This window comes from Lachnobacterium bovis (genome assembly GCF_900111325.1).
GTDB classification, from domain to species: Bacteria; Bacillota; Clostridia; order Lachnospirales; family Lachnospiraceae; genus Roseburia; species Roseburia bovis_A.
Genome location: NZ_FOGW01000005.1, coordinates 1 through 230,686 on the forward strand (window position 1 = coordinate 1; position 230,686 = coordinate 230,686).

The window sequence follows — 230,686 nt, forward strand, 5'->3', positions numbered from 1 at the left end:
ACAGGATTTACCAGTAATGACTTGAGATACAAGTTTTAACTTTTCCTCTGGTGTCCAATATTTATTTTGACTTTTGTGCCTTAAGACAGTAGGTCCATTAGCATCCTCAATTCTTGTCCATCTTCTAATTTGGTGTTGAAATTCTTCTTTGGTGATACCATCGGGAATATCTGGCAGAATTCCTTTCCGATACATTTCCACACATTTTCTTTTGAATTCATAACTATAACGCATAAAAATAACCCTCCTTACTGAACTTTACATTGTCCAGTAAAGAGGGTACATATCATTGTTTTAACTAGTGAGTGGCTTTTTGTGTTATTTAAAAAATCTAAACACACCTGTAACTTTACCAAGAATAGAGCAAGATGGAACGATAATAGGATCCATTGAGCTATTTTCAGGTTGTAAGCGAATATGATCGTCTTCTTTGTAGAAAGTCTTAACTGTTGCTTCATCTTCGATTAAAGCTACAACAATTTCACCATTTGATGCAGTGTTAGCTGATTCAACAAGAATTAAATCATTGTTAAAAATACCAGCCTCAATCATGCTATCGCCTTGAATTCTCAACATAAATGAATCAGCTTTAGGCATATTACCTGCTGGAATTGGAAAATAACTTTCAATATTTTCAATAGCAGTAATTGGTTGACCTGCAGCTACCTTTCCTACAACAGGAACAGCTACAACTTCATTGCGCATTCCATTGAAATTTTCGTCTATAATTTCGATTGCTCTAGGTTTTGCAGGATCACGTTTAATATATCCATTACGTTCTAATGTCTCTAAATGAGCATGAACTGAAGATGTTGATCTAAGATTAACAGCTTCACAAATATTTCTAACTGTTGGGGGATATCCCTTTTTTGTAATTTCAGATTTAATATAATCTAATATCTGTTTTTGTCTGACGGAGATTTTTCCGTATGCCATATAATTGACCTCCATAATGTTTATGATGAGATTATAATAACACAATATTGAATAAAATGCAAACATATATTCAGAAATTCTGTTCAAATTAATTATTCGAAGGTGGTTATATTGCAAAAAGTTTAACTTTATTATATAATTTTAGATTGATGGGTAAAAAATATAGGAAAGAGAAAGTAATTATGTTTAAATTATTTTATGTTATTTTTATGAATTTATTTAGGGCGCCGTATATGATCCCTAAAATGAGATTTTGGGCAGACCATCCAGAAATTTATTCAGAAGAAAAAAGATATTCGTTAGTAAGACATGTTATCAGTTTGATGAATAAGACTGGAAATATACATACAATTTCTTATGGAAATAACAATTTACCAAAGAATTCGGGATATATAATGTATCCCAACCATCAAGGAAAATATGATGTATTAGGAATAATGAATACGCATTTAAGACCTTGTTCATTTGTTATGGATAAGAAAAAATCTTATACTATTTTGGTTAGAGAATTTGTTGATTTAGTTGATGGCAAAAGGCTAGAAATTAATAATCCAAGACAGGGAATGGGCATTATTTCGCAGGTGGCTGAGTCAGTTAAGCAAGGAAAAGCTGTTATTATTTTTCCAGAGGGTGGATATGAGAATAATAATAGGAATATTTTATCTGATTTTAAGCCAGGATCATTTAAAATTGCTTTAAAATCTAAAGTACCGATTGTTCCGGTGGCCTTAATTGATTCATATAAGGTGTTTAATGCTGTTAATTTTGGAAAAATAATGACATACGTACATTATTTAGAACCAATATATTATGAAGAATATAAAGGTATGAAGACTCGAGAAATAGCTTTAGAGGTTAGAAAACGTATAGAGCAAAAAATAAATGAGGAAAAGTTAAAGCTTGAAAGAGAAAAAAAGAAAAATAATTATTTGACTTTTAAAAGAACTTGAATTACAAGTATAAGTATGATAAAATATTTAAATGTTAAAAGCTGTGAATGTGCAAAGTAGTTTCAAATACGTGTAAAGAGAGAGGAAGTCATGGGCTGGAAGCTTCCTTACTTTAGGTTTGAAATCGAAATTTCACACAGGAGCTGCGTGGGTGAATTTTTTGTAGCTTGCGACGTTAATACACGTTAAGTATTATTGAGAGCTTATTTTATACGAAATTCGAATAGAATAAAGAATGACAATTTTATGTGTATAAAATAAGAATCAGGGTGGTATCGCGGATTATAGTTTCGTCCCTATTAAGTAAGGGATGAAGCTTTTTTTTTACTTAATTTAAAAATTTAACTTTTTAGATTAATAAAGAGTTGATTTAATAAATAATAAAAAGGAGACAACAATGAACGAAAAATTGCTAGAAATCAAAAATAATGCAATTCGCCAAATTAAAGAAGCATCAAACTTAAATGCATTAAATGATGTAAGAGTTGCTTTTTTAGGAAAAAAGGGTGAATTAACAGCAGTATTAAAGAGTATGAAAGAAGTTAAACCTGAAGATAGACCTAAGGTTGGTCAGATGGTTAATGAAGCTAGAAAACAAATAGAAAATATTTTAGAAGAAACAAAAATTAAATTAGAAAATGAAGCTTTAAATCATAAATTACAAGCTGAAGTAATTGATGTTACTTTACCGGCTAAAAAGAAAAAAACAGGACATTCACATCCTAATACATTGGTACAAAATGAAGTTGAACGTATTTTTACAGGTATGGGATATGAAGTGGTAGAAGGACCAGAAATCGAAGAAGATTATTACAACTTTGAAGCGTTAAATATTCCTGCTAATCATCCAGCAAAAGATGAGCAAGATACATTCTATATCAATGATAAAATCTTACTTAGAACACAGACATCTCCTGTTCAGGTTAGAGTTATGGAAAAACAAAAATTACCAATTAGAATGATTGCTCCAGGTAGAGTTTTTAGAGCAGATGAAGTTGATGCAACTCATTCACCATCATTCCACCAGATTGAAGGTATGGTAATTGATAAGAATGTAACTTTTTCAGATTTGAAGGGTACTCTAACTAAATTTGTTAGACAAATGTTTGGAAAAGATACAAAAGTTAAATTTAGACCTCATCATTTCCCATTTACAGAACCATCAGCAGAAATGGATATCAGCTGCTTTAAGTGTGGTGGAAAAGGCTGTCGTTTTTGTAAAGGAGAAGGATGGATTGAAATTTTAGGTTGTGGTATGGTACATCCAAAAGTTCTTAAAATGAGTGGAATCGATCCAAATGAATACCAAGGATTTGCGTTCGGAGTAGGATTAGAAAGAATAACTCTTCTTAAGTACGAAATTGATGATATGAGATTATTATATGAAAATGATGACAGATTTTTAAATCAGTTTTAAAGTATGGTATTTTTTGAATAAATATATAATTTTTTCATGAAGTACTACATAAATTCAAAAAAGATGGAGAGGATAATAGGATGAATACATCATTAAATTGGATAAAAGATTTAGTGCCAGATTTAGAGTGTACAGATCAAGAATATATGGATGCAATGACATTATCAGGTACTAAAGTAGAACAAGGCGTTAGATTAGATAAAGACCTTGAGAAAATTGTTATAGGTAAAGTAGAAAAAATTGAGCAACATCCAGACGCTGATAAATTAGTTATTTGTCAAGTTAATATTGGAGAAGAAGAATTAATTCAAATAGTAACAGGTGCTCCAAATGTTTTTGAAGGAGCTAAAGTTCCAGTTGTTTTAGATGGCGGTAGAGTTGCTGGAGGACATGATGGAAAGTTAGTCGATGGAGGAGTTAAAATAAAAAAAGGTAAGCTTAGAGGAGTAGAATCATTTGGAATGATGTGTTCAATTGACGAACTTGGTTCTACAACTGAAATGTTTCCTAATGCTGCTGAAAATGGTCTTTATATTCTCCCAGATGATGCACCAGTTGGTCAAAGTGCGATTGAATATTTAGGATTAGATGATTTAATCGTAGAGTATGAAGTGACATCAAATAGAGTAGACTGTTTCTCAGTTTTAGGTATTGCAAGAGAAGCAGCAGCAACATTTGACAAAAAATTTGTTCCACCAGTTATTACTGAAGTTGGAAATGATGAAGATGTAAATGATTATATCAAAGTTAAAGTTGAAAATAATGAATTATGTAAGAGATATGTTGCAAGAGTTGTAAAAAATGTAAAATTTGCTCCTTCTCCAGAATGGATGCAAAAAAGATTACGTGCACAAGGAATTAGACCTATTAATAACTTAGTTGATATTACAAATTATGTAATGGAAGAAATGGGACAGCCAATGCATGCTTATGATTTGTCAACTATAGCTGGTAGAGAAATTATTGTTGATACTGCTAAAAATGGTCAAGAATTTATTACATTAGATGGTCAGACAAGAGTACTTGATAGTAATACTTTAACAATTAATGATGCACAAAAACAAGTTGGTATCGCTGGTATCATGGGTGGAGAAAATTCTATGATTACAGAAAATGTAAAAGATGTTCTTTTTGAAGCAGCTTGTTTTGATGGTACTAATATTAGATTATCTAGCAAAAAATTAGGTATGAGAACTGATGCATCATCAAAATTCGAAAAAGGTTTGGATCCTAATTTGGCGTTAGATGCAATGAATAGAGCTTGCCAATTAATTGAAGAATTAGGAGTTGGTGAAGTTGTAGGTGGCGCAATTGATATTTATCCAGTTAAGAGAGAAGGAGTAAATATTCCTTTTGAGCCAGAAAAATATAATAAATTATTAGGAACAGATATTGATAAAGAGACTATGATTTCTTATTTAGAGAAAATCGATTTAGTATATAATAGTCAAACTAATGAAATTGAAGTTCCATCTTGGAGACAGGATTTATTATGTGATGCCGATATAGCAGAAGAAGTTGTACGTTTTTATGGATATGATAAGATTCCTACAACACTTCCAAATGGACAGTCAACTGTAGGTAAAATTTCATTCAAACACCACATTGAGAAGATTGTAAAGAGTACAGTAGAGCATTGTGGATTTTCACAGGCAATGACATATTCATTTGAAAGTCCAAAAGTATATGATAAATTACTTTTAGATGAAAATGATGAAGCTAGAAAAGCAATTAAAATTGCTAATCCATTAGGAGAAGATTATTCAATAATGAGAACTCTTTCAATGAATGGAATGATGACATCATTATCAACTAACTTTGGAAGAAGAAATAAGGATGTTAGGTTATATGAATTAGGTAATGTGTATTTACCAAAACAACTTCCAATTACAGAATTACCAGATGAGAAAATGAAACTCACTCTTGGTATGTATGGAGAAGGAGATTTCTTTGATATGAAAGGATTTGTTGAAGAAATTTTCGAAGCAGTTGGTATGAGAAAGAAAGTTGAGTATTCACCTGAATCTAACTTAAATTATCTTCACCCAGGAAGACAAGCTAATATCATTTATGATGGTAAAGTAATTGGTTATCTTGGTGAAGTTCATCCGGTAGTTGCAAGTAATTATGCAATTAAAGATAGAGTTTATGTTGCGGTTTTAGATATGGAATTAATTACTGCTAATGCTTCATTTGATTATAAATATAAGCAGATTGTTAATTTCCCTGCATCTACAAGAGATCTTTCAATGGTTGTTCCAAGAGAAATCTTAGTAGGAGATATTGAAAAGGTATTTGATCAAAGAGGAGGTCAATACTTAGAAAGTTATAAATTGTTTGATGTATATGAAGGTGAACAGATTAAAGAAGGCTTTAAGTCAGTTGCTTATTCATTAGTATTCAGAGGAAAAGAAAAGAATCTTGAGGAAAATGATATTGCTAAGGCTATGAAAAAGATTTTAAATGGTCTTGAAGACTTAGGAATTGAACTTAGAGCATAAATATGTATATAGAAAGATTTTAGAGGTTATAAAATGGATGTAAAAGATTTTTATTACGACCTTCCACAGGAGCTTATTGCTCAAGATCCGCTAGAAGATCGTTCAAGTTCTAGATTATTGTTATTAGATAAGGCTACAGGAGATATCAAACATAAACATTTTAGAGATATTAAACATTTTCTTAAGCCAGGAGATTGTTTGGTAATTAATAATACAAAGGTTATACCAGCTAGATTATATGGTGTGAAAGAGGATACACAGGCTAAAATTGAAATCCTTCTTTTAAAAAGAAAAGAAAATGATATCTGGGAAACATTAGTTAAACCTGGAAAAAAAGCAAAAGTTGGTACTAGAATTATTTTTGGAGAGGGTATATTAGTTGGTGAGGTTGTCGATATAATAGAAGAAGGTAATAGATTGATTAAATTCTATTATGAAGGTATATTCGAAGAAATTCTTGATCAATTAGGACAAATGCCACTTCCACCATATATTACACATCAGTTAGAAGATAAGAATAGATATCAAACAGTGTATGCAAAATATGATGGTTCAGCAGCAGCTCCTACAGCAGGTCTTCACTTTACACCTGAATTATTGCAACAGGTAAAAGATATGGGAGTTGAAATTGCTGAAGTAACATTGCATGTTGGTTTAGGTACATTTAGACCTGTAAAAGTTGAAAATGTATTAGATCACCATATGCATTCAGAGTTTTATATGGTTTCAAAAGAAGCTGCTGATAAAATTAATAAGGCAAAAGCAAATGGAAATAGAGTGATTGCAGTTGGTACAACAAGTACTAGAACTCTTGAATCTGCCTCAGATGAAAATGGCGTATTAAAAGAGACAAGTGGATGGACAGAAATCTTTATATATCCAGGATACAAATTTAAAGTCATTGACGCTTTAATTACAAATTTCCATTTACCAGAATCAACTCTTGTTATGCTTGTTTCAGCATTAGCTGGACGTGAACATGTACTTAGTGCATATGAAAAAGCTATAGAAGAGAGATATCGTTTCTTTAGTTTCGGAGATGCAATGTTTATTACAGATGATATTATTGGAGATGAAAAACAATAGTATTTAAAAATAATAAATTCACAAAAAACATTGTTGATAAAGTTGAATTGTTGTAATATTATATTATGTATAGAGGCTTTGTTTGAAATTAGACAGGGTAAGTAATACCAGCACTTATGTTAACATAAAGGAGAAGAAGATATGGAAGAGAAGCGTAAACATAAAAGGCTTGATTTAGATGTTTCGATTCAGTTAGAACGTTTAGATCAAGAGGGTATAACTACATTAAAATATGTTCATGTTAATGTAACTGATATTTCAAGAAGTGGGATAGGTTTTTCGGCTAATCAGAAGCTCGACGTTGGTACTTATTATGATACAAAAATTCAAATATGGACTCAAGAAGTTGTAGATGCAGTTATTGAAATCGTTCGTAGAGAAGATAATGAAGATGGTTCATATCATTATGGATGTGTTTTCATAGGAATGACGGATACAGATGCATTAAAGATTGATATTTATCAAATATTCAACGATATTTAATTAAAGATATGATTATATTTTAATAATTAAGATAGACAATGAGAGTGTGATTACGTAATCACGCTCTCTTGCTTTATAATTGTAAAAAAAACAGAATTTATGGAGAATTAGATATGAAAATGATGAATGAATACCGTGTAAAAAAATTGAATAGGAAATCACCAATTGTGGTAGAAGTCCCAGGCTCAAAAAGTATTACTAATAGAGCATTATTATTAGCTGCTATGACAAATACAACGTGTAGAGTTAATGGGATTTTATTTAGTGATGATTCTAGACATTTTTTAAAGGCTTTATGTGATTTAGGGTTCAATGTTTTGGTAGATGAAAAAAACAAAACAGTTTCCATAGAGGGAAAAGGAGGAATAATTCCAAAACAAAAAGCAACAATAGATGTTGGAAGTGCTGGAACAGCAGCCCGTTTTTTGACTGCTTTTTGTGCTTTGAATAAAGGTGAATTTATAATCAATTCTTCGGAACAAATGAAAAAAAGACCTATGAAGGAATTACTAATTTGCTTAGAAGAATTAGGTTCTAATATTGAATATTTAGGAGAAAAATATCATTTTCCAATAAAAATATGTAATAAACATATGCAAAATTTAAAAGATGAAATAACTGTAAATGTTAACAAAAGTAGCCAATTTTTAAGTGCGTTATTAATTTCATCAGTAATTTTAAAAAAAGATTTTAAAATAAAAATTGATGGGACACATGGAATGGCATATGTACGTATGACAATTGAGATGATGAAACAATTTGGAGTAGAAGTAAAACAACTTGAAGAAAGAGTATATGTGATAAAAGAAGATTCAGTATATAGTTGCTCGAGTTATCAAGTGGAACCAGATGTATCAGCAGCATGTTATTTTTATGCATTAGGAGCAATTTGTTCTATAAAAGTTAAAGTTAAAAATGTAAAAAAAGAATCTTTACAAGGCGATATCAAATTCCTTGAAGTATTAGAAGATATGGGATGTAATGTATTAGAAGACGAAAATGGGGAAATTATTATTATTTCGCCATTAGAAAATAGAGTTAACTTAAAAGGCGGTACTTGGGATTTATCATCTTTTTCAGATCAAGCTTTAACATTATCAGCCATAGCTGTGTATGCGGATTCAAATGTTTGCATAAAAAATATCGGACATATAAGATTCCAAGAATGTGATAGAGTTAATGCGATTATTTCAAATTTGGAAAAAGTAAATGTTAAAACCGAAATTATTAAAAAAGAAGACGATAATCTTGATTTGGTAATATATCCAGTAGATGATTTTGATAAGATGCTTGTAGAAAGAAAAAAAATAAATGTAATTGAAACATATGAGGATCATAGGGTTGCAATGGCGTTTTCATTACTAGGAATTAGAAATGCAAAAATAATTATAGAAAATCCATTATGTTGCCGTAAAACATTTGAAAATTATTTTGATGTTTTAGACGGATTATATTAAAAAATAGTTTATTAAAAGTAAAAAAGAATTAAAACTTGCAAAGAAAAAATAATTTGCAAGTTTTAATTCTTTTTGAAACCATGACAATATAAAACTATGATTTACTTAAAATGATAATTCACTTTAAGTTATGGCTCATTTAACGAGTGTTATTGTTTTCTTTGATATATAGTGTAATTTTTAGCCTTTAAAATGTTTTTTGATTTGTTTAAGGATGATTCATCATAAAATTCGATTCTTAAAACGCCTTCTTCGAATTCTCGATTATTTATAATTCCGATATTTTTAATGCTGATTTGATTTGTAGCTAAAATAGTGGCAATTGTAGCTATACTACCGGCTTCATCGATTAAATCAAGATATAACTCAAAAGTCATTTGTTGTAAATTTGAAACAGGAATTAGCATAGAGTCTCTGTATTCTTTACAATCTTCAAAAAAAGCATACAATTCTTTGGATTCAGGATTAGTAAGTAGCATTTCTTTTAGGGAAGAAAGTTTTTCTTGAAATTTACCAATTAAGTTTGTGATTTCTTCTGTATTTGACATACAAATGCTTTGCCACATAGCTGGAGAAGAGGCGGCGATTCTTGTCATATCTCTAAAACCTCCAGCAGCTATTGTTTTCATTATTTGTTCATTATTATCGATTTCCTCTATTAAAGCAACTAGAGAATAAGCTATCATATGAGGAAGATGACTTATTGCAGCAGTTGCATGATCATGAAATTTATAGTTTAAAATAAGCGGAATTGAACCTAATGAAGAGACAAACTTAGAAAAATCCTTTAAATTTTCTTCAGTTGTTTCATTAGTTGGGGTAATTATGTAATATGCGTTTTCTAAAAGGTAACGATTAGCATTTGCTAATCCAACTTTTTCGGATCCCGTCATCGGATGACCACCTATAAAATTTTTTTCTAAATTAAGAGTTGATACCATTTTGTGTATCTCATTTTTGGTGCTACCAACATCTGTTATTATACAAGAAGGTTTTATAATATCTTTTAATTTTTTTAAATATGCAATGTTGTATTTTACTGGTGCGCATAAAAATATAATATCGCAGTCGTTAAATGAGTTTAATGATAACAAAGTATCATTATTTATAAGATTTAGTTTATATGCGTCTATAATAGTCTGTTCGTGTTTTGCAGTTGCAATAATTACTGTTTCTGGTTTATCATATTTAATTTTTTTTGCAATCGAGGCACCAATTAATCCAAATCCGATAAAACCAATTTTATTTATTTTCATAAAGTCCTCCTAATATCGTCTAAGTTACTTTTAATTGTACTATATTTTTTGGGTTAGTCAAACACTTTATTGGTTTAAATTTTTAAATTATAAAAAGGTATATTTTTAAAATCTATACAAATTTTAAAAATTGAATATTGTATATGAAAATAATTAATATTAAAATAGTATAGTATAATTTAATTAAGGGCAATTAAATTGTATTGCTTATAGAAGCAGGAAAGGAAAGTATAAAAGCAGGAAAGGAAAGTAGAATGTTAAAAATTTTCAAAAAATTCACTAAAAAAGAAGTTCTATTTATTGTAATTGCATTAAGCTTTATTGTTTTACAAGTAGGACTAGATTTGAAATTACCAGATTATATGGCGGATATTACTAAGTTACTTGAAGAAAAAAGTGGCGGACATGTTAGTGATATAATGGAAAAAGGGCTATATATGTTATTGTGTGCCTTAGGAAGTATGTTAGCATCATGTTTTGTAGGATTTTTAGCAGCTCAAGTTGCAGCTGGCTTAGCAAAACGTTTGCGTTCTGAAGTATATGAAAAAACAATGACATTTACAATGGAGGAAATTAATGCATTTTCAACAGATTCATTAATTACACGTACAACTAATGATGTTACTCAAATTCAAACTTTAATTGCTATGGGATTACAGGTTGTTATAAAGGCACCTATATTAGCAACATGGGCAATAATTAAAATCTCTAATAAAAATTGGAGATGGTCGTTTGCAACAGGGGTAACAGTTTTTATCATGATGTTTTATTTAACAGTTATGATAGCATTAGTTTTGCCTAAATTTAGAAAATTACAAATCCTTACAGATAATTTAAATAAAGTTACGAGGGAAAATTTGTCAGGAATAAGAGTTGTAAGAGCGTATAACGCAGAAATGTATCAAGAAGATAAATTTGATATTGCTAATCAAAATGTAATGAAGACAAATTTATTTACCGGAAGAAGTATGGCTTCTGTTTTCCCAATGATGTCTTTACTTATTTCTTCTTTGCCATTAGCAATTTATTGGATAGGAATGTATTTAATTAAAGATGCTAAAGATATTGGAACTAAATTTCAGTTATTCTCAGATATGGTTGTATTTTCATCATATGCACTTCAAGTTATTATGGCATTTATGATGTTGATAGTTGTGTTTTTTATTTTTCCAAGAGCCAATATATCTGCAAATCGTATAAATGAAGTTTTAGAAACAAGTAGTAAGATTTTTGATGGACAAATTACTACAAATAATCAAGAGGAAAAAGGAACAATTGAATTTAAAAATGTTGGATTTATGTATCCTGATGCGAGTGATTACGCAATTGAAAATATTAGTTTTAAGGCTAAAAAAGGTGAAACAATTGCATTTATTGGTGCAACAGGAAGTGGTAAAAGTACATTGATAAATTTGATACCTAGATTTTTTGACGTTACATCAGGTGAAATTCTAATTGATGGTGAAAATATTAAAAAGTATTCAAAAGATGTTTTAAGAAAAAAAATAGGATATGTTCCACAAAAAGCTGTTCTTTTTAAAGGAAGTATTTTTTCTAATGTGATGTTTGGAGATAATATTGATAATCTTGCAGAAGGTGAAATTAAGCAACTAGCAAATGATGCACTTGAAATATCACAGGCAAAAGAATTTGTTGATAAAATGAAAAAAGGAATAGATTCATCAATTGCTCAAGGTGGAAATAATGTTTCAGGTGGACAAAAACAAAGAATTTCTATAGCAAGGGCAATTGCGAGAAAACCTGAAATATTATTGTTTGATGATTCTTTTTCTGCATTAGATTATAAAACAGATAAAATTTTGAGAAAACAATTAAAGGAGCAAAAATCATCTACAACATCTTTAATTGTTGCACAAAGAATAGGAACAATTAAGGATGCAGATAAAATTGTTGTTTTAGATGCAGGAAAAATGGTTGGCTATGGTACTCATAAGGAATTATTAAATAATTGTAAAGTATATTATGAAATTGCCATTTCTCAACTTTCAGAAGATGAAATAAAGAAAGATATGTAAGGGGTGAGAACATGGAAGAGTTTAATTTTGGAGATTCTATGAAAAAATTAATACGTTATTGTAGAAAATACTATTTTCCAATAGTTGTAGCATTTATGTTATCTATTTTTGGAACAACTTTCAATATTATTGGACCAGATAGATTAAAAGAGGTAACAAATAAAATTGCAGAAGGTATTGTAACTAATGCGATGGATGTTGATGGTATTTTGAAAATTGTTACAATTCTCACGATACTATATGTATTAGGCTTTCTTTTCAATACAAGTCAGGGAATCATAATGGCGACATGCACACAAAAGATTACCAACAAAATGAGAAAAGATATTTCTTATAAGATAAATAAAATACCATTAAAGTATTTTGATCAGACAACAGTCGGTGATACATTATCAAGAGTTACTAATGATGTTGATACAATTGGACAGTCATTAAATCAAAGTATAGGAACGTTGGTATCCGGAATTACGATGTTTTTTGGTAGTTTATTTATGATGACAAAGACAAATTGGATAATGACGTTATCAGGTGTAGTAGCAACTATAATTGGGTTTATTGTAATGATTTTAATCACCAAAAAATCACAAAAGTATTTCGGACAACAGCAAGAAGAACTAGGTCATTTGAATGGTTTAATAGAGGAAACATATACGGGACATAATGTTATAGTCGCTTATAACGATGCTCATAAAGAAATAACAAAATTTAATGAAATTAATGAAAATCTATATAGTTCAGCATGGAAAAGTCAATTTTTATCAGGATTAATGATGCCGTTAATGACGTTTATAGGTAATTTAGGATATGTTGCGGTATGTGTTACAGGTGCAATTTTGGTCGAAAAAGATATGACTGAAATTGGAACAATAGTAGCTTTTATGATGTATATTAGATTGTTTACACAGCCTTTAGCACAGATGGCACAAGCAATTACATCATTACAAGCAACTGCAGCTGCAAGTGGAAGAGTATTTAAATTTTTAAGAGAAGACGAATTAGAAGATGAAAGCCATAAAACAGACGTTGTTGAAGATGTCAAAGGACATATAGAATTTAATCACGTTTCTTTTGGATACACAGATGATAAAATCATAATAAATGATTTTAATTTAGAGGTAAAACCAGGTGAAAAGGTTGCTATCGTAGGTCCTACAGGCGCTGGAAAAAGTACATTAGTAAATTTATTAATGAGATTCTACGAGACAAATTCGGGAACGATAAAAATTGATGGAAAAAATATAAAAGATTTAAAACGAGAACAGGTTCATTCAATGTTTGGAATGGTTTTACAAGATACATGGTTATTTGAAGGAACTATTAAAGACAATATACGATACAATTTATCTCATGTAAGTGATGAACAAATAATTAAAGCTAGTAAAGCAGTAGGATTGGATAAATTTGTTAGAGCGTTACCTAATGCATATGACACAGTTTTAGATGATAAAACAACATTATCAGCTGGACAAAAACAGTTGATTACAATTGCAAGAGCATATGTGTTAAATGCTCCAATGCTTATTTTAGACGAAGCTACTAGCTCTGTTGATACAAGAACAGAACTTATTATCCAAAAAGCAATGGATAAATTAGCTGAGGGAAGGACATGTTTTGTAATTGCGCATAGATTGTCGACCATAAAAAATGCAAATACAATTTTAGTGTTAAAAAATGGTAGCATAATTGAACATGGTAATCACGAACAATTGCTTGAATTAGGCGGATTTTATGCCGATTTATATAATAGTCAGTTTGAAATAGTTTAAGAAACAATAATGTCGGTGTGATTGTTATTTATAGTTAGGAGGGGACAAACTTGATTAATTATATTACAATTGAGCGAGAATATGGTAGTGGTGCAACAGAAATAGGCAAACGTTTGATGGAAAAGACAGGCATAAGGTGTTATGGCGGTGAAATATTAGAGTTAGCAGCAAAAAGAATGAAAAAAACTGTTGAACAACTTTTAGTTCTCGAGGAAAAAAATCTTGATAGTGTAAATTATACTTTAAGTATGATAGATAGTGCTGTTAGTGGTAAAAATGAAGTGCCTGATCATATTAAGCTTCATACTATCGAAAATGATATTATTAGAGAATTAGCAGATGAAGGACCAGCTGTTTTTATTGGTCATTGTGCAGGGTATGCCTTAAAGGACAGAGATGATGTGTTGCAGGTTTATATACATGGTAGCAAATCATTTAATAAATTTAGAGCAATAGAAAAATATCATATTTCTTCTGTTGATGCTGATAAAATTATGAAAAAGATAGATAGACGTAGAGCTAATTTTTACAACACGACTACAGGAAAAAAAATAGACGATATAAATAACTATGGCTTGATTTTAAATAGTTCTATTATTGGAATTGAAAAATGTGTTGATATATTAGCAGATATAATAAAAATATAGTATTTGAGTAGGAAAGCACTTTATTCAATAAAGTGCTTTTTTGCAAAATTAATAGATAACATAAATATAGAATTTTTATCAAAGTGATAAAATCTTTGTTAAAGAGTATACATATTTTGTAAACATAACAGAAGAATAATGTGATATAATATTCGAGATTATTCAATATAATATTTGACTGGAGGAACAATCATGCTAAAAAAAGAAATGATTTTTTTAGACTTGGATTTAAAAAGTAAAGAAGATGTTATTCAATTTTTAGGGAATAAGCTATACGAAAATGGCTACATAAGCAAAGATTATATTAATTCCATGTTAAAAAGAGAACAGGAAATGTCTACATATTTGAAGAATGGAATTGCTATTCCACATGGAATTATAAGTGAATCTATCGAAGGAATTAAGAAAAATGGAATTTGTATAGCAATTTTGAAGGATGACATTGAATGGGATGTAGAAAATAAAGTTAAAATAGTGCTTGCAATTGCAGCAGACAGATTTACTCATATGGAAATATTAGCTAAAGTTGCAAAAATAGCATCTGACAATGACAAGATAAAAAAATTACTTGAAATGTCAGAAGAGGAAATATTTGCAAATTATAGTAATTAAAAAAGATCAAATAAGGATAGCTGGCGATAATCGCCATTGTCTAAATTAGTTGCAAAAATACCAACAAGGCGTATAGTATCCCCTTTCATGAACAATCCGGATTCACCAAGTAATTCCTTATTAACTAAATCAATGGCAGTAGAATAAATTACATTACTATCATTTGTAGAAATTAATAAAGATGTTTGAGTTGAATGAGTTTTAAAGTGGTTAGTTTTAAGGGTAATACCAATAGTACTAGCATAAGCATTATCTTTAATCATTCGTCTACTTATATTTTGTGATAAGTGTTGAATGATATTTTGAATATCTGAATCATAATTATCTATTGTGAGGTTCGATGGCATGGTACGCTCACTTGAATAACTTTTGGCTATCCTTTTAGAAGAGGAAACAGCAGATGTATTGATGCCATTTGAACTATAATAGATATAATTACCGTGTTTTTCACCCAAAATAGAACAAAGAACTTCTAAATCAGTATGGGCTGCATCTCCGATTGTTTTAATACCTAATGAAGTAAGCTTTAATGAAGTTGACTTACCACAGCCATGTAGTTCGTTTATTGGAAGTGGCCACATTTTTTGCGATATTTCTTCTTCGAATAAAGTATGTACACGGTTGGGTTTAGTGAAATCGGAAGCCATTTTCGCAAGTAGTTTGTTAGTAGAAATTCCAACATTTACGGTAAAACCAAGCTTAGAATAAATAGTATCTTTTATTTCGTGAGCTAAAGATAATGGATAAGTTAAGTTATCTTTAACCAAGTCTTTATACATATCATATAAATCCGTGAAATCACAATATGCTTCATCAATTGAAACTTGTTGAACATATGGTGTATAAGAACGAAGAATATCAATAAATAATTTTGAGTAATGTTTATATAATTCAAAATTCGTTGGAACAACTACAAGTGAAGGACATTTTTTAAGTGCATTAACAACAGATTCACCAGATTGAATACCATATTTCTTCGCAGGAATAGAACGTGCAGATATTATGCCATGGCGACTATTAATATCTCCACCAATTGCAGAAGGAATGGTTCTAAGATCTATTCTTTTCGGATTTTTATTAAGCAAATCAACTGCTGTCCATGACAAGAAAGCTGAATTTACATCTATATGAAAAATAAGAGGTGAATTTGCGTAATTTTTTCTCTGATACATAAAAAACCCTTCCTTCAACACAATACATTTGTTCTATTATATCTTAAAATAATAATTGATGCAACACAAAATTAAATATGATAAACTGTAGAAAGTGGCTAATTTTTTGAAACTCATATCCGATTCTAGAGTTAGGAATCTGTTTATGGGGTGTAAATTCGAAAGGAGACTAGTTTAAATGGCAAAAATTAATGGGAAAAAACAAAAAGTAGCTGTAATTACGGGTGCAAGCTCTGGAATAGGAAGAGAATTTGCATATGAATTTGCTAGAGAAGGATATCAATTAGTTTTAATCGCAAGAAGAATTGATCGTTTAGAAGAAATTAAAAAAAATGTAAAAACAAAAACGACAATAATTCAGGCTGATATTACTAAGCCAAGCGATATTTTAAATGTTTTAAATATAATAAAACCACTTGATATTTCTGTGTTTATTAATAATGCGGGGTTTGGACTTAGTGGAACATTTATAAGTAGCGATTTACAAAGAGAAGTTGAAATGATTGAGTTGAATGTAAAAGCTATGCATGTTTTTACAAAGGTAATAACAAGAAAAATGATAAAACAAAAACATGGTTATTTGTTAAATATAGCCTCTTCAGCGGGACTTTTTCCAGCAGGACCATATATGAGTACCTATTATGCAACAAAATCATACGTATCAAGCCTGACATTAGCAATTGCAGAAGAATTAAAACAAATGAAATCACCGATTTACATTGGTTGTTTGTGTCCAGGACCTGTTAATACAGAGTTTAATGATGTTGCAAAAGTTAGTTTCGCATTGAAAGGCATAAGTGCAAAATATTGTGTTAAATATACACTTAGACAAATGAGAAAGAAAAAGGTTTTGATAGTACCAACTGCTCAAATGAAGTTAGCAATTTTCTTCTCTAAATTTTTACCATTAGATATATTAATCAGATTGGTTAGTGGTCAACAGAAAAAGAAAATGGGCTGATAATTATGAATTTTATGATAATTAAAAATGGATTATATTAATGCATGAAAAGATGCGAAAACATGCTGAAAATGACAAAAAGTTAACACGTAAATGACCTAAAATCAGTATTGAAAAATCAGAGTATATCTTGTATAATAAAGACAGATTAAGGAACACCTGGGATGTACGATAATCTTGTATATTTAGAACCTACATTTACTTTAAAAGGGACACCTAAATCGCTTATTAGATGTCAAGCCTCCGATGAGACAGTGGAAGGCAGAAGATGAGTTGCGGTAACCCACCTAGCTTTCGCTAGGAGTCTAAATTGCAAGAACCGGCATTTTGGGTTCCTTTTTTATTTAATAAAAGTTCTGCAAAGTAATAAATTACGTCTAAATTATAATGAAATTAAAATAAAGTTTTTCCGATATAGAAGTTATGAAGTGTTAATGTGTTTTATAGATTTTTATAAAAAGTGAAGGATTATGGTGAATAATATGGACATCAATTCAAACAATAATTCCAACAATGAACTAATTCAAAAAAAAGAAAAAAGAGCACCGGGTGGCTTTTTTGTTTATAAAGCCAACGAAAAAGAAGAAATAGTATATGCCGATTATGGTGTGATTAATATTTTTGAATGTGATGATTTTGACGATTTTTTCGAGTTTACAAACGGAACATTTGAAGGTATGGTTCACCCAGATGATTATGCAGAGATGGAATATACCATATGGAATCAACTAAATGATAAAAAATTAGAATATGATTATGTAAAGTACAGAATTATTACAAAAAAAGGCAATATTAAGCAGATAGAAGATTTTGGACATTTAGTTAATATGGCAAATGGAGAGTCGTTTTTTTATGTATTAATAATTGAAAAACAAGATGTTATTCCTTCGTTAAATTTAGATAGAATGATTAAAAATGATGATCTGTATGTCAAGGAAGAATATGATATTTTAACAGGTCTGTTTAAGATGCATAAATTTTTTACATTAGTAGAGGATGAATCTCTTGATAAAGAAAAAGTTAATGCTGGAATGTTTGTTGTTTATTTTGATGTCGAAAGTTTTAAAAGTTATAATGAAAACTATGGATATGATAGAGGAGACGAGTTACTTTGCTTTGTTGCCAAAATCCTAGAAAATGAGTTCCCAGATGGTATAATATCGCGATTTTCAGATGATCATTTTGCGGTATGTTGTCAAAGTGATGAAATAGTTTCACAAATTGAAAGAATACACAGAAAAGTAGATGATTATAGTGAGGGTAGACCACTTGAGATTAAGGCGGGAATTTATCCAATATATGATGTTATAGAAAATGGTTCGATTGTTTGTGATCGAGCTAGAATAGCATGTAGTGAAATAAAAGGAAGATTTGATGAGTTTTATAATTACTACGATGAGGATTTAGGCTATCATGTCAAACAGCAGCAGTATATTATAGATAATTTTGATGAGGCATTGCAAAATGGCTCTATTAAAGTATATTATCAACCAATTGTTCGTGTGATGACGGGAAAGGTATGTGCTTTTGAAGCATTAGCACGTTGGCAAGATGATGAATATGGCATGATTTCCCCAGGTGTTTTTATTGAAGTTTTAGAAAAATTTCATTTGATTCATAAATTAGATTTATATATGATTAGAAAAGTTTGTCAGGACTATGATAGCAAAAAAAAATATAACAGATCATGTGTTCCCGTTTCTATCAATTTGTCTCGATTAGATTTTCAATTATGTCATATTTTTAAACTAATAGAAGAAATAAGAAATGAATACAATGTTCCAACTAAGATGATTGATATTGAAATTACAGAAAGCGCACTAAATAATGATTTGGATTATTTAAAACTTCAGATTATGAAATTCAAACAAGCGGGTTATAATGTATGGGTTGATGATTTTGGAAGTGGATACTCTGCACTTAATATTTTGACAAATTATGAGTTTGATGTTGCAAAATTAGATATGTCTTTTATTAAGCAATTTAATGACATCAAAATGAAAATAATGATTCAGTCTTTGATTTATGTTATTAAAGATATAGGAATACAATCTTTTGCAGAAGGCGTAGAAACGATAGAACAATATGAGTTTTTAAAGAGTATTGGATGTGAAAAAGTACAAGGCTTTTTCTTTGGTAAGCCATTGCCATTATTAGAAGTTTATCATTACATAGATGCTAATGGAATGCAGTTAGAAACTTTTAATGAATGTAGTTATCAAGACAAAATTGGTAGATTAAATATAAAAAATAATTTGAAAAACAAAGACAGTAAAAGTGATTTTCCATCAGCTATTATTGAAATTGAAGAAGATAGGGTGTCTTTTTTATTTGCATCGGATGCATTTAAACAAGAAATAGCAGAAGTAGGTTTTGAAAGCGTTGAAAATTTAGAAAAATTCTGTAATGAAAATAAACAGTTAGCAACAAATAAAATTAGTGAGTTAGTTCAAAATTCTATTTTAAGTGGAAAAGAAGAGAAGACAGATTGGATAATTCGAGGTAAATATTGTTATATATGGATTGATGTTATAGCTGTATATGGTAAGTGTTGTGCAGCTAAAACTATGATTTTAAACAGGCAAAAGTATATAGATGATTGCCTAAAGATTGAAGAAATGGATAGTTATTTAAGGGAATTATATACTATATACAATAGAGTAGATATGCTTGATATTGATGATAATCAAGTTGAAACTATATACACTAATAGTAAAGCAATAGCACCTATGATTGCAAAGAGAGAAGCAACAGGAATAATTGAATATGTTGCCGATAAGTACATTCATCCAGATGATAGAAAGAATTTTTGCAAATTGTATGATATTAGTACTATAGAACAAAGAATTTTCAATGAAGAAAATGATTTTCTATGGGGAGTATATAGAGTAAAAGTAAGCAATAAATATGTTTGGCAAATTTTTAATGTCATTTTTGTTAAAAGAGAAGAAAAGAGATTTATAATTTCTTGTATGCGTGATATGTATGACAGAGGTGAAAGTTTATTTGGTTTACAAGAGTTTAATATGTTATTTGAAAATTTCTCATTGCCATTTATTATTTTAAAAGTCGAAGTTGAAAAAAAAGAGAAAATAACGGATTTAGTTATTAAATATTCAAATGAGAAGTTCAAACAAAATGTAAAAGAGGATGCAGAAGAAAAATCATTAAAAGAACTTGATATGGAAATATATGAAGTTCTAAAAAATCATTGTTATAGGGCTGCATATTTAGATGAAGATATCCATGAAAAAGTATATTGTAAATCGTTAGATATATGGTTAGAAGTTGTAATAAACAAAATTGCAAGAGATGGATTTTGTGCTGTTGCTATGAAGGATATTACTGAAGAATATAAAAAATCCTATGAGACAGATGTTAAATTTAGTACAGATAATTTTATTATACGTTGTGCTAAAATTTTGCAGGGAACAACTAGTTTTAAATATAGAATAAATCATATTTTAAAAGAAATTGGCAATGCACTTAAGCCAACACGAGCTTATATAATAGAAATTTCTTATGAAGAAGTGTTTATTAATTTCGTATGGATAAAAGATGAACAATATAATGACGTAGAGGTTTATAATAATTTAAATTATGACATTATAAAACAGTGGCCAGAATATGCATATGAAAACGATAGAATAATGATTGATGTAGATAGAAGAATTAATACAGCTCAGTTAGGAGATATGTTTAGATTGATGCTACTTCGTCATGGAATACATAGAGTTATTATGGTACCACTTTATGATGATAACGGAGCAATAATTGGCTATTTAGGGGTAGAAAATTTTGAAAACAGTACAAAGTATGATATCAATAATTTATTAGATACTATATCTTATTTTATTTCAACTGAGATGAGAAAACACGAATTGATAAAGAATCTTGAATATTTAGGAAAAAACGATGTGATGACAGGCGTTAGAAATAGATATTCAATGGATCAAGAAATTGCAAGAGTTGAAAACAGAAGATGTGCTGTTGGCGTTATTTTCATAGACGTAAATGGAATGAAGAAAATAAACGACATGTTTGGACATGAAAAAGGAGATAAAGTAATAATTGACGTTGCTAGAGCTATAAGAAGTGTTTTCAATAAAAATAACATTTATAGAGCTGGAGGAGATGAGTTTGTAGTAATTCTTGAAGATATTTCAGAAAGTCTTTTTGAGGAAAAAGTAAATGATCTTAGAAAATTGGTTAGCTCAACTAAGAGATTTACTATATCATTTGGGTTTGCTTGGGATGATGGAAAGAAAGATTTTAAAAATGTCATGAGAATCGCAGATGCTTTCATGTACAAAAATAAAGCAGAATATTATAGAATTTTAACTGAAGATGAAAAAACAAAAAAAAAATAAAAAAACATAAAAAAAGGGGTTAAGTTTTTTGTAGAAGAAGTCGATAGAAGAATTTGTTATAAAAAATATGATTTTGAGGGAGGTCATATTTTGCAATATGGGAGAGCATAGTTTTTAATCTACGGGGTAAATACGGACAAGCTGAGAGCTGAGAAAGGATTGCATATGTTACAAAAATTGAAAATGGAAAAAGAAAGCTTAAAATTGACAACAAGACAGGACAAGATTTTAATTAAATTACTAAAGGAGTTTGATTCTACAATCAGAGTAATACCAGGATTACAAAAATCGCTTGATGAAAAAAAGGAACTAGAAGATTGTACTAAAGAAGATTTTTGTAACGGTTTGAATGGTATCAGAAATAGGCTAGAATTTTGCTACATTAATTACTTGTTAACAGAAGAAGATGTTGTGATTTTATCGATGGAATTTACAGATAGAGTCAGCATTTTTTATCAGGAATTTGGTTTGACATATAAAAATGAAGAATATGCCAATGTAGGTGTTTTTGCTATGGCATTGTATTTTGCTTTTATTAGAAGATATGATGCAGCAATGAAGACCACTAGAATTCTGATGAAAATGTCAGGTGCTGAGATGATTCAAAAGAAATCAAATGAGTTGTATTTTGAATTAGAACAGATTTTATTAGATGATATTGTTAAATGTAATGTTTATTCTAACAATGATTTATCATCAACGAATTTTGAAAACGTTAGAACTATATATTCATTTGTTGAAAATCAAGAAAATGAGAATTATAGAGGTTATTTAGAAAGATTGTATTCGACAGATGTATTTATGAATGATGTTGATGTTGCAATTGAAACTTTTATACATGATATTTTAGTATTTATTATTGCAGTAGGTGGAAAAAATGAACTGTATTTTACTGACAGTACAAAATATTCTCCAACAGATATATTAAAGAACAAAAATCGTTATTTAGTTAAAGTTGATATTAATGATAGAGAATGGACTTTTATAAATAATAAATAATTAACATACAAACGGTAAGAGCTAAAAGCCCTTGTTAGAGTCGTGTATCGTGTCTTAACATGTTGAGAAAGGTACATATCTAATGTAGGGCTTTTTATAATTAAATTGTAGTAAAGGGAATAATTATTATGAAATTTTGTTATACAAAAAATTATTGACAACACCACTTTATTGTGCTAAATTAATAAACAGAAAGTATTATTGTATACAATAATTCAATGATATACAAGTACAAAGCGAAACATAAATGGATAGAGTTATATATTTTAAGGAGTTATAAAATGAGAGACGTAATATTTAATAATAAGAACAATTTACTACAATTAGAAGAACATTTTTATCAATTGGTAGATGTTAAAGAACCAAATACATTTCATAATTTATTTCCGTATGATCAGATTCCTAAAATAGCATTTAATGATAGAATTGTTCCACATAATATGCCAGAGGAAATTTGGATTACTGACACAACATTTAGAGATGGTCAGCAGTCGAGAGCACCTTATACCCCAGAACAGATAGTTACAATTTATGATTATTTAAATAAGTTAGGTGGACCAAAAGGAAAAATTCGTCAGAGTGAGTTTTTCTTGTATAGCAAAAAAGATCAAGAAGCTGTATATAAGTGCTTAGAGAGAGGATATAAATTTCCTGAGGTTACATCATGGATTAGAGCTAATAAAAAGGATTTTCAATTGGTTAAAGATCTTGGATTAAGAGAAACTGGAATTTTAGTTAGTTGTTCGGATTATCATATTTTTTACAAAATGCATATGACAAGAAAAGAAGTTATGAACCTTTATTTAAGTGTTATTAGAGAATGCTTAGAAACGGGTGTAAGTCCAAGATGTCATTTAGAAGATATTACACGTTCAGATATTTATGGTTTTGTAATTCCATTTTGTGTTGAACTTATGAAATTAATGGACGAATATAAAATTCCGATTAAGATTAGGGCATGTGATACAATGGGATATGGAGTTAATTTTCCAGGTGCCGTTATTCCAAGAAGTGTTCCAGGTATAATTTATGGTTTGACTACACATGCTGGTGTTCCTTCTGAATTAATTGAATGGCATGGTCACAATGATTTCTACAAAGCAGTTAATAATTCTACAACTGCATGGTTATATGGTGCAAGTGGAGTAAATTGTTCATTATTTGGTATCGGTGAGAGAACAGGAAATACTCCCCTTGAAGCGATGGTGTTTGAATATGCACAGCTTAGAGGAACATTAGATGGAATGGATACAAGAGTTATAACTGAACTTTCAGAATACTTTGAAAAAGAGATTGGTTACAAACAACCAATTCAGACTCCATTTGTCGGTAAAAATTTTAACGTAACAAGAGCAGGAATTCATGCTGATGGATTACTTAAAAATGAGGAAATATATAATATTTTTGATACAAAAAAATTTTTAGATAGAGCGCCACTTGTTGCAATTTCAAATACATCAGGTTTGGCAGGAATTGCATATTGGATTAATAATTATTATAATCTTTCTGATGAAAGAAAGGTTGACAAAAATAGTGAGCTTGTTAAAATGATAAAGGCTTGGGTTGATTCGCAATATGCACAAGGTAGAGTTACAGCATTAACGGATAATGAAATTGTTGTGCAGATAACGGATTGTTGTAAAAAACTCAATGTTGTTTTATAAAAAAATAAGATGAGGTAAAGTATGACAAAAGATAATCATTCATTAAGTGCGAGAGTATTTCATAAGATACGTAAAGATATCCTTACTGGAAAATATGTAAGAAATGAAGAACTTAAAGAAAAAGCTATAGGTGACGAATTAGGAGTAAGTAGAACTCCAGTTAGAGAAGCTTTTCGTCAGTTAGAACTTGAGGGTCTTATTTCAATTGTTCCTAATAAAGGAGCATGCGTTATAGGTTTATCAGAAAAAGATGTACATGATATCTATGAAATTCGTTCTTTGTTAGAGGGGCTATGTGCAAAATGGGCAGCCAAAAATATTACAGACGAGCAGTTGCAAGAATTAGAAGAAAATGTATATTTAACAGAATTTTATGCTCGTAAGGCTAATCAAGAGCAGATGGTCGATTTAGATAATAAATTTCACGAGGTATTATATGATGCATCAGGCAGCAGTGAATTAAGAAGAGTATTAATTGAATATCACTTATATGTTCAAGAAGCTCGTTCTATTTCACTATCTAATCCAGAGCGTGTTCCAAAGTTTATGAATGAGCATAAGGCTATTGTTGAAGCATTAAAAGAACATGATAGCAGAAAAGCAGAAAAATTGGCTAAAGTTCATATGAAAAACACAATGTTAAACATGGATGAAATTGGATGGGGAAATTTGGTATAATATATGTAATATTGTATGAAAATGTCGCTAAGAGATGATTATTATTAGCATTATATTTAACAAAAAGGAGATAAAAGATGGATAAAATTAAAATGACTACTCCAATTGTGGAGATGGATGGAGATGAAATGACTAGAGTTCTTTGGACAATGATTAAAGATGAATTGATTCATCCTTTTGTTGATCTAAAGACAGATTATTATGACTTAGGTTTAGAAAATAGAAATACAACAGATGATCAAGTAACAGTTGATGCTGCTAATGCAACCAAAAAATATAAAGTTGCTGTCAAATGTGCTACAATTACTCCAAATGCTCAAAGAGTGGAAGAGTACAATCTAAAGAAAATGTGGAAGAGTCCAAATGGAACTATACGTGCAATGTTAGATGGAACAGTTTTTAGAGCGCCTATTGTTGTTAAGGGAATTGAACCAAATGTTAAATCATGGAAGAAGCCTATATCAATTGCTAGACATGCATATGGTGATGTATATAAGGCTACAGAAATGAAGGTAGATGGACCAGGAAAGGCTGAACTTGTTTTTACAGCAGAAGATGGAACAGTTAAAAGAGAATTAATTCACGAATTTAAAGGACAAGGTGTAATTCAAGGACAACATAATTGTATAGATTCAATAGAAAATTTTGCACGTAGTTGTTTTGAATTTGCATTAGATACAAAGCAAGATTTATGGTTTTCTACTAAAGATACAATTTCAAAGAAATATGATCATACGTTTAAGGATATTTTTGCAGATCTTTATGAAAAAGAATATAAAGAGAAATTTGAAAAAGCAAATATCACGTATTTTTATACTTTGATTGATGATGCAGTTGCTAGAGTAATGAAATCTGAAGGTGGATTTATTTGGGCATGTAAGAATTATGACGGAGATGTAATGAGTGATATGATATCATCAGCGTTTGGTTCACTTGCAATGATGACATCTGTGTTGGTTTCACCACATGGCTATTATGAGTATGAGGCTGCTCATGGAACAGTTCAAAGACATTATTATAGACATTTAGCAGGAGAAAAAACTTCAACTAATTCTATAGCAACAATTTTTGCATGGTCAGGTGCATTAAGAAAACGTGGAGAGTTAGATGGAAATAGTGAATTAGTTACATTTGCTGATGCATTAGAAAAAGCATGTGTTGATACAGTAGAAGATGGCAAAATGACTAAAGATTTAGCACTTATTACATCAATTGAAAATCCAGTTGTGTTGAATAGTGAGGAATTTATTAATGAAATTCGAACAAAATTAGAGCAGAATTTATAAAATGTTAAAATTTTCACACATTGACAGTTTGATAAAAAGAACGTATAATTATTTTAGAACCTAAAATAATAAAGAAGGATTTTCTTCTTATAAAAGGTAAGCGATAGGAGGAAAACAAAAGTGACTAAAGAGATTTCACAGGCGGTTATAAAAAGAATGCCAAGATATTATCGCTACTTAGGAGAATTACTTGATGATAATGTTGAACGTATTTCATCAAGGGATTTGAGCAAGCGCATGAATGTTACGGCGTCACAGATTCGTCAAGATTTAAATAACTTTGGTGGGTTTGGACAACAGGGATATGGCTATAATGTTAAGTTTTTATATGATGTTATAGGCAGAATATTAGGCTTAGATCAAACACACAATATAATTGTAGTTGGTGCTGGCAATCTTGGACAAGCATTAGCTAATTATGTTAAGTTTGAAAAGTTTGGTTTTGTAATTACAGCCTTATTTGATGTGGATCCAAATCTTATCGGAACTAAAGTTCGCGATATTCCGGTTTACGGATTAGATAAGTTAGACGAATATTGCAAAAATAATGAAATAGATATTGCAGCTTTAACATTACCTAAGAACAAAGCAGATGATGTAGCCCACCATTTAGTAGATTTAGGCATTGGTGCTATATGGAATTTTGCTCATGTGGATCTTGATTTAGAAGAAGATGATGTTATAGTTGAGAATGTTCATTTGTCAGATAGTTTAATGAGATTGTCATATAACATTATGCAGAAAAAGTTTAGCTAAGATTATTCATTATGTGTTCATTATTTATACCGATAAATATAAAGAAGTATGTTTTATATTTTTAAGTAGATGAGGGCACTGTATGAAAAATGAGGAAGAATTTAAAAAAGCATTACGTAATAAAGAAGTGCCACTTTTAGTCATTGACCAAAAGTGGCACAGACTTTTTGCAATCCATGGTAAAACCCAACAGATTGTGAATTTAGAAAATAATGTTAATGACTTACTTAAAAAACAGGCTAATTTAAAAAAAAATCATAAGAATCTTAAAAAAGTTAAAAATCAATTAATGAAAGACATAGTTGATAATATGGTTTCATCTATGAATGAGAATGATTATGACGTTAAAGATAAAATTTTAACAGATAATAAGCGTTTAATAGAAGAAATCAATGAAAAACTTGAAGAGTGTGAAGATCAACTTATTGAACTACCTAAAAAAATTTCAAGGGCAAATGAAGAACTTATGATATATAGTATGTCATATTGCTATGATAAAATGCATGTTAATTCAAGTGAAGCAGAAATGTTAGCAAATAAAATAAAAGAATTACGTGTCGAATTAAAAAAAAATATCATAAAAAAACAGAATAGAGATATTAATAATCGTGAAATTTATTCTTATATGCATGATATTTTAGGACACGATATAATAGATTTATTTGATTTACATGATGATTATGAAGAAACAAATGAGTCTAAATAGTAAATTTTTTTAAATTTAGTCTTTACAATTAAAAAAAATAAATTAAAATGTTATTAGTAGCGTTTTTTGCCACATAGAAGTTTTTTGGTTGTCTTTTTATAAATTTTAATGTAAGAGGTGACTTAGAAAATAGGGGAGACAGGTGTGTATTAATGAAATATATTGTTGATAGCGAAGAAATGAAAATGTATGACAAAAATACAACGAGTTTTTATAAAATGCCAGAAATTGTACTTGTGGAACAAGCAGCAGGTGCGATGTCTAATGAGGTTTCAAAATTATTAAATAAGGCAAGTTATAAAAAAGTCTTAGTGGTATGTGGAACAGGAAATAACGGTGCTGATGGAATTGCAGTTGCTCGATTGCTTAATGAAAAAGGATATGATGTTGATATTTGCATTGTGACAGACAAGGGGCTAGATAAGGCTTCAGAGTCATTTAGACAAGAATTAGATATATTTAAAGCCTATAGATATAAAATATATGATAAGGATATAATTAATAGTATCTTTGAAGAACATAAAAAATTGGGCATATGCAGATATGATGTTATTGTAGATGGAATTTTTGGTGTTGGATTATCAAGAGATATAGATGGAATTTATTATGACACTATAAATAAATTAAATCTATTAGACGCATTAAAAATTTCAATTGATATCCCATCTGGAGTATGTTCTTCTACAGGTAATATTTTTAATATAGCGTTTAGTGCAGAGTATACATTTACTTTTTCTTTTTTTAAACTAGGGCATTTTTTATGGCCGGGAGTAGATTTTTGCGGCCAGGTCAAGTGTGTTGACATAGGAATAACTCATAGAAGCTTTTTGGGTAAGCAACCTAAATTTAGAATGTTAGAAAAATCAGATTTGGTTAGTTTGCCAGAAAGAAAACGAAATACTAATAAATCAAGTTACGGTAAAGTTTTAATAATTGCCGGAACAAAGAATATGGCAGGTGCGGCTATTTTTTCTGCTCTTGCAGCATATAAAATGGGATGCGGACTTGTTAGAATTTTTACAAATGAAATTAACAGATTAATTATACAAAGTGTATTACCAGAAGCTGTGTTGGTAACCTATGATGATGAAACTGATATAAATGATACTTTAAAAGCAAATTTAGATTGGGCTGATTCTGTAGTTGTAGGACCAGGACTTGGAGTCGGAGAGACTTCGAAAGAAATTGTAAAATCAGTAATTAATAATACTTCTTGTCCAACTGTTTTTGATGCGGATGCAATTAATATAATTTCGTATAATGATGATTATAAAGATTTGATAAAAAAAGCTACAAAGGATCACAACAAGATTTTTATTTTTACACCTCATATGGGTGAGTTATCAAGATTAATAAAAGTTGATATAGCAAATATTAAGCAAAATATAATTAAGTTAACACAAAAAGTTGCCGATGATTACAAAGTGATTTGTGTATCAAAAGATGCGCATACTATAATTTGTGAATCTGAAAGAAATAATTTTCTTAATATTTCTGGTTGTGAGGGATTAGCGTCAGCAGGTAGTGGAGATGTGCTTACTGGGATAATAGCTAGTTTGCTCGGACAAAAGGTACAACCTAATTTTGCAACTGCTTTAGGAGTTTATCTACATGGTTTAGCAGGAGAATATGCGAGTAGGGATACTACAGCATCAGTAATGGCAAGAGACATTGCAGATGCACTAAAAATAATTTTTAAAGAAATCAGGTATTAAGAAATGAAGTTAAATAAGAGAGTTTATGCAACAATTGATTTAGATGCTGTTATAGCTAATTTAGAGTCTATGAAAAATAATCTAAAAGAAGGAACAAAGATTGTTGCAGTAGTTAAGACAGATGCTTATGGTCATGGCGCAAAAGAAATTGCAAAAACAGTAGAAGATATTCCATATATTTGGGGATTTGCAGTCGCAACGCTTGAAGAGGGAGAAATACTCAGAAGAAATGGAATAAAAAAACCAATTTTAATTTTAGGTGTAACTTTTCCAGAAGAATGCCAACAGATTATTGAAAGAGATATTAGACCTACAGTATGTAATTTTGAAATGGCAGAAAAAATTTCAAAAGAAGCACAAAAAATAGGAAAAATATGTAGAATTCATATAAAAATCGATTCTGGAATGGGTAGAATCGGATTTTTGGTAAATGAAGAAAATGCAGAGACAATTTGTCAGATTTCTAAGTTGCCAAATATCGAAATTGAAGGAATGTTCACTCATTTTGCTAGAGCTGATGAACTTTCAAAAGAACCAGCATATGATCAAATATCATTATTCAAAAAGATGGTTAAAATGGTTGAAGATAAAGGTGTAAGTATCAAATTAAAACATTGCTCTAATTCAGCAGGTATAGTTGAAATTCCAGAAGCAAATATGGATATGGTAAGAGCAGGAATTACATTATACGGTTTGTGGCCATCTGAAGATGTTAAAAAAGATATTATAGATTTAAAACCAGTAATGTCTTTACATAGTACAATTACTTTTATCAAAGAAGTTGAAAAAGGAACTGCAATTAGTTATGGTGGAACTTATGTTGCGGATTCTAAAAGAAGAATTGCTACAGTACCGGTTGGATATGGTGATGGATATTCTAGGGGCCTTTCAAATAAAGGATACGTACTTATTCATGGACAAAAAGCACCAATTTGTGGACGTGTGTGTATGGATCAAATGATGGTTGATGTTACAGATATAAAAGATGTTAAAGTATTTGATGATGTTACTCTTTTAGGAAAAGATGGTGAAGAAGAAATTACACTTGAACAATTAGGTGAAATTTCAGGTAGATTTAATTATGAATTTGCATGTCTGATTACAAGTAGAGTAGCAAGATATTATATAAAAGATGGTAAAGTTCTCTATACAAGAGACGCGTACAAAATTTCAATTGATTAATGTATCTGAAATTTTGAAAAGTGGTATATAACAAATAAAGAAAAGGTGGTATGTAGATGGATGATGGTGGGAGTCCCATTATTATTGTAATGGCTATTATAATGTCAATACTTGTATTGGTATTGCTGGTATTGCTTGTTTTTATGAAAGATGAGATTAATAAAAAATTTCAAAAATTGAAAGATAGTCATTTTTCATTAGATAACAAAGATGTTACCGAAAAAGAAATATTATCTATGGTTAATGAAGGTCATGAACAGGGCGTTTTACATGAACAAGAAGCAGAAATGATTAATAATATCTTAGAATTTGATGAGAAAGAAGCCAAGGATATCATGACGCATAGAACGAATATAATTGCGTTAGATGCAAATATGTCTTTTTGCGATGCTATTGATGTTATGGGACAAACTTCTAAATCAAGATTTCCCGTTTATGATAATGATATAGATAATATTATTGGTATTTTGCATATAAAAGATGCATTAGATTTTTGCCATAGGAATGAAGTGTTTAGAACTTCGCTTAAGGATATTCCTAATTTAATAAGTGATGTAAAATTTATTCCAGAGACAAGGAAAATTAATGTTCTTTTTAGAAAAATGCAATTAGAAAAAATACATATGGTAGTAGTGGTGGATGAATATGGTCAAACATCTGGTATAGTTGCAATGGAAGACATTTTAGAGGAAATTGTCGGAAACATTGAAGACGAGCATGATTTAGAAGAACATCACATTGAAAAAATATCTAAAGACTCTTATGTCATAGATGGAATGACTTCTATAGAAGAATTGAAGGAGATATTAGATATTCCATCTGACAGAATTGAGTTTGATACATTAAACGGAATGCTTGTATCACTGATTGATAAAGTACCTAATGATGGCGAAAATTTCACTGTTGATGCGTATGGATATAACTTCTGTGCAAATTTAATCGAGGATAAAACCATAAAAAAAGTAACAGTTACAAAAAAAAATAATGTTGCATAATTGTTTGTTGCAAGATATTCAAAATAATGATAGAATTACATATTAGAGACTGCCTAGCATATAATATGCTCAGACATCATAGTGATACTCTTAGGTATTAATTTTAGCTAGGAAAAAATAGGTAGAAAAGAGGAAATATAATGTCAGGACATTCTAAGTTTGCTAATATCAAACATAAAAAAGAAAAAAATGATGCTGCAAAAGGAAAAATTTTCACAATCATTGGTAGAGAAATTGCTGTTGCAGTTAAAGAGGGTGGTCCAGACCCAAATAATAACTATAAATTAGCTCAGATTATTTCAAAAGCTAAGGCTAATAATATGCCAAATGACACAATTGAAAGAGGTATTAAAAAGGCATCTGGTGATGCTAACTCTGCTAATTATGAGTATTGTACATATGAAGGATATGGTCCAAGCGGTACAGCTATTATCGTAAAATGTTTAACAGATAATAAGAATCGTACAGCTGCTGACGTTCGTAACGCATTCACAAAAGGTTCAGGAAGCGTAGGAACACAAGGATGTGTATCATACATGTTTGATGAAAAAGGTCAGATTTTAATCGATAAAGAAGAGTGCGATATGGCTGCAGATGATTTAATGATGGAAGCACTTGATGCAGGTGCAGAAGACTTTAACGAAGAAGATGACAGCTTTGAAATTACAACTTCACCAGAAGATTTTGATGCAGTTAACAATGCATTAAAAGAATTGGGAATTAAGATGGCTTCTGCTGAAGTTACTATGATTCCACAGACATATGTTACATTGACAGAAGAAGCTGATTTAAATAATATTCAAAGAATTTTTGATTTATTAGATGAGTCAGATGACGTACAAGAAGTATATCACAACTTTAGAGAAGAGTAATTACATTTTTTGTTAATTAACATCGTGTAGACTAACTCTAGGAATTTCAACGATTTTACTTGAAAAGGTATTGTTGAATTCCTAGAGTTTTTTTAATTAAAGGAGGTATAAATAATGGCTTGGTATGATGAAACTAATTTTTATCACATTTATCCACTTGGTTTATGCGGGGCACCAAAAGAGAATAAATATGATGGCATAGAGCATAATATAAGAAAGCTTGATCCATGGATAGATCATGTAAAAGATCTAGGATGTAATGGAATTTACATTGGACCGTTATTTGAATCGGTAGGACACGGATATGAGACCACAGATTATAAAAAACTAGATTCACGATTAGGAGATAATGATGATTTAAAGGCTTTTGTAAAGAAATGTCATGATAAGGATATTAAAGTTGTTTTTGATGGAGTATTTAATCATACAGGAAGAGATTTTTTCGCATTTAAAGATTTGAAAGCAAATAGAGAAAATTCAAGATATAAAGATTGGTATTGTAATGTTAATTTTTGGGGAAATAATGAATATAATGATGGATTCTCATACGATAATTGGGGTGGATACAACTTATTGGTAAAACTTAATCAATGGAATGGTGAGGTTAGAGATTATATTTGTGATGTAATTAGATTTTGGGTGAAAGAGTTTGATATTGATGGTATTAGATTAGACGCTGCAGATGTATTAGATTTTGAATTTATGAAGTGTTTAAGAAATTTAGCAAATGAAGTAAAAGAAGATTTTTGGCTAATGGGTGAAGTTATACATGGAGATTATACTAGATGGGTTAACAATGATACTCTACATGCTGTAACGAATTATGTAATGCATAAAGCATTATATTCAGGTCATAATGATCACAATTATTTTGAAATTGCGCATACACAAAAGCGTCTAAATGACATGGCACAGAATAATCCATTGAGACTAAGATTGTATAATTTCGTAGACAATCATGATGTTGAGAGAATATACAATAAATTAAATAATAAAGCCCATTTGATATTAGTACATATTTTATTATATACTTTGCCAGGTGTACCATCCATTTACTATGGCTCTGAATTTGCTATAGAAGGTAAAAAGGAGAGAGGTTCGGATGATAGTTTAAGACCTGCTCTTAATTTAGATGATTTTAAAGATTATATTAATACAAATGAATTGACTAAGAGTATTAAGAAGCTTGGAGAAGCTAGAAAACAGTCAAAAGCACTTAATTATGGCTTCTACAGAGAATTATTATTAACAAATAGACAGTATGCATATGCAAGAACTTTAAATGCAGATAGTCAGTATTATAATGGTGTTCCTGAAGATGAAAAAAAGTATGAAAATGCAATTGTAACACTCAATAATGATGATAATCCAGCAACTTTAAACGTTCCAGCGGATGGATTTGAAAAATACAAAGGAGTTTTATCTGGAAAAGAAATAGTTGCAAACAGCGGTAATTTGTGTATTAATTTAGAAGCTAATTCTGGAGATGTTTGGTTGCCAATAATATAAGTAAAAAAGAGGGTATTTTAACTTTATAGAATTAAATCTATAAGTTTTAATACCCTCAATTACTGTTTTTTTGTTTAAATTTTTTATTCTTACTTCTTTTAATTATAAATATTTGTTATAGAATTCTTCTTTGGTTAAAGGTTTTGAAAAAAGATATCCTTGAAAACACGTAACATAAATTTGCTTTAGATATTCTTTTATTTCATTAGTTTCAACACCTTCTATACATAAATCAATATTAAATTCCTGACATAATTTTGAAATAGAATTTACAATGATTTTATCAGGATTAGAATCGCATATGTTTTTGATAAAAGCTCGATCAATTTTCACTATATCTACATTTATATTTTTTAAAACGCTAAATGAAGAAAAACCTGTTCCAAAATCATCTAATGCAAAACGTATACCTTCATTTCGCAATGATTTAGTAAAATTATTAAGTAAATCTATGTCTAATAAACGACAACGTTCAGTAATTTCTAAACACAAATTCTTTTTAGGAAAATTGACTTGTGTAATTATTTTTTCAATAGTATTTATAAATTCTTTTTTCTCAAGTTGAGTATAGGAAAGGTTAATATTAACTTCTAAATTAGGATATTTTTCAAGTAAAGGCTTCATTTCTTTAAGCGCAGTATGTATAATCCAATCGCCCAACTGCGAAAATGAGGAATCCTTTTCAAGAATTGGAATAAAATAAATAGGTGGGACTAAACCATATTTATCATTTTTCCAACGTATCAAGGCTTCAACACCAACTAATTCTTCGGTTTTTGAGTCAACTATAGGTTGATAACAAAGAAAAAAACCTTCAAAATCTTTTACAATACTATCTCGAATGGTATTAAGCTGTTCTAGCCGTTCATTAAGATTACCATCTAAATCTTTTTCAAAAATCGCAAAATCACCTTGTTTTAGATTTATAGATTCATAATATGAGCTTTTCAAACAACTATAAATTGTATGTGCACCAACTGTTTTTGAACTAACATATAAACAGCTACCACCAATAAATAGTGAAAGCTTTAGATTGTCAACAGATAATCCAAGTCGAAGCTCTTCTTTCATTTTTTCGAATAAATCGTTCATATCTTGAATAGTATAATTTTTAGACAGAATAAGAAATTTAGTACCTTCCATTCTATAAATCTGATCTATGTTGTTAAAAGTATTTTCAAGATATTCTGAGAATACCTTCAATAGATGATTACCTACTTCATAGCCATATATATTGTTTAAATCAGAAAAATTACTAATACCAAATAAACTAACTGTAAAACCAAACATAGAAGAATTACTAAATTCTTCAAAATAACTATATATATTTTTTAAATTTGTTATTGCATCAATATTACTTTGATAGCCATGATTAGTTATTGTACCAGCAAAATATGTTGGAATACCATCATCATCGTCAAAAACTAGGCCTCTACAACTACATAGAACGTAGGATCCATCTCTAGCTTTAGCACGATATCGCATATTATGACTATTTGATGAACCGGAAAAAATAGCATCGATATCTTTTCGATATTGCTCTCGATCATCAGGATGAATGTGTTCTTCCCAAATAGCACCAGCATTGTACATGTACTCGTTTGGCAAATCAAAAAAATCAACTGCTTCTTTAGACCATCTCGAAAAATCATTTTTTATATTACAAAGATAGACATAGCTTCCTTCAGCAGTTATTGAAAAAACTTCAAATAACTTTGAAAGCATACTATCTTTTTTATATGTTGTAATTAATGAATCAGTATTTCGTTCTGAAATAAGTTTACTCATGTAAAGGGCTCCTCACACTACTTTTTTAAAAAAATTATCCAATTTCTAACTGTATCGGCAAAAAGAACTTGACAATTTAACCTACTTATTCCTATCATAGTTAGTGTGTGTGTTATAACACAAAGTTATAGAGAAAAAGGAGATATAAAAATGACTAGAATAGGTATTGTTGGATACGGAAATTTAGGCCGAGGTGTAGAAATTGCTACAAAGGCTGCAGATGATATGGAACTTGTAGCTGTTTTTACAAGAAGAGACCCTAAGACAGTTAGTATTATTTCAGAAAATGTACCAGTATTAAATGTTGATGAAGTAGAAGAGTGGAAAGATAAAATTGATGTGATGGTATTATGTGGTGGTAGTGCAACAGATTTACCAGTTCAAACTCCTAAATTTGCTCAAATGTTTAATGTTATTGATAGTTTTGATACTCACGCTAGAATACCAGAACATTTTGCTAATGTTGATAAGGCAGCAAAAGATAATAATAAAGTTGCTATTATTTCAGTGGGTTGGGATCCAGGAATGTTCTCATTAAATCGAGTTTATGCAAATGCAATTTTACCAAATGGTAAAGATTATACATTTTGGGGAAAAGGTGTAAGCCAAGGACACTCAGATGCAATTAGAAGAATTAAAGGTGTAAAAAACGCTAAACAGTACACAATCCCTGTTGAAGAAGCATTAGAAGCAGTTAGAAGTGGTGAAAATCCAGAACTTACAACTCGTCAAAAACATACAAGAGAGTGCTTTGTTGTATTAGAAGATGGAGCAGATGCATCATATGTAGAAAATGAAATTAAGACAATGCCAAATTACTTTGATGAGTATAATACTACAGTTCATTTCATTTCAGAAGAAGAATTATTAAAAAATCATAGCGGAATGGCTCACGGTGGTTTTGTTTTCCGTTCAGGTTCAACAGGCCTTAACAATGAAAATAAACACATCATTGAATATAGCTTAAAACTTGACTCAAATCCAGAATTTACTACAAGTGTATTAATTGCTTATGCAAGAGCTGCACATAGATTAGCAAATGAAGGTTCTTTCGGTTGTAAGACAGTATTAGACATAGCTCCATCATACTTATGCAATATGTCAGATGAAGAATTAAGAGCTCATTTATTGTAATAAGAAGGTGGATAAAGTGAAGAAAATACTTATTACTTTGAGTGTATCTATTGTTTGTTTAGCAGTAGCTTATGGAGCTTTTATTGGTGTAAAGAAATTTAATTCAAATGGAAAAACTGAAGTTAAAGTAGCTAGTGTTAAAAAAACAAAAAATGTAGCGGTAAATAAAAAAAATAAAGTCAAAAAAATAGAATATAAAGATACAAAGGCTACAAAAGATATAGTTAATCCTGAGATCATTAGTACTAATGGTATTGTTGTTGATATTGATAGCAAGACTATTATCGCAAGAAAAAATGATAAGCAGGTAATGTGTCCTGCATCTATGACTAAGATTTTAACAGTTTTAGTTGCCTGTGAAAAAGTAAAAAATCTTGATGATAAAATTACTATAACAAAGGATATGATTAATTATGTCTATGCACATGGCTGTAGTTCTGTGGGATTTGTTGAAGGTGAACAAATCACAGTAAAAGACGCACTTTATGGAACAATTTTACCATCAGGAGCAGATGCTGCATTAGCATTAGCAACTTACGTAGCAGGTTCACAGGATAAATTTGTAGTTTTGATGAATAAAAAATTAGATGAATTTGGTTTGTCAAAAACGGCACATTTTACAAATTGTATTGGATTGTATGATGATAATCATAAATGTAGCATGTATGATATGTCCATCATACTTAGTCATGCATTAGAAAATAAATTTTGTAAGAAAATTTTGTCGACTCATACATATACAACTTCAAAAACAGAGCAACATCCTGAAGGATGTACAGTATCAAATTGGTTTTTAAGAAGAATCGAAGATAAAAAAATGCCAGGTAAAGTTATGTGTGCTAAAACTGGTTTTGTAAATCAGTCAGGATCATGTGCAGCTAGTTATTTTGAAGATAAATCAAAAAAACATAAATATATTTGTGTGACTGCTGGTTCAAGTAGTTCTTGGAAATGTATTTATGATCAAGTAGAAATTTATAATGAGTTTGCCTCATAAACAATAGCATATAACTGTTAGTATACTTTATTGTTTATAGGTGAATTTATAAGAAATAGACACTAAGTTATTTTAACTAGTGTCTATTTTTTATATTTATTTCCACTTAAACCCCAAAAAATAAAATTATGCAATATTTATTAAAAATAATAAAAATAAGTGTTGACAAACTAAAGTTAATAAGGTAATATAAATATCAGTTAGGGAAGCCTAACCGAAAGGAGAGGTCATGAGTTCTGAAATTATTAAGATTTTAAATAGACAAGATTTGAAGAAGCTTGAGCTGCAAATTATAGTGCAATGTACTCCAGTGTTAATAAGATGTAAAACATCTAATATGTTAAGTGTAGACGAAAAATATGAGTATTCAGTAAAAAGAATATGCAAGAAAATGTTTTTAAAAACAGTTGAACTTGTGAGACTTAACGGTAAGATAATATTTTTTGTATATGATGCAGAAAAACTAGAAAGTTATGTATCTAAAAAAGAATGCAGATTTGTTTTACATAAATTAGGATATAAAATAGATGATTTAGAAAGCGATTTGTTAGAGTTTAGAAATAGATATAATTTATATTTAAATAGTAGAAAAAGCTTTCCGCATGAGATGGGAATATTCTTAGGATATCCTATTGAAGATGTTGTTGGATTTATAAAAAATGATGGTAGGAACTCATTAATAACAGGATATTGGAAAGTATATAAAGATGCTGATTCAAAAAAGAGGTTATTTGAACTTTTTGATAATGTTCAGTTAAAAATACTTAAACGATTTGCAAAAGGAGAAAACTTAATAGATATAGTAAACAATAATGCTTCAGCAATAGTAAGTATGACTGATACATGCGAAATATATGCTTAAAAATGTTCATAACCCAAAGGGATAAATAAAGGGTTACAAAATAAAAAATTACATTATTTAGGAGGAAAAAATGGATAAGGTAAAAGTAATTTACTGGTCACAGACAGGTAATACTGCAGCAATGGCTCAAGCTGTTGCAGAGGGAATAAAAAAAGAAGGAAAGGAAGCTGAAATATTAGATTGTAGCAGTGTATCTGTAGCTGATTTAAAAGAAGAAAAAGCTTTTGCTTTAGGTTGTCCTGCTATGGGCGCTGAAGAATTAGAAGAAGGTGAAATGGAGCCTTTAGTAGAAGAAATATGTGCAATTTGTGCATCTAAGACAATTGCCTTGTTTGGATCTTATGGATGGGGTGATGGTGAATGGATGAGAAATTGGGTTGATAGAATGAAAGAAGCCGGAGCAGTTGTTTTAAATGATGAAGGGGTCATTTGTCAAGAATATCCGGGTGACGAAGCTATTCTAAATTGTGAAAATTTAGGAAAGCAATTAGCAGCTGTATAATAATACAGTTTTTAAATACGATAGCAAGTTGAAGAACTCCCACTTCACTTGATATAAATTATGTAGACTCCGATAAAGATTCGCCATATCTTTTCTCTCGGAAAATTTGTTAAAAAACTTAGTGTAGATCAAAGAATAAAACGTTAAGAGAAATCTTGGCGTTTTTTCTTTTTTTTATAAAAAAGACATAAAAATATAATTTGACTTTTTTTTATACAGTTGTTAATATATAAAAGTATGTTGATATAATTATTTTAAATGCAACTATAGTATAATGGATAGAACGCGAGACTCCGACTCTCGAAATGTGGGTTCGATTCCCGCTAGTTGCATGCAAGGATAAATTAATAAGTAATGCTAGGAGGAAAATTATGCAGAATTTGCGTGATAAAATAAAGAAGTTTTTTTCACCAAAAGGTAAGAATGGTAGTTTTTTTAAGAGAAATTTCAGAATCATTGCAGCGTCTATTTTGTTAGTTGTTTTAGTTGCTGTTTTGGTATATTCTGTTGCAGTTGATAGTGGAAGGCTCAGAAAAATGGGCAAAATAGAAGCAGGAAAGGCTAATATTGAGAATTTTGAGTTTGATAAAGAATTTATTAAAGACAAGAAGTTAAACAAGAAAATAAAAAATTTAATGAATAAGTATTTCGAAGGATATGCAACAGCTGATATAGATGAAATGAAAGAAGTTGCAACACCTGTATCAGGAGATGAAGGTAATTACATTAAATTTATTACAAGTGATTATGAATCATTTGACAATATTAAAGTATATGTTAAAAATGGTTTAACAGAAGGTTCATATTTTGTATCTGTTTACTATGGTTTAAAATTTAAAAACGTAGATGCAACAGTGCCAGGATTAGAATTCTTTTATCTTGAGACAGATAATAAAGGCAAGTTATATATTAACAATTTATATAGTAGCTATAATTTCTCAAAAAATGAAAATGCTATGGATAAGACAATCTATGACTTGATTTCTAAATATGAGAAACAAGATGACGTAGCTGCGCTTAGAAAAGACACAGAAACAGCATATAATAAAGCATTAGCAAAAGATAAAGATCTTGCTATTGCTGTTACAAAAATCAAAGATAAGATTAAAGAGTGGTCTAAGAAAACAGAGGCTGCTGAAGAAAAAGCAGCAAAAGAAAGAGCTGAAAAAGAAAAGGCTAAGAAAGAAAAAGCAGCAAAGGAAAAGGCCGAAAAAGAAAAGGCTAAGAAGGAAAAAGCTGACAAAGAAAAAGATAAAAAGAAAACTGAAGAAAAAAAATCATCAGAGAAGAAGGATGATAAGTCTACAGAGAAAAAAACAGAAAATAAACAGTCAGATACTGTAAAAGTAAAAGGTACAGGTATTCTTGTAAGAGATAGAGCAGGTACTGAAGGTAGTCAGTTAGTTGGATCAGTTGATGCAGGTGAATATAAGAAGCTTGGTCAAGAGGGTGACTATATCTTGATTCAATTTACAGATGATAGAGGTGCTCATACAGGATACATTAACAAACAATTTGTTGAAAATTAATAGAAAAGAGCGGAGACTTTTTAGTCTCCGTTTTTCTAAATATAAAAAAAACATATTATTAAAATGAGGTAAGCATGTCAAACAATGTAGAAGGTGTACGTATTAATAAATATCTTAGCCAAGCAGGTGTCTGTTCAAGAAGAGCTGCAGATGAGCACATTGCAAATGGTGAAGTACTAATAGATGATGTTGTGGCAGAAAGTGGTATGAAAGTTATGCCAGGTCAAAAGGTTTATTTTAAAGGAAAATTAATTAATTCTGAAGACGAGTTTATTTTGATTGCTTTTAACAAACCTGTTGGAATAGTATGCACAGCAGAAAAAAGAGAAAAAGATAATATAATAGATTATATTAATTATCCTAAAAGAATTTTTCCAATAGGAAGATTAGATAAAAATTCTCAGGGTTTAATTTTACTTACAAATGACGGAGATATATTTAATAAAATTATACGTGGAAGTAATGAACATGAAAAAGAATATATTGTTAAAGTAAATAAACCTATTACCGATGAGTTTATAGAGCAAATGTCGAAAGGTGTTTATATTGAAGATTTAGATAAGACAACTAGACCTTGCAAAATAACAAAGGTTAATGATAGAAGTTTTAAAATAATTTTAACACAAGGTTTAAATAGACAAATTCGTAGAATGTGTAAAGTATTTGGTTATAGAGTTACATATTTAAAACGCGTTAGAATTATGAATATCCAGTTGAGAGATTTAAAAGTTGGTGAATACAGAAATGTAACATCATCAGAGTTAAAGCTTTTAAAATCAAAAATTTCAAAGTCAACTAATGGTCCACGTAGAGTTTAATAGTAATAAACAGTTATTTTTTGGTGGATTTTATAGATTTTGAGAATATATCAGATTATAGATGAATATTCAATATTTAAAATAGGTGTGTGATTATGGAAAAGAGAACAAGAATAGAAGAGTTAGTTGATAAATTAAATATGGCATCAGAAGCTTATTATTCTGGTGGAAATGAAATAATGTCTAACTATGAATGGGATAGCTTATTCGATGAATTAGTTATGCTAGAAAATGAAACTGGTATAGTTTTAGAAAATTCTCCAACACAAACAGTTGGTACAGATAAAGAAACTGGAAAAAAAGAGCAACACGAATACCAAGCCTTATCTTTAGCTAAGACAAAAAGTGTTGATGAACTAATTAAATGGGCAGAAAATAGAGATATATGGCTTTCATGGAAATTAGATGGATTGACTCTTGTTTTAACATATGATGATGGTAAATTAAGTAAAATTGTTACACGAGGAAATGGTACAATTGGTACAAATATTACTCATCTAAAATCAGTAATATCAGGATATCCTTTAAATATTGACTATAAAGGACATATGGTTGTTCGTGGTGAAGCAACAATTTCATATACTGATTTCAATAATATAAATGATATGATAGAAGATGATGATGAGAAATATGCCAATCCAAGAAATTTAGCATCAGGTTCTTTAAATTTGGATAATCCAGAAGAAGTGAAAAAAAGACATGTTGAGTTTAATGCTTTTACATTAGTTCATATTGATGATGCAATTAATTCATGGGGCGATAGAATGGAGTTCCTTGAAAAATTAGGATTTACTGTTGTAAAAAGGGAGCTATGTACAACATTAACGATAAGAGATGCTGTAAATAGATGGACAAACGATGTTGAAACAGGCAAAATGGACATACCTGTGGATGGGTTAGTAATTTGCTATGATGATGTAGAATATTCACAAACAGGTAGTGTGACAGGACATCATGCAACAAGGGCAGGTTTAGCTTTTAAATGGCAAGATGAATCCGTAAAAAGTAAATTGAAATACGTTGAATGGTCATGTGCAGTCTCAACTATTTCGCCAGTTGCAGTTTTTGAGCCAGTTCAAATTGAAGGAACAACTGTTTCGAGAGCTTCTTTGTGTAATTTGAGTGAAATTGAAAGATTAGATTTAAAAGAAGAGGCAGAAATTGAAGTAATAAAAGCTAATAAAATTATTCCAAAAGTTATTTCTTCACAAAATGGTATAGGTGATCTTAAAATTCCAGACGTTTGTCCGGTTTGTGGTGCTAAAACTAGCATTCATATTAGTAAAACAGGCACTAAAACACTTCATTGCGTAAATGAGGAATGTTCAGCTAAACATGTTAAACGTTTTGAAAGATTTGTAAGTAAAAATGGTATGGATATTGAAGGATTGTCAGTACAGACTATTTTAAGATTTATGAATGAGGGATTCATATCAGATTTTAAGGATATTTATGAATTAAACAAACATTATGATACAATAAAAAAGCTAGAAGGATTTGGTGAAAAATCATGCGAAAATCTTGATGCGGCAATAAAGAAAAGTATAATGGTTAAAGCGGTTAATTTTATTTATTCTTTATGTATACCAATGATAGGTCTAGATGCTGCAAAAAGAATTGTATCAAGTCTAGGGTTTGAAGAGTTTGTTAACCGTTTAGAACAATTTATTCCGTTTGTTGATATAGATGGAATTGGTGATGAAAAATCAAGTTCAATTATTAAATGGTATCAAGATGAAAAAAATCAAGAAGAATTTAAAGCTTTATTAAATATTATTTCTATTACAGAAGGAGATAAAGTTGTTCTAGAAGGTGGAAAATGCCAAGGAATTACTTTTGTTATAACAGGTGATGTTCATAGCTTTAAAAATAGATCAGAATTCAAAGCGTATGTTGAATCTGAGGGTGGAAAGGTTACAGGTTCAGTATCAAAGAAAACGAACTATCTTGTTAATAATGATATAGAATCTATGTCGGCAAAAAATAATAAAGCAAGAGAATTAAATATTCCTATTATTTCAGAGGATGAATTTATAGAAAGATTTGGAAAATAATAGGTGAAATGATATTATAATTTTAAATAAGTTTAAATGTTTATAAGAGAGAGAGGAATAGAAATGCCAATAAAGACACAGAATGATTTACCAGCAAAAAGTATTTTAGAGCGTGAGAATATTTTCGTAATAGATGAACATAGGGCGACGCATCAGGATATTCGTCCTATTACAATAGCAATCCTAAATTTAATGCCGTTAAAAGAAGATACAGAGTTACAGCTTCTTAGAATGTTATCAAATACTCCATTACAAGTTGATGTATCTTTCTTAAAATTAGAATCACATAAATCAACACATACATCACTTAGTCATTTAAATAAGTTTTATGAGTCATTTAGTGAAGTTAAAGATAAAAATTTTGATGGTTTGATTTTGACTGGTGCACCTATAGAGTTGATGGAATTCGAAAAAGTAGACTATTGGGAAGAATTATGCAAAATTATGGAATGGTCTAAAACACATGTCACATCGACACTACATGTTTGTTGGGGAGCACAGGCAGGATTATATTATCATTTTGGAATTAAGAAGCACGTTTTAGGTCAAAAATGTTTCGGAATTTTTAATCATAGAGTGAGAAAAAGAAAAATACCGCTAGTAAGAGGTTTTGATGACTATTTTATGGCACCACATTCAAGACATACTGTTGTTAGAAAAGAAGATATCGAAAACTGTGATGATTTAGTTATTTTAGCAGATTCTAAAGAGGCTGGTGTATTTTTAGTGATGAAAGAGGACGGAAGACAAATCTTTATGATGGGACATCCAGAATATGATAGATATACACTTGATAGAGAATATAAGAGAGATGTTTCTATGGGACTAGATATTGAGCCACCTTTGAATTACTATCCTAACGATGATCCAAATGAGAAACCAAAATTGTCATGGAGATCACACGCAAGTATTTTTTACGCTAATTGGTTAAATTATTACGTGTATCAACAGACTCCATATTCATGGAATAAGATAGCCGAGAAGTAGCAAAAAGACTAGATTCTTTAACTTTATTATGAAGTTATCAAAGGGATTTGAGACTGTAATTGACGAAGGTGGAGTATTCCTTTCGGGTGGTGAAATCATAGAAAGAGAAAACTATGATTCTTTGATATAACAGGATGGAGTATCTTACATATGGTTTTACTACAAGCATAGTGGATAGATTTTAGTAAATTTATATAAGAGAATAAAAAATTTTGTTTTCAAAATATATATTATTTGTTATAATGGTATATATAATTACTGAGGAGGCATAAAATGGCTGAAAACAGAAAAACATTTAAGATGAAAGAAAGTGAAGCTGGCGAAGTTAGAGTCGCTGATGAGGTGGTTGCAATTATCGCCGGACTTGCTACAACTGAAGTAGAAGGAGTAAGTTCTATGGCTGGCAATATCACAAATGAAATTGTTAGTAAATTAGGAATGAAGAATCTTTCTAAGGGAATTGTTGTGGAGGTTTTAGAAGAGGAAGTTAAAGTTGATGTTGCAATTAATATCGCTTATGGATATAGCATCCCAGAAGTATCTAAAAACGTTCAGGATAAAGTAAAGAGTGCTGTAGAAAATATGACAGGATTAACTGTTGCAGAAATTAATGTTAGAATTGCAAGCGTTGATATGTCTGAAAATAATTAGTACTTTTTAATCAGTCGAATTTATAGTATAATCAAGGATGTCATTAGACATCCTTATTTTTTGATTATATATAAGTAATAGATAATGGTATGTTTATTGTATATTTTAAGTACCAAGCAGAAAGGAACCCAAAAATGAAACGATCACAAATTAGAGAAAATATTTTTAAATTATTATTTCGTTTAGATTTCCATAATAGTGAGGATATGAAAGAACAATTAAATTTTTATTTAGACGACATTGGTTTAGTTCAAGATTATCCAGAAATTAAGGATGATATTTCTAAAATGACATTAGAAGAAAAAGAATTAGTTATTAATACTGTTAAGAATATTATAGATAACATTCCAGAAATTGATAACAAAATTAATGAGGTGTCAGATAATTGGAAAACATCAAGAATGACAAAAGTTGATTTGACTATTATTAGACTTGCAGTGTATGAAATCCAAATGGACGAGAATGTACCTGATAAAGTTGCAATTAATGAAGCAGTTGAATTGGCTAAAATGTATGGAACAGATAAATCAAAAGCATTCGTAAACGGTGTTTTGTCTAGATTCGTTGATTAATTATGAATAAAAATGTATATAAAGTTCAACAACTAAATAATTATATTGGAAATATGTTCGCACAAGATTTTATGTTAAAGAACATAAGCGTTGAGGGTGAAGTTTCAAATTGTAAATATCATAGTAGTGGACATATATACTTTAGCCTTAAAGATGAAAAATGTTTGATAAAATGCGTTATGTTTAAGAGTAAAAGAGCAGGCATAAATTTTACGATGAAAGACGGAGATTGCGTAGTTGTTACAGGGTCTGTAGAAGTCTTTGAACGTGATGGCATTTATCAAATGTATGCTAGAGAAATAGAGCATGGTGGTGAAGGAGATTTATTCTTAAAATTTAATGCTTTAAAAGAAGAACTTGAGGAAATGGGGATGTTTGCAACTGAATACAAACGCCCTATTCCAAAGTATATTAGGACTTTAGGTGTTGTTACAGCAAGCACTGGAGCTGCAATTAGAGATATTCAAAATATTGTTACAAGAAGAAATCCAAAGGTTAAAGTTATTTTATATCCAGCATTAGTTCAGGGAGAAGGAGCTAAAGAGAGCATTGTTAATGGAATAAATGCTTTAGAACAAATTGGTGTAGATGTGATAATTGTAGGCCGTGGTGGTGGTTCGTTAGAAGATTTATGGGCTTTTAATGAAAGAATTGTTGCTGAAGCGATTTTCAATTGCTCAATTCCAATTATATCGGCAGTTGGACATGAAACAGATTATACAATATCAGATTTCGTTTCTGATTTAAGAGCACCAACCCCTTCAGCGGCTGCAGAACTAGCGGTTTATAATTATTTAGATTTAATAAATGATTTAGAGAATTATAATGAAATTATAAATCAAAAGTTTAATTATAAAATAACTAACATGTTATATAGATTAAAAAATCTTGAAAATACTATTAAGCTAAAAAATCCAAATAGATTGTTAAGTGAAAGAAAAGCTAAAATAAATTCGTATTATACTGAATTGAAAAACTTAATGAATAATCATTTAGCTGTTTATAAATACAAATTGGAATTTTTAGCACAAAATATAGATTCTAAATCTCCGACAAAACGCTTGTCTGGTGGATATGCATTTGTTACTGATAAATATGGAAAAAATATAAATTCAGTTAATCAATTAGAAACTTCGCAAGAAGTTAATCTATTTTTAAAGGATGGAAGAGCAACTGCAAAAATCCTTGAAATTGAAAAAAACGGAGCAAACTATGGCGAAAAATAAAAAAGAAGTTAATGAAAATAACGAATCTAAATCTATAGAAGAAAGGTTCACTGAAATAGAAGATTTAATAAAAAAAATGGATTCTGAGGATGTCTCACTTGAAGAGTCCTTTGAATTATATAAAAAAGGTTTAGATGAGGTAAAAGAATCCTATAATATTTTGCAGTCAATGGAGGGTGAAATTCTTAAATTGACTGAAGATGGAGAATTAGAGGAATTATAATATGGATTTTAAGGGTGAAATCGCTGATAAAGCAGCAAAAATAACAAAAAAAATAGAATTATATCTTCCAAAAGAGGAAGGTTTTCAAAAAACTATTTTTTCGGCAATGAATTATAGTGTGATTGTCGGAGGAAAAAGAATTAGACCAATGCTGATGAAAGCGGTATATGATATGTTTGAAGGTACATCAGAGGCAATATACCCTTTTATGGCTGCAATTGAGTTTATACATACATATTCGTTGGTGCATGATGATTTGCCAGCAATGGATAATGATGAATATAGGAGAGGACAAAAAACTACTCATGCAAAGTTTGGAGAAGCTATGGGAGTTTTAGCTGGTGATGCGTTATTAAATTATGCATATGAAATTGCTTTGAAAGCTTTTGAAGTAGATTCATCTAATAAAGATGCAATTATAAAGGCTTTGAAAGTTTTAACTCAAAAATCTGGCGTGTATGGAATGGTCGGAGGTCAAGTTGTTGACGTTGAATCGGAAAAAACATCGAATAGCGTTATAACACGCGAAAAATTAGATTTTATATATAGATTAAAAACTGGTGCATTAATTGAAGCATCTATGATGATTGGTGCTATTTTGGCAAATGCATCTGATAAAGATGTTGATTATATCGAAAAGATAGCATCTAAGGTAGGTTTAGCTTTCCAAATTCAAGATGACATTTTAGACGTTGTTAGTACGTTTGAAGAACTTGGAAAACCTATTGGTAGTGATGAAAAAAACAATAAAGAAACATATGTAACTTTTGAAGGAATAGATAAGTCAAAGGAAGACGTACAGAGTATTACGAATGAAGCAATTGATTTATTACATTCTTTTAATAAAAATGATAAATTTTTAGAAGATCTTTTTGTATATTTAGTATACAGAAACAAATAAGACTATCGGAAAGGCTTTGGTATGGTTTTAGATAAGGTACAAAAGGTTAACGATATAAAAAATCTTAATACAGAAGAGTTAGAATTATTAAAGGCAGAAATTCGCAATTTTTTAATTGATTCTATTTCTGTGACAGGTGGACATTTAGCGTCAAATTTAGGTGTAGTTGAATTGACTATGGCATTACATCTATCGTTTGATTTACCAAAAGATAAAATAGTTTGGGATGTCGGACATCAGTCATATACTCATAAAATCTTAACAGGTAGAAGAGAAGGATTTACAAATCTTCGCCAATATGGTGGAATGAGTGGTTTCCCTAAAACAGATGAAAGTGACTGTGATGCATTTGATACAGGACATAGTTCAACATCTATTTCAGCTGGATTAGGATTAGCTACAGCAAGAGAATTAAAAGGTGAAGATAATTATGTAATATCGGTTATAGGTGATGGTGCTTTAACTGGTGGAATGGCATATGAAGCTCTTAATAATGCGTCAAGCCTTAATTCGAATTTTATTATTGTATTAAATGATAATAATATGTCTATATCGGAAAATGTAGGTGGAGTGAATAAATATTTAAACGGATTTAGAACAGCATCTGCATATATTGATTTTAAAGATGGTGTAATGAATTCACTTAATAAAATTCCAGTTTACGGAAAGAAAATGGTCGCAAAAATAAAACGTACCAAAAGCGGAATTAAGCAATTATTGATTCCTGGAATGTTTTTTGAAGAAATGGGAATTATGTATTTAGGTCCGGTTGATGGAAGTGATATTAACGCAATGTGTAAAATTTTTCAAGAAGCAAAAAGAGTTAATGGACCAGTTATAGTACATGTTATCACCAAAAAAGGAAAGGGATATCCCCCAGCTGAGAGACATCCTTCGAAGTTTCATGGAGCACCACCATTTGATATTGAAACAGGATTACCAATATCGAAGAAAACACATGCAAATTATACTGATGTTTTTTCTAAAACTATAAATAGGCTGGCAGAAGAAGACAAGAGTATTGTAGCCGTTACGGCAGCAATGGAAGATGGGACAGGGTTAAGCAGGTTCAAGAAGAATTATAGTAATAGATTTTTTGATGTGGGTATCGCTGAGGCTCATGCTGTTACATTTTCAGCAGGACTTGCTAAAAACGGTTTAAAGCCTGTTTTTGCAGTGTATTCGTCATTTTTACAAAGAGGATATGATCAGATAGTACATGATGTTTGTTTGCAGAATTTACCAGTTGTTTTTGCAATCGATAGAGCAGGACTAGTTGGAAGTGATGGTGAAACTCATCAGGGAATATTTGATATTTCTTTTCTTTCGTCAATACCTAATATGACAATAATTGCGCCAAAGAACAAATGGGAATTAGCAGAAATGATAAAATATGCGTTTGAGTATAATTCTCCAATAGCAATTAGATATCCAAGAGGATGTGCATATGAGGGCTTGAGTGAATATCGAGAAAAAATAAGAACTGCTCGAGCAGAGGTGATTTACAATGAATCACAAATTATTTTATTTGCGTTAGGTAGTATGGTTAAGACAGCAAAGGAAGTTCATGATAAACTTAAAGAACGTAATATTAATTCAACGTTAATAAATGCTAGATTTGCTAAGCCATTTGATGGTGATTTAATTAAATGTGCAGCTAAAAAGCATACTCTTTTAGTGACATTAGAAGAAAATGTTGCAAGTGGTGGTTTTGGAGAGCATGTTGCAAGTTTTGTTAAAGAAAATAACATTGATATTGAAGTGTTGAACATAGCTATTCCAGATATGTATGTAGAACATGGAAATGTTGAAGTTTTATATAAAAGCTTAAAAATTGATGCTGAATCAGTATTTAATTCTGTTTTAAAGAAATGGGAACATATGCAAGAATAAATAATAGCATATAAATGATATATTATATAATGTGTAAGAAATATATTATATATAAAAATATGTTATATATAAAAACATGTTATATATAAAAATATGCTATATATAAAAATATGTTATATATAAAAATATGTTATACAATACATAATATATAATACATAATATTTAGATTTAAGTGATTTAAATCTATACAAATATAAATTTATAGAATGAGAGATAATAAATGAAAGAAAGATTAGACGTTTTAGTTGTAAAAAATAATATTGCACCTTCTAGAGAAAAGGCAAAGACACTTATTATGGAAGGTAAAATTTTCGTAAATAATAATAGAGAGGATAAGCCAGGTAACACATTTCCAGAGGATGCTAAAATTGAGTTACATGGTCAGACTCTTAAATATGTTAGTCGTGGCGGTCTTAAATTAGAAAAAGCTATGGTAAAGTTTGGCATTGATTTGACTGATAAAGTTTGCATGGATATTGGAGCCTCAACTGGTGGATTTTCAGATTGTATGCTTCAAAATTCAGCAAAAAAAGTATATGCTGTTGATGTAGGATATGGTCAATTTGCATGGAAGTTGAGACAGGATGAAAGAGTTGTTTGCATGGAAAAAACTAATATTCGTTACGTTACACCAGAAGATATTGATGATAAACTTGATTTTGCGTCATGTGATGTGTCGTTTATTTCATTAACTAAGGTTTTAGTCCCTGTTAGAGAATTGTTGAATGAAAACGCTGAAATGGTATGTTTAATTAAGCCACAGTTTGAAGCAGGTAAAGAAAAAGTAGGTAAAAAAGGTGTTGTAAGAGATCCAAAGGTTCATGAAGAAGTAATTGAAAAAATTGTTGATTTTGCGCTAAAAAATGGATATTCTGTAAAAAATCTTGAATTTTCTCCAATAAAAGGACCAGAAGGAAATATAGAATATCTAGTTCATATACAAAAATCAGAAACAGCAACAAAGGAGGAGTCAGTTGACATACATGAGATTGTAAATCTGGCTCATGGTCAATTAGATAAATAAGTTATGAAAAATTTTGTATTGATTACAAATGAATTTAAAGATAATGATTTAGTATTGTCTAAAAAAATAATAGACTATATAAAAAAAAAGGGTGGAAAAGCAATTGGCTTAATTAGTGGAGTTGAAGCAAAAAATTCTAAGCAATTTAAAGTTGAAGATATACCAAATGATACAGATTGTATTTTGGTTTTAGGTGGAGATGGAACACTTATTAGGGCTGCGACTAAATTATCAAGTTTGGAAATACCTTTAATTGGAATCAATTTAGGTACTTTAGGGTACTTGTGCGAGTTAGAAGAAAGTACAGTATTTAGTGCAATAGATTTGTTATTTGAAGGTAATTACTATATTGAAGATCGTATGGCGTTAGTTTGTGATAATAAAAATGTTCCTAATAATTTGATTGCGTTAAATGATGTTGTAGTACATCAAATGGGAGGTTTATCAATACTATCATTTGAGGTGTATGTAAATGGTGAATTTTTAAGTACATATAATGCTGATGGTATAATAATTGCAACACCTACTGGTTCGACAGGGTATAGTATGTCGGCAGGAGGGCCAATTGTTGATCCAAAGGCTAATATGATAGTTTTAACACCTATAAACGCGCATAACTTGAATTCAAAAAGTATTGTCATTGGTGATGATTCAAAAGTAGAAATAAAATTGTGCAAGAGATGTGTTCAAAAAGATGATAGAGCACAAGTTAGTTTTGATGGAGATTTCGTGAAAGAATTACATTCAGGTGAATCTTTTACTGTCACAAAAGCAATGTCAAAAATTAAGATATGCAAATTGAATCGTAAAAGCTTTTTGGAAATTTTAAGAAAGAAGATGGCTACATTCAATTAACTCCAATAATAAAAATTCAGAGAGGAAATTAGCGTAAAGGCTAGTATATAATATGAAGACTAAGAGGCAAACAAAAATTCTTGAACTTATCAAAAAAAATGATATATGTACACAAGAAGAATTATCAGATTTTTTGATAAGAGAGGGTTATAAAGTAACACAAGCTACTGTTTCGAGAGATATTCGTGAATTGAAGCTTACAAAGATTCAAACTGCTTCGGGAAGACAAAAATATGTTGCATTTAGCGAAAAGAATGAAGGAATGCTAGAAAAATATCATAGAGTTTTTAGAGATGGTTTTATTTCTATGGACTTAGCGCAAAATATTTTAGTTATAAAAACTGTTTCAGGTATGGCAAATGCGGTTTGTGCTTCAATAGATGCAATGGATTTCAGTGAAATTGTTGGTTCAATCGCAGGTGATGATACAATTATGTGTGCTGTTAGAACAACAGAAGATGCTGAAGTGTTGATAAAAAAATTAAGAAAATTAGTAGATTAATGAGAAGAGTATTGGGAGAGTGAATGAAACAATATGTTACAGAATTTGCATGTAAAAAATCTTGCCTTAATTGATGAGGCGGATGTTGAATTTGGAGAGGGATTAAATATCCTATCGGGTGAGACTGGTGCAGGAAAATCTATTATAATAGGCTCGATAAATATTGCATTAGGGGAAAAGGCACCAAAGGATATTTTACGTAAAAATGCGGAATTTGCATTAATTGAACTTACATTTGAAATAAAAAACAAAGATACAATCAAACATTTAAAATCATTAGGTGTAGAGATAGGCGATGATAATCTTGTTGTTATAAGCAAGAAAATAAAGCTTAATAGAACGGTAAGTAGAATCAATGGAGAAACTGTTTCTGCTAGTAAAATTCAAGAAATATCGTCATTTCTTATAGATATTCATGGTCAACATGAACACCAATCACTTTTAAATAAAAAGAAACATCTTCAAATTTTAGATGAATTTGCCAAACGTAGAATTACTGGTATTAAGGAAGAATTATCGGAAGCATTTTTAAGTTATAGAAAACTTATTGTTGAGAGACAAAATGCTAATATGAACAGTGAAGAAAGAAATCGAGAATTATCTTTTTTAGAATTTGAAGTAAATGAAATAGAAGAAGCAAATTTGAAAGAAAATGAAGACGAAGAATTAGAAGAAAAATATCGTTTTTTCTCAAATGGAAAGAAAATAATAGAAAAATTAAATAGTGTAAGAGAAATAACCAATGGTGAAATTGATGGTGTTGCAGAGCTTTTAGATAAAGCAATGTATGATATTCAATTTGTTGTTAATTATGATGAAAAAATTCAAAATTTAACAAATGAATTATCAGAGATTGAAAGTTTAGTAAATGATTTTAATTATGAGTTATCTAATTATATCTCAGAGCTTGATTTCGATGAGCATGAATTCTATGAATTAGATTCTAGGTTGAATTTAATTAATACTTTAAAAGCTAAATATGGTCGTACAATTTCTGATATATTAGAGTCTTATGAAGAAAAAAAGAAGCGTATTCAGGTTTTACAAGAATATGATGAATACATAAATCAGCTTGAAAAAAATATAAATAAAGAAAAAGAAAAATTAGATAAATTATGTATGGAATTATCATCTATTCGAAAAGAAGCATCAGTTGAATTAGTTGATAAAATCAAAGCAGCATTATTAGATCTTAATTTCTTAGATGTTAAATTTGAAATGAATTTTGGTAGGACAAAAGATTATACAAGTGACGGTTTTGATGATGTAGAATTTTTGATTTCTACTAATCCAGGTGAGCCAGTTCGACCTCTACAAGATGTTGCTTCTGGTGGTGAATTATCGAGAATAATGCTTGCAATTAAAACTATAATGGCACAGGACGATGATATAGAAACTCTAATATTTGATGAAATTGATACGGGTATTAGTGGTAGAACTGCTCAAATGGTTTCCGAAAAAATGGATTTATTAAGTCAATTGCATCAAATTATTTGTATTACACATTTACCTCAGATAGCGGCAATGGCCAATCATCATTATTTGATTGAAAAATCAATTGAAACTGATTCAGAGAAAAATGAAATGACTGTTTCTAGAATTCATTCTTTAAATTACGACCAAAGTGTTAAGGAATTAGCTAGAATGATTGGTGGAGTGGAGATAACAGAAAAGGTTATTGAAAGTGCGCGTGAAATGAAAGGTTTAGCTAAAGATAAAAAAAAGAGTCGTTAAGTTGTTTAAATAAAAATATTTAGACAATATCGATAAAAACGTACAAAATTTTAAAAATTAAATTTAAAAATAATTATTGCTTGAAATAAAATGCTGATAATATTATAATTAGAATAGTTGTTTTTTGTGAAAAAAGATGGGTAAATTCACAAAAAGTGTAACTATTCTAATTTTTTTTTGAATTTAATTATATAGGAGTATAAGTAAGGAGTAGGAGTTATGGTTAATATTGTTTATGCAACATCAGAAGCTGTACCATTTATTAAAACAGGAGGTTTAGCAGATGTTGTAGGTTCGATGCCAAGGTACTTATCTAAAAAAAAGTACAAGGCATTTGTTTTTTTGCCAAAGTATCAATGCATGGATGAAAAATATAAAAAAAATTTAAAGTTTGTTTGTAGCTTTTATATGGATTTAGCATGGAGAAAACAGTATGTAGGTGTATTAGAGAGTACATATGAAGGTATAAAATATTATTTTATAGATAACGAGTATTATTTTTCGGGTGATAAACCATATAATATGATACATGAAGATGTAGAAAAGTTTTCTTTTTTTTCAAAAGCTATATTAGAAGCACTTTTTTATTTGAACTTAAAGCCAGATATAATTCATTGTAATGATTGGCAAACTGGTTTAATCCCTGTTTTTTTAAAGGAATTATATAAAGAAAATAAATTTTATCAAAATATAAAAACTATATTTACAATTCATAATTTAAATTTTCAGGGAAGATGGAATATTCAGGCAATACAGGACGCAACAGGCTTGCCAGAATATGTTTTTACAGACAAGGGTATAGAAGCATATGGCGAAGCTAATTATTTAAAGGGTGGCTTAGTATATTCTGATTATGTAACAACAGTTAGTCCATCATATGCAAGAGATATTTGTACGCCTGAGGGTGGAGTTGGTTTAGATGGAGTATTAAGAAGCAAAGGAAATCATGTATTAGGAATTATTAATGGAATTGATTATAAAATATACAATCCTGAACGTGATAAAAGAATAGCAGCTAATTTTGATAAGAAGGATTTAACCGGAAAGAAAAAAAATAAAAAAGAATTACAAAAAATGTTAAATCTTCCTGAAAAAAAGGAAACATTTGTTGTCGCCATGGTTTCTAGAATGACTGATCAAAAAGGTTTTGATTTAGTTAATTACGTTTTGGAATCACTTGTGAACGATTTGGACATTCAATTTGTTTTCTTAGGAACAGGAGAAAACTATTATGAAAATAGTTTAAAATATTTTCATAATAAGTATCCTAATAAAGTTAGTGCATATATTGGATACAACGAACAAATTGCACATAAGTTTTATTCTGGCGCAGATGCTTTTTTAATGCCATCGTTGTTTGAACCATGTGGATTAAGTCAGTTAATGGCAATGAGATACGGAACAGTTCCTATTGTGCGTGAAACTGGAGGCTTAATAGATACAGTTGAACCATATAATGAATACGAAAATACAGGAACAGGTTTTACATTTGCAAATTATAATGGAGAAGAACTTGCAGATGCAATACGCTATGCATATGATGTTTATAATAATCATAAAAAAATGTGGTCAAATATTGTAAAACGTGATATGGAATCTGATTTTTCGTGGAAGGCTTCTGCAAGAATGTACGAAAAATTATATGAGAGCTTAGTTTAAATTCTATACTATGGATAATATTATAAAAAGAACAATAGCCAATGATGGATATTTGTCCATAATTGGCTATTGATATTGGTAAAATTGTATTTATAATTATATATATTTATATTTTTATAGCTATAATAATTTTAAATATCCATACTTATAGGATATTTTTAATTACTTATTTAAAATAGATATTAAATAAATAATTTAGATAGATATGATTTTAGAAAGAATATATATTTTAAAGATTTTGAAAATAACTTTAATAAATAATTTTAGTAACTTATAATAGCTAAGAACTATAAGAAATATAAGTTACTACAGATAATCTAACATAGAATTTACATAAAGATTAGATTTGTAGAAAATATAATAAATGCTAGACAAAGCAAGATTTTATTTTTTTAGATTTTATTGTAAGATTTTTTTATAAGAATGTAATATATTCATTGCTGTATGAAACAGTTTAGAAGAGAATATATTTGAAAATTTCTACATGACATATGTAAATATAAGAAAAATATATATTCTAGATAGAATTTACTAGAAATGAAGAGTGATTTTTTTATAAAGATCGAAAAATTTATAAGACTAGGTGCATCTTAAATATTATGTCGAATGAAATATTAGTAAAAATCAAACATTATGTCGAATGAAATATTAGTAAAAATCAAACATTATGTCGAATGAAATATTAGTAAAAATCCAATATTATTCCGAATGAAATACTAATAAAAATTAAATTTTATTCAAAATATAGTAATCGTGAATACTCTCTGGAATAATAATACGCGTTATCAGATAGTACTTGTTCATCTTTTAAAACAGTTGAGTTTGCATCTAGAATCATTTTGTTGATTGTTTGTTTATCAAATGTTCCATCATCTGGTAAAATAATTAATAATGATAGGTAAGATCTGAATACATAAAAGAATAAATGTATTTTTATGTATTTTCCATCTTTTCCCCCATTCCACACCGAACGTGAGACTTTCACCTCATACGGCGTTCCATCAAATAATATTAAACTGTAATGATAAATAACAGTATAATTAATTTGACTTAGGGCTGTCCCTCAGCAAGGTATTATTGTTGCGTCATAGGTATATTGCCCTTACTCTCACTGATATAAACTATGTTGCCATAGACCGTTTCAACGAAAATGCACATTTCTACACGTTATCAGCTTTCCACGTTCCTATTTCTTTATCTGTACATATATCCTTAGATGCTCTCTTTAGACCTGTAAGATTGACTGTAAATAATACAATATTATTTATTTACAGTATGGAGTTTCTTAATGAAGATATTTACTAATCCACACTTACATGAAATAAATTCATTAATGCATTTCTACATTTGTATTTTTAGATCTTTTCATTCGAGAGTTCGTCAGTTAAAATAACATTCTCATCATAGATATTTTATAGACTTCCGGCCTATCATCCACTCGACTACCTCTAGTTCGCATTTCCTCACCTATATGTGTTAGGATGGCTCTCAGCCGCCTTTACCGAGCTTATAACATGTTGTTGTAGTGCATTTGGAACATGCTATTCGGAGTATTAAAGGAAGCACTTTATAATATTTAAAAAACATATAAAATATTACGCATTTTACTTCTCAAGAAATAAGTTATTGAAAAAATATAAAATTTTAACCCTCGTCTTTTGTGTATTTATTTGACGAAACGTGTCGCACCTTCATGAATACTAGATGGAATAATGATTAAATTTGATTGTTTTTCATTGGCATAATTTTTTAAAAGATTACGGTATAAAATGCATGATGCACCATTTATACTATATTTATTAGTTAAAACGCTAAAATCAGTGTTGAAGTTCTCTGGAAGTTTATTATTGCTATAATCAATATCATTTAGAGAAGTATTAGCAGATAGTGTTTTTATTGTATCTAATAAATTAGAAAATTTATGTGAAAATAGTTTAGGTGTATTAATAAGTGCTATTTTATATAAATCGTCTGTTGTAACTTCCCAATATCTTGTATGAGAATTATGAATTAGAATTGATGCAAATTCAGAACTATTTGTTTCTACAAAATAGCCGAATACAACAGCTAAATCAAGAAATTTCATATGAGGAATATCTTCTAATAATTCTTTATTTTTTTCATAATTAATTAGTTTAAAGAAGATATGATTTTTTGCATCATCAAAATCAAGAAATTGATTTGTATCAAAATCTTTGTAAGATGGATTATTATAATATATATTAGAAATTTCAGTTACAATTTGTTTTATAGGAAGTCCTTCGAGATATTTGTGATATAAAGGATTTAGATAGATAGTTGGACTTACATTTGTATCTTTTGAAGAAATAATGATACCGTCTAGTTTTTTACCGTTGTTTTTTGTAAATGTTTTAATTTCGACGGTCGCCGTGCTGTTAAAAACTTGCTTGAGTTCTAAAAGAACCCCATTTTTAAAATTATTATATGTCATTTTTTTCCTTTCTGAATTTAACTTTTAAAATTGTGTACTTTAAGTACAATTACTTAGAATCTAAAGTGTAATTACATCTAGTTAATAGAAATTCATGAATAACAGAACTGTCTTATAGATAGTAGCATATAAAATTTGATAAAGCAATAAGAAAATATATAATTTGATGATTTTGTAAAAAAATGACAAATTGTAATAATTGAAAACAAATATGAAATAGTAGAATTGTATCTATAGGAAAAGAAAAAAGCAATTATTTATTAAACATTTTATAAAAAACATCTAATAGAATAATTGCTTTTATATTAGAAACATAAAATTGTGTGAAATAAAATATTAATAAGCTTTAAGTTTCATCCATAAATCAGAATAATAATTTGTCGTTTTCTGATCTTGCATAGTAAAAATTTCACAGTTCTTTAATGTTTCTTTTGAAGGGAAGACGGCTTCATTATTCAAAACATCTTTTGGTTGTTTTTTTACTACTGGTAAAATAGGTGAAGCATAGTAAACATAATCAAAATTAGCAGTTGCAACATCTTCTCTACATATAAAATCTAAAAACATCATAGCGTTTTTTTCGTTTTTACATGATTTTGGTATAAACCATGAGTCAACCCATACATTAGAGCCTTCTTTTGGAATAGAGTATGCAAGAGATTCTTTCGAATCCATAGCAGTAGCAGCTTCTCCGGAATAGCACAAAGCTAATTTGGCGTTTCCTGCAATCATTTCATCTGCAGTTTCATCAACCATATAAGCATAAACATGTTTCTTTTGACGCTCCAAAATATATAAAGCTTTTTCTAAATGCTTTTTATTTGTATCATTAATAGAATAATTTAGTTTTTTTAATGCGGCAGCAAAAGTATCTCTGACGGAATTTTCCATAATTATTTCATTATTATATTTTTTGTTCCATAAGCAATCCCAAGATTGTACATCTTTTGAAGATACTTTAGTTTTGTCATATAATATACCTAATGTACCATAAAAATATGGTAGCGCATATTCGTTTTTCCTATCAAAGCTTCTATTTATTTCTAGTATTTTAGGGTCAATGTTATGATAGTTTTTTAGTGTTGTAAAGTCCGTTTTTTTGATCTCGTTTTCTGACATTAATTTTTGAATGATATATTCTGAAGTACAGATAATATCATAATTAATGGAGCCGGATTTGTATTTTGTATACATTTCTTCGGGACTTTCGTATTCTTCATATTTAACATGAATTCCTGTTTCTTTTTCAAATTTTTTTATCATGTTTTCATCTATATATTTACCGTAATTTAAAACAGTTATTGAATTTGAAAATGTAGTTTTTTTTGTTTTTGATTCACTTTTCTGATTACATGATGAAAGAGTTAATGACAAAAACATAGTTAAAATTAGACAAAAACATATTCTTTTTAATTTTTTGTTGCTTGATAATATTTTTTTCATCATCATTATCTCCTATGTTGTTTTTTATTATTTTTAATATTAATAATAAGTAACAAAATAAAAACAGTAAAGAATAATATTGTTGACAAAGCATATAGCTCAGGCTTGATTCCTTTACGTAATTCAGTATACAACATAGTTGAAAGAGTATTTATACCAGGCCCCTTTGTGAAGTATGTTATACTAAAATCATCTAAAGACATTGTTACAGCCATTAAAAAACCGCTAAATACACCTGAACGTATTTCTGGCCATGTTACTTTATAAAATGCGTATAAAGGCGATGCACCTAGATCTAAGGCAGCTTCATATGTATATTTATTTGCTTGCTGTATTTTAGGTAGAACATTTAAAATAACATATGGTATGTTAAAAGTTATATGAGCTATTAATACAGTAACAAAGCTTAAATTCGTAAATTTAACAAATAATAACATCATAGAGATACCAGTAACAATATCTGCGTTAAGTAGAGGTATGTTCGTTGCACCTAAGTAAATAGTTTTACTTCTTTTTTTCATGGAACTAATTCCAATAGCAGCAACAGTACCTAAAATTGTTGAAAATATAGCTGCTAGTAAAGTTACTTGTATTGTTGTCATGAAAGCATTCATAATAGTTTCGCTTTTGAAACATCTAGAATACCATTTTAATGTAAATCCACCCCAAAGTACTTTTGACTTTGAATTGTTAAAAGATAAAGTCATTAGGACAAAAAGAGGCAAATATAGAAATAAAAATATAATTACAAGATAAAGATTGGATAAAAGTTTTTTTATCATAATATTCCAGTACCTCCTTTTTCCTCTTCACCAAATTTAGAAGATAATATCATGCTGATAAAGACAAATACCATCAATACAAATGATAGTCCACTACCAATTCCCCAGCGCATTCCTTGCATGAAGTTGTGCTCAATTACATTACCTATAAGTAAAACTTTTCCACCACCGAGAAGCTCAGAAATGGCGAATGATGTAAGAGTAGGAACAAAAACCATGACAATACCACTGACAATACCAGACATTGTTAATGGAATAATTATTTGGAATAATATTCTTATCTTAGAAGCACCTAAATCTTGAGCAGCTTCGATGTAGTCTTTTTTTACATGAGCCATAGAATTATAAATTGGTAATAACATAAATGGCAAATAATCATAAACCATACCAAAAATAATAGCTCCAGATGTATTTAATATTTGTATTTTTGGTAAATTAATATTATATAAAAAAGTATTAAGAATTCCATTTTTAGATAATAGAATTTTCCAAGCAAGTATTCTTAGCATAAAGTTCATCCACATTGGTAACATAAATAAGAAAACAATAAAACTTTGATTCTTGAAATTTATGTTTTTTAAAATAAGTGCCAATGGATAGGAGAGTAGTAAGCAAATTAAAGTACTCAATATACCAACTTTTAGAGATAATAAAATAGCTTTAAAATTCACTTCTGACGTAATAGCCATAACGTTATCTAAAGTAAATTGGTGATTGCTAAAAAAAGCATAATATACAACTAATAACATTGGAAGAATTATAAAGCCTATCATCCATAAAAGATATGGGCCAGCTAAAAGCTGTTTTTTAAAGTTCTTCATTTATTTCCACCGCCTTTTCGTCTGAATATTCAGCTTTTTTCATGATTTGAATATCAAAAGGATCAATCGAAAGTCCAACGTAGTCACCAACAGTTGCAAATTTTGTTGTATGAACTAACCATTTATAATCATTTGCTAGAATTTCTATTTCGTAGTGAACACCTTTGAAAATTACTGAAGTTATTTTTCCAGTAATAAAGCCTTGTTCAGGCGATGTTATGATTAAATCTTCTGGTCTAATAACTACGTCAACAGGTGTATTGTTTCCAAATCCTTCATCGACACATGGAATCTGTTTGCCTAAAATTGACACAAGTCTGTCTTGTATCATTATTCCGTCGAGGATATTACTACTACCAATAAAATCTGCTACAAATGCATTCTCAGGTTCATTATAAATGTCTTCAGGAGATCCAATTTGCTGAATATATCCCTGATTCATAACAACGATTTGATCTGACATTGTTAGAGCTTCTTCTTGATCATGAGTAACGTAAACGAATGTAATTCCTAATTCATTTTTTAAACGAATTAATTCGTATTGCATACTTTGTCTTAGTTTTAAATCTAATGCTCCTAATGGTTCATCTAAAAGAAGTACTTTAGGTTCATTTACGATAGCTCTTGCGATAGCGATACGTTGTTGTTGTCCACCACTTAATGAATCTACGCTTCTGTTTTCATATCCATCTAGATTAACTAGCTTTAATGCGTATTTGATTTTGTCTTTTATATATTGGTCGCTTTTTTTGCTTATTTTAAGGCCAAAAGCAATATTTTCTGCAATTGTCATATGAGGAAAAAGCGAATATTTTTGAAAAACAGTGTTTAATTTTCGCTGATTAGCAGGTAAATTTGTAATGTCTTTTTCATCGAAAAGAATTTTACCTGTATCAGGTGTTTCAAAGCCGCCTAAAAGGCGAAGCGTAGTTGTTTTACCGCATCCAGAAGGACCAAGTAATGTTACAAATTCGTTTTCTTTAACTGAAAGATTAAATTCATCTAAAACAAGATGATCACCATATGATTTTGAAATATCTAAAAAATTGATTAATTCCTTTTTCATGATAATTATTTACCTCATAATAATATAGTAGTAGTGTTTAGTGACCCTCTCCAAGGTCTATATATATCTAAAAACTAGGTGGCGTTGTAATCCATAGCACAATTGCATTTTTTTTACTTATATTTTCAATATAATGTTTTTTAGAGGAATTGAAGTAAAACGATTCCCCGTTTTTTATTGTGAGAGAACGTCTTCCATATATTAGCTTGATAGTTCCTTTTAAAACGTAGCCGAATTCTTCGCCTGAATGCGGAAGATAAACTTCAGAATGTCCGCCAGGTTCTAAAGTTAGACGTACAGGTTCCATAATATCTTTTTGAGCATTAGGAACTAACCATTCGATTGTTTTTTTATGTTCAGTATCTGTTTTTTTGAAGTAATCGTGTGATTTAAAAACAATTTGTTCAGGCTCATCATCTGCAAAAAATTCAGCAGGTGTTGTACCTAAACATTGTATAATATCAAGAAGAGTGCTAATAGAAGGAGTATTTTGATTTCTTTCAAGCTGAGAAATAAAACCTTTAGTAAGTTCAGCTCTATCAGCAAGTTCTTGTTGAGTGAGTCCATATAAAACTCTTAGTTCTTTCATCCTCTTTCCGATATCCATTGTATTCTCCTCTTTATTTATATAATAAATTATTTGTTTACAATTACTATTATAATATTAATCGTAGATTTTAAGTTTACTATTAATAAACTTGAGCATAATATATTTTAATCTTTTTTTAAATAATGTCAATAGTTTATAAAGAATTTCTTTAGAAAAAATTAAGAAAATATAAAAAAAACCAGTATACTTTTATAACAAAAGAATTTGTATAAAATATACTGGTTTATTATTAAATAATGTAAAAACAAATAAGTAAATGTTTAAATTATAATTTAATGAAAAATTTCTAAAATAACATTAACGCATACCTTTATCGTATGGTATACCTTCAGCCTTAGGGGCTTTAGAATTCTTTGATGTAAACATCAAAACAATTAATGATGCAATAAATGGCATCATGCTATAAATCTCTTTTGTGAGATGGAAATTTGCAAGGAATGTTGAGTCATAAATGTTTGCTAATGATTTAAATACAGCAAAGAATAATGAACCAAGGAAAATATATCCAGGATTCCATTTACCGAAAATCATTACAGCAAGAGCTAAAAAGCCCATACCACCAACACCAACTTCAAAATTCCAATCTTGAACAGATGGTACAATATATGCCATACCACCAATACCTGCAAGTGCACCTGAAATTAATACACCAGCCCATCTCATCTTGTAGACGTTGATACCAACTGAATCTGCAGCTTGTGGATGCTCACCACATGCACGCAAGTGTAATCCAAAACGTGTTTTATATAATACAAAGTGAGACACAATAAGTAGTATAATTCCAAGAATTATAAATACGTTTAATGTGAATGGACCAACATTAAAAATAAATAAACTATTATCAAAATTTAATTTAGGTGACTGAGCATCAGGTGAAATTGTACTGTTATAGTGTTTTACAACAACTAATGCAATAGCAGTTGCTAAAATGTTAAGTGCAGTACCACCAATAGTTTGATCAGCTTTTAAATTAATTGATGCAAATGCTAATAGGGATGAATAAATCATTCCAGAAATCATTGCAACTAGAATTGAAATAGTTACAATTAAAAAGCCAGGTAAATTTTTTGGAAGAGTACAAAGTGTCAAAATTCCAAATAAAGCACCTATAACCATTACACCCTCTAAAGCAATGTTAATTACTCCAGAATGTTCTGAAAAACATCCACCGAGTGCAACATACATTAAAACAATACCACTAAGTAAAGTAAATTTTATTAAAATAAGAAGTCCTGCTGACATTTATTTTTCCTCCTTATTAGCGTTTTGTTGTGTCTTTTTATGTGCTCCAATAAATTTTGTTAGTTTTTCTTGAATAATAGGTGTAAAAGCACATAAATAAACAATTAATCCAGTGATAATTTGAGAAATTTCACTTGGGAAGATTGATTGTGGCATCATTGTTCCTCCAACACTAATATGTGAAATAAATAATCCGGAGAAAATACATCCAATAGGATTCAATAAACCAAGTAAAGCAACTGTAATACCGTCGAAGCCTGCAGCAGGTAGAGCAGTAGAATCTAAAGGATTCCATTGAACAGTACCTGAAAGATAGAATAAACCAGCACCAAATCCAGCTAAAGCACCAGAAATTAACATAGAAAGAATAATGTTTCTTTTATCATTAATTCCAGCATATTTGGCAGCATCTTTATTAAATCCACATGCTTTTAATTCGTATCCAAAAGTTGTCTTATTTAGGACAATTAAAATAACTATTGCAATAATTATTGCAAAAAAGATACCAATAGTTGTAGCTCTATATTTGAAGATTTCAAACATATCCAATCCAAAAATCTTGCTTGGAATCAAAGCATCAGGGTTTACAGTTCCAACCTGATAAGCTTTTGATTGTGATGAATTGAACATTTTACTATTACCATTACCATATATTATAGTATTAACGCCATATAATCCAATCCAGTTTAACATAATACAACTAATTACTTCGTTAATGTTTAGGTAAGCTTTTAATAAACCAGGAAGCATTCCCCAGAAAGCACCAAATGCAGCTGCAGCTAAAAGACAAACATACCATGGACATTTTAAAATAAGTGCAAAATATAAAGCACCAAAAGCACCAAGTGTATATTGTCCAGCTGCTCCGATATTAAAAAGTCCCATCTTAAATGCAAAAGCTACGGATAAACCTGTCATGATGATAGGCATAGCATTAGCAATTTCTTGTCCAAGTTTCATTAAGTTAGATCCTGCACTTATCCAATCTGGATTAAAAGCAGAAGATAAACCTGCTAAAATTAATGGTGTAAATCCAAGGCTTATAGACTCGGCAGGATTAATGATTAATAAAAATATTAAACCAAATAATAATCCAACAAGAATACATACAATAGAGGATGCAATTGCAATTCCTTTTTTCATTATTTTGTTACCTCCTTAGTAATGTTATCTTTTTTTGCACCTGTCATATAAAGACCAAGTGTTTCTGTGGTAACATCTGAACTCTTGAATTCTCCAACTAGTTCGCCTTCGTACATAACAAGAATTCTATCAGATAAATTTAATACTTCATCAAGTTCAAGTGAAACAAGTAGAACTGCTTTTCCAGCATCGCGTTGTTCAATAATTGCCTTGTGGATGTACTCGATTGCACCAACGTCAAGTCCTCGTGTTGGCTGAACTGTGATTAAAAGTTCTGGATTTTTGTCAATTTCGCGGGCAATAATAGCTTTTTGCTGGTTACCACCTGACATAGAACGTACAATAGTATCTGTTCCTTGACCACATCGTACATCGAATTTTTTAATAAGTTTTTCAGCATATTTTTTAACAGCGTCAAATTTGATGAATCCGAATTTAGAAAATTCAGGTTCACGATATCGCTGTAAAACAATATTTTGAGCCAAATCATAATCAAGTACTAAGCCATGCTTATGTCTATCTTCTGGAATATGACTCATACCGTGTTCTGAACGGTAACGAATTGATTCATGAGAAATATCTTTATCACATAAAACAATTTTACCGCTTTTTTGTTTTGTTAAACCTGTAATTGCTTGAATTAATTCGGCTTGTCCGTTGCCTTCAATTCCTGCAATACAAACAATTTCGCCGCGTCTAACATTAAAAGATACGTTTTTAACGGCTTCTTTTTTGGAAGAATTAGATGAAACTGTAAGATTATCTACATCCAAAATTATTTCTCCTGGAGTAGCTTTCTTTTTATCTAGTTTTAAATTAACCTTACGGCCAACCATCATTGTAGATAAACCTTCAGCTGTTGTATCTTTGATATCAACAGTTCCAATATACTTACCTTTTCTTAATACAGAACAACGATCTGCAACTGTCATGATTTCTGCTAATTTATGTGAGATAAATAAAATAGATTTTCCTTCAGCAGCTAATTTTTTCATGATTTGCATTAATTCTGTGATTTCTTGTGGGGTAAGAACAGCTGTTGGCTCATCAAATATAAGTACATCATTATCACGATACAACATCTTTAAAATTTCAACTCTTTGTTGCATTCCAACAGTAATATTTTCTACGATTGCATCGGGGTCAATTTGCAAGCCGTATTTTTTTGATAATTCCATAATTTTTTCGCGAGCTTCTTGTTTATGTAGAATACCAGCAACATTGGGTTCCACACCTAAAATTATATTATCAAGAACGGAATAGCATTCTACAAGTTTAAAATGTTGATGTACCATACCAATTCTTAAATCGTTAGCATCATTTGGGTTGTTGATTTTAACGATTTGTCCATCTTTTTTTATTACACCTTCGTCTGGTTGATAAAGTCCGAACAATATACTCATAAGAGTAGATTTACCAGCACCATTTTCGCCAAGTAAAGCATGGATTTCTCCACGTTTTAATTGAAGTGTAATATTGTCATTAGCCTTAATACCTGGAAAATATTTACTTATTCCAAGCATTTCAATTACATAGTCAGCCAAAATAGTCACTCCTTCTTCTAAATTTTACACAAACACTCTTATTTTATCTTGTATGGTATAAATAAGCAAGAAAAATTTTACTTATTTTTAATAAAATATAAACTTATAAGTAGCGTTAATATATACATTCAATTTGTAATATCGGAAAATTGTAACAAATAAATAAAGTCTAGGCAAATGTCTGTGTAAATTAAACATAAGCCTAGACTTTATCAGTAATTTTTTGAATTTAAGTTATTTGTTTGAAATTATTTGATTAATGAAACAGTTACGTTTTCATCAGATTGTTTTTCAATATCTACATCAGCATTATCATCAACTTTGATAGTACCTTTAGCGATTTTTTCTTTTAGTTCTTTATATTCTTCTTTAGTGAATTTTTCAAATGCCCAAGATTTTTCATCTGTTGGAAGACAGATATAATCACCATCTTTAAGTGAGTAGTGCATGATTTTTCCACTATATTTGTTCCATTTTCCGTCTTTGATATCATTTAAAACTGAAACAGTTGTGTTTTGTAAATCTTTCATAGCAGATGTTAAGAATGGGTTATAACCGTGTTGTTTTTCGCATTTAGTACCTTTTGAATATTGATCTACGTCAACACCGATAAGTTTACCTTTATATTGACCACATGCTTCAAGTGGAGAACCGTAAATACCACCACCGCAAGCGAAGATTATTTGTGTTCCAGCAGAATACCATCCCTGCATTTTAGCAGTGATCTTATCATCAGCAGAGAATTGTCCACCATATGTATATTTAACTTCTGCTTTTGTGTTTGTTTCTTTTGCAGCACCTTTGATACCTTGAACGTATCCGTAACCAAATCTTGCAACTGAAGGTACCTTAATTCCGCCTAAGAAACCTAATTTTGTATAACCTTCTTTTACAGCTGCATATCCAGCTAAGTAACCAGCTTGCTCTTCAGCAAATGTAAAGCATACTACATTGTCTTTGATTTTTTGACCTTTTAAATCAGCTTTTGAAACGTCGATAGCAACGAATTTAACATCTGGGAATGAGTCCTGAAGTTGAATAAGAGCATCACCAAATAAGTATCCTGGTAATACAATTGTTTTATATCCTTGACTACAAGCTTCTGTAATAGAAGAAACACGAGCATCTGTTGAGTCTGCTGTTGGTTTTTTGTAATCACATTTGAATCCATTTTCTTTACAATATTGTTTCACACCTTGCCATGTAGCCTGATTAAACGATTCATCATCGATTGTTCCTACATCAGTAATTAAAGCTACATCGTTTTTAGAAACTTTTTTTGTGTTTTTAGAATCTGATTTTGAACCACAAGCAGCTAAACCTACTGCCATAGTTGCAATTAAAATCATAGAAATAATTTTTTTCATATTTCTTTCCTCCTGTTTGCTAATATGAACTTAAAACGCAAATAAATACTAGCAAAATTAAAAGCGTTAGTCAATGTGTTAAGTGAATTTAACTTATTATGTTTTTTAATAAGAGTTATTAAAAAAACTAATTTTTAATGATGATAAAATTATTATTGATTTTTATTAATATATTTGGTAGAATACAAAAGGTAGGCAGCAGTAAATGTTATTTAATAAAGAAGAAATAGAATTACTGATGTTTTAAAAGTTATATTTTATGTGCCGATATGGCTCAGTAGGTAGAGCGACGCACTCGTAATGCGTAGGCCACCGGTTCGATCCCGGTTATCGGCTTTTCCCGTCAGTATATTCTGGCGGGAATTTTTCGTGTTTAAACATATATTTTAAATAATTATATGAAATACAATTATAAGCAAGATGAAGGAGAAATAATTATGATTTCTACAAAGTATTTTGATCATACTATTTTAAATGCAGATGCGAAAGAAGCAGATGTTAAGAAGATTTGTGATGAGGCAAAAAAATATGATTTCGCATCAGTTTGCGTTAATTCATATTATACAGGATTTGTTGCTAATGAATTAAAAGATACAGATGTTAAAGTTTGTACAGTTGTAGGTTTTCCACTTGGACAATCAACTACTGAAGTTAAAGCTTTCGAGACAAAAAAAGCTATCGAGGCTGGAGCAACAGAAATAGATATGGTTATAAATGTAGGAGCTTTGAAAGATAAAAAATATGATTTCGTTAGAGAAGATATTAAAGCTTTAAAAGATGTATGTGGAAAAGGTATCGTATTAAAAGTTATTATTGAAACATGTCTTTTAACTGACGAAGAAAAAGTTGTAGCATGTAAATTATCAAAAGAAGCAGGTGCTGATTTTGTTAAGACATCAACAGGATTTTCTAAAGCAGGAGCAAAAGCTTGTGATGTTAAAATAATGAGAGAAACTGTTGGAGATGATATGGGCGTTAAAGCTTCTGGTGGAATTCACAGTGAAGAAGAAGCTTTAAGTATGATTGAAGCAGGAGCATCAAGATTAGGTACAAGTGCAACTTTAGCCATTATTGGTGAAAAATAATAGATAGGAAAAAGTATGGATACAATTGTAATTGGAATAGCCGGTGGAACCGGAAGTGGAAAAACAACATTAGCTGATAAATTAGTTGAAAGTTTTGGCAGAGATGAGGTTTGTATTCTTCGTCATGATAATTATTATAAAAGACATGATGATATGCCTTTTGAAGAACGTCAGAAACTTAATTATGATCATCCGGATGCATTCGATAATGAATTGTTGAGACAGCACATTGAAGCTTTAAAAAATGGTATTAGTGTAGAAATGCCAATTTATGATTATAAGGAGCACAATCGTTCTAATAAGGTCGTTGAGATTAAACCAGCCCCTGTAATTGTTTTAGAAGGTATTTTGATTTTTGATGAGCCTTCGATATGTACCTTGATGGATATTAAGGTCTTTGTTGATACAGATGCTGATGTCAGAATTTTACGAAGAATTGTTCGCGATGTTAAGGAGAGAGGAAGAACCCTTGAAAGTGTTATAGAACAATATTTGACAACGGTTAAACCGATGCACGAGCAGTTTGTCGAACCAAGCAAAAGAAGAGCTGATATTATAATTCCAAACGGTGGAGAAAATGCGGTAGCATTAGAAATGCTTATAGAACGAGTAAAAAAACAGTTAAAAAAAGATAATATTTAAAATATTATTGTACTTTTTTATTTATGTGATATAATTCTAGTAATTAAATTTTTTACTAAAGGTGGTATAGATGAGTAGAGAAAATACATTAAAAAAACAAAAAAGCAATTCTTTATTGTTACTTGTGCCAATATCAATTATAGCTTTTTCAGCTGTTGTAATGAGTTTTGTTTCTACAATTGCTTTAAGTTATTTAGTGGCACCAGTTGCTATGGTAATGTTTTTAGAAGTTGTATTAGGCTTTTTATTACATGATGCTGAGTTTTGGCTACATGGAGTAATTGCTACAATACAATTTGTTGCAGCTATTTTGTGTTGGAAAGAATTATTAATTATTTGTTGTTTAGTTACTTATATAACTACAGTATTAGCGTTACATATTTCTAGACAAGGAGCAACAGAATGATAGACGATGGTGGTGTTAGTCAGCGTTGGCTTGATGCTTTATGCCAAAAAATGACAGAATATTATAGTGGTGATCCAAAGAGAATTTTACATTTTATTGAAGTTCATAGTATTGCTAAAAAAATAGGTGTTTGTGAAAAATTAGATGATGATACATTATTTATTTTAGAAGCGGCTGCCTATGTGCATGACATCGGAATTAAACCAGCAGAACAGAAATATGGCAAGGCGAATGGAAAGCTCCAGGAGCAGGAAGGCCCTACTGTTGCACATCAGATGCTATCAGAACTTGGTTTGGAAAATTATATAATTGATAGAATTTGTTTTTTGGTAGGACATCATCATACATACGATAAAATCGATGGCTTAGACTATCAAATATTAGTAGAAGCAGATTTTTTAGTTAATATATATGAAGATAATTTAAGCGATTCAGCTATTAGGAAAGCATTCGATAAGGTTTTTAAAACTGATAGTGGTAAAGAATTATTTAAAATTATGTATGATATCAATTATTAAAAGAATTAATTTTTTATATGATGGGGTTCTAGAGTTGTAATTCTCTAGAACCTTTTAAAATATGTATAAATGGAGACAACATGAATAAAGTAAATTACCAAATAGTAATGGAAAAAATTATAAGTGAGCATCAGCTTAAAAATGAAGTACCTAAGTTGCTTTTACACAGTTGTTGTGCACCATGTAGTTCATATTGTATTGAATTATTATCACAGTATTTTGAAGTGACAGTATTTTATTATAATCCTAATATTTATCCTGAAGAGGAATATTTTTATAGAGCGAAAGAACAAATGCGTTTTATAGAAGAATTTGATACCAAATATGACGTGAAATTTTTAGAAGGTGAGTTTGATACTAAAAAATTTTACGATATATCAAAGGGATTAGAAAATGCTAAAGAAGGACAAGAAAGATGTTTTAAGTGTTATAAGCTTAGACTTGAAGAAACAGCAAAAATTGCAAAAGAGCTTGGGTTTGATTATTTTACAACGACACTTTCAATTAGTCCTTTAAAGAATTCTCAAAAATTAAACCAAATAGGTGCAGAATTAGAGAATAAATATGGTATAAAATATCTTTTTTCTGATTTTAAGAAGAAAAATGGATATAAAAGGTCTACAGAAATCTCTAAAGAGTTCGATATGTATAGACAATACTATTGTGGTTGTGTTTACTCAAAAAGAGATAGAGACAAAGAAATTGAGTTAAAAAACAATCAGAAGATTGAATAAAGTAAGATATTTGAAAATTGTTTTAATAAAATTTTTTACATTATAAATAAGGGTTGTAATATAATTGCTTTGCAATTATAATCAATATATTATTTTTTATGAAAGGATGTTTAGTTATGGCACAATTATGGGGTGGACGATTCACCAAAGAAACAGACCAATTAGTGTATGATTTTAATGCCTCTATTAAGTTTGATAAGAAGTTATATAGAGAAGATATTGTCGGGAGTAAGGCACACGTAAAAATGTTGGCAAAAGTTGGCATTTTAACCGATAAGGAAGCATTAGATATAGAAAACGAATTGGATAATATTTTAGAAAGTATAGAGGATGGAAGTCTTGTAATTGATGAAACGTGTGAAGATATACATAGTTTTGTAGAAGCGTGTTTGATTAAAAAATTGGGAGATACTGGGAAAAAACTACATACAGGTAGAAGTAGAAACGATCAAGTTGCGTTAGATATGAGATTATATATTCGTAAAAAACTTGAAGAAATAGATGTAGAATTAAAAGATTTTCTTGGAGTTATTTTAAGAATAATGAATGAAAATCTTACTACGGTAATGCCTGGATTTACTCATTTACAAAAGGCACAGCCAATAACAGTTGCTCATCATTTTGGGGCATATTTTGAAATGTTTAAAAGAGATAGACAGCGTCTGTTTGATATAAAAGAAAGAATGAATTTTTGTCCGTTAGGGTCTGGAGCTTTAGCCGGAACAACATATAATCTTGATAGAGAATATACTGCTGAGTTACTTGGTTTTTATGGACCAACATTAAATAGTATGGATGGAGTATCAGATAGAGATTATGTAATTGAATTTTTATCGGCTTTGTCAATTATAATGATGCATTTAAGTAGATTTTCAGAAGAAGTGATTATTTGGAATTCGAATGAATATCAATTTGTAGAAATTGATGACGCTTATAGTACAGGTAGCAGTATTATGCCACAAAAGAAAAACCCAGATATTGCAGAATTAGTTAGGGGAAAAACAGGTCGTGTATACGGCACATTGATGAGTCTTTTAACTACAATGAAAGGTATTCCACTTGCATACAATAAAGATATGCAAGAAGACAAAGAATTAGCGTTTGACGCAATAGATACAGTGAAAAATTGCATTATTTTATTTAAAGGTATGATAGATACACTTAAATTTAATAAAGATGTAATGAGAAACAGTGCTAAAAATGGATTTACAAATGCAACAGATGCAGCTGATTATTTAGTAAAACATGGTGTACCTTTTAGAGATGCACATGGAATTGTAGGGAGAATAGTATTGTATTGTATCGAAAAAAACATTGGCATTGAAGATATGAAACTAAGTGAGTTAAAAAGTATTAGTGACGTATTCGAAGATGATATTTATGATGCTATTTCCTTGGATACTTGTGTGAATACAAGGTTAACAATTGGTGCGCCATCTGTTGAAGCAATGAAAAATTCTATAAAAAAAGAAACAGAATATCTAAAAAATAGTTAATATGCCATAAAAAAGACTAAAAATAACTAAAAAAATAATGCTTTTTGACTATTGTAATTTTATAAAATTTTTATTATTATAGTTGTTGTAAAGACAAATGTCCGTCATATAAAGACAGTATCTTTACATAGGGATTATAGTTATGATTAAAGTCAGTGTGGCTGACTGCTCGTGGATAGCATCTAGATTAAGCTTTTAGACGAAGTTTGAATTTAGATGCTCACGAGTTTAGATATTTTAGATATCTGTTTTTAAAAAGATAATAATGAATAATTATGGAAGAGGAGATATTATAAAATGAGTGAAAGATTAAAAGTAGGTATCCTTGGTGGAACAGGTATGGTAGGACAGAGATTTATCTCTTTATTAGAAAATCACCCATGGTTTGAAGTGACAACAATTGCCGCAAGTCCAAGAAGTGCTGGTAGAACATACGAGGAAGCCGTTAGAGGTCGTTGGAAATTAGATAAGCCGATGCCAGAAGGTGTTAAAGATATTGTTGTAATGGATGTTAATCAGGTTGAAGAAGTTGCATCAAAAGTTGATTTTGTTTTTTCGGCAGTTGATATGACAAAAGATGAAATCAAAAGAATTGAGGAAGAATACGCAAAAACAGAGACACCTGTAGTATCAAACAACAGTGCACATAGATGGACTCCAGATGTTCCAATGGTTGTTCCTGAAATTAACCCAGAACATATGGAAGTTATTAAGTATCAAAAAGAGAGATTAGGTACAAAACGAGGATTTGTAGCAGTAAAACCTAACTGTTCGATTCAGAGTTATGCTCCAGTTTTGACAGCATGGAAAGAGTTTGAACCATATGAAGTTGTAGCAACAACATATCAAGCAATTTCGGGGGCAGGAAAAACTTTTAAAGAATGGCCAGAAATGATCGAAAACATTATTCCTTATATTGGTGGAGAAGAAGAAAAATCTGAAAAAGAGCCACTTCGTATTTGGGGACATGTTGATGACGAAAAGAAACAAATTGTTCCTGCAGAATCACCAAAAATCACATGTCAGTGTATTCGTGTTCCCGTTTTAAATGGTCACACTGCTGCAGTATTTGTTAAGTTTAAAAAGAATCCGACAAAAGAAATGTTAATTGAAGCTTTACGTAATTTCAAGGGTGTTCCACAGGAACTTCAATTACCAAGTGCTCCAAAGAACTTTATTCAGTATCTAGAAGAAGATAATCGTCCTCAAGTAAAAATGGATGTAAATTATGAGAATGGTATGGGCGTTTCAGTTGGACGTCTTAGAGAAGATTCTATTTATGATTGGAAATTTATTGGTCTTTCTCATAATACAGTAAGAGGAGCTGCGGGTGGTGCAGTTTTATGTGCTGAATTACTTAAAGCGCAGGGATATATTACAAAAAAATAATATATTGTCAAAATATAATATACAATCAAAAATATATAGCTATTAAAATGTAGTTTATATAGTTAATGAAAATCTCTTTTAGATTAAAGATTATCTAGAAGAGATTTTTTATTGTAAATATTAATAGACAAAACTTTTGAATTTTGTAAAAAATGTATACAAAATATGACTCATATTGATATTGTCTCGCAAATTAAAAAATGATATAATTTTTTTAGATGGTATATTTAATTATTATTTTGCTATGGAGGAGGAAAATAATGGCTGTTAGAGCGAATATAATTAAAGAATTAGAAGAACAATACAGTCAAGAAAGAAATAGAATAGTTGTTTTATATGGAAGTGAGGGATCTTGTAAATTCGATCTAATAAAGGAGTTTGTTAAGAACAAAAAATTCTTTTATTATAGAGCAAGACAAGCTTCTGAATTAGAACAACGAACATTAATGGGGGATGAAATTTCTAAGAAATATAGGGTGAAATTAACCAAAGGAACATATGATGAATACTTTTCAAGAATAAAAAGTGGAGATGCTAGCAAATTAGTAGTTGTAATTGATGAATTTCAATATATAGCAAAGAAGAAAGATTCAAAGTTCTTAGAGAGCGTCATTAAATTAAAGAATAAAAGATTATATCCAGGTCCGGTTATGATTATTTTGTGTTGCTCATCTATTTTGTGGGCTGAACAGGATATGGAAGAAAATTTTGGTGAAGTAAATTACAAAAAAGTAGATAGAATCATAAAAATAGATAATTTGGAGTTCTTAGAAATTGTAAGAAAATTTCCAAAATATTCCGTGAAGGATTGCATTCAATACTACGGCATAATGGGTGGTGTTTATAAATACACGAAGTTATGGAATCAAGAATTGTCAATTAAAGAGAATATATGTAAATTAGTATTAGATAAAAATGGAGAACTATTTAAGGAAGCTGAAAATATTATTTCTTCAGAACTTCGTGAATTATCAGTTTATAATACTATAATATATCATATTGCAAATGGAAAAAATAAATTGAATGATATATATTTAGCAACGGGATATTCTAGACCTAAAATTAGTGTTTATATGAAAAATTTAAGTTATTTTGATATTCTTGAAAAAGTTATTTCCTTTGAAACAGGCGGATGGCAAAATGCAAAAAAAGGTGTGTATCATATAAAAGATACATATACAAATTTTTGGTATAAGTTTGTTTTTCCACATTTGTCAGATTTATATTTTATGAACCCAGAAGAGTTTTATGATACATATATTGAGCCGGATTTAGATACATATCTAGAAAGATATTTTAAAAATGTTTGTATGGAATATTTGAAGTTGTTAGATCAAATTGGAAAATTACCATTTAAAATTCATAAGATAGGAACTTGGGTTGGAAAAACAGGAAATATTGATATAATAGCACAAAGTTCTAACAGAATTAATATTGTTGGAATGTGTAATTGGAATAAGGATTTTATTACAACAGAAATGGTGCAAAATCTTTTTGTATTGATGGACAAAGCAAAGATTTATTCGGAATATGTTTATTGCTTTTCTGCAAAAGGTTTTTCAAAACAGTTAATAGAATTATCAGAAAGAGATGAACGAATTACATTAATTGACATGAATGAATTGTAGTTAGATGTTATATTTTTAAATATTATATATTAACGTCATTATATGAGAAAAATTAATACGGTATATTCTTAAAGGCTTAAATGTGTTATAATGCTAGGTAAAAGTAATTTAAACATTATATGAAAGTGAAAGATAGGAGCAAAATGGGTAAGTCATTGATTATAACTGAAAAACCATCGGTTGCACAGGATTTTGCAAAAGTACTTCATTTTAATTTTCAATCTAGTAGAAAAGATGGATATTTAGAAAATGATAAATATGTTATAACTTGGTGTGTAGGACATCTAGTGCAGATGTCCTACCCAGAAGCCTATGATGAAAGATATAAAACGTGGAGGTTAGAAGACCTCCCTTTTTTACCGGAAGAATACAAATATGAAGTAATTAAAGATGTAAAAAAACAATATAATATTGTCCATAGTATGTTGTTTAGAGAAGATATAGATCGTGTCTATTGGGCTGGGGATTCAGGAAAAGAAGGACAGACGATTGAAGAAAACATTCGAAATTATGGTGGCGTTCGTGAGGGAATGCAAGAATTAAGAGTTTGGATAGATTCTCAGACAGAAGATGAAATAAGGCGTGGTTTAGAAGAGGCTAAGCCTATGTCAGAATATAAGAATCTTGGAAAATCTGGAATTATGCGAACTATTGAGGATTATTCTATGGGGATAAATTTTTCAAGAGTAATGTCTGTAAAGTATGGAAAATTAATAAATGACGCAGCAGGAAACCAAAAATATAAGGCAATTGCAGTTGGACGTGTAATGACTTGTGTTTTAGGAATGGTAGTTATTCGAGAAAGAGAAATTAGAAATTTCAGAGAAACTCCTTTTTATAGAATTGTGGGAAATTTCAAGAAAAATGATAACGAATTAAAATTTTATGGAGAATGGAAATCTGTAGAAGGAACAAAATATTTTGAATCACCTGTATTGTATAAAGAAAATGGCTTTAAAAAAAGAGAAGATGCATTGAAACTCATTGAATATTGTCAAGATAAGTTTCCAACTGTTGAAAATATAGACATAGGAAAAAGTAAGAAAAGAGCTCCATTGTTATACAATTTAGCAGAATTACAAGCAGATTGTACAAAAAGATTTAAAATTAGTCCAGATCAGACATTGCAAATTGTTCAGGCGTTATATGAAAAAAAATTAACAACATATCCTAGAACAGATGCAAGAGTATTAACGACGGCGATAGCAAAAGAAATTTCTAAAAATATATCAAAATTAAAAAAATATGAACCAACAGCGAAATTTGTTGATTGTATTTTGGCAGAACGAAAATATGCAAATATTGCTAAAACGCAGTATACAGACGATTCTAAAGTAACGGATCACTACGCTATTATTCCAACAGGGCAAATAACAGAATTGAATTCTTTAACAGGTATTCAAAAACAAGTGTATGATATGATTGTTAGAAGATTTTTGAGTATTTTCTATGAACCAGCAGAATACGAGAATATCAAAATGACAATAGATGTTGGAAATGAAAAGTTCTTTACATCGACTAAAGTTTTAACAAAAAAAGGCTTTTTTGAAATAACAGGTGTTCCAAGTGGCAAAAAAAAGGATAATGATGATAATAATGAAATTGATGTTAAAGAATTATCTGCCTTTTTGAAAACATTAAAAAAAGGAGACAAGTTAGATAGTACTTTATTTGAAATTAAAGAAGGAAAGACTTCACCTCCTAAGAGATACACCACTGGTTCTATGATTCTTGCTATGGAAAATGCAGGACAGTTAATTGAAGATGATGAATTGCGAGAACAAATTAAAGGAACTGGAATCGGAACCTCGGCTACAAGAGCAAATATTATAGATAAACTAATAAAAATAAGTTATCTTAATTGTAGTAAAAATCAGATTTTAACTCCTTCTAATTTTGGAGAAATGATTTTTGAATTGGTCAATTTGACTGTTCCAGCGTTACTTTCACCTAAGATGAGTGCATCGTGGGAAAAAGGACTTGAAGGAATAATTAATGGAAGCGTTTCGTTTGAAGTGTATCGTGATAAATTAGAAGATTTTATCAGAAAAGAAACACAAAAAATGATAGATCAAGACATAAGAACAAATGTCGTTGAGAAAATTTCAGATTTTGCAGGTCAAAACGGAAAAGGTGCAGGAGCACGTAAAAAAATTGGAATAAAATGCCCAATTTGTGGCGGTGAAGTTGTAACGACACCGTTTGGAATAGGGTGCTCAAAATATAAAGCTGATAAAACGGGATGCAATTTTAGTATTGGTGAAATTGCAGGAATTGTTTTAAAAGAAGAAGAATTTAAGGAATTGTTGACTGAAGGAAAGACAAAAACAATCCGTGGATTTAAGTCAAAGTCAGGAAAAAAATTTGACGCTTGTTTATCTTTTTATGTTGATGAAAATGGAAAAGAACATGTTGAATTTAATTTTGATGATGTTAAACCGGAAATAATAGAAGACGTTAAATGTCCAAATTGTGGAGGCCAGATTATAAAGACTTCATTTGGATATGGCTGTTCAAATTATAAAAAGGATGATCCAAATTCATGCCGTTTTAATATTGGAGAAATAGCAGGTAAAACTTTATCCGTTAGCCAATTGAAAAATCTATTAACAGATAAAAAAACGGATATTATCCGTGGCTTTAAATCAAAATCAGGAAAAAAATTTGATGCTGTTTTAAAACTTGTTGAGCATTCGTCCGATATAAGTGGTGGTACTGTGGATTATGCTATAGAATTTGATTTTGATGACATAAAGCCAGAAGAAATAAAAGGAGCGGTTTGTCCAAATTGTGGAGGCCAGATTATAAAGACCTCATTTGGATATGGTTGTTCAAATTATAAAAAGGATGATCCAAATTCGTGCCGTTTTAACATTGGAGAAATAGCAGGTAAAATTATTTCAACAACTAATGTTAAGCATTTACTTTCAGAAGGAAGAACAGATACAATACGAGGTTTTAAATCAAAAAATGGAAAGAAATTTGATGCAAGAATTGTTTTAAACAAGGATGAATCTACAGGAAAAGTTGTTGGTTTAAAATTTAGTTTTGATGATATTGAACCACCAAAACTAAAAGGTGTGTCTTGTCCAATATGCGGAGGAGATATTTTTATCACACCATTTGGATATGGCTGTTCAAATTACAAAAAGGATGATGAAGAAAGTTGTAAGTTTTTTATTGGTAAAATTGCAAGTGTTATGCTTAATCCTGCGCAGGCAAAGGAGCTGATAAATAACAAAAAAACAGGAATAATAGAAGGCTTTGTTGCTAGAACCGGAATGAAATTTGATGCTCCGTTAAGAATTAATAAAGATGGTAAAGTTGAATTTGATTTTCCGGAAAAACCAAAGCCGGTTGAAACAAGTGTGGAGTGCCCACAATGTCATAAAAAACTTTTAAAAACACAATGGCGTTTAGAATGTGAGTGTGGTTTTAAAATATGGCATACAATTGCAAGTGTAGCGTTAACAGATGAACAATTTGTACAGTTGTTTACAGAAGGTAGAACAAATGATGTTATTTCTAATTTTAAATCTAAAACAGGTAGTTATTTTAGTTCATATTTAGTATATGATAAAGAAAAACAGGAGATTGTTTTTGACTTTAACATTCCTAAGGATAATTCGCAAGAACAGGATACTAGTTTGTTTTATGAAGAATTGGAACAAAATCCGATTGATATTTCAAATTCAAAGTAATATAATATATTAGTTGTGTTAATAAAATTTTAATAGTTTTATATTAAGATTAACTTTGAATTAGAAAGAAGGAAGAAAAGATGGAAAATGCAAAGATATCAAATTTATATAGTTTAGACCAAACTATTGCCAAAGATTTATTTGAGGGAAAGAATTATCCATGGGAAGTTTTACCTTTGATTAGTGAATATATTATTCAATTAGGTAATAAATTAGATCCAGATAAATTTGAAAAAAGAGGCGAAAATATTTGGGTTGCTAAATCAGCAACTGTTGCACCTACAGCATTTCTTAATGGACCTTTAATAATTGATGAGGATGCTGAAGTGCGTCATTGTGCATTCATTAGAGGAAATGCAATTGTTGGAAAAAATTCCGTAATCGGTAATTCTACAGAATTAAAGAATGTAGTTATTTTTAACAATGTTCAAGTTCCACATTATAATTATGTTGGCGATTCTATTTTAGGTTATAAATCACATATGGGAGCAGGCTCAATTACTTCGAATGTAAAATCAGATAAAACACTTGTTGTTGTTAAGGATTCATATGATACAAAAGAAGAAATTGAGACTGGATTAAAGAAATTTGGAGCAATGCTTGGAGATTTTGTTGAAGTAGGATGTAATTCTGTATTAAATCCAGGAACAGTGTTAGGAAAAAATTGCAGTGTTTATCCAACTTCAAGTGTAAGGGGAGTTATTCCAAGCAATTCAATTTTTAAAGATAAAGAACACGTTATTAAAAAAAGATAAAATTTTTTCAAAAAAATTATGAAAAAGACTAGACTAATTGATGATTTTATGAGAAAATAAAAAGCGTGTGTTAAATTGGTAACAATGTTTTTACATTTAACATTATACAAATTTTTTAAGCGAAAGGAGTCTTAAAATGATTTACACTAAGGAAGTACAAAACATGTGTCCTATAGCTAAGGGCGCAAAACATGAACCAGCTCCTATCCCAGAAGAGGGCAAATGGGTTCACTCAAAAAAAATTGAAGATATTTCAGGTTTCACACATGGTGTGGGCTGGTGTGCTCCACAGCAGGGTGCATGTAAATTAACATTAAATGTTAAAAAAGGTATTATTGAGGAAGCATTAGTTGAAACAATTGGTTGTTCAGGTATGACTCACTCAGCAGCTATGGCAGCTGAAATCCTTCAAGGAAAAACAATTCTTGAAGCATTAAACACAGACCTTGTTTGTGATGCTATCAATACAGCTATGAGAGAATTATTCTTACAGATCGTTTACGGTCGTACACAGAGTGCATTCTCTGATGACGGTCTTGCAGTAGGTGCTGGACTTGAAGATTTAGGTAAAGGATTACGTTCTCAGGTTGGTACAATGTACGGAACAAGAGAAAAAGGTGTTCGTTACCTTGAAATGACAGAAGGATATGTAACAGATTTAGCAATCGATGAAAATAACGAAGTAATTGGTTATAAATACGTTTCTCTTGGAAAAATGACAGACTTCATCAAAAAAGGTGATGATCCTAACACTGCTTGGGAAAAAGCTAAAGGTCAATATGGTCGTATTGACGATGCAGTTAAATTTATCGACCCACGAGTAGAGTAATAGAAAGGAGAGAAGTATAATGGCATTATTCGAAAATTACGAGGCAAGAATTAACCAAATTACTGCCGCTTTAAATAAATATGGTATTAAAGATATCCAAGAAGCAGAAAAGATTACAAAGGATGCAGGTCTTGATGTATATCACATGGTAGAAGGTATCCAGGGTATCTGTTTTGAAAACGCTAAATGGGCATACACAGTAGGTGCTGCAATCGCAATCAAAAAAGGTTGTCGTGTAGCTTCTGAAGCTGCTGCAGCTATCGGAGAAGGACTTCAGTCTTTCTGCATTCCAGGTTCTGTTGCTGATCACCGTAAGGTAGGTCTTGGACATGGTAACCTTGGAAAAATGCTTCTTGAAGAAGAAACAGAATGTTTTGCATTCTTAGCAGGTCACGAATCATTCGCTGCTGCTGAAGGTGCTATTGGTATCGCAGAGAAAGCTAACAAAGTTCGTAAAACTCCTCTTCGCGTTATCTTAAATGGTCTTGGAAAAGATGCTGCACAAATCATTTCTCGTATCAACGGATTTACATTTGTTGAAACAAAATATGATTACAAAGCTGCTAAACTTAACATCGTTTCTGAAACACCATATTCTAAAGGACTTCGTGCATCAGTTAAATGTTATGGTGCTGATGATGTTCAAGAAGGTGTTGCAATCATGCATCACGAAAAAGTTGGAGTTTCTATCACAGGTAACTCTACTAACCCAACACGTTTCCAGCATCCAGTAGCTGGTACATATAAAAAAGAATGTATCGAAGAAGGTAAAAAATACTTCTCTGTAGCTTCAGGTGGTGGTACAGGACGTACACTTCATCCAGATAACATGGCTGCAGGTCCTGCTTCATATGGTATGACAGATACATTAGGACGTATGCACTCAGATGCTCAGTTTGCTGGTTCTTCATCAGTTCCTGCTCACGTTGAGATGATGGGTCTTATCGGTGCTGGTAACAACCCAATGGTTGGTATGACAGTTGCTGTAGCTGTTTCTATCGAAGAAGCTGCTAAAGAAGGTAAATTCTAATTAGTTAAAAATATTCTTTAAAATATATTGCACTGAAAGTTAAGTAGGTTTTTAGTGCACGAGACACCATGTATGGTATATGCCGTGCATGGTGTCTTTTTTTGTAATCATTAGATTATAAAAAGTAAGTAGCAGGCAAACAACAAGCAGGTAGCAGGCAAGTAACAAGCAGGTAGCAGGCAAGTAACAAGCAGGTAACTTACAATTACATTAAATTAAGAAAAAATATCAAGTGATAAAAAATATACTTAGTTGTTTCTGCTTAGAATTTGATTTTTTCTATTTCATTTATCAAATCTGAAATGTTGCGGTGTGTATAAGTGCTTTCAGTCACATCTGTTATTGCGTGGCCAACGATTCTTTTTAGAACATATTCATCTATCTTATAATGTTTTGCAAGAGTAATGAAAGTATGCCTTGTGTCGTGTGGTCGGTGTTTCATTTCTAAAGAGTTCATAATTTTATCAAACCTATGTTTATATTTGTCATAATTCATTGTTGGCCCTGTTTGGCTTGATGTGTCAAAGAATAGTGTATGTGAATTGATTTCTTTAGATTTATCAAGAGATTCTCTTACGATAGGGAGTATGCTGTGGTGAATTGGTACAATTCTATTTTTCCCCGCAGTTGTTTTATTACCGCCTATAATATATCGCTCATTTATATGTATGTTGTCTGCCTTCAAGGTTGCTAATTCTTGTGGCCTAAACCCAGTATATATTCCAATTAATATCATATCTACAAAAGGCAAAGAGTTTTTGGCATCCCAAAGCTGTTTGATTTCTTCAACACTGAAAGGAATTCTAGTTATAATTCTTTCACCAGTCTTAACTGAATTGCATAACTCAGCATAATTTTTATCTACTATATCATATTTTAATGCATATCTGTACATGAGATTATATAATGATTTCATTCTACCTTTTGTTGCTGATCCAATATCTGCGGATTGTATTGTGTGTTCTAAATCAGCCACTCTTATATCTTTTATTAGCATGTTATGAAGAGGCTTACTATGGTTGTAAGCTGATTTCCATGTTCGGCATGCTGAAGGAACTATGTTTTTAAAATGCTCAGCGGACCATTTATTATATACGTCTGTAAAAGTAAGCGTGTTGTTGTTTTGAATTGATTGTTTTGGAATTAAATTATAATCAGACAAGGCACGCAATGCTTCTGATCTATTAGGATATGAACCTAAATAATACCGTTTTTGAAGAACTTTGTTGTTACAGTTACGAAACAGATAAGGTTGAATATAAGCAGACAATACCATCATATTACAAACTTGTTCTTTGCAATTTACACTTGACAAAGGTCACTTCATAACAGGTTGAACAGTGGAAAGATTATTTCGATAAAGAATTTGCAAAGGGTGTTAAAGACCCATTAGGGAAAACAATCTACAATAGGCAAGATAGATATGTACATTTGGCAAAGCATTTTGCGAAGACTGGTTTAAGTGAAAAGTATATAGATGAGGTAATAGATGGAATAGAGAACCCTAAGGAAATTTATTCTACAAAGGATATAAATGGTGCTATATCAAGGTGTTACTTCACCGATTATCTAAACCCCCAAAAGACTAGTGAACGATTGTGCATTTTTGCAAGAAATGATATAATAACTGCATATCATATGAAAAAGGATAAAATTAAAAAGTTAAAAGAAGGCGGAAGATTTATATGGAAGAAATAACAAGGAAAGAAGTATATTTTGGATATGATGACTTAGAGACAAGTGAAGATTCTATTACAATTGATTTTCCAAACGTTTCAGGAATGGGGTGGGAAAGTTATGATCATAAGCATCAACAAGAATATGATGTGAATTATGAAATGACAACTAATCATCCTCTCCCCCCATCATGGTTAGAAATTGTTGATTATTCAAATTTAGAGCCATACATAGATGAGCCGGACTGCTTACCTGATTTTACTTTCAGTTATGAGGGAGACGTGGTAACATTACGAGAATTCATGAAGAAGTATGTGTTTGGTGGATTGATTAGTGAAGCAGATCAAGAAGACCCAAGCTATTGGGAAGATTAAAGATTCCCACTTGCAGTGAATAACCCCAAGATGATAAAATATATTGTGTAAAAGAATAATGACTCCTAGAAAATAATACTTCTGCCACTAGTGACTGCTAGTGGTTTTTGATTGTTTTTTTCAAGTTTTAATCCATGATGTTGCCATATTAAATGTTGAATAGTCACCTCTTTAATTATTAATAGATAAATATTTTTGCTAGGAACATTGTTTTTTTACTCATTTTCCCTCACTTTCTAGTTTTTCTAAGTGACTAGAGTGGTGAGACTTTTCCTATTTCTTCCTTATAAGGCTGATATCAGTAGATATTGGTCTTATTTTTTTGAAATTCTCTTTTAAACAAATGTAAGGCTAGTGATATATTGGATATCAATCTGTTAACAGATATTCAAAGCTTAAAGAAAAATACAATGCACTAGCTAACAAGCCTACTGGAGATGATGACACAAGCAATACAACTGTTGTCAACTTGCAGTGAATACCCCCAAGATATCAGAAATACAATGCATTAACAAAATTGGTTCCTTATGCAAAAGTTAATACAACATTAGAATGCGTTGGATTATAGCCTATGGTAGAAAGATTATTGCAAAAGAAAAAAGAAGAAGGGGCAATTATTGTAATTGTGTTGGTAATTCAACAAAATATAAGGTATAATAAACACAAGGAATAATGTTGTACTAGATTTTTTGGGGATATATTTTTTATGGACACGTATTGAAGGTAATAAGATGGAAGAATTTGAATATGGAAGTGCTGATTAGAGTTATTGAAAATACTAACAACATATTTTAACAACATTTTTATAGGAGGATTTAATTTATGAAAACGTTAATTAAATTTCGAAAAAGAATTCTTTGTTTTTTGGTTTTATGTGCAGTGTTATATGGACTTATTATTGCAAGAAAAACTGATAGCATTATTGCTGACAAATCGACAACAACATCTACTGAAACAGAAGCCACAAAACTTGTTAAAAAGTTAAAAATAGGATGGAATTTAGGAAATAGTTTAGATGTTATTTCAAAGAGTCGAGGATATTATCTAGATACCGAAACATTATGGAAAAATCCCAAAGTTACAAAAGAATTGATTCATTCTGTGAAGGCGAGTGGTTTTACATCAATTAGAATTCCGGTTTCATATTATAATCATATAGATTCGAATAATAAGATTGATGCAAGATGGTTGGCTAGAGTAAAAGAAGTAGTGGATTATGCACTAGAAGAAAAAATGTATGTAATTATAAATATTCATCATGATACTGGTTTGAGCGAAAAATATCGTTGGATTTATTCAGATGAATCTACGTACGAAGAAGATAAAAAAAATTTTGTTAATTTATGGAAACAAATAGCAAAATACTTTAAAAATGCTGATAATAAATTACTTTTTGAATCTACAAATGAGATTATGGATAGAGATAAAAACTGGAGTTGGAGTTATAAACATAATTTTAAAGTGACTGCTAAGTTGCATAACGAGTTTATTAAAACAGTGCGCGCGACAGGAGGTAAAAATAAAAAAAGATTTTTGGTTTTACCAACATATGCTGCTAGCTCAGATGAAGAGGAAATTCGTCAAATTTTAAATTTTAATTATGATGATACTCAAAAAAATCACCTTATTGTTTCTGTTCATTGTTATAAGAAAGATAAGAATGCTATTACGGCTGTGATGGAACGTTTAGGAAAATATGGAAGAAAATATAATGTTCCTTTTATAATGGATGAATTTGCGGTAAAAGATGTGGAATCGGAAACAAAACGTGTTGAACTTACAAAACATTATATTGAAAAAGCAAAAGAAAATAATGTTGCGTTGTTTTGGTGGGATAGTGGTAACGAATATGCTTTATTCGATAGAAATACAACAGAGATTTTGTATAAAGAAATCGTGAATACTTTAGTAGAATCGTATAAATGATTATAAATATTAAAAAATAGCATGTATGAGTTACCAAAAATGGAAACGATTGCAAAGATAACAAAAAGCAATGACAAAATTGGCAATTAATTTTTTTTAAAAAATTCCTGAAAAGATAAGAAAATACTTTAAATAAAGCACTTATGTAATAGCTGCTTTTGAATAATTAATTACAAGGATAATATTTAGGAAAAAATTTCCGACACGAAATCAAAATATGTCTTGTAATTATAAACATAAAACAGCTATGCATAGGTGCGTTTTTTGTATAAAATATGGAAATTATTTTAAAGATATAGATTTATGTGAAAATTGTGATATAATTTTGCATGTTGTGTAGGATGTTACCGACTACACAATTTTATAAATGGGATATTAGCAAGTTGTAGTATGGGAATATTTTTACAATTTTATACAGTACGCTATAAATAGCGTAATAATATTTTTCATCGACGATAACAGGTCTTAGGACGTATGGTATGTCGATTTTTTTATATATATACTAAAAAATTAAGGGGACATTATGAAGTTAAAAAAGAATTTATGTTTAGTATTAATATGCACGATTCTTATTGGTATGTTCTTGTCAAAGAGTGTTGAGAATTATATTACTCCAGTCAAAGAAGGTGATGAACTTCAAGTGACTCGTAAACAGCAGCATATTGAGGCTATGAAGGGTGGAGCTAATCCGAATATTGGACCAACAACAATTGCGAAGGATTTTAAAGTAGATAAGAATTTTGAGAGCCATCTACCTTTAATTGTCATTGATATTGGCAAAAAAACAATTCCGGTAACTAAAGATTTCAAAAAGGTGGTTGATAAAAATGGTAATGAGGATGTTATAATCACAGAAAAAAAACAAGATCCTTATGTAAAGGGTAATATTTCTATAATTGATAACAAAAATTACCATAATTGTTTAGGAGATACTCCGACAGAAATTTCAAATATGAAAATAAAATATAGAGGAAATTCATCAATTAAGTATAAAAAAAAGCAATTTGGTATAAAGATGCTTGATGAAAAAGGCAATAAAAAAAACGTAAATTGTCTAGATATGGGTGCTGATAATGAATGGATTTTAAACATTTCGATGATAGATATGTCATTAATAAGAAATTATATGTCATATAATCTTGGAAGTTCTATGTTTCCATTTACACCAGATTGTAAATATTGCGAAGTTATTTTTAAAGATGGCGAAGATTACAAATATCAAGGGTTATATTTGATGATGGAGAAGATAAAACAGTCAAAAGACAGGGTTGATATAACGAAATTTAAGCCTAAAAAGGACAAAGTTGTTAGTTATTTGTTAGGTCGAGACAGAATTAATAAGAACGATTTACAGCTTGATACATATGGTAATCAAAAGAGATTAACATATGGTCGTCTTACTGTTATGTATCCTAAAAAGAAAAAGATAACAAAAAAAGCATTAAATTATATACAAAATGATATTGATAAAATTGATAGAGTTGTATATTCAGATGATAAAAATGAATTTTCAACGTGGGATAATTATTTAGATGAACAATCTTTTGTAGATTACTTCTTATTCAATGAATTATTTGGAAATTACGATGCTGGTAATAATTCGACATATTTGCATAAGGAAAAGAGTGGAAAATTAAAAATGGGACCATTATGGGATTATGATGGTGCGATGGATAATTATCCGCATGAATTAAATAATCCTGAAAATATAGCTTTCCAAAATCATCCATGGTTTGATCGTTTAATTAAATCACAAAAGTATGTTAACCATTTAGAAGACAGATATGCTGTGATGAAATCGAGCATTTTTTCGGCTAAGAGCTTAGACAATTATATTGATGGTGTATATCAATTTATTGGCAATGCCGGTAAACGTGATTGGAGCAGATGGAAGTCTGTATATGGTAAGAATAGTAGAATGAAGAAAAAACTAGATTCTCAAGGATATTATGTAGATAGACATAGGCACAACTGGCCAGAAGAAGTTCAAAGATTAAAAGACTATTTCTATATGAAAGAAAAATATATGGGAAAAGGCATAGAAGGCTTTGAAAAAGATACAATTGATATGAGTATTAATGCGGGTTCATATAAAGTTGTTGCTATAGTAATCGTATTTTTTACTGGAGTTGTACTAATTCGTAGAAAAGATATGTTTGTATAAGATTTAAATTTAAGGTGGTACAAAATGCGTTTTTTTGATTTTACGTTTATCTTGTATTTTTTGCCTATAACATTATTGATTTATTTGTGTCTTAGCTTTTCAAAAAAATTGCAAAACACATGGTTATTTATTGCCAGTTTGATGTTTTACACTACAGGTAAATTAATGAATGTGGTAGTTTTTGGGGTATCATTGGCAATTAACTATTTTTTAGGTTTGTTAATTGATGGTGGTAAACAAAAAGATAAAAATACAAAAAAGATTTTGATAGTTGGCATTATATGTAATGCATTAGTATTGTTTGTTGTTAAATATTTATATCTGTTTTTAGAAAAGAACGATATAATGCAGTATGCAAAAGGAAGAGAGTTTGATTGTTTTAATGCAGTTAGTATTTCTTTTTTCGTTTTGCGTGGTATCTCATATTTAGTTGATATATATAGGGATGATGCAACAGTATTAAGTAATCCAATAGATTGTGGACTGTATATGTTTTTCTTTCCACAAGTTCTTGCAGGACCAATTATGAAATATAAAGACACTGAACAGTTTATAAGAGAACGAAAAATAAATGTTTCAAACATTACAGAAGGAATATGGAGATTTGCTATTGGATTTATAAAAAAGGTTGTGATTGCAAATGGATATGCTAGCATTGTAGACAATACATACAAGTTGACTCAAACAGGTAGTGGCTTATATAGCGTATCAGGTATGATGGCTTGGATTGGTGCAGTGTTTTTTGTTTTTCAAATTTATTTTGATTTTTCTGCATATTCTGATATGGCAATTGGTTTAAGTAAGATTTTTGGATTTGAATGTCATGAAAACTTTGACTATCCATTAGCAGCAAAATCAATCAATGAGTTTTGGAGAAAGTGTCATATGACTATGGTTCAATGGTTTAAAGATTACGTTTTTTTACCATTATGTGGATCTAAACCAAAAAATGCAGATGTTATTATTCGTAATATTGTTATAGTTTGCTTATTAATTGGTGTATGGCATAATGTTTCATTGACTCTTATAGTATGGGCAATGTTGAATGCATTTTTGATAATTGTTGAAAAAGTTATTGATTTTGAAAAATGGAAATTATCTTCAATAATTAAAAGACTATATGTGTGTATAGTAATTTTATTGAGTAGCGTTATATTAAGGGCGGATAGTTTATTTACGGCAAAAGAATATTTTGAAAATATGTTTTTAGCAAATAAAAATCCGTTTATGAGCAATATACCTCTTATGGTTTTAAGAGAATATTATATGCTTGTGATACCTTCAATTATTTTTGCAATACCTACTATTCCTTATATAAAAAATAAAATATCAAGTAGTGAAAATGTATTTGCTATTTCGTTATATAAAATTATAAGTTTTTCTGCAGTTTGTGCAGGTATGGTATTGGCAATTTGTATATTAGTAAGAGGAAACGTTGATACATTTGTTATTTTAAAATTAGGACTTTAGTTATGTGTTATTGATAGAGTAATTCGATTTTTCTGGCTTATTAATATATGTAATTTGTAAAAAATAAAAGAAAGGTTTAATACAAAAGTGAAAAAAGTAGATAATATAAGAAATATTGAAAAAATTATCTTCTGTATAGTTTTTTTTAGTGGGATTTGTGTGTTTTCATTTTTTACAGCTAAGCCAACATTAAATAGACTTAAACATCTAGAATTATGTGAGGCGGTTCAACTAAAAAATGTAGAAAAAAATGTAAATAAATCTCTATATAAAAGAAATACAATGTATGAAAGTTATGCAAAGTTGAACTATTCTCTTGGAAAAAAAGAAATAGATAATTTTTCATACGCGTTAGATAAAAAAGGATATTATCATCCAGTCAATTTTTGGGTGAATGTGGATAGTTATAATTATAGACGATTCGCACAACAGATTTTGACTTTGAAAAAAGATATTTATGATAATGGTGGCAAAGTTGTGTTTATGGGAATACCTAATAAATACAATGAAGCTTGGACAAAGGGTTATAAGGGAATTCCATATAATGATTATAATAAGCAATTAGATGAATTATTGCTTTGGAATAGACGTTATGGCATAGATTATGTTGATTTTAGAGAAACACTTAAAAAGTCTAAAATTGATTATAATAAAATGTTTTATAAAACAGATGAATATTGGTCGGCTACAGCATCTTTTTTGGCATTTAAAGATTTAGTTAATTATTTAAACGAAGAAGAGAATGCTAATTTAGATAAAAGTGGTTATTATCGAAACATTAAAAATTACGAAGTAAAATATTACAATAATAAATTTTTAGGATCATATGCGAGAAGAGCTGGTAAATCAATGATAAAAGGTGGTCTTGAGGATTTTGAAACAATAGCTCCGAAATTCAAGGGTAATATCACGTTCGAGGGTAAAACAGGTGACTATAAAGATACCGTTTTAGATGAGTCAAAATTAAATTATTCATCTGTGTATGATTCTAACGTAGTTGGATATTATATGAGCGGCATAAAAAAAACACAGACAATAATTAACAACGATAACCCTAAGGGATTAAAGATTTTATGGCTTAGAGATCCTGCTGCATCACCATTAATTGTTGATACAATTCCTTTATGCAGTAAAATTGATTGTGTTTGGGGCAAATATGCGACGGATGGTTATATTAAAAAAATTTTAAAGGAGAACAAATATGATTATGTCTTTATTTCTTATGAGACAGTAAATCTTGTTCCAGAATTTTTTGATTTTTACAAGAATGATCATCCCAAGATAGGAGATAAAGCTAAAAGCAAGGCACAATCTGAAAAGAAATAAGGGAGATTATAAATGTTAGATGTATTAAGAGAAGAAAAGAAATATGATATGACTAGTAGCGAATTGTTATTAGTCAAGAGTAAATTATCAAAAGTACTTTTAGGTGATTCTTTCAATGGTTTTAATAGCTATTTAGTTAGATCCTTGTATTTTGATTCTTATACAGATAGAGATTTGAACGAAAAAGCAGCAGGACTTAGCGAACGAAAAAAAATTAGATTAAGAATATATCATACAGATGCAAAAAAAGCTAAGTTAGAGCTTAAGGCAAAAAGTGGTACAATGCAACGTAAAAGATCTCTAACGATTTTAAAAGAAGATGCTATTGAATTAATTAAGGGCAATTATTCAGTACTTTTAAAATATACAGAAAGTATTGCAATGGAATTTTATGTAATCATGAGTAGTGAATTATACAGACCAAAATGTGTAATTGAATACGATAGAATTGCAATGAGAGCTCCAGAAAATAATATACGTATTACTATTGATACAGGAGTAAGATCAAACGAAGCGAACTTTGATTTTTTCTCTGATAAGTTAGATTTTTACAAGGTTATGCCTGACGATAAAGGAGTTTTAGAAGTTAAATATAATAGATTTTTACCATCGTATATTAAGCTTGCACTTAATGTATCAGATAAATTAGAAACTTCTGTTAGTAAATATGTTTTAGCAAGAAAATTTTCAGGAGGCAGTGAGTAATGAAAGATTATGAAGAAATAATACTTGCAATGGTAGTTTCAGGTTTTTTTGGAATTTTTCTTGGAAAAGTATATAAATTTACGCATTCAAGAGCTGTAGATTCTTCATCAATGGAACGTTCATTTGTTATTTACAGTATGTTGATTACTATGTTGCTTTTTTTGAATTTTTATATTGGAGGTTTAGCTGTTATTGGTTCGGTAACAATAAATCGTTTTAGAAGTCCTTTAAAAGATCATAGAGATATATTATATATTGTATGGCTTGTTGCATCTAGCTTTTCGATAGTATCTCATCAATATTATTCGCTAGGACTAGGAAGTGTCTTTATTATCTTTTTGATGTATATTACTGGTTCATTGAAAAATTATAACAGAGTACTCCTAGTTGTAAGAGGAAAATCTGAAATGGAAAACAATGTAATTGATAGGATTTCACAAAAGTTTGGTAATAGTTTAAAAATGAGATATAACAATTCAGCTAAGGGAGCAGGAATGGAACTTATTTATGAATTAAATCCCAAAATCGAAAATCCTTTTGAAAAAGCGATGCTAATGAAAAAGGATTTATATGAAAGCGGAGAAGTTCAAGAGGTCAATTGTATTTATCAAGAGGATGATATGGCAATTTAATATAAATTGTCAAAAGTATCAGAAATAGGGAGTAGATATAAAGGAGAAATGATGCACAGTGAAAAATTTAAAAAATTTATAGTGTCTATAGCCACTTTAAATTTGATAATTTATATAGTATGGCGTATTTTTTGGACAATGCCATTTAAGTATGGTTTGATACCTATAATTTGTGGTATTGCAATGTTATTTGCTGAAATTGCTTCTGCAGTTGAAACAATAATGCATTATATAACATCAATAAAAATAATGGAACCAGAATTACCAGATATTCCAGATGAATGGTATCCTGAAGTAGATGTATTTATAGCTACACATAATGAGCCATTGGATGTTTTGTATAAAACGGCAAATGGTTGTAGGCATTTAAAATATCCAGATAAAAGTAAAGTACATGTATGGTTTTGTGATGACGGAAATAGACCAAGTGTTGCTGAATTAGCAAAAGAAATGGGAATAGGATATCAGGGCCTTGCTAATAATAAATTAGCAAAGGCAGGAAATCTTAATAATGCTTTATCAAAAACTTCAGGAAAGTTAATTGCAACTTTTGATGCGGATATGATTCCTACAAGAAATTTTTTACTTAGGACAGTACCATATTTCTTTTTACCGAAAGTTAAGAAAAATGGTGCAGGTAAATGGGTAGAAAGAAAAGAAAATGAAATAGATCCAAATTATAAAATAGGTTTTATTCAAACACCGCAAAGTTTTTATAATCCTGATTTGTTTCAATATAATTTGTACTCAGAAAATTTAGTGCCAAATGAACAAGACTATTTCTTTAAAGAAATTAATGTAAGTAGAAATAGATCGAATTCACCTATTTATGCTGGCTCCAATACTCTTATTTCACGAGAGGCATTAGAACTAGTGGGAGGAATTGCAACAGGAACAATTACAGAAGATTTTGAGACAGGAATCCATATTCAAGATGAAGGGTATACTTGTTATGCAACTTCAGATGTTTATGCACATGGATTAGCACCAGACGATTTAGAATCATTGATAAAACAGCGTGAACGTTGGGGAAGAGGTTGTGTCTTTTCTTTAAGAAGAATTAATGTGTGGAAAGATAAACAAATGTCATTAGCAGCCAAATTAAGCTATTTTTCATGCAAGTTATATTGGTGGTCATACTTAAGAAGATTTATTTTTATGTTGATTCCAATGATTTTTATTTTATTTGATGTTCCAGCTATTGTGTGTGAACCATGGCAAATGTTTGCAATATGGTTGCCATCTTACATACTTGGAGCGATAGCTTCAAAGGCTGTTTCAAGTAAAATTAGAAATTCAAGATGGAGTAATATAGTGGATACGGTGCTTTGCCCATATTTAATAATTCCTATTCTTATGGAAGCACTTGGATTTAGAAAAAGAGGTTTTCATGTTACAGATAAGACGAGAACAGTAAATGTAAAATCTGATATAGCGTATGCTTTCCCACATATAGTATTGTTAGCGTTGTCTGTAATGGCAATAGTGAAGGCATCATGGCAGATGATTGCATATAAGACAGCGGGACCAGCTATAATTTTATTTTGGCTTTGCTATAATATGAACTCGTTGGTAATGTCTATCTTCTTTATGCTAGGTCGTGTTAATAAGCGAATGTCAGAAAGATATAAGGCTGATATTCCAGTGAAAATTAAAATAGAGGATGATAATGTTGTGTTCGGAAGAACGTTAGATATTTCTGAAGATGGATTTGCAGTCCTTTTTAAGAATGAAATAAAAGCATCAAAAAACAAAACAGTTAAAGTGTTAATTGAAACACATCATTATGAAGCTGAAATGATGGCGGAACTTGTGTATAAACAAGAAATGGATGATGGTTATAAATATAGCTTTAATATAGTCGAATTAGACGAAAAAAATAAAGGTGAATATTTTCAAATTGTGTATGACAGAGATATAACGCTTCCAAGTGTTATTGAGGATGAAGATAGTATTTTTGGAAATATTAGAGAAAATATTATTAGACGAACACAACTTGAAGAAATTTAATAATAAAGTAATAAACAAGTTAGGATTTAGGAGAATAATCATGAGACACAAAATGCTAAATTTGCTTAATGTAAGTTCTACTCACTTAAGCACAAATCAAATTATTTTAAATTTTGTAATTGCAACAATATTAGGTTTGGTAATTTATTTATCATATAGAACAAGTCATACAAGGGTAGTTTATAGTGGACGTTTTAACGTTTCATTACTTATGATGACAATGATTACTACTCTGGTAATGAGCGTAATAGGTAATAACGTAGCATTATCACTCGGTATGGTCGGTGCTCTTTCTATTGTTCGTTTCCGTACGGCAATTAAAGATCCTAGAGATACAGCTTATATTTTTTGGTGTATCGGAATAGGAATTTGTTGTGGTGTATCAGAATTTTTAGTTGCAACAATTGGTACAGGATTTATTTTCGTTACATTAGTAATTTTTGGCCTTGTTCAAGATAATTTTAGATATTTGTTAGTAATCAGATGTGATAGAAATAAAGAAAATGCTGTATTAGCAACTGTAAAACAATTTTATAAAGGCAAAGCAGAACTAAAAGTTAATAACTCTACAGTAGATAAATCTGAATTTATCTTTGAATTAACACATAAAATCATGAAGAAAGCTACTTCACAGGGAAATATTAGCGAAAAGTTATATGAACTTGGTGGAATTGATTCTGTAAATAGTGTTTGCCAGTCAGATGAGATGAGATAAAAAGCTTGCAATATATTTTTATTAATATTTTATATATAAGAAGTTTCATATTTGGGAGATTCTCAAAGCGAGACTTTTTAGGAGACGACTTAGGTCGTCTCTTTTTTTGAACTATGTCAACTAAATTGTGTAAGTATTTTTTTTCAGTATGTGATCCTAAATATATTTTAGATGATGAAATTTAAAGTGATTATTCTAATATATTTTAGATGATGAAATTTAAAGTTATTATTCTTATTTATTTAACAAGTTTCTTTGTAGTTTTTTAAAGTTTTATAGGGTGAAGAGTTAGAAAATTTTAAAATAGAAATTAAATATTGTCGAAAACTATTGTGTAAAAAAGGTAACTTTAATAAAGCTCACAGCGGGAGTCGTTTTTGGATATCTTCATGATCTCTGTTATTGTGTGTTTAAATATGTTAAATAGCGTACATAATTGAAAAAATATACAAAAACCCATATAATATTATTAAGTGATGACTTAATTAAAAAGACAGAAAATGCAGAAGGAGATTAAAAATGACAGCAGAACAATTATGGAAACAATCAGGATTAACAGGAGAATATGAAGCGTGGGCATTTTCTGATGCCACAGATAAATTAGCAGCACTTGTGTGCGAAGGAACAAAAACAGCAACATGCTCCTCTTACGATATGTATGCAGTAGAAAATGAACCAATTCCTAAGGTTGGAGAGTACAGCGTTATTCTTGATTCTAAGGACAATGCAGTTTGTATCGTACGCACAACTAAGATTACTATTTGTCCTTTTAAGGATGTAACTGCAGAGCATGCATATAAAGAGGGAGAAGGCGATAGAAGCCTTGATTATTGGCGTCAGGTTCATAAGAAATTCTTGGAGAGCGAACTTGAATCAATAGATATGGCTTTTAGTGAAGATGCAAAAGTTATTTGTGAAGAGTTTGAAGTGATAAAATAATGCTTATATTCTCAGAAGGAGTATTCTCGTGAGCTGCTGGAGGAATATAATCATATTTTAGGATGATGTAAAGGAAATTCAGACAAAGTAGAGCCAGTAGCTTATTAAACATGCACAAATAAGAATAGAGAGGATTGTATGATTTGTAAAAAGTTTAAAAACCAAGTTAAAACTATAGTAATGTTTTTAACAATATGTTTTTTTGTGTCAGGGGAGTTTGTTTCTTGTAAGCAAATTGAAAGTAATAATAACAAAAATAATAAAATTAATCAACAAAGTCTAGCAAAAAAAAATAATGCTATAAAAAATTTAAAGGAAAAAATAAAGGATGCACCTAAGACGGCATGCGAGGTTCCAGATGAGTATAAAAAAGAATCTGCGCAAAAAGGAAAATTAATAAAATTATTCTATAAATCAAAAATGAGTAATGCTAGTGCAATCGAAATTGATAAACAAGCGACTGTATATATTCCATACGGATATAATAAAAAAAATAAGTATGATGTTGTTTATTTATGTCATGGGTATGGCGCAAACTTAAATACTTTTTTAGGAACACAAGATAGTCCAAGACAATTTAAAAATATTTTGGATAATATGATAATGAATAAAGAAATTAAGCCCGTAATTGTAGTTACTCCTACATACACTAATAAGTATAGCAATTATTATGATAAGCTTGATGGTATGACTGATGAAATAGTAAATTATTTAATTCCTGCAGTAGAAGGTCAATATAGTTCTTATGCGAAGAATACTACACCAGAAGAATTAATTAAATCAAGAAATCATAGGGCTATAGGTGGTTTTTCTATGGGGGGCTGTACAACCTGGAGAGCTTTTAGGAGGCATTTAGACTATTTTAAATATTATATGCCAATGAGTATGCCAATTTATTATTATGAATCTGGTTACAATAAGCCACAAAATGATAAAACAGCACCAACATTAGCTGAAGCAGCGGAAAAGTCGGGCTACAAACCTAATGATTATGCAATTTATGCAGCATCAGGAGATAATGATTTTATGAATGAAGCCACTAAACAGGTTGTGGAGGTATTAAAAGAGTATCCTAATCAATTTAAGTATACAGAGACTAATTTTTCAGATGGAAATTTGATGTTTACAACTTTTGAGGGATATCATCGTTATTATTTCTCTAATCCATATATGTATAATGGATTAAGACGTTTTTTTAGAGAGTAGTTTTATATATGGAAAAAAATAAAGATTTAATGACAGAAGGTCATATTTATAATAAAATTATAGTATTTGCATTACCAATTTTCCTAGGAAATTTATTTCAACAGTTGTATAATGCAGTTGATTCAGTTATAGTAGGAAATTTTATTGGAAGTAATGCATTAGCTGCGGTTAGTTCAGCCGGAAATCTTATATTTATGATAATAGGTTTCTTTAGCGGAATTGCAATAGGAGCAGGTGTAATCATAGCAAGGTTTATTGGCGCAAAAGATGATAAAAGGACAGTATTAGCTGTTCATTCAACAGTTGCACTAGGCTTTGTATTTTCTGTAATATTAACTATTGTAGGCGTTCTTGGAGCACCTATGGTATTGAAATTAATGAGTACACCCAAAGTTGTATTAAAAGAATCAATAGTGTATTTTCAGGTTTATTTTGCAGGATCAATAGGTTTTGTAATGTACAATACTTTTGTGGGTATAATTCAAGCTACAGGAGATTCTAGACATCCGTTATATTATTTAGTAATGTCATCTATAGTTAATATAGTTTTAGATTTGTTGTTAATCGGCAAAATGGGATTTGGTGTTGGAGCTGCTGCTTTTGCAACGGCAATATCTCAATTTTTTAGTGCAATTTTATGCATTAGATATTTAATGAAAAGCAAAGAAGCATATAGGTTACAATGGCGCAAAGTTAAATTTGATAAAGAAATAACTTTAAAAATCATAAAATATGGTTTGCCTTCAGGTCTTCAAAATTCAATAATGTCTTTGTCTAATGTAGTTATTCAATCCTACATTAATTCTTATGGACATTTTGCAATGGCAGGAATTGGAGCCTTTGTTAAAATTGAAGGCTTTATCTTTATTCCAGTGACAAGTTTTACAATGGCAATTACTACATTTGTTAGTCAAAATCTTGGAGCCCAAAAATTAGATAGGGTAAAAAAAGGTATCCGTTTTGGATTAATATGCACATTATTATCAGCAGAATCATTGGGAATTATTTTGTTTTCTTTTGCCCCAAAACTGATTTCGTTTTTTGATAAAAATAAAACAGTTATAGAATATGGAGCTCAAAGAGCACATATTGTATGTTTGTTTTTCTTTTTGTGTGCATATACTCATTTTATGTCAGCTGTATTGCGTGGTATAGGTAGACCTATGGTTCCAATGTTTGTATTTCTTTTTTGTTGGTGCGTTGTTAGAATCATTTTTCTTGCAGTCGTAAATATCTTTATTCACACAATTTATACTACATATTGGGTTTATCCTTTGACTTGGATATTAAGTGCATTGGTTTTGACATTGTATTATAAAAATCTAAATTTAAATGATGCAATTCGAGATATGAATGTTTAACATTTTATAATTGTGAATTGTTAACATGGGAGGTAGTAGGTATGATGAATAGAGAAAAAAGTATAATAAAGACGAGTATAATAGGCATTGTAACGAACTGTTTGCTGGCATTATTTAAAGCAATTGTTGGGGCGTTGACAAACTCAATAGCGATTGTTTTAGATGCTATTAATAATTTAAGTGATGCTATGTCTTCTATTGTTACTATTGTTGGAACTAAATTAGCAAATAAGGAAGCCGATAAAAAACATCCATTAGGATACGGTAGAGTTGAGTATTTGAGTGCAACAATAATTGCGTGTATCGTTTTGTATGCAGGATTTACTTCTTTTGTAGAATCAATAAAGAAAATTATTTCTCCACAAAAGCCAAATTATACAATTGTAAGTATAATAATAATTTGTGTCGCTGTATTTGTGAAAATAATACTAGGAACTTATGTAAAAAATAAAGGTGAAAAATTAAATTCTGATTCGTTAGTTGCATCAGGTACAGATGCTTTATTTGATGCAATTATTTCTGCATCAACAGTATTAGCAGCTTTGATTTTCGTTTGGTTTAAAATTAGTCTTGAAGCATATATTGGTGCTGTTATTTCTGTGATAATTATTAAATCAGGTGTAGAAATTTTAAGAGATACAATTAGTAAGATATTAGGAGAAAGAGTTGATGGTTCTTTTACTAAAAAAATAAAGAAAACAGTCAATAGTATAGAGGATGTAAAAGGAGCATATGATTTGATTTTACATAATTATGGCCCAGATAAGTTTGTTGGTTCAATTCATATTGAAGTAAATGATACATTAAGTGCTAATGATATTGACAGAATATCGCGTAAAGTATATGAAAAGGTTCTTTTAGAGCATGGTGTTTTTTTAGAAGGTGTTGGGATATATTCTATTAATACCCAAGATGAAGAAGCATTGATTTTGAGAAAAAAAATCGTTAAATTAGTTCGTTCAATAGAGGGAACAATGCAAGTGCATGGATTTTACGTCGATAAAAAAGAATCGAAAATATCTTTTGATACTGTAATAGAATATGGAGCAAAAGATAAGAATGAAATTCTACAGGAAATTCAAAATTTGTTAAAGAAAGAAATGCCCGAGTATACGTATTTTATTAATATTGATAGGGATGTTTCTGACTGATAAAAAAGAGGACTTCTCAAGCAAAGTCACAAAATACATATATTTTAAGAGAAAGGCTAGAAATTAATTATGAGTTTAACACAAGAAAAAATAGAAAAAATAGATAAGTTATGTGAGTTCTTTATTATCATTGATAAAGAAAAGGAAATATTTCGTCAAACATATTTAGCAGATGCATCAAGAAAGGAAAATGATGCGGAACATGCATGGCATATGGCTATAATGGTTATGCTACTTAAGGACTATGCCAATGAGCCAATTGATGAGCTTAGAACAATAGAAATGTTATTAGTGCACGATTTAGTGGAAATTTACGCAGGTGACACATATGCGTACGATGAAGAGGGAAAGAAGTCTCAGAGAAAGAGAGAATTAGAAAGTGCAGATAATTTATTCGGTATTTTACCAGAAGACGAAAGAAAAATGATTCGTGGTTTATGGGACGAATTTGAAAAATATGAAACTCCTGAATCAAAATTTGCACATACAATGGATAATCTACAACCTGTTCTTCTAAATGCAGCTACAGGAGGTAAAGGATGGCTTGAAAAAAAACCTAAAATCAGTCAGATTATGGAAAGAAATAAAAAAACTGCAGAGGGATCAAAAGATTTATGGGAGTATTTTGGTAAAAAATATATTCGACCTAATATAACTCCCAATAAAATACAAGAAGATGTTGAGTTTGAATTTTAAGTATTCTTCTTTTTGTATTCTTTAGGTGTAAGAGAAGTGTGTTTTTTAAAAGTACGATTGAAATGATTGATATTTTTAAAACCACACTTTTCGGATATTTCATATATTAAGATGTTTTGAGTGTCTAATAAATATTTAGCATAATCAATACGAGCTTTAGTCAGATCATCCTTAGGTGAGATATTAAAAAATTTTCTATAATAGACATAAAATTGACTTTTCCCCATATTTGTGCACTCGCATAATTCTTCTATTTTCCATTCATGATCAAGTTGGTTGAGCATTCTTAGACGAAGACTAGCAAAAGAATCATATATTGAGGTGTATTTCTTTTCCTGATGAAATTCGTTCTCTTCACAAGATCTTTTTAAAAAAACAAATAATACGTTCATTAATGCAGAACACATTTCTTTTTTTAGAACGTTTTTATTTATTTGTTCATCCTGTATTTTTTTTATTAGTTGAAGGATATTTGAAGTATTATTAGGATAAAAAATAGTATTAAGCGGTAGGTTGTATTTTTCAACTTCTTCTTTATCACAAGAAAAATGAATGAAAGAATTAATAAATTTTTTTTGTGCTTTATAATATTGCATAGTTCCTGGAGTATAAAGTATGCAGCAGTTTTGCTGTGACAATTTCTCTGTTAGTGTTGGATTAAAATTTTCAGGATAATTAGCCATAAAAGATGAACTTGAACGATTATTATTTATTTGTTTTCTCTTGTTAACAATGCTTTTATCAGATTTAAAATAAAAGTACATAGGATATTCTATGATAAGTAATAAATAATCTCCAGAACCGTGTGGTCTATAAATAGTGTCATAATCTGGATTTTGTACGTTGTATCCGCAATAATTAATAGTATACATAATAAAATCTCCTTTTAATTCCTAAATTATATTTTAATATTAATCGGAGAATAAATCAATTCCATCGGAAAAAATTACGTTGTTTGTTTTTTTTAAAATTAGTAAAATAATATGGAAATATTGTTGAAAACGCAGTAGAAATGCCCTGAAATGAGTGTGTTTTTTCTATTAATCGCTTAATTATGAAATTATAGTCTAACATCTAATTTCTATCCTTCCTGTAAGTGATTATTAGTTTCATTCATTTCAAATGATATTTCTTTCATTCAAAATCTTATGTTTTTTATAAAATACTAGGTATTTTTAAAGTCCGCATTTTTTGGTATTGAAAAGTGTGGATTTTTTTTATAAAATTAAAAGGTGTGAATGTTAATTTCGATATTCACATTCTAGTTAGAGTGATTATAGAAAGGACATGAAAATATGGATAATCAAATTATTAAAGAAAAAGTTTGGTCTTATAAAGACGAAATGCTAGATAGACTTGAAAAATTAATTTCAATACAAAGTGAAATGTCAGCTCCAACAGCTGATGCTCCATTTGGAGAAAAACCATTATTAGCACTTACAACAGCATTAGAGATGCTTGAAAAAGATGGTTTTGAAACAAAGAACGTAGATAACTATGCTGGATATGCTCAGATGGGCGAAGGAGAAGAGTTAATTGGTGTTGTTGGACATTTAGACGTTGTTCCAGCTAAAAAAAGCGATGGCTGGGATACAGATCCTTATACATTAGTTGAAAAAGATGGAGTCCTTTACGGTAGAGGTGTTGCTGATGATAAAGGTGCTGTTGTTGCATCAATGATAGCTATGAAAGTTATTAAAGATTTAGGAATAGATGTAAACAAAAGAGTACGTTTAATTATGGGTACTAACGAGGAAAACGGTTCACGTTGTCTTGAACATTATGTAGAAAAAGAGGGACATGTTGATTATGGATTTACTCCTGATGGTGATTTTCCAGCTATTCATGGTGAAAAGGGAATTATGCAGGGTAAATATGTATCTAAAACAAGCAAAATCATTGATATCTGTGGAGGTACTGTGGCAAATGCTGTTCCGGGTAAAGTTTCAGCTAAGGTTGTAAGCGGTTCTTACTCAGCAGAAAAATTAGATGCTTTCTTTAAGGAAAATGATATTAAATATACTCTTGAGTGTAAAGATGATTGTGATGTTATAGAAGTTATGGGAGTTGCAGCTCATGCATCTACTCCAGACCTTGGTGTTAATGCAATTAGTTATTTAGTTGTAGGATTAAAAGAAGCTGGAATGCAAGATGAATTTGTTGATTTCTATTGTTCTCACTTTGGATTAGAGTTAAATGGTGCTATGATTGGTGCTGATTTATCTGATGAATATGGTAATTTAACTCTAAACTGTGGTGTTATTTCAATGAAAGATGGAATGGTAGAAGGAACTGTTGATATCAGATTCCCTGTTACATTGACAACAGATAAAGTTTTAGCTGCTATGGAAGGACATTTAGAAGATTCAAATGGTAAAATCACATTTGATACATTGGTTAACCCATTATTCTTTGCACCAGATTCACCTTTAGTATCATCTTTATATGAAGCTTATGTTGAAGTTACTGGAGATACAGAAAATAAACCAATGGTAATTGGTGGCGGTACATACGCTAAAGAAATTAATAATACAATTGCATTTGGTTGTGCTTTCCCAGGATATGATTATAGAATTCATAATACAAATGAGTGGGTTAAAGTTGATGAGTTATTATTACAAGCTGAGATTTATGTACATGGTATTTTAAAATTATTAGCAATTTAATATAACATTTTTTTAGAAAAGGTCATAAAAATGATAATATTTTTTATAATGAATCATTTTTATGACCTGATTTTTTATATTTTTTTACAACTATTTCTTTCTATAAGTTGATGAGGTACTATAATTTTTGTCTTTTTTTGAAGAGGATTTTTGATATAGTTAATTAACTGAGAAGCTGCTTCGATACCTAACTGCTTTGAATTAATATCTATGGATGTTAGTGTAGGCGTCGAAAAAACAGCTAATGCTGAATTATTAAATGATACTATAGATAAATCGTTAGGAACGTTTAATCCACACGCAATAGCAGCTTTTGTTATAATCATAGCATATGTATCATCGCAAGCAAGTAACGCAGTCGGAGGATTATTGCCAGCTAATAAATTTTGTATTTTTTCATTAATGAAATTATCATTAGTATCATAATCAATAATATAGTTTGGATTAATCTGTATACCGTGTTCGGCTAATGCTAAAAAATAGCCAGATTTACGATCATTTGAATATACAAGGGAGTTACCTGCACCAATATAGGCTATTTTAGAATGACCTAAATTTATTAAGTAATTCGTACCTTGTCTTGCTGCCATTATATTATCATTATCTATGTAAAAAATGGCGTCATTATCATCCTCAGGTTTACCTATCATAGTAAATGGTAAATCATGATTTTTAAGATAGGAAATCACTTTATTTTGTATAGTAGAGTATGGAAAAATAATACCATCTAATGCGTCATAAGAATATAATCTTTTAATTTCATTTATGATACCTTCATGATTGTTATTTGAAATGAGTATTGTACTAAATCCATTTTGATTACAATAGTAATTAATACCTAAAATAGCATTTAGAATAAATGAATTAGCATCATTTTCTCCAATATCTGTGTTAATAACTACTCCTATAGTTTTAAGAAAATTTCTTTTTTTATTTTTTAGGGGCTTTCCAGCATATCCTAATTGTTCTATTGCATTTTTTACTTTATTTTTAGTTTTTATACTTATAGATGGGTTATCAGCTATTACCCTTGAAACAGTTGAAGGTGAAACACCCGCAAGTTTCGCAACATCTGTAATTGTAACATTCATTTAAAATACCTTTCCCTTTTTTATGTTATTATTTTTAAATATTAATATTTTCTTTTTCGAAAAATTAAATTTATATTTTATCTTTATATTGCAAGTATAATTTAATTATTTTTAATAGTCAATATTAGGAAGATAAATGAATGAAAAATTTGCATTATAATGCAAAAATTATGCAAATGAATATGCAATGTCTACAAAAAACATTTTGGTCAATTGTGAAAAAAAGAGAAAAGCGAAAACATACGAAAAAACACTTGAAAACGGCATTTTATTAAGTTATATTTAAAGTCGTTAAAGGAAATATAATTTAAACAAAGGAGGAAATGCAAAATGGCAAAACTTGATATTGTTTCTCCAATTAAAGGGAATGCAATACCTCTTAGTGAAGTTGAGGATGAAGTTTTTTCAAAGAAAATTTTAGGAGATGGTATAGCTATTGAACCTGCTGAGGGTAAAATATACAGTCCTGTTGATGGAGTTATAGAAACAATTCCTGATAGTTTACATGCATATGGAATTAAAACAAAGGACGAGGTTGAAATAATTGTTCATTTTGGACTTGATACGGTCATGTTGCAAGGAGAAGGTTTTTCAGCAAAAGTAAAAGAAGGGGATAAGGTAAAAAAAGGAGATCTATTATGCGAGGTAGATGTAGACTTCTTAAAATCCAAAAATATGAAGCTGATTACACCTGTAATAGTGTGTTCTGGTGCTAAGATGGATACCTTATCAACTATTAATGGAACTGTTGATGTAGGTGATAAAATTCTTTCAGTTGAACCAGAAATTGAAACTGAGAATCATGCAAAAAATAATGCAAAAAATACAGATGATAAAAAATCAAAGAAAAGAAAATCACATGGTTTCAATTTTGAATTTTTACAAAAATTAGGAAAGGCATTAATGACTGTAATTGCAGTTATGCCTGCTGCTGGTCTAATGATTAGTTTAGGTAACGTTATTTCAATGTTTGCACCATCACAGGGAATGTCAGGTGTACTATTAAATGGAATTGGATCAACAATGGCAGAAATTGGCTGGGCAGTTATTAATAATTTGCATTTACTATTTGCTGCTGCAATTGGTGGATCATGGGCAAAAGAAAAAGCAGGTGGTGCTTTTGCAGCAATTTTATCGTTTTGTTTAATTAATGTTATTACAGGAATTGTTTTCGGAGTAAACAGTGATATGCTTACAAGCAATACGGCATCTGTTACAACTATTCTAGGAAAACATATTTTAGTAAAAGATTATTTTATTAGTGTACTTGGAAAACCAGCACTTAATATGGGTGTTTTTGTTGGTATTATTGCAGGATTTGTAGGAGCAAATGCATATAATAAATATTATAATTTTAGAAAATTACCAGATGCACTTTCATTTTTTAATGGTAAACGCTTTGTTCCATTAATGGTAATTTGCTATTCAACAGTTACAGCATTGTGTATGAGCTTTATATGGCCACTTGTTCAATCAGGAATTAATTCATTTGGTATTTGGATTGCAAATTCACAGAAAAGTTCTCCAATTTTAGCACCATTTATTTATGGTACATTAGAACGTTTATTATTACCTTTTGGTTTACATCATATGCTTACAATTCCAATGAATTACACACAATTTGGTGGAATTTATCATTATATGACAGGTAGCAATGTTGGAAAAGCTGTTTATGGTCAAGATCCATTATGGTTAGCATGGGTTACAGATTTAATTAATTTAAAAAAGGCAGGTAGAATGGCTGATTATCAGCATTTACTTACTACTGTTACTCCAGCTAGATTTAAAGTTGGTCAAATGATTGGTGCTACAGGCTTATTAATCGGTATAGCCGTTGCAATGTATAAGCATGTTGATGAGGATAAAAAGAAAAAATATCGTTCAATGTTTGTGTCTGTTATTGCAGCAGTTTTATTGACAGGCGTAACAGAACCAATTGAATTTATGTTTATGTTCTGTGCTTTACCATTGTATATTGTATATGCAATTTTACAAGGCTGTGCTTTTGCTTTAGCTGGTATCATACATTTAAGATTACATTCATTTGGAAATATAGAATTTATCACTAGAATTCCAATGGCGGTAAATGCTGGATTAGTATTTGATATTGTTAACTTTTTGATTTGTGTTGTAATATTCTTTGTAATTGGCTTTGTAGTTGCAAATTATATGATTCCAAAATTTGGTTTTGCAACACCTGGTAGATTAGGAAATTATGAAAAAGATTTGTTAGAAGATTCTAAAGCAGATGCTACAACAAGTCCATCAGGTGTTGTTGCTTCTGATTCACAAGCTGCAAGAATTATAGCGTTATTAGGTGGTAGCAATAATATTGACTACGTTGATGCATGTATGACTCGTCTTAGAGTGACGGTGTATGATTCAAGTAAGGTTGCTTCTGCTGAGAAGTGGAAAGAAGAAGGAGCATTAGGATTAGTTGTAAAAGATAATGGCATCCAGGCAATTTATGGCCCAAAAGCGGATGTTATAAAATCAGATATTAATGATATTTTAACAGCATAATATTAGATTATAGTATTCCCTAAATCATGTTAATTATTTAGCATGGTTTAGGCGAATGCATTTTAAGGAACAAGTAAGGAGAAAAACTATGAGAATATTAACGTTGAATATAAATAGTCATAGTAGAAATTTTAATAAAAAAGAGTACGAGAATACTATAAATGAAGTAGTGGACTATATTGAAAAGCAAAAAATAGATATTTTTACAATTCAAGAATGTAGTCAAACTCATAATGAAGCTTTAGTTAATGAAAAGTATTTACAAAATTATATAGCAGCAGATAATCTTGTACCAATAAAAAAGGATAATTGTGCTTTTTTGATTAATAAAAAGTTAGCAGAAAAAGGTTTAAATTATGATTGGACATGGACCGGTATGAAATATGGCTATGATATTTATGATGAGGGCTTAGCAGTTTTTTTAAAAGGTAAAATAAATGAGGCGGATTCGTTTTATTTTTCAAAAACGCATGATTATAATAATTGGAAAGCGCGTAAAGCACTTAAAATAAATGGTTCATGCTGTAATAATAACTATATTATCTATAATTTACACATGGGTTGGTGGGATGATAATGAAGAATCTTTTAAAGACCAGTTTGAATTTTTACAAAGCAAAATTGAAAAGAAATGTCATAATGTAGATAATGTTTTTCTATGTGGAGATTTTAATAGTCCAAGTAATGAAAAAAATAAAGGTTATGATTTGGTAAAGAAATATGGTTGGTATGATACATATGAATTAGCAAATGAAAAAGATGATGGCTTTAGTGTCCTCGAAAAAATAGATGGATGGAGAGATAATGAAATCAAGGGGATGAGAATAGATTACATTTGGTCCTTAAAGAAGATTTTGGTTAACAAAAGTCAGATTGTTTTCAATGGAACTAATAGAAGGAGAATTTCAGATCACTGTGGTGTAATTATAGAAAGTTAATATACGATAAATTAATTAATAAAGGAGATAAAAAATGAGAGCAAATGGTGTGTTATTAGCAATCAGTAGTTTGCCTTCTAAATATGGTATTGGATGTTTTTCAAAGGAGGCTTTTGATTTTATTGATAAATTAAAAAAGGCGGGGCAACATTATTGGCAAATTCTGCCACTTGGTCCTACGAGTTACGGTGACTCGCCTTATCAATCGTTTTCAACTTTTGCGGGAAATCCATATTATATTGATTTAGATGAGTTTATAGAGTATGGATGGTTAAAAGATGAAGAAGTGGTATCAATTGACTTCGGAAAAGATAATCGTTATGTAGATTACGAAAAACAGTATTATAATCGCTATAAACTATTAAAAAAGGCCTATCAAAGAAGTAATATTTCTTATGACAAAGAGTTCCTTAAGTATATTGAAAAGGAAAAGGAGTGGTTAGAAGATTATGCTTTATTCATGGCTTTAAAAGATGCACATAATGGAAAACAGTGGTCTCTTTGGGAAGATAACTTACGTAATCGTGATGTGGATGCAATTGAACAAGCAAAGATAAAATATAGCGATGATATAATGTTTCATAAATTTTTGCAATTTGAATTTAATAGGCAATGGTTGAAAATTAAGGATTACGCTAATAGTATAGGAATTGAAATTATTGGCGATATTCCGATTTATGTTTCATATGACAGTTCTGATGCCTGGGCAAATAAAGAGCTATTTTGTTTTGATGAAAAAGGTTATCCTATAGCTGTAGCAGGATGCCCACCAGATGGATTTTCTAAAACGGGACAATTATGGGGAAATCCTTTATATGATTGGGATTATCATAATAAAGATAATTATAAGTGGTGGATTAAAAGAATATCAAAATGCTTTGAACTATATGATGTGGTTAGAATAGATCATTTTAGAGGCTTTGATGAGTATTATACGATACCATATGGAAATAAAAATGCAATAGATGGTAAATGGGTAAAAGGACCTAATATAAGCTTATTTAATGCTATAAAGAAGCAATTTCCAAATGCAAAAATTATAGCAGAAGATTTAGGTTATGTTACTGATTCTGTAAGAAAACTTGTAGAAGATACTAATTTTCCAGGCATGAAAGTACTAGAATTTGCATTTGATAAAAGAGATTCTAGTTCGGAGTCGGATTATTTACCTTTTAATTACCCAACAAATTCGGTAGTATATACCGGCACACATGATAATGAAACAATAGTTGGATGGTTTAATGAGAGTCTAGACGAAGACGAAAAAGACATTGTACGTAATTACTTAGGAGATTACACTACTGTTGATGAAAAAATCAATATACCATTAATTAGACTTGCAATTTCAAGTGTAAGTGATACTTGTATTATTCCTATGCAGGACATTTTAGGATATGGTAATGTGGCTAGAATGAATACACCATCTACAACAGGCAATAACTGGAAATGGAGATTATTAAAAAATGAATTTGATAGCGATATTATTAAATGGCTATTTAATTTAACGAAGATATATGGTAGAGTAATAGTTGATTGATTTTAAACTTTTTTATAAATTGGAGGAGACGAATGAATTTAGCTATTATCGGAACAGGCAAAATTGTATCGGAATCATTATATGCAATACAGTCTATAGAGAACATTAATTTAAAAGCTATTTATGCAAGAAAACATAGTGAAGAGAAAGGGATTTCTTTCGCAAAAAAATATTCGATTGATACTGTTTATACAGATTATGATGAGTTGTTAAATAATTCTGAAATTGATACTGTTTATATAGGATTAATTAATAGCGTTCATTATGAGTACGCAAAAAAAGCTTTAGAAAATAATAAACATGTTATCTTAGAAAAACCATTTACTGGTACTTATGAGCAGGCGTGTGAACTAGTTGACATAGCTATAAATAAAAAATTATTTATATTAGAGGCTATTACAGTACTTCATAGTCAAATTTTTAAAGAAATGAAAAGCAATCTTCATAAATTGGGAAAAATTAAAGCAATGTTATGTAATTATTCACAATATTCTAGTAGATACGATAATTATTTAAAGGGTATTGTAGAACCAGCGTTTAATCCTGATTTATACGGAGGTGCGTTGCTAGATATAAATATATATAACATACATTATTGTGTTGGATTATTAGGACAACCTAGAAAATCGACTTATTTTGCAAATCGTGGATTTAATGGAGTCGATACGTCTGGAACTATTGTATTAGAGTATGACGGCTTTTCAGCAGTTTGTACTGGAGCAAAGGATTCGGATAGTCCGTCTTTTATAAGCATACAGGGTGAAAATGGTTATATGTGCATACAGGGTAAACCAAATGTACCACAAAAATTAACTATGGTTCTTGTAGATAAAAACTCCATTCCACAAAAGGATGCAGCAGGCGCACTAAAAAGAGCAATTAACACTATAGAGTTTGAATCGGATACTAAAAAACATAGAATGGTTGATGAATTTAAAAATTTTGTAGATATTATCGATAATAACAGAAGTAAAGAAGCTAAAAAACTTATGGATGAATCATTAGAAGTAATGAAAGTAGTAGGATAGTTTATTATATAATAAAAGGACTGAATCTTGTGTAGCAGCAGAATCAGTCCTTTTTATTCTGTAATTCTGTTTTGTTGAGGTTTAATCTTCACGTCGTAAATGTACAAATTTAGCAGCCATTTTACGTCTATCTTCATCAATAGCAGCATAATGACGTCGTGTAGTATTTACATCTTGGTGACCTAATACATCTGCAACTAAGTAAATATCACCTGTTTCACGGTATAGATTAGTACCATAAGTACTTCTAAGTTTATGAGGGGTAATGTTTTTAACGCTAGTTACAAGTCTTGAATATTTTTTGACAAGATTTTCTACTGCACGTACACTGATACGTCGATTTTGCATAGACAAAAATAATGCATCTTTATAGCCTTCTTGAGGTTCTATCATTCGACGTTCTTCTAAGTAAGCATCAATAGCTTCTCTTACTTCATCACCAAAATAAACCATAACTTCGGTTCCACCTTTTCGATGAATCTTTATACCATTATTCTTGAAATCTATATCAGAAATATCAAGGCCAACGCATTCTGAAACACGAATACCAGTACCTAAAAGTAAAATTAATATTGCAAAATCACGTACTTTAGTACGTTCATGGTATTTTTTTTGACGATCAGTTAGTTTAGCACCACTTTCCGTTTCATCAAGTAATTGTACAACTTCATCGACATCAAGTCTAACGATGTTCTTATCATGAATTTTTGGCATAGAGACTTTAACTGTAGGATTCTTATCAATCATATCCTTTTTAAAGAAATATCTATAAAAAGAACGAAGAGCTGCTAGTTTTCTCTTTATTCCTCTAGAATCGTTAGTATGAGTAACACCATCTTTAGTGTAATACTTAAGATAATTCAAATAGGCTTCAATTTCTAAAGGGGTAATATCATCTAAAAGGGATATAGGATAATCTTGAATATTGCATTCCATAAAACGAGGTACATTTTCATGCAAATAATCAAAAAAACATCCTAAATCATATGCATACGCAATACGTGTTCTTGATGATGTAGTGGGTTCAATACCAATAAAAAATTGAGTGCTATATCGAGGCAAATTATTAATAAGTTCACGTAATTTTATTTCATTTTTTATGTTAATATCTTCGTAATATGCTCTATCTGACATTTTTTCTTAGGCTAAAAGCCGTTCCTCCTAGTTAAAATTAATAAGTGTATGAAAATCTGTTCTGTATTATTTTAACACACGAACCAATGTTTTGCAATAGGCATTAATTTTTTGCCCATCCATCAACAGTAGATGAACATAGGGCGCTAAACATTCTTTTTTTGGCACCAGGATTATCTCTATTTATCTGATTTAATAATTGTTTTACATACTCTCGTTTAGAATGACCATCCTTAGGACAGGGATTATTCTCGACAGGTAAATCATACTTGTTTTTAAATCCTTTTATTTCGGCTTCGGTCACATAAATTAAAGGTCGAATAACCGTAAGATCACTTGATGTGAGATAGGTTACTGGCGGAAAACAGTAGTAGTGGCCTTCAAATATTTGCGACATCATTACAGTCTCTACAACGTCATCTTGATGGTGAGCATATGCTACTTTTGTACAGTTTAATTCTTTGGCTTTAGCGTTTAAAGCTCCTTTTCGCAATTTTGCACATAACGAGCAAGAAATATTTTCTGGACTATTAAGTTGTAGTATTTTGGAAATTTCAGTATCCACGATTGTTAATGGAACATCGAGTTCTTTACATAATTGCTCAATTTTTTTTGTTTCAAATTCAGAATAGCCGAGATTAACCATAATAGCTATTAATTTGAAATTATTAGTATAAAATTTTCTTAATCCACTTAATGCATATAATAATGTAAGAGAATCTTTTCCACCGGATAGGCCGATTGCAATCGTGTCATTTTTGTCAATCATATGATAATCATCAATTGCTTTTCTTACACGACTATATAATAATTGTAATTTCATAGAGATCGCTCCTTAATTTTTATAAATTGTAACTGTATATATGACATATTATAAAAATATATTAAAAAATGCAATATTATAAATAAAGATAATATTTAGAATTATTTTAAAAAATATTACTATTAACTAATTCGTTGCAAAATCAATTTGAAACAAACACATAATAATTTGACAAAAGTGGTAAATATAAATAAAAAATGTAGTTTTTTTATAAAAAAAAATTTGAAAGCATTATGAAAAGGCTAATAATTAATAAAAAAATATAATTACCAAAAATGTCAATAGTTTTTAAAGGAATAATTTGTTATGTATGACTTATCGTGTTATAATATTAAAGATTATGATTAAAGAGATAGGGGAACTACGCATGGAAGCAATTCAAAATGATACATTGTTAGTTGGCAATGTGAGTTATTTAAACGCCGATGACATAAGAAACATGTTATTAGATAGGCATGTAGTTGTTTGTTCTGAAGGCGCTCCAACTAAAAAAAAGAAAGGAAATATTAAATGGTATTCTGTTGGAATATTTAACAAGAAATTTGAAAAAGTATTTAAATCGCATGATTTTGCTAATGTGATTTATTTTTCGGATTATTTGACATATCATTCTAAACCTGAAAAGGAATTTGAACAAATTCATGAAGTTTTAGAGTGTTGTCGTAAGAATAAGGTTGAAAATTTTATTTATATCACATCTCAAGAAATTCGTAAAGAACGAGAAACTTCTATTGGTAGAATGCAAAAGTCGATTGAAGAGTTATGTGAATTTTATGCTGAAAAAGAATTAATAAACATTCACTTAATACATTCACCATATCTTGTTCAGCCAGCGAATGAGAATGATTATCTAAATAAACTTTTTTCAAAAGCTTCAAAAAATAAAAAAGTTGAATTAGACTATAATATGAATGATATACCTGATTTTATTGATATTAGAGATTTGGCGACATTAATATATCGCTTATTTGATAATTTACAAGATTCTCAAGGAATTTCAGTGTTAGATCTAAGACCATATCAGAACCAGTCTTTCAAAGATTTAAAGGTTAGAATGTTAGATTATTTTCCAGAAGTTTCAATTGATTTTGTTGAAAAAACGGGTGGTAATAAAGTAGTACTTGAAGAAGATATTGCTAAAAAAGAATATAGTTGGCAGGCCAAATACGGCTTAATTCGTAATTTTGATATGTACTATGAAACATGGAAGAATTCAAAAAAAGTAGAAAAAAATATTTTTTCTATAATTGCTGATAAACTTCATTCGGAAAATCCTATTGTTTCTATTTCAGAAGTTTTAGTTGGAGCTTTAATAGTTGAACTTTTAAATAAGCTCTATGAAGTTTCGGCTCAGTTTAAGTATATTGATTTTAGACTTTTATTTGTAATTATTATTGCAACAGTTTACGGAACTAAACTTGGTTTTATTGCTGCTGTATTAGAAATTATATCTTTAGGATATGCTTTTACAACTACTGGATCAAAATGGGAATTACTATTATATGAACCAAAGAATTGGTTACCATTTTTATTCTTTATAATTGCAGCAGGTGTTTGCGGTTATATTAAGCAAAAACATGATGATGATTTCGAGTTCGCAGGTGAAGAAAATAAGAGCTTAAAAGAAAAAAATGATTTTCTTGAAGAAATCTATAACGAAGCAATGCAGTATAAGAATGAATACAAGCAAGAGTTAATTGAAAGCCGAGACGGTTTCGGTCGAATTTTTGATGTTGTTAAAAGATTAAGTAATACTGTACCTGCACGTATTTATGCTGAATCTATTCCAGTAATAGAAGAAATCCTTGATACTAAAAGTATTGCAATTTTCTCAATTCAGGATCCACAAGCAAGATTTGGTCGTTTAGAGGTTGCATCTCAAGGAATTAGAAATAAAGTTGGTAAATCAATCGAGCTATCAAATTATAAGTCTATTATAGAAGAAATTGATAAATCTGAAATTTGGGTTAATAAGAAACTCGAAGAGGGTTATCCATTATATATGACCGGTATTAAAGATAATGGACAATATGTAATGCTTATTGCTATATATCATACATCATATGTTCACATGAGTGCATATTATGCTAACTTAATTCGAATCTTACGTGGATTATTAGAGAATTTCTTAGTAAAAGCTTGGGAATACCAAAAGGCATATGAAAGTGAAATCTATATCGATGGTACTTCGATTGTAACTAACAAATATTTTGTAGAACAGTTACAAATTCAAAGAGATATGGCTGATAGACATTTAACACACTTTAGATTGATTCAAGTTCTAAGAAATGGAATGGATATTAAACAAATTAATACTATTTTACAAACAAGTACAAGAAGTAATGATATTGTTGGTGTTGGAGCTGATAATAATATTTATATTTTAGCAGCTCAGGTAGATCACAACACAATCCAATATGTATTAGATAGATTAACTAAAGTTGGATTAGAGTGTAAAGTAGTTAGTGAGATTGGAGAATAGTAATGGAAGCAGTAATAGTTTTATCAGTGCATTTATTGTTTGTGATATTATTCTTTGTGCTTAGTTATAAAGATTTAGTGACGAATAGCAGACTAATGTTAGCACTAGTTGTATTTATACCATTCGTTGGTACAATTACATTTTTAGTTATGGAATATTTTTTACGATTTCATGTTAAAAAAGCTCGTTCGATATTCAGCTTTATAAAAGATAAGGCAGATAAGAATGAAATAATGGTAAAAGATGATAATTTCTCTGATTATAGTACATTAAGAAGTAATAATATTTCATCAGATGATGCTATTCCACTTGAAGATGCATTAGTTATGGATGATAGACAAATGCGTCGTCATGTTATGCTTGATGTTTTAATGGATTCTTCAGGAAATCATGCACATTCAGCTATTATCAATAAAGCACGATTAAATGATGATGTTGAGGTTGTTCATTATGCAACAACAGCTACAATACAGATAACAGATGATTTTGAAAAGAAACTTATTAATCTTGCCAAAAAATATAAAGAGGCTAAAGGTGAGGAAAGATTTAGCGTTTTAGATGAATATATTAACACTTTAGAAATATATTTAAATACAGGTATTTTGCAAGGTAATAACTTAAGAATTCATCAAGAAACATATAATCAATTACTTGCAGAAAGAAGTAATAATCTAAACGATATAGAGGATTACGAAAAGCTTGCTAATAGTTATATTAAGATGGGGCAATTTAATTTAGCAGAAATCATTATTAACGAGATGGTTGAATTATGGCCTAATTCAGAACATACTTGGTTGACTCAAATTCGTTTCTTGACTACATTAAAACGAGGAAATGAGTTACATGAGTTAATTACAAGAATAAAAAATGGAAGTTTTTATAAATCAAAAAAATTACAAGAAATCATTGAATTTTGGGATTATTAATACCAAAATTCATGAATGATTAAGATAGGAAATAGTTGAAGGGGATCTTCATGAAAAAGACAAGATTTTATGATGTAATAAAAGTTTTTATTGGCTTTTTACTTATTTTTGCATTATTAATTGTAGAAAGAAATGGTATTCTATATAAAATGCATACAGATGAAGAGCCATTATTAAAGGTTACAAATTTAAGTAATAAAGTTGCAATTGGAAAAAAAGAATGCGTATTAATTACTGATAGTTCGGAAAAAAACGCATCAAATGCTTTTGTTCAATTTAAGCAGATTTTAACAGACATGCGTATTGCTTATGAAGTATATGATATTGCACAGAATAAGCCATTAGATATGTCAAATTATAAAACTGCTTTTGTAGGTATACAAAATTATGATTCGATGGAAGATAAGTTACCTACATTGATGGAATGGACAAAAAAAGGAGGACGCTTATTACAGGCACTTCCAGTATATTCTACAGATGTATTTAAAACATACCAAGAAAATTTAGGTATAAAGGAATCACAAAAGGGATTCTTTTGTTTAGAGGATTTTAAATCAAAAGATGGATTTATGCTTGGCGCCCAGAAAACATATCCTCTTGTTGATCCATATGAATCATCAATGAATGTTTCAGTTACAGACGATGTTAAAATTTTTGCCACAAATGGTGACGAGAGCTTGCCAGTTATTTGGTCTAAAAATTTAGGACAAGGAAAAGTTGTAGTATGTAATTTTGGTTATGTAACTAAGGCATATAGAGGAATTTTTTCTTCTGCATATTCTTTATTAGAAGATGTTTGTGTTTATCCAGTTATTAATGGTTCAGCATATTATTTAGATGATTTTCCATCACCAACACCATTAGGAGATGGTAAATATATTAAAAGAGATTATAAAATGGATATTGCAACATTCTATTCAAGTAGATGGTGGCCAGATTTGTTAAAATTTGGTGATAAATATGGTAATAAATATACAGGATTAATTATTGAATCATATAATGATAAAACAAAGGGTAAATTACCAGGAAATCAGGATATTTCTTCATACCAATATTTTGGTAATATGTTATTAAAACAAGGTGGAGAAATTGGAATTCATGGTTATAACCATCAGCCTTTATGTTTACAGTCATATGCATATAAAGTTGAAAAATACCATAAATGGGAAAGTTATAAAGAAATGAAGTATGCTGTTAAGAAAGTAAAGAAATTTACAAAAGAAATTTTCCCTGAGTCACAGTTGAGTGTATATGTTCCACCATCTAATGTATTATCAAGTGATGGTAGAAAACTTTTAGGTGAAGATAAGAATATTAAGGTTATAGCAAGTACATATTTCCCAGGTGGAGATGTTTACGAGCAAGAATTTGAAATTGCAAAAGATGGTGTTGTTGAAACTCCAAGAATTATCTCAAGTTGTATTTTAGATGATCATATGAGATTTTCAGCATTTTCGGAACTTAATTTTCATTATGTAAACTCACACTTTATGCATCCAGATGATCTTCTTGATGTAGATAGAGGTGCTGATATTGGATGGGAAAACTTGAAAGGCAGATTTGATAATTATATGTCTTGGTTGCAGAAATCAGCTCCAAAACTTAGAAATTTAACAGGAACAGAGTTAGGTGGAGCAGTTCAAAGATACTGTAATTTATCTGTAGAAAAAGATATTACCAAGAATAGTGTTAATATCAATTTAAAGGGCTTAAATGATGAGGCATATTGTTTCGTTCGTGTAAATGAGGGCGATGTGTCTAACATCAAAGGAGCTAAGCTTGAAAAATTAACTGGCAATCTTTACATTATGAAAGTTAAGAAAGATAAGGTTACCATGAAAAGAACGGGGGTAAAATAATATGAGAGTTTGTTTGATATTAGAAGGAAGTTATCCCTACGCTAATGGTGGCGTTTCATCTTGGATGAATCAATATATCCAGGCTATGCCTGATGTTGAATTTGTTTTATGGGTTATTGCGGATAAAGCAGAAAAAAAAGGAAAATATAAATATGATGTATTGTCATATCCAAATGTAGTTGAAATTAATGAAGTATTCTTAGATGATGCTTTAAAATTAAAAGCAGGTAAAGAAGTAAAATATCATTTTACTGAAGCACAAAGGGAAGCATTATCAAATTTAATTGAATGTAAATCAACTTCATGGGAAGACTTATGTTATCTTTTCCAGGATAAAAAAATTAATCCTAGTGATTTTTTAATGAGTGAGGATTTTTTAAAGATTTTAACTGAGTTATGTGTTAATGATTATCCAAATGCAGCTTTTGCGGATACATTTCATACAATTCGTTCAATGATGATTCCAGTATTGTATCTACTTGGAAGAAAAGTTCCTAAAGCAGATATATATCATACCATTTGTACTGGATATGGTGGATTACTTGGAGTACTTGGACATTATAAATATAAAAAACCATTAATTTTATCAGAACATGGTATTTATTCAAGGGAAAGAGAAGAAGAAATTATTCGTGCTGCATGGGTTCAACCATCGTTTAAAAAGCAATGGATTAGATTTTATTATATGCTTTCAGATGCTGTGTATAAAAGAGCTAAGTATGTAACAAGTTTATTTACAAATGCTCGTTTAACACAAATTGAATTAGGTGCAGATCCTGATAAATGTATAGTAATTTCAAATGGTATCCATTATGATAACTTTAAGGATATACCATTAAAAGAAGATGATGGTGTAGTAGATATTGGAGCTGTTATTAGAATGGCACCAATTAAAGATGTTAAGACTATGATATATTCATTTTCAGAACTTACTCATAAAATGAAAAATGTCAGATTACATATTCTAGGTGGAATAGATGATGAGGAATACAACGAGCAATGTCATGATTTAGTTAAACAGTTAGGACTTAAAGAAGGCGAAAATATCATTTTCCCAGGTCAGGTACAGGTAACTGAATACATGAAAAAATTTGATTTTACTATTTTGACAAGTATTTCAGAAGGTCAACCATTATCTGTTCTAGAATCTTTGGCATCTAGACGTCCTTGTGTTACTACAGAAGTTGGTTGTTGTCGTGAATTACTAGAAGGTGCGCCGGGAGATGACTTAGGAGTCGTTGGATTTTGTGTTCCACCTATGCATAGAGAAGCGCTTGCTGAAGAAATGTATAGAATGTGTCAAGATCGAAATATGAGGATTAAAATGGGTGAATTAGGTCAGCGTAGAGTAGATTTATACTATCGACATCCTGAAATGATAAAAAAATACAAGAAATTATATGATAATTAAAAAGGAGTAACACAGTGGCTGGAATAGGCTTTGAATTAAAAAAATTATTTGAGAAAAAAGGTGTGCTTTCTAAAATGAAAGCATATGGATATACTGGTGTAATCACAACTGGCCCAATGCTTTTAGGATACTTATTTTTAATTGGTATTAATTGGGTCGGTCAATGGTACAATCTTGATTCGCATTCAAGAGATTTATTTATAAGTATGATTACGTATTCATTATTTGCATCATTATTATTTACTAGTATTTCTTCTATGGTTATAACACGATTTGTTGCAGATGTTGAGTACGTAGATGCAAATTCATCACAAAGAAAACAATTAAAACAGCATGAAAAAATATTGCCAGCATTTAATGGTATTTTGTTGTTTATGCTTCCAATTGGTGGAATATTGTATGCAATATTTTTATATTTTTCAGGGATATCTTTTATACATGCATTATTAAATTTTATCCTTTTTGAAGAATTATTAGTTGTTTGGACACAAATGACATTTTTATCAGCTATTAAAAGATACAGAGCAATCATGATGACATATTCTGTTGCTATTTTAATTGCTTTTATATTTGCTTGTTTAGGTAGCGCTTTTATAGGTGTGTCATTAACTGTTTTATTGATTAGTGTTTGTTCTGGATATGGAATAATGTTAATTGGTAATTTAGTTGCTTTATATGATTATTTTCCTGTTTTATCTGAAAAAAGTGTGATAGATCATTTTAATCAAGTAAATGTAAATAAATCTGATAAAAAGAAAGAAAAATTATCAATCAGAGACGAATATCAGGGGGCTTTTGAGTATTTAAAATGGTTCGATGAATATAAGAGCTTAGTTGTTATTGGAACATTTTCAACAATTGGATTATTTGCACATTTAATAATTGCATGGCTAGGACCGATTGGAGTTCATGTTCAGGGATTATTTTATGCAGCTCCAGAACATGATGTTCCTGCATTATTTGCATTTTTAACTATAATTGTAACAACAATTAATTTTGTAACATCTGTAGAGGTAAATTTTTATCCTAAATATGCAAGATTTTATAATCTTTTTAATGGACAGGGTTCAATTAAAGAAATCGATCAAGCTGAAAAAGAAATGCTTACTGTTTTAGAAAGAGAAATAGGTTACACAGCTAAGAGACAATTGTATTTTACAGCGATTATGATTTCAGTTGGTTTAATAATTTTAACACAACCTTGTTTAAAACTTGGATTTACTTCATTAATGGGTGGCTATTTTAGAACCTTATGCGTTGCATATGGAATTTATGCTATTGGAAATGTGTTGATGCTTATGCTTTTATATTTTACAGATTATAAAAGTGCAGCAATTGCAACAGTAGTATTCGCATGTGTATCTGTTGTGGGTAGCTGTTTGACAAATTATTTTTTTGATCCCAAATTTTATGGTATTGGATTTGCAGTAGCATCAATTTGTTATTTCGCAATTTGCCTTTATAAATTGATTCGTTTTACAAATAGATTGTCATATCATATTTTGAGTAGACAACCATTAATTAAGGAAGAACGAATAGGAATATTCACAAAATTATCACATTACTTGAATGTTAAATTGAATGATATTGATTTTAAAATACATTGTGCATTTAATAGACGTTTAGTAAGAAAATATAAACAAGAACTTGCAGAAAAACATAATATCATTCAAAAGTAGTAAAGTATTTATTGATTTTTTATGAAAATGAATTTTATAAATTAATATTTTATTTTATAAAAGCTCCAGGAAAGTGATTTTCGGGAGCTTTTAATATAATAATTTTGATATAATAATACAGAATACAAAATAAAAATAAAGAAAGAATAGGGTAGTGAAATGAAATTTGTAATACAAAGAGTAAATAATGCAAAATGCGTAGTAGATGATAAGGTTACAGGTGAAATAAATAAAGGATTGCTTGTTTTTGTTGGAATTGGTAAGGGTGATACAACAAAAATAGCGGATAAAATGGTTAGTAAATTAATTAATATGCGTATTTTTGAAGATGAAAACATGAAGATAAACCTTCCTTTAGAGAAAATAAATGGTGAAATATTGCTAATTTCACAATTTACACTATATGCAGATTGTAAAAAAGGAAATAGACCATCATTTACGGATAGTGAAAAACCTGAAGAAGCCGAAAAAATGTATGAATATATCATTGATAAATGTGAAAATGATCCTAAAGTAAAAAAAGTAGCAAAAGGTATTTTTGGAGCAGATATGAAAATTTCCTTGGAAAATGATGGACCATTTACTATTATATTAGAGTCAGATAAGCTAGCTATTTAAATTTTATAGAAAAGTAATTATACAATTTAATACCAAATAAGGTATAATATAGGTATAGAGATATTAATTATGGGCAAATATTTACAGAATGAATATTATTTTTTTTGGGGGGAATTATAAATGGAAGAATATAAAGAGATTTATACAATAGGGCGAGAATTTGGTAGTTTAGGTAGTGCAATTGGATATAAATTAGCAGAAAAATTAGGAATAAAGTGTTATGATAAAGAATTGCTCCAGCAAGCAGCCAAGGAATCAGGTTTTTGCCAAGAAATCTTTGAAACACATGATGAAAAGCCAACTGCAAGCTTTTTATATTCGTTAGTAATGGATACATATTCATCTATGAATTATTCAAATGCGCCTTTTATGGATATGCCATTAAATCATAAGGTTTTTTTAGCACAATTTGATGCTATCAAAAAGTTAGCAACTGCAGAATCCTGCGTTATAATAGGTAGATGCGCAGATTACGCTTTAGAAGATAATCCTAAAATGCTGAGTATTTTTGTTCATTCTGAATTAGAAGACAGAATAAAAAGAATAAGTGAGCGTCTGGAATTAAGTGAAAGAAAAGCAAAAGATACAATAATCAAAAATGATCGCCAGCGGGCAAATTATTATAATTATTATACATCCAAAAAATGGGGTGAAGCTAGAAGTTATGATTTATGCTTAAATACTAGTAAATTAGATGTTGATGATTGTATTGAAGTAATATTAAAGTATAGAGAAATGCTAAGAAAAAAAGAAAAATAAAAATTTAATTTTTCTTTTTAATAAGGAATAAGAAAAATGATATTTCCGTAAAAACTTGAAGCTTGAGTTATATATGTTGTATATAGCTCAAGCTTTTATTATGAGATAATATAAAATGGATAATTATAAAGGTTGTATTTGATTTTAAATGAAAAGATAATAAGCATGGTGTAAGTAAAATAATATTTTAAAAAATTAACATAAAATAAAAAAGAAGTAGTAATAAGAACAATTGTCTGATTTTTATAACAATTAAAAAAAACGAATGAAAGCCAGTAAAAATCAAAGTTTATTTTTTTGAATATATAACTATGCGTTAAACTTGTGTTTTGCGAATAGAATTTCTTAACTTTTTAACCTGCTTTCGCAGGCTTGTTTTTTATATTTATTCACATTTTAAATTATCTGAAAATTAATTACTTTATATCACTTCTTCTTTCCAGAAACACCGTACATGATGAAATGTTTAAAATAATTTTTAAACATTATTTTTCTATAATAAATATATTTTAATAAATACATTTTATGTATATTATATATTTATTATAGAAATTAACATAATATATGAATTTTATATTAGTATATATTTTATTATTTATATATATTTTATTTCTTATATATATTATCCTTTATGCTCATTTATTCTTAATGTATTCAATAATTTATCAAGATAATCTGGTAATGGAGCACTAAATTCAACATATTCTTTAGTGGATGGATGAACAAAACCAATCGTTTGAGCATGTAAACATTGACCTTCTAAATGTTTAAATTTACATTTTTTAACGTTTGAGTATACATCATCTCCTACTAATGGATGACCAATACTTGCCATATGTACTCTAATTTGGTGTGTTCTACCAGTTTCTAGCTTGAATCTTACATACGTATATTCATTAAAACGTTCTAAAACATGATAATGTGTAATTGCAGGTTTTCCATTTTTATAATTAATTGCCATTTTTTTACGATCATTAGGATTTCGACCAATAGGACCCTCTATTGTTCCATCATCTTCTTTTAATTGACCATACACTAATCCGACATAAATTCGATTAACACTATGCTCTTTTATTTGTTCTGCAATATCAGTATGGCTTAAATCGTTTTTACATATTATTAAAGAACCAGTAGTATTCATATCGATTCTATGAACTATTCCTGGTCTGATTACACCATTAATTCCGCTTAATGAATCTTTGCAATGAAACATAATAGCATTAACTAATGTATGTGATAAATGTCCTGCCGAAGGATGAACTACCATGTTTTTGGGCTTATTTACAATCAAGACATCATCATCTTCATATAAAATATCCAATGGAATGTCTTCTGGTTCAATTTCAAGTTCAACAGGATCATTTATATTTAGTTCTATTGAATCATTTAATTTTAATTTATAATTTGCTTTTACGTTTTGTCCATTTAAAAGGATTTCTCCATTTTTAATAGCTTTTTGAATAAAAGAACGTGTAAAATCAGGAAAAGTAGCATTTAAAAACTTGTCTACTCTCTCGTTTACGTCTTTTTCTGTTATAATTATGTTCTCTTGAAACATAAAAACTCCTTATCTTTTTTATGTTTATTATTTATTAGTTTCGTTATTTATCATTTTTGTTAGTCTTTTTTTGTTTTATGTTTGACATTAATGTATTTAAATCATTTTCATCAAAAACAAAAATGATAATATAACACATTAATATTGCGCCAATAGTAATATATATATCTGCAATATTAAAAATTGGAAAATTTATTAATTTGAAATACAAGAAATCAATAACATATTTTCTAAATACTCGATCTATAAAATTTCCTACTGCCCCTGATGCAATTAACAATAGACTAAATCGAAAAAACTTATACTTAAAGTTACTTGCAGTCATTTTAAATACAATATATAAGACGAGTGATACTACTACAATAGTAAAAATAACAAAGAAAATAAACTTTGCTGTCACAAAAGCATTTGGATGCTCGTTAAAATATTTAAAATTAAATATTTTATGAAGAAATGTTATTGGATCTATACCAAAAGCAGCACTTCTATTTTCAAGATAATTTAATTCGAAAATATTTTTTAAAAGTGAATAAGGCTTATGTCCTTTTAAATTTAATAAAACAAAATATTTTGAAATCTGATCAACTATTATAAGAATAATAATATATAAAGATATTTTTAAGTTATCAAAATATTGTTTATTTATTTTATTTTTGCAAAGTTCTTCTTTCATCATATTGTCCCCTATTACATTACTACTTTAGTATAAATTATTTTAAAAGTTATTCATAAAATTTAAAAATTACTTTTAACTTTCCTTTTTTTGAAACCTGATTAGATTGTTTGAAAATGAATCTACCATATCCTCTAACCGATACAATTATATCATCCTTACATTCTTCACTGGTTTTATTAACTATCCTGCCATTTATAAACACTTTTTGTGATAATATCAATTTTTTGGATAAATCTCGTGATAGATGAAACGCTTTAGAAACAATTACATCAATTCTATTTGAAGGAATCAATTCATTAACTATTTTAAAAACGGGTTTTAAATCATCAATATTTGACGGATTATCTATGACTTGCTGAACTTGGACTTTAGTTCGTTTGATTTCATTTAAATTATCTATTATATATTGTCCTATATTATTATCACAAAAAATATATATATAAGTGTTTCTATCATTTTCATGTACAATAATATCACCAATAACATCTCTTTTAATACCTAAAGACATCAATGCACCTAATACATCTCTATGTGTTATTTTCTGAGAATATTTAGTATTAGTAATAGTTATATTTAATAACATTATTGGAAATATTGATAAATCATACAAATCATCTGGTATAAATGCTACCATCTGTCTTTCTGCAAAATTATATCCACCAAAAAGCAAAAAGTCACTCATTAATTGTTCTTTGGTGGAATGCAATATACTTTGTTCATTTAAGTTTAAGAATTTACCAAAAATAATAATATCTTTATTGTATGAAATCCTTGATTGCTCAATAATTTTTTTTGTAAATAAATCTTTATCCGTATTCATAATTAATTTCTATCTTTTGTTATTTTAGTATGTTATTACTCTTGATTAGTCTTCAACAGAATATCCTGGTAAATGAAAAGCATCCATAATATTTTGCTGAAAATCTCCTGAAATATCAACATTAGCTGGTGTAATAATAAAAATATAGCTTGAAATCTTTTGTAAATTACCACTAATTGCAAAACATGAACCAGAAGAAAAATCTATAATTCTTTGAGCAACATCTACATCTAATCCTTCTACATTAAGCACTACTGTGCGATCACTTAAAAGTGTTTCTGTGATTTCTCTTGCATCATCCATTGATGTTGGTTTGATAACACATACTTCCATACCTGTTCCCTGCTTTCTTGCTCTACTTATTGGTGTTATTTTAGGTGTTGTTTTAGAAGATTTATCTCTATAAGCGTTTCTATCATCTTCTTTAACATCACTTTTTTTCTCACGAATAAAACTATGACGAGGCGCTTCTTCCTCATGCTCATCTTCAATTTCATCATCTTCGATAAAATCTTCATTTAATTCCTCATCATAATATTCATCATCTGTTAATCTCATAGCAGTTAATACCTTATCTACAAAACTCATAATTTAGTTCTCCTATTTTTTATAGTTTCTTTCTCCAAATATACCGGTGCCGACTCTAACAATCGTTGCCCCTTCTTCAATTGCAACTTCGTAATCACCAGTCATCCCCATGGATAATATATTCATACTTACATTATCTATGTTTTGATTACTTATGTCAACTGCTAATTGTTTAATTTTTCTAAAAAAGTTACGATTTTCTTCAGGATTTACAACATATGGAGCAATTGTCATTAATCCGTCTACTTTAATATTTGGCATTTTTGAAATTTCTGTAATTGTATTTAAAACGTCTTCTTTTTTTAATCCAAATTTGCTTTCTTCTTCTGCAATGTTTACTTCTATCAAAACATGTGATGTGACATTCTTTTTAACAGATTGTTTACTGATTTCTTTTGCAAGATGAATACTGTCAACAGAATGGATTAATTCAACGTTTCCTACAATATATTTGACTTTATTTGTTTGTAAATGGCCAATCATATGCCATTTAATATCTTTTGGTAAAGATTCTATCTTTCCAACAAGTTCTTGAACTTTATTTTCACCAAAATTACGTATTCCACAATCATATATTTCTTGCAACATTTCTACTGGTTTAGTTTTACTAACAGCAACTAATGTTACATCTTGTGGATTTCTATTTGCACGTTTACATGCTTCTAAAACTTTTGATTGGACATCTTTTAAGTTCTCTTTTAACATTTTATGCTTCCTCTCTTTTTTACTACAATTTTCTATACTATAAGTTGATTTTCTTTTATTGCTTTTCCATCTAATGCTATATGATCATATAAAGCTATACTAAATGAATCAAGTTTTTTTACAATTATATACGATTGATTCCTTTCTAGAATTTGTACTGGCCTAAATATAGCATACCCTTTATTTAAGCTGTAAACACCGTCTAATTTACATACGGTAGTGTTAAGAATAATACTATTATTATTCGCTGAATCTAAAATTGAATCATTTAATGATAATTTACCTTTTTCTATGTAATAATTGTTATCATCTAAGAAAATAATCTTTGGTGTATAAAATTCTATTTTTTTATTTGGATGGACAATTGTAAAACCTAATTTTTTACCATTATCTTTTAAAACAAAATAATTTTTTGGTATTTTATACGCTTTTTTTGATGTCAAAGATGTCGCTGGTATCTTTAATCCATCTGTTAAATTGTGAACTATTTCTAAATCGATAAAACGATCAGAAGCATATCGAATCATAGAGTCACTAAGCTGTAAATCAACATAATACACATCTTTCACTTTTTTTATTATACTACATTGTGCTTTAGCTATTTTATTATCCTTACAAAACTTTATTTTAGCTTCGGAATTATTTTTCAACTTGGAAGCTGTATTTGAATCAGTTTGTATTATAACGTGCCAATCGTCATTTGTTATCAATTTATATACTGCATCACCTTTATGTACTTTAGATTTCGCAGATAAAGTTTTTTTCTTGTACAAATTGTTTTTAAACCAAGTTGGAGAAAATTCATTAATGGTTTTGTTTTCATAACCATCTGTTGAATACATCACAACACCAGATTCTTCTGATTTTACAAGAAAAAAAGATTTCTTTGAAGCAGCTTGCTCGACTTGTGAAACTAATTTTCCTAATGCATTTGTACTTAAAATTTGAGTAAGCTCAGATGATAACTCAGTTTTAAAAGAAATAACATCTTGAAAGTTATTAGCGTTATAGGATGTAGTTAATCCGGAGATATCATTTGAGATGTTCTCTATATCAGTACCTGACAATACTGATGTATCATCAGTAGCATCGTATATTTTGTTGGATAATCCACCGTCTGTATCTATAGAATAAACATTGTCTTCAACAGAAACTTTAGTATTATTTTTAGCATAATAATTTACATATCCAGTTTTTTCTGTTTTGACGATATGTTCATCTCTAAGAATTAATCCTCGATAAACATTATTAGATGCAATTGCTCCTTGTTGTACCTCGTATGTAGCTGTTGTTTTTGAAAAAAAATAACTACCTACTCTCATACATATATATAATAATACAATTGCAAAAATAATGATTCCTATATTTGTATTTAATGGTTTTTTGTATCGTACAATTTTTCTCTTTCCCACTGTTATACACCTCAAAAAAAGGGCTTCCATTTTAGAAGCCCATAAATTTCTTATTTATTATATTATACTAAATTTAGTCAAGTTTTTATAAAGCTACAAGTACTTTTATTTTATCAGTTTCAGGTAAGCTTGCTTCATCCGTAGAAACGCTGAGGACAAATTTTGTCTTGTATTTATTTGAAATTTTGTCTAATTTATTGATTGCATATAAAAACTCGTCATCATTAGAAATAAATGCTATTGTAAGAAAACTATCTAAATAAACTTCTTCTAAATCATTATCTTGTGAAACTATACCGCAGATAAATCCTAAAAATTCTTCACAATTTTCTACTGGATACTCTGATACGTCGATTAGACGGATTTTCTTGTTTAAATCAAGCATATGTTGATTGCTTTTATCGATATAAACAACATTTCCTTCAACGTTATTTAGAGTATCATCCACAAGATTAAGTAATTCTTTTGTTTTTCCTTTACCTTTCTGTCCACAAATAATTTCAACCATAATTAATCCTCCTAGAATTTGATTTTAATAACACATTTTCTACGTCGTTACCATAAAATTTCTAGTCAAAAAATTACAACCACTGTATTACTTAGAACAAAAAATAATCTAATCATTAACATAATGAATTATATATTAATTATATCTTAATTATAAATAAAAAACAAGAATAAGTATACAAATTACTGTATAAATTTTATAAAAAAAGAGTGTTATAAAAAGTGTAATTTAAAAAAATAAACAAAAAAAAATCTAAATTATATTTCAAGATGAAATATAATTTAGACTAAAAATTTCGTATTATAATTGTAAAACGTATATTTTACATTATTTTCCAAATTCAGTAAGTATTTGTGTCATAAATTTATATAAATCGGGTTTTGTTTTACCACCATATACAATACTAATGATATCTTCATTTCTAGCATTTTTAGAATACAAAACTAAACAATGACCAGCGGCATTTGTTGTTCCTGTTTTACCACCAATTATATTAAACCCATCAGGTACAGGATAAGTCCCTTTTAAATATGCATTAGTATTCTTCCAAGTCTGACTTACTTCTTTAGAACTTGAATTAATATAAGATGCAACGTATTCCTTCGTAGAAACTATCTCTTTAAATTCTGGTAATTTTATCGCTGCATTAAAAATTAAATACATATCATATAATGTAGTGTAATGATTATCTGCTGGTAATCCGTTAGGATTTACAAAATGTGTATGTGTTGCACCTAATTTCATAGCATACTTATTCATAACTTTTGCAAAATCTGTTGTAGAGTTTGAATAATATTCGGCCAAAGCGATAGCGGCATCGTTACCGCTTTCTAGCATCATTCCATGTAACAAAGTTTTGATGCTTACTTTATCTCCTGCTTTTAAATGGCATACAGACGAATCTCCACCCTGTTTTACTGCATTTTCACTAACAGTTGTTACATCATTTAAGTTTGAATTTTTTAAAATAATATAAGCTGTTAATATCTTAGTTGTACTAGCTGGATATAACTTCTTATAAATATTTTGGTTATAAGTTACTTCTTTTTTGCTAACATTAAATACTCCAGCTTCTTCAGCTGAATCAGATGAAACTTTTTCCAAACCGAAATTCACCTCATCTGTAACACATAAATCTTCACCAAGAAAATTATTTATTTTACTGTTACTTCCAACCGATGAAAGCGCGATGTTATATGAATCTTCTTTTTTGTCAAACCATGCACAACTAGATAAAATACCTGTACATGAAATACTAACTGTAACTAATAATGATAAATACTTTATTCTTTTTTTATTTATACATCTCACGCCACTCTAAATCTCCTCTATCTAAAGATTTAATCAATAGCTCAGCTGTAGCTAGATTAGTAGCTAGTGGGATATTGTGTTCATCACATAAACGAACAATTATATGAACGTCAGGCTCATGTGATTTTGGTTGCAATGGATCACGTAAAAAAATAACTAAATCAATTTCATTATGCTCGATTTGAGCTCCTAATTGTTGTGAGCCACCTAAATGACCTGCTAAATATTTGTGTACTTGTAAATTTGCAACTTCTTCAATTAATCTTCCAGTTGTTCCTGTTGCGTATAAATCATTCTTAGCCAAGATTCCTCTATATGCAATACAAAAATTTTGCATTAATTTTTTCTTAGAATCATGGGCAATAAGTCCAATATTCATAAGTATAACTACCTCCTAATAATATTTTTTGCATTGTAAACCGACATTCAAAACTAAACCTATACCAATTAACAATGAGAGCAATGACGTTAATCCATAGCTTACGAATGGTAAAGTTAAACCAGTATTTGGCATTAATCCGGTTGTAACACAAATGTTTACAAAGCTTTGGAAAGCAATCCATGATGCCATTCCGTAACAAATAAGTTGTCCTGACAAATCTCTTGCCTTCATTCCTGTTTTTATACATTGATAAACAATGCATGCTAGCAAAACTATAACTGCAACTGATCCTATAAATCCCAATTCTTCTCCAATAACAGAAAAGATAAAATCAGTATGTGATTCTGAAATATAATGTGTATTATTTAAAGACGCTGCATCTGTATTATTTAAGCCTTTTCCAAACATTTGACCAGAACCAATTGCCATTATTGAATTAACCTGTTGCCTAGCTTTATCAACGTTTTGTGGAGCATCTGGATATAACCAAGCTGAAATACGTTCCATTTGATAACCATGTAAAAGATCAATTACATTAGTTGCTACTAAAATAATGGCAATTATAAAGGCTGGTACAATAACAGCCAAAACTCTTACTATTATTTTATAACTTAATCCTGCAATAAACAAGAGCGAAACAAAAATAAATGCAGTAACTATTGTAGTTGACAAATCGGGTTGAGATAAAATCAAACATAAAGGTATTGCAACAAATCCTAATGTTTTTAATAATCTATCATTGTCATTTATTCGTTCCGTATATTTGTTTAAATATGATGCAAAAAATACTATTATTACAATCTTGGCTAACTCTGAAGGTTGAATTGTAATACCTGCAATTGAGAACCAACGTTGAGCACCTTTACTTGAATGGCCTAAAAATTTAACGAGTAACAATAAAAAACATCCACTAACATAATATACAAATGAAAAATTTAGTAAAACCTGGTAGTCAAGTAAAGAAATGACTACCATGATTACTAAACCTACAAAAAATCCCAATACTTGCTTACTTTGAACAGCTGGATTAGCACTACCAATTACCATAATACCCAAAATAGTAAGTAATGAAACAAAAAATACTAATTTGAAATTATAATTTTTAATTTTGTATTGACTAAACATACGCATTCTCCTTAATCATTACTTCTAGACGATAATCCGGATGGGTTTATACTATCAGCTTTATTAGCTAACATTCCGTTTAAATCTCCACCTGTTAAATAGTATGACATTATTCTTTGAGCAACAGCCGCAGCATTGTGAGATGAAAAACCGTGAGCTATTCTTGTAGCTATTGTAATCTTTGGTTCTTCAAAAGGCGCATAACCAACGAATAAACCATGATTAGGGTGTCCTGCCTGTTGTGCTGTTCCAGTCTTTCCTGCAACGCTAATTGGAAATCCCTTAAAGCAATCTAATGTCGTAATAACTTGATTCATACCATTATGAATTGCAGTCCATTGTGTTGATGATAGTGTTGATGAAATATCTGAAGATTTGCTTGTGTATTTCTTTAACACTTTTCCTTTTGAATTTACAATTTTATTCATCAACTTATATGTATATAATTTTCCTGATGTAATGGCTGTTACATATCTTGATAAAGAAACAGTTGTAAAGTTATTATTTGATTGTCCAATTGCAGCCATTACAGGATATTCTGTTGCAATTGCCGATGTATTTTCAGGAATTTCTATACCTGTTTTTTTATCTAAACCATAAATTTTGGCATATTTTTGTATTTTCTCAATACCCTTAGCATCATTATATGTACCCGTCATAGAGGCTAATCTATATCCAACCGTATAAAAAAATACGTTACATGAATCTTTAATAGCTGTTGAAACATTTTCAGGACCATGTGCACTAGGATAAATCCAACATCTTGGTTTATTACTTACTTCATTAAATACACCACCACAATTAATAACTGAATCAGGAGTTATAACATTTTCAGACATACCAGCTGTTGCTGAAATCATTTTAAATGTTGAACCAGGTGCAGTTCTTTCTTGTGTAGCATAATTATACAATGGTTTAGATAAATCAGAATTTAAAGCTGCATAATATTTTGAATCAACACCATTAGCTAATCTGTTGTTATCATATCCTGGATAACTAACCATAGCAAGAATTTCACCGTTGTTTGGATCTGTAATTACAGTTGATCCAGTACAAGGTTCAAGTGCTAATTGAGCAGGTGTAATTTCAATTTTATTTATCTTATCCAAAAGAAAATTAAATGGTGAAATTGTTCCATTTTTAAGTCCATTTAAAGTTCCTTCGTCTTGTTCTAAAATACCTTGTTCATACAATAAAACACAAACTTGTGTACCAGAGATTCTTCCTTCTTTTACTAAATATTGATAAACGATTTTAGTGAATCCTGTATTGTTTGATAATTTCTTTTGTACAAATTTACATAAAGCATCATAAACTTCATCTGAATTTGCATACTTCTCATCCACGTTTAATTTGCTAATATCAATCCATTGTTTTTTTATACAATAAGATAAATATTCTTTTGGACTCAAATTACCTTCTCTCCATTTTTGATAAGTTGAATCATTTGAATCAATCTTACTTGTATCGATTACCTTGTCATTTTTTAATTCAGAAATTAAATATGTAAAGTAATCAAGAGTTTTTTCAGGCAAATTGTTATTAACTGCAGGTTTAGCACTTCTTAATTCATTATCAATAAGTGTTATACCTTCTTGAACGCCTTGATTTTTTATATCTCTTACTGCTTTTTCAGTATCTGTTGCATTTGGAGAATCAAATCGACTTGTATCAATTATACTATTCTTTAAAAATGAAGCATAAACATCTTCTTTTGGAATAATTCCATTTCTAATTTCAGCATAAACTATACCAGCAATTTCTTGTTCAAGTAATTTGTAAGTTGCAATTTGTAAATCTTTGTCAACACTTAAATAAACATTATTACCTGCTTTAGCATCTTTTTTACTTAATTTTTTTGAAATTCGTCCTACGTTATCAACTAAAACAGTTTGTTTACCATTTATACCTCTAAGATATTTCTCATAATATTGTTCTATTCCGGCTTTACCGACTTCATCATTATTCGTATAAGATTTATCTTTTGAACTATAATCTTCGAACTCTTCGTTAGAAATTTTACCAGTATAACCAAGAATAGATGCAAAATATTCTGGATCATTATATTTCCTAATAGTTGCCTCTTCAATCGAAATACCTTTCAATTCCTGAGAATGCTCATTAATATATGCAACTGTTTCATCTGAAACATCTTTTGCAATAGTTGTTGAACGATATTTAGAATATTTATTTGCAGATAATGCTACTCGTGCAACTATAATGTCATATTTTAGTTGTTTAGAATATGATTTGGGAATCTGATATAATTTGCTATAATAATTCATTATTTGTTCAGCAGATGCTTTTGCAGTGTTAAATTTTAATTCTTTATTATACCCTAATTTAGAATAACTTCTTTCATGAAAAGTGTCTGCTAAAAAACGTTTTAATCTAGTTCCGTCTACTGTATAAACAAAATTTCCATCTTCATCCAAAACAATTTGATAATCATTCGACAATGTATCATTGTTCTTATGGATTTGAGTTATAACTTGCTTTAATTTTGAATTTAAAGATTTATTTCTGATTTTTGAATCAGACGATTCATCATTATCTGAAATTGTAACCGAATACGCTAATTCATTGTAAGCAAGTAACTTTCCATTTCTATCATAAATGTTACCTCTTGCAGCTTCAACGGTTAATTCTTTTTTGATTTTTAATGAAAAGTCTTTCTGATATTTTTCACCATTGATAATTTGTAAAACAAAAAATCGTAAAAATAAAATTATAAATAAAAATGAAAAGAAAGTAGCTAAAACGGCAATACGTGAGTTAAATAAATTTTGTAAATAATTTTTTATCTTTTTATTCAATGTTCTTTGCTCTCCTCTTTTCTTCTTTTTCTATCCATTCATTTAATCTAACTAATAAGAAAAATACAAAAACTGTTACAATAGTTGAATAAACCATTTCTGGAACAATTATTGTTTTTAAATAGTAAAAATAGTCAAATCTTCGTCTTCCAATAAATACAAACAGATACAATGTTGTATTTAAAAGCCAATCTGATCCAGCTATTAAAATCAGAGGTAGATTAATATCATCTGGATAAAAATATTTTTTAAACAATCCATTTATATATCCTATATACATATATAGCAATGTATTTAAACCTAAATAAGGTCCAAAGAAAATATCCACCAGTAGCCCTGAAAGGGCACCGATGAACATTCCTTCCCTTCTACCTCTCATAAAGCCAAATGTTGCTATAACAATTAATAAGAGGTTAGGAGCTATATCAGCAAATGCAATAGATTTACAAATGGTTGTTTGCAATACAAAACAAATTGATATAAGTAAAAATAAAGTTACTTTTCTTCGCATATGCTATTTCTCCTATTTATTTTGGTTTTCGTTAGAATTATCTGTTTTGTTTTTGTTTCCAACATCACCTGTCTGTTTTAGATTCTTAATTACTAAAACATTTTCTATATGTGCAAAATCTACAGCAGGTGTAATAGTTCCTGATTTAGTAAGATTATTTGAATCTTTTTCAATTTTATCAACATATCCAATTAAAATACCCTGTTGATACTGATCAGATACATATGAAGTTACAACAGAATCACCATTTTTAACTTTGTTATCTGAATCTCTTAATTCAGAAAAAGTTATTACACCATTTTTATTCATTTCTTTAATGCTACCACTTACATTGATATTATCATAAGTATTAGTAATCATTCCACTAACATTTGATAAATCATTTATTACAGTTCTAACAGTTGAATAATTACGTCCAACATCACTAATAATACCAACTAAACCACCATCAGCTATTACATTCATTCCTTTTTTGATTCCATCTTTAGAACCTCTATTGATTGTAAAAGTTGAGAACCAGTTACTAGAGTCTTTTGCAACAACGCTAGCAGCTATTTTATCGTAAGCTGGATATTTAGCATCTAAATTCAATAATTTTCTGTAGTTTTCAAGTTCGTATTTTTCAAGTTTAATTGTATTTAATTGTGTTCTTAAAGAATACACTTTCTTTTTTAATTTTTTGTTTTCTTTTTGAACTTCTCTTAAAGTCTGTAAATCGTTTGCTTTTGATGTGGCCCATGAGCCAACACCATTAATTCCCTTCTGCATTGGAGTAAAAACGTATCCCGCAACAGAGTTTAAAGGTCCACCCGAAATATTTGCAACTAAGCTAAGAAAAATGGTACATATACAAACGATTGTTATTCCCATTAAAATATACTTTGATGGAATAGACTGCTGTTTTTTATAACGATTACGTTTATGAGAATTCTTCATGACAACCTCTTTTTATAATTTTTCTTTTGGTATATATGTTAAGCTTTTATATTTTGGATCAGACACAATTTCTACTAAACCTCTAACAACTGAATCTTCTGGATTGTCAGCAGTATTAATTTTAATATTAGTAATTTGCTCGAATAATTTATCTAATCCCTGAATCATTGAGCTTCCGCCTGTAACATAAATTCCTGAATGGATAATATCTTTTGCTAATTCAGGTGGAGTCTTCTCTAAAATAACTTTAATTGCATTACAAATAGTTGTTAAATTAGATTGCATAGCTTCATATACTACATCAGAATTAATTTCTTTTTCAATTGGTAAACCAGAAACAACATCTCTACCAACAATAACTTTTACATTTTCTTCTGTTGGAGGAAGTGCAGAACCGATAGATTCTTTAAGAGCTTTTCCTGTTTTCTTACCAATTACTAGATTAAATTCTTTTCTGATGTATGAAACAATATCCTCATCAATTTTATTTCCACCAACATCTACTAATTCTTTTGATACAATACCACCTAATGAAATAACAGAAATTTCTGTTGTTTCTGCACCGATATCAACAAGCATGATACCTGTAGGTTCGTTTACATCTAAGCCAAGGCCTACTGCTGCTGCAATTGGTTTCTTACATAATAAAACATTTTTTGGCTTACTCTTACTATTTTTAAATACTTGATAAAATGCACGTTCTTCAACTTTTGTTACAGCTGTTGGAATAGCCACAACAAATTCAGCATTTCTAAGTTTCATTTTCATTTTGCTTTCAAGATAATCAAAAATCATCTTCTGAAGATAATCAAATTCTGCAATAACACCAGAAACTACTGGAAAGATAACTCTAATGTCTTCTGGTGCTTTTTCATACATTTCATATGCACTATCACCATACGCGTATAGTGTATTTTTATCTTTAACTGCAATTGTATTTTTTTCTTTTAAAACTTCACCTGTTGACTTGCAGAAAATTTTAAAATTGCAAGTACCAAGATCAATACCGTAGATATTATTGTTCATTACGTTTCTCCCTTTTACTCTATGATTTTTTCTTCTTTAAAACTGAAATATCGATTATCGCCTATGATTATATGATCAATAACTTTTATACCTAGTAGATCACCACATTCTTGGACACGTTTAGTTATTCTTTTATCTTCTGTACTAGCTGTAGGATTGCCACTCGGATGATTGTGTATCATTACAAGGGCAACAGCGTTTTTAGATAAAGCCTTCTTGAAAATTTCTCTAGGAGATACAAACGCAGAATTAACACATCCAATGGATAAATGTTCATCTCCTAAAAAATTACATGCTGTATCAAAATATGCAACAAAAAAATGTTCTTCATCTTTATGACGAAGTTGTTCCATATAATAATTAGCAATAGAAAGCGGACTATTCATTTTTAAATTATAGCCACTTTTGGTTTTAGAAATTCTTCTAGAAAGTTCTGCAATAGCTTTAATCTGAATAGCTTTTACTTTTCCAATTCCTGGAAATCTACATAATTCATCAACCGTAAATTCATAAATATTCAAAATATTATTTTGCTTTCCAGATAATATTTGATGAACAACTTCGACAGCTGACAATTCTCGATTTCCAGTTCTTATAATAATTGATAACAATTCACTATCAGTTAAAGCATGTGCACCTAAATCCAAAAATTTTTCATAAGGTCTATCGGATTTCGGTAAGTTTTTCAATTTTACATGATTCATTATATATAATTTACTCTCTTGGATATTATATACTTTATGAAATCATCTCAAAATTACATTTAATTCTAACACACTTTATCTATATTAACAAGTTTTCGTGCATAAAGTTTTTGAAGTGACATCATTATACCTAATTTTGCATGATACCAAGTTAATCCACCCTGGAAATAAACTGCATACGGTGGTTTAATAGGTCCATCTGCTGATAATTCGATAGATGAGCCTTGTACAAAAGCACCTGCTGCCATGATTACATCGCTATCATAACCAGGCATTGCCCATGGTTCAGGTGTAACAAAGCTATCAACTGGAGCTGCTGCTTGTATACCCTCACAAAATGCAATCATTTTATCTTTATCTAAAAATTCAATAGCTTGAATAATGTCGTGACGACTTTCTGATCCGTTAGGCACAACTTTAAATCCAAGTTTTTCATAAATATTAGCTGCAAAAATAGCACCTTTTAAAGCACCACTAACAACAACTGGAGCTAAGAATAAACCTTGATAGAATGATTGAATTACTCCTAATGAAGCACCTACTTCTTTTCCTAAACCTGGAGAAGTTAATCTATAAGCGGCATTTTCAACACATTCTTTCTTTCCAGCTATATATCCGCCAATTGGAGCAAGTCCACCACCTGGGTTTTTAATTAATGAACCGACTATCATATCAGCACCAACTTCTGTTGGCTCTTTGTCTTCTACAAATTCACCATAACAATTATCAACCATACAAATTATATCTGGTTTAATATTTTTAATAAAAGAAATTAACTCTCCTATTCTATCAACAGATAATGTTGGTCTTGTTTGATATCCTTTTGAACGTTGGATAGTTACCATTTTTGTTTTTTCATTTATAGATTTTTTAATATTATCGTAGTCAAAAGATCCATCTTCTAAAAGATCTACTTGTTTGTATGTAATACCATATTCAGCAAGTGAACCTTTTGATTCTCTGATACCAATTACTTCTTCAAGTGTATCATATGGTTTTCCAACAGGTGATAATAATTCATCTCCTGGGCGAAGGTTTGACATAAGGGCTAGTGCTAGAGCATGTGTTCCACATGTGATTTGTGGACGAACTAAAGCATCTTCTGCTTTAAAGCAATCTGCATATACTTTTTCTAATGTATCTCTACCTATATCATCATATCCATAACCTGATGATGAATTAAAACATTCTGCACTTACTTTATTTTTTTGCATAGCATTAATTACTTTTAATTGATTTAATTCAGCTATACGATCAATATTTTCAAATCTTTCTTTTAAGTCTTGTTCAATACTATTTGTAAAATTAAATACTTCCTTAGAAATACCAAGTTCTTCGTAGTATTTTTCTAATAAGTTTTGCATTGTGTGTTCCTTTCTTTGATAAAACTTACTCTATGATCTGTTTACTTTTAAGTTTATTTATTATATATTCGAGTATTTTATCATCATTGTAATTATATATATTTTTATCAAGCCATTCTACACTTTTTTCACGTCTAAACCATGTTAATTGTCGTTTAGCAAAATGTCTTGATTCTTTCTTAATTAATTCTTTTGCATGTTCTAAACTATATTCTCCATCTAAATGATGTAATATTTCTTTATAACCGATACCTTGCATAGATATCATATCACAGGTATATCCTTTATCTTTTAAAAAGATTACTTCATCTAACAAACCTTTATCAAACATTATATCAACACGCTTATTTATTCTGTTATATAAATTTTGTCTATCATCATTTAAAACAAAATAGATAAAATTATATGGCGATTCTTTTTGTTTTTCTTTTTCATTATGTTCGGATATAGGATAACCATTTATTTTATAAAACTCAATTGCTCTAATTACTCTTTTAGTATTATTAGGATGAATTTTGTTATATGATACTTCATCTATATCTTTTAACATTTCATGTAATTTTTCTGCGCCATATTCATTTGCATAATGGGTTAAATAATCCCTATATTCGGTATTTGTTTCTTTTTCATCTGAAAATTCAATATCATATAATAATGCCTGAATATAAAAGCCTGTTCCGCCAACCACAACAGGAATTTGGTTGTTTGAATAAATTTCATCAAGTGCTGTTAAGGCCATTTCTTTAAATTTGACAATATTAAATTCTTCATCTGGTAGCAATTCATCAATCAAATAATGTTTTACACCATCCATCTCTTCTTTAGTAACTTTAGCTGATCCTATATCCATATATTTATAAATTTGCATTGAATCAGCAGATATTATTGCTCCATTTATAGCATGGGCTAATTTAATTGATAAATCTGTTTTACCGACTGCAGTTGGGCCAGTTAAAACAATTAAAGGTTTTTTATTCATTTTAATCAATCCTTATTGTTATTTATTTTAAACTATACGTTTAAATTTCTTTTCAATTTCATATTTTGTCATTGCTATAATAGTTGGTCTACCATGAGGACAATTATAAGGATTTTCAATTTTTAATAAATCATCTAAAAGTTTTCTTACTTCTAATTCGCTTATTTTATTGTTTCCTTTTATAGCTGCTTTACAGGACATGGTAGCAACTTTATGTAAAATCAAATCAGATGTTGTTTTTCCTTTAAATTCTAAACATTCATCTATCATATCAATAAAGAGAGTCTTCATATCAATATTGTATAAATTATCTGGTACAGCTGTAATTTTATATTCTTTACCACCAAAATATTCAATATCATATCCAAAAGACATTAATTCATCTTCTATTTTAGATAACATTTCTTGTTCCGTATCATCTAAAGTTAGAATTATAGGTGGATTAAGAACCTGGGACGTAAACTCTTTATTTTTTAACTTATTTAAAGTTTGTTCATATAAAACTTTTTCATGTGCAGCATGTTGATCCATTATATATAGTTCATCACCAAATTCAATTAACCAATAAGTTTTAAAGAGTTGACCAATAATATTATAAGATGATTTATTTTTTTGTGATAAGAAATTTTCATCAACATCAGATAACGTAATTTCTTTGTATTCAACTTTTTCTTCAGCAACCATCTTAGCTACAGTTTCATCTTTAGATAAATGATTATTATCATTAGAAATATCATCTTTCACATTGCTAGCTAGAGTATTTTGTGTAGTATTTGATATATTATGATCAACATCATTAGAATCAAAATTTTTTCGATTAAACGCCATATTAAGCGCATTTGATATAGTTGAAACAGCGTCACTTACCTGTTTACTATGAAATTTATCAAATGAATTAGCGTTTGATTGTTGTTTTGTATCATTTGATTCATCTGCCGTTGTCTTTTTATTATTTTTTATAAACTTTTCATATTCTTTAGCATAATTAAATGTTTCAAATGGCTCTGGTATAATAGCTTTTTCTAATATTTTTTGCTTTTCTAGGGCCGCATCTTTTTGATCATTTTCATCAATAGGTACACGAGGTATTAATTCTCTGTTTGATAATTTAGCATATACTATATCATATAATTGTGAATATATTTCTTCGTTGTGACTAAACCTTAATTCCATTTTTGTTGGATGAACATTTACGTCTATCATTGAACCTTTAAAATCAAAATAGAGTAATGTAAACGGATATTGATGTTGCATCAAATAATTTTTATAGCCATCTTCTATACTTTTTGATAATAATGAACTTTTGATATAACGTCCATTTATGAAATAATTCTCGTAATTTCGATTCCCTCTTGTAATTATTGGTTTGCCTAAAAAACCATGGACTTTAAACAACTCTGTCTCAACATCAACTTCAATAAGAGAATTAGCTATTTCTCTTCCATATATCTGATAAACAAGATCTTTTATATTTGAATTACCTGATGTGTGTAATTTTATCTTGTTATTATTAATAAATTTAAAAGAAATATTTGGATGAGACAAAGCAAGTTTTTCTACAACATCGGTAATATAGTTACCTTCAGTTGTTGGAGATTTAAGGAATTTTCTTCTAGCTGGAGTATTAAAGAATATATCTTTTACAATAAAAGTTGTTCCATCAGGCGCTCCTATTTCAGTATTAGATATCTCCTTTGAACCCTCAATTAAATATCTTGTTCCTGTTAAATCATCATATGTTTTTGTAATCAATTCAACCCTAGCAATAGCAGAAATACTCGATAATGCTTCTCCTCTAAATCCAAGGGAAGATACACTTAATAAATCTTCAGCTGTTTTGATTTTACTAGTTGAATGTCTTAAAAATGCAATTGGAACATCACTTTTTTTGATTCCACTTCCATTATCAGTTATACGAATCAAAGAAATACCACCTTCTTTGATTTCTATTGTTATAGCAGTCGCTCCTGCATCGATTGCATTTTCGACTAATTCTTTAACAACTGATTTTGGACGTTCAACTACTTCGCCAGCAGCTATCTTGTCAATAGTTTCTCTAGTTAATAATTCAATCTTCCCCATGGTCGTTCCTCCTATTTATTCTTGAGCTTTGCCTGTAAATCATATAACTTATTTAAGGCTTCAAGTGGTGTCATGTTTGAAATATCAAGTGATTTAATCTCGTCAACAATTTCATTTGATGAATTATTAGTCATATTATTAAAAGCGTCAAATAAAGAAATTTGGTTTGCATCAACATCGTCTAATTTTTTTGGAGCTTTTTCTTTTTTCACTTTTCTAGCTGGTATATCAACTGTAATACTTTTTACTGTTTCTGTTATGTCATTTTGAGTTAATTCTTCAACTATTTCTTTTGCACGTTCTATAACAGAATTTGGAACACCAGCTAATTTAGCTACCTGTATACCATAGCTTTTATCAGCTCCACCTTTTACAATTTTTCTTAAAAAGACGATATCATCACCTTTTTCTTTTACAGCAATGCAATAATTATTTACACTGGCTATTTTTCCTTCTAATTCAGTTAGCTCATGATAATGTGTTGCAAATAAAGTTTTTGCACCTAATATATTAGGATTACTTATATGTTCTACAACTGCCCAAGCAATACTTAATCCATCAAATGTAGATGTTCCGCGACCAATTTCATCTAAAATCAAAAGAGATTTACTAGTTGCACTTCTTAAAATATTAGCTACTTCATTCATTTCAACCATGAACGTACTTTGACCACTTGCTAAATCATCTGATGCACCTACTCTTGTAAAAATTCTATCAACTATTCCTATATTAGCAGATGTAGCAGGAACGTAACTTCCAATTTGAGCCATTAAAACGATAATTGCGCTTTGTCTCATATATGTGGATTTACCAGCCATATTAGGACCTGTTATGATAGAAACTCTATTTTTATTATTATCAAGATATGTATCATTAGAAATAAACATATCATTTTTTATCATTTTTTCTACAACAGGATGTCTTCCAGCTTTAATATCTAAAATACCATCTGTGTTTATTGTAGGTCTACAATAATTATTTTTTTCTGCCACTGTTGCAAGAGAGACAAAAACATCTAATTTTGCGATAGCCTTTGCAGTTGTTTGAATTCTTGCAATGTTACTAGAAATAGTATCTCGAGTTTGTTTAAATAAATCATATTCTAAAGAAACAAGTTTATCTTCAGAACCTAAAATCATTTCTTCTAATTCTTTTAATTTTGGTGTAATGTATCTTTCTGCATTTGTAAGTGTCTGTTTTCTTGTATAATAATCAGGAACCAATTCTTTATATGAATTTGTAACCTCTAAATAATAGCCAAATACTTTATTGTATTTTATTTTTAAATTTTTAATACCAGTTTTTTCTTTTTCTTCTGTTTCAAGATCTGCTAACCACTGTTTTCCTTCTGTTTTTGCACGTCTTAATTTATCAACAACTTCATTAAATCCATCTTTTATAATATCACCATCTTTAGTGCTTATAGGTGGTTCTTCATTTATTGATTTATCTAATAAATCATATAAATCAGTAAGACAATCAAAATTTGCTTTTATTTCTTCAACAAATTCACATGATAAATCGTTTAATTGAGCAAAAATTGGAGGTAACATTTTTAAAGAATTCTTAAAGGCAATCAAATCTCTTGGATTGGCTGTCTGATAAGAAATTCTTGTTATAAGCCTTTCTAAATCATATATAGGATTAAGATATTCTCTTAATTCTTCTCTTGTAATTGCATGATTATTCAAGTCTTCAATAAAATCTTGTCTTTTAAGGATTTCATCTTTTTCAATTAGAGGTTGTTCTACGTAATTTCGTAATAATCTAGCCCCCATTGCGGTTTTTGTTTTATCAAGAACCCATAATAAAGAACCACGTTTTTGCTTTTCTCTGAGTGTTTCTACAAGTTCTAGATTCCTACGAGTAGAACTATCTATTATCATATATTTTCCGATAGAATAAGGCTGTATTGTTAAAATGTTTGCAAGTGAATTTTTTTGAGTTTCATATAGATATTTTAAAATAGCTCCAGCTGAAACACTTCCTGCATCATAATCTCCTAAACCTAATCCTTCTAATGATTTTACTTTAAAATGATCTAAAAGAGTCTCTTGAACTGTTTCATTTCCAAAATACCAGGAATCTATAGCAGATACTACAATATTTAATCTTTCTCTTAAATCCGCGATATCTACACCACTGATAAGAAATGAATCATTGCAAATAATTTCAGAAGGAACAAATTTATTAATTTCATCTATTAATTTACGTTTTGTATCAACCTGTGTAACAAAGAAATCACCTGTAGACACATCAACTGTTGCAATACCAAATAAATCTTCAACGCAGACAATACACATTAGGTAATTGTTTTTAGTTTCATCTAATGCAGTTATGTTTAAATTTGTACCAGGTGTTACTACTCTAACAACTTCACGTTTAACCATACCTTTAGCCGTTTTGGGATCTTCAACCTGCTCGCAAATTGCAACTTTATGACCGTTAGCAACGAGTTTATTTAAATATACATCAGCTGAATGATATGGAATTCCGCACATAGGTGCTCGTTCAGCTAATCCACATGCTTTTCCAGTTAATGTTAATTCAAGCTCTTTTGATACAACTTTTGCATCTTCGAAAAACATTTCATAAAAATCGCCTAAACGATAAAATATTATACAATCCTTATTATCTTCTTTAGTTTGAAGATAATGCTTCATCATTGGGGTTAATTCTTCAGCCACTCTTAGTTCCTCTTTCTTATAATTTATTAATAGGTTGGATTAAAATGCTCAATAATTTTTTCAGCCACTTTTAAACCATCCATGGCAGCAGATGTAATTCCACCTGCAAAGCCTGCTCCTTCTCCACATGGATATAAGCCTTTTACATTACTTTCAAAATCAGTATTTCTGTTTATTCTAATAGGAGAAGACGTTCTTGTTTCCATTCCTGATAAAATGGCATCATATCTATCAAAACCTTTAACTATATTAGAAAAATGTTTCATACCTTCTATAAATGATACTTCCATATCACAAGACATTAAACCTCTTAAATTAGCGAATGTCGTAGCGCCTTTTGTTGTGCTATCAAAATCACCATAGTTTTTAGATTCAATATTATTTATATAATCACCAAATAATTGCTGTGGTATCTTACCATTACCTAATTTATAGTTCTTTTCTTCTAACATCCTTTGATAATACATTCCTGCTAATGGACCTTCGTAACCAAAATCTTCAGGATTAACAGATACAATAATTGCACTATTAGCGTTACTACCTGCTCTTTGTGAATAGCTCATGCCGTTAACAACTAAGCGGTTTTCTTCTGATGATGAATTGACAACATAACCTCCTGGGCACATACAAAAAGAATATACTCCACGTCCGTTTGGAAAATTAGAGGTTACTTTATATGGTGAGGCAGGTAATTTATCAAAGTATTTAGGGCCATACATTATTTCATTAATCATTCTTTGTGGATGTTCAACCCTAAATCCGACTGCAAAGCTTTTCGCCTGCATTTCTACCTTATGTTTGTATAATGTTTCAAAAGTTAATCTTGCACTATGTCCTAGAGCTAAAACTACACTTTGGGTTTGGATGATAGAACCATCTTGTAATATTAAACCATGTATTTTTGAATTTTCTATGACAAAATCAACAACACGAGTATTAAATTTAAAAGTACATCCTTTTTCTATCATATAATTACGCATATTTGCAATTACATTACACAAAACATCTGTACCAATATGAGGCTTATTGTCATATAATATATTCTCATTTGCACCAAACTTAACAAAAGTTTCAAGAACAAACTTATTTCTACCTGTTTTATCTTTAATTGCAGTATTTAATTTACCGTCTGAAAATGTACCTGCACCGCCTTCGCCAAATTGAACATTACTAAACGGATCTAAAATACCTGTTTTCCAAAACTGTTCTACATCTTTCTGACGTTCTTCAACAGTTTTGCCTTGTTCTAGAATAATTGGCATAAAGCCAGATTCTGTTAGCAAGTATGCACTAAAAAGACCTGCTGGTCCTGCACCTACGACTACAGGTCGCTGCAATAGAGGTTCTTCTCCTTTAGATGGAATTTTATAAACAACCTCTTTTATAGGCATTATAGATTTATTATGTATATGAGATAATACTTTTGACTCATTTTTTACTTCTATATTTACTGCGTAAACCCAAAAAATATCTGGTTTTTTTCTAGCATCAATTGATTTTTTGACAATTTTATATGAAAAATCTTTTTTTAATTTTAACATTGATGCTATTTTCTTTTTTAAATCATCTTCTTTATGTTCTAATGGCAATTTTATTTGATTAATTCGTATCATATTGTTTCCTTTTATTTTTTATTTAATATTTTTTCCTACTATATATCCACTTGCCCAAGCCCATTGTAAGTTATATCCTCCACAAATTCCGTCAACATCAAGTAATTCTCCTGTAAAATAAAGATTTTTATAAATTTTGGATTCTAATGTCTTAGTATTAATTTCATTTGAATTAATACCACCTAGGCAAGCTTGAGAAAAATCGTAGCCTCGACTTTTCTCAATTGTAATCGAATAATGCTTTATCGATTTTTCTAATTTATCTATCATATTATTTATAAATTCATCAAATGGTAACTCTCTTTTTTTAATACCTTTTTTAGTAAATGATGAATCTAAATTAACATTGTTAAAAACTTCATTCCATAGTTTATCTGGTAATATTCCATTCAAGATATATTTAAATTCCTTTTTTTCAGGTAATATTTTAATGTTAGCAAGTAATAAATCGCGTAATTTATCAGATGGGAAATCTGGTAAAAAATCTATTTGTCCAATAACATTTTGTTTTTTTAATAATAATTCTGAAATACAATGACTTACCTGAAATACAGGAATTCCTGAAATTCCATACTCTGTAATTTGTATTTCTCCTGTATCTTCTCTTTTTACATTATTTTTGTCAATAATTGATATTTTACTTTTTATTCTAACACCAGCCATTTTCTTAAAGGCATTTCCTTTACAATAAAAACCACATAAAACCGGAGCAATCGGAGTAAACGTATGATTCAAATTTTTAATTATTTTGAAAATACTTCCATCACTTCCTAATTTAGGTGATGCTAATAATCCTGTGGAAAAAATTAAATTTGAACTTTCATGTTTAAAAGGTATTTCGTTTATTATAATATCATTTTTTTTCTTTTTGTTCTTGCTATCAGAATTTTCAAATTGTAACGTTTTACCCGTTACGATATATTTATTATCAGATTTCTGTAGAGTCACAAATGAAATTATACTATTTAAGCAAATATCAACTCCTAATCGCATGAGTTCTAGTTCTAATGCAGTTACAATAGATGATGCTTGATTTGAATTAGGATAATAATATCCATTTTTTTCATATGATAAGATCCCTAATTCATTAAAAAAATTAATAGTATCTTGTTTTGAAAAATTATCAAACATATTATTAATTAATTCTTCGTTTCCAAAAAAACATTCTTTTTTCATGTAATCATTGGTAAAATTACACTTGCCGTTACCTGTTGCATATATTTTTTTACCAATTTTATTTTCTTTTTCAAGTAAAAGAACCGATTTATTCTGTCGTGCAGCTGTAATAGCTGACATGACTCCAGAAGCACCGGCTCCTATTACAATTACATCATATTTCATATTTAATCTCTTTCTTTCATATATGATAAAACTACAATAGGGCACGTCATTAATCTTCATTATAACATAATAGAAGAATTAATTAGTGCCCATTTTTTCTACATTAAATGTATTATTTTTGCCATTTTCACCAAATGTCTGCCACCAGGAAAATGTCTTAATTCATCTTCTGTAAGTCCTTTAAGAAGCAATAAAGTTGTACCGTAAGAAACGAATGCAATAATAAAAGCAAAAATAATAGCTACAAAGTTTCTTCTGCATAATTTATACATACCATGATATGCAAAAAATGTAAGTACACCCATTATCATAGAACAGATAGCTGGAATAATGTATGTTTTTTTGTACTCTCTTTTAAAACCACTATATTTAACAATAGCTCTACTATTTAAGAAACACATAATAAAAGCAAAAAATGTGTTTGCGATTACTACTGCATAAATACCTAATCTGAATGCAAGCATTAAAAAGATTAATAATAAAACATGAGTAACTAGTGCTATTAAAGCATTTATAACAGGTATTTTTAATTTATCTATTCCTTGCAATAATCCATTTGATAATGTTGAAATTGAATAAAAAATTATCGCTACTGAACCAAGTAACATCATATTAGTTGCAACATCAATATTTCCTAATGTAGTTGGGAAAAGTAAAATTAATATTGGACGACCAAGTGCCATTAAGCCAACTGTACATGGAAAAGCAATAACCATAATAAATCTAGTTGATGCTTGAATTTGATAACGTACAGCTTCTAAATCGCCTTGTGCATATGATGATGTTAATTTTGGCACTGCTGACGCTACCATAGCAGATGCAATTGAAATTGGCACATTTATTAATAAACGATATTTTCCAGTAAATACACCATACCATCCATCTGCTAGATCTTGCGAATATCCTTGTAGTGCTGCTATATTTTTAAATATTCCCTGGTCAATACTTGCACTAATATTATATACTGTTGTACTTAAAAGAACTGGAATGATAGTTGCAATAAGCATTTTCATTGTAAATGAAAAAGAATCAATTTCTACATTTTTTTCTTTTCTCATTTTCTTTTTAAATACTTTTAAATATGTTAAAAATATCATACAAACAAACACTAATGCTGCTAAAGATCCCATTACTGTTCCTAAAGTTCCACCTGCTGCACCATATGCTGCCGAATAATGTTTTTGATCTCCTAAAACCTTTCCTATGCGTGTACCGTAATTAAACAAAACGTATGCTGCCCAGACACTGACAATGGCATTTACTATCTGCTCAATTATTTGGGAAATAGCACTTGGAACCATTGTTCCGGTTCCTTGGAAAAATCCTCTTATAACACCTAAAACAGCAACAATTATTAACCCAGGGCCCAAAACTCTTAATGCATATGCACTCATTGGAGTGTTCATTAAGCGAGCTAAATAATCTGCGCCAAAAAATACAATTAATGAAACTGTACCTCCAGATGCAATTGCAAATACAATAGCACCTTTAAGAATTTGGTATGCTTGTGCTTTATTGCCTTGTCCTAATTTTGCAGAAACTAGTTTAGATACGGCTAATGGCAAACTATACGATGAAATTATTAACATAACATTATAAATTTCGAAAGCCGTTCCATAATATCCGATTCCAACATCACCTAGTATATCTGTCATTGGCAATCTATACAACAAACCAATTATACGACTTATTATTGATGCCATTGCAAGAATTGAACCTTGCACTAAAAAATTTGACCTGTTTTTCTTTGACTGACTCATTTTGTTTCCTCAATTATTTTTTACTTTCATATTCTTTTTTTGTGGTATAAAAAGTATTTCCTTTACTTTTATTTTTCTCAGAAATGCACACCCATGTTTTTCCTGGATTAAGAGTAATCTCTTTACCTGTAGAATCATAATAACATGTTTTATTCTTACCAATATCATATTTCCAGTTTATATCTATCATATGACCATTAGTTATATATTTTCCTGTTCCTGTCCCAACAGTCTCAAGTTTTAATGAACCGTCATTTTTATCCCTTACAGAACATTCACATTCTTGAATAATAATATTCTTAACTGCTAGAGTTGAATCAGATAATGCATCTATCTGAGAAGACTTATATTCACCACGATAATATAATTTTAAAGCTTTATTATATTCAAAATATGGTTTTGCATTTGAATAATAAAGCTTTATATATTCAACTTTTTTCCCATTACCTAAATTTACTTTGTTATCAGATTTAGCAAACTTAAAATATGACGTAGCTGTTTTATCTAATGTGTTTGAATATTTTAAGTTTTTAAAAGCTTGTTCTATATTATGTGTAGAAGTAAATATATGATGTGGAGCTTTTTTGTGTGGTAAAGAATCAAAATATTTTTCTTGATTACCAACAATACCGTCAACATTATCTATTTCATTTAAAGCATCAACGGCAAATCTGCTTTCTCCATAATGAAAGAAAACCGCATTTTGTTCTTTTGCATATTGTACAAAATAATCTCTTGCACTTCTTATATTACCAATCACATTACAATTTGAATAATCTTGCATAATTAACATTAATCTTGTAATTCCTGCTTCTACTGGACATTCATAAATAATATCACCTTTACTTAATCCATATTGTGGTAAACAAGCATGTGTGTTTTCAATCATAATGGCAACAGGCCTTTTGGTTGCTATTTTTTTGTCAATCCATTCCCCTGTATAAAAGCTTTGAACTTTACCTTTATGATTTTGTTCTACATTACTTGAATTATCTTTTACTTTTATTTGAGCTGGTTTTTGCTCTTCCTCTTTTTTACAACCACCTAATAGACTACCACAAAATGCCATGATTAGTAAACTAATTGCGTACTTTCTTATCATATATTTTTCCCCCTAATAATATATTGATTATCGAAGTATATTTAGTTTTTCCATTATTATGCGTTGTTGACGTTCCATTTCTTTTCGCTCTTCATCTTCCATATGATCATATCCAAACAAATGAAGCATACTGTGACAAATCAAAAAAGCAAATTCTCTTTGAATACTATGACCGTACTCATTAGCTTGCTCAAGAACTTTCTCATATGAAATCACAATATCGCCAAGAATAACTGCATCTGTATCATAATCATATGCATCAAAATTGCCTTCCTCTAAGAAGGAAAAATCACCTGGCTTTTCATAATCAAGCATTGGAAAAGATAAAACGTCAGTTGGTCTATCAATTTCTCTATGTTCCAAATTTATTTTATGTATTTCTTCATTATTCGTTAATGTTAAATTAACTTCTGCTTCAAATGGAAAATTAATATATTCAAGACAGCCTTTAATAACTTTTTGTGCAAGCTCTGAATAATCAAATTCAAAAGGAATCTCACACATTTCTTCTAGTTCAAATATCATTTTTTAAGTCCCTCCTTCACTAAGTAGTCTCTAACCAAAAGAAATTGATGCATACTCATACCAGAAGCATCAAGTTTATTAGATATTGAAAATTCATTTAATGTCTGATAAATGAAAATATTGATATCCGCAACATTATTTTGTGTGCTTTTTAACTGTTCTATTTTACTAACTAATGTATCTGTCATGTTAATTAGAGCAGATTCTTTTGAAGAAGGCAAATTAATTTCTCCATTATATTCAGAAATTATTTTAATAACTGCTTCTGGAAAACATTGATATTTTGCTTTCTCAATTGCCTTATTAATACCTTGTTCTTCATCCCATTTACACATTCTATAATAAAAACCAGCTGCAGCGCACAAAGTAGTATCATAGCCTAATTTCTTAGCACATCTGTATGATAAATCTGATACTCTTATTGCATGATTATATTCTTTAGGCGAAAAAGCTTTAATACTTAATATCTCATGATAATTTTCATCTAAGATTTCATCGTATTTATTTTTTTCCTCACTTATGGTATTATGATACACTTTTTTATAGAATACAAGTGTAAATAAACAAATAAAAACACTTTGTGCAATAATGCATATAAAATATTCTTTTGATACAATACTATTCCTTTTAAAATAAAACAATATATTTATTATACAATTTAAAAAAAACATCGTCAAACAGCTCCAAATATATTCATTTTCATTTGAAAAGCTGTTCACTATTATTGCCGCAAATAATATTACAAGCACTGACGCTATAAGTTCCTCTTTACTTATATTAGTCAATAATGTAATTAGTATAGCAGAATATGCTCCAAAAATAATAGCTAATATATCTGTTGAAAATGCACACATTACAACAGGTATAAGTATCATTGGCTTTAAAAATTCAGGCAAAAATACACATATAACTACGACAATTGATGTAAAACATACCCCCAAAGATACATTAATAAAGCTACATTGCGTGTAATTATATAATTCTTTATGAATTCTTTTGTATTCTAACTCATAAAAAAACAAGCCTAAAAAAATCATATCCAAAATCAAAAGCATAATATATTCGCCAATTTGCATTTTTTCGTAAAAACCTAACGATAAACTTGTTGCAAAAATAACCACCATAATTATTGCCATTGGAATTGCTCTATAAGGTGTTACCTTCTCTATCATTTTCCCCAACCCTTTTTTATTTTTTTATTTTAACGATTAATTCTTTTCTTAACTACTGCTTTTCTCTTCTTATTTTTTTCAATTTTTTCTTCATATTTTTCATATGCTTTAACAATTTTTTGAACTAGAGGATGTCTAACAACATCGTTTGCAGTTAATTGACATTTACCAATCTCATCAACGTTAGATAAAACTTTTAATGCAACATCTAAACCAGATTGAGTATTTGGAGCTAAGTCCTTTTGACTACCATCACCAGTAATAACTACTTTTGAGCCAAAACCTATTCTTGTTAAGAACATTTTCATCTGTGCAGGTGTTGTATTTTGTGCTTCATCTAAAATAATAAACGCATTGTCTAAAGTTCGACCTCTCATATATGCAAGTGGAGCGACTTCAATTAATCCTTTTTCCTGATTCTTTAAAAAACTATCAGCTCCCATTATTTGATATAATGCATCATATAATGGCCTTAAATATGGATCAATTTTACTTTGTAAATCTCCAGGTAAAAATCCTAATTTTTCACCAGCTTCTATAGCAGGTCTAGTTAAAATTATCCTACTTACTTCTTCATTTTTAAATGCCGTAATCGCCATTGCCATTGCTAGATAAGTTTTACCTGTACCAGCTGGTCCAATTCCAAATGTAATCATATTTTTACGAATAGAATCAACATACTTTTTTTGACCTAATGTTTTAGGCTTTACAGGTTTTCCTTGTATTGTATGACAAATTATATCACCATCTAGTGTAACAATAGCTGATGGATCTTGCTTTTCTAATATTAATGATAATTCGTAGTTTACAGTTTGTTCCGTGATTTCATTGCCACGCTTTGATAATTCATATAATTGTGTGAAAACTTCTTGTGCACTCTTACAAGCATTATCATTTCCTATAAATTTTACTAAATTTTCTCTAACAATGACTGTTACTCCTAATGTTTTTTCGATTTTTTTTATGTTAGAATCGAACTGTCCAAAAATATTTGATAAATGTTCAGCTTCAATTGTCATTGTTTTTTCTGTCATATTCATTAATCAATTACTCCTTTAATAACGCTTGGTGCTACTATTTCTTGATCTACAATTTCATATGAGTCAAATATCATTGTACGCGCTTTATTTGCTTTATCCATATCATTAGCATAAATTGTAGCTAATGTTTCACCTTCTTGTACATAATCTCCAATTTTATTATTTAAGATGATTCCTACAGCTAAATCAATCACGCTATCTTTAGTTTCACGACCGCCACCTAATGTCATACAAGCATTACCAATATTTTCAGCAAAAATATTTTTTACATATCCAGCTTTATTTGCAACAACCTCAATTGTATATTTTGTATTATCGAATTTAGAAGGATTATATACGTATGATTCATCTCCACCTTGAGCCTTAACAAATTCAGCAAATTTATTAAGTGCTGATTTATTTTTTATAGCTTCATCCATTAAATTAAAAGCTTCATCTTTTGTAGAAGCCTTTTGTGCAGCAATAAGCATTTGTGCACCTAATTCATAAACAACTGCCTTGAAATCTTCTGGGCCATTACCGTTTAGTGTATCGATAGCTTCTTTAACCTCAACAATATTACCAACGGCTTTACCCAATGGTTGATTCATATCAGTAATAACTGCAACTGTATATTTTTTAGCTAATTTACCAATAGAAACCATTTCTTTAGCAAGATTTTGTGAATCTTCTAGTGTTTTCATAAATGCTCCATCCCCTGTTTTTACATCAAGTACGATAGCATCACTACCAGATGCTAATTTTTTGCTCATAATTGAACTTGCAATTAAAGAAATTTGATTCACAGTTGCCGTTACATCTCTTAACGCGTATAGCTTTTTATCTGCAGGTGCTAAATTTGCAGTTTGTCCAGCAATGGCAATACCTATAGCTTGAACATTCTTTTTAAATAATTCATCTGAAATGCCAGTTGTAAATCCTGGAAATGATTCTAATTTATCAATTGTTCCACCAGTATGCCCTAATCCACGACCTGACATCTTAGCAACAGGAACACCTAAACTTGCAACAAGAGGTGTTAAAACAAGAGATGTTTTATCGCCAACTCCACCTGTACTATGTTTATCAACTTTAATACCGTCAATATAACTCAAATCAAGTACATCACCACTATCTCTCATAGCTAATGTCAAATCTAGTGTTTCTTTTTTTGACATTCCATTAAAACAAATTGCCATTAACAAAGCTGATGCCTGATAATCTGGTATACTTCCATTTGTATAATTTTCAACAAAGAAGTTTATTTCCTCTGTTGTAAGTTCTTCATTTAATTTTTTTTTCATGATAATGTCATACATTCTCATGGTAATTCCTCCTAGTAAAAATAAGTTTTTTATTTATGATAAGGTTCATTATTCATGATTCTATAACTTCTATATACTTGTTCTAATAGAATCACCCTCATTAATTGATGTGGAAAAGTCATATTTGAAAAACTCAACAAATAATTGGCTTTTTTAAGAACTTTATCAGATAGACCAAGCGATCCTCCAATAACAAAATAGATATGACTTGTTCCTTGAATTCCAAGACGTTCGATTTTTTTTGATAACTCAACTGAATCTAACTGTTTACCTTCTATAGCGAGACAAATAACATAGGCACTAGTGTCCTTCATTGCATTTAAAATTCTTTCTCCTTCTATATCTTTAACAATATTTATCTCGTTTTCGGTACACTGTTCTTTTGTTTTTTCATCAGCGACTTCTAAAACTTCTAACTTAATATACCTACTAAGTCTTTTTGAGTACTCTGCTATCGCATCCCGATAAAATTTTTCTTTTACTTTTCCTACACATATTATTGATACTTTCATACGTTTATTATAATATTTTTTAGCTTTTTCGTAAAGTATTTACGATTTTGTTTTCCATACTTATCCCAAAATATGTTATAATATTTTTAGGAGAGTTTATTTTGATTATGGAGGTGTTTTTAATGGAGGAATTACAAAAATTAATACTAACCCAAGGAGAGGTAGTAAATGAAGAAATTATTAAAGTAGATAGTTTCATTAATCATCAAGTTGATCCTACTTTAATGGAAAAAGTAGGCAAGAAATTTGCTGAACAATTTAAAGATAGAAAAATCACAAAAGTTGCTACTATCGAGAGTTCTGGAATTGCTCCAGCTTTAATGACTGCTAAAGAGCTTGATGTTCCTCTTATTATTTTAAAAAAGGAACCATCTAGATATCTTAATAGTAACTTATATCAAACTGAAGTTTACTCTTTTACTCACCAGAAAAATTATGAATTAACAGTTTCACAAAAATATATATCAGAAAATGATCATATTTTACTTATTGATGATTTCCTAGCTGACGGCGAGGCTGCAATTGGAGCTATTAGATTATTCCATAAAGCACATGCAACTGTTGCCGGAGTTGGCGTCTTAATCAATAAAGAATTTCAACCGGGAGAAAAGAAATTAAATGAACAAGGAATTGATGTTGTCTCTTTAGTGAAAATTAAATCTTTAAAAGATAAAACTATTGTTTTCGATTAATAATTTTATTTTTTACACCTTTTTAGGGAACAGAAAAAAGAGGTTTAACAGTAATGCAAAAAGAAAAATTAAAACCCATGTTGTTCACTGATTTAAAGAACTATACTGGACAACAATTTGCAAAAGATTTAATATCAGGAATTATTGTTGCTATTATAGCACTTCCTTTATCGATTGCATTGGCACTAGCATCTGGAGTAGGTCCAGAGGAAGGTATTTACACAGCCGTAGTTGCTGGATTTTTAATTTCATTTTTTGGTGGCAGCAGTGTTCAGATTGCAGGTCCAACAGCTGCTTTTGCTACTATTGTTGCAGGAATTGTAGCAAATAGAGGAATGAATGGTCTTATAATGGCCACTATTATCGCAGGTATAATTCTTATTTTAATGGGAATCCTTAGATTAGGATCATTAATTAAATTTATACCATACACTATTACTACAGGTTTTACAGCTGGTATTGCTGTAACTATTTTAATTGGTCAATTAAAGGATTTTATGGGTGCAATATATCCTAAAGGCACAGTTGCTATTAGTTCAACAGAAAAGCTTGTTGCACTTTCAAAATCAGTTTCAACTTTTAATGTAAATGCCATTATTATAGGTGTTATTAGTTTAATCATTTTAATCGTTTGGCCAAAGATTAGCGAAAAAATTCCTGGTTCAATCATCGCTGTTATTGTAGGAATTGTTTTAGTTAAAGTATTTAAATTACATGTTTTCACTATTGGAGATTTATATTCTATTCATGGAGGATTACCAAAATTCCACGTTCCTTCTATAACTATAGGTGGAATTCAAGCCGCAGCTTCTGACGGTTTTACTATTGCTATTCTTGCTGCAATAGAATCACTTTTATCATGTGTTGTTGCTGATGGAATGATTAATTCAAGACATAGATCTAATACTGAATTAGTGGCTCAAGGTATTGGTAATATTGGGTCAGTATTATTCGGTGGTATACCAGCGACTGGTGCAATTGCTCGTACTGCCGCTAATATTAAGAATGGTGGAAAGACACCAATTGCAGGTATTGTTCATTCAATTACGCTTTTACTTGTATTGATTGTACTTATGCCATATGCAAAACTTATTCCAATGCCTACTATTGCTGCCATATTATTTTTAGTTGCATATAATATGTGTCAATGGCGTACATTTGTACATTTATGCAAAACATCATCAAAGAGTGATATTATCGTATTATGTACAACATTTGTTTTAACTATTGTCTTTGATTTAGTAGTTGCTATTGAAGTTGGTATGATTTTTGCTTGCTTATTATTTATGAAACGAATGAGTGATGAAGCTAGCATTCTTGGCTGGGAATACATTGATCCTGAAAATGATCCTGATGCCACTGATAAAAAATACGTTCCAGATTATGTTCGTGTGTATGAAATTATTGGACCAATGTTCTTTGGTGATAGTGAGTTAATCGAACTAATTGAATTAAAAGAATACACAAAAATTCTTATTATCCGTATGCGTGGAGTTCCAGCTATAGATGCAACAGCTATGCAAGGTTTAGAAAAGTTATATAAACAATGTAAATTAGCTAATGTTCAATTGATTTTCTCTCATGTTAATGAACAGCCTATGAAAACAATGGAGAAAAATAAATTTATTGAAAGAATTGGTTCTGAAAACTTCAGACCTAATATTGATGCAGCTTTAAAACGCGCAGAAGAAATTGGTAAGCAGAATAATTATTAATATTTAAAAAAAGGCCATACAAAGTTCAAATATCAAATTAGATATTAAAAGAACATAGTATGGTCTTTATTATACTAAATTAATCTCATTTTAATTTCTTTAATCGATTAACATCAGCTAGAATATACAATTCTGTATCTTCATAGATAATCTCTTCTGGACTTAAATACGACATTATTCTATTATTTTTTTTCATAGTTATGACGTTAATTTTATGTTTCTCACGTAAACGTAATTCTTTTAGACTTTTTCCTATCCATTCTTTTTTAGGTCTTAGACTAACAACACAAACATTTTTACTAATTTCAAAAAATTCAAGAAAATTAGATGACATTATTTTACGAGCATTACTTTTAGCACTCTCTTTTTCAGCAAAGATAATTTCATCTGCCCCTACTTTTTTAAGAATATTAGCCATTCTTTCAGAAGAAGCCTTTGCTAATACTCTTTTAACGCCTTCCTCTTTTGCAACCATAACACACATTATACTAGATTCAAGATTATCACCCATGGATACAACGACAACATCCATGTTTGATAATCCAATGTTACTTATTGCATCTGGATCACTTAATTCAGCTACTATTGCAATGCTAACCATGTCAGCGTATTGATTAATAATTTCTTCATTATTATCAGCTATAACTACTTCTGCACCACTTTCACATAATTCTTCAGTAATATATCTTCCAAATTGTCCCATACCTAGGACAGCTACTGATTTACTCATAAAAATATATACTCCTTTATAATAAATTACTATATAAACATTATCTCATAAAAATTATAAATATCTAACAACTATCCGGCTAAAAATTTACCATCTGCAAATTTAATATAATTTTTATTGTAATTTGATGTAATAAAAAATAATCCTAACGATATAGGGCCTACTCTTCCTAAATACATTGATAAAATAATTATTATCTTACCAACATCATTAAGGGATGCTGTAACATTTCTAGACAAACCTACTGTAGCAGTTGCACTAAAAGTCTCATACATACCATCTAATATATCAAGATTATTTGTTTTACAAAGTAATATTGCCAAAAAAATCGTAACAAAAAAATTGAATACAATAATTGCAACAGATTTTCTTACCAATTCATTATTTACAGTTCTCTTAAAAATAGTAATATCTTTTTTATTTCTAATAAAATCGATTGTAGATAATATAACTACAAATATCGTAACTGTTTTTATTCCACCAGCTGTTCCCATTGGGGAACCACCTATAAACATAAGGATACATCCCATAAATCCAGATAAACCAGTTAAACCTTTTTGTGAAAATGTTGAAAAGCCTGCCGTTCTAAACGTTATTGATTGAAAAAAACAATTTAATATTTTATCTGATAAATTCATATTACCTATTGTGTTTGGATTATTGTATTCCATTATAAAAATATATAACGCTCCAAAGAAAATCAAACCAATAGTTAATACTAAAACCAACTTTGTATGTTCAGATAGTGTTTTTAAAAAGAACTTAATATTACGTCTCTTTTTTAAAGAGATTTTAAAAACATCAATAATATCAAACCATACAATGTATCCTAAACCACCAATTACAATCAACATCATTGTATTTACAAGAAATAATGGATTTGAATTATAATTTTCTAAACTGTTAGGTCCCATAATATCCATACCGGCATTACAAAAAGCAGACACGGAATTAAATATAGAATACGATAATCCTCTTATAATTCCATATTCTGGAATCAGTATGAATGAGTAGAAAATAATTCCAATAAATTCTACAACCGCAATTCCTTTTACTACTTTTAATAGAAATTTAACTAATCCATCAATTGTGTCTAAATTAAACGAATCTCTAATCAAAACTCTTTCCTTGATTGTGATTTTTTGATTTAAGCAAATTAACATCATAGTTAAAATAGATACAACTCCTAATCCTCCGACTTGTATTAGTATTAAAATTACAATTTTACCAAATATAGTCCATTGTGCATATGTATCAACTGTTACTAATCCTGTAACACAAATTGATGTTGTAGCAGTGAATAAAGCGTCAATCCATGATGTTGTATATGATGTTCTAGTAGATATAGGTAACATCAAAAATAATGTTCCTAATACTATAAAAACAGCAAATCCTATTGGAATAATTTGCGCGCTTTTTAATGTCTTTTTCATGATTCCTCCTAGCTAAATTGTTTTATTCTTGAGCATAATATTCATAATAAGCGCTATATGTATCACTTACCCTTCCTGTTTTTATATCAACTGAAATAACATTTAAAACATTATTTCCTTCTGGAACAAGTATTGGATTTGTATATTTTTCTGAATTACGTGTCGGTACTTGTCCATCCCATGTATAATAAGCTTCACATCCATCTGGTACAGAAATTGTAATATATGTTGGTGCACCATAGCTACCAGAACTAGGTGAAACAACAGGTTGATCCGGTTTTAATAAAACTAATTTACAACTTTTCCCCACAATTTGCGAATAAATGCCTTTTTTATTCTTTGAAACAGCCTTAATATAATATGTTCCAGGTGTTCTTATTACAATACCATCTTTATCATTGTAAACTATACCATCTTTTGTTGGATCTTTTCCATCTATTGTATAGTAAACAACATCGGTTTTGTTTGCAATGCTCAATTGTAAATTAATTTTATTATAAAAAACTTCTGTATCTGAATTAAAGCTTGGTTCAATTGCTATATATTCACTGAATAAAGCTTTTATCTTCGAATTATTTACACTCTTGGATAATTCAACAATTTTATTAAGTTCTTCATTTTTTTCATATAATTTTATAATATGTTTATACGCAGATACATATTTATTGTTTAATTCAATTGATTTTTTATACATATCTTCCGCCGTTGCATATTCATTCTGTTTTTCATATATTTTACCTAATTCATATAGCGGATATGCTTTCGTTTTATTAATTTCTGCAGCTTTATTATAATATTTAATCGCTAAATCATAATTTTTCTCTTTTACTGCTTCCTTACCCTTTGAAATTTGATAATCGTAAGAATTTAAATGATAATTAGTAATTGAGGTATAAACAACTACTGCTATAGCCAAAACTATAGCAGTAATCATACCTCCTAAAATAATAATTCGCCCTTTTTTATTACCAGGATAAATTGAAATTTCATCTGAACTAATGCGGTCATTCTCAACAAAAGAATCATTTATTTGTTCTTGCATTATAAGATTTTTTAAATATTCTTCATCAAATTCATTATAGTCTGGAACGATTTGAACTTCTTTACCACACTTAGGACAATAAATAGTCCCATCTTGAAGATCATTTCCACATTTTTTGCATTTCATAAATTTCACACATCTCCTAATAATTTTTTGAACCTTCAACACAATTATGCATAAGCATCGCAATTGTCATTGGACCAACACCACCTGGGACAGGAGTGATAGCACTTACCTTTGGTAAAACACTGTCAAAATCTACATCTCCACATAATTTGTTATTTTCTTGGCGATGAATTCCCACATCAATAACAACTGCACCATCTTTAACATATTCGTGATTAATAAATTTAGGCTTTCCAATAGCAACAATTAAAATATCTGCTGTTTTAGTAATTTCTTTAAGATTTTTTGTGTGTGAATGACAAACCGTTACTGTGGCATTTTCTCTAAGCATAAGTAAAGCCATAGGCTTTCCAACAATATTGCTTCTTCCAACTATAACACATTGCTTTCCATCTATTTCGATATTGCTTTTTTTTAGTAGTTGAATAATACCAAATGGTGTACATGAAACAAAGCCTTTTTGTCCAATTACTAATGCACCTACATTTTCTGGATGAAAACCATCTACATCTTTCTGTGGTGAAATACGTTTAATAACAGTATCTTCATTAATGTGTTTTGGTAAAGGTAATTGACATAAAATGCCCTTTACTTTTGAATCTGCATTTAATTTATCAATTATTTGCAATAGCTCTTCTTGTGTTGTTTCTTCAGGTAATTCATATGAAATTGATTCAATTCCTATAAATTCACAAGCTCTTTTTTTGTTTCTTACATATACTTTTGATGCTGGATCTTCTCCAACTTGTATAACTGCAAGTACGCAATCAGTTCCTTTTTCCTTTAATTGTGCAACTTCTAATTTGAGTGCTTCTTTTATTTCAGTTGAAATTTTCTTTCCATCGATTAATTGAGCCACGATATCATCCTCTCTATTAGAATAATCCAGTAATAACTCCATTATCATCTACATCTATATTATTAGCAGCTGGTTTTTTAGGTAATCCTGGCATAGTCATAACTGCACCATTTAAAACAACAACAAAGCCAGCACCAGCAGAAACATATACTTCTCGTACATTCATTGTAAATCCTGTAGGTCGTCCTAATTTTTTAGGGTCATCAGATAATGAATATTGAGTTTTTGCCATACATACAGGCATATTACCGAATCCTAATTCTGTAATTTTTTTAAGTTCTCTTTCGGCAGCTGCAGAATATGTTACATCTTTAGCACCGTAAATTTTTTGTGCAATAGTTTGTATTTTGTCTTTTAATGATAATTCATCATCATATAAAACTTCAAAGTTACTTTCTTTATTTTCTAAAGTATTAAGTACTTTGTTAGCGAGATTAATTCCACCTTCGCCACCTTTTTCCCAAACTTCAGAAAGTGCGAAATCACAACCTCTTTCTTCGCAGAAATTCTTAACAAATTCTGTTTCTTTTTCTGTATCAGTTACAAATGAATTTAATGTAACAACAACAGGAACTTTGAATTGTTGTAAATTTTCTATATGTTTTTCTAGGTTAACTATTCCTCGTTTAAGAGCATCAAGATCTTCATGAACTAAATCATCTTTAGCAACACCACCATTATATTTCAATGCGCGAATTGTTGCAACTAATACAACTGCATCTGGTTTTAAACCAGACATACGACATTTAATATCAAAGAATTTTTCTGCACCTAGGTCTGCACCAAATCCAGCTTCTGTAATTACATAATCTGCTAATTTAAGTGCACATTTAGTTGCTCTAACAGAATTACAACCATGAGCAATATTAGCAAAAGGTCCACCATGAACAATTACTGGTGTATGCTCTAAAGTTTGAATTAAGTTTGGTTTAATTGCATCTTTTAATAATGCTGCCATTGAACCAGTTGCATTTAAATCTTCAGCAGTAACTGGTTTACCATCAAATGTATATGCAACAATAATTTTACTTAATCTACGTTTTAAATCATGAATATCTTTAGCTAAGCAAAAAATAGCCATTATCTCTGAAGCAACACTGATAACAAAATGATCTTCTCTAACCATACCATCTGCTTTTCTACCTAATCCAACAACAACGTTTCTTAAAGATCTATCATTCATATCTAAGCATCTTTTCCATACAATTTGTCGTGGATCAATACCAAGTTCATTACCTTGTTGTATATGATTATCTAACAAGGCAGCCAAAAGATTATTTGCAGATGTTATTGCATGAAAATCTCCTGTAAAATGCAAATTCAAATCTTCCATTGGAACTACTTGAGCATATCCGCCACCTGCAGCTCCACCTTTTATTCCAAAACATGGACCTAAAGAAGGTTCTCGTAAAGCTATAACTGCTTTTTTTCCTAATTTTCCAAATGCCTGACCAAGTCCAACACTTGTAGTTGTTTTTCCTTCTCCCGCAGGAGTAGGATTAATGGCTGTAACAAGAATTAATTTTCCGTCTTTATTATTTTCAATTTTAGACATCAATTCATCTGAAAGTTTAGCTTTATATTTACCATATAATTCTAAATCGTCTTCAGAAATATTTAATTGTTGTGCAACCTCCTTAATAGGTAACATTTCAGTTTGTTGTGCAATTTCAATGTCGCTTCTCATTGTGCCAATTCCTCCATATATCTATAAACTATATATTCATAACTATTCAAAAGGAATAGTTATATACTAATGATTCTTTAAAGAAAGATATTCTTCTTTTGAAATAATAATCTTTCTTGGCTTAGTTCCTTCTTCAGGACCTACAATTCCTGCCTCCTCTAATTGATCCATAATTCTTGCTGCTCGATTGAATCCAATTTTAAGATATCTTTGTAACATTCCAATGGATGCTTTTTCCTTATCCATAACAATATCTGCAGCGTCCATAAAATATGAATCTCTATCATCTGAATTACCATTTGAACTAGATGAATTTGACCCATCATGTGATTGAACTTTATCTTGAATGTCTTGACTATATTCCGCAGTACCATTTTCATCTGTAAGAAACTCTACTACATTTTGAACTTCTTCATCAGAGACAAAAGCCCCCTGAACACGAAGTGGTTTTGGAATGCCTTGCGGATAAAACAACATATCACCTTTTCCTAACAATTTTTCAGCACCATTCATATCAAGTATAGTTCTTGAATCTACACCTGATGTAACTGAAAAAGCTATTCTACTTGGCATATTAGCTTTAATCAAACCTGTTATAACGTTAACTGATGGCCTTTGTGTAGCAATTACTAAATGTATTCCTGCAGCACGCGCAAGTTGTGCCAATCTACAAATTGCTTCTTCTACATCATTAGATGCAACCATCATTAAATCAGCAAGCTCATCAACAATAATAACGATTTGTGGCATTTTTTCATATATACAATCCTGAGATTTTTTCTTTTGTTTTTCGACAAAACGATTATAACCTCTAATTTCTCTAACTCCAGTCTCTGCAAATTTATTGTAACGTTCTGTCATTTCTGCAACAGCCCAATTCAGTGCGCCAGATGCCTTTTTAGGATCTGTAACAACTGGAATTAATAAATGTGGCAAACCATTATAAACACTAAGTTCTACAACCTTAGGATCAATCATAATTAATTTAACATCATCTGGTTTGGCTTTATATAAAATACTCATAATAATGGTATTAATACAAACTGACTTACCTGAACCAGTCGCGCCTGCTATCAAAACATGTGGCATTTTTGAAATATCTGCAACTTTAGTTTTTCCGGCAATATCTTTACCAACTGCAAAACTAAGCATAGACTCTGCTTCAGAAAACTCTTTTGATTCAATTAGTTCCCTAAATGAAACCATTTGATTTTCTTTATTAGGTACTTCTATACCTACAGCTGCTTTGCCAGGAATAGGAGCTTCTATTCTAATGTCAGATGCAGCCAAATTTAATTTTATATCATCTGCAAGATTAACAATTTTGCTAACTTTTACACCCATTTCTGGTTGTACTTCATATCTTGTTACACTTGGTCCACAACTAATATTCGTAACTGTAACGTCAACTCCAAAATTTTTTAATGTCAATTGTAACAATGCTGCAGTCTCTCTAAGAGAAGATTCATTGTTAGAATTCTTTTTAGTTTTGTTTTTTTTAAGCAAATCAATAGGTGGAAATCTATATTCTTTTTTAGAATTTTCAGATACATCTATTTTATCAAGTCCTGTATCTTTTCCACTTAAGACACTAGACATATTATTGAAAATTTGTTCATTGTTATTATTAGATAAATCAGCTTTTGATGATGAAAAAATATTCTTTTTTTCATTATCATAAGAATTAGTATCTGGTTCATTATTTTTTGATGAAACACTAGCAAAATCACCTTGTATAACAAGATTATCATCTAAGATTAAATCAGCTTTTTGAGGATCAGCTGGAAAAACAGCCTCTACTTCTGACTGAACCTTACTTATAACTTCAGGTAAATTACCCATTTTTACCTCTTCTAATTCATCACTTGAAGCGTTTTTAAGATTGAAGGTTTCATCTAAATCGTTATTTTCTTTAGAAAAAGGTTTAAGCAACGTATTCATACTTACACCTTTAACTTTGTTATCACTTCTAAGTTTTGAAAGCTCCTTTTGCTCTTGTCTAAACTCTTGGTATTTTATACTAGTATTTTTTGCCGATTCATAAACTTTCTTTCCGCTTTTTTTAAATTTTTTCATTACAGACTTACCCGTAATAAAAATAAGTGAAATAATAATCATTATAAAATCAATTATATATGCACCTATTAAGCCAAAAGCCGGACATAAAACACATTCTAATATTCCACCAATTAATCCACCACCTAATCTATAAATTGTTCCATATTTATAGGCTTCATATGGTGATTTTAACGAATCTCCATTAAAAAGCAGAGTCATAAACAAACACACCATAATAATAAATATTATAGAGCCGATTAATTTGATTTTCGCAGTTGTATTTCCTCTATTAGATACAACAAAAAAACTACCAATTAATAATAATATTGGGAAAATATATGCAATAAGGCCAAACATGCCAAAGAAAAAATCACTAATTATTTCTCCAACTATACCGCCAATATGAAAATTACTTATGAATAATAACGCCGAAACTGCGATTATCCCCCAAAGATATACTTCTTTATAAAAAAGATCATTCTTTTCTATTCGTTTTTGAAGTTCTGCCTTTGAAGGTCGACCACGTTTTCTTTTATTGTTAGAAGATGTTGCCTTCTTTGTTGCCATGACTAACCTCCTACTAGGAATCAACTTCCTTTTTTACACTCACTAAATATAACATATTTAACTGATTTTGTCATTAAAAAAGATGAAAGCGCAAAACTTTCATCTTTCTTATAAGTATAAATTATAAATAAAAAATTATATAATTTTTATATCGCATTCACCAAGCAAACATATATCAGTCAATCCCTTAGGAACTGATACTTTTGCGCCTTTGTACAAAACGCTACTATTTAATATTGCATTTCCTTCATATACAATAAAAGTTAATCCTTCTTTTATACAATCTATATTATCATTAATATAGATTGTGTTAAATTTTATTGTCTCATTTTCTGATAGACTCATATAATCATTTGTTTCACTTACATCTTCTACAATAATTTCGTTTGATTTATCATTTATACTCAAACATTTACCATTCGATTCTATAACATTTTTATACCAAAAAGCAGAATCTTTGATAATTCTTTTTTGATTCCTATAATCAACATAAACAATACCAAATCGTTCATCAAAACCATTTGCCCATTCAAAATTATCTAAAATTGACCATAAGAAATAGCCTCTAACATCAGCACCATCATCTGATGCTTGCTGCATCGCACTTATATATGAATCTAAAAAAGTGATTCTATTTGGATCATGTACTTTTCCGTCAGCAGAAATACTATCATGACAAGCCATTCCATTTTCTGTAATATATAGTGGTAATTTGTATTTTTCTGACAAAAATTTAATACCATAATAAAATGCACGCGGCGTAATAGGCCATTGAATACTTGTTTTTGGAAAACCTGGGTATCTTTCTACTCTCTCGTAATATGAATTATTTTTGCTATTTGTTAAAGCCTTAATTTCATATCCGTTATATATGTTTTGACCAATAAAATCAAGTGGCTGATTAACTAATTCTAAGTCTTTTTTCATTTGCTCAGGACTGATTTTAGGAAGATAATTTTTAAATTTTTCTAATCCCTCTTTAGGATATTCCCCTAATACAACTGGGTCTAAAAACCACGATACATTCCATCCCCAATTATCAATATCATTTTCGAAGCCAAAATAAACTTTTCGTGCAGCTTCTATATCCTTAGGATCATCTGTTGAAGGATAAGCAACTCCACAAGTAGGTGCATATCCAATTTTAATTTCTTTTTTTGAATATTTTCTAAGATTTTTTACAGCTAATCCATGGCTTTTTAACAAATTATGTGCCATTTGAAGCGTTTCTCTTATAGGCATTTTAACACCAGGCGCATGAATTCCAAGGGAGTGCCCCAAATTTATTACACATTGTGGTTCATTAATTGTGAAAAAATTAGTACATAAATCGCTGAAATTTTCTGCTACAACTTTTGCATATTCTCCAAACCATTCAACACAATCTGGATTAAGCCAACCGCCTTTATCGAATAAAGCTTGAGGATATTCCCAATGAAATAAAGTTATATATGGAGTTATATTATATTTGTTTAATAATTCCAATACCTCTCTATAATAGTTAATGCCTTCCTGATTTATTTTTCCAGTTCCATCTGGTATAATTCTTGCCCAATTCAATGAAAATCTGTATGCTTTAATTCCCAAATTAGCCATCATAGGAATATCTCTTTTATATTTATGCAATTCATCACATGCTACATCTGCATTATGTCCACCAAAAATAGTTCCTTCTTTTTTTATAAAAGTATCCCAAACACATTCTCCTTGTGGAATTTTTTCATCTTTTCCTTCTATTTGGTATGAACTTGTCGCAACACCCCATACAAAATCATTTCTTAACAACGTATTTCCTCCTTAAACCCAAAGCATTATAAATAAATATTAAAGCTACATTCAATTTTCAATAAATAACTGAATATAGCTTTATCTTTACATATTATTATATACACTTTTCCATCAAATAAAAAGCCTTATTATTAAGTTTCACTATTTACTTCTACCATTTTTGCAAATGCTTTCTTAGTTTCAGTTACTACGACTTTGCTTAAAGCAAAAATAGCAATCATATTTGGAATAGCCATTAATCCATTAAATATATCAGCGACAGTCCACACAGCACTTACCGTCATATATGGTCCTATAAATACTGCTAAAATATATAACCATCTAAAAATCTGAATTGTTTTTTTTGTATTAATATTTTTTTCTTTTACAAGATATTCTAAACATCTTTCACTATAATAATTCCATCCTAAAATTGTTGTAAACGCAAAGAATACTAAGCAAATCATTAAAATAAGACTTGAAATATTATTTCCAAATGGTAAGCCTTTTTGAAACGCATAAGTTGTCACTTGAACTCCTTCTAATTTTGGAACTTTATATGCCCCTGTAATTACAATGGATAGACCAGTCATAGTACAAATTATAATAGTATCAATAAAAGTTCCAGTCATACTAACTAAGCCTTGACGTACGGGCTCTTTTGTTTGAGCAGCCGCAGCAGCTATAGGTGCGCTACCAAGACCAGCTTCATTAGAAAAAATACCTCTTGCAACTCCTTTTTGAATACAAACAAAAATAGTTCCGACTGCGCCACCTGTAACAGCTTTAGGATTAAATGCGCCTTTGCAAATAGTTAAAATTGCTTGTGGAACCTGTGTTATATTTGAAACGATTAAAACAAACACAAATACTACATAGATTATAGCCATAAAAGGAACTATTATTTGACTAACTTGAGAAATTCTTTTAATTCCCCCTATCAAGACAAGAGCTACTGCAATTGATAAAATTAACGATGAAATAATAATTGCTATAGAATAATTTCCAATTATAGGAAGACTCAATGTATGTTTATCTAGTGGATCAAATACATTTTTTACAGCTGATGAAATACCGTTTACCTGGCTAAATGTACCAATTCCAAACAAACCTACACATACTCCAAAAAATGCGAAGATTTTTGCTAACCATCTAAATTTTATTCCCATTCCTCTTTCAATATAATAAAATGGACCACCAAGTACATGACCTTTATCATCAACAACTCGATATTTAATTGCAAGTAATCCTTCAGCATACTTAGTAGCCATTCCAAAGAAAGCTGCAACTAACATCCAAAATAAAGCACCTGGTCCTCCTGTACCTACAGCTGTAGCAACACCTACAATATTTCCTGTACCAATAGTAGCAGAAAGTGCGGTACATAAAGCACCAAAAGAGGTAATTTCGCCATTTCCCCCCTCTTCATTTTTTATCATCCATTTTAAGGCTAATGGTAATTTTCTAATTTGTAACAAATAAAGTCTAAAAGTTAAAAAAATTCCTCCCGCAAGTATTAGAACCATTAATGGGGGTCCCCAAACAAAATTGTCAATTTCTTCCAAAACGCGATTTATTGTATTTAGCATTTTATATTATAACTCCTTTTCTATCTATAGTTTTTTATTCTATTACGTGTCCGTCTCAGACATACAACTTTATTTCTAGCACGTACATATTAAGCATAATCGCAGTTAACTAATAAGTCAATAGGATTTAAATAAGTTATTTATTAATTTTACTTATAAATATATTTAATAAAACAAAAAAGGCAATAAACTTTAACTAATACGTACTAGTTAAAATCTATTGCCTTATAATAAATAAATTTAACGTCAAATTTATTTTTATAGTAACATTTTGTATTATATTTTAGAAATTTTATCTGTCACCAATTAAATAATTATACAAACCTTCATATCTGAATTTTGATGCATTCCAAGAGAAATCTTTAGCCATTCCTCTGTCAACCATTTGATTCCACTGACGTTTTCTATCATAATATATATGTTTAGAATAATTAACAATTCCAAGCATCTCATGTGCGTTGTAGTTAGCAAATGAGAATCCATCACCCACGTTATCATATTCATTAAAAGGTTGAACTGTATCTTTTAAACCACCTGTTTCACGAACAATTGGTACTGTTCCATATCTAAATGATATTAATTGTGTAAGACCGCATGGTTCAAAACGAGATGGCATCAAGAATGCATCGGCAGCGGCATACAATTTATGAGCTAAATCATCTGAATAACAAATATTAGCAGAAACACGATCTGGATATTTCCATGCATATTGTCTAAACATGTTCTCATATTCTCCTTGACCTGTTCCAATTACTACAAATTGTGTATATTCATCAACAAGATTGTCCATAACACAATTTATCAAATCGAGTCCTTTTTGATCTGTCAAACGAGAAATAAGACCTATCATATACATCTTTTTATCAACTTTAAGTCCAAGCATTTCTTGTAGTTTTGTCTTATTTATTGACTTTTTCTTTCTAAATGACTCTGCATCGTAATTAGAAAAAATCTTAGGATCTGTTGCAGGATTATATGCATTATAGTCAATACCATTAACTATTCCTTGCATGTCGAAATGTCTTGCCGCAAGTAATCCATTTAGACCTTCACCGTAATACTCTGTCTGAATTTCATTGGCATATGAATCACTAACAGTAGTAATATAGTCTGCATAAACCAATCCACCTTTTAACATGTTAGCATCCTTGTTAAATTCTAATTTATCAGGAGTAAATAATGATTTATCAAATCCTGTTAAATTTGCCATGGTCTTTGTATCCCAAACTCCTTGAAATTTAAGATTATGAATTGTAATAATTGATTTAATTCCCCAGAAAAATGGATTACCCATAAATTCATTTTTAAGATATACAGGAATAAGTCCTGTTTCCCAATCATGACAATGGATTAAGTCTGGTTGGAAATCAATTAATGGTAACATTGATAAAACTGCCTTATCAAAAAATACAAATTTTTCAATATCAAAACGAATATCACCATATGGTGACTGACAAGTGAAGAATTCTTCATTGTCGATAAAATAGTATGTAACCCCATCCATTTCATACTTTAATACGCCCACATACTTATCACAAATATAATTACCTGCACTCATATAAAAATGTGTTACATATTGAAACTGACTTCTATACTCCCATGGAATACAGCTGTAATTTGGTATTACAACCCTTATATCCCAGTTTTCTTTGTCAAATTCTTTTGGTAGCGCGCCACAAACATCAGCTAATCCTCCTGTTTTAATAAATGGCACACATTCAGATGCTGCAAAAAGTATTTTTTTCATACCCACTCTCTCTCTCCTCTTTCTATATAACTTAAAGTGTTAAGCATCTTACTAAAATATAACATTATATTAAAGCAAAACAACCCTCACTATAATAATACTCCATTTTGTTTGCAATTTCCACTTTAAATGATAAATTTTCTTTGTTTTTTTGAAATTATCATAAAAAATACAATTTTTCTATACTTTTCTGTTACCTTGGAATAAATTATAGTAAAAACTTGTTGTTTCATGTGTTAAATGAAAATATTCAGCCATTGAGGATGATTGATATTCTTTATAATACTGGTTGAAATTCGCTTTAAATAATGCTCCTAATATATTTGTGGATATATTCGACAATGTTTGTGAACTATTTTTTCCTGAATATTTTATCCTATTATTTAATATAGCATCTCTAGAAGGTGAAAATGTAATAATTTTGCCGCAATGTACACCTATTGCAGATACAACATCTCCCTTTATTTCATAGCTAATTAATTCATGTCTTGCTGCGTAATTTTTCAACTTATCCATTGCTTCATTTTTAGTCCAAAACAATAATTTATTATATTTTAAACCAATACCATTAAAATATGCAGCTTTTTTTACTTCAATATTATTTTTAGCTAATTCTGCAGTTCCAATTTGAGCCAAATATCCTCCAAGTGAATGTCCTGTAACATAAATATTTGCATTAGGATATTGTTGTGCAATTCGTAATGCATACTTTTTGGCTTCAGATTCTTCAGAATGGTAATTAAAAATTCCTACTCCAATAATATTATTAATCCATTCTCCGTAAGCATCATCTGTTCCTCTATATGCAATTACAACATTGTTACCATTTTTAAATGTTGTCGCACTAAATTTTGTATCAATCATCGTTTCTTTATTCTCATAATCCACGATTTGCCACTCTGTTGAAATACCATTATCGATACCATTTGAGTTTATACTTCCGGCATTTAAAAAATAAACACGTTCTCCATCTTCACCTGGTCTGCGCCCTATATCTGAAGCTTTGTACATAGAACCAATCTTATTACTTCCATCTTCATAACTTAATCCAGCAAATATTGCTAAATCTCTGTCACAAACATCCCACTCAAAAGGATGAGGATCTTGGCTATTAATTAAGCCATCTTTGTCTTCGTCTGCATTTGGGTTTAGAGAATTTGCATTTTGTAATTTTACAATATTATTTTGTTTTTTGCGAATGGAAATCTTGTTTTCTTCTAAGGGATTTATTGAAAAATGACCTGTATTATCTAAATCACTATTATCAATTTCTGTTCCTCTTTTGATTTCTTCAGAATTTTTAACTCCATCATTGTCACTGTCTAAATCTCCATCAAAAGTTTTACCATTTGATTTTGCCTTAAGTGGATCGAGATTATTTGTCATCAATTCGGTATAGTCACTAATTCCATCATGATCAGAGTCAGCATTAGCCTTATTTAGATGATAATAATCCTCTAAGTAATTAATAACTCCATCATGATCAGTATCATTTTTATCAATCAATAACTTATCGATGTTTGTACCTTGAGATGCAATAAAATCAATCTGTGTTTCGACTTTATCATTCTTTTTTAATATTAGAATATTTTTACCCATTGTCATTGCCGGTTTATTAATAACAAATTTTTTCTTATTTGTTATAACATCTCCTTTGTCAAGTAAAATACCAGTATCGTCTTGGATTACATAAGTCATTTTTTCAGTCTTTTTTAAACTTTTTTTCATTTTTCCACTAAGTGATTTTAAGTTTTCATTCTCAACCAAAAATGAATTGAATTCATTTAAAAATTTAAGTTGATCATTCTCTAGTGAATAATTTTGTGTTTTTTTGGGGGTTTGAGTTTGTTTTGCCTCTACTTTTGTTAGATTTAATGGATTGTAATTGGAATATACTAATCCATTACTTTCTCCAAGGCATAGAGAAAGCATTAGTACTGAACATATGATTTTCTTTTTCATAACTTCTCCCTTCGAGTATGTCCACAAATTTACGTGAACTTTGTTTATTGTCCAATTAATGTCATGTGTAAAGTATAACTAATAATTGTTTGTTTTATATTTTACAATTATATAGTCTAATTTTCAATAAAAACTTTTAATATTTTATCAATTGGCGATAAACTTTTTCCCCTACCATCTGTTCCGTCAATATATTTCATACTTGCCGTCTCAAAAATAACGTAAACTTCATTGTTTCCATCTACATCAATAGACTCAGAACCAGGTGGCATTTCTATGTCTAATACAGTTTTATGTGGATTTGATGCCATCTGAGCAACATTTTTATATACTTTTAAATGTGAACCAATAGTTCTTCCGTAAGATGTACTTAAAACGACTTTTCCTTTATCAGTAAACGCAATTCCTTGAACCTGAGACGGTATCAAATAATTGCTTAAAGTTTTTAATCTATCTCCAGTGTAATAATATGCATATAATTTAGAATTAAATAATACATTATGTGTAACAATCCATAAACGTCCGGCATAATATGTAATACTTGAAGGTGTATTTACAACTTTGTATTTATCTACTACTTTTGAGGCATTAATAGTCTTTCCTCTTTTTTGTGATGCCATTAATTTAATAAAATCGTACGAAATACGTTCAATCGCCATATCGTGCGAATTACATATCCATACATTTTCACCATCAAATGCAATTCCACCAAGATGGCTATTAGGATCCATTCCTAGTGTAACAAGATATTCTAATGTTTTTTTATCAAAAACAAACAAGGATCCCATTTTATTTTTTTCACCAGAATATGAAGTTACTAAAATATAGTCATTTGTAATACAAATTCCTTGTGGAGTTTGATATTTACTGTCTATATACTTATTTTGAAAATCATATTTTCTTGTATTTGGCATGCCAGGTATTTTAATGTCAATTAATGAATAATCGCTGTATTTTAACCATGCCTTACTAGAATCATCAAAAATTGAAGATTTATATGAGAAATTTTGAATATTTTTTTCATTATCAATTTCAAGATTCCATTTGGCATATAAAGATAGATGATCTGGCATATCCTTATTAAGAATGTCAACTCTATGTGTAAATCCAACATCAAGATACCATCCATCAAATTTATAATTTAACGCCTGTAAAGGAGGTAGTAACTCAAACGGACAATTAGAACGTTTTATTTTTTTTAAGTTAAGTAGTGAGTTACTTCCTCTGCCTAAATGATAATCTATTGTTATATAATCACTTTTTTTCTCTTCTTTGGGGATATTATCTAAAGACTGCTTATGATGAAAAATTGGATCAATATTTTTTTTCTTTTCAATAATATTAAGTAATTCATTTGACTCTTTTTTTTCAGCAAAAACAGAGACTGTGTTACCAGTCTCTGTTTTTAATATTGAAACTCCTAAAACGCACATTATACTAATAATTATAAAAATAACTATGTATGTCGTTTTACTATGAAATATATTTTTTTCCCTTAAAAAATTACAAACTACTTTCTTCAAGTTTACTCTTTCTTTCTTCTATTTCTTTATTAGCGACTTCATCTGTTGCTTGCTGATATCTAGCAAATTCATATGAGAATGTTCCTGCACCACCTGTCATAGAACGAAGCACTGCACCATATCCGTAAATCTCTAAAGCCGGTACATCTACTTCAATATCTGTATAACCAGCTATTTCAGATGGATTCATTCCCATTACTCTTGAACGTCTCTTATTTAAATCCCCCATAACATCACCAGTATACGCGTCTGGAACCGTTACTATCATTTTATTGATAGGTTCAAGTAGAACAGGCTTAGCATCTAAAATTCCTTTTTTAAGTGCTTGTTTTGCAGCAATTTTGAAAGCCATTTCTGATGAATCAACTGGATGATATGATCCATCATATAATGTTGCTTTAATTCCAACTACTGGATAAGCTGCTAGAGGTCCTTTTTTTACACCTTCAGCAATACCTTTTTCAACTGCTGGGAAAAAGTTCTTTGGAACAGCTCCACCTACAACACATTGTTCAAAAATATATGACTGAGTTTCATCACCTGATGGTTCAAATTTCATCTTAACATGACCATACTGACCATGACCACCAGATTGTTTTTTATATTTAAATTCAACATCAGAATTCTTTCTGATAGTTTCTCTAAATGCCACTTTAGGTTTAGTTAATTCAATATCAACTTTATATCTTTCTTCTAATAATGATTTTACAACTTCTAAGTGTAAGTCTCCAATTCCGTATAATAATGTCTGAGAATTTTCACTATCGTTTACATTTCTAAGAGTGCAATCTTCTGCTAAAATCTTTTGCAAAGCCTGCGAAATCTTATCTTCATCACCTTTATTTACAGCTTTATAACGTCTAGCTGTATATGGTTTTGATAAAGCTGTTCTTAAAAATGCAATTGGTGTAGCCTTTGTAGATAAAGAATCTGTTGTGAGTGTTTTTTGTAATTTGGCAAAAGCACCTATATCACCTGCATGTAATTCTTTGACTTCTTCGACTTTATTACCACGCAAAACATATAATTTACCAACTTTTTCTTCAAAATCTCTATGATAATTATATAAAATATCATCTGTTTTTATAACACCTGAATTAACCTTAACAAGTGAATATTTTCCAATGAATGGATCAACTATTGTTTTGAAAACATAAGCTGTTTTTGGTTTTGAAAAATCATAATCTGCATCAAAAACTTCATTTGTTTTTGTGTAAATACCTGCACATTTTCTTTTATCTGGTGAAGGAAAATATTTAACAATATCTGTCAATAATGTATACATTCCCCTTGCTAAAACATTTGAGCCCATCATTACTGGCACAATTGAACCATCTAATACATTAACACGTAATGCCTGTCTGATTTCATCTTCAGAAAAATCATCGCCATTGAAATATCTTTCCATGAATTCTTCACTTGTTTCAGCAACTGATTCCATCAATGCATCTCTACAAATTGATAAATTATTTTTAGAATATTCAGGAACTTCTACGTGATCAACCTCACCCTTATCATTCCATTTCTTTCCAACTTGTTGAATAACATTAACATATCCAACAAACTCACCATTTTCTCGAATAGGTAAATGGAAAGGTGCAATTTTCTTGCCATACAAATCTTGTAAATCCTGTACAACCTGTCTGTAACTTGCATTATCAATATCCATATCTGTCACAAAAATCATACGTGGCAATTTGTATTTTTCACATAAATCCCAAGCTTTTTTTGTTCCTGTTTCAATTCCAGCTTTACCGGAGATAACGATAATCGCTGCATCTGCAACTGAAACTGCTTCTTCAACTTCACCTACGAAATCAAAATATCCTGGTGTATCTAAGATATTGATTTTACAATCTTGCCATGGAATTGGTATTAAAGAAGTTTTAATTGAAAATCCCCTTTTCATTTCTTCCTTATCATAATCACTAATAGTATTTTTATCTTCAACTTTTCCCATACGATTAGTAAGCTTTGCCAGGTAAGCCATTGCCTCAACCAATGAGCTTTTTCCAGAAGCACCGTGACCTAGCAGTACAACATTTCTGATTTTGTCTGTAGTATAAACATTCATCTAACATTCCTCCTGCTTGATTCCGTATTATTTAATTTTTCAAAACTTTATTATATAGTTATATTGTACTAATATACATTAAATTTTACAATAGTTTTATGCACTTTTTTCAAAATTAATTTTAATTTAATATTGTCCGCAGTATGCGCACACATGTGTATACAGTACAGATTTTTAATATATTTTTTATGAATTTTATTATTTATTAAAAAGAATAAACATTTTCTTTGTGCTTGCAGTACAAGTTTTTTTGTATTATTTGTTTTCAAAAGATATTTTATTGTATAAAAATAATGCTAGAATATAAGTATCAAAAGGAACAAAAGTATACAAAGTGAAACAGGGGGCGATTTTATGACAACACTATACACATCATTCAATTATGAACCAATTAAAAAAGTTACACCAGATTGGGAACGCAGTGAACGACTACAGTTCTGCGATCAAGGAATAAGAAAAAGTATAATGAGAAAAGCATTAAAATTGGCTCGTAAAACAAAATAACTATTAAATAAATTATCCCCTCTACGATGGTTGATATTCACTAAACGCTTTACCATCTGTAGAGGGGACTTTTTTATTTAGCATTTACTATACTACGTTAGCACTTCTTAGTATGTTAAGTATTAGTATGTTACTTCATAGGCATATTACACCTTAACAATTTACTACTTAATAACTTACTACGATTATAATGCACCATGTCGTTGTATTTCAAATTTAGACAACTCGTAGTCTTCTCCAAATTTTGCATTTTCAGGCAAACCTACCTGCTGTTTTAATATAGATAATTGCATCTGAACACCATCAATGTTCGCTTGATTAGGTAAAATTATTCCTTTTTTCCCATCCTTTGAAACAATTATTACTCCATATTTATTTTGATCTAATTCATCTAACAAATTAACTTTTTGCTCTTTATGAATTACATCAATAACAAAAGATAAATTTTTAATTTCTTTAGCTGTAATAGGCATAAATCTGACATCTCTAGTAGCAGCATTTATTGCATTTGCTACAATTTCATGTGCAATACTTTTTTGAATAGGGGAAAAAGAACCAATACAACCTCTTATATTATCATTGTTATAAATTGAAACAAAAACAGCTGCCTTTTCTTTAAAAAGATCAGAATCAGTATTTATTATTTCTTCGGCCACAACAATATCTTTAGTTTGTAAGAACGTTTCAACTGCATTTCTAGCCAATTTAATACATTCATCTTCAGAATCATATTTAGATATATCTTTTTTTATAACATCTGCAGAACCTTTTTTATCGGCTTCGAAGCCAGCAACTAAATAACCAACTTCAAATGGATTCTCGAAATTATAAATGTTTGATTTTATTGAATAATTTTTTTCGCCATTGTAATCTCCAAATGTACCGTTTAAAACAGCTAATGCTTTTACAACGTCAAATTCAGAAAAAGTATCCTTTAATTCATCTTTAAAAATATCATTTGGATTTTCTTTGATTATATCAAGAAATTCATCAGAAAAAGCTACATCCCTACTAGTATCACAACTTGCAATACAAACGACCTTTCTATCTAATTCATCTGATGCTTTTTTTATGATTTTTCCAAAAGTATAATGATCTTCCAATGATAAATTTGATAAACCTACATTAACAATATTGAAATCAACATATTTTTGGACTAAACAATAAAGCATGATTATTGTTGCATAATCTATTTTTTGATAATCAGCTTTTTCTAATCCAGCAGGAAAATCAAACTCTTTTGCAAGTCTATCAATATTTTTTTGTAATTTTATATCATATTCAGCTGTAAATTCAATTTCTTTTGCACCAAATTCTGACAAATCGCCTGTTTTCTTACCTTTAGAAAATATATGAATGTAATCAGAATAATATGGTGCTTTATCAGAAATAATAACTATTGTATCTGGCTTAATTTGAGCTATTTCATCTGTTATATTTGAAATAGCTTTTATAGTTGATTCTACATTTACCTCGTCTCCCTTTCCAATTTGAGGAATCATAATTGGTGGATGTGGTAAAATATAATTTTTAATAACTGACATTAAAAAACTCCTTGTCTACTAAATAGCTCATATATTATTTATATAAAGAGCACTACTTTATAATTCTTGCATGTCCGAATATACTATTTTTCCATTGCAAATAGTATATTTAACACGACCATATAATTTTTCTCCAATAAATGGTGAATTAGATGCTTTTGACACAAAATCTTTTTTATCTACTATCCAACTTTGTTTATCATCGAATATAACTATATCTGCTTTAGCACCTTCTGTCAAATGTCCAACTTCTAAATTATAAAATCTAGCAGGATTAATTGTCATTTTTTCTATTAATTGCATTAATGATAAATGTCCTGATTTAACCAAATTAGTTATACATACTGCAAGTGCTGTTTCAAGACCAATCATACCGCTTGGAGCTTCGGAAATAGATTTCATTTTTTCTTCCTTACTATGAGGTGCATGATCTGTAGCAATCATATCAATAACACCTTTTTTTAAGGCCATAATAAGAGCATCTTTATCTTCTTTTGTTCGAAGTGGTGGATTAACCTTTGCCATTGTTCCTTTTGTTAAAACAGCTTCTTCTGTTAATGCAATATGCTGCGGTGTTACTTCTGCATATACATTTGCCCCCATTTTTTTAGCTAATTCAATAATTTCAACTGAACGTTTGCTACTAATGTGTTGAATATCAATTTTATTACCAACTTCAAGTGCTAACATGCAATCTCTTGCCACTAAAACATCTTCTGCAATTGCTGGTGCCCCCTTGACACCTATCTTTTTAGAAATGGCACCTTGATTAACACCACTACTTCCGATTAATGCAGGATCTTCTTCATGTAAACTGATTGGTAAATCTAGCTCTTTTGCTTTTTTAAAGGCTTCTAAAACTAATTTTTCATCTTTAATTGGAATACCATCATCTGTTAGTCCAATTGCATTTGCCTCTTTTAAAGCTTTAAAATCGGTTAATTCTTTACCCTGCATACCAACAGTAACATTTGCAGTATTCAAAACATTAATTAATAGTGACTGTTCTCTTTCCACTAAATCTTTTAATACATTGGCATTATCAATAGGAGGCTTAGTATTTGCCATGCATACAACTGTTGTATATCCTCCTTTAGCCGCACTATTTGCACCCGTATGAATATCTTCTTTATAAGTCAATCCTGGATCTCTAAAATGAACATGAACATCTACAAAACCTGGAGCAATTACCAAATTATCAGCATCAATTACTTTTAAATCTTTTTGGTTATATTTTAAATCTAAATTTTCTCCAATTTCTTTTATTCGATCATTTTCAATTATAATATCCTGTTTTTTATCAATCTTATTTAAAGGATCGATTACTCTTCCGTTTTTTATTAAAATCATTATTTTCTCTCTATTCTTTTTTGTGTATGTTTAACAAAAACTACTGATTTTATAGGCTTTGTCAAACGGTTAATAAGTTACTTTTGTTATTTTCAGAACAATCTACAACGTATTATATTATAGCATAATTAAATGAAAATCCAAGAACAAACAAGTTAATTCATTAATACGTTTCTGTTTTATATTGTTTTAATGTTTTTCTAAAAAAGCGTCCATAATGCTTATCTTACTAGCTCTTTTTAGCAATTGTTCCTTATTAACTTTACAGTAAACCACTAAATTGTCAATTTCTTCCTTTGAAAAGCCATTATTTTTAATCACAACAAAATCCGGTATCCTAATTTCGACTTTTTTTTCATCTTCCGTAAACATTACATACACAATTTTTTGTTTGTTTTTATTTACAACGGAAGATATCATCATTTGTACATTTCTTTGTAAAAATGTTTCTTGGGAATTATTTTTATTTTTCATAAAAACCTCCTAAAATTCATACAATTTTAATGATTCACAACTAAAACTATGATTACTATTTGATAAGGTAATCAACAATTAATTACGGCTTTTAATATAAAAAGATTATTCACTTGTACAAAGGAAGCAAATCCTCCATATTTTTCTGCAGTTTCTTTGATATTTTTAGTTCCAATACCACTTTTAACTTGTTTCGTACTAATTGGCAATCCATCATCGTTAAATTTAGTATCAATTGCACAAGTGTTTTTTACTTCTAATTTTAATTTACCTGCATCGTAAACTAAAGTAACACGAATGCTCCTCTTTTCTTCTTCAACACGTCTTACTGCTTCATCAGCGTTTTCGATTGCATTTGCAATTATAGACGTCAAATCAATTGCATCAATTGCAATATTTTCAGGTACAATTGCCTTTACTTTAATGTCACATTTACTCATTTTAGCGTGAGAAACATATACCGTTAATAAACCATTTATTAATTTATTTTCACAGTAATTGGTATTATTTACATCTTCTAATTTACCATCAATTTGATCAAGATATTCTAATGTTTTGTTAATCTCTCCCTCTTTGATATAAGAACGTAACACTCTGTTAAAATGTCTAATATCATGTTTTAGCTTTCTAATAACAGTTTCATTTTCTTCATAAATTGTTATTTGTTCTTCCATTCGTTGAAATCTTTCTTTTTGTCTAAATGCTAGTTCTGATTCTGCCTCTTTTCTAAACAATTGATAACAAGTCATTTTATATTGAATACAAGTTGAAACAATCATTACACACAAATAATTTATCGGATAAAATTTAACCATATTTGCTCCGTAATCTTGCACCATGTTCTTTACAGGACTCCACATAAATATTACAGCAAGAATCCATCCACCTAAAGATGCTAAATTTCCATAAAATATACCACCTGAAAAATTAGCAACAAACGGAATAATTATAATCCATAGCCAATAGGCATCCATTCCAAAATCCATATGTCTTTCCATCCAAAATTGATATCCTAAAATAAGATATAATCCTGTTAATGTAGAAAATAAAACAATTATATGTTTTTTTGTTTTTTTTAAAATTATATCATTTAAGAGAAAAAATACTCCTAAACCAAAATAAATTAATCCTATTTTAAACTCTCCTGCAGAAATTGGTGCAATAATCAAAGAAAAACATATCAATGACATTATTTGCAATAACATATTTATCGCAGATATTTTTTGACGCTGAATATATGGATCTTTTTCAGCTAAAAAAATTTGTTTATATGTGTATCTTTTTTTCATAACTTAAGTTTATTTCTCCATCCTTCCTTTAATACTATGCTCTATTATACACTTTTTATTGAACATAATATATAAGTTTTTTCTCATTATTGCCTACCATATCAGATTCTTTATTAAACGTAACCTGTCTAGTTTGGATTTTATTGATTAAAGTTGTGACGCAATCAGCATCATCAGGTACGAAAATTTTATTTATTTGAATTTTTAAATAAACTGTTATTTTTTCGTACTTCCAACCATTCTCGAACATTTGTTTAATTTCGTTTTCTATTTTATGAATTCTATAGTCAGTATGCTTTCTTATAAGTACAGCAAATACACCATTATCTAAATCATAAACAACTTCGTCATCTGCAATAGAAACAAGTTTTACTCCGATTTCTTTAAGCATTTTTTCAGTATTAGGATTTCCATATCTTAATTTTACTCTATCAAAATCAAGAATCTTAATTCCAAATACAGTATATTCTCTATTTAAATTATAATAAATTGAATTATCTTCCATAAACGCAGTTTTATTATAAATGTTCGTTATAGGATTTATAACATCAAATCCATCCTCTGTACAAAATAAGATTGCCCCAGATGTAATTGCTTCTGCAAAAAGTTCGATTAAAACATCAGGGAAGAAAAATTGATACATTACTGAACCAATACTAAAAATAATCAACATATATACTGAAATTCTCTTACCTATAGGAATTGCAGAACCGTATCTTAAAAGATAATATATTCCTTGAATTACATAAAAAAATTCACAAACATAAATCACATAAAGCATAGGTCCTCTATGATATTCTAAATGATTATCTATTGAAAATACAAAATGATATATTCCATTTACAGACAATAATCCAACGATTATTGATATAGGAATAGCAATACAAAAATTACGCAATTTATCATATTTTTCCTTCAAAATGACACCAGATAACAAAATAACATATACAATAGACATAAATGGAATTAAACTATGTGTCAAATTGTAAAAAGAAGTAAACGTACATATAACTATTTTATCATAGTTTTTATTCATTATCGCTGTTGCGCTTAAAATATCAAACATACATGAAAATACGGCCAAAATAATCTGTGTTAAAAACACTTTGTTATAATTTCTTTTCATATCTTTTCTATTAACTAGTATATATATAGAAAAAACATTAATAATAATCGCACACAAATCAAAGTTAATATTATACTTCACAATTTTTGCCTCCAAATTCGATTTACATGAGATATTTTAGCTAATTTATAAAAATATTTCAATACTAGAAGCTTTCTACTTTGTGACAAAATTGTCAATTACAAGGTTTTTAATAATATATTGATACGTAAATTAAATACTAGAATGTTAGCATAAAACGACAAAATGAGAGGCACCAAATTGGTTGCTCAATTCGGTGCCTCTCGAGGAGTTTAGTTATGAAAATGTTTATTTAATAAAAAGGGAATAATTGGGAGAAGGAATTGCTTCCTTCACACTAACTATTATATGCACTAAATATGGACAAAATATGTCTTATTTAGAAAAGAACTATAAAAAACTATAAATAATAGTTTATTTTTAAGCCTATCTTACTCCCTTTTCAAGTTCGTCTGGGGTAAAGGCTCCTGGGAATAATTCTCTTAAAGTAAATTCTTTATAATCATCTTCATCTTTTGCAAGATAAATCATAAAATTATCTAAATCACAAAACTCAGCCATTACTTGTCTACATACTCCACATGGATACAAATAATCATCTGCATCTCCTGATATAGCAATAGCTTTAAAATCTTTAAAACCTTCTGATATAGCCTTAAAAAAAGCTGTTCTTTCAGCACAATTAGTTGCTGTAAATCCAGCATTTTCTATGTTACATCCTTGAAAAATCTTATTATCACTTGTAAGTAATGCTGCACCAACTCTAAAATGTGAATATGGTGAATAGGAATTTTCTTTGGCCTCGATTGCCTTTTTACATAATTGTTTAATTTCTTTTGTATCCATTTTATTGCTCCTTTATATAAAAACTTTAAGGTATTTATTATATTTTCCTTTTATTTTTATATATTATACCATAAAATACTGCATAAATTACATTCAATATTATATAGTTGCACTTTTAGACTTTATTATGTTAAAATATAAGATGAAGATGGAGCGTGAATGAAAATTTTATTTTATAGGAGGTTATTTATGGGAACAAATCAATTCTATGAACTAAATCCCACTATCGAAGAATATGTTACTCGATGTAAAAAAACTTCCACTATTGATTTAGATCTTTATAGTAAATATGAAGTCAAACGAGGACTTAGAGATTTAAACGGTCGTGGTGTTCTTGTAGGTTTGACTGAAATTTCTGATGTTTGTTCAACAAAAAAAGTTGATGGTAAACTTGTTCCTACGGAAGGTTCATTATTTTACAGAGGGTACAACGTTTTTGATATTATAAAAAATCAAAAAGATTCTAATCATTTTGGTTATGAGGAATGTGTATATTTGTTACTTTTCGGGGAGTTACCTACCCCACAGCAATTAAATGAATTTGCGACATTATTAGCGACATATCGTACTCTTCCAACAAACTTTGTTCGAGACATTATTATGAAGGCACCAAGTAAAGATATGATGAACACTCTTGCTAGAAGTGTACTTACATTATATTCGTATGATGAAAATGCAGATGATACTTCATTGACAAATGTATTGCGTCAATGTTTAGAACTTATAAGCTTATTTCCCCAACTTTCAGTATATGGTTATCAAGCGTATAATCACTATCATGAAGGTCAAAGCTTATTTATTCATCTTCCTAGAGAAGATTATTCAACAGCAGAAAATATACTTCATATGCTACGACCAGATTCTAAATTTACACCATTAGAAGCAAAATTATTAGATATTGCTTTGATTTTACATATGGAACATGGTGGTGGTAATAATTCGACATTTACAACTCATTTGGTAAGCTCTTCAGGAACAGATACCTATTCTGCTATTGCTGCTGCTATTGGCTCATTAAAAGGTCCTCGTCATGGTGGCGCAAATATTAAAGTTATGGGCATGTTTGATGACTTAAAAGAAAATGTAAAGGATTGGAATGATGATGAGGCTATTGCTGATTATTTAACACGCCTACTTCATAAAGAAGCCTTTGATAAACAAGGATTAATATACGGTATGGGACATGCTGTATACTCGCTTTCAGATCCTCGTGCCGTCATTTTTAGATCCTTTGTCGAACGTCTTTCTGAAGAAAAAGGACGTTCAGATGAATTTAAACTTTATTCAATTGTCGAACGCCTAGCACCACAAATAATTTCAAAAGAACGAAAAATTTATAAAGGTGTAAGTCCAAATGTCGACTTTTTTAGTGGATTTGCTTATAATATGTTAGATTTACCAGTTGAATTATATACTCCAATTTTTGCTATTGCTAGAATTGCAGGATGGAGTGCTCATCGCATGGATGAACTTATATATAATAACAAAATTATGCGTCCAGCTTATAAATATGTTGGACATCATAGAGAATATCCAACAAAAAGGAAACCTGATTAAGATTTAAAAGGTTAGAAATGATAGTTAATTCTATTATTTTTAGCCTTTTATTTTTTTATAATTCAAATAATTATTAAAGCCCTTTATTTTTTTGAAAATTTTTCGATATAATCATTAGTACGGAAATTGTATTGCCATTTTTTTTATAGAGGGGGAGCGTTTATGCATATTGAAGACTTAAAGATTCTAGTTTGTGATGACTCTATGCTTGCAAGAAAGCAATTAAAAGATATAATTTTAACAATTGGCACTCCTATCTTCATTGAGGCAATAGATGGACAAGATGCTATTGATAAATATATACAGGAAACCCCTGATTTGGTGTTTCTAGATATAGTTATGCCACGTAAAGATGGTATTGAGGCCGTCAAAGAAATACGAGCATTTAATTCAAATGCTTCTATTATTATCGCTTCTTCCGTTGGTACGCAATCACAGTTAAAAACTGCAATTGAAGAAGGTGCAAAAGATTTTATACAAAAACCTATAGATCGAAATCAAGTCATAGAAGTAGTAGAAAAGTTCCTTGAAGGGAGATAATATATGTACAGTCAATTTTTTGGAAATTTTCTCTTGGCGAATAAATATGTCACAACAAATCAACTTTTTGAAGCAATGCAAAAACAATCTAACGGTCGAATCAAATTAGGCACTCTTGCTATTTCTGAGGGGCTTATGACAGCCGAAGAAGTTGATGAAGTTATTATTTCACAAACGCATGAAGACAAAAAATTTGGTGAATTAGCAGTTGAACAGGGCTTTTTAACTAACGATGAGGTTATCAAATTATTAAAAATTCAGGTACCATCGTTTCTTCAGCTTGCGCAAATTTTTGTTGATGAAGAAATTTTAACAAACCAAGATTTAGAAAATATTATTACGGAGTATAGATCAGAAAGCGAAATATATGATTTAGATTTTACAAATGAAGATCAAAAAGATACTATCGAAAAATTATTTGATAATTTTTTTGTCATGTCAGAGACTCCACTATCTTCTCATGGAAAAATGTATCTTGAGCTTTTATTTAATAATTTTATTCGATTCATTGGTGAAGATTTTACGCCTTTAGATGGTAGTGTTATTGAAGAATTTGCTCCTGAAAAATGTGTACGCCAAAAAGTTCTAGGTGGCTATTCTATTTGTACATACTTAGACATGGATGAAGAAACTGCTGTAGAATTTGCCTCGAGATATGTTGGAGATAATTTTGAAGAATTTGATGAGTATGTTCAAGCTTCTCTTGAAGATTTTTTAAATCTTCATAACGGTGTTTTTATTGTTAATGTATCAAATGAAAGCAATGAAGAACTTGAATTAGATGTTCCAGAACAAATAGAGGAACCATTATTAGAATTTGAAGCAAAGACTTATCTTTTTTCTGTGATGTACTCATTTGGAGTCGTTAATATTGTTTTAGAATTAACAGAAGGAGATTTATAATAAAAAAGCCCTCCTTACTAGAATTATCAAAAGTTATCTAAGTTTATTCTTTGAAAAACTTTATTTCTAGCAAGGAGGGAATATTTTTGTGTATTATATTATATATAATTTTTTAGTTATTACTTTAAGAAATCCTTTACAAATTCTGGCATTTGCTCCACTTCACAAACTTTATCATGTAAAATTTTCGCATTTCTTATTTCTTCAATAGCATTTGGAACTTTCACATTTGCAATTTTACTTAACTCATCAACTAATTCAAAATCAGATAATGCACTATATTTATCCTTATCAATAGCTTCCATTACACTTCGCGAAAATTTGAATGGACTAGCAGTTGATGCAATAACAGTTTTGGTAGCTGTGTCAGATGTTTCTTTTTTATATTTTTCAAAAACGCCTGCTGCTACTGCTGTATGTGTATCAATAACATATCCTGTATTTTCATATAAATTTTTTATTACTTCTGCTGTCTCTTCTTCGCTTGTAAAATTACCGTAAAAATCCTTTAATTCTGATTTCATTTCATCAGAAATTTCATAATATCCGTTAGATCTTAATTCAGACATAAATCTAGAATTTTCTTCAGCACTGTTTCCTGTAATTCTATAAATTAATCTCTCTAAGTTAGAAGAAATTAAAATATCCATTGAAGGAGAATTTGTTAAAATAAATTCTCTATTTTTATCATATTTACCAGTTTTAAAGAAATCATATAAAACTTTATTCTCATTTGATGCACAAATCAATTTAGCAATAGGAATACCCATATTTTTTGCATAAAAAGCTGCTAAAATATTTCCAAAATTACCTGTTGGAACTACAACATTTATTTTTTCATCTTTATCAATTACATTATTGGCATATAATTTAGCATATGCATATACATAATATACAATTTGTGGTACTAATCGTCCTATGTTAATTGAATTAGCAGATGAAAATTGATAACCTTTTTCAGCTAATTCTTTCTTTAATTCTTCATCAGCAAACATTTTCTTAACACCAGTTTGTGCTTCGTCAAAATTACCATTTATTCCTATTACACATGTATTGTCACCCTTTTGAGTAACCATTTGTTTTTCTTGAATAGGACTAACACCATTTTTAGGATAAAAAACAATAATCTTAGTACCTTTAACACCACTAAAACCAGCTAATGCTGCTTTACCTGTATCACCAGATGTTGCAGTTAAAATAACTATATCATTTTTGATATTATTCTTTTTTGCTGAAGTAATTAATAAATGTGGCAAAATTGATAAAGCCATATCCTTAAAAGCTATTGTTGAACCATGAAATAATTCTAAATAATATGCTCCGCCTGCATCTACTAAAGGAGCAATTTCCTTTGTATCAAATTTTTCATCATACGCTTTATTTATACATTTTTTTAATTCTTCTTCTGTAAAGTCTGTAAGAAACAATTTCATAACTTCGTATGCTGTTTCTTGATAAGACATATCCTTTAATTTATCTAATGACACGTCTAATTTTGGAAGCTTATCTGGTACAAATAAGCCACCATCATCTGCTAATCCCTTTAAAATTGCTTGTGATGCTGTTAACTTTTCAGCACCATTTCGTGTACTAGAATAATATACATTCATGATTTTTACCTCTCTTAACTCTTCTTTTTTCATAACCTAAATCCAAATCGAATCTATGAAATCTATAAACATTTTTATTATACATACTCTTATAAAAAGCTGTCAACAAATAATCACGTATTAAAGTGATAAATCAAAAAAAACGTCATTTTTCTCAAAATTTTAAGAAAAAATACTTTTAATTTATGTCAAAATTATTCATAATAATAAGTAAGGAAAGGGGGAAATATAGTATGTTGCCAGGGGTTTACTTATCGTACAAAAAAGACAAAACTGCGTACTATAGAAGCAGTTTAACCTACAAAAGTAAACACATAAGTTTAGGCAGTTTTGACACCGAAAATGAAGCAAATATGGCCTATCAAGATGGTTTTTACATTTTACATGAATCTATTCCACTAGAAGAAGCCATACATTATTCAAAGGTATTAACATTTTCAAAAATTATATGTCTTGTAAATTTTAGAGACAACAATTATTATATTTCAAATCCCATCTATCTACATAAGGGATATTTTAGTTATTATTTATCCGAAAATGAAGAATATAAATTTGACATTGATGATTTGTTTTATTACACCAGTCATAAAATTCTAAAACGAAATGGTCATTTATTCGTAAATGACTACGGAATGCAAATTACTATGGCCTCACGTTACGGAATTCATTCACATGCTGTTCTTAATCGTGATTATGAATTTATAAATGGTGATATATTTGATTATCGTTATTCAAATATAAACGTTATTAATCCATACTATGGCGTGTTTAAAAAACAAAACTATATAGGTCAATTATACGAAGTCAAACTTCATTTAAATGGCAATCATCTTGTAGGTGTATACCATGACATAAACCATGCGGCCATTGCCTATAATAAAGCGATTGATTTAGCCATTCAATATGGAATAAATAAAAACTATAAGCAAAACTATATTGAATCATTATCTGCCAACGAATATGCAGATATTTACACTACTATTACGCTTTCAAAATCATTTGTAAAATTTTTAGAAAAATTTTCAACTAAAAGTCTTGAATATCTATAAGTCTTGAATATCTATAAGTCTTGAATATCTATAAATAGCCTCCTAAATGGAGGCTATTTTTTATGATATAGGACATTTCTCCAAAATTCCTATATCATATAAAAGATTATTATTTATTGTTTATATAATTTACAAGTCCTTCCGAATCAATTATTTTTTGCATAAAAGGTGGAAATGCCTGACCTTGATATTTTTTATTTGTTGTCTCATCTGTTATAATTCCAGTATCAAAATCAACTTTTACTATATCACCTGCTTTGATTTCTTTTGCAGCTTCAGCGCACTCTACAATTGGGAGCCCAATATTAATTGAATTTCTATAAAAAATTCGTGCAAATGTCTCAGCGATAACACAACTTATTCCACTAGCTTTAATAGATAGTGGAGCATGCTCTCTTGATGAACCGCATCCAAAATTTTTATTTGCAACAATAATATCTCCCTCATTCACCTTATCTACAAAATCCTTATCTATATCTTCCATACAATGTTTTGCTAATTCACTAGCTTCAGATGAATTCAAATATCTAGCAGGAATAATAACATCTGTATCTACATTATCGCCGTATTTAAATACTTTTCCATATGCTTCTTTCATTTTTCTCCTCCTAAATTTCCTCTGGATTAGTAATCTTACCTTTTATTGCACTTGCTGCTGCAACCGCTGGTGATGCCAAATATATCTCAGAATCTACATGTCCCATTCTTCCAACGAAATTACGATTTGTTGTAGAAATACATCTTTCGTTTTCTGCTAAAATTCCCATATATCCACCTAAACAAGGTCCACATGTAGGTGTACTTACTACTGCCCCAGCTTCGATAAATATTTTTAAAAGTCCTTCTTCCATTGCTTGTAAATATATTTTTTGAGTAGCTGGTAAAATAATTACTCTAACACCCTTTGCAACATGCTTACCCTCTAGAATCTTAGCTGCAATTCTTAAATCTTCCAATCTTCCATTTGTACATGAACCAATGACAACTTGATCAATTTTAATATCACCAACATTATCAACTGTTCTTGTATTGCTTGGTAAATGTGGAAACGCAACAGTTGGTTTTAACGAACTTAAATCTATTACATATTCTTCATCATACTCTGCATCCTCATCAGACTCATATACCTTATACGGACGTTTAGAATGTTCTTTCATATATTCAATTGCAACATCATCTACTGGGAAAATACCATTTTTCCCGCCTGCTTCAATTGCCATATTAGCTATCGTAAAACGATCATCCATTGAAAGATACTTAATGCCATCCCCAACAAATTCCATAGATTTATATAATGCTCCATCTACCCCAATCATACCTATAATGTGTAAAATGATATCTTTTCCACTAATCCATTTTGCTGGTTTATTTATAAGTTTAAATTTAATGGCTGATGGAACTTTAAACCATGCTTTTCCCGTTGCCATACCAGCCGCCATATCTGTACTTCCTACACCTGTTGAAAAAGCACCTAAAGCACCATAAGTACATGTATGGGAATCGGCACCGATAATAACATCTCCAGCCACTGTCAAGCCTTTTTCAGGTAGTAAAGCATGTTCTATTCCCATTTCACCTACATCAAAATAATTTGCAATATCATGCTTACAAGCAAATTCTCTAACACATTTACAATGTTGAGCTGACTTAATATCTTTATTTGGAACAAAATGATCCATAACTAATGCAATTTTATCCTTATCAAATACTCCCTCAACATTCATTTTATCAATTTCATGTATTGCAACTGGAGATGTAATATCATTACCAAGAACTAAATCAAGTTCTGCTTCTATAAGCTCACCAGCTTTTACACTTTTTAAATTAGCATGATCTGCTAATATTTTTTGAGTCATTGTCATACCCATAATCTAAATCCTCCTGTAGTGTTTGTTAAAAAACATAATACCTATACCCAACATCACGTTCTAAATATAAATATGTACTACTAAATATTATCATACCATAAACTATAATCAAAATACATAATAAACATATTTACCATAACCACATTTTATGCTATACTATAAAAAATCACTTACACAATTTAATGCGAAAAAGCGTTAAAGTTATTGCTTTACCCAATGCAATAATCGGCTTTTATCGCGCACAATAAAAGAGAAAGGTTATAGAAAATGAATCAAAATTTATCATCTTATCGAATTTTTTATACAGTTGCGAATGCTGGCAATATTTCTAAAGCTGCAAAACAACTATATATTAGTCAACCAGCAATTAGTAAATCTATTCAAAAGTTAGAAGAAACATTAGGTTGCAAACTGTTTTCTAGAAGTTCAAGGGGTGTTATTTTAACCGAAGAGGGTGCACTTATATACACTCATGTTAAAGAAGCATTTGAGACTCTTGATATAGGTGAAGAAAAACTTAGACGCTCTCTCGAATTAGGTATGGGCCATTTAAAAATTGGTGTTAGTTCAACTCTATGTAAAAGTATGCTTATGCCTTATTTAAAAGCTTTTATTGAAACTCACCCCCACATTAGTATATCAATCAACTGTCAATCAACTAATGAAACCTTAGATCTTCTTGATGACAACAAGGTAGACATAGGGCTAGTAGGTAAACCTAACAACTTAAGAAATATTGAATTTTATTCTATTGATAAAATTAAAGATATTTTTGTTGCTAAACCTGAATACCTCAAAAACTTAAGTAGACGTGGAATTCCTCAGGAAAAATATTTAGCTAATTCAACACTAATGTTACTTGATAAAAATAATTTTTCTCGTCAATACATTGACGAATACTTAAGAATCAATCATATTAACACTAATGAATCAATAGAGATTTCTTCGCTTGATTTACTTACTGATTTTGCAAAAATAGGTGTTGGAATTGCCTGTGTTATTAAGAATTTTGTAAAAGATGAACTTGCAACTAATGAATTAGTTGAAGTTCCATTTGACTTAAAAATTCCAAAACGTGAAGTTGGATTAGTATATAGATCAAATATCAAACATTCAAAAGCACTTGATGAATTTATTAATTTTTGTAAGGAACTTCACTCAACAAAAATGGAATCATAATACAAAATATATAGCATAAAAATACTTTATAAACATACTATTTTAAATATAAATACTATTTAAAAAATATTATAAAATAAAAAACTAAATAACATAAAAGGACGAAACATACTATGTTTTCGCCCTTTTTTTTATAATAAACAGAAAGAATATAAATTATTTATTTTACGACCATGTTCTTTAATATAAGCTAAGCTAATATTTGTTTTTGAAAGTTTATATTCACTCATTAAACTACCATTATATGAATTTGGAAATGATAAATAATAATTTTTATTAAATTTATAAATTATAGATTTTAATAATTGATTATCATTTTTATCTATAAATTTGGCAACTTTACAAATATTATCTATCGAATTACATTTATATAATACTCTAGTCTTTGAAATCCTTTTATCTGATGCCCTATTATACAAATCTTCTTCTATATCATTCTCAAAAATATCAAAATCATCGTTATTCTTTTCTAACTTATTTGGTTTATCTTCTTCTAAAAAATCTATCATTCTTCCACATAATAGTTTACTTTCAAATTCATTCCAGAAAAAATCTTCAAGCATATCAAAATATTTAATATCCGATAAAGATGTATCTTTCTGGCTATATCCAGTAACAAGACCTAATTTTTGAGAAAACTTACTCTTTATTGACATTATTCCAAATAAATCACGAAAAATAACTTTGTTAATTTCATCTATACTTTTACTTTTTTCTACAAATCTTCTATCCACATCAATACTAACTAAAAGTTCCATTTTTCTTGTTTCATTAATAATATTTTTAATTCCTCTTTTGTTAGAATACGATATAGCTAAAACAGGTTTACCTGCTAAATCTTTAATACCGTAAATTGATGTTAATTCCTCTAAGGAATCTTTAAAAGCTTCTGGATTTTCTATTAAATGTGAAAAAATATATGAATCATTACTAATGTCCGTCGTTCTAGAAAATTCATATTGTCCTACAATATTCTTTGCAATTTTAGCAACTTCATCTGAAATAATCTGATTTCCTAATTTGCTAAATCGTCCTAAACGAGCCTTTGTAGTTGACCTATAATATTTCTTTATTTCTTTTTTTAATACTTCTCCTGAAATATTATCATCTATTGCTGTATCAAATTCATTTTCATATACATATAGAAAATTAATCTGATTTTTTTTATCATTTTTATCTGTGATATTTATCTTTACCATATTTATACAACACTCTTTATTACTAATAACTATAAAACTTATTTGGGGTACTTTTACTTCATCTCTTAAATATAATTTCTTAGTACGTTATATTACTCTTTAAAAAGATAATTTTTATTTTTATCTTCACTAATAGTAAATGTGATTTTTCTCTCATTTACTTCATCATGAACTAATAATTTTATTTTTTTCTTAATCTCTATTTTTTCTTTAACATTCTTGATATTTTCAATCATCTTAAAAATTGCCATAATATCATCATATGTATTGATAGTATGATTAAAAACAAAATCCCATCTTTCATGTTGACTTTTTTCTAATTTACTATCAGTTACACTTTTTTTAATGTTGTCCTTCTTTTGTTTGTTTAAATTAGTATCTTCCACAGAATTGACTAATTCCGTATTAAAATCATATGAAACATTATCAAATGAATTCCCTTTGGTTGAAAATGCTGACTTTTTATTATATGATTGTGTACTCATTCTTTACCTCTATATCAAAAAATTTCTTTACTAGTGTCTCAAATAGATTAACATCTTTTTTATGGTAAATCTATACAAAAAATGACTTTTTTTTAGGTTATAATTAATAAACACTTGTATTATTTTTACATATAAAATTGTACAGTGCTAAAAATTATATGTGCTAATTCCATAATGATTTTTTACTATGGCAGATAATAATATTTTTATATGATACTAACTCGATAAAAATTGAAGCGTTTGAAGGCAAAAAATTCCCTGTTACTTTCTAATACTATCTAGGACTTCTTCATATTCAATAACCCTTACTAAATCTGCCCCCCTAACTGCTATTACTTTTGCTATTTCATTATAATATTTTCCATCTGTATAATCATTCAATTCAAGTAACCATTTTATTTCACTCATCGTAAACTCCTTATATTTCTTAGGATTATTCAGCACCGTACTAGACCAATTATTATCACTCATTCGATAAACACCCATAATTTTTGAAAAATAATGGAACTTACCCCTTAATGAAATCGTAATAAATAATAAATAATCCGCTGTTTTAGCATATTTTGAAAAATACGGTAACGGTAACACTTTTTCCTTATTAAATACAACCGTTGCAGTATCTATTCTAGTTGCTGATTTACTAATACAATATGAAGTATCATAATCCTTTTCTTCTAGTTCTCTGCCACCATGTTCTATAAAATCTCCGTTTTTCGTTTTTAACAATGCCTCATGAAACGTACCAGCTACATCAGGATTTCCTTCCATGTAACTAACTTGTATTTCTAGTTTATTCTCATCTGTCCAATAATCGTCGCCCTCACACCATGCAATATATTTTCCTCGTGATTTTGGATATACTATTTTTTCCATAATGTTAACTTCTAATGAATTAATATTTCTTTTTTGATATACTGGATATACAATTTCCGGATATACCTTCTGATACTCTTCTATTACTTTTGCTGACAAATCTGTTGAACAATCATCATGAATTATAATTTCAAATGGAAAACTCGTTTTTTGCATTAAAGCACCATTTAACATTTCCTGTAAAAATAATTCGTGATTGTATACTAACGTACATACAGAAACAAGTGGCTCTGTTTTAACCCACTTTGACTTATCTACTTTTACAATATGTTTTTTTATATTCTCAATAAAATCGTAATCATAAGTATCAGCCTTATATTTATACTCTTTTATTCCTTTTTTTATATCCTCCTTACATGTTATAGTCGTATTAAAACTAGTACATTTTTCTTGTTCGTTTGTTGTTAATGTCAGTGTTGGTACAACAGCATTTACCAATTTAGCAAAATAATTTATTCCTCCGAAATTCACAACATAATATGGCTTTACTTCTCGAATATAATCTATTAACATATCCATCTGTAATGTTTCTTCTACTAAATTCTGTACAGAGATATACTGAACTTTTACATTATCAAAAAACAATTCTTCTTTCTCTTCTAAAATATCTTTTTCTTTAAAAAAAGGTAATAATAGCGGCATTGTATTATTTTCTGTCACATAATCATTTGTATTTATTACAATTATATTTTTTCCACATATTTCATACATTTGTTTACATACTTCTTTTAAATTATCTAAATCAATCTCATCTTCCATTTTGGATATGATAATAACTGTCATATTATTTTCTCTCAATTCATATCTTAAATGGGTAGTATTTACATTTTTTTTCTCTCTACATAAATTGTAAATTTTTGTATCAATTTCATCAAAAATATTATTACTTCTTTCTGAAACTATACACGGATTTTCTATTTGCATAGATCTTGCCTGCAAAAACATATGAACTAATTCCTTATAATCATTTAATTCTTTTATTTCCAACAGAAAATCACAATAATCTTCTAAATATCCTGTTAGATATACAAGCAACTGTTTATATAATAAACGCATTTGTCTATTAATATCTTTTTCTTTTTCAATTTCTTCATCTGTACTATTTTTTGCTTTACAGATTTTTCTAATATCAGTTATTATTTCTTTTTTTTCAACCTGATTGAGTACCTTTTTGTTGAGTATCTCTAACATTTCTAACGAGTTGAATTCTTTTTTTAATATTTTTTTCTTAATTAACTCTTTATATTCATTCCACAACAAACAATCACCCCCAAAAGCGTTCAACACTTTTCCAAACTCATATTTCACATACTAAACATTATATCGGAAAAAAATATTAAATCCCCCATTCTAAATACAAATTATTAGAATGAGGGACTTACATTTTACGTCATTGTTATTTGTTCTTTATATTTACTGTTTTACTAAATTTATATTTTTGTAGCATTATTTTATGTACATTGTTATTTCATTACAATATTAACAATTTTTCCTGGAACATAAATCTCTTTAATGATATTTCCTGTTAATTTATCCTTGATTTCTTCTTTAGCTTTTGCTAAAACTTCATCCTTAGGATCTTTCTTATCAATTGAAATTGTTCCTTTTGTTTTACCATTAATCTGAACAGCAATTTCAACAACTGACTCTACTGTTTTAGCTTCATCATATGTAGGCCATGGTTGCTGATATAATCTGTTTCCTGTTCCAATCTTTGACCAGATTTCTTCTGTAATATGAGGTGCAACTGGGTTTAACAATGTAATAAATGTAGACAATTCAGCTTTTGTAATTGATTTTTTCTTTGTAAAATCATTAAGAATTGTCATAAGTGCTGCAATACCTGTATTGAATTTAAGGTTTTCAAAATCAGAAGATACTTTCTTGATTGTCTGATGCATTTTTGTTTCTAAATCTTTAGAATATACATCTTCATCTGTCATGATATCCTGTAATTTCCATACACGCTCTAAGAATCTTCTACAACCTTTAACACCATCATCTGACCATGATGCAGCTAAATCAAATGCACCAATAAACATTTCATATGTTCTTAGTGTATCTGCACCAAACTCTTCTACAATGTCATCTGGATTAATTACATTTCCACGTGATTTAGACATTTTTTCACCATTCTCACCTAAAATCATACCATGTGATGTACGTTTTTGATAAGGCTCTGAAGTTGGTACAACATCTTTATCAAATAAGAATTTGTGCCAAAATCTAGAATATAATAAGTGAAGTGTAGTATGTTCCATACCACCATTATACCAATCTACTGGCAACCAATATTTAAGTGCTTCTGGATCAGCTAAGAATTCATCATTGTGTGGATCTGTATAACGTAAGAAATACCATGATGATCCTGCCCACTGTGGCATTGTATCAGTTTCACGTTTAGCTGGTCCGCCACAACATGGACAAGTTGTGTTAACCCAATCTGTCATTGCTGCAAGTGGTGATTCTCCATTATCAGTTGGCATATAACTTTCAACTTCTGGTAATAATAATGGAAGATCCTTTTCATCTAGAGGAACACATCCACATTTTTCACAATGTACAACTGGAATTGGTTCACCCCAATAACGTTGACGTGAGAATACCCAATCTCTTAATTTGTAATTAACTTTAGCTTCACCAATCTTATTTTCATTAAGATATTCAATCATTTTTTCTTTAGCATCTTTAACTGAAAGACCATTTAAGAAATCTGAATTGATCATTACACCTGTTGCAACATCTGTGAATGCTTCTTTATCAATATCAACAGCTTCTCCGTCTTTTGAAACTACTTGTACAATAGGTAAATTGAATTTCTTTGCAAAATCCCAGTCTCTTTGATCATGTGCAGGAACAGCCATAATTGCACCTGTACCATAGCTCATTAATACATAATCTGATACCCAAATAGGAATTTCTTTTTTGCTAACTGGATTTACTGCAACTAAACCATCTACTGCAACACCTGTTTTATCTTTTGCAAGTTCTGCACGCTCAAAATCAGATTTTTTAGAAGCTTGTTCTCTGTATTTTTCAATTTCATCCCAGTTTTTAATATCATCTTTATATTTATCTAAATATGGATGTTCTGGAGATACAACCATGTATGTTGCTCCAAATAAAGTATCGCAACGTGTTGTATAAATGCGTAATTTGTCTTCTTTCCCTTTAATAGAAAAATCTACTTCAGCACCTTTAGAACGACCAATCCAGTTTCTTTGAGATGTTTTTACTCTTTCAATATAATCAACATCATCTAATCCTTTAAGAAGTTTATCTGCATACTCTGTGATTTTTAACATCCACTCACTTTTAACTTTTCTAACTACAGGAGTACCACATCTTTCACATGCTCCTCCAACAACTTCTTCGTTAGCAAGTCCTACTTTACATGATGGACACCAGTTAATTGGCATTTCTTTCTTATATGCAAGACCATCTTTAAATAATTTTAAGAAAATCCACTGTGTCCATTTATAATAATTAGGATCCGTTGTATCGATTTCTCTATCCCAATCGAATGAATATCCTAAAGAATGTAATTGATGTTTAAAATGTTTAATGTTTTGTTCTGTTACAATTTTAGGATGAATTTTATTTTTGATAGCATAGTTTTCTGTTGGTAAACCAAATGCATCCCATCCCATTGGATATAAAACATTATATCCTTGCATTCTTCTTTTTCTTGCAACGATATCAAGTGCTGTATAAGGTCTTGGATGACCTACGTGAAGTCCCTGTCCTGATGGATATGGAAATTCTACTAAAGCATAATATTTTGGTTTAGAATAATCATTTGTAGCAGCAAATGCTTTCTCATTATCCCAAACATCTTGCCATTTTTTTTCGACAACTTTGTGATTATATAATTCTGTCATTTTTTCCTCCTTGATTTGTGTTAAAACACATATTAAAAAACGCCCCTTACATCAATAAAAATGTAAGAGGCGAAGTAATCTATTCTCCGTGGTACCACTCTAATTCATATCACAACGATATGCACTCAACTTCCTATAACGTGGAACAATCCGCTTTCTCCTACTATCATTTCAAAGAAAGAGCTCCTAGGCGAGTTCAAAGTTAGCAAATATTACCTTCCACCAAACGATAACTCTCTGAAAAATTGCACTCTTCTACTACTCCTATTCAAAGCTTTAACTAATTAAATTACAATCACTAATAATGATATACATTTATTTATTTTTTGTCAAGATTTTTTTAGAAAAACAAATATAATATTAATAATTATTAAAACAATTGCACCAATAACAATACTACAAATAGTAAAAAACAGAGTAAGTTTAATTTAACTCACTCTGTTTATAATATATTTCATTTATTCTATTTGCATAAATTAGTTATTAATTAATTTTGATCCATCATCATTCCAGCTGTATAATTTACGGATTTCTTCACCAACTTTTTCTGTTGGATGCTCAGCTGCTAATTTTCTCATAGCTTTGAAGTGTACCTGACGACCAGCTGGTGACATATCCAATAAGAAGTCTTTAGCAAATGTTCCATCTTGAATATCTGATAAAATTTGTTTCATTGCTTTCTTAGTATCTTCTGTTACAATCTTAGGACCTGTAATATAATCACCATATTCTGCAGTATTAGAAATTGAATATCTCATTCCTGCAAAACCTGACTGATAAATCAAATCAACGATTAATTTCATTTCATGAACACACTCAAAATAAGCATTTCTTGGATCATATCCTGCTTCAACAAGTGTTTCAAAACCTGCCTGCATTAATGCACAAACGCCACCACAAAGTACAGCCTGCTCACCGAATAAATCAGTTTCTGTCTCTGTTCTAAATGTTGTCTCTAACAAACCAGCTCTTGCTCCACCTAATCCAGCACCATAAGCTAATGCTAAATCAAGAGCTTTACCTGTAGCATCTTGATATACAGCTATTAAACAAGGCGTTCCTTTTCCTTCTAAGTACTCAGAACGAACTGTATGACCTGGTGCTTTAGGAGCGATCATTGTTACATCAACGTCCTTTGGTGGTTCAATACAACCAAAATGGATATTAAATCCATGTGCAAACATTAACATGTTACCTGGCTCAAGGTTAGGCTCGATATCTTTTTTATACATATCAGCCTGTTTTTCATCATTGATAAGAATCATGATGATATCTGCTAATTTAGCTGCTTCTGCAGTGTTATATACTTTTAAGCCCTGTGCTTCGGCTTTTGCTTTTGATTTTGACCCTTCATATAAACCAACAATTACATCACAACCAGATTCTTTAAGGTTAAGTGCATGTGCATGTCCTTGGCTACCATAACCAATAATAGCAATCTTCTTACCTTCTAGTAGTGATAAATTACAATCTTCTTCATAATACATTTTTGCTTCTGACATTTTCATATTCCTCCTAATATTTAATATTAATCCAAGAAAACAACATCTCCTGAACCTCTAGTCAAACCGGTTATACCAGTTCTTGCAATCTCAAGTATTTCATATCCTTCTAATAAATCTAGAAAAGCACTAAGCTTTCTCTTTTTTCCTGTCAACTCAATTATCATTGAATCTACAGTTACATCTACTATTTTTCCTTGAAAAACATTTGTAATACTAATGAGATTTTGTCTTTGTTCTGCAGTAACCCTAACTTTAATTAAAATTAGTTCTCTCGTTACTGATGAAGATGGTTTAAGAATTTTTATATCTAACACATCTTCAAGCTTTGCTAGCTGTTTTTCAATTTGTTCTAATACAGGCTCCTCACCGCTAGCAACAATTGTAATCCTAGTATATCTTGGATCTGCTGTCACTCCTGATGAAAAACTATCAATATTATACCCTCTTCTACTAAACAACCCTGAGATTCTACTTGTTACTCCTGGATTATTCTCAACTAAAAGTGATAATACTTGTTTTCTCATATAAAACAACCTTCCATTTTTATTATTCACTCACACAATCACATCATAGACCTATAACTTTAATTTGTCAATAGGTTAAACTGTTATAATTTAAAGTAATAGTATTTTTTGTGTGTAAGTATAATATTTAGTAATAGTATTTATAAACAGATGTAATAATACTTCTTATTTATCTTACTATTATATCTATTATACAGTATTTTCAGTTTTTTGAAAATATTATTTTTTACAAAAAAGAGTCCCAATAACTTTCATAATTATTGAGACTCTTAAAACTAATTCTATTAAACTATACTATTTCAATTGGTTTATACTAACCCGATTAATGGGAACACGTAACAAATAATACCAGCTAATACTACGAATAAAATAGTCCATACTACTACTTTAGCCATAATTTTGCTTTCTACACCACTTAAACCAACCGCAGCTGAACCAATTGCAATTGACTGTGGACAAATCATCTTACCTAAACCAGCACCCATTAAGTTACCAGCTGCTAACCAAGCACCATTAGCGCCAATAGCTGCCGCTGTTTCAGTCTGTACTTTACCAAATAAAGCAGTTGTTGATGTACCTGAACCAGTTACAAATCCACCAATTGTACCGATTAATGGTGAGATGAATGGGAAGTATTTACCTGTAACATTTACTAATTCTTTTGAAATAGATGATGTCATTCCACTATATCCCATGATTTTAGCTACTGCTAATACAGAACAAATTGTGATAATTGTTTTAATATTTGATTTAACTGTTCTACCTAAAACTGCAAACATTGTTTTAAAGCTTGCACCTTGAATTGCACCACCAATAAAACCAGCTAATAAAATTAATACACCTGGAGTATTAATCCAGCAGAATGTTAATGGTTTACCTGTTGGGTAAAATTTAACCTGTGAAGCAATTGAGCTTAAAGGTTTATTAATAACAGGTACTAATTTTGAAGTCAAAAGTAAAAATACAAAAATAAAGATAAATGGTGACCATGCTTTAAATGCTCCACCAAATGTTAAACCTTTAGTACCTTCACCTGAAGTTGAAACTGTAAAGTCAGGGTTTTTAGGTGTTTTAGCTACCATAGCATATACAATGATTACAACCATACAAATAATTGCACCAATGATATTTGCAAGGTCTGGTCCTATGAACTGAGCTACAGCATACTGTGGTAAAATGTATGCTAAATCTGCGATTAATGTAAATAAAACTAATCCTTTTAAAGCTTTAAATCCTTTACCAATTACAACTACTGCAATAAATGGAATTAAGAATTGAACAACTGCTTGAATTAAAGCAACGTTTGAAGAAAGCTTAACTGTATCAATTCCTGTAATAGCATGCATAGTATTTGTAGGTACACCTACTGAACCAAATGCTGTTGGTGTTGAGTTAATAATTAAACATGTTACAACTGAAAGTAATGGATCAAAACCTAATCCAACTAAAATACCTGCTGGAATAGCTACGGCTGTACCAAAACCTGCCATACCTTCCATGAAGTTACCAAAACCAAATGCGATTAAGAGCATTAAAATTCTCTTATCTGTTGAAACGCTAGCAAGCATTGCTTTAATAGAATCCATTGCTTTTGTCTCTAATGTTAAGTTGTATGTAAATAAAGCTGCCAAAATAACAATAATAATTGGCCAAAGTGCATTACATACACCCTCTAAAGATGCAAGTCCAACATTGGTTGGTTCCATCTTCCATACAAATCCAGCTAATAAAGCTGTAATGACAAGTGCTCCTAAACAAGCTAAATGTCCTGGCATTTTAAAACCAGTTAAAGCCACAATTAAAAATAATATTGGGGCTAATGCAAGAATAAATAATAACAAATCATTCATTTTGTGATTCTCCTTTTTTCTACAAACCTTACGAAGATTCAAGCTTTCATATGAATCACTCAAAAAAATATATATAATTTATAAACTTCCTTATAACATTTAGTTTTTAAATTTCATAATCTTTTTTAAACCATCGTAAAATTTGTGATTAGTCGAAAAATATATTATCACAAAATAGGCCACGTTTCAATAGCTATAATGATTCAATTAATATTTTTCGACCAATTAATAATGTTTATTTTTTTAAAATTATTATAACAATAGCATACAATTACATTTTATCTATTTTTGAGTCATAAAATCAGGCAATGGTTTACCCATTTTTTTCCATTGATAAAACTCTGCTGTTGCTGCAAACATTACATCACCTGAAGAATTAAGCATTGTTTCAAATGAATCTTGAACAACATTTATTAATAATCCAATAGAAACAACTTGCATTGAAATTGTATCTGGAATACCAAATAACGAACACGCCATTGGAATAAGTAACAATGAACCGCCTGTCACACCTGAAGCACCACAAGCAGCTAAAGCTGATAAAATACTTAAGATTATTGCTGTGACAAAATTCACATGAATATTTAAAGTATTAGCTGTTGCTAATGTCATAACCGTAATTGTAATTGCTGCACCATCCATGTTAATTGTTGATCCTAAAGGAATTGACACAGAATACATATCTTTATCTAATCCCATTCTTTCACATAAAGCCATGTTAACTGGAATATTAGCAGCAGAACTTCTAGTAAAAAATGCTGTAAGTCCACTTTCCTTTAAACATTTAAAAACTAGTGGATATGGATTAGTTCTTAATGTAATTCCTGCAATTAAAGGATCAATAACTAACGCCACAATAAACATACATGCAATTAAAAGTCCTAAAACTTTACCATATTTTAAAATAGAGCTTAATCCACTTGAAATAATTGTTTTATATACAATACCTGCAATTCCAAATGGAGCAAAATCTATAATCCATTTAATAATTAATGAAACAGCTTTTGCTATGTCTGCAATGTTTTCTCTTGTTTCTACACTTGCACATTTTTTTAAGGCAAAACCAAATAAAACAGCCCAAAATAAGATTCCTAAATATTGGCCTTTTATGATAGCATTTATCGGATTTTGAATCATACTAAAAATTATATTACTTAAAACGGCAGATAAATTATCAGGTGCTTTATCTACTTTCGATGCCAACTGTAAAATAAGCTTTTGTGGAAAAATAAAACTTAAGACAACTGCTGAAACAGCAGCCAAAAATGTACTTAATAAATAGAAAAAGATTACCATTACAAAACGGGAATCTAATTTAGAATCTCCTGACGCTAAAGAACTACTTACTAATACGAAAACTAAAATCGGCGCTATTGCTTTTAACGCCTCAACAAAAATAGTGCCTAAAATACCGATATCAAAATATTTAACATGAAATGTTTTATTCAATACTAAGGCACAAAAAATACCAACAAGCATACCACAAAGAATTTTGACAATAAGATTTGTGTCATTATAGTCTTTGAGTGCTTTTTTAAAAAAACCTAAAAACTTCATAATACTTTCGTTTGACTATTTGTCAAACTCTCCTCTCTTCCTTTTTCTCGTTTTAACGTGAGAAAATAATATCATTGACTATAATAACACATAATTCTCTTTCAATCTACTTCTTTAACCTTTAATAGTCCTTTTTTACAATTTGGACATTTTAAGAACTTATAATCAATTTTTTTTAGTTCACTTGAACAATATGGACACTCTGACTCAATTATTGAAATTTTTCCATTCTTATATACACTAGAAACTGAAATTCCCTGTACAATCACATTACATTTCGAACAAAATTTTGGATGAAACGTTGCTATCGCCTCAATAAATCCTTCTTTGTTAATTGCTTCGTTAATTTCATTTTTGAAAGACTCACTATAATCAACAATTGCTGCGTTAATTGCATCTTTATCCTTGCTAGATTTTTCTACTCCATTCAAAAAAACAAATTCTTCTCCACATGAAGAACATTTAAAATCTAATCTTTTTTCCATATATACCTCCCTCTGATTAGCTACCCTAATCTCATTATTTTATTGTGCTAAAGTTTTTCCTATTGAATCTGCCGACATACCTTTCTTGACGGTAAATGACCCAGCATGTAATAAACTATCATACCCTTTTTCTATCATAAAACGTCTCATAGACTCTGAATTTTTTACAACACCTTTATCACATAATTCATCACATATTTCTCTAACTGTTTCGCCTTCCTTAACATTGATAACAACATCATCTTTATTCGACACACTAGCTTCAACTGTTGGAGTTTGTTCAGGTTTAGTTTTTTCGCTTTGTTTACTCGTTGTTGACTCACTTGAAGCTTGCTTATTTATTTTTTTTGATTTTTTACTATTTTTGTTACTTTTATTATTCTTTTCTAATTGTTTATTAAAATCTAGACTATTTTCGCTTGATGGTTGCTCTAATTGTTTTGCTTTTTCAAGTATTTGTGCATCTGTAAGCTCTTTAGGACTATTTAATGCAAAAACTATTGTTAATATAATTGTAGATGACAAAACGCCAGTACCTAGACCTCTTATAAAATATTTTAATCTCATTGTATCGCCTCCTTAACATTGCTACGGTACAACCCGATTACAAATTTTACTTCTCCAAGACCTAGTCCTAGCTCTTTTGCAATTTCAACATTATTCATTCCACTTTTATGTAATCGAAGAATATCAACATTATGATTTGATTTATCATCACCTGTTGCTGCTTCTTTTCCATTTTTTATAGATTCAGAAAGTAACTCATCTTCTTCGATTTTATCAGTTTCATTTAGTTTCTCTTCAACCTCTTCTGCTGCCTGTGCCCATCTTGCCAAAACCTCATCCTGTGTTGATTTCATATTTGTCGAGAAATCTGATAATTCACCTGCTAGCTTAGTTAGTTCTTCATGCTTGTCATTTAACATACTATACAAAAACATTATTTCATTATGTGTTTTATTCATTGAATCAAGCACAGTATCCGAATATTCGCTAATAGCCATTATCTTATTATTTGTCTCTTTTTCCATAGCTCTTTCTGCTATTTCAAGATTATAATCAAGCTGTTCCGTAATTTTTTCGTCTATTATCACATCTGCATTTTTTAATTGTTTTTCAATTACAATTTTCATCTGTTTTTCACTTAATGAATTAATCTTTTCAACATCTTTTTGTGACAATCTTTCCTCTATGAAAAAACTTGCTACCATAAAAATAACGCCTACCACAATTAAACTAATTTCAACTACATTCATATCTATTCCCCTTTTCCTTAACAAACCTAAACTCTAATTCATAATTTATCATTTTGTTAAATCGTTATATCAAAATGACTCTTTTTTTCGGTAACTGTTCCCATATCATTTTTATCTTCTAATTGCCCTTTATCAGATTTCTTTTTATTTTTTTGCTTTTTATATTCATTACTTCCTTTATCTTTTGCGTCATATTTCTTATCAAGCTGATCCGACTTATTTGTTTCTTGAACCGTCGTATACTTTAGTTCTTGTTTTTTTGCAACTTCATGTGAAATATTTTGCTGATCAACTTGTGGTTTACTCTCTTCATGCTGTTTTAAAGTTTTCATATCATCAAGCCTTTGGATTGCTCCATTAATGGAAACTGGTGTAATTGCCATAGCATTTTCCTCCTTTAATCCATACCAGCAATTCGAACTTCACCATCTCTTTTAACAAACTTAGAATGTGCCGTACTAGATTTTACTGTATATCTTAAATCTGAAATAATAATTATAGTTCCTGGCTGAACATCTCCAGATACAACAACATAAGATTTATCAGCCTCTTTCATCTCAGCTTTAATTTCCTCTAATCTTTCGCGCATTGGTGACAAAGCTTTTTGTTGCTCTTTATACACTAACGCTAACTTTTGTACATAAAGTATTTTATCTTTTGAAAAATTTTCACCTTTTTTTATTCTCGAACTAAAATTAGTTACTGTAACTTTTATTTTTTCTAACTCTTCTTCTTTTTCAGCTAAATTTTGAGTAAGCATAGACAATTCTTCTCTAACTTTTGGATCTAAACCTACCATAATTGTTGTTGGAGATCCCATAGATGTTCCTATTCCATTAGCTTCAACATATCTGCTTGCTCTAACAATTCCGCCATTAATAATTCCTTTTTTACCAGACACTCTAACATCTATACCAGCAGAAACATCACTATTTAAAATAATATCTGTTTCGATATAACCTTTTGCAATAACTTTTGCACTTTCAATATATTTAACTATAACGTTCTCCCCAGCTTTTATCACACCTTTGCCTTTGCCCACAATTCCACCTTTAATAATAACCTGACCCGTTGCTTCAATGTAGGCATCTTCAACCATGCCCTCTATTTCAATATTTCCATTCGCTGTAACGGAAAAACCACTTGTTACGTTTCCTTTTATTGTTACACTTCCTGCATAAGACAAATTACCAGTTGAATTATCTACATCAGAAGCCACTTCATATACTTCTGACATCACAACAGCACCTTTATCTAATGAGATATGACCGGTAAAATCGGCAACGAGTTTATCCCCTTCTTCATTAAATGACACGCCATTACCAGCAGTAATTGTAGCTGGATTTGGTGCCTTAGGAGCTTTTTCCTCGCCTAAAACATTAACACCTGGTGTTCCTTCTACTTCTTTTATTATTTCAGCCACAACATCACCTTTTTTAGCTTGGCTTATTGTGTCTAAATTCTTATAATCAACTGATCCATCGGCTTTTTGACGAGGTCTATGACTTGGATTAGTATTGAAATAATATTTTACTTCTCCGTCCTTTCCGTCTTCTACTTCTTTGCCTCTTGCCAAAACGATTTCTTTAAAATACACTATATTTTTTATTGCTTTATCAATCGCATCATCCATAATGCCATACGACACTTTACTACTAGACAATGCAGCCATAATCATCTCTTTTGATATTTTTTTACCTGTCTTAGAACCCGGATAAAAAATACATTTTGCAGACATCTTATCAAAGGCAATATCACAATCAACTGATTCATCAAATTTTTCTTGTTCAGATGCACCAACCTTAATTAATTTTTCTTCGGTGGCATCGTTAATTGCAGATGTTAATTCTTTTAAATTATAATCGTTAAACTCTTTTTTTCCTAAGAAATACAACACCTGCTGAACATCCACTCTTTGTCCATCTTCATCTGGTGGTAAAACCTTAAGATATGCAATTTTTTCCTGGACAACTATCTCAAATTTTTGATTTTTCATGATTGCTTCTCCTATTTTTGTTAAACAATAATATTTAAATAATCACCCATAATTTTTTTCATCTTAGCAAGTGCTTTTGTATGAAGTTGAGATACTCGCGACTCTGACACACCTAAAATTCTACTTATTTCTTTTAATGTCATTTCTTCATAATAATATAATTCAATAACTTTTCTTTCGTTATCAGTTAAAACATTTAACGAATCCGATAATTTTTGCTTTAATTCTCCTTCTGCGACAACATCTTCTGGTGGAGCAAATTTAGAATTACATCGGGTATCCATTACTAATTCAGGACCGGTTTCTTCAAATTCGTTTAAAGAAACAACATTTGTCACTTTTAGCTGGGACTGCCATGTATTCAATTCTTTGTCTGTAATTCCAAGTTCAATTGCTAATTCTTCATCTGTTGCATTTTTTCCAGTTCTCATTTCAACTTGCTTTACAGCTTCATCAATCTTTTTTTGTCGTTGACGAACTGTTCTTGGTATCCAATCCATTTTACGAATCTGATCAAGTATGGCGCCCCTAATTCTTAGACTAGCATAAGTTTCAAATTTAACATTTTTGGATAAGTCAAATTTGTCAATGGCATCAATCAGTCCAAAAATACCATAACTCACTAAATCATCATACTCGACATTATACCCAAGATACATACTCAAACGCCCCGCAACCAACCTCACCAACTGCGCATACTCAACAATAAGCTGTTCTCTAGTTTCTTGAGTTGGATTTTTTGAATACTCCTGCCATAATTTTTCTTTCTCTACTACCTTCATCATCGCGCAACCCCTCATTTTTCTATATTATTTTTGCTAATATTCTTCATCTTCTTCCGAAGTATCTAAGTCATCAGCTTCTTCCTCAATATCATCATCTTCTCCATATTCCTCGTCATCAGTTTCTTCATCTGATTCTTCATTTGATTCTTCTCCATTCTCATCTGCAAAATCAGATAGATTTTGTTCTAAAACATATCGTACACACTCTCCAATGACAAGAAACACAATTAATACAATCAATAACTCTAATGTAAAATCAAAGAGATTTAGATGGTTAATTATTGCAAAAATACAATCAATCAGGCCACCTATAAGCATAACAATTGCAGGTATAAATTTAGTATTCATCTTTTTACCGCCTTCTTTAAAATCCCTTTAAAATCAAATTGTTTTAATAGGTTTACCCACAGCCTTTATTACAAATTCACCTGTTTCACAATTCAATATTACTGTTCTACCATAATTCAACCCTGTATCTTCGGCTACTAAAGGGATTTTCAATTCTTTTAATGCTTTTTTTGCTGCTAATGCATTTCTCTCTCCAACATTGACAATACTTGATATTCCAGTACCGCCAAACATCTTTGCTCCTCCTGCAATCTTAGCTACCATTCTTCTTGGAGATGCTCCTTGTTTAATCATTTGATCATAAAGTGCTTTTATCCCTGTATCTCCAAATTTGGCAATATTCGTATTACTTTTTAACTGCGTACTATCTGGTAACATATAATGCACTAATCCTCCCACCTTTGCAACTGGATCATACAATGTGAGTCCAATACATGAACCTAATCCTAGCGTTGTAAGGGAGTCTGGAGCTTTTGTAATTTTTAAATCAGCCATACCTACTTTAAGAGTTACTCCCATAAAATATTTGCTCCTTATATTTACATACTAATACCTAATGCACCTAAAATCTTGTCATATGAATCTTCATCTGGCATTAAGATAAAATATCCTTCTATCATCAAGTCATCCCCAAATTCCGTTTCAATAAATAGTGCATTATCACCATATTGACCAAACATTATTGCTGGAACACTTAAAATTGCTGCTGCCATGTCAACCGAAATTGATGGAATTGATGGACCAATTACCAAACCAGTTAACGATGCTAATGCTGATAAATATGAACCAGCTATAATATTTCCAACCTCTTTTAACGCTGACAAATCCATTTCAGTAAAAGGTTCATTGTATTCTAAATCTCTCATCATCAATTTATTAACCAAATAATGAGCTGCTGGCATTTTCATCAAAAACATCATACTTCCCGTTATATCTTCCTGAACTTCTAAGAAAATGCCAACGATTGTCTCATCTTCTGGGCAAATTGCTGATCCAAGTTTTGATGCTTCCATAAGTTTAACACTAGGAACTCTCATATCGATTTTTTCACTTATCATGCTTGCAATTGCAGTTGTTGCATTGCCTGCACCTATATTTCCTAATTCTTTTAAGACGTCGACATACATGTTGTTCACATCATCTAAGGAAAAATTTGCCATACTTCCTCCTGTTTAAAATTCTACCAATATTTTTTATCTTAATTATTACTTGAACTAGAATTTTCTTTTTCACTTATAATATCATTTATTTCAAATAATGAAATTAATTCTTCTCCATTTTTTCCAATACCATTAATAAAACTTTGCTTATGTGTTCCATGTGTTGAAGCACCATTACTTACTTTTTCAATATCATCTTCACTCAATGTAATTACTTCTCTTACTTCATCTACAATAATTCCAAGATTGCCTCTTTCTTCAACTTTCAAAATAATAATTCTTGATTTTCCTGTAAAAACATCCTCTGACAATCCCATTTTTTTTCTAATGCTCATAACTGGAACAATTTCACCACGTAAATTAATAATTCCTGCAAAATAATCTTGTGCCATAGGTACTTTTGTAATTTTTTGCATCCTAACTATATTATCAACATATCCTATATCAATTCCATATTTTTCACTACCAATTCTAACTACAATATATTGTGTAAGCACTTTTTCAACTTCATCAAATTCCGCAATATTTACATCTGACATAATCTCACCTCCAAATTACATTAAAGTATTAACATCAAGAATCAATGCTACTTCACCATCACCTAGGATAGTTGCACCACTAATCAATTTATTTGCTTTAATATAATCTCCCAATGATTTAATAACGATTTCCTGCTGACCAACAAGGCTATCTACAACAAGGCCAGCATTATTATCGCCTCTATTTACAATAACAACTGTAAGTACTTCTGGATCTTCTTCTCTTGGCTCAATTCCAAGTATCCTATCCATTCTTATAATTGGAATAACTGTGCCACGTAAGTTAATTACTTCTCTGTTTTCTACATACTTAATATCACCAATTGCAATATCTTCAATATTCAAGATTGATCCTAATGCAATAGCATATTTATCGCCATGTACTTCTACTAGTAATGCCTGAATAATAGCAAGTGTTAATGGTAATCTAACTGTAAATGTTGAGCCTTCACCAAATTTAGATTCAACTTCTACATCACCGCCTAAGCCTTCAATGTTAGATTTAACAACATCTAGACCTACACCACGACCAGAAATATCTGTGATTTTTTTTGCCATTGAGAAACTAGGCATAAATAACAAATTGACAATTTCTTTTTGTGACATAGACTCAGCTTGTTCTACTGTAATAATACCTCTTTCAATTGCTTTTCCTTTTACAGCTTCAGTGTCAATACCGTTACCATCATCACCTACTTTAATAATAACGTTATTACCTTCTTGATAAGCATTAAGGAAAATATGTCCAGCTTCAGGTTTACCTCTTTCAGCACGAAGTTCTTTGGATTCTATACCATGATCTGCTGAGTTTCTAAGTAAATGCTGCAATGGATCGCCAATTTGATCTACTACAGTTCTATCTAATTCTGTTTCCTCACCAGTCATTGTAAGTTCCATTGGTTTATCTAATTTTCTTGATAAATCACGAATCATTCTTGGATATTTATTTACAACAGATTCAATAGGAACCATTCGAACTTTCATAACTGACTCATGTAAACTTGTTGTAATTCTTTCTAGATACTCAATCTGTTCATGGAAACCTTGAGAATTAACACCATTTCCATCTGTATTACTCATAGATACGATCGAGTTCTTCGCAATAATAAGCTCTGAAACCTGATTCATTAAAGCATCTAACTTTTCAATATCTACACGAACTGTTCTACTTGCAACAGGTTTTGCAACTTTCGTATTTTTATTATTTGCTGCTCCAGCTTTAGCTGCTGGTGCTGCTGGTGTCGCTGGTGTTGCTGGTGCTGCTGGCGCTGCTGGTGCAGCTGGTGAATCTTTCTTTTCTTCTTTAACTTCTTCTTTCTTTTCTTCAGGTTGATCTAATAAAGCACTATCAGGTAAAATAACTGATTTTATAGTTTCAATTTCTGAAACACTAGTTGCAGCAGACTCTATTTTAGCTATATCTTCAGATGTTGCAAAAACAAAACTAAAATCTAATTCAAAATTTTCATCTTCAATTTCCTGTGAACTTGGACGAAACACAAGAATTTGACCAAATTCTTCAACTGCTTTAAAAACTAAGAAAGCTCGAGCTGCTTTTAATAGACACTCTTTTTGAATTGTAACATCAACAAAATATACTTTTTGACCACTATCTTTTGCATTTTTTATATCTTCAATTTCTTTGTCAGTTAATTCTAAATTAGGAATATTAGCATCGCCACCTCCACTTGAGGCTGCTTCTGCTGTGTTTGCTTCACTAGGAGCTTCATTTTTAGCTGCCTCCTCTTTCTTAGGTGCTGCTTTTGGAGTCTCTCCATTTGCCTTAGCTAAAAAGTCATTCAGCTCTTTTATAATATTTTCATTATCTTCCGTACCTTCATCTGATGTATTTTTTACATTTGCAAGATATCCATCTAATGCATCAAGACATTCAAAAAGTAAGTCAATCATTGCACTGTCAACTTGGATTTTATCACTTCTTACTTCTTGAAATACGTTTTCCATATCATGTGTCAAATGCTGCATTCGTTTAAATCCCATTGTTCCAGCCATACCCTTTAATGAGTGAGCTGCACGGAAAACTTCATTTATGGTATCTTTGTTATCAGGCTCTTGTTCAAGTGTCATAATACAGTCACTTAAAGTCTGTAAATGTTCACTACTCTCATCAATAAATATCTCAAGATATTGACCTACATCCATTTATTCTACCCCCACATTTTTCGTAATACTGTTTGCGACTTCACCTAATGGAACTATTTCATCAACAAGTCCTGTCAATGCAATCGCTCTAGGCATTCCATAAACTACACATGTTTGTTCATTTTGTGAAATAATATATACTGGTTTCTTAGATGCTAAAGATGTTATTCCTGCTGTACCGTCTGCACCCATCCCTGTAAGTACAACGCATACAATTTTGTCATAACCCGATGTGATAAGAGAGTCATACATTACATTGGCACAAGGTTTTAAACCACCAATAGCAGGCATATCATTAAAAGCAATTTTATGTGATGTATCTGAAACCTTTTTTATCTCTAAATGATTTCCCCCCGGTGCTATATATACAACACCTTTTTTAAGGATTTCTCCATTTTCTGCTTCTTTTACTTTTACTTTGCTTATCTCGTTAAGTCTCTCTGCTAATGATTTTGTAAATCCCTTAGGCATATGTTGAACTATAACAACTGGAGCTTCTAATCCACTTGGAATATATGGTACTACTCTTTGCAATGCCTTTGGTCCACCTGTAGAACATGCTATTGCAACAAGCGTATTTTTAGCTCCTTTTGATGGTTTGATTTTACGATTGTTACTCGTTTTTGAAACCTCCACTGGTCTAAATCTTTCGATCTTAGGATCCACTGGTCGTACCTGCCTATTTGGAGGAGTAACTGGCGCTTGTACATTATTCTTTCGCCTTACTCTTCCTGCGCTACTTCCATAAAATGAAGTATTCAAAATTGTAATTAATCTATTTTTAAAATCCTCACCTTTTGCTTCGATGATATTAGATGGTTTCTCGACGAAATCAATTGCCCCTAGTTCAAGTGCCTTAATTGTCACCTGTGAATCTGCTCTTGATACCGTACTCACAACAATTATTTTGGCTTTTATGCCATCTTTTTTCAACTTCTCCAAAAGTTCAAGTCCAGACATTTTTGGCATATTGACATCTAAAATCACGCCATCAAACGTATTATTTTTTAGTTTTTCATATCCTTCTACTCCGTCTTTGCATGTATCAACTACTTGAAAATTACTATCTGAGTTGATTATATCACACATTACTCTTCTCAGGAGTGCAGAGTCATCAATAACTAAAATATTTTTTTTCATTCTAGTCACCTATTTTTTCTTTTTGCGTGATCTCCTTTGTTCTTGATATACATATCTAATAATTGCATCACGAATTTTATTATCTTTAAAAATAAATTCGACTCTTTGATTATAAATATCATGATCATTTGAATTTTTATATGAAGCTATAACCTTAGCCACAATAAAAAACTCCTTCTCAACTTCACCATTAAAGAGTGCAACATTAATCAAGATATAATTTTCTCTTCCAACTTGTTCTTTAGAAGCAAAACGCAATCCACCTCCACTAATATCTACAATGGTTGCTTTTCTTTCTCTTAATCTTTCAATACCATTTTCTCTTATACTGTTAAAAATTTCATCTGCCGAATTAAGAGTACTCTCTTCTTGAGTCAAAAGATAGTAATTCATATCCAAAGTACATGCTAAACGATAGTATTCTCTCCTCTGGATTTTTTTGATTTTTGACCTTTCAGAAAGGACCATAAAGGACAAGTTCTGTATCTTATATCGGTTAATTATCTCAATTTCACACTTATATATCCCGCTTTTTGTAAAAAATGTAAAATTAAACACAACATTAAAAGGAAACAATACGGTTTTCATTTTCCTCATTGGGATAGCAACTGCAATATTTCCTTCTTCTGTTATGTCTAAAACTTCTGTTTCAAATGTTATTTTTTCTGTACCATCTTTCTTTTTTACAGGTTGTTTCATTCCAATTCTAACTTTATCACCTGGATTAACAACATCTTTTAAAAATGTCATACTTTATCTCCTTAAGTTCAAAACGCCACTAAAACTTAAAGTTATAACTAATCTTATATTATGTTACCCAAAAGTCCAGAAAACAACTGAGTTATTCCAAATTTTTTATCGTTGACTAATTGATCTTCTTTATCAACTAATTTATTTGCTAGTTCTCTAAAAGCTTTCGAAGATTTAGCATTGATATTAACTTCAGAAACGATTTTTTGTTGCTTAACCGCTTTTTCTAATTGAATATCATCTGGAATCATTCCATAAAAATCAATTTCTTCTTCCAAGAAATTAGTTACTATAGAACTTAGCTTTGAATATACTCCATTTCCTTCTTCTTTTGACGTCACTTTATTTGCTACAACATGAATCTTAGTGTGTCCCTTTATATATCCTGGATTTTTATACAAAGCTTTTAATAATGAATACGAATCAGCAATAGAACTTGGGTCTGGCGTTGTAACTAAAAGTACTTCTGGACTAAATTTTAAAAATTCAACAACCTGACTTGAAATACCAGCGCCCGTATCTATAATTATATAATCCGCCATTTCATTTAAATCTTCTAACGATTTCACCATGTATAAAATCTGGTTTCTACCTAAATTGTTTAATCCAATTATTCCTGATCCACCTGAGATAAACCCTATTCCATGAGGTCCTATGCTTATAATTTCTCTTATACTCATTCCTCTATATATTAAATCTGATAATGTATACTCAGGTTTACTTCCAAACATAACCTCAACATTTGCCAAACCAAAATCAGCATCAAATATGATAACTTTTTTCCCTAGCTTTTGCAAAATAACAGCCAAATTAACAGAAATATTTGATTTGCCTACTCCGCCTTTTCCACTAGTTACTGCTATCACTCTAGCTATTTTTTTTAACGAAGTATTTTGCTTTTTATGATTTATGGCCTCTCGTAATTGTTGTGCCTGATCCATTTTATTCTATTTTCCCCCCAATAAATGCTTGACAACCTTTTGAATATCTATAACCGATAAATCATCTGGAACATTTTGTCCATATGCCACATATGACAAATCAGCATTTGAATGTAACTTAATATTTAAAATGTTGCCAAAACAAGTAGTCTCATCTAATTTAGTAAAAATAATGCTGTAATCTGATATTTCATGAAAACTATCTGATATTTCCATTAAATCTTTTAACTTCGTTGTTGCACTTAGAACTAAAAATACTTCTCTTTCATACTCAGCATCTAATTGGTTTATAAGAATTTGGGTATCATTTTTTTGTTCTACATTTTTGTGTGAAAAACCTGCAGTATCAACAAAAATCAAATCATACTCTGAAAGTTGTAAAACTGCATCATTTAACTCCTCTACTGAATATATAATTGATAACGGAGCATCTAAAATGTTTGCATATACTCTAAGCTGTTCTGTAGCTGCAATTCTATAAGTATCTGCTGTTAAAAATGCCACCTTTTTGTTTTTTTCCATTTTATATTTTGATGCTATTTTTGCAATTGTAGTAGTCTTTCCTACGCCTGTTGGTCCTATAAAAAATACAACCTTTGGTGATTTTCCTGAGCACTTAATTGTTGCTGGTGTACCTAATCTTAAAATTAATTTTTGATAAACATTTGATAATATTGTATCTAAGCTTATTCCTGGTCTAATAAATTTTTCAACTTCACTAAGAATCTGATTTATATTTTTTTCACTAACTTCATTACTTAATAATGTCCTGTATAAAATTTTAACAAAATTAACTTCTTCAGCTGTTGGAGCTTTATAAAACATCTTATCATCTGCTATTGTACCGCCTAATTTTTTTTCAAACATGCTTCCTAAATTTTCTAAGCGATCGTCAATCTCAGGCGCTTCATTTTTTCCATGTATAATTCTTTTTATAGGTTCCTCTGTTTTACTATCTGCTTTCTTGATGCTTTCAAGAGCAACCTTTTCATTTAATTGCTCAAAAATCGGTTTTTGGGCTTTCTGATTTGATGCTTTATCTTTATAAACAAAATTTCTAACTTCTCCTTCATCTTTTAAACTACTAAAATCTTTGTCGATTTCTCTTTCATTGATAAAGCTCTTGAATAACCCTTTATCCGTTTCATCTATGTATTTTGTATCAGTGTTAATCCCTTTTTTATATGGATTAGAATATGTGTCTCCAATTTCTTTTTCTGTTGATACACTAACTGGTTGTTTAATTGGAATTTCAATTTCATCATCCACTGATAAATCAATACTCTCATGTGTTTTTAATTGACTTTTAAATGGTTTCATATTCTTTGTATAGCTCTCCTTTTCCTCATCCACTGCCGCAGTTATCTCAATCATTTGACTTTTGAATGCACCTAAAATGCCTTTAGATTTAACTGGTTTTTCATTCATAACTACAACATTTTCTCCTAATTCTTTTTTTGCTTTTTCAAGCGCCTCTTCTCTAGTTTTTCCTTGATATTTATTTATCGTCATTTACGCCGTCACCATCCCAACCGATTGAAGTTCTACACCAGAATCTACTTCATTGTATGAAACAACAATCAAATTTTTAAAATAATCCTCAGTTAATTTTTTAAAATACATTCGTACTATAGGTGATGTTATGATAATTGCATTTTTTCCTAAACTCTCTAATTTATTAACTTCTTTCTCAACTGAATCCATAATATTCTTTGTACGTTCAGGATCTAATGTTATAAAAGCTCCTTGTTCACTTTGTTTAACAGATTGCATGATTTCTTGTTCTATCTTTGGATCAAGCGTAACTATACTTGTCACCTCGTTTAAAGGGAAATACTTACTTGATATTGCTCTCTTTAAGCTTTGCCTTACATATTCAGTTAATACATCCGTGTCACGTGTTACTGCTGCATGATCCGCTAAGGTTTCAAAAATAGATAACAAGTCTCTAATTGAAATTCCTTCATTAAGCAAATTCTGTAAAACCTTTTGAATTTCACCTAATCCTAATAGTTTTGGTGTAAGTTCATCAATTAAAACAGGATTGCTTTCTTTTAAGTTGTCTACTAAGTTTTGTACATCTTGTCTTGTTAATAGTTCTGCAATATTTGATCTAATTACTTCTGTGAGATGCGTTGCGATAATTGAAGGAGGATCAACAACCGTATAACCTAAACTTTCAGCTCTTTCTCGTTGTCCTTCGCTTATCCATATTGCTGGAAGATGAAATGAAGGTTCATACGTCGGAATACCTGTAATCTCCTCTTCTACAAAACCTGGATTCATCGCCATATAATGATCAAATAAGATCTCGCCTTCTGCTAACTGAATACCTTTTATTTTTATAATATATTGATTAGGATTCAACTGAATATTATCTCTTAAACGAATGATTGGAACGACAGTTCCTAATTCTAATGCTATTTGCCTTCTAATCATAACCACTCGATCAAGTAAATCTCCACCCTGATTTATATCAGCAAGTGGAATAATTCCATAACCAAACTCTAACTCTATTGGATCTACCTTTAAAAGAGAAACAACATTTTCAGGTTTTCTAATTTCCTCTGCTTCCGTCTCTATTTGTTCTACTTCATCTTCTATACTTTCAATGCCAAGCATAGAATCAATTTTCTTACCTGTAACTAAAAATACTGCTCCTAATGCTATAAATAACAACGTATTAAGTGGTGTAAATATGCCAAGGAAGCAAAGAACACTTCCTACTAAATATAAAACTCGTGGAATACCAAATAACTGTTTTACCAAAACACCACTAAAGTCTGCTTCATTTGAACCTTTTGTTACAAGTACACCTGTTGAAAGTGATATTACAAGTGAAGGAATCTGAGAGCAAAGTCCATCACCAATTGTTAAAATTCCATATTGCAACAAAGCCTCTTGAATTCCTAAGCCCTGACGCGTAGCTCCCATAGTAGTACCACCAGCAATATTTATGACTGTAATAATAAGTCCCGCAATTGCATCACCTTTTACATATTTAGTAGCACCATCCATAGCTCCAAAAAAACTAGATTCTTTTTGAATTTTTTCACGTCGTTCTTTTGCTTGTTCATCAGTAATTGCTCCAGTATTTAAGTCTGCATCTATTGCCATCTGTTTACCTGGCATAGCATCAAGTGTAAATCTTGCAGTTACTTCAGCAACACGTTCAGAACCTTTATTAATTACTACGAATTGAATAATTACAAGTACAATAAAAACAATGGTACCGATAATCATATCGCCGCCACCTACGAAATTACCAAATGTTCTTACAACATTTCCAGGATCTCCTGTAGATAAGATAAGTCTTGTTGAAGAGACATTTAACGAAATTCTAAAAATTGTTGTAAACAACAACAACGTTGGGAAAAAAGACATATCTAAAACTTCTTTTACGAAAAGCACATTAAATAAAATAATAAGAGCAATAGAGATATTTATTGCCAACATCACATCCAACAAAATCGCTGGGATTGGCACAATAAAGAAAATAATTGCACATAACAAATATACGGCAATTCCCACATCAGATAAATTTATTTTTTTCATGTGCCCGTTACCCCCTCCCATAAACTAATTTTCCTACTAATCTTTATCGGTTATTTTCTCTCTTATGATAAATATTTGCCAAAATTTCTGCCACCGCCTGATATAACTCCGGTGGAATTTCTTCATTTATTTCAACATTAGCATATAACGTTCTCGCTAATGGCTTATTTTCAACTATTTCTACATTATTTTCTCTTGCTACTTCTTTAATTTTTTGAGCCAAATAATTTTCACCTTTTGCAACAACAATAGGGGCGCCTTTAGACTCTTTATCATATTTCAAAGCAACTGCATAATGCGTAGGGTTAGTAATTACAACATCTGCTTTTGGAACACTTTGCATCATACGTCTTTGAGACGCTTCTTGCATAATTCGTCTTTGACGTCCTTTAGTCTGAGGATCACCTTCTGAATTTTTAAATTCATCTTTAACTTCTTGTTTACTCATCCTCATATCACGTTTAAATTTAACTTTTTGAAAAATAAAATCACTTAAACCAACTATTAAATAACAAATACTAATTTTTAAACCTGTGTTAATAATTACATCTCCAACCAAAGATAATGCTTGATTTAATGGCATCTTATATAAAATAAATATCTTTTCTTTTTCGTCCTTTATAGAAAAAAAAGCTATTAAAAAAATAAGAACGATCTTAATAATCGACTTTATTAACTCAAATATAGAATCTTTTGAAAGGATTCTCTTAAAACCATTAATTGGATTAAATTTTGATAACTTAGGCTGCAAAGTCTTTGGTGCTACTTTCCATCCTACTTGTACTACACTAAGCAAAAAAGTAATTACAAATCCAAATATAAAGATTGGTAATACAATATAAAACATTTCTATATTTACATCCATAAACATTGACATTACTACCTTAATTGAGAATTTATTAACCTCCTCATCTGCATATCTTCCTATTGCACCATAAGCGATTTTGAACACATTTATCAAATGTTCTCCTATGTACGATAGAAAGAATTTCATAACTAAAAACAACGTAATAAGATCAAATGCTGATGTTAATTCCTTACTTTTTGCGACTTTACCTTCTTTTCTAGCATCTTCTAATTTTTTTGCTGTAGCAGGTTCAGTTTTATCTCCACTATCACCCGCAAAAAGCTGTAAATTTAATTCTAATCTCTTTATTTCTTTACTATTTCTGTATTTATAAACTCTTTTAACTCGTCTTTCAACTCCTTGCATAAAAATTCATTCTCCCCTTTTATACTTCCCCACTTATGTTTTAGGTTGCATTCCCTCAACAAACAACTTAATCATAATTCTCATTTCATCCATTATAAATTCTGTAACATCTGGTAAAAGAAAAACAATTAAAAACATTACTATAAGACCCACTAAAAGTTTCATTTGAATACCAACTGCAAACATATTCATTTGAGGAGCAACTTTTGCCATAATGCCTAATACACAGTTTAAAATCATTATACACGCAAAAAAAGGCAAAAATATTCTAAATCCGATAACACATGCCTCGCACATGTATCTAATCATTGCCTTTAACAAATGGTCCCAATGAAAAACTGCTCCACCTAATGGAATTAACTTAAAAGAGTCAATAATCGCCCCCACTATATATATATGCATATTCGACGCAATCATTATTAGTGTCACAAAATATAAATACATATTACCGCTTATTGTTACTTGAGAATTAGTCATCGGATTAAATTCTGTAGCCATGGACAAGCCTATATCCATATCAATTATATTGCCAGCTAGGACAACGATAAATGTACAAATATAAGCTGCATATCCAATAAATAATCCAACTAACACTTCTAAAATAATACATGTAGAATACTCAAAAATATCCTTACTTTTATATGCTTGCGCATCCACAAGTGGTATCAAAAAAACAGATAATGCAAGTGCAAAACCAACTTTAACTTTATTTGGAATATCTCGACCACCAATCAATGGTGCTACTACCAAAAAGGAAGCAATTCTAACTAGAATCAATATGAACTTTTCTACATCTGCTAATGTCACATTATAGGTTACCATAGGCTATTTACCTGTACTTATATAATAACTAAAATGCGACCATAAATTTATCATCAAATTTGAAATCGTATTTAAAATCCAAGAACCACAAATAAGCATTGTAACAAATACTGCTATAACTTTAGGAACAAATGTAAGTGTCTGCTCTTGAATTGACGTAACTGTTTGGAAAATACTGACTATTAAACCAACTATCAAAGAAACTAATAGTAGTGGTGCTGAAACCATAATAATAGTAAAAATTGCATCTCTTGCGATATCTAAAACTATACCCTCTGTAATCATATTTTCACCCTCTTATACCTTTTTAATCACTGAAACGTCTGTAGAACTCCCATAATAACCAAATTCCATCCATCTGCTAAAACAAACAACAAAATTTTAAACGGCAAAGAAATAGTCGTTGGTGGAAGCATCATCATACCCATTGACATAAGTACAGATGAAACTACCATATCAATTACAATAAACGGTACATAAATTAAAAAACCAATTATAAAAGATGTTCTTAACTCACTTAAAATAAACGCTGGCACTAATGTTGTAAAAGGAATATCATCATAACTTTTATATGATTTAACATCCTTTCCTGACATTTTTACAAATGCCTTTACATCTTTTGTTTGAGTTTGACCATACATAAATTCGCGAAGTGGACCTTCTGCTAACTCTATAGCTCTTTCTTGTGTAATTTCTCCTTTGTCTAGCGGTTTAATTGCCTGATCATTTATTTTTATAAATGTTGGCGACATAATAAAAAAGGTCATAAATAATGCTAATCCAACTAAAACCTGGTTTGGTGGTGAAGACTGCGTACCTATGGCCGTTCTCACAAAATGAAGACAAATAATAATCCTTGTAAAAGATGTTAACATTATAAGAATAGCTGGTGCTAATGCTAAAACTGTCAACACAAGTAGCATCTTAATTGGTGTTGACACAGATCCATTATCATTATTATAATTTATTGATAAACCATTATTATTATCATTCTTGGCGTTTGGATTTACCCCTGTATTATCACCCTGCAATTTTCCTATATCTTTTGACGGATTATTTGTTGCTGTCATTACTGATATTCTATTATTATAATCATTTACAGTACTAGCTTTTACTTCACTTTCTTCTAGTTTAAAAGCTAATAGTAAAAAAATTGCACTCAATAAAAAAACTATTATTATTTTCCTTTTTATTATTTTTGTCTTTTTCATAATCTTAATCCTGCTTTTTTGGTATTTTATCTTTTATTTTTGAAAAAATTTCCTGAAATGAATCTTCAACTTTTGTAAACTCCTGCTCTTCTAAAAACGATAAGTCTGTTAATTCGTCTTCTTTTACCTCTGTCAGAAAAGTTACATTATCTTTTCCAACAGCGACTACAATATATTTTTTTCCAATTTTTACTAAGCAAATATTCTTATTTGCCCCTACCTTAGTTGCTTCTACAACTTTCAAATTACTATTGTGTCCTTGTAATTTTTCGTATTTTGCCAACCATTTTGTAACAAAATATGCTGATGCTAAAACAAATAAAAAAATCAGCAGGACCCCTATCAACTGTACAAAGCTTTCTATCGTACTCATCTCTTATTCCCCTATTATTCTTTTAAAAATATTTAACCTCTTCATAATAGCACTTAAAAGGGTGACTCCTACAAACTGTCTACATAGCATAAACACTATCATAAACAGCCGTAGTCCCCCTTTTAATCAAATAAACAAACATTTTTTACATAACACACGCACTTTATGCGCCTGCCAATTTCATTTTATATTTCGTATTATATTTAATTTGTAATTTAACCTATAACTTTCTTTACTGCCTCTAATACACGCTCTGGCTGGAATGGTTTTACGATAAAGTCTTTTGCTCCTGACTGGATTGCTTCAATAACCATTGCCTGCTGACCCATTGCTGAACACATAATTATACATGCATCAGGATTGGTTTCCCTAATTTTTTTAAGAGCTTGTATACCGTCCATCTCTGGCATTGTAATATCCATGAGTACAAGGTCAGGTTTAGTTTCCTCATATTTTTCTACGGCTTTAGCTCCATTTTCAGCTTCGCCAACGATTGTATATCCATTTTTTGATAGGATATCTTTAATCATCATTCTCATAAACGCTGCGTCATCACAAATTAATACATTTTTTGCCATAATCTCATATCTCCTGTTCTTTAACTATTTTTGATTGGATTTACGGTATTTATAATTTCTGTAATTCTAACTCCAAAGCTTTCCTCGATTACTACAACTTCGCCTCTTGCAACATACTTACCATTTACTAGTACATCTATTGGCTCTCCGGCAATCTTATCTAGCTCAATAATCTTACCTGGACTTAAATCCAAAATTTCTGAAATTGTTTTATTAGTTCTGCCAAGCTCAACCGTAACGTTAAGCGGAACATCCATAATTAAATCAATATTTTCTGGTTGCACCTGTTGGAATTGTCCTCCACTAAAGCTCTGGAACTGAGCCGGTTGAACATTCACAGGCTGCTGATTATAAACCTGTCCCATTGGTTGTCCTCCCATTGGCTGCCCCATCTGTGGTGGTGGTGCCTGTTGTGGTGCCGCCGCTGGTGGTGGAGCTGCCTGAGCTGCTGCCGCCACAGAATCTGTCTCTTCTTCCATGTTGGCTGATACACCCTTACACATTTCTCTAGCAAATTCAAATGGATATAGTTGCATTATTTCGCTGTCAACTAAATCTCCAATCTGCATTCTAAACTTAATCAGTACAAATGGATGAGTTAAAAACTCATCAATTGATGCTTCATCTACATCATCCTGTGGATTAATGAGATCTGCAACTGGTGGACTTATATCTATCATCCTATTCAACATTGAAGAAAGTGAAGTAGATGCTGCACCCATCATTTGGTTCATAGCTTCACTAATAGCACTTAAATGCAACTCTCCTAGTTCTCCTTCAACATTTTGACCATCTCCACCCATCATTAAATCGGTAATAATTTTTACATCTCGCTCTTTTAAAACAAGAATATTACTACCATCTAATCCAACTGTGTATGCAATTCTAATAAATACACAAGGTCTCTCATACGTTTCTTCTATATCGCTCCATGTCGAATAAGATACAATAGGTGTTGATATTTCAACTTTTCTATTTACTAGAGCGAATAAAGTAGTCGCTGCAGAGCCCATACTTATGTTGGAAATTTCACCAATGGCATCTTTTTCGTCTTCTGTTAAAGTGTTGCCCCCTCCGCCTTCAGCAGATGTATCCTCGGCTGCACCGCCGCCTTCACTTCCAGAAGCATCTCCGCCACCATTAATTAATGCATTGATTTCATCTTGGGATAATACTCCATCCATAAAATACTACTCCTCTCTAACCACTGAAGTGACCCTCACTGCATAGGCATCTCCTGACGCACCAGGTAAAGCTGTAAACTTTTTAATAGTCCCAACATAAACATCTAGTTCGTCATCAACTTTCTTATCTAATCTTACAATATCTCCCGCTTGTAGCGTTGAAAAATCGAGAACAGATAAGTTACATTGTCCTAAGATGACTCGCATAGGAATCTGGGCTTTCGAAATTAAAGTTTCAATATCACCTGCATATGTTGTCTCATCGTGATTTTGTATATTTGAAAACCAATACTTGGTATTCAACCTATCCATAATATCTTCTATTGTGATATAAGGTAGACAAATATTCATAAGTCCCTCTACATCACCTATAGTAATATTTAATGTTACAATAGCTATCATTTCACTTGGAGAAATGATCTGGGCATATTGTGAATTCGTTTCAATTCTTTCTAATCTTGGATGTATATCTTCTACGTTTTCCCATGGTTCACGCAATAAATTAACGCAAACAACCAAAATTCTTTCAATTATTAGTAATTCTATTTCTGAAAAATCTCTTTGTTTATCAAGTGGTTCTCCTCTTCCTCCTAGCATTCTATCCACCATTGCATATCCTAGATTTGATGCAAGCTCCAAAATAATACTTCCTTGTAATGGTGCAAAATCAACAATTCCTAGTAGAACTGGATTCGACAGTGCATTCGCAAATTCAGAATATGTAACAGCCTCAGAGTTAACAACTGAAACCTGAACCGCTTTACGAAGGTATACAGGAAGGTTCGTTGATAATAAGCGACCATAATGTTCAAATATCATCTCAAGTGTTCTCAAATGTTCTTTGGAAAACTTTGATGGTCGCGCAAAATCATAATCTTTTACTGGTTTTTCATCAGTTTCCTTTATCTCATCAACATCAAGTTCTCCTGAACTTAATGCATTTAACAACGAATCTATTTCACTTTGGGATAATACGTCACTCAAATATTCTCACCACCTATTTATAAATTTTGCAAAGCTTTTCGTATAACCTTCTACTACTCTGTCTGAACTGTCGAGAAATTAACTCCAATAACAAAGTCTTTACCAAACATATCTTGAATATCTTTTAGAATTGCTTTCTTAACAGCATCAGTATCTGCATTAAATTGCTCTATAGTATATTTACGAACAATAACATTGATGTCGTTTAATACTATCGTACTCTTTTCATCAAGTGCTGCTGGGCCATATTTCTTATAGCCTTCGCTAGTCTTATCTAATGACAAAGAAATACCTAATACTGCAAAGTGACTCTTTCCATCAGAACCCTTTGCCAAGTTAATTGTCATCGTTGTTTTTTCTCCGTCTTTTAATTGATAAGTTTCTACATTTTCAATAGGTACATCCGTCACAGATGCACCGCTACCGTTCTTTAATTCAAGATCAATAGCACTACTTACCTGCTCAATTAATTTGTTAGCTTTTTGAGTTTCTGGCAAAATTGAGAAGACCATAAGACCTGATAGCACAACATTTGCAAAAACTAAAGCTAAAATAATAACTGATATAAGATTCTTTTTCATGTTCTCTACCTCTCGTTGAAATTTATATCTCTTATCAATAGTACTTTCGTTAATTTTGTCCAATTACTTAATATCTGAACTCAATGAATTATAAATTTTAAACTCTACACGCCTATTAAAAGCTCTTCCTTCAGCTGTACCATTATCCGCAACTGGTACTGTTTCTCCTCTTCCAGAGGATTTTACATTTGCTGGATTTAAACCTGTCCTTGATAAAACATAATCCATAACGCTTAATGCACGATACATCGAAAGTACATTGTTATTTGGATACTTCGCTGATGAAATAGGAACATTATCTGTATGTCCTTCTATATCTATCGTGTTTTGTGTATATAATCCTAATATCTGAGATATCTTATCTAGGATTGCACTTGCTTCTGGTTTAACATCAGATTTTCCTGAATCAAAAAGCAATGCGCCTTGTACATTTAACTGTACATATTGTTGATTAAAATCTACTTGTATATTATTTGTCATTCCTGCCTGATCTATCATTTTTTGTATTTCTTCTGCCATTTCTTCTGACTGATCAAGCGCTTGCTGTTTGTATTCCTTTACGGCTGTTTCTTTTTGCTTTTCTGTTTCAGTTTTTGAAGTCGAATTTTGTTCAGGTTCCTCGGTACCTACATTATTATTTTCTGTCATTGATTTTTCTTGTGTATTATTTTCATTTTCTGGTTTTTCTGGTGACTTTGAGTTTGCCATTGCATTATAGTAAGTATCAAGGAATTCTAATTGAGCAACGCCCCCTGATACCATGTTTCCATTTCCAATACTAGCTCCTCCCGCTGGTAATATACTAAAACTACTCTGCAAAGAAGAAATAACCATTTCAAATTTTGCTGCATCTACACTAGACATTGAGAAAAGTAAAACGAAGAAACATAATAGCAAATTCATAAGATCCGAGAATGTAGCCATCCATGCTGGCGAACCCTTAGGAGCTTCCTCTTCTTTTTTCTTTGCCATTATTCTTCACCTCCACCTCCGCTTGCACCTACACTATCTCTTTGTGAAGGAGCTAAGAATGATTTAAGCTTTTCTTCTATAACTCTTGGGTTTTCTCCTGCTTGAATAGAAAGTAATCCCTCTACAGTAACTTCTCGCATAGTAACCTCAAGAGAATCATTTACCTTTAACTTAGAAGCAACTGGGTTTGTTATCCAGTTAGCAATTAATGAACCATACAATGTTGTAAGCAAAGCTACCGCCATTGAAGGACCGATTGTTGATGAATCTGATAAGTTCTTTAACATGTTTACAAGACCTACTAGTGTACCAATCATACCCCAAGCTGGTCCCATTTCACCCCATTTATCCCAAAATGAAATGGTTGTTTTATGTCTCTCTTGCAAACACATCATATCTGTCTCTAAAATTCCACGTACTAATTCTGGATCAGTACCATCAACTACCAACATAATTCCTTTTTTTAGGAAAGGATCTTCAATGTTGTTAGCTGCCTCTTCAAGTGCTAATAAGCCTTCCTTTCTTGCTACGTTAGACATGTCAATTATACTTTTTATTATTTCGCCAGGATCTTGTGTATTTTCCTTAAAAATAAGTCCCATACCCTTTAGGCCATTTATAAAGTCTGGCAATTTGTTAGATGCTAGTGTACTCGATAGTGAGCCACCAATTGTGATAATAACGGACGGTACATCAATAAAGTTTCCAAATGCTGCTACACCACCCGAACTAATAATACCGAAAACTACCATTACTAAACCAAGTACTATTCCTGCTAGAGATGCTATATCCAATACTATACACCTTCCATTCCTAAGACAGCTAGATAGTATAAATCTAGTAAATTTTTATTTATCTCACACACTAACAATTTAATTTTACTAGACTACATCTACTATGTCTATTTATTTTTTGTAAGTTTTTATTTTTTAGCCAATTAATCTTACAGTTGGTTATTTCCTCCCTTTTTGTGTATGCAATTCACTTAATTACAATAATTTCTTTATTTTGCTTATGCTAGAAAGAAAGGGGAATGATACTCTATCATCCCCCTATTAATTTGTAAGTTAATCTACCGTAATTTATCAGCCTAAAATAATTTTCACATTATTTTTCGGCTAGATATCACATCTATTTTAGATTAACTTAACGTTTTAAATTAATTAATTCTTCTAAAAGTGTATCAGATGTTGTAATTACTCTTGAGTTAGCCTGGAAACCTCTTTGAGTAACAATCATATCCGTAAATTGTGCTGATAAATCAACGTTTGACATTTCAATTTGTCCAGATGTCATTTTTGAACCATCCGCATTGATTGCAACACCAATTCCATCAAAATCACCTGAATTCAATGTTGTTTTGTAACAGTTTTCACCTATTTTTTCCAAACCAGATGCATTTGCGAACTGTGCCACTGGAATCTGTCCTAATAGAACTGTATTACCATTATTATATGCACCATACACTAAGCCAGATTGATCAATTGTAATACCTGTAAGTGCACCTAATTTTTTACCAGTGCCAACACCTGCATCTGTACCATTTTTCATTCCTAAAGTTGATACTCCACCATTATTAGAGTTTTGCATTGATGAAAAATCAATATTAACATTGGCAAAGTTTCTACCCTCTGCAGCATTAATATAACCATTATCATACTGCTTATTTCCATTTGGATCTAATTCAGGTACACCGCTTCCATCAACTTTTAGTTTTCCTTTTAATTCCATAACTATAGATTTCACTCTATCATTAACATCTTGTCCTTCAACAGTTGTTCTAGCATCTTTACCACCCGCTCTAACAGCTGCTGCATCTGTAATATCTGCAGTTACTTCTGTCATTCCTGTAAAAGTACCTTTTGATCCGTCATATACTAAATACTGAGGTTTAAAAAATTCACCTAATCTACTTGACTGTGGATCATCTGGATCATATATAGGCTTTCCACTTGAATCTACAACTGTTTTTCCATTTGAATCTTGTATATCAGTTAAAGCAACAGTATATACGCCTTCTGCATCAGTAGCTTTAACTGTAAACTTTGCAGTATATGAATATCCTAAATCATCGTATAATGAAAGGTTCATTGTATATCCTTTATCAGGATCAGTTACGTTTGTATCGTTTTTATCTAAAATACCTAAAACATGACCATCCGTTGTAGCCTCTGGAGCTGAATTTTTTGTCTTTGGAGACATTAACTGTAAAGGTGAAACTGTGTCCTTTAAGATTTTTACTTCCCCAGTATCTGCATCTACAGATGTTTGCCATCCTTGAACTGTGTAACCTGTTGAACTCATGCAAAGGAAACCATTTCCATCAATATAAAATGAACCAGCTCTTGTAAAGTATCTATTTTTTCCATCACTAACTATAAAAAAGTTAGTTGTTTGACTATCTGTTAATTTAATATCAAAAGGATCACCTGTAGTTTCTGCTGCACCTGCAGATGTAATATTTATTTTAGTTGAACCAGTTGTTACACCTAAACCAATTTGTTTTGCATTAACACCACCAACACCATTTGCTGCATCTCCTCCCGATGCACTTGATGTTGTCTGATACATAATCTCAGTAAATCTAACAGCAGAAGCTTTAAATGCCTCTGTATTAACGTTTGCAATGTTGTTACCTATAACGTCCATTCTTGTCTGATGTGTCTTAAGACCTGACACAGCAGAGTACATTGATCTCATCATAATGCACTGACCTCCTAATTTCTAGATAGTGCATATTATTCCTTCTATCTTTCGGGAATAAGAAAGCTTCCATAAGGTCCAGCTTTACATAATTATTGCACCATCAATATTTGTAAAAATATTACTCTTCGATTCTTCTTGATTCAAAGCTGTTACAACAGTTTTATTTTTTATGTTGACTATAAAAGCCATTGAATCAACAATTACTAAAGACTCGTTAATTCCTTTTTCACTTGCCTTTTGAACTCCAGCCTCTAAACGTTTACTTTGACTTGTAGAAAGATTTATATTTCTTGAAGCCATCCTATTTGTTGCATGTTTAGAGAACTTTAATTCTGCTGAAATATCATTAGTCGCATCCTGCTTCTTTTTTAAGATATCCGCAAAATCAAAATTTTTATTTTCATGTGTTTCAGATGAAGTTTTATTCTTTAAATACTGCTGTGAAAGTTGTTCAATGGAAGTGAATTGGTTTGCTATTTTGTTATAAGCCATGCCAAATCCCTCCTTTTATGACTTAAAAAATAAATGTTTAACCTATAAAAAATATAACTTAATCTACCTAGACGATTAATATATTCACTTACTCGCCTGTTGAATTATTTGTGCTCTCACCTGTCTGATTTTCATTGTTTGAAGTTTGATTAGTCTC

Annotated in this window: 196 protein-coding genes, 2 tRNA genes, 1 other RNA gene, 1 pseudogene and 2 other annotated features (1 of these 202 cut by a window edge); of the genes and pseudogenes, 92 read left to right on the top strand and 108 right to left on the bottom strand. The window is 29.9% G+C overall.

What is annotated here, in order from left to right:
- Together BMY79_RS01315 and lexA are read right to left on the bottom strand one after the other, a co-directional pair.
- A pseudogene (locus BMY79_RS01315) lies at positions 1 to 234 on the bottom strand (helix-turn-helix domain-containing protein); the annotation flags it as partial.
- An 84-nt stretch (positions 235 to 318) separates the two neighbouring features.
- A complete protein-coding gene (lexA, locus tag BMY79_RS01320) occupies positions 319 to 936 on the bottom strand; it encodes a transcriptional repressor LexA (protein WP_022748585.1) in 618 nt (205 codons plus the stop codon).
- A 182-nt stretch (positions 937 to 1,118) separates the two neighbouring features.
- On the opposite strand from lexA, the gene BMY79_RS01325 reads away from it, so the two are divergent.
- The 6 genes from BMY79_RS01325 (at position 1,119) to aroA (ending at position 8,830) form a co-directional block, all read left to right on the top strand.
- Positions 1,119 to 1,886: a lysophospholipid acyltransferase family protein gene (locus tag BMY79_RS01325; protein ID WP_022748584.1), complete on the top strand. Its 768-nt coding sequence runs from the start codon at positions 1,119 to 1,121 to the stop codon at positions 1,884 to 1,886.
- A gap of 34 nt (positions 1,887 to 1,920) precedes the next feature.
- Positions 1,921 to 2,187: a binding site (T-box leader), on the top strand.
- Between the two features lie 96 nt (positions 2,188 to 2,283).
- Entirely contained in the window at positions 2,284 to 3,303 is a 1,020-nt protein-coding gene (gene pheS / locus BMY79_RS01330) for a phenylalanine--tRNA ligase subunit alpha (RefSeq protein WP_022748583.1), read from the top strand.
- Between the two features lie 80 nt (positions 3,304 to 3,383).
- Complete coding sequence (pheT, locus tag BMY79_RS01335) at positions 3,384 to 5,804, top strand: phenylalanine--tRNA ligase subunit beta (RefSeq protein ID WP_074730330.1); 2,421 nt, start codon at positions 3,384 to 3,386, stop codon at positions 5,802 to 5,804.
- 33 nt (positions 5,805 to 5,837) lie between these two features.
- Entirely contained in the window at positions 5,838 to 6,890 is a 1,053-nt protein-coding gene (queA, locus tag BMY79_RS01340; RefSeq protein WP_022748580.1) for a tRNA preQ1(34) S-adenosylmethionine ribosyltransferase-isomerase QueA, read from the top strand.
- 141 nt (positions 6,891 to 7,031) lie between these two features.
- Complete coding sequence (locus BMY79_RS01345; protein WP_022748578.1) at positions 7,032 to 7,373, top strand: PilZ domain-containing protein; 342 nt, start codon at positions 7,032 to 7,034, stop codon at positions 7,371 to 7,373.
- A gap of 113 nt (positions 7,374 to 7,486) precedes the next feature.
- Positions 7,487 to 8,830, top strand: a complete 1,344-nt coding sequence (gene aroA / locus BMY79_RS01350) for a 3-phosphoshikimate 1-carboxyvinyltransferase (RefSeq protein ID WP_022748577.1) — start codon at positions 7,487 to 7,489, stop codon at positions 8,828 to 8,830.
- A gap of 149 nt (positions 8,831 to 8,979) precedes the next feature.
- Here the strand turns inward: aroA and BMY79_RS01355 are convergent, their stop codons facing one another.
- Positions 8,980 to 10,086 carry a prephenate dehydrogenase/arogenate dehydrogenase family protein gene (locus tag BMY79_RS01355; RefSeq protein ID WP_022748576.1) on the bottom strand — a complete coding sequence of 369 codons (1,107 nt, stop codon included), beginning with the start codon at positions 10,084 to 10,086 and terminating at the stop codon, positions 8,980 to 8,982.
- Between the two features lie 254 nt (positions 10,087 to 10,340).
- On the opposite strand from BMY79_RS01355, the gene BMY79_RS01360 reads away from it, so the two are divergent.
- From BMY79_RS01360 to BMY79_RS01375, 4 genes are all read left to right on the top strand, one after another.
- Positions 10,341 to 12,122 (top strand): ABC transporter ATP-binding protein, encoded by a 1,782-nt coding sequence (locus tag BMY79_RS01360; protein ID WP_027421841.1) that lies wholly within the window; start codon positions 10,341 to 10,343, stop codon positions 12,120 to 12,122.
- An 11-nt stretch (positions 12,123 to 12,133) separates the two neighbouring features.
- Positions 12,134 to 13,888, top strand: a complete 1,755-nt coding sequence (locus tag BMY79_RS01365) for an ABC transporter ATP-binding protein (protein ID WP_022748573.1) — start codon at positions 12,134 to 12,136, stop codon at positions 13,886 to 13,888.
- Between the two features lie 50 nt (positions 13,889 to 13,938).
- The gene (locus BMY79_RS01370) at positions 13,939 to 14,535 is read left to right on the top strand and encodes a cytidylate kinase-like family protein (RefSeq protein WP_022748571.1); all 597 of its coding nucleotides are present in this window, start codon (positions 13,939 to 13,941) and stop codon (positions 14,533 to 14,535) included.
- Between the two features lie 192 nt (positions 14,536 to 14,727).
- Positions 14,728 to 15,147, top strand: coding sequence for a PTS mannitol transporter subunit IIA (locus BMY79_RS01375; protein ID WP_022748570.1), 420 nt, complete (start codon positions 14,728 to 14,730; stop codon positions 15,145 to 15,147).
- On the opposite strand, the gene BMY79_RS01380 is transcribed toward BMY79_RS01375, so the two are convergent.
- Positions 15,144 to 16,319 (bottom strand): Y-family DNA polymerase, encoded by a 1,176-nt coding sequence (locus BMY79_RS01380; protein WP_051532785.1) that lies wholly within the window; start codon positions 16,317 to 16,319, stop codon positions 15,144 to 15,146. The genes BMY79_RS01375 and BMY79_RS01380 overlap by 4 nt on opposite strands.
- A gap of 178 nt (positions 16,320 to 16,497) precedes the next feature.
- Between BMY79_RS01380 and BMY79_RS01385 the strand changes: the two genes are divergently transcribed.
- From BMY79_RS01385 to BMY79_RS01450, 14 genes are all read left to right on the top strand, one after another.
- Positions 16,498 to 17,280 (top strand): SDR family NAD(P)-dependent oxidoreductase, encoded by a 783-nt coding sequence (locus BMY79_RS01385; protein ID WP_022748567.1) that lies wholly within the window; start codon positions 16,498 to 16,500, stop codon positions 17,278 to 17,280.
- 153 nt (positions 17,281 to 17,433) lie between these two features.
- Positions 17,434 to 17,618: non-coding RNA, 6S RNA (gene ssrS, locus BMY79_RS01390), on the top strand.
- Between the two features lie 144 nt (positions 17,619 to 17,762).
- Positions 17,763 to 21,650 (top strand): EAL domain-containing protein, encoded by a 3,888-nt coding sequence (locus BMY79_RS01395; RefSeq protein WP_177176415.1) that lies wholly within the window; start codon positions 17,763 to 17,765, stop codon positions 21,648 to 21,650.
- Between the two features lie 165 nt (positions 21,651 to 21,815).
- Entirely contained in the window at positions 21,816 to 22,649 is an 834-nt protein-coding gene (locus tag BMY79_RS01400) for a hypothetical protein (RefSeq protein ID WP_029067383.1), read from the top strand.
- A gap of 281 nt (positions 22,650 to 22,930) precedes the next feature.
- Positions 22,931 to 24,313 carry a 2-isopropylmalate synthase gene (locus BMY79_RS01405; RefSeq protein WP_022748563.1) on the top strand — a complete coding sequence of 461 codons (1,383 nt, stop codon included), beginning with the start codon at positions 22,931 to 22,933 and terminating at the stop codon, positions 24,311 to 24,313.
- 21 nt (positions 24,314 to 24,334) lie between these two features.
- Positions 24,335 to 24,991: a GntR family transcriptional regulator gene (locus BMY79_RS01410; protein WP_022748561.1), complete on the top strand. Its 657-nt coding sequence runs from the start codon at positions 24,335 to 24,337 to the stop codon at positions 24,989 to 24,991.
- Positions 24,992 to 25,068: 77 nt separating this feature from the next.
- On the top strand, positions 25,069 to 26,277 hold the full coding sequence (locus BMY79_RS01415) for an NADP-dependent isocitrate dehydrogenase (RefSeq protein ID WP_022748560.1): 1,209 nt from the start codon (positions 25,069 to 25,071) through the stop codon (positions 26,275 to 26,277).
- A gap of 156 nt (positions 26,278 to 26,433) precedes the next feature.
- Positions 26,434 to 27,033, top strand: coding sequence for a redox-sensing transcriptional repressor Rex (locus BMY79_RS01420; RefSeq protein ID WP_051132182.1), 600 nt, complete (start codon positions 26,434 to 26,436; stop codon positions 27,031 to 27,033).
- Between the two features lie 82 nt (positions 27,034 to 27,115).
- On the top strand, positions 27,116 to 27,739 hold the full coding sequence (locus tag BMY79_RS01425) for a hypothetical protein (RefSeq protein ID WP_022748557.1): 624 nt from the start codon (positions 27,116 to 27,118) through the stop codon (positions 27,737 to 27,739).
- A 152-nt stretch (positions 27,740 to 27,891) separates the two neighbouring features.
- A complete protein-coding gene (locus BMY79_RS01430) occupies positions 27,892 to 29,454 on the top strand; it encodes a bifunctional ADP-dependent NAD(P)H-hydrate dehydratase/NAD(P)H-hydrate epimerase (protein WP_022748555.1) in 1,563 nt (520 codons plus the stop codon).
- A gap of 3 nt (positions 29,455 to 29,457) precedes the next feature.
- A complete protein-coding gene (gene alr / locus BMY79_RS01435; protein WP_022748554.1) occupies positions 29,458 to 30,636 on the top strand; it encodes an alanine racemase in 1,179 nt (392 codons plus the stop codon).
- Positions 30,637 to 30,692: 56 nt separating this feature from the next.
- Positions 30,693 to 31,631 (top strand): hemolysin family protein, encoded by a 939-nt coding sequence (locus BMY79_RS01440; RefSeq protein ID WP_242941475.1) that lies wholly within the window; start codon positions 30,693 to 30,695, stop codon positions 31,629 to 31,631.
- 140 nt (positions 31,632 to 31,771) lie between these two features.
- The gene (locus BMY79_RS01445; protein ID WP_022748551.1) at positions 31,772 to 32,503 is read left to right on the top strand and encodes a YebC/PmpR family DNA-binding transcriptional regulator; all 732 of its coding nucleotides are present in this window, start codon (positions 31,772 to 31,774) and stop codon (positions 32,501 to 32,503) included.
- Between the two features lie 114 nt (positions 32,504 to 32,617).
- A complete protein-coding gene (locus BMY79_RS01450; protein ID WP_022748550.1) occupies positions 32,618 to 34,012 on the top strand; it encodes an alpha-amylase family glycosyl hydrolase in 1,395 nt (464 codons plus the stop codon).
- Between the two features lie 102 nt (positions 34,013 to 34,114).
- Here BMY79_RS01450 and BMY79_RS01455 read toward each other — a convergent pair whose 3' ends face one another.
- Positions 34,115 to 35,800, bottom strand: a complete 1,686-nt coding sequence (locus BMY79_RS01455) for an EAL domain-containing protein (RefSeq protein WP_022748548.1) — start codon at positions 35,798 to 35,800, stop codon at positions 34,115 to 34,117.
- 150 nt (positions 35,801 to 35,950) lie between these two features.
- Between BMY79_RS01455 and BMY79_RS01460 the strand changes: the two genes are divergently transcribed.
- The 20 genes from BMY79_RS01460 (at position 35,951) to glgA (BMY79_RS01555) (ending at position 55,923) form a co-directional block, all read left to right on the top strand.
- Positions 35,951 to 36,934: a diaminopimelate dehydrogenase gene (locus tag BMY79_RS01460; protein ID WP_022748547.1), complete on the top strand. Its 984-nt coding sequence runs from the start codon at positions 35,951 to 35,953 to the stop codon at positions 36,932 to 36,934.
- 16 nt (positions 36,935 to 36,950) lie between these two features.
- Positions 36,951 to 37,931, top strand: coding sequence for a D-alanyl-D-alanine carboxypeptidase family protein (locus tag BMY79_RS01465; protein WP_022748546.1), 981 nt, complete (start codon positions 36,951 to 36,953; stop codon positions 37,929 to 37,931).
- A 229-nt stretch (positions 37,932 to 38,160) separates the two neighbouring features.
- Positions 38,161 to 38,793 (top strand): DUF3793 family protein, encoded by a 633-nt coding sequence (locus BMY79_RS01470; protein WP_027421834.1) that lies wholly within the window; start codon positions 38,161 to 38,163, stop codon positions 38,791 to 38,793.
- A gap of 70 nt (positions 38,794 to 38,863) precedes the next feature.
- Positions 38,864 to 39,295, top strand: coding sequence for a flavodoxin (locus BMY79_RS01475; RefSeq protein WP_074730332.1), 432 nt, complete (start codon positions 38,864 to 38,866; stop codon positions 39,293 to 39,295).
- A 260-nt stretch (positions 39,296 to 39,555) separates the two neighbouring features.
- Positions 39,556 to 39,627 (top strand) — tRNA-Arg (locus BMY79_RS01480).
- A gap of 39 nt (positions 39,628 to 39,666) precedes the next feature.
- Positions 39,667 to 40,824 (top strand): hypothetical protein, encoded by a 1,158-nt coding sequence (locus tag BMY79_RS12100; RefSeq protein ID WP_022748542.1) that lies wholly within the window; start codon positions 39,667 to 39,669, stop codon positions 40,822 to 40,824.
- Between the two features lie 74 nt (positions 40,825 to 40,898).
- Complete coding sequence (locus BMY79_RS01490) at positions 40,899 to 41,642, top strand: pseudouridine synthase (protein WP_027421832.1); 744 nt, start codon at positions 40,899 to 40,901, stop codon at positions 41,640 to 41,642.
- A 95-nt stretch (positions 41,643 to 41,737) separates the two neighbouring features.
- Positions 41,738 to 43,696, top strand: coding sequence for an NAD-dependent DNA ligase LigA (ligA, locus tag BMY79_RS01495; RefSeq protein WP_074730333.1), 1,959 nt, complete (start codon positions 41,738 to 41,740; stop codon positions 43,694 to 43,696).
- Between the two features lie 63 nt (positions 43,697 to 43,759).
- Positions 43,760 to 44,683, top strand: coding sequence for a homoserine O-acetyltransferase MetA (gene metA / locus BMY79_RS01500; protein WP_074730334.1), 924 nt, complete (start codon positions 43,760 to 43,762; stop codon positions 44,681 to 44,683).
- A gap of 273 nt (positions 44,684 to 44,956) precedes the next feature.
- A complete protein-coding gene (locus BMY79_RS01505) occupies positions 44,957 to 45,334 on the top strand; it encodes an Asp23/Gls24 family envelope stress response protein (RefSeq protein ID WP_022748536.1) in 378 nt (125 codons plus the stop codon).
- Positions 45,335 to 45,468: 134 nt separating this feature from the next.
- Positions 45,469 to 45,906, top strand: coding sequence for a transcription antitermination factor NusB (gene nusB, locus BMY79_RS01510; RefSeq protein ID WP_022748535.1), 438 nt, complete (start codon positions 45,469 to 45,471; stop codon positions 45,904 to 45,906).
- 2 nt (positions 45,907 to 45,908) lie between these two features.
- Entirely contained in the window at positions 45,909 to 47,132 is a 1,224-nt protein-coding gene (gene xseA / locus BMY79_RS01515; RefSeq protein WP_029067387.1) for an exodeoxyribonuclease VII large subunit, read from the top strand.
- Entirely contained in the window at positions 47,119 to 47,355 is a 237-nt protein-coding gene (gene xseB, locus BMY79_RS01520; protein WP_074730335.1) for an exodeoxyribonuclease VII small subunit, read from the top strand. Before xseA ends, xseB begins: the two co-directional genes overlap by 14 nt.
- A gap of 1 nt (position 47,356) precedes the next feature.
- A complete protein-coding gene (locus BMY79_RS01525) occupies positions 47,357 to 48,256 on the top strand; it encodes a polyprenyl synthetase family protein (protein WP_074730336.1) in 900 nt (299 codons plus the stop codon).
- Between the two features lie 21 nt (positions 48,257 to 48,277).
- Positions 48,278 to 50,149, top strand: coding sequence for a 1-deoxy-D-xylulose-5-phosphate synthase (gene dxs, locus BMY79_RS01530; protein ID WP_022748530.1), 1,872 nt, complete (start codon positions 48,278 to 48,280; stop codon positions 50,147 to 50,149).
- 220 nt (positions 50,150 to 50,369) lie between these two features.
- A complete protein-coding gene (locus BMY79_RS01535) occupies positions 50,370 to 51,173 on the top strand; it encodes a TlyA family RNA methyltransferase (RefSeq protein WP_022748529.1) in 804 nt (267 codons plus the stop codon).
- Positions 51,174 to 51,176: 3 nt separating this feature from the next.
- A complete protein-coding gene (locus tag BMY79_RS01540) occupies positions 51,177 to 52,028 on the top strand; it encodes an NAD(+)/NADH kinase (protein WP_022748528.1) in 852 nt (283 codons plus the stop codon).
- A gap of 52 nt (positions 52,029 to 52,080) precedes the next feature.
- Positions 52,081 to 52,530 carry an arginine repressor gene (gene argR / locus BMY79_RS01545; protein WP_022748527.1) on the top strand — a complete coding sequence of 150 codons (450 nt, stop codon included), beginning with the start codon at positions 52,081 to 52,083 and terminating at the stop codon, positions 52,528 to 52,530.
- Between the two features lie 33 nt (positions 52,531 to 52,563).
- Complete coding sequence (recN, locus tag BMY79_RS01550) at positions 52,564 to 54,264, top strand: DNA repair protein RecN (RefSeq protein ID WP_027421830.1); 1,701 nt, start codon at positions 52,564 to 52,566, stop codon at positions 54,262 to 54,264.
- Positions 54,265 to 54,483: 219 nt separating this feature from the next.
- Positions 54,484 to 55,923, top strand: a complete 1,440-nt coding sequence (gene glgA, locus BMY79_RS01555) for a glycogen synthase GlgA (RefSeq protein WP_022748524.1) — start codon at positions 54,484 to 54,486, stop codon at positions 55,921 to 55,923.
- Between the two features lie 733 nt (positions 55,924 to 56,656).
- Here the strand turns inward: glgA (BMY79_RS01555) and BMY79_RS01560 are convergent.
- The 11 genes from BMY79_RS01560 to BMY79_RS01610 all read right to left on the bottom strand — a co-directional run bounded on the left by BMY79_RS01560 (position 56,657) and on the right by BMY79_RS01610 (position 68,393).
- Complete coding sequence (locus tag BMY79_RS01560) at positions 56,657 to 56,890, bottom strand: DUF5688 family protein (protein ID WP_022748522.1); 234 nt, start codon at positions 56,888 to 56,890, stop codon at positions 56,657 to 56,659.
- 699 nt (positions 56,891 to 57,589) lie between these two features.
- Positions 57,590 to 58,375: a DUF5688 family protein gene (locus BMY79_RS01565; RefSeq protein ID WP_029067390.1), complete on the bottom strand. Its 786-nt coding sequence runs from the start codon at positions 58,373 to 58,375 to the stop codon at positions 57,590 to 57,592.
- 336 nt (positions 58,376 to 58,711) lie between these two features.
- Positions 58,712 to 59,818, bottom strand: a complete 1,107-nt coding sequence (locus BMY79_RS01570) for an ABC transporter substrate-binding protein (RefSeq protein ID WP_027421828.1) — start codon at positions 59,816 to 59,818, stop codon at positions 58,712 to 58,714.
- Between the two features lie 5 nt (positions 59,819 to 59,823).
- On the bottom strand, positions 59,824 to 60,600 hold the full coding sequence (locus BMY79_RS01575) for an ABC transporter permease (RefSeq protein WP_027421827.1): 777 nt from the start codon (positions 60,598 to 60,600) through the stop codon (positions 59,824 to 59,826).
- Positions 60,597 to 61,421: an ABC transporter permease gene (locus BMY79_RS01580; protein ID WP_027421826.1), complete on the bottom strand. Its 825-nt coding sequence runs from the start codon at positions 61,419 to 61,421 to the stop codon at positions 60,597 to 60,599. The genes BMY79_RS01575 and BMY79_RS01580 overlap by 4 nt, the downstream gene beginning before the upstream one ends.
- A complete protein-coding gene (locus BMY79_RS01585; RefSeq protein WP_029067391.1) occupies positions 61,408 to 62,487 on the bottom strand; it encodes an ABC transporter ATP-binding protein in 1,080 nt (359 codons plus the stop codon). The genes BMY79_RS01580 and BMY79_RS01585 overlap by 14 nt, the downstream gene beginning before the upstream one ends.
- A 67-nt stretch (positions 62,488 to 62,554) precedes the next feature.
- Entirely contained in the window at positions 62,555 to 63,094 is a 540-nt protein-coding gene (locus tag BMY79_RS01590; RefSeq protein WP_022748517.1) for a helix-turn-helix domain-containing protein, read from the bottom strand.
- A gap of 300 nt (positions 63,095 to 63,394) precedes the next feature.
- Positions 63,395 to 64,339, bottom strand: a complete 945-nt coding sequence (locus BMY79_RS01595; protein ID WP_022748516.1) for an ABC transporter permease — start codon at positions 64,337 to 64,339, stop codon at positions 63,395 to 63,397.
- Positions 64,340 to 65,482: an ABC transporter permease gene (locus tag BMY79_RS01600; RefSeq protein WP_022748514.1), complete on the bottom strand. Its 1,143-nt coding sequence runs from the start codon at positions 65,480 to 65,482 to the stop codon at positions 64,340 to 64,342.
- Complete coding sequence (locus BMY79_RS01605; protein ID WP_177176416.1) at positions 65,482 to 67,005, bottom strand: ABC transporter ATP-binding protein; 1,524 nt, start codon at positions 67,003 to 67,005, stop codon at positions 65,482 to 65,484. Before BMY79_RS01605 ends, BMY79_RS01600 begins: the two co-directional genes overlap by 1 nt.
- A 269-nt stretch (positions 67,006 to 67,274) precedes the next feature.
- Entirely contained in the window at positions 67,275 to 68,393 is a 1,119-nt protein-coding gene (locus BMY79_RS01610; protein ID WP_022748512.1) for a BMP family ABC transporter substrate-binding protein, read from the bottom strand.
- Positions 68,394 to 68,656: 263 nt separating this feature from the next.
- Here BMY79_RS01610 and BMY79_RS01615 point away from each other — a divergent pair.
- The 13 genes from BMY79_RS01615 (at position 68,657) to BMY79_RS01675 (ending at position 82,606) form a co-directional block, all read left to right on the top strand.
- Positions 68,657 to 68,729: transfer RNA gene (locus BMY79_RS01615), tRNA-Thr, on the top strand.
- Positions 68,730 to 68,830: 101 nt separating this feature from the next.
- Positions 68,831 to 69,478 (top strand): deoxyribose-phosphate aldolase, encoded by a 648-nt coding sequence (gene deoC / locus BMY79_RS01620; protein ID WP_022748510.1) that lies wholly within the window; start codon positions 68,831 to 68,833, stop codon positions 69,476 to 69,478.
- Positions 69,479 to 69,493: 15 nt separating this feature from the next.
- Entirely contained in the window at positions 69,494 to 70,120 is a 627-nt protein-coding gene (udk, locus tag BMY79_RS01625; protein WP_022748509.1) for a uridine kinase, read from the top strand.
- Between the two features lie 70 nt (positions 70,121 to 70,190).
- The gene (locus BMY79_RS01630; RefSeq protein WP_022748508.1) at positions 70,191 to 70,526 is read left to right on the top strand and encodes a hypothetical protein; all 336 of its coding nucleotides are present in this window, start codon (positions 70,191 to 70,193) and stop codon (positions 70,524 to 70,526) included.
- Entirely contained in the window at positions 70,523 to 71,044 is a 522-nt protein-coding gene (locus tag BMY79_RS01635) for an HD domain-containing protein (RefSeq protein ID WP_022748506.1), read from the top strand. Before BMY79_RS01630 ends, BMY79_RS01635 begins: the two co-directional genes overlap by 4 nt.
- Positions 71,045 to 71,124: 80 nt before the next feature.
- On the top strand, positions 71,125 to 71,778 hold the full coding sequence (locus BMY79_RS01640; RefSeq protein WP_022748505.1) for an epoxyqueuosine reductase QueH: 654 nt from the start codon (positions 71,125 to 71,127) through the stop codon (positions 71,776 to 71,778).
- A gap of 116 nt (positions 71,779 to 71,894) precedes the next feature.
- Positions 71,895 to 73,274, top strand: coding sequence for an argininosuccinate lyase (gene argH, locus BMY79_RS01645; RefSeq protein ID WP_022748503.1), 1,380 nt, complete (start codon positions 71,895 to 71,897; stop codon positions 73,272 to 73,274).
- 297 nt (positions 73,275 to 73,571) lie between these two features.
- The gene (asd, locus tag BMY79_RS01650; protein WP_074730337.1) at positions 73,572 to 74,663 is read left to right on the top strand and encodes an aspartate-semialdehyde dehydrogenase; all 1,092 of its coding nucleotides are present in this window, start codon (positions 73,572 to 73,574) and stop codon (positions 74,661 to 74,663) included.
- 260 nt (positions 74,664 to 74,923) lie between these two features.
- Positions 74,924 to 76,291, top strand: a complete 1,368-nt coding sequence (locus BMY79_RS01655; RefSeq protein WP_022748501.1) for an ATP-binding protein — start codon at positions 74,924 to 74,926, stop codon at positions 76,289 to 76,291.
- A gap of 143 nt (positions 76,292 to 76,434) precedes the next feature.
- Positions 76,435 to 79,992, top strand: coding sequence for a type IA DNA topoisomerase (locus BMY79_RS01660; RefSeq protein ID WP_074730338.1), 3,558 nt, complete (start codon positions 76,435 to 76,437; stop codon positions 79,990 to 79,992).
- 80 nt (positions 79,993 to 80,072) lie between these two features.
- On the top strand, positions 80,073 to 80,747 hold the full coding sequence (locus tag BMY79_RS01665) for an LbetaH domain-containing protein (protein ID WP_022747766.1): 675 nt from the start codon (positions 80,073 to 80,075) through the stop codon (positions 80,745 to 80,747).
- 136 nt (positions 80,748 to 80,883) lie between these two features.
- Entirely contained in the window at positions 80,884 to 81,576 is a 693-nt protein-coding gene (locus tag BMY79_RS01670; RefSeq protein WP_022747768.1) for an iron-sulfur cluster assembly scaffold protein, read from the top strand.
- Positions 81,577 to 81,595: 19 nt separating this feature from the next.
- Positions 81,596 to 82,606 (top strand): GGGtGRT protein, encoded by a 1,011-nt coding sequence (locus tag BMY79_RS01675; protein ID WP_022747769.1) that lies wholly within the window; start codon positions 81,596 to 81,598, stop codon positions 82,604 to 82,606.
- Positions 82,607 to 82,868: 262 nt separating this feature from the next.
- Here BMY79_RS01675 and BMY79_RS01680 read toward each other — a convergent pair whose 3' ends face one another.
- Positions 82,869 to 83,921, bottom strand: coding sequence for a tyrosine-type recombinase/integrase (locus tag BMY79_RS01680; protein WP_242941476.1), 1,053 nt, complete (start codon positions 83,919 to 83,921; stop codon positions 82,869 to 82,871).
- A gap of 116 nt (positions 83,922 to 84,037) precedes the next feature.
- On the opposite strand from BMY79_RS01680, the gene BMY79_RS01685 reads away from it, so the two are divergent.
- The 15 genes from BMY79_RS01685 (at position 84,038) to BMY79_RS01755 (ending at position 100,958) form a co-directional block, all read left to right on the top strand.
- Positions 84,038 to 84,304: a hypothetical protein gene (locus BMY79_RS01685; RefSeq protein WP_074730339.1), complete on the top strand. Its 267-nt coding sequence runs from the start codon at positions 84,038 to 84,040 to the stop codon at positions 84,302 to 84,304.
- On the top strand, positions 84,292 to 84,657 hold the full coding sequence (locus BMY79_RS01690; RefSeq protein WP_074730340.1) for a hypothetical protein: 366 nt from the start codon (positions 84,292 to 84,294) through the stop codon (positions 84,655 to 84,657). Before BMY79_RS01685 ends, BMY79_RS01690 begins: the two co-directional genes overlap by 13 nt.
- Positions 84,658 to 85,479: 822 nt before the next feature.
- Positions 85,480 to 86,583, top strand: a complete 1,104-nt coding sequence (locus BMY79_RS01695) for a glycoside hydrolase family 5 protein (RefSeq protein WP_022747775.1) — start codon at positions 85,480 to 85,482, stop codon at positions 86,581 to 86,583.
- 523 nt (positions 86,584 to 87,106) lie between these two features.
- Positions 87,107 to 88,747 carry a CotH kinase family protein gene (locus BMY79_RS01700; RefSeq protein WP_022747776.1) on the top strand — a complete coding sequence of 547 codons (1,641 nt, stop codon included), beginning with the start codon at positions 87,107 to 87,109 and terminating at the stop codon, positions 88,745 to 88,747.
- A gap of 24 nt (positions 88,748 to 88,771) precedes the next feature.
- The gene (locus tag BMY79_RS01705; protein ID WP_074730341.1) at positions 88,772 to 90,217 is read left to right on the top strand and encodes an MBOAT family O-acyltransferase; all 1,446 of its coding nucleotides are present in this window, start codon (positions 88,772 to 88,774) and stop codon (positions 90,215 to 90,217) included.
- Between the two features lie 159 nt (positions 90,218 to 90,376).
- Entirely contained in the window at positions 90,377 to 91,543 is a 1,167-nt protein-coding gene (locus BMY79_RS01710) for an alginate O-acetyltransferase AlgX-related protein (protein ID WP_029067400.1), read from the top strand.
- 12 nt (positions 91,544 to 91,555) lie between these two features.
- On the top strand, positions 91,556 to 92,248 hold the full coding sequence (locus tag BMY79_RS01715) for a polyphosphate polymerase domain-containing protein (protein WP_027421787.1): 693 nt from the start codon (positions 91,556 to 91,558) through the stop codon (positions 92,246 to 92,248).
- Complete coding sequence (locus BMY79_RS01720; RefSeq protein ID WP_027421786.1) at positions 92,248 to 92,880, top strand: hypothetical protein; 633 nt, start codon at positions 92,248 to 92,250, stop codon at positions 92,878 to 92,880. Before BMY79_RS01715 ends, BMY79_RS01720 begins: the two co-directional genes overlap by 1 nt.
- A gap of 48 nt (positions 92,881 to 92,928) precedes the next feature.
- Entirely contained in the window at positions 92,929 to 94,890 is a 1,962-nt protein-coding gene (locus BMY79_RS01725; RefSeq protein WP_143065805.1) for a glycosyltransferase family 2 protein, read from the top strand.
- 40 nt (positions 94,891 to 94,930) lie between these two features.
- On the top strand, positions 94,931 to 95,605 hold the full coding sequence (locus BMY79_RS01730) for a DUF4956 domain-containing protein (RefSeq protein WP_022747784.1): 675 nt from the start codon (positions 94,931 to 94,933) through the stop codon (positions 95,603 to 95,605).
- A gap of 519 nt (positions 95,606 to 96,124) precedes the next feature.
- Positions 96,125 to 96,544 carry an ASCH domain-containing protein gene (locus BMY79_RS01735; protein ID WP_022747785.1) on the top strand — a complete coding sequence of 140 codons (420 nt, stop codon included), beginning with the start codon at positions 96,125 to 96,127 and terminating at the stop codon, positions 96,542 to 96,544.
- A 138-nt stretch (positions 96,545 to 96,682) separates the two neighbouring features.
- Positions 96,683 to 97,750, top strand: a complete 1,068-nt coding sequence (locus tag BMY79_RS01740; RefSeq protein ID WP_022747786.1) for an alpha/beta hydrolase — start codon at positions 96,683 to 96,685, stop codon at positions 97,748 to 97,750.
- Between the two features lie 8 nt (positions 97,751 to 97,758).
- Positions 97,759 to 99,111 (top strand): MATE family efflux transporter, encoded by a 1,353-nt coding sequence (locus BMY79_RS01745; protein ID WP_022747787.1) that lies wholly within the window; start codon positions 97,759 to 97,761, stop codon positions 99,109 to 99,111.
- A gap of 41 nt (positions 99,112 to 99,152) precedes the next feature.
- The gene (locus BMY79_RS01750) at positions 99,153 to 100,262 is read left to right on the top strand and encodes a cation diffusion facilitator family transporter (protein ID WP_022747789.1); all 1,110 of its coding nucleotides are present in this window, start codon (positions 99,153 to 99,155) and stop codon (positions 100,260 to 100,262) included.
- Positions 100,263 to 100,331: 69 nt separating this feature from the next.
- Positions 100,332 to 100,958, top strand: coding sequence for an HD domain-containing protein (locus BMY79_RS01755; protein ID WP_074730343.1), 627 nt, complete (start codon positions 100,332 to 100,334; stop codon positions 100,956 to 100,958).
- On the opposite strand, the gene BMY79_RS01760 is transcribed toward BMY79_RS01755, so the two are convergent.
- Positions 100,955 to 101,830, bottom strand: coding sequence for a helix-turn-helix transcriptional regulator (locus tag BMY79_RS01760; RefSeq protein WP_027421781.1), 876 nt, complete (start codon positions 101,828 to 101,830; stop codon positions 100,955 to 100,957). The genes BMY79_RS01755 and BMY79_RS01760 overlap by 4 nt on opposite strands.
- A 423-nt stretch (positions 101,831 to 102,253) precedes the next feature.
- Here BMY79_RS01760 and BMY79_RS01765 point away from each other — a divergent pair, with 423 nt between their 5' ends.
- Positions 102,254 to 103,624: a Sapep family Mn(2+)-dependent dipeptidase gene (locus BMY79_RS01765; RefSeq protein WP_083383432.1), complete on the top strand. Its 1,371-nt coding sequence runs from the start codon at positions 102,254 to 102,256 to the stop codon at positions 103,622 to 103,624.
- Positions 103,625 to 103,698: 74 nt separating this feature from the next.
- Here BMY79_RS01765 and BMY79_RS01770 read toward each other — a convergent pair whose 3' ends face one another.
- Positions 103,699 to 104,715 (bottom strand): LacI family DNA-binding transcriptional regulator, encoded by a 1,017-nt coding sequence (locus tag BMY79_RS01770; RefSeq protein WP_074730344.1) that lies wholly within the window; start codon positions 104,713 to 104,715, stop codon positions 103,699 to 103,701.
- 330 nt (positions 104,716 to 105,045) lie between these two features.
- Here BMY79_RS01770 and BMY79_RS01775 point away from each other — a divergent pair, with 330 nt between their 5' ends.
- From BMY79_RS01775 to BMY79_RS01790, 4 genes are all read left to right on the top strand, one after another.
- Positions 105,046 to 107,238: a PTS transporter subunit IIBC gene (locus BMY79_RS01775; protein WP_022747797.1), complete on the top strand. Its 2,193-nt coding sequence runs from the start codon at positions 105,046 to 105,048 to the stop codon at positions 107,236 to 107,238.
- A gap of 88 nt (positions 107,239 to 107,326) precedes the next feature.
- Positions 107,327 to 108,175, top strand: coding sequence for an endonuclease/exonuclease/phosphatase family protein (locus BMY79_RS01780; protein ID WP_074730345.1), 849 nt, complete (start codon positions 107,327 to 107,329; stop codon positions 108,173 to 108,175).
- A 34-nt stretch (positions 108,176 to 108,209) separates the two neighbouring features.
- A complete protein-coding gene (gene malQ / locus BMY79_RS01785; RefSeq protein WP_022747799.1) occupies positions 108,210 to 109,712 on the top strand; it encodes a 4-alpha-glucanotransferase in 1,503 nt (500 codons plus the stop codon).
- Between the two features lie 32 nt (positions 109,713 to 109,744).
- A complete protein-coding gene (locus BMY79_RS01790; RefSeq protein WP_074730346.1) occupies positions 109,745 to 110,740 on the top strand; it encodes a Gfo/Idh/MocA family protein in 996 nt (331 codons plus the stop codon).
- Between the two features lie 81 nt (positions 110,741 to 110,821).
- Here the strand turns inward: BMY79_RS01790 and BMY79_RS01795 are convergent, their stop codons facing one another.
- Positions 110,822 to 111,874, bottom strand: coding sequence for a tyrosine-type recombinase/integrase (locus BMY79_RS01795; RefSeq protein ID WP_027421780.1), 1,053 nt, complete (start codon positions 111,872 to 111,874; stop codon positions 110,822 to 110,824).
- Positions 111,875 to 111,977: 103 nt separating this feature from the next.
- Entirely contained in the window at positions 111,978 to 112,697 is a 720-nt protein-coding gene (locus BMY79_RS01800) for a tRNA lysidine(34) synthetase (protein WP_027421779.1), read from the bottom strand.
- 367 nt (positions 112,698 to 113,064) lie between these two features.
- Here BMY79_RS01800 and BMY79_RS01805 point away from each other — a divergent pair, with 367 nt between their 5' ends.
- The 7 genes from BMY79_RS01805 (at position 113,065) to BMY79_RS01835 (ending at position 122,431) form a co-directional block, all read left to right on the top strand.
- The gene (locus tag BMY79_RS01805) at positions 113,065 to 115,179 is read left to right on the top strand and encodes a hypothetical protein (RefSeq protein WP_022747804.1); all 2,115 of its coding nucleotides are present in this window, start codon (positions 113,065 to 113,067) and stop codon (positions 115,177 to 115,179) included.
- Positions 115,180 to 115,181: 2 nt separating this feature from the next.
- Positions 115,182 to 116,105, top strand: coding sequence for a hypothetical protein (locus BMY79_RS01810; protein ID WP_074730347.1), 924 nt, complete (start codon positions 115,182 to 115,184; stop codon positions 116,103 to 116,105).
- Positions 116,106 to 116,155: 50 nt separating this feature from the next.
- Positions 116,156 to 117,964, top strand: coding sequence for a DUF2194 domain-containing protein (locus BMY79_RS01815; protein WP_022747807.1), 1,809 nt, complete (start codon positions 116,156 to 116,158; stop codon positions 117,962 to 117,964).
- A gap of 1 nt (position 117,965) precedes the next feature.
- Positions 117,966 to 119,375, top strand: coding sequence for a GT4 family glycosyltransferase PelF (gene pelF, locus BMY79_RS01820; protein ID WP_022747808.1), 1,410 nt, complete (start codon positions 117,966 to 117,968; stop codon positions 119,373 to 119,375).
- Positions 119,376 to 119,389: 14 nt separating this feature from the next.
- Positions 119,390 to 121,054 (top strand): exopolysaccharide Pel transporter PelG, encoded by a 1,665-nt coding sequence (gene pelG, locus BMY79_RS01825; RefSeq protein WP_051532771.1) that lies wholly within the window; start codon positions 119,390 to 119,392, stop codon positions 121,052 to 121,054.
- Between the two features lie 159 nt (positions 121,055 to 121,213).
- Positions 121,214 to 121,672: a D-aminoacyl-tRNA deacylase gene (dtd, locus tag BMY79_RS01830; protein WP_022747811.1), complete on the top strand. Its 459-nt coding sequence runs from the start codon at positions 121,214 to 121,216 to the stop codon at positions 121,670 to 121,672.
- A 120-nt stretch (positions 121,673 to 121,792) separates the two neighbouring features.
- Positions 121,793 to 122,431, top strand: a complete 639-nt coding sequence (locus tag BMY79_RS01835; RefSeq protein WP_022747812.1) for a cytidylate kinase-like family protein — start codon at positions 121,793 to 121,795, stop codon at positions 122,429 to 122,431.
- A gap of 622 nt (positions 122,432 to 123,053) precedes the next feature.
- Here BMY79_RS01835 and BMY79_RS01840 read toward each other — a convergent pair.
- From BMY79_RS01840 to rlmH, 28 genes are all read right to left on the bottom strand, one after another.
- Entirely contained in the window at positions 123,054 to 123,989 is a 936-nt protein-coding gene (locus BMY79_RS01840) for an RluA family pseudouridine synthase (RefSeq protein ID WP_022747813.1), read from the bottom strand.
- Between the two features lie 43 nt (positions 123,990 to 124,032).
- A complete protein-coding gene (locus BMY79_RS01845; RefSeq protein WP_022747815.1) occupies positions 124,033 to 124,662 on the bottom strand; it encodes a signal peptidase II in 630 nt (209 codons plus the stop codon).
- A 49-nt stretch (positions 124,663 to 124,711) separates the two neighbouring features.
- Positions 124,712 to 125,485 (bottom strand): YlmH/Sll1252 family protein, encoded by a 774-nt coding sequence (locus tag BMY79_RS01850; RefSeq protein ID WP_022747816.1) that lies wholly within the window; start codon positions 125,483 to 125,485, stop codon positions 124,712 to 124,714.
- Between the two features lie 45 nt (positions 125,486 to 125,530).
- The gene (locus BMY79_RS01855; protein WP_022747817.1) at positions 125,531 to 126,073 is read right to left on the bottom strand and encodes a cell division protein SepF; all 543 of its coding nucleotides are present in this window, start codon (positions 126,071 to 126,073) and stop codon (positions 125,531 to 125,533) included.
- Between the two features lie 12 nt (positions 126,074 to 126,085).
- Positions 126,086 to 126,778, bottom strand: a complete 693-nt coding sequence (locus BMY79_RS01860) for a YggS family pyridoxal phosphate-dependent enzyme (RefSeq protein ID WP_022747819.1) — start codon at positions 126,776 to 126,778, stop codon at positions 126,086 to 126,088.
- A gap of 32 nt (positions 126,779 to 126,810) precedes the next feature.
- Complete coding sequence (locus tag BMY79_RS01865; RefSeq protein ID WP_022747820.1) at positions 126,811 to 128,190, bottom strand: biotin/lipoyl attachment domain-containing protein; 1,380 nt, start codon at positions 128,188 to 128,190, stop codon at positions 126,811 to 126,813.
- Positions 128,191 to 128,275: 85 nt separating this feature from the next.
- On the bottom strand, positions 128,276 to 128,698 hold the full coding sequence (locus BMY79_RS01870) for a hypothetical protein (RefSeq protein WP_022747821.1): 423 nt from the start codon (positions 128,696 to 128,698) through the stop codon (positions 128,276 to 128,278).
- A 327-nt stretch (positions 128,699 to 129,025) separates the two neighbouring features.
- Complete coding sequence (locus BMY79_RS01875) at positions 129,026 to 130,009, bottom strand: D-alanyl-D-alanine carboxypeptidase family protein (RefSeq protein WP_022747823.1); 984 nt, start codon at positions 130,007 to 130,009, stop codon at positions 129,026 to 129,028.
- Positions 129,993 to 130,388, bottom strand: coding sequence for a methylglyoxal synthase (locus BMY79_RS01880; protein ID WP_022747824.1), 396 nt, complete (start codon positions 130,386 to 130,388; stop codon positions 129,993 to 129,995). Before BMY79_RS01880 ends, BMY79_RS01875 begins: the two co-directional genes overlap by 17 nt.
- A 15-nt stretch (positions 130,389 to 130,403) precedes the next feature.
- Entirely contained in the window at positions 130,404 to 131,516 is a 1,113-nt protein-coding gene (locus BMY79_RS01885; RefSeq protein ID WP_022747825.1) for an FtsW/RodA/SpoVE family cell cycle protein, read from the bottom strand.
- An 11-nt stretch (positions 131,517 to 131,527) separates the two neighbouring features.
- Entirely contained in the window at positions 131,528 to 134,332 is a 2,805-nt protein-coding gene (locus BMY79_RS01890; protein WP_022747827.1) for a penicillin-binding transpeptidase domain-containing protein, read from the bottom strand.
- A complete protein-coding gene (gene mreD, locus BMY79_RS01895) occupies positions 134,325 to 134,843 on the bottom strand; it encodes a rod shape-determining protein MreD (RefSeq protein WP_022747828.1) in 519 nt (172 codons plus the stop codon). Before mreD ends, BMY79_RS01890 begins: the two co-directional genes overlap by 8 nt.
- Positions 134,844 to 134,855: 12 nt before the next feature.
- Positions 134,856 to 135,779, bottom strand: coding sequence for a rod shape-determining protein MreC (gene mreC, locus BMY79_RS01900; protein WP_029067405.1), 924 nt, complete (start codon positions 135,777 to 135,779; stop codon positions 134,856 to 134,858).
- Positions 135,780 to 135,791: 12 nt separating this feature from the next.
- Positions 135,792 to 136,805, bottom strand: a complete 1,014-nt coding sequence (locus tag BMY79_RS01905; RefSeq protein WP_022747830.1) for a rod shape-determining protein — start codon at positions 136,803 to 136,805, stop codon at positions 135,792 to 135,794.
- Between the two features lie 14 nt (positions 136,806 to 136,819).
- Positions 136,820 to 137,494, bottom strand: coding sequence for a RadC family protein (gene radC / locus BMY79_RS01910; protein WP_242826844.1), 675 nt, complete (start codon positions 137,492 to 137,494; stop codon positions 136,820 to 136,822).
- Between the two features lie 80 nt (positions 137,495 to 137,574).
- Complete coding sequence (locus tag BMY79_RS01915; RefSeq protein WP_022747832.1) at positions 137,575 to 138,873, bottom strand: methionine gamma-lyase family protein; 1,299 nt, start codon at positions 138,871 to 138,873, stop codon at positions 137,575 to 137,577.
- 25 nt (positions 138,874 to 138,898) lie between these two features.
- On the bottom strand, positions 138,899 to 139,852 hold the full coding sequence (gene miaA, locus BMY79_RS01920) for a tRNA (adenosine(37)-N6)-dimethylallyltransferase MiaA (RefSeq protein WP_029067406.1): 954 nt from the start codon (positions 139,850 to 139,852) through the stop codon (positions 138,899 to 138,901).
- Positions 139,853 to 139,879: 27 nt separating this feature from the next.
- On the bottom strand, positions 139,880 to 141,934 hold the full coding sequence (mutL, locus tag BMY79_RS01925; protein WP_022747834.1) for a DNA mismatch repair endonuclease MutL: 2,055 nt from the start codon (positions 141,932 to 141,934) through the stop codon (positions 139,880 to 139,882).
- A gap of 11 nt (positions 141,935 to 141,945) precedes the next feature.
- Positions 141,946 to 144,600: a DNA mismatch repair protein MutS gene (gene mutS, locus BMY79_RS01930; RefSeq protein WP_029067408.1), complete on the bottom strand. Its 2,655-nt coding sequence runs from the start codon at positions 144,598 to 144,600 to the stop codon at positions 141,946 to 141,948.
- Between the two features lie 47 nt (positions 144,601 to 144,647).
- The gene (locus tag BMY79_RS01935; protein WP_074730348.1) at positions 144,648 to 146,234 is read right to left on the bottom strand and encodes an NAD(P)/FAD-dependent oxidoreductase; all 1,587 of its coding nucleotides are present in this window, start codon (positions 146,232 to 146,234) and stop codon (positions 144,648 to 144,650) included.
- Positions 146,235 to 146,252: 18 nt separating this feature from the next.
- A complete protein-coding gene (locus BMY79_RS01940; protein ID WP_074730349.1) occupies positions 146,253 to 147,575 on the bottom strand; it encodes an aminoacetone oxidase family FAD-binding enzyme in 1,323 nt (440 codons plus the stop codon).
- Positions 147,576 to 147,673: 98 nt separating this feature from the next.
- Complete coding sequence (locus tag BMY79_RS01945; RefSeq protein ID WP_022747839.1) at positions 147,674 to 149,335, bottom strand: putative polysaccharide biosynthesis protein; 1,662 nt, start codon at positions 149,333 to 149,335, stop codon at positions 147,674 to 147,676.
- A gap of 13 nt (positions 149,336 to 149,348) precedes the next feature.
- Positions 149,349 to 150,437: a DUF3048 domain-containing protein gene (locus BMY79_RS01950; RefSeq protein WP_051532768.1), complete on the bottom strand. Its 1,089-nt coding sequence runs from the start codon at positions 150,435 to 150,437 to the stop codon at positions 149,349 to 149,351.
- A 27-nt stretch (positions 150,438 to 150,464) separates the two neighbouring features.
- Positions 150,465 to 150,962: an rRNA maturation RNase YbeY gene (gene ybeY, locus BMY79_RS01955; RefSeq protein WP_022747841.1), complete on the bottom strand. Its 498-nt coding sequence runs from the start codon at positions 150,960 to 150,962 to the stop codon at positions 150,465 to 150,467.
- Positions 150,959 to 152,134: a hypothetical protein gene (locus BMY79_RS01960; RefSeq protein WP_022747843.1), complete on the bottom strand. Its 1,176-nt coding sequence runs from the start codon at positions 152,132 to 152,134 to the stop codon at positions 150,959 to 150,961. Before BMY79_RS01960 ends, ybeY begins: the two co-directional genes overlap by 4 nt.
- A 29-nt stretch (positions 152,135 to 152,163) precedes the next feature.
- Positions 152,164 to 153,174, bottom strand: coding sequence for a PhoH family protein (locus tag BMY79_RS01965; RefSeq protein ID WP_022747844.1), 1,011 nt, complete (start codon positions 153,172 to 153,174; stop codon positions 152,164 to 152,166).
- A complete protein-coding gene (locus tag BMY79_RS01970) occupies positions 153,174 to 154,478 on the bottom strand; it encodes a pyrimidine-nucleoside phosphorylase (protein ID WP_022747845.1) in 1,305 nt (434 codons plus the stop codon). The genes BMY79_RS01965 and BMY79_RS01970 overlap by 1 nt, the downstream gene beginning before the upstream one ends.
- 29 nt (positions 154,479 to 154,507) lie before the next feature.
- On the bottom strand, positions 154,508 to 154,990 hold the full coding sequence (gene rlmH, locus BMY79_RS01975) for a 23S rRNA (pseudouridine(1915)-N(3))-methyltransferase RlmH (RefSeq protein WP_022747846.1): 483 nt from the start codon (positions 154,988 to 154,990) through the stop codon (positions 154,508 to 154,510).
- A gap of 122 nt (positions 154,991 to 155,112) precedes the next feature.
- On the opposite strand from rlmH, the gene BMY79_RS01980 reads away from it, so the two are divergent.
- On the top strand, positions 155,113 to 155,682 hold the full coding sequence (locus BMY79_RS01980; RefSeq protein ID WP_022747848.1) for a xanthine phosphoribosyltransferase: 570 nt from the start codon (positions 155,113 to 155,115) through the stop codon (positions 155,680 to 155,682).
- 53 nt (positions 155,683 to 155,735) lie between these two features.
- Complete coding sequence (locus tag BMY79_RS01985; protein ID WP_029067410.1) at positions 155,736 to 157,397, top strand: SulP family inorganic anion transporter; 1,662 nt, start codon at positions 155,736 to 155,738, stop codon at positions 157,395 to 157,397.
- A gap of 85 nt (positions 157,398 to 157,482) precedes the next feature.
- On the opposite strand, the gene BMY79_RS01990 is transcribed toward BMY79_RS01985, so the two are convergent.
- From BMY79_RS01990 to BMY79_RS02045, 12 genes are all read right to left on the bottom strand, one after another.
- Complete coding sequence (locus tag BMY79_RS01990) at positions 157,483 to 158,127, bottom strand: potassium channel family protein (protein ID WP_022747850.1); 645 nt, start codon at positions 158,125 to 158,127, stop codon at positions 157,483 to 157,485.
- Positions 158,128 to 158,198: 71 nt separating this feature from the next.
- Positions 158,199 to 159,560 carry a TrkH family potassium uptake protein gene (locus BMY79_RS01995; RefSeq protein WP_022747852.1) on the bottom strand — a complete coding sequence of 454 codons (1,362 nt, stop codon included), beginning with the start codon at positions 159,558 to 159,560 and terminating at the stop codon, positions 158,199 to 158,201.
- Between the two features lie 22 nt (positions 159,561 to 159,582).
- Positions 159,583 to 160,728, bottom strand: coding sequence for a chitobiase/beta-hexosaminidase C-terminal domain-containing protein (locus BMY79_RS02000; protein ID WP_022747853.1), 1,146 nt, complete (start codon positions 160,726 to 160,728; stop codon positions 159,583 to 159,585).
- A gap of 16 nt (positions 160,729 to 160,744) precedes the next feature.
- Positions 160,745 to 161,587 carry a bifunctional methylenetetrahydrofolate dehydrogenase/methenyltetrahydrofolate cyclohydrolase FolD gene (gene folD / locus BMY79_RS02005; RefSeq protein WP_027421766.1) on the bottom strand — a complete coding sequence of 281 codons (843 nt, stop codon included), beginning with the start codon at positions 161,585 to 161,587 and terminating at the stop codon, positions 160,745 to 160,747.
- A gap of 16 nt (positions 161,588 to 161,603) precedes the next feature.
- Positions 161,604 to 163,274: a formate--tetrahydrofolate ligase gene (locus tag BMY79_RS02010; protein ID WP_022747854.1), complete on the bottom strand. Its 1,671-nt coding sequence runs from the start codon at positions 163,272 to 163,274 to the stop codon at positions 161,604 to 161,606.
- A gap of 66 nt (positions 163,275 to 163,340) precedes the next feature.
- A complete protein-coding gene (locus tag BMY79_RS02015; RefSeq protein ID WP_074730350.1) occupies positions 163,341 to 165,899 on the bottom strand; it encodes an FtsK/SpoIIIE family DNA translocase in 2,559 nt (852 codons plus the stop codon).
- Between the two features lie 135 nt (positions 165,900 to 166,034).
- Positions 166,035 to 167,684, bottom strand: coding sequence for a GH1 family beta-glucosidase (locus tag BMY79_RS02020; protein ID WP_074730351.1), 1,650 nt, complete (start codon positions 167,682 to 167,684; stop codon positions 166,035 to 166,037).
- Positions 167,685 to 167,818: 134 nt separating this feature from the next.
- Positions 167,819 to 169,255 (bottom strand): alanine/glycine:cation symporter family protein, encoded by a 1,437-nt coding sequence (locus BMY79_RS02025; RefSeq protein ID WP_022747858.1) that lies wholly within the window; start codon positions 169,253 to 169,255, stop codon positions 167,819 to 167,821.
- Between the two features lie 292 nt (positions 169,256 to 169,547).
- A complete protein-coding gene (gene glgA, locus BMY79_RS02030) occupies positions 169,548 to 171,002 on the bottom strand; it encodes a glycogen synthase GlgA (protein WP_027421763.1) in 1,455 nt (484 codons plus the stop codon).
- A gap of 180 nt (positions 171,003 to 171,182) precedes the next feature.
- A complete protein-coding gene (locus tag BMY79_RS02035) occupies positions 171,183 to 172,964 on the bottom strand; it encodes a Tle-like phospholipase domain-containing protein (protein ID WP_074730352.1) in 1,782 nt (593 codons plus the stop codon).
- A 116-nt stretch (positions 172,965 to 173,080) separates the two neighbouring features.
- Positions 173,081 to 174,487, bottom strand: a complete 1,407-nt coding sequence (locus BMY79_RS02040) for a hypothetical protein (protein ID WP_083383437.1) — start codon at positions 174,485 to 174,487, stop codon at positions 173,081 to 173,083.
- A complete protein-coding gene (locus tag BMY79_RS02045) occupies positions 174,468 to 176,561 on the bottom strand; it encodes an elongation factor G (RefSeq protein WP_022747863.1) in 2,094 nt (697 codons plus the stop codon). The genes BMY79_RS02040 and BMY79_RS02045 overlap by 20 nt, the downstream gene beginning before the upstream one ends.
- Before the next feature lie 354 nt (positions 176,562 to 176,915).
- Here BMY79_RS02045 and BMY79_RS12105 point away from each other — a divergent pair, with 354 nt between their 5' ends.
- Complete coding sequence (locus BMY79_RS12105; protein ID WP_022747864.1) at positions 176,916 to 177,065, top strand: hypothetical protein; 150 nt, start codon at positions 176,916 to 176,918, stop codon at positions 177,063 to 177,065.
- Between the two features lie 185 nt (positions 177,066 to 177,250).
- On the opposite strand, the gene amrA is transcribed toward BMY79_RS12105, so the two are convergent.
- The 6 genes from amrA to BMY79_RS02075 all read right to left on the bottom strand — a co-directional run bounded on the left by amrA (position 177,251) and on the right by BMY79_RS02075 (position 183,715).
- Complete coding sequence (gene amrA, locus BMY79_RS02050; RefSeq protein WP_074730353.1) at positions 177,251 to 178,609, bottom strand: AmmeMemoRadiSam system protein A; 1,359 nt, start codon at positions 178,607 to 178,609, stop codon at positions 177,251 to 177,253.
- Positions 178,610 to 178,666: 57 nt separating this feature from the next.
- Entirely contained in the window at positions 178,667 to 179,959 is a 1,293-nt protein-coding gene (locus BMY79_RS02055; RefSeq protein WP_022747867.1) for a dihydroorotase, read from the bottom strand.
- A 189-nt stretch (positions 179,960 to 180,148) separates the two neighbouring features.
- Positions 180,149 to 180,433 carry a hypothetical protein gene (locus BMY79_RS02060; protein WP_022747868.1) on the bottom strand — a complete coding sequence of 95 codons (285 nt, stop codon included), beginning with the start codon at positions 180,431 to 180,433 and terminating at the stop codon, positions 180,149 to 180,151.
- A 71-nt stretch (positions 180,434 to 180,504) separates the two neighbouring features.
- Complete coding sequence (locus BMY79_RS02065; RefSeq protein WP_027421760.1) at positions 180,505 to 181,722, bottom strand: sensor histidine kinase; 1,218 nt, start codon at positions 181,720 to 181,722, stop codon at positions 180,505 to 180,507.
- 55 nt (positions 181,723 to 181,777) lie between these two features.
- Positions 181,778 to 182,929 (bottom strand): diguanylate cyclase domain-containing protein, encoded by a 1,152-nt coding sequence (locus tag BMY79_RS02070; protein ID WP_022747871.1) that lies wholly within the window; start codon positions 182,927 to 182,929, stop codon positions 181,778 to 181,780.
- Positions 182,930 to 183,295: 366 nt separating this feature from the next.
- On the bottom strand, positions 183,296 to 183,715 hold the full coding sequence (locus tag BMY79_RS02075) for a cytidine deaminase (protein ID WP_022747872.1): 420 nt from the start codon (positions 183,713 to 183,715) through the stop codon (positions 183,296 to 183,298).
- A 189-nt stretch (positions 183,716 to 183,904) separates the two neighbouring features.
- Between BMY79_RS02075 and BMY79_RS02080 the strand changes: the two genes are divergently transcribed.
- The 3 genes from BMY79_RS02080 (at position 183,905) to BMY79_RS02090 (ending at position 186,715) form a co-directional block, all read left to right on the top strand.
- Positions 183,905 to 185,272: a citrate/2-methylcitrate synthase gene (locus BMY79_RS02080; RefSeq protein ID WP_022747873.1), complete on the top strand. Its 1,368-nt coding sequence runs from the start codon at positions 183,905 to 183,907 to the stop codon at positions 185,270 to 185,272.
- 162 nt (positions 185,273 to 185,434) lie between these two features.
- A complete protein-coding gene (locus BMY79_RS02085; protein ID WP_022747874.1) occupies positions 185,435 to 185,812 on the top strand; it encodes a response regulator in 378 nt (125 codons plus the stop codon).
- Positions 185,813 to 185,815: 3 nt separating this feature from the next.
- Positions 185,816 to 186,715: a hypothetical protein gene (locus tag BMY79_RS02090; protein ID WP_022747876.1), complete on the top strand. Its 900-nt coding sequence runs from the start codon at positions 185,816 to 185,818 to the stop codon at positions 186,713 to 186,715.
- 119 nt (positions 186,716 to 186,834) lie between these two features.
- On the opposite strand, the gene thrC is transcribed toward BMY79_RS02090, so the two are convergent.
- On the bottom strand, positions 186,835 to 188,325 hold the full coding sequence (gene thrC, locus BMY79_RS02095) for a threonine synthase (RefSeq protein ID WP_074730354.1): 1,491 nt from the start codon (positions 188,323 to 188,325) through the stop codon (positions 186,835 to 186,837).
- A 233-nt stretch (positions 188,326 to 188,558) separates the two neighbouring features.
- On the opposite strand from thrC, the gene BMY79_RS02100 reads away from it, so the two are divergent.
- Positions 188,559 to 189,374 (top strand): hypothetical protein, encoded by an 816-nt coding sequence (locus tag BMY79_RS02100; protein ID WP_022747879.1) that lies wholly within the window; start codon positions 188,559 to 188,561, stop codon positions 189,372 to 189,374.
- Between the two features lie 109 nt (positions 189,375 to 189,483).
- On the opposite strand, the gene leuD is transcribed toward BMY79_RS02100, so the two are convergent.
- Both leuD and leuC read right to left on the bottom strand, forming a co-directional pair.
- On the bottom strand, positions 189,484 to 189,972 hold the full coding sequence (leuD, locus tag BMY79_RS02105; protein ID WP_027421756.1) for a 3-isopropylmalate dehydratase small subunit: 489 nt from the start codon (positions 189,970 to 189,972) through the stop codon (positions 189,484 to 189,486).
- A 10-nt stretch (positions 189,973 to 189,982) separates the two neighbouring features.
- Entirely contained in the window at positions 189,983 to 191,242 is a 1,260-nt protein-coding gene (gene leuC, locus BMY79_RS02110; RefSeq protein ID WP_074730355.1) for a 3-isopropylmalate dehydratase large subunit, read from the bottom strand.
- A gap of 267 nt (positions 191,243 to 191,509) precedes the next feature.
- Between leuC and BMY79_RS02115 the strand changes: the two genes are divergently transcribed.
- Positions 191,510 to 192,421 carry a LysR family transcriptional regulator gene (locus BMY79_RS02115; RefSeq protein ID WP_022747883.1) on the top strand — a complete coding sequence of 304 codons (912 nt, stop codon included), beginning with the start codon at positions 191,510 to 191,512 and terminating at the stop codon, positions 192,419 to 192,421.
- A gap of 131 nt (positions 192,422 to 192,552) precedes the next feature.
- Here the strand turns inward: BMY79_RS02115 and BMY79_RS02120 are convergent, their stop codons facing one another.
- The 38 genes from BMY79_RS02120 to BMY79_RS02305 all read right to left on the bottom strand — a co-directional run.
- The gene (locus BMY79_RS02120; protein ID WP_022747885.1) at positions 192,553 to 193,620 is read right to left on the bottom strand and encodes an adapter protein MecA; all 1,068 of its coding nucleotides are present in this window, start codon (positions 193,618 to 193,620) and stop codon (positions 192,553 to 192,555) included.
- A 92-nt stretch (positions 193,621 to 193,712) separates the two neighbouring features.
- A complete protein-coding gene (locus tag BMY79_RS02125; protein WP_022747886.1) occupies positions 193,713 to 194,105 on the bottom strand; it encodes a hypothetical protein in 393 nt (130 codons plus the stop codon).
- A 261-nt stretch (positions 194,106 to 194,366) separates the two neighbouring features.
- Positions 194,367 to 196,238, bottom strand: a complete 1,872-nt coding sequence (locus BMY79_RS02130) for a glycosyltransferase family 2 protein (RefSeq protein ID WP_143065806.1) — start codon at positions 196,236 to 196,238, stop codon at positions 194,367 to 194,369.
- 203 nt (positions 196,239 to 196,441) lie between these two features.
- Positions 196,442 to 198,859 carry a leucine--tRNA ligase gene (gene leuS, locus BMY79_RS02135; RefSeq protein WP_022747891.1) on the bottom strand — a complete coding sequence of 806 codons (2,418 nt, stop codon included), beginning with the start codon at positions 198,857 to 198,859 and terminating at the stop codon, positions 196,442 to 196,444.
- A 62-nt stretch (positions 198,860 to 198,921) separates the two neighbouring features.
- Positions 198,922 to 199,140: a binding site (T-box leader), on the bottom strand.
- Positions 199,141 to 199,335: 195 nt separating this feature from the next.
- Positions 199,336 to 200,379: a ketol-acid reductoisomerase gene (ilvC, locus tag BMY79_RS02140; RefSeq protein WP_278242769.1), complete on the bottom strand. Its 1,044-nt coding sequence runs from the start codon at positions 200,377 to 200,379 to the stop codon at positions 199,336 to 199,338.
- A gap of 8 nt (positions 200,380 to 200,387) precedes the next feature.
- Positions 200,388 to 200,888: an acetolactate synthase small subunit gene (gene ilvN, locus BMY79_RS02145; RefSeq protein WP_022747894.1), complete on the bottom strand. Its 501-nt coding sequence runs from the start codon at positions 200,886 to 200,888 to the stop codon at positions 200,388 to 200,390.
- A 308-nt stretch (positions 200,889 to 201,196) separates the two neighbouring features.
- Positions 201,197 to 202,738, bottom strand: coding sequence for an L-lactate permease (locus BMY79_RS02150; RefSeq protein ID WP_022747895.1), 1,542 nt, complete (start codon positions 202,736 to 202,738; stop codon positions 201,197 to 201,199).
- A 282-nt stretch (positions 202,739 to 203,020) separates the two neighbouring features.
- Positions 203,021 to 204,295 (bottom strand): serine/threonine transporter SstT, encoded by a 1,275-nt coding sequence (gene sstT / locus BMY79_RS02155; protein WP_074730358.1) that lies wholly within the window; start codon positions 204,293 to 204,295, stop codon positions 203,021 to 203,023.
- Between the two features lie 101 nt (positions 204,296 to 204,396).
- The gene (locus BMY79_RS02160; protein WP_022747898.1) at positions 204,397 to 204,780 is read right to left on the bottom strand and encodes a hypothetical protein; all 384 of its coding nucleotides are present in this window, start codon (positions 204,778 to 204,780) and stop codon (positions 204,397 to 204,399) included.
- Between the two features lie 39 nt (positions 204,781 to 204,819).
- Positions 204,820 to 205,347 (bottom strand): endolytic transglycosylase MltG, encoded by a 528-nt coding sequence (locus tag BMY79_RS02165; RefSeq protein WP_022747900.1) that lies wholly within the window; start codon positions 205,345 to 205,347, stop codon positions 204,820 to 204,822.
- Positions 205,344 to 206,036, bottom strand: coding sequence for a DUF6115 domain-containing protein (locus BMY79_RS02170; protein WP_022747901.1), 693 nt, complete (start codon positions 206,034 to 206,036; stop codon positions 205,344 to 205,346). Before BMY79_RS02170 ends, BMY79_RS02165 begins: the two co-directional genes overlap by 4 nt.
- 56 nt (positions 206,037 to 206,092) lie before the next feature.
- A complete protein-coding gene (locus BMY79_RS02175; protein WP_022747903.1) occupies positions 206,093 to 206,419 on the bottom strand; it encodes a hypothetical protein in 327 nt (108 codons plus the stop codon).
- A gap of 14 nt (positions 206,420 to 206,433) precedes the next feature.
- Positions 206,434 to 208,032, bottom strand: coding sequence for a DUF342 domain-containing protein (locus tag BMY79_RS02180; protein ID WP_074730359.1), 1,599 nt, complete (start codon positions 208,030 to 208,032; stop codon positions 206,434 to 206,436).
- A 20-nt stretch (positions 208,033 to 208,052) separates the two neighbouring features.
- Positions 208,053 to 208,832 (bottom strand): sigma-70 family RNA polymerase sigma factor, encoded by a 780-nt coding sequence (locus BMY79_RS02185; protein WP_420358870.1) that lies wholly within the window; start codon positions 208,830 to 208,832, stop codon positions 208,053 to 208,055.
- A gap of 18 nt (positions 208,833 to 208,850) precedes the next feature.
- Positions 208,851 to 209,165 (bottom strand): hypothetical protein, encoded by a 315-nt coding sequence (locus tag BMY79_RS02190; RefSeq protein WP_074730360.1) that lies wholly within the window; start codon positions 209,163 to 209,165, stop codon positions 208,851 to 208,853.
- Between the two features lie 33 nt (positions 209,166 to 209,198).
- Positions 209,199 to 209,684 (bottom strand): chemotaxis protein CheD, encoded by a 486-nt coding sequence (locus BMY79_RS02195; protein WP_022747908.1) that lies wholly within the window; start codon positions 209,682 to 209,684, stop codon positions 209,199 to 209,201.
- Between the two features lie 20 nt (positions 209,685 to 209,704).
- Positions 209,705 to 210,325: a chemotaxis protein CheC gene (locus tag BMY79_RS02200; protein WP_022747910.1), complete on the bottom strand. Its 621-nt coding sequence runs from the start codon at positions 210,323 to 210,325 to the stop codon at positions 209,705 to 209,707.
- Between the two features lie 38 nt (positions 210,326 to 210,363).
- Positions 210,364 to 210,864 carry a chemotaxis protein CheW gene (locus BMY79_RS02205; protein ID WP_022747911.1) on the bottom strand — a complete coding sequence of 167 codons (501 nt, stop codon included), beginning with the start codon at positions 210,862 to 210,864 and terminating at the stop codon, positions 210,364 to 210,366.
- 15 nt (positions 210,865 to 210,879) lie between these two features.
- Positions 210,880 to 213,027: a chemotaxis protein CheA gene (locus BMY79_RS02210; protein WP_022747912.1), complete on the bottom strand. Its 2,148-nt coding sequence runs from the start codon at positions 213,025 to 213,027 to the stop codon at positions 210,880 to 210,882.
- Positions 213,028 to 214,167: a chemotaxis-specific protein-glutamate methyltransferase CheB gene (cheB, locus tag BMY79_RS02215; RefSeq protein ID WP_074730361.1), complete on the bottom strand. Its 1,140-nt coding sequence runs from the start codon at positions 214,165 to 214,167 to the stop codon at positions 213,028 to 213,030.
- A gap of 9 nt (positions 214,168 to 214,176) precedes the next feature.
- A complete protein-coding gene (locus BMY79_RS02220; RefSeq protein ID WP_022747915.1) occupies positions 214,177 to 214,917 on the bottom strand; it encodes a flagellar brake protein in 741 nt (246 codons plus the stop codon).
- 53 nt (positions 214,918 to 214,970) lie between these two features.
- A complete protein-coding gene (locus BMY79_RS02225) occupies positions 214,971 to 215,858 on the bottom strand; it encodes a P-loop NTPase (protein ID WP_022747916.1) in 888 nt (295 codons plus the stop codon).
- Positions 215,859 to 215,864: 6 nt separating this feature from the next.
- Entirely contained in the window at positions 215,865 to 217,370 is a 1,506-nt protein-coding gene (flhF, locus tag BMY79_RS02230) for a flagellar biosynthesis GTPase FlhF (RefSeq protein WP_022747917.1), read from the bottom strand.
- Complete coding sequence (gene flhA / locus BMY79_RS02235) at positions 217,371 to 219,413, bottom strand: flagellar biosynthesis protein FlhA (protein WP_022747918.1); 2,043 nt, start codon at positions 219,411 to 219,413, stop codon at positions 217,371 to 217,373.
- A 43-nt stretch (positions 219,414 to 219,456) separates the two neighbouring features.
- Complete coding sequence (gene flhB, locus BMY79_RS02240) at positions 219,457 to 220,626, bottom strand: flagellar biosynthesis protein FlhB (RefSeq protein WP_027421746.1); 1,170 nt, start codon at positions 220,624 to 220,626, stop codon at positions 219,457 to 219,459.
- Between the two features lie 33 nt (positions 220,627 to 220,659).
- Positions 220,660 to 221,448, bottom strand: a complete 789-nt coding sequence (locus BMY79_RS02245; RefSeq protein WP_027421745.1) for a flagellar biosynthetic protein FliR — start codon at positions 221,446 to 221,448, stop codon at positions 220,660 to 220,662.
- A gap of 3 nt (positions 221,449 to 221,451) precedes the next feature.
- Positions 221,452 to 221,733 (bottom strand): flagellar biosynthesis protein FliQ, encoded by a 282-nt coding sequence (gene fliQ / locus BMY79_RS02250; RefSeq protein WP_022747922.1) that lies wholly within the window; start codon positions 221,731 to 221,733, stop codon positions 221,452 to 221,454.
- A 26-nt stretch (positions 221,734 to 221,759) separates the two neighbouring features.
- Positions 221,760 to 222,659, bottom strand: a complete 900-nt coding sequence (gene fliP / locus BMY79_RS02255) for a flagellar type III secretion system pore protein FliP (protein WP_022747924.1) — start codon at positions 222,657 to 222,659, stop codon at positions 221,760 to 221,762.
- Positions 222,660 to 222,663: 4 nt separating this feature from the next.
- Positions 222,664 to 223,032: a flagellar biosynthetic protein FliO gene (gene fliO / locus BMY79_RS02260; RefSeq protein ID WP_022747925.1), complete on the bottom strand. Its 369-nt coding sequence runs from the start codon at positions 223,030 to 223,032 to the stop codon at positions 222,664 to 222,666.
- A gap of 215 nt (positions 223,033 to 223,247) precedes the next feature.
- Entirely contained in the window at positions 223,248 to 223,610 is a 363-nt protein-coding gene (locus BMY79_RS02265; protein ID WP_022747926.1) for a response regulator, read from the bottom strand.
- A gap of 20 nt (positions 223,611 to 223,630) precedes the next feature.
- The gene (gene fliY, locus BMY79_RS02270; protein ID WP_022747928.1) at positions 223,631 to 224,794 is read right to left on the bottom strand and encodes a flagellar motor switch phosphatase FliY; all 1,164 of its coding nucleotides are present in this window, start codon (positions 224,792 to 224,794) and stop codon (positions 223,631 to 223,633) included.
- A 6-nt stretch (positions 224,795 to 224,800) separates the two neighbouring features.
- Complete coding sequence (fliM, locus tag BMY79_RS02275; RefSeq protein WP_022747929.1) at positions 224,801 to 225,778, bottom strand: flagellar motor switch protein FliM; 978 nt, start codon at positions 225,776 to 225,778, stop codon at positions 224,801 to 224,803.
- Between the two features lie 53 nt (positions 225,779 to 225,831).
- The gene (locus tag BMY79_RS02280; protein ID WP_022747930.1) at positions 225,832 to 226,359 is read right to left on the bottom strand and encodes a flagellar basal body-associated FliL family protein; all 528 of its coding nucleotides are present in this window, start codon (positions 226,357 to 226,359) and stop codon (positions 225,832 to 225,834) included.
- A 63-nt stretch (positions 226,360 to 226,422) separates the two neighbouring features.
- The gene (locus BMY79_RS02285; protein ID WP_022747932.1) at positions 226,423 to 227,331 is read right to left on the bottom strand and encodes an OmpA/MotB family protein; all 909 of its coding nucleotides are present in this window, start codon (positions 227,329 to 227,331) and stop codon (positions 226,423 to 226,425) included.
- Positions 227,331 to 228,125: a motility protein A gene (locus tag BMY79_RS02290; RefSeq protein WP_022747933.1), complete on the bottom strand. Its 795-nt coding sequence runs from the start codon at positions 228,123 to 228,125 to the stop codon at positions 227,331 to 227,333. Before BMY79_RS02290 ends, BMY79_RS02285 begins: the two co-directional genes overlap by 1 nt.
- Positions 228,126 to 228,477: 352 nt before the next feature.
- Complete coding sequence (locus BMY79_RS02295) at positions 228,478 to 230,034, bottom strand: flagellar hook protein FlgE (RefSeq protein ID WP_022747934.1); 1,557 nt, start codon at positions 230,032 to 230,034, stop codon at positions 228,478 to 228,480.
- A gap of 84 nt (positions 230,035 to 230,118) precedes the next feature.
- Positions 230,119 to 230,529 carry a TIGR02530 family flagellar biosynthesis protein gene (locus tag BMY79_RS02300; RefSeq protein ID WP_022747936.1) on the bottom strand — a complete coding sequence of 137 codons (411 nt, stop codon included), beginning with the start codon at positions 230,527 to 230,529 and terminating at the stop codon, positions 230,119 to 230,121.
- Between the two features lie 88 nt (positions 230,530 to 230,617).
- Positions 230,618 to 230,686: the final stretch of a flagellar hook capping FlgD N-terminal domain-containing protein gene (locus BMY79_RS02305; protein ID WP_051604866.1), read on the bottom strand. Its footprint extends 678 nt past the window's final position; 69 of the gene's 747 nt are visible here — the last part of the coding sequence; the start codon falls outside the window, past its right edge; the stop codon is at positions 230,618 to 230,620.

What these genes read in the sequence shown, in the direction of transcription:
- BMY79_RS01540 (WP_022748528.1), top strand. Translation starts at nt 51,177, where the DNA reads ATGAAAAATTTTGTATTGATTACAAATGAATTTAAAGATAATGATTTA.
- BMY79_RS01725 (WP_143065805.1), top strand. Translation starts at nt 92,929, where the DNA reads ATGATGCACAGTGAAAAATTTAAAAAATTTATAGTGTCTATAGCCACT.
- BMY79_RS01720 (WP_027421786.1), top strand. Translation starts at nt 92,248, where the DNA reads ATGAAAGATTATGAAGAAATAATACTTGCAATGGTAGTTTCAGGTTTT.
- flhA (WP_022747918.1), bottom strand. Translation starts at nt 219,413, where the DNA reads ATGAAAAAAATAAATTTATCTGATGTGGGAATTGCCGTATATTTGTTA.
- BMY79_RS02175 (WP_022747903.1), bottom strand. Translation starts at nt 206,419, where the DNA reads ATGGCAATTACACCAGTTTCCATTAATGGAGCAATCCAAAGGCTTGAT.
- BMY79_RS01835 (WP_022747812.1), top strand. Translation starts at nt 121,793, where the DNA reads ATGGAAGAATATAAAGAGATTTATACAATAGGGCGAGAATTTGGTAGT.
- BMY79_RS01415 (WP_022748560.1), top strand. Translation starts at nt 25,069, where the DNA reads ATGGATAAAATTAAAATGACTACTCCAATTGTGGAGATGGATGGAGAT.
- pheS (WP_022748583.1), top strand. Translation starts at nt 2,284, where the DNA reads ATGAACGAAAAATTGCTAGAAATCAAAAATAATGCAATTCGCCAAATT.
- BMY79_RS01965 (WP_022747844.1), bottom strand. Translation starts at nt 153,174, where the DNA reads ATGAATATGACAGAAAAAACAATGACAATTGAAGCTGAACATTTATCA.
- BMY79_RS01765 (WP_083383432.1), top strand. Translation starts at nt 102,254, where the DNA reads ATGGATAATCAAATTATTAAAGAAAAAGTTTGGTCTTATAAAGACGAA.
- rlmH (WP_022747846.1), bottom strand. Translation starts at nt 154,990, where the DNA reads ATGAAAGTATCAATAATATGTGTAGGAAAAGTAAAAGAAAAATTTTAT.
- mreC (WP_029067405.1), bottom strand. Translation starts at nt 135,779, where the DNA reads ATGAAGAATTCTCATAAACGTAATCGTTATAAAAAACAGCAGTCTATT.
- BMY79_RS01355 (WP_022748576.1), bottom strand. Translation starts at nt 10,086, where the DNA reads ATGAAAATAAATAAAATTGGTTTTATCGGATTTGGATTAATTGGTGCC.
- BMY79_RS02220 (WP_022747915.1), bottom strand. Translation starts at nt 214,917, where the DNA reads ATGACATTTTTAAAAGATGTTGTTAATCCAGGTGATAAAGTTAGAATT.
- BMY79_RS02245 (WP_027421745.1), bottom strand. Translation starts at nt 221,448, where the DNA reads ATGGTAACCTATAATGTGACATTAGCAGATGTAGAAAAGTTCATATTG.
- BMY79_RS02025 (WP_022747858.1), bottom strand. Translation starts at nt 169,255, where the DNA reads ATGCTAAATACAATAAATCGCGTTTTGGAAGAAATTGACAATTTTGTT.
- ligA (WP_074730333.1), top strand. Translation starts at nt 41,738, where the DNA reads ATGGAAAAGAGAACAAGAATAGAAGAGTTAGTTGATAAATTAAATATG.
- malQ (WP_022747799.1), top strand. Translation starts at nt 108,210, where the DNA reads ATGAGAGCAAATGGTGTGTTATTAGCAATCAGTAGTTTGCCTTCTAAA.
- BMY79_RS01815 (WP_022747807.1), top strand. Translation starts at nt 116,156, where the DNA reads ATGAAAAAGACAAGATTTTATGATGTAATAAAAGTTTTTATTGGCTTT.
- BMY79_RS01850 (WP_022747816.1), bottom strand. Translation starts at nt 125,485, where the DNA reads ATGAATACGGATAAAGATTTATTTACAAAAAAAATTATTGAGCAATCA.
- BMY79_RS01375 (WP_022748570.1), top strand. Translation starts at nt 14,728, where the DNA reads ATGCTAAAAAAAGAAATGATTTTTTTAGACTTGGATTTAAAAAGTAAA.
- BMY79_RS01570 (WP_027421828.1), bottom strand. Translation starts at nt 59,818, where the DNA reads ATGAAAAAAATATTATCAAGCAACAAAAAATTAAAAAGAATATGTTTT.
- BMY79_RS02120 (WP_022747885.1), bottom strand. Translation starts at nt 193,620, where the DNA reads ATGGTAAAGATAAATATCACAGATAAAAATGATAAAAAAAATCAGATT.
- aroA (WP_022748577.1), top strand. Translation starts at nt 7,487, where the DNA reads ATGAAAATGATGAATGAATACCGTGTAAAAAAATTGAATAGGAAATCA.
- BMY79_RS01565 (WP_029067390.1), bottom strand. Translation starts at nt 58,375, where the DNA reads ATGACATATAATAATTTTAAAAATGGGGTTCTTTTAGAACTCAAGCAA.
- leuC (WP_074730355.1), bottom strand. Translation starts at nt 191,242, where the DNA reads ATGGGTATGACAATGACTCAAAAAATATTAGCAGATCATGCTAATTTA.
- amrA (WP_074730353.1), bottom strand. Translation starts at nt 178,609, where the DNA reads ATGTCAGTTATTAAAAATTATATTTTACCACATCCACCAATTATGATT.
- BMY79_RS01610 (WP_022748512.1), bottom strand. Translation starts at nt 68,393, where the DNA reads ATGAAAAAAATTATTTCTATGATTTTAATTGCAACTATGGCAGTAGGT.
- udk (WP_022748509.1), top strand. Translation starts at nt 69,494, where the DNA reads ATGGATACAATTGTAATTGGAATAGCCGGTGGAACCGGAAGTGGAAAA.
- BMY79_RS01670 (WP_022747768.1), top strand. Translation starts at nt 80,884, where the DNA reads ATGATTTACACTAAGGAAGTACAAAACATGTGTCCTATAGCTAAGGGC.
- BMY79_RS01440 (WP_242941475.1), top strand. Translation starts at nt 30,693, where the DNA reads ATGGATGATGGTGGGAGTCCCATTATTATTGTAATGGCTATTATAATG.
- BMY79_RS02125 (WP_022747886.1), bottom strand. Translation starts at nt 194,105, where the DNA reads ATGAGTACACAATCATATAATAAAAAGTCAGCATTTTCAACCAAAGGG.
- BMY79_RS01585 (WP_029067391.1), bottom strand. Translation starts at nt 62,487, where the DNA reads ATGAAAAAGGAATTAATCAATTTTTTAGATATTTCAAAATCATATGGT.
- BMY79_RS02180 (WP_074730359.1), bottom strand. Translation starts at nt 208,032, where the DNA reads ATGAAAAATCAAAAATTTGAGATAGTTGTCCAGGAAAAAATTGCATAT.
- BMY79_RS01905 (WP_022747830.1), bottom strand. Translation starts at nt 136,805, where the DNA reads ATGAACAATAATATCTACGGTATTGATCTTGGTACTTGCAATTTTAAA.
- flhB (WP_027421746.1), bottom strand. Translation starts at nt 220,626, where the DNA reads ATGCAAGGAGTTGAAAGACGAGTTAAAAGAGTTTATAAATACAGAAAT.
- BMY79_RS01460 (WP_022748547.1), top strand. Translation starts at nt 35,951, where the DNA reads ATGACTAGAATAGGTATTGTTGGATACGGAAATTTAGGCCGAGGTGTA.
- ybeY (WP_022747841.1), bottom strand. Translation starts at nt 150,962, where the DNA reads ATGATATTTGAACTAGAAGAAATGTGTGAGATTCCTTTTGAATTTGAT.
- BMY79_RS02090 (WP_022747876.1), top strand. Translation starts at nt 185,816, where the DNA reads ATGTACAGTCAATTTTTTGGAAATTTTCTCTTGGCGAATAAATATGTC.
- lexA (WP_022748585.1), bottom strand. Translation starts at nt 936, where the DNA reads ATGGCATACGGAAAAATCTCCGTCAGACAAAAACAGATATTAGATTAT.
- deoC (WP_022748510.1), top strand. Translation starts at nt 68,831, where the DNA reads ATGATTTCTACAAAGTATTTTGATCATACTATTTTAAATGCAGATGCG.
- BMY79_RS02300 (WP_022747936.1), bottom strand. Translation starts at nt 230,529, where the DNA reads ATGGCTTATAACAAAATAGCAAACCAATTCACTTCCATTGAACAACTT.
- BMY79_RS02265 (WP_022747926.1), bottom strand. Translation starts at nt 223,610, where the DNA reads ATGGCAAAAAATGTATTAATTTGTGATGACGCAGCGTTTATGAGAATG.
- BMY79_RS01690 (WP_074730340.1), top strand. Translation starts at nt 84,292, where the DNA reads ATGGAAGAAATAACAAGGAAAGAAGTATATTTTGGATATGATGACTTA.
- cheB (WP_074730361.1), bottom strand. Translation starts at nt 214,167, where the DNA reads ATGAAAAAAAATATTTTAGTTATTGATGACTCTGCACTCCTGAGAAGA.
- BMY79_RS01430 (WP_022748555.1), top strand. Translation starts at nt 27,892, where the DNA reads ATGAAATATATTGTTGATAGCGAAGAAATGAAAATGTATGACAAAAAT.
- BMY79_RS01730 (WP_022747784.1), top strand. Translation starts at nt 94,931, where the DNA reads ATGAGACACAAAATGCTAAATTTGCTTAATGTAAGTTCTACTCACTTA.
- fliY (WP_022747928.1), bottom strand. Translation starts at nt 224,794, where the DNA reads ATGGATGGAGTATTATCCCAAGATGAAATCAATGCATTAATTAATGGT.
- BMY79_RS02205 (WP_022747911.1), bottom strand. Translation starts at nt 210,864, where the DNA reads ATGTCAGATGTAAATATTGCGGAATTTGATGAAGTTGAAAAAGTGCTT.
- BMY79_RS01745 (WP_022747787.1), top strand. Translation starts at nt 97,759, where the DNA reads ATGGAAAAAAATAAAGATTTAATGACAGAAGGTCATATTTATAATAAA.
- BMY79_RS01935 (WP_074730348.1), bottom strand. Translation starts at nt 146,234, where the DNA reads ATGATACGAATTAATCAAATAAAATTGCCATTAGAACATAAAGAAGAT.
- fliQ (WP_022747922.1), bottom strand. Translation starts at nt 221,733, where the DNA reads ATGATTACAGAGGGTATAGTTTTAGATATCGCAAGAGATGCAATTTTT.
- BMY79_RS01970 (WP_022747845.1), bottom strand. Translation starts at nt 154,478, where the DNA reads ATGAGAATGTATGACATTATCATGAAAAAAAAATTAAATGAAGAACTT.
- BMY79_RS01790 (WP_074730346.1), top strand. Translation starts at nt 109,745, where the DNA reads ATGAATTTAGCTATTATCGGAACAGGCAAAATTGTATCGGAATCATTA.
- thrC (WP_074730354.1), bottom strand. Translation starts at nt 188,325, where the DNA reads ATGAATGTATATTATTCTAGTACACGAAATGGTGCTGAAAAGTTAACA.
- leuD (WP_027421756.1), bottom strand. Translation starts at nt 189,972, where the DNA reads ATGAAAGAAGCATATGGAAAAGTATTTAAATACGGCGATAATGTAGAT.
- BMY79_RS01960 (WP_022747843.1), bottom strand. Translation starts at nt 152,134, where the DNA reads ATGATAGAGAAGGTAACACCTTATAGAGCAATTCCAATGGCAATAATT.
- BMY79_RS01775 (WP_022747797.1), top strand. Translation starts at nt 105,046, where the DNA reads ATGGCAAAACTTGATATTGTTTCTCCAATTAAAGGGAATGCAATACCT.
- BMY79_RS02035 (WP_074730352.1), bottom strand. Translation starts at nt 172,964, where the DNA reads ATGAAAAAGAAAATCATATGTTCAGTACTAATGCTTTCTCTATGCCTT.
- BMY79_RS01855 (WP_022747817.1), bottom strand. Translation starts at nt 126,073, where the DNA reads ATGAGTTTTGTAGATAAGGTATTAACTGCTATGAGATTAACAGATGAT.
- BMY79_RS02185 (WP_420358870.1), bottom strand. Translation starts at nt 208,832, where the DNA reads ATGAGGGGTTGCGCGATGATGAAGGTAGTAGAGAAAGAAAAATTATGG.
- glgA (WP_022748524.1), top strand. Translation starts at nt 54,484, where the DNA reads ATGGTTAATATTGTTTATGCAACATCAGAAGCTGTACCATTTATTAAA.
- BMY79_RS01705 (WP_074730341.1), top strand. Translation starts at nt 88,772, where the DNA reads ATGCGTTTTTTTGATTTTACGTTTATCTTGTATTTTTTGCCTATAACA.
- dtd (WP_022747811.1), top strand. Translation starts at nt 121,214, where the DNA reads ATGAAATTTGTAATACAAAGAGTAAATAATGCAAAATGCGTAGTAGAT.
- mreD (WP_022747828.1), bottom strand. Translation starts at nt 134,843, where the DNA reads ATGCGAAGAAAAGTAACTTTATTTTTACTTATATCAATTTGTTTTGTA.
- BMY79_RS01640 (WP_022748505.1), top strand. Translation starts at nt 71,125, where the DNA reads ATGAATAAAGTAAATTACCAAATAGTAATGGAAAAAATTATAAGTGAG.
- BMY79_RS02065 (WP_027421760.1), bottom strand. Translation starts at nt 181,722, where the DNA reads ATGAAAAAAAGATACACATATAAACAAATTTTTTTAGCTGAAAAAGAT.
- BMY79_RS01600 (WP_022748514.1), bottom strand. Translation starts at nt 65,482, where the DNA reads ATGAAAAAAGGAATTGCAATTGCATCCTCTATTGTATGTATTCTTGTT.
- BMY79_RS01750 (WP_022747789.1), top strand. Translation starts at nt 99,153, where the DNA reads ATGATGAATAGAGAAAAAAGTATAATAAAGACGAGTATAATAGGCATT.
- BMY79_RS02170 (WP_022747901.1), bottom strand. Translation starts at nt 206,036, where the DNA reads ATGAATGTAGTTGAAATTAGTTTAATTGTGGTAGGCGTTATTTTTATG.
- BMY79_RS01980 (WP_022747848.1), top strand. Translation starts at nt 155,113, where the DNA reads ATGGAGGAATTACAAAAATTAATACTAACCCAAGGAGAGGTAGTAAAT.
- BMY79_RS01425 (WP_022748557.1), top strand. Translation starts at nt 27,116, where the DNA reads ATGAAAAATGAGGAAGAATTTAAAAAAGCATTACGTAATAAAGAAGTG.
- BMY79_RS01915 (WP_022747832.1), bottom strand. Translation starts at nt 138,873, where the DNA reads ATGCAAAACTTATTAGAAAAATACTACGAAGAACTTGGTATTTCTAAG.
- BMY79_RS02115 (WP_022747883.1), top strand. Translation starts at nt 191,510, where the DNA reads ATGAATCAAAATTTATCATCTTATCGAATTTTTTATACAGTTGCGAAT.
- dxs (WP_022748530.1), top strand. Translation starts at nt 48,278, where the DNA reads ATGGTTTTAGATAAGGTACAAAAGGTTAACGATATAAAAAATCTTAAT.
- BMY79_RS01575 (WP_027421827.1), bottom strand. Translation starts at nt 60,600, where the DNA reads ATGATAAAAAAACTTTTATCCAATCTTTATCTTGTAATTATATTTTTA.
- argR (WP_022748527.1), top strand. Translation starts at nt 52,081, where the DNA reads ATGAAGACTAAGAGGCAAACAAAAATTCTTGAACTTATCAAAAAAAAT.
- BMY79_RS01940 (WP_074730349.1), bottom strand. Translation starts at nt 147,575, where the DNA reads ATGAAATATGATGTAATTGTAATAGGAGCCGGTGCTTCTGGAGTCATG.
- recN (WP_027421830.1), top strand. Translation starts at nt 52,564, where the DNA reads ATGTTACAGAATTTGCATGTAAAAAATCTTGCCTTAATTGATGAGGCG.
- BMY79_RS02295 (WP_022747934.1), bottom strand. Translation starts at nt 230,034, where the DNA reads ATGATGAGATCAATGTACTCTGCTGTGTCAGGTCTTAAGACACATCAG.
- alr (WP_022748554.1), top strand. Translation starts at nt 29,458, where the DNA reads ATGAAGTTAAATAAGAGAGTTTATGCAACAATTGATTTAGATGCTGTT.
- BMY79_RS01715 (WP_027421787.1), top strand. Translation starts at nt 91,556, where the DNA reads ATGTTAGATGTATTAAGAGAAGAAAAGAAATATGATATGACTAGTAGC.
- BMY79_RS01470 (WP_027421834.1), top strand. Translation starts at nt 38,161, where the DNA reads ATGAGTTCTGAAATTATTAAGATTTTAAATAGACAAGATTTGAAGAAG.
- BMY79_RS01655 (WP_022748501.1), top strand. Translation starts at nt 74,924, where the DNA reads ATGGCTGTTAGAGCGAATATAATTAAAGAATTAGAAGAACAATACAGT.
- BMY79_RS02010 (WP_022747854.1), bottom strand. Translation starts at nt 163,274, where the DNA reads ATGAGAAGCGACATTGAAATTGCACAACAAACTGAAATGTTACCTATT.
- BMY79_RS01950 (WP_051532768.1), bottom strand. Translation starts at nt 150,437, where the DNA reads ATGATAAGAAAGTACGCAATTAGTTTACTAATCATGGCATTTTGTGGT.
- BMY79_RS01995 (WP_022747852.1), bottom strand. Translation starts at nt 159,560, where the DNA reads ATGAAAAAGACATTAAAAAGCGCGCAAATTATTCCAATAGGATTTGCT.
- BMY79_RS02195 (WP_022747908.1), bottom strand. Translation starts at nt 209,684, where the DNA reads ATGGGAGTAACTCTTAAAGTAGGTATGGCTGATTTAAAAATTACAAAA.
- BMY79_RS02085 (WP_022747874.1), top strand. Translation starts at nt 185,435, where the DNA reads ATGCATATTGAAGACTTAAAGATTCTAGTTTGTGATGACTCTATGCTT.
- BMY79_RS01395 (WP_177176415.1), top strand. Translation starts at nt 17,763, where the DNA reads ATGGACATCAATTCAAACAATAATTCCAACAATGAACTAATTCAAAAA.
- BMY79_RS01635 (WP_022748506.1), top strand. Translation starts at nt 70,523, where the DNA reads ATGATAGACGATGGTGGTGTTAGTCAGCGTTGGCTTGATGCTTTATGC.
- BMY79_RS02045 (WP_022747863.1), bottom strand. Translation starts at nt 176,561, where the DNA reads ATGAATGTTTATACTACAGACAAAATCAGAAATGTTGTACTGCTAGGT.
- BMY79_RS01945 (WP_022747839.1), bottom strand. Translation starts at nt 149,335, where the DNA reads ATGAGTCAGTCAAAGAAAAACAGGTCAAATTTTTTAGTGCAAGGTTCA.
- pelF (WP_022747808.1), top strand. Translation starts at nt 117,966, where the DNA reads ATGAGAGTTTGTTTGATATTAGAAGGAAGTTATCCCTACGCTAATGGT.
- BMY79_RS01385 (WP_022748567.1), top strand. Translation starts at nt 16,498, where the DNA reads ATGGCAAAAATTAATGGGAAAAAACAAAAAGTAGCTGTAATTACGGGT.
- asd (WP_074730337.1), top strand. Translation starts at nt 73,572, where the DNA reads ATGAGTGAAAGATTAAAAGTAGGTATCCTTGGTGGAACAGGTATGGTA.
- sstT (WP_074730358.1), bottom strand. Translation starts at nt 204,295, where the DNA reads ATGAAGTTTTTAGGTTTTTTTAAAAAAGCACTCAAAGACTATAATGAC.
- BMY79_RS01360 (WP_027421841.1), top strand. Translation starts at nt 10,341, where the DNA reads ATGTTAAAAATTTTCAAAAAATTCACTAAAAAAGAAGTTCTATTTATT.
- BMY79_RS01665 (WP_022747766.1), top strand. Translation starts at nt 80,073, where the DNA reads ATGGAAAATGCAAAGATATCAAATTTATATAGTTTAGACCAAACTATT.
- BMY79_RS01475 (WP_074730332.1), top strand. Translation starts at nt 38,864, where the DNA reads ATGGATAAGGTAAAAGTAATTTACTGGTCACAGACAGGTAATACTGCA.
- BMY79_RS01380 (WP_051532785.1), bottom strand. Translation starts at nt 16,319, where the DNA reads ATGTATCAGAGAAAAAATTACGCAAATTCACCTCTTATTTTTCATATA.
- BMY79_RS01590 (WP_022748517.1), bottom strand. Translation starts at nt 63,094, where the DNA reads ATGGATATCGGAAAGAGGATGAAAGAACTAAGAGTTTTATATGGACTC.
- BMY79_RS01985 (WP_029067410.1), top strand. Translation starts at nt 155,736, where the DNA reads ATGCAAAAAGAAAAATTAAAACCCATGTTGTTCACTGATTTAAAGAAC.
- BMY79_RS01990 (WP_022747850.1), bottom strand. Translation starts at nt 158,127, where the DNA reads ATGAGTAAATCAGTAGCTGTCCTAGGTATGGGACAATTTGGAAGATAT.
- leuS (WP_022747891.1), bottom strand. Translation starts at nt 198,859, where the DNA reads ATGACAGAATTATATAATCACAAAGTTGTCGAAAAAAAATGGCAAGAT.
- BMY79_RS01535 (WP_022748529.1), top strand. Translation starts at nt 50,370, where the DNA reads ATGAAAGAAAGATTAGACGTTTTAGTTGTAAAAAATAATATTGCACCT.
- BMY79_RS01345 (WP_022748578.1), top strand. Translation starts at nt 7,032, where the DNA reads ATGGAAGAGAAGCGTAAACATAAAAGGCTTGATTTAGATGTTTCGATT.
- BMY79_RS01860 (WP_022747819.1), bottom strand. Translation starts at nt 126,778, where the DNA reads ATGTTAAAAGAGAACTTAAAAGATGTCCAATCAAAAGTTTTAGAAGCA.
- queA (WP_022748580.1), top strand. Translation starts at nt 5,838, where the DNA reads ATGGATGTAAAAGATTTTTATTACGACCTTCCACAGGAGCTTATTGCT.
- BMY79_RS01885 (WP_022747825.1), bottom strand. Translation starts at nt 131,516, where the DNA reads ATGTTTAGTCAATACAAAATTAAAAATTATAATTTCAAATTAGTATTT.
- BMY79_RS12100 (WP_022748542.1), top strand. Translation starts at nt 39,667, where the DNA reads ATGCAGAATTTGCGTGATAAAATAAAGAAGTTTTTTTCACCAAAAGGT.
- xseB (WP_074730335.1), top strand. Translation starts at nt 47,119, where the DNA reads ATGGCGAAAAATAAAAAAGAAGTTAATGAAAATAACGAATCTAAATCT.
- BMY79_RS01400 (WP_029067383.1), top strand. Translation starts at nt 21,816, where the DNA reads ATGTTACAAAAATTGAAAATGGAAAAAGAAAGCTTAAAATTGACAACA.
- fliO (WP_022747925.1), bottom strand. Translation starts at nt 223,032, where the DNA reads ATGAGTACGATAGAAAGCTTTGTACAGTTGATAGGGGTCCTGCTGATT.
- BMY79_RS02055 (WP_022747867.1), bottom strand. Translation starts at nt 179,959, where the DNA reads ATGATTTTAATAAAAAACGGAAGAGTAATCGATCCTTTAAATAAGATT.
- BMY79_RS02210 (WP_022747912.1), bottom strand. Translation starts at nt 213,027, where the DNA reads ATGGATGTAGGTCAATATCTTGAGATATTTATTGATGAGAGTAGTGAA.
- BMY79_RS02015 (WP_074730350.1), bottom strand. Translation starts at nt 165,899, where the DNA reads ATGGCAACAAAGAAGGCAACATCTTCTAACAATAAAAGAAAACGTGGT.
- BMY79_RS01660 (WP_074730338.1), top strand. Translation starts at nt 76,435, where the DNA reads ATGGGTAAGTCATTGATTATAACTGAAAAACCATCGGTTGCACAGGAT.
- ilvN (WP_022747894.1), bottom strand. Translation starts at nt 200,888, where the DNA reads ATGAGAAAACAAGTATTATCACTTTTAGTTGAGAATAATCCAGGAGTA.
- xseA (WP_029067387.1), top strand. Translation starts at nt 45,909, where the DNA reads ATGAATAAAAATGTATATAAAGTTCAACAACTAAATAATTATATTGGA.
- BMY79_RS01755 (WP_074730343.1), top strand. Translation starts at nt 100,332, where the DNA reads ATGAGTTTAACACAAGAAAAAATAGAAAAAATAGATAAGTTATGTGAG.
- BMY79_RS01445 (WP_022748551.1), top strand. Translation starts at nt 31,772, where the DNA reads ATGTCAGGACATTCTAAGTTTGCTAATATCAAACATAAAAAAGAAAAA.
- BMY79_RS01525 (WP_074730336.1), top strand. Translation starts at nt 47,357, where the DNA reads ATGGATTTTAAGGGTGAAATCGCTGATAAAGCAGCAAAAATAACAAAA.
- BMY79_RS01455 (WP_022748548.1), bottom strand. Translation starts at nt 35,800, where the DNA reads ATGAGTAAACTTATTTCAGAACGAAATACTGATTCATTAATTACAACA.
- BMY79_RS01800 (WP_027421779.1), bottom strand. Translation starts at nt 112,697, where the DNA reads ATGAAATTACAATTATTATATAGTCGTGTAAGAAAAGCAATTGATGAT.
- BMY79_RS02100 (WP_022747879.1), top strand. Translation starts at nt 188,559, where the DNA reads ATGTTGCCAGGGGTTTACTTATCGTACAAAAAAGACAAAACTGCGTAC.
- metA (WP_074730334.1), top strand. Translation starts at nt 43,760, where the DNA reads ATGCCAATAAAGACACAGAATGATTTACCAGCAAAAAGTATTTTAGAG.
- BMY79_RS01630 (WP_022748508.1), top strand. Translation starts at nt 70,191, where the DNA reads ATGAGTAGAGAAAATACATTAAAAAAACAAAAAAGCAATTCTTTATTG.
- BMY79_RS01420 (WP_051132182.1), top strand. Translation starts at nt 26,434, where the DNA reads ATGCCAAGATATTATCGCTACTTAGGAGAATTACTTGATGATAATGTT.
- BMY79_RS01770 (WP_074730344.1), bottom strand. Translation starts at nt 104,715, where the DNA reads ATGAATGTTACAATTACAGATGTTGCGAAACTTGCGGGTGTTTCACCT.
- BMY79_RS01675 (WP_022747769.1), top strand. Translation starts at nt 81,596, where the DNA reads ATGGCATTATTCGAAAATTACGAGGCAAGAATTAACCAAATTACTGCC.
- BMY79_RS01795 (WP_027421780.1), bottom strand. Translation starts at nt 111,874, where the DNA reads ATGTCAGATAGAGCATATTACGAAGATATTAACATAAAAAATGAAATA.
- BMY79_RS01840 (WP_022747813.1), bottom strand. Translation starts at nt 123,989, where the DNA reads ATGTTTCAAGAGAACATAATTATAACAGAAAAAGACGTAAACGAGAGA.
- BMY79_RS01450 (WP_022748550.1), top strand. Translation starts at nt 32,618, where the DNA reads ATGGCTTGGTATGATGAAACTAATTTTTATCACATTTATCCACTTGGT.
- BMY79_RS02060 (WP_022747868.1), bottom strand. Translation starts at nt 180,433, where the DNA reads ATGAAAAATAAAAATAATTCCCAAGAAACATTTTTACAAAGAAATGTA.
- BMY79_RS02280 (WP_022747930.1), bottom strand. Translation starts at nt 226,359, where the DNA reads ATGAAAAAGAATCTTATATCAGTTATTATTTTAGCTTTAGTTTTTGCA.
- BMY79_RS01410 (WP_022748561.1), top strand. Translation starts at nt 24,335, where the DNA reads ATGACAAAAGATAATCATTCATTAAGTGCGAGAGTATTTCATAAGATA.
- fliP (WP_022747924.1), bottom strand. Translation starts at nt 222,659, where the DNA reads ATGAAAAAGACAAAAATAATAAAAAGGAAAATAATAATAGTTTTTTTA.
- mutS (WP_029067408.1), bottom strand. Translation starts at nt 144,600, where the DNA reads ATGATGAAGCATTATCTTCAAACTAAAGAAGATAATAAGGATTGTATA.
- nusB (WP_022748535.1), top strand. Translation starts at nt 45,469, where the DNA reads ATGAAACGATCACAAATTAGAGAAAATATTTTTAAATTATTATTTCGT.
- BMY79_RS02190 (WP_074730360.1), bottom strand. Translation starts at nt 209,165, where the DNA reads ATGAATACTAAATTTATACCTGCAATTGTTATGCTTATAGGTGGCCTG.
- BMY79_RS01810 (WP_074730347.1), top strand. Translation starts at nt 115,182, where the DNA reads ATGGAAGCAGTAATAGTTTTATCAGTGCATTTATTGTTTGTGATATTA.
- mutL (WP_022747834.1), bottom strand. Translation starts at nt 141,934, where the DNA reads ATGGGGAAGATTGAATTATTAACTAGAGAAACTATTGACAAGATAGCT.
- BMY79_RS01405 (WP_022748563.1), top strand. Translation starts at nt 22,931, where the DNA reads ATGAGAGACGTAATATTTAATAATAAGAACAATTTACTACAATTAGAA.
- argH (WP_022748503.1), top strand. Translation starts at nt 71,895, where the DNA reads ATGGCACAATTATGGGGTGGACGATTCACCAAAGAAACAGACCAATTA.
- BMY79_RS01325 (WP_022748584.1), top strand. Translation starts at nt 1,119, where the DNA reads ATGTTTAAATTATTTTATGTTATTTTTATGAATTTATTTAGGGCGCCG.
- BMY79_RS01695 (WP_022747775.1), top strand. Translation starts at nt 85,480, where the DNA reads ATGAAAACGTTAATTAAATTTCGAAAAAGAATTCTTTGTTTTTTGGTT.
- BMY79_RS01805 (WP_022747804.1), top strand. Translation starts at nt 113,065, where the DNA reads ATGGAAGCAATTCAAAATGATACATTGTTAGTTGGCAATGTGAGTTAT.
- BMY79_RS01365 (WP_022748573.1), top strand. Translation starts at nt 12,134, where the DNA reads ATGGAAGAGTTTAATTTTGGAGATTCTATGAAAAAATTAATACGTTAT.
- BMY79_RS02160 (WP_022747898.1), bottom strand. Translation starts at nt 204,780, where the DNA reads ATGGAAAAAAGATTAGATTTTAAATGTTCTTCATGTGGAGAAGAATTT.
- BMY79_RS02075 (WP_022747872.1), bottom strand. Translation starts at nt 183,715, where the DNA reads ATGGATACAAAAGAAATTAAACAATTATGTAAAAAGGCAATCGAGGCC.
- glgA (WP_027421763.1), bottom strand. Translation starts at nt 171,002, where the DNA reads ATGAAAAAAATACTTTTTGCAGCATCTGAATGTGTGCCATTTATTAAA.
- BMY79_RS01490 (WP_027421832.1), top strand. Translation starts at nt 40,899, where the DNA reads ATGTCAAACAATGTAGAAGGTGTACGTATTAATAAATATCTTAGCCAA.
- BMY79_RS01580 (WP_027421826.1), bottom strand. Translation starts at nt 61,421, where the DNA reads ATGAAGAACTTTAAAAAACAGCTTTTAGCTGGCCCATATCTTTTATGG.
- pheT (WP_074730330.1), top strand. Translation starts at nt 3,384, where the DNA reads ATGAATACATCATTAAATTGGATAAAAGATTTAGTGCCAGATTTAGAG.
- BMY79_RS01605 (WP_177176416.1), bottom strand. Translation starts at nt 67,005, where the DNA reads ATGCTTGGAATAAGTAAATATTTTCCAGGTATTAAGGCTAATGACAAT.
- BMY79_RS01700 (WP_022747776.1), top strand. Translation starts at nt 87,107, where the DNA reads ATGAAGTTAAAAAAGAATTTATGTTTAGTATTAATATGCACGATTCTT.
- BMY79_RS02150 (WP_022747895.1), bottom strand. Translation starts at nt 202,738, where the DNA reads ATGAATGATTTGTTATTATTTATTCTTGCATTAGCCCCAATATTATTT.
- miaA (WP_029067406.1), bottom strand. Translation starts at nt 139,852, where the DNA reads ATGAATAAAAAACCTTTAATTGTTTTAACTGGCCCAACTGCAGTCGGT.
- BMY79_RS02000 (WP_022747853.1), bottom strand. Translation starts at nt 160,728, where the DNA reads ATGAAATGCAAAAAATGTGGAAATGATCTTCAAGATGGGACTATTTAT.
- BMY79_RS01595 (WP_022748516.1), bottom strand. Translation starts at nt 64,339, where the DNA reads ATGTCAGCAGGACTTCTTATTTTAATAAAATTTACTTTACTTAGTGGT.
- BMY79_RS01870 (WP_022747821.1), bottom strand. Translation starts at nt 128,698, where the DNA reads ATGGTTGAAATTATTTGTGGACAGAAAGGTAAAGGAAAAACAAAAGAA.
- BMY79_RS02165 (WP_022747900.1), bottom strand. Translation starts at nt 205,347, where the DNA reads ATGAGATTAAAATATTTTATAAGAGGTCTAGGTACTGGCGTTTTGTCA.
- flhF (WP_022747917.1), bottom strand. Translation starts at nt 217,370, where the DNA reads ATGACGATAAATAAATATCAAGGAAAAACTAGAGAAGAGGCGCTTGAA.
- BMY79_RS01880 (WP_022747824.1), bottom strand. Translation starts at nt 130,388, where the DNA reads ATGAATATTGGACTTATTGCCCATGATTCTAAGAAAAAATTAATGCAA.
- BMY79_RS01845 (WP_022747815.1), bottom strand. Translation starts at nt 124,662, where the DNA reads ATGAAAGAAGAACTTTGCAAAAATAAAATAAATAAACAATATTTTGAT.
- BMY79_RS02200 (WP_022747910.1), bottom strand. Translation starts at nt 210,325, where the DNA reads ATGGCAAATTTTTCCTTAGATGATGTGAACAACATGTATGTCGACGTC.
- BMY79_RS01780 (WP_074730345.1), top strand. Translation starts at nt 107,327, where the DNA reads ATGAGAATATTAACGTTGAATATAAATAGTCATAGTAGAAATTTTAAT.
- BMY79_RS01740 (WP_022747786.1), top strand. Translation starts at nt 96,683, where the DNA reads ATGATTTGTAAAAAGTTTAAAAACCAAGTTAAAACTATAGTAATGTTT.
- BMY79_RS02285 (WP_022747932.1), bottom strand. Translation starts at nt 227,331, where the DNA reads ATGGCAAAGAAAAAAGAAGAGGAAGCTCCTAAGGGTTCGCCAGCATGG.
- BMY79_RS02225 (WP_022747916.1), bottom strand. Translation starts at nt 215,858, where the DNA reads ATGGATCAGGCACAACAATTACGAGAGGCCATAAATCATAAAAAGCAA.
- BMY79_RS01735 (WP_022747785.1), top strand. Translation starts at nt 96,125, where the DNA reads ATGACAGCAGAACAATTATGGAAACAATCAGGATTAACAGGAGAATAT.
- BMY79_RS01760 (WP_027421781.1), bottom strand. Translation starts at nt 101,830, where the DNA reads ATGTATACTATTAATTATTGCGGATACAACGTACAAAATCCAGATTAT.
- BMY79_RS02080 (WP_022747873.1), top strand. Translation starts at nt 183,905, where the DNA reads ATGGGAACAAATCAATTCTATGAACTAAATCCCACTATCGAAGAATAT.
- BMY79_RS01505 (WP_022748536.1), top strand. Translation starts at nt 44,957, where the DNA reads ATGGCTGAAAACAGAAAAACATTTAAGATGAAAGAAAGTGAAGCTGGC.
- BMY79_RS12105 (WP_022747864.1), top strand. Translation starts at nt 176,916, where the DNA reads ATGACAACACTATACACATCATTCAATTATGAACCAATTAAAAAAGTT.